Source organism: Alteromonas sp. ISO5 (assembly GCF_058105165.1).
Genome location: NZ_CM176572.1, coordinates 288,357 through 519,042 on the forward strand (window position 1 = coordinate 288,357; position 230,686 = coordinate 519,042).

Annotated in this window: 196 protein-coding genes, 1 tRNA gene and 7 pseudogenes (2 of these 204 only partly in view); 97 read left to right on the forward strand and 107 right to left on the reverse strand. The window is 47.4% G+C overall.

Features of this window, described 5'->3' with window-relative positions; translation table 11 throughout:
- The 5 genes in view from AC2T0J_RS01235 to AC2T0J_RS01255 are tightly spaced (at most 17 nt apart) and all read right to left on the reverse strand, a layout consistent with a single transcriptional unit that may run on beyond the window.
- Positions 1-26, reverse strand: the start of a protein-coding gene (locus tag AC2T0J_RS01235) for a PaaI family thioesterase (protein WP_489808392.1). The gene continues 442 nt to the left of window position 1, outside the view; the window shows 26 of its 468 coding nt (coding positions 1-26); the start codon lies at positions 24-26; the stop codon falls past the left edge of the window.
- Positions 19-1,461 carry an aldehyde dehydrogenase family protein gene (locus AC2T0J_RS01240; RefSeq protein WP_489808393.1) on the reverse strand — a complete coding sequence of 481 codons (1,443 nt, stop codon included), beginning with the start codon at positions 1,459-1,461 and terminating at the stop codon, positions 19-21. The genes AC2T0J_RS01235 and AC2T0J_RS01240 overlap by 8 nt, the downstream gene beginning before the upstream one ends.
- A gap of 17 nt (positions 1,462-1,478) precedes the next feature.
- The gene (locus AC2T0J_RS01245) at positions 1,479-3,377 is read right to left on the reverse strand and encodes an AMP-binding protein (RefSeq protein ID WP_489808394.1); all 1,899 of its coding nucleotides are present in this window, start codon (positions 3,375-3,377) and stop codon (positions 1,479-1,481) included.
- Positions 3,370-4,155 (reverse strand): 5'/3'-nucleotidase SurE, encoded by a 786-nt coding sequence (surE, locus tag AC2T0J_RS01250; RefSeq protein WP_489808395.1) that lies wholly within the window; start codon positions 4,153-4,155, stop codon positions 3,370-3,372. Before surE ends, AC2T0J_RS01245 begins: the two co-directional genes overlap by 8 nt.
- Entirely contained in the window at positions 4,155-4,943 is a 789-nt protein-coding gene (locus AC2T0J_RS01255; protein ID WP_489808396.1) for an SDR family NAD(P)-dependent oxidoreductase, read from the reverse strand. Before AC2T0J_RS01255 ends, surE begins: the two co-directional genes overlap by 1 nt.
- A gap of 101 nt (positions 4,944-5,044) precedes the next feature.
- On the opposite strand from AC2T0J_RS01255, the gene AC2T0J_RS01260 reads away from it, so the two are divergent.
- The 3 genes from AC2T0J_RS01260 to AC2T0J_RS01270 are packed head-to-tail and all read left to right on the forward strand — an operon-like array spanning position 5,045 to position 7,364.
- Positions 5,045-5,500: a MaoC family dehydratase gene (locus tag AC2T0J_RS01260; RefSeq protein WP_489808397.1), complete on the forward strand. Its 456-nt coding sequence runs from the start codon at positions 5,045-5,047 to the stop codon at positions 5,498-5,500.
- Between the two features lie 10 nt (positions 5,501-5,510).
- Positions 5,511-6,278 (forward strand): SDR family NAD(P)-dependent oxidoreductase, encoded by a 768-nt coding sequence (locus AC2T0J_RS01265; RefSeq protein WP_489808398.1) that lies wholly within the window; start codon positions 5,511-5,513, stop codon positions 6,276-6,278.
- A gap of 9 nt (positions 6,279-6,287) precedes the next feature.
- Complete coding sequence (locus AC2T0J_RS01270; RefSeq protein ID WP_489808399.1) at positions 6,288-7,364, forward strand: phosphotransferase; 1,077 nt, start codon at positions 6,288-6,290, stop codon at positions 7,362-7,364.
- 180 nt (positions 7,365-7,544) lie between these two features.
- On the opposite strand, the gene AC2T0J_RS01275 is transcribed toward AC2T0J_RS01270, so the two are convergent.
- Positions 7,545-9,242 carry a protein adenylyltransferase SelO gene (locus AC2T0J_RS01275; protein ID WP_489808400.1) on the reverse strand — a complete coding sequence of 566 codons (1,698 nt, stop codon included), beginning with the start codon at positions 9,240-9,242 and terminating at the stop codon, positions 7,545-7,547.
- Between the two features lie 325 nt (positions 9,243-9,567).
- On the opposite strand from AC2T0J_RS01275, the gene AC2T0J_RS01280 reads away from it, so the two are divergent.
- The 8 genes from AC2T0J_RS01280 (at position 9,568) to AC2T0J_RS01315 (ending at position 15,185) form a co-directional block, all read left to right on the forward strand.
- The gene (locus tag AC2T0J_RS01280; RefSeq protein WP_489808401.1) at positions 9,568-9,993 is read left to right on the forward strand and encodes a hypothetical protein; all 426 of its coding nucleotides are present in this window, start codon (positions 9,568-9,570) and stop codon (positions 9,991-9,993) included.
- 130 nt (positions 9,994-10,123) lie between these two features.
- Entirely contained in the window at positions 10,124-10,723 is a 600-nt protein-coding gene (locus AC2T0J_RS01285; RefSeq protein WP_489808402.1) for a DUF2726 domain-containing protein, read from the forward strand.
- A 540-nt stretch (positions 10,724-11,263) separates the two neighbouring features.
- Positions 11,264-11,977: a 5'-methylthioadenosine/adenosylhomocysteine nucleosidase gene (locus AC2T0J_RS01290; protein WP_489808403.1), complete on the forward strand. Its 714-nt coding sequence runs from the start codon at positions 11,264-11,266 to the stop codon at positions 11,975-11,977.
- A 9-nt stretch (positions 11,978-11,986) separates the two neighbouring features.
- On the forward strand, positions 11,987-12,934 hold the full coding sequence (locus AC2T0J_RS01295; protein ID WP_489808404.1) for a cobalamin biosynthesis protein: 948 nt from the start codon (positions 11,987-11,989) through the stop codon (positions 12,932-12,934).
- Positions 12,931-13,743, forward strand: a complete 813-nt coding sequence (locus AC2T0J_RS01300) for a cobalamin-binding protein (RefSeq protein ID WP_489808405.1) — start codon at positions 12,931-12,933, stop codon at positions 13,741-13,743. The genes AC2T0J_RS01295 and AC2T0J_RS01300 overlap by 4 nt, the downstream gene beginning before the upstream one ends.
- Positions 13,744-13,751: 8 nt before the next feature.
- Positions 13,752-14,129: a rhodanese-like domain-containing protein gene (locus AC2T0J_RS01305; RefSeq protein WP_489808406.1), complete on the forward strand. Its 378-nt coding sequence runs from the start codon at positions 13,752-13,754 to the stop codon at positions 14,127-14,129.
- Positions 14,130-14,221: 92 nt separating this feature from the next.
- A complete protein-coding gene (locus AC2T0J_RS01310) occupies positions 14,222-14,617 on the forward strand; it encodes a DUF2721 domain-containing protein (RefSeq protein WP_489808407.1) in 396 nt (131 codons plus the stop codon).
- Complete coding sequence (locus tag AC2T0J_RS01315) at positions 14,598-15,185, forward strand: GNAT family N-acetyltransferase (protein WP_489808408.1); 588 nt, start codon at positions 14,598-14,600, stop codon at positions 15,183-15,185. The genes AC2T0J_RS01310 and AC2T0J_RS01315 overlap by 20 nt, the downstream gene beginning before the upstream one ends.
- A gap of 40 nt (positions 15,186-15,225) precedes the next feature.
- Here the strand turns inward: AC2T0J_RS01315 and tyrS are convergent, their stop codons facing one another.
- Positions 15,226-16,425 (reverse strand): tyrosine--tRNA ligase, encoded by a 1,200-nt coding sequence (gene tyrS, locus AC2T0J_RS01320; RefSeq protein WP_489808409.1) that lies wholly within the window; start codon positions 16,423-16,425, stop codon positions 15,226-15,228.
- A gap of 184 nt (positions 16,426-16,609) precedes the next feature.
- Between tyrS and AC2T0J_RS01325 the strand changes: the two genes are divergently transcribed.
- From AC2T0J_RS01325 to AC2T0J_RS01340, 4 genes are all read left to right on the forward strand, one after another.
- Positions 16,610-17,926: an OapA family protein gene (locus AC2T0J_RS01325; protein WP_489808410.1), complete on the forward strand. Its 1,317-nt coding sequence runs from the start codon at positions 16,610-16,612 to the stop codon at positions 17,924-17,926.
- Between the two features lie 4 nt (positions 17,927-17,930).
- A complete protein-coding gene (locus AC2T0J_RS01330) occupies positions 17,931-19,058 on the forward strand; it encodes an anhydro-N-acetylmuramic acid kinase (protein ID WP_489808411.1) in 1,128 nt (375 codons plus the stop codon).
- A gap of 33 nt (positions 19,059-19,091) precedes the next feature.
- Entirely contained in the window at positions 19,092-19,556 is a 465-nt protein-coding gene (locus tag AC2T0J_RS01335; RefSeq protein WP_489808412.1) for an Lrp/AsnC family transcriptional regulator, read from the forward strand.
- Positions 19,557-19,645: 89 nt separating this feature from the next.
- A complete protein-coding gene (locus AC2T0J_RS01340; protein WP_489808413.1) occupies positions 19,646-20,770 on the forward strand; it encodes an alkene reductase in 1,125 nt (374 codons plus the stop codon).
- A 41-nt stretch (positions 20,771-20,811) separates the two neighbouring features.
- Here the strand turns inward: AC2T0J_RS01340 and AC2T0J_RS01345 are convergent, their stop codons facing one another.
- On the reverse strand, positions 20,812-22,593 hold the full coding sequence (locus AC2T0J_RS01345) for a trans-sulfuration enzyme family protein (protein ID WP_489808414.1): 1,782 nt from the start codon (positions 22,591-22,593) through the stop codon (positions 20,812-20,814).
- 102 nt (positions 22,594-22,695) lie between these two features.
- Here AC2T0J_RS01345 and AC2T0J_RS01350 point away from each other — a divergent pair, with 102 nt between their 5' ends.
- A complete protein-coding gene (locus AC2T0J_RS01350) occupies positions 22,696-23,658 on the forward strand; it encodes a D-2-hydroxyacid dehydrogenase (protein WP_489808415.1) in 963 nt (320 codons plus the stop codon).
- Here the strand turns inward: AC2T0J_RS01350 and AC2T0J_RS01355 are convergent.
- A complete protein-coding gene (locus tag AC2T0J_RS01355) occupies positions 23,655-24,227 on the reverse strand; it encodes a glutathione S-transferase family protein (protein ID WP_489808416.1) in 573 nt (190 codons plus the stop codon). The two genes, AC2T0J_RS01350 and AC2T0J_RS01355, sit on opposite strands and share 4 nt — an antisense overlap.
- Positions 24,228-24,287: 60 nt before the next feature.
- On the reverse strand, positions 24,288-24,632 hold the full coding sequence (erpA, locus tag AC2T0J_RS01360) for an iron-sulfur cluster insertion protein ErpA (RefSeq protein WP_489808417.1): 345 nt from the start codon (positions 24,630-24,632) through the stop codon (positions 24,288-24,290).
- 179 nt (positions 24,633-24,811) lie between these two features.
- On the opposite strand from erpA, the gene AC2T0J_RS01365 reads away from it, so the two are divergent.
- The 4 genes from AC2T0J_RS01365 (at position 24,812) to AC2T0J_RS01380 (ending at position 30,252) form a co-directional block, all read left to right on the forward strand.
- A complete protein-coding gene (locus tag AC2T0J_RS01365) occupies positions 24,812-27,286 on the forward strand; it encodes a CHAT domain-containing protein (protein ID WP_489808418.1) in 2,475 nt (824 codons plus the stop codon).
- 28 nt (positions 27,287-27,314) lie between these two features.
- Entirely contained in the window at positions 27,315-28,094 is a 780-nt protein-coding gene (locus AC2T0J_RS01370; protein ID WP_489808419.1) for a phytanoyl-CoA dioxygenase family protein, read from the forward strand.
- 86 nt (positions 28,095-28,180) lie between these two features.
- Complete coding sequence (locus tag AC2T0J_RS01375; RefSeq protein WP_489808420.1) at positions 28,181-28,720, forward strand: PH domain-containing protein; 540 nt, start codon at positions 28,181-28,183, stop codon at positions 28,718-28,720.
- 2 nt (positions 28,721-28,722) lie between these two features.
- Positions 28,723-30,252 (forward strand): PH domain-containing protein, encoded by a 1,530-nt coding sequence (locus AC2T0J_RS01380; RefSeq protein ID WP_489808421.1) that lies wholly within the window; start codon positions 28,723-28,725, stop codon positions 30,250-30,252.
- A gap of 28 nt (positions 30,253-30,280) precedes the next feature.
- Here the strand turns inward: AC2T0J_RS01380 and AC2T0J_RS01385 are convergent, their stop codons facing one another.
- Complete coding sequence (locus AC2T0J_RS01385; protein WP_489808422.1) at positions 30,281-30,991, reverse strand: DUF6776 family protein; 711 nt, start codon at positions 30,989-30,991, stop codon at positions 30,281-30,283.
- Positions 30,992-31,144: 153 nt separating this feature from the next.
- Here AC2T0J_RS01385 and AC2T0J_RS01390 point away from each other — a divergent pair, with 153 nt between their 5' ends.
- The 3 genes from AC2T0J_RS01390 (at position 31,145) to AC2T0J_RS01400 (ending at position 33,528) form a co-directional block, all read left to right on the forward strand.
- Complete coding sequence (locus tag AC2T0J_RS01390) at positions 31,145-32,821, forward strand: chloride channel protein (RefSeq protein WP_489808423.1); 1,677 nt, start codon at positions 31,145-31,147, stop codon at positions 32,819-32,821.
- 14 nt (positions 32,822-32,835) lie between these two features.
- The gene (locus AC2T0J_RS01395; protein WP_489808424.1) at positions 32,836-33,264 is read left to right on the forward strand and encodes a CopD family protein; all 429 of its coding nucleotides are present in this window, start codon (positions 32,836-32,838) and stop codon (positions 33,262-33,264) included.
- Between the two features lie 75 nt (positions 33,265-33,339).
- Positions 33,340-33,528: a hypothetical protein gene (locus AC2T0J_RS01400; RefSeq protein WP_489808425.1), complete on the forward strand. Its 189-nt coding sequence runs from the start codon at positions 33,340-33,342 to the stop codon at positions 33,526-33,528.
- A 9-nt stretch (positions 33,529-33,537) separates the two neighbouring features.
- On the opposite strand, the gene AC2T0J_RS01405 is transcribed toward AC2T0J_RS01400, so the two are convergent.
- Positions 33,538-34,161, reverse strand: a complete 624-nt coding sequence (locus tag AC2T0J_RS01405) for a UPF0149 family protein (protein ID WP_489808426.1) — start codon at positions 34,159-34,161, stop codon at positions 33,538-33,540.
- A gap of 102 nt (positions 34,162-34,263) precedes the next feature.
- Here AC2T0J_RS01405 and AC2T0J_RS01410 point away from each other — a divergent pair, with 102 nt between their 5' ends.
- A complete protein-coding gene (locus tag AC2T0J_RS01410; protein ID WP_489808427.1) occupies positions 34,264-35,448 on the forward strand; it encodes an Nramp family divalent metal transporter in 1,185 nt (394 codons plus the stop codon).
- Positions 35,449-35,493: 45 nt separating this feature from the next.
- Here the strand turns inward: AC2T0J_RS01410 and AC2T0J_RS01415 are convergent, their stop codons facing one another.
- From AC2T0J_RS01415 to typA, 3 genes are all read right to left on the reverse strand, one after another.
- Entirely contained in the window at positions 35,494-36,624 is a 1,131-nt protein-coding gene (locus AC2T0J_RS01415) for a MalY/PatB family protein (RefSeq protein WP_489808428.1), read from the reverse strand.
- A 39-nt stretch (positions 36,625-36,663) separates the two neighbouring features.
- On the reverse strand, positions 36,664-37,050 hold the full coding sequence (locus tag AC2T0J_RS01420; protein ID WP_489808429.1) for a response regulator: 387 nt from the start codon (positions 37,048-37,050) through the stop codon (positions 36,664-36,666).
- Between the two features lie 112 nt (positions 37,051-37,162).
- Positions 37,163-38,992, reverse strand: coding sequence for a translational GTPase TypA (gene typA, locus AC2T0J_RS01425; RefSeq protein WP_489808430.1), 1,830 nt, complete (start codon positions 38,990-38,992; stop codon positions 37,163-37,165).
- A gap of 408 nt (positions 38,993-39,400) precedes the next feature.
- Between typA and glnA the strand changes: the two genes are divergently transcribed.
- The 4 genes from glnA to glnG all read left to right on the forward strand — a co-directional run bounded on the left by glnA (position 39,401) and on the right by glnG (position 44,027).
- A complete protein-coding gene (gene glnA / locus AC2T0J_RS01430; RefSeq protein WP_489808431.1) occupies positions 39,401-40,810 on the forward strand; it encodes a glutamate--ammonia ligase in 1,410 nt (469 codons plus the stop codon).
- A 77-nt stretch (positions 40,811-40,887) separates the two neighbouring features.
- Entirely contained in the window at positions 40,888-41,394 is a 507-nt protein-coding gene (locus AC2T0J_RS01435; protein WP_489808432.1) for a DUF4124 domain-containing protein, read from the forward strand.
- 141 nt (positions 41,395-41,535) lie between these two features.
- Positions 41,536-42,615, forward strand: coding sequence for a nitrogen regulation protein NR(II) (gene glnL, locus AC2T0J_RS01440; protein ID WP_489808433.1), 1,080 nt, complete (start codon positions 41,536-41,538; stop codon positions 42,613-42,615).
- A complete protein-coding gene (gene glnG / locus AC2T0J_RS01445) occupies positions 42,615-44,027 on the forward strand; it encodes a nitrogen regulation protein NR(I) (protein WP_489808434.1) in 1,413 nt (470 codons plus the stop codon). The genes glnL and glnG overlap by 1 nt, the downstream gene beginning before the upstream one ends.
- 54 nt (positions 44,028-44,081) lie before the next feature.
- Here the strand turns inward: glnG and AC2T0J_RS01450 are convergent, their stop codons facing one another.
- Positions 44,082-45,236 (reverse strand): HD domain-containing phosphohydrolase, encoded by a 1,155-nt coding sequence (locus AC2T0J_RS01450; protein WP_489808435.1) that lies wholly within the window; start codon positions 45,234-45,236, stop codon positions 44,082-44,084.
- A 267-nt stretch (positions 45,237-45,503) separates the two neighbouring features.
- Here AC2T0J_RS01450 and AC2T0J_RS01455 point away from each other — a divergent pair, with 267 nt between their 5' ends.
- The 3 genes from AC2T0J_RS01455 to AC2T0J_RS01465 all read left to right on the forward strand — a co-directional run bounded on the left by AC2T0J_RS01455 (position 45,504) and on the right by AC2T0J_RS01465 (position 47,204).
- The gene (locus AC2T0J_RS01455) at positions 45,504-46,229 is read left to right on the forward strand and encodes a 1-acylglycerol-3-phosphate O-acyltransferase (protein WP_489808436.1); all 726 of its coding nucleotides are present in this window, start codon (positions 45,504-45,506) and stop codon (positions 46,227-46,229) included.
- Between the two features lie 39 nt (positions 46,230-46,268).
- Entirely contained in the window at positions 46,269-46,646 is a 378-nt protein-coding gene (gene rraB, locus AC2T0J_RS01460) for a ribonuclease E inhibitor RraB (RefSeq protein WP_489808437.1), read from the forward strand.
- A gap of 150 nt (positions 46,647-46,796) precedes the next feature.
- Positions 46,797-47,204, forward strand: a complete 408-nt coding sequence (locus tag AC2T0J_RS01465) for a LysR substrate-binding domain-containing protein (RefSeq protein WP_489808438.1) — start codon at positions 46,797-46,799, stop codon at positions 47,202-47,204.
- A 12-nt stretch (positions 47,205-47,216) separates the two neighbouring features.
- On the opposite strand, the gene AC2T0J_RS01470 is transcribed toward AC2T0J_RS01465, so the two are convergent.
- Both AC2T0J_RS01470 and AC2T0J_RS01475 read right to left on the reverse strand, forming a co-directional pair.
- The gene (locus tag AC2T0J_RS01470) at positions 47,217-47,678 is read right to left on the reverse strand and encodes a hypothetical protein (RefSeq protein WP_489808439.1); all 462 of its coding nucleotides are present in this window, start codon (positions 47,676-47,678) and stop codon (positions 47,217-47,219) included.
- A gap of 135 nt (positions 47,679-47,813) precedes the next feature.
- Positions 47,814-49,001 (reverse strand): FAD-dependent oxidoreductase, encoded by a 1,188-nt coding sequence (locus AC2T0J_RS01475; protein ID WP_489808440.1) that lies wholly within the window; start codon positions 48,999-49,001, stop codon positions 47,814-47,816.
- Between the two features lie 493 nt (positions 49,002-49,494).
- Here AC2T0J_RS01475 and AC2T0J_RS01480 point away from each other — a divergent pair, with 493 nt between their 5' ends.
- The 4 genes from AC2T0J_RS01480 to AC2T0J_RS01495 all read left to right on the forward strand — a co-directional run bounded on the left by AC2T0J_RS01480 (position 49,495) and on the right by AC2T0J_RS01495 (position 56,626).
- Positions 49,495-53,901, forward strand: a complete 4,407-nt coding sequence (locus tag AC2T0J_RS01480; protein WP_489808441.1) for an ExeM/NucH family extracellular endonuclease — start codon at positions 49,495-49,497, stop codon at positions 53,899-53,901.
- A gap of 21 nt (positions 53,902-53,922) precedes the next feature.
- Entirely contained in the window at positions 53,923-54,507 is a 585-nt protein-coding gene (locus tag AC2T0J_RS01485; protein ID WP_489808442.1) for a hypothetical protein, read from the forward strand.
- 194 nt (positions 54,508-54,701) lie between these two features.
- A complete protein-coding gene (locus AC2T0J_RS01490; protein ID WP_489808443.1) occupies positions 54,702-55,820 on the forward strand; it encodes a hypothetical protein in 1,119 nt (372 codons plus the stop codon).
- Between the two features lie 8 nt (positions 55,821-55,828).
- A complete protein-coding gene (locus AC2T0J_RS01495; RefSeq protein ID WP_489808444.1) occupies positions 55,829-56,626 on the forward strand; it encodes a substrate-binding periplasmic protein in 798 nt (265 codons plus the stop codon).
- Between the two features lie 16 nt (positions 56,627-56,642).
- Here the strand turns inward: AC2T0J_RS01495 and bla are convergent, their stop codons facing one another.
- Positions 56,643-57,428: a subclass B1 metallo-beta-lactamase gene (bla, locus tag AC2T0J_RS01500; protein WP_489808445.1), complete on the reverse strand. Its 786-nt coding sequence runs from the start codon at positions 57,426-57,428 to the stop codon at positions 56,643-56,645.
- 23 nt (positions 57,429-57,451) lie between these two features.
- On the opposite strand from bla, the gene AC2T0J_RS01505 reads away from it, so the two are divergent.
- Positions 57,452-58,153, forward strand: coding sequence for a choice-of-anchor H family protein (locus AC2T0J_RS01505; protein WP_489808446.1), 702 nt, complete (start codon positions 57,452-57,454; stop codon positions 58,151-58,153).
- A 47-nt stretch (positions 58,154-58,200) separates the two neighbouring features.
- Here AC2T0J_RS01505 and AC2T0J_RS01510 read toward each other — a convergent pair whose 3' ends face one another.
- Complete coding sequence (locus tag AC2T0J_RS01510; RefSeq protein WP_489808447.1) at positions 58,201-60,117, reverse strand: extracellular catalytic domain type 1 short-chain-length polyhydroxyalkanoate depolymerase; 1,917 nt, start codon at positions 60,115-60,117, stop codon at positions 58,201-58,203.
- 246 nt (positions 60,118-60,363) lie between these two features.
- Between AC2T0J_RS01510 and AC2T0J_RS01515 the strand changes: the two genes are divergently transcribed.
- Positions 60,364-61,632, forward strand: coding sequence for a sensor histidine kinase (locus AC2T0J_RS01515; RefSeq protein ID WP_489808448.1), 1,269 nt, complete (start codon positions 60,364-60,366; stop codon positions 61,630-61,632).
- Positions 61,613-62,248, forward strand: a complete 636-nt coding sequence (locus AC2T0J_RS01520) for a response regulator transcription factor (protein WP_489808449.1) — start codon at positions 61,613-61,615, stop codon at positions 62,246-62,248. Before AC2T0J_RS01515 ends, AC2T0J_RS01520 begins: the two co-directional genes overlap by 20 nt.
- Positions 62,249-62,254: 6 nt before the next feature.
- Here the strand turns inward: AC2T0J_RS01520 and AC2T0J_RS01525 are convergent, their stop codons facing one another.
- Positions 62,255-63,139: a LysR family transcriptional regulator gene (locus AC2T0J_RS01525; RefSeq protein ID WP_489808450.1), complete on the reverse strand. Its 885-nt coding sequence runs from the start codon at positions 63,137-63,139 to the stop codon at positions 62,255-62,257.
- 108 nt (positions 63,140-63,247) lie between these two features.
- On the opposite strand from AC2T0J_RS01525, the gene AC2T0J_RS01530 reads away from it, so the two are divergent.
- The 6 genes and pseudogenes from AC2T0J_RS01530 to AC2T0J_RS01555 all read left to right on the forward strand — a co-directional run bounded on the left by AC2T0J_RS01530 (position 63,248) and on the right by AC2T0J_RS01555 (position 66,679).
- The gene (locus tag AC2T0J_RS01530; RefSeq protein ID WP_489808451.1) at positions 63,248-63,550 is read left to right on the forward strand and encodes a TonB-dependent receptor plug domain-containing protein; all 303 of its coding nucleotides are present in this window, start codon (positions 63,248-63,250) and stop codon (positions 63,548-63,550) included.
- Positions 63,550-63,632: pseudogene (locus AC2T0J_RS01535) on the forward strand (hypothetical protein); the annotation flags it as partial. The gene AC2T0J_RS01530 and the pseudogene AC2T0J_RS01535, both read left to right, overlap by 1 nt.
- Positions 63,633-63,653: 21 nt before the next feature.
- Positions 63,654-64,163: a hypothetical protein gene (locus AC2T0J_RS01540; RefSeq protein ID WP_489810441.1), complete on the forward strand. Its 510-nt coding sequence runs from the start codon at positions 63,654-63,656 to the stop codon at positions 64,161-64,163.
- Positions 64,164-64,179: 16 nt separating this feature from the next.
- Positions 64,180-65,013, forward strand: a complete 834-nt coding sequence (locus AC2T0J_RS01545) for a TonB-dependent receptor domain-containing protein (RefSeq protein ID WP_489808452.1) — start codon at positions 64,180-64,182, stop codon at positions 65,011-65,013.
- A 260-nt stretch (positions 65,014-65,273) separates the two neighbouring features.
- Positions 65,274-65,858: a DUF2271 domain-containing protein gene (locus AC2T0J_RS01550; RefSeq protein WP_489808453.1), complete on the forward strand. Its 585-nt coding sequence runs from the start codon at positions 65,274-65,276 to the stop codon at positions 65,856-65,858.
- On the forward strand, positions 65,855-66,679 hold the full coding sequence (locus AC2T0J_RS01555) for a DUF4198 domain-containing protein (RefSeq protein ID WP_489808454.1): 825 nt from the start codon (positions 65,855-65,857) through the stop codon (positions 66,677-66,679). The genes AC2T0J_RS01550 and AC2T0J_RS01555 overlap by 4 nt, the downstream gene beginning before the upstream one ends.
- A 27-nt stretch (positions 66,680-66,706) precedes the next feature.
- Here AC2T0J_RS01555 and AC2T0J_RS01560 read toward each other — a convergent pair whose 3' ends face one another.
- The 5 genes from AC2T0J_RS01560 to AC2T0J_RS01580 all read right to left on the reverse strand — a co-directional run bounded on the left by AC2T0J_RS01560 (position 66,707) and on the right by AC2T0J_RS01580 (position 70,927).
- Positions 66,707-67,396 (reverse strand): transposase, encoded by a 690-nt coding sequence (locus tag AC2T0J_RS01560; protein WP_489808455.1) that lies wholly within the window; start codon positions 67,394-67,396, stop codon positions 66,707-66,709.
- Between the two features lie 190 nt (positions 67,397-67,586).
- Entirely contained in the window at positions 67,587-69,686 is a 2,100-nt protein-coding gene (locus AC2T0J_RS01565; RefSeq protein WP_489808456.1) for a TonB-dependent receptor, read from the reverse strand.
- Positions 69,687-69,852: 166 nt separating this feature from the next.
- Entirely contained in the window at positions 69,853-70,062 is a 210-nt protein-coding gene (locus tag AC2T0J_RS01570) for a hypothetical protein (RefSeq protein WP_489808457.1), read from the reverse strand.
- A 23-nt stretch (positions 70,063-70,085) separates the two neighbouring features.
- A complete protein-coding gene (locus AC2T0J_RS01575; RefSeq protein ID WP_489808458.1) occupies positions 70,086-70,523 on the reverse strand; it encodes a DUF2753 family protein in 438 nt (145 codons plus the stop codon).
- Positions 70,524-70,537: 14 nt separating this feature from the next.
- Entirely contained in the window at positions 70,538-70,927 is a 390-nt protein-coding gene (locus AC2T0J_RS01580; RefSeq protein WP_489808459.1) for a hypothetical protein, read from the reverse strand.
- 106 nt (positions 70,928-71,033) lie between these two features.
- Here AC2T0J_RS01580 and AC2T0J_RS01585 point away from each other — a divergent pair, with 106 nt between their 5' ends.
- Together AC2T0J_RS01585 and AC2T0J_RS01590 are read left to right on the forward strand one after the other, a co-directional pair.
- Positions 71,034-71,393 (forward strand): hypothetical protein, encoded by a 360-nt coding sequence (locus AC2T0J_RS01585; protein WP_489808460.1) that lies wholly within the window; start codon positions 71,034-71,036, stop codon positions 71,391-71,393.
- Between the two features lie 11 nt (positions 71,394-71,404).
- A complete protein-coding gene (locus AC2T0J_RS01590) occupies positions 71,405-72,805 on the forward strand; it encodes a class II fumarate hydratase (RefSeq protein WP_489808461.1) in 1,401 nt (466 codons plus the stop codon).
- A gap of 31 nt (positions 72,806-72,836) precedes the next feature.
- Here the strand turns inward: AC2T0J_RS01590 and hmuQ are convergent, their stop codons facing one another.
- From hmuQ to AC2T0J_RS01670, 16 genes are all read right to left on the reverse strand, one after another.
- A complete protein-coding gene (gene hmuQ / locus AC2T0J_RS01595; protein WP_489808462.1) occupies positions 72,837-73,139 on the reverse strand; it encodes a heme-degrading protein HmuQ in 303 nt (100 codons plus the stop codon).
- A gap of 26 nt (positions 73,140-73,165) precedes the next feature.
- Positions 73,166-73,387, reverse strand: coding sequence for a hypothetical protein (locus tag AC2T0J_RS01600; RefSeq protein ID WP_489808463.1), 222 nt, complete (start codon positions 73,385-73,387; stop codon positions 73,166-73,168).
- Positions 73,388-73,487: 100 nt separating this feature from the next.
- Entirely contained in the window at positions 73,488-73,820 is a 333-nt protein-coding gene (locus tag AC2T0J_RS01605; RefSeq protein WP_489808464.1) for a hypothetical protein, read from the reverse strand.
- Positions 73,821-73,895: 75 nt separating this feature from the next.
- Positions 73,896-74,291, reverse strand: a complete 396-nt coding sequence (locus AC2T0J_RS01610) for a YbaN family protein (RefSeq protein WP_489808465.1) — start codon at positions 74,289-74,291, stop codon at positions 73,896-73,898.
- A 2-nt stretch (positions 74,292-74,293) separates the two neighbouring features.
- Positions 74,294-76,207, reverse strand: coding sequence for a methyl-accepting chemotaxis protein (locus AC2T0J_RS01615; RefSeq protein WP_489808466.1), 1,914 nt, complete (start codon positions 76,205-76,207; stop codon positions 74,294-74,296).
- 453 nt (positions 76,208-76,660) lie between these two features.
- Positions 76,661-77,101, reverse strand: a complete 441-nt coding sequence (azu, locus tag AC2T0J_RS01620; RefSeq protein ID WP_489808467.1) for an azurin — start codon at positions 77,099-77,101, stop codon at positions 76,661-76,663.
- 158 nt (positions 77,102-77,259) lie between these two features.
- Positions 77,260-78,735: a flavodoxin domain-containing protein gene (locus tag AC2T0J_RS01625; RefSeq protein ID WP_489808468.1), complete on the reverse strand. Its 1,476-nt coding sequence runs from the start codon at positions 78,733-78,735 to the stop codon at positions 77,260-77,262.
- Between the two features lie 22 nt (positions 78,736-78,757).
- Positions 78,758-79,357 (reverse strand): PepSY-associated TM helix domain-containing protein, encoded by a 600-nt coding sequence (locus AC2T0J_RS01630; protein ID WP_489808469.1) that lies wholly within the window; start codon positions 79,355-79,357, stop codon positions 78,758-78,760.
- Between the two features lie 275 nt (positions 79,358-79,632).
- Positions 79,633-80,013: a glutathione S-transferase N-terminal domain-containing protein gene (locus tag AC2T0J_RS01635; protein WP_489810410.1), complete on the reverse strand. Its 381-nt coding sequence runs from the start codon at positions 80,011-80,013 to the stop codon at positions 79,633-79,635.
- 45 nt (positions 80,014-80,058) lie between these two features.
- Entirely contained in the window at positions 80,059-80,775 is a 717-nt protein-coding gene (locus AC2T0J_RS01640; RefSeq protein ID WP_489808470.1) for a lipoate--protein ligase family protein, read from the reverse strand.
- 138 nt (positions 80,776-80,913) lie between these two features.
- The gene (locus AC2T0J_RS01645; RefSeq protein WP_489808471.1) at positions 80,914-81,336 is read right to left on the reverse strand and encodes a GNAT family N-acetyltransferase; all 423 of its coding nucleotides are present in this window, start codon (positions 81,334-81,336) and stop codon (positions 80,914-80,916) included.
- Between the two features lie 53 nt (positions 81,337-81,389).
- On the reverse strand, positions 81,390-83,396 hold the full coding sequence (locus AC2T0J_RS01650) for a putative bifunctional diguanylate cyclase/phosphodiesterase (protein WP_489808472.1): 2,007 nt from the start codon (positions 83,394-83,396) through the stop codon (positions 81,390-81,392).
- Between the two features lie 113 nt (positions 83,397-83,509).
- Positions 83,510-84,007: a Rab family GTPase gene (locus tag AC2T0J_RS01655; RefSeq protein WP_489808473.1), complete on the reverse strand. Its 498-nt coding sequence runs from the start codon at positions 84,005-84,007 to the stop codon at positions 83,510-83,512.
- Positions 84,008-84,143: 136 nt separating this feature from the next.
- Positions 84,144-85,913, reverse strand: coding sequence for an OmpA family protein (locus AC2T0J_RS01660; protein ID WP_489808474.1), 1,770 nt, complete (start codon positions 85,911-85,913; stop codon positions 84,144-84,146).
- Between the two features lie 11 nt (positions 85,914-85,924).
- Positions 85,925-86,491, reverse strand: a complete 567-nt coding sequence (locus AC2T0J_RS01665) for a hypothetical protein (protein ID WP_489808475.1) — start codon at positions 86,489-86,491, stop codon at positions 85,925-85,927.
- Between the two features lie 420 nt (positions 86,492-86,911).
- Positions 86,912-87,565 carry a DUF1707 SHOCT-like domain-containing protein gene (locus tag AC2T0J_RS01670; protein WP_489810411.1) on the reverse strand — a complete coding sequence of 218 codons (654 nt, stop codon included), beginning with the start codon at positions 87,563-87,565 and terminating at the stop codon, positions 86,912-86,914.
- Positions 87,566-87,813: 248 nt separating this feature from the next.
- Between AC2T0J_RS01670 and AC2T0J_RS01675 the strand changes: the two genes are divergently transcribed.
- Positions 87,814-88,716 (forward strand): DUF2608 domain-containing protein, encoded by a 903-nt coding sequence (locus tag AC2T0J_RS01675; protein ID WP_489808476.1) that lies wholly within the window; start codon positions 87,814-87,816, stop codon positions 88,714-88,716.
- 45 nt (positions 88,717-88,761) lie between these two features.
- Here AC2T0J_RS01675 and AC2T0J_RS01680 read toward each other — a convergent pair whose 3' ends face one another.
- Together AC2T0J_RS01680 and AC2T0J_RS01685 are read right to left on the reverse strand one after the other, a co-directional pair.
- On the reverse strand, positions 88,762-89,997 hold the full coding sequence (locus AC2T0J_RS01680; RefSeq protein ID WP_489808477.1) for an ABC transporter permease: 1,236 nt from the start codon (positions 89,995-89,997) through the stop codon (positions 88,762-88,764).
- Positions 89,991-90,686, reverse strand: coding sequence for an ABC transporter ATP-binding protein (locus tag AC2T0J_RS01685; RefSeq protein ID WP_489810412.1), 696 nt, complete (start codon positions 90,684-90,686; stop codon positions 89,991-89,993). Before AC2T0J_RS01685 ends, AC2T0J_RS01680 begins: the two co-directional genes overlap by 7 nt.
- Positions 90,687-90,855: 169 nt before the next feature.
- On the opposite strand from AC2T0J_RS01685, the gene AC2T0J_RS01690 reads away from it, so the two are divergent.
- The 3 genes from AC2T0J_RS01690 to AC2T0J_RS01700 are packed head-to-tail and all read left to right on the forward strand — an operon-like array spanning position 90,856 to position 92,594.
- Entirely contained in the window at positions 90,856-91,464 is a 609-nt protein-coding gene (locus AC2T0J_RS01690; protein WP_489808478.1) for a DUF3299 domain-containing protein, read from the forward strand.
- A gap of 6 nt (positions 91,465-91,470) precedes the next feature.
- Positions 91,471-91,923, forward strand: a complete 453-nt coding sequence (locus tag AC2T0J_RS01695; RefSeq protein WP_489808479.1) for a hypothetical protein — start codon at positions 91,471-91,473, stop codon at positions 91,921-91,923.
- Positions 91,920-92,594: a DUF3299 domain-containing protein gene (locus tag AC2T0J_RS01700; RefSeq protein WP_489808480.1), complete on the forward strand. Its 675-nt coding sequence runs from the start codon at positions 91,920-91,922 to the stop codon at positions 92,592-92,594. The genes AC2T0J_RS01695 and AC2T0J_RS01700 overlap by 4 nt, the downstream gene beginning before the upstream one ends.
- A gap of 67 nt (positions 92,595-92,661) precedes the next feature.
- Here AC2T0J_RS01700 and AC2T0J_RS01705 read toward each other — a convergent pair whose 3' ends face one another.
- From AC2T0J_RS01705 to AC2T0J_RS01735, 7 genes are all read right to left on the reverse strand, one after another.
- Positions 92,662-93,306 (reverse strand): DUF1826 domain-containing protein, encoded by a 645-nt coding sequence (locus AC2T0J_RS01705; RefSeq protein ID WP_489808481.1) that lies wholly within the window; start codon positions 93,304-93,306, stop codon positions 92,662-92,664.
- Between the two features lie 2 nt (positions 93,307-93,308).
- Positions 93,309-94,511, reverse strand: coding sequence for a zinc metallochaperone GTPase ZigA (zigA, locus tag AC2T0J_RS01710; RefSeq protein WP_489808482.1), 1,203 nt, complete (start codon positions 94,509-94,511; stop codon positions 93,309-93,311).
- A complete protein-coding gene (locus AC2T0J_RS01715; RefSeq protein ID WP_489808483.1) occupies positions 94,508-94,915 on the reverse strand; it encodes a MerC domain-containing protein in 408 nt (135 codons plus the stop codon). The genes zigA and AC2T0J_RS01715 overlap by 4 nt, the downstream gene beginning before the upstream one ends.
- 1 nt (position 94,916) lies before the next feature.
- Positions 94,917-95,393 (reverse strand): transcriptional repressor, encoded by a 477-nt coding sequence (locus tag AC2T0J_RS01720; RefSeq protein WP_489808484.1) that lies wholly within the window; start codon positions 95,391-95,393, stop codon positions 94,917-94,919.
- Between the two features lie 5 nt (positions 95,394-95,398).
- Entirely contained in the window at positions 95,399-95,971 is a 573-nt protein-coding gene (locus AC2T0J_RS01725) for a ZrgA family zinc uptake protein (protein ID WP_489808485.1), read from the reverse strand.
- A 66-nt stretch (positions 95,972-96,037) separates the two neighbouring features.
- Positions 96,038-97,408, reverse strand: coding sequence for a 5-methyltetrahydrofolate--homocysteine methyltransferase (locus tag AC2T0J_RS01730; RefSeq protein ID WP_489808486.1), 1,371 nt, complete (start codon positions 97,406-97,408; stop codon positions 96,038-96,040).
- A gap of 35 nt (positions 97,409-97,443) precedes the next feature.
- Positions 97,444-99,867, reverse strand: coding sequence for a TonB-dependent receptor (locus AC2T0J_RS01735; protein ID WP_489810413.1), 2,424 nt, complete (start codon positions 99,865-99,867; stop codon positions 97,444-97,446).
- A gap of 190 nt (positions 99,868-100,057) precedes the next feature.
- Between AC2T0J_RS01735 and AC2T0J_RS01740 the strand changes: the two genes are divergently transcribed.
- The gene (locus tag AC2T0J_RS01740; RefSeq protein ID WP_489808487.1) at positions 100,058-100,567 is read left to right on the forward strand and encodes a GNAT family N-acetyltransferase; all 510 of its coding nucleotides are present in this window, start codon (positions 100,058-100,060) and stop codon (positions 100,565-100,567) included.
- A 65-nt stretch (positions 100,568-100,632) separates the two neighbouring features.
- On the opposite strand, the gene AC2T0J_RS01745 is transcribed toward AC2T0J_RS01740, so the two are convergent.
- The 9 genes from AC2T0J_RS01745 to AC2T0J_RS01785 all read right to left on the reverse strand — a co-directional run bounded on the left by AC2T0J_RS01745 (position 100,633) and on the right by AC2T0J_RS01785 (position 112,382).
- Positions 100,633-102,762, reverse strand: a complete 2,130-nt coding sequence (locus AC2T0J_RS01745) for a TonB-dependent siderophore receptor (protein WP_489808488.1) — start codon at positions 102,760-102,762, stop codon at positions 100,633-100,635.
- A gap of 97 nt (positions 102,763-102,859) precedes the next feature.
- Entirely contained in the window at positions 102,860-103,897 is a 1,038-nt protein-coding gene (locus AC2T0J_RS01750) for a CobW family GTP-binding protein (protein ID WP_489808489.1), read from the reverse strand.
- A 50-nt stretch (positions 103,898-103,947) separates the two neighbouring features.
- A complete protein-coding gene (locus AC2T0J_RS01755) occupies positions 103,948-104,184 on the reverse strand; it encodes a hypothetical protein (RefSeq protein ID WP_489808490.1) in 237 nt (78 codons plus the stop codon).
- 130 nt (positions 104,185-104,314) lie between these two features.
- Positions 104,315-104,647, reverse strand: coding sequence for a hypothetical protein (locus AC2T0J_RS01760; protein ID WP_489808491.1), 333 nt, complete (start codon positions 104,645-104,647; stop codon positions 104,315-104,317).
- Between the two features lie 281 nt (positions 104,648-104,928).
- The gene (locus AC2T0J_RS01765; RefSeq protein ID WP_489808492.1) at positions 104,929-106,005 is read right to left on the reverse strand and encodes a cytochrome-c peroxidase; all 1,077 of its coding nucleotides are present in this window, start codon (positions 106,003-106,005) and stop codon (positions 104,929-104,931) included.
- Complete coding sequence (locus AC2T0J_RS01770; RefSeq protein WP_489808493.1) at positions 106,002-106,265, reverse strand: hypothetical protein; 264 nt, start codon at positions 106,263-106,265, stop codon at positions 106,002-106,004. The genes AC2T0J_RS01765 and AC2T0J_RS01770 overlap by 4 nt, the downstream gene beginning before the upstream one ends.
- Positions 106,266-106,279: 14 nt before the next feature.
- The gene (locus AC2T0J_RS01775) at positions 106,280-109,078 is read right to left on the reverse strand and encodes a TonB-dependent receptor (RefSeq protein WP_489808494.1); all 2,799 of its coding nucleotides are present in this window, start codon (positions 109,076-109,078) and stop codon (positions 106,280-106,282) included.
- 10 nt (positions 109,079-109,088) lie between these two features.
- Positions 109,089-111,875, reverse strand: coding sequence for a cadherin-like domain-containing protein (locus tag AC2T0J_RS01780; protein ID WP_489808495.1), 2,787 nt, complete (start codon positions 111,873-111,875; stop codon positions 109,089-109,091).
- 366 nt (positions 111,876-112,241) lie between these two features.
- Complete coding sequence (locus tag AC2T0J_RS01785) at positions 112,242-112,382, reverse strand: hypothetical protein (protein ID WP_489808496.1); 141 nt, start codon at positions 112,380-112,382, stop codon at positions 112,242-112,244.
- 929 nt (positions 112,383-113,311) lie between these two features.
- Between AC2T0J_RS01785 and AC2T0J_RS01790 the strand changes: the two genes are divergently transcribed.
- The 5 genes from AC2T0J_RS01790 to AC2T0J_RS01810 all read left to right on the forward strand — a co-directional run bounded on the left by AC2T0J_RS01790 (position 113,312) and on the right by AC2T0J_RS01810 (position 123,976).
- Positions 113,312-115,168 (forward strand): methanol/ethanol family PQQ-dependent dehydrogenase, encoded by a 1,857-nt coding sequence (locus tag AC2T0J_RS01790; protein ID WP_489808497.1) that lies wholly within the window; start codon positions 113,312-113,314, stop codon positions 115,166-115,168.
- A gap of 54 nt (positions 115,169-115,222) precedes the next feature.
- A complete protein-coding gene (locus AC2T0J_RS01795) occupies positions 115,223-115,879 on the forward strand; it encodes a pentapeptide repeat-containing protein (RefSeq protein ID WP_489808498.1) in 657 nt (218 codons plus the stop codon).
- 260 nt (positions 115,880-116,139) lie between these two features.
- Complete coding sequence (locus AC2T0J_RS01800) at positions 116,140-118,515, forward strand: TonB-dependent receptor (protein ID WP_489808499.1); 2,376 nt, start codon at positions 116,140-116,142, stop codon at positions 118,513-118,515.
- A gap of 468 nt (positions 118,516-118,983) precedes the next feature.
- Positions 118,984-121,929, forward strand: a complete 2,946-nt coding sequence (locus tag AC2T0J_RS01805; RefSeq protein WP_489808500.1) for a TonB-dependent receptor domain-containing protein — start codon at positions 118,984-118,986, stop codon at positions 121,927-121,929.
- A 61-nt stretch (positions 121,930-121,990) separates the two neighbouring features.
- Positions 121,991-123,976, forward strand: a complete 1,986-nt coding sequence (locus AC2T0J_RS01810; protein WP_489808501.1) for a S9 family peptidase — start codon at positions 121,991-121,993, stop codon at positions 123,974-123,976.
- A 103-nt stretch (positions 123,977-124,079) separates the two neighbouring features.
- Here AC2T0J_RS01810 and AC2T0J_RS01815 read toward each other — a convergent pair whose 3' ends face one another.
- Genes AC2T0J_RS01815 through pepA form a run of 3 tightly spaced genes read right to left on the reverse strand, consistent with a single transcriptional unit; the run spans position 124,080 to position 128,851 of the window.
- The gene (locus tag AC2T0J_RS01815; RefSeq protein WP_489808502.1) at positions 124,080-126,866 is read right to left on the reverse strand and encodes a valine--tRNA ligase; all 2,787 of its coding nucleotides are present in this window, start codon (positions 126,864-126,866) and stop codon (positions 124,080-124,082) included.
- A gap of 23 nt (positions 126,867-126,889) precedes the next feature.
- On the reverse strand, positions 126,890-127,339 hold the full coding sequence (locus tag AC2T0J_RS01820) for a DNA polymerase III subunit chi (protein WP_489808503.1): 450 nt from the start codon (positions 127,337-127,339) through the stop codon (positions 126,890-126,892).
- Positions 127,340-127,345: 6 nt separating this feature from the next.
- Positions 127,346-128,851, reverse strand: a complete 1,506-nt coding sequence (gene pepA, locus AC2T0J_RS01825) for a leucyl aminopeptidase (RefSeq protein ID WP_489808504.1) — start codon at positions 128,849-128,851, stop codon at positions 127,346-127,348.
- Positions 128,852-129,101: 250 nt separating this feature from the next.
- On the opposite strand from pepA, the gene lptF reads away from it, so the two are divergent.
- Both lptF and lptG read left to right on the forward strand, forming a co-directional pair.
- Complete coding sequence (gene lptF / locus AC2T0J_RS01830) at positions 129,102-130,202, forward strand: LPS export ABC transporter permease LptF (RefSeq protein ID WP_489808505.1); 1,101 nt, start codon at positions 129,102-129,104, stop codon at positions 130,200-130,202.
- The gene (lptG, locus tag AC2T0J_RS01835) at positions 130,199-131,260 is read left to right on the forward strand and encodes an LPS export ABC transporter permease LptG (RefSeq protein ID WP_489808506.1); all 1,062 of its coding nucleotides are present in this window, start codon (positions 130,199-130,201) and stop codon (positions 131,258-131,260) included. The genes lptF and lptG overlap by 4 nt, the downstream gene beginning before the upstream one ends.
- Before the next feature lie 68 nt (positions 131,261-131,328).
- Here lptG and AC2T0J_RS01840 read toward each other — a convergent pair whose 3' ends face one another.
- A complete protein-coding gene (locus AC2T0J_RS01840; protein WP_489810414.1) occupies positions 131,329-131,772 on the reverse strand; it encodes an RDD family protein in 444 nt (147 codons plus the stop codon).
- Between the two features lie 270 nt (positions 131,773-132,042).
- Positions 132,043-132,252, reverse strand: coding sequence for a transcription antiterminator/RNA stability regulator CspE (cspE, locus tag AC2T0J_RS01845; protein WP_489808507.1), 210 nt, complete (start codon positions 132,250-132,252; stop codon positions 132,043-132,045).
- 627 nt (positions 132,253-132,879) lie between these two features.
- Here cspE and AC2T0J_RS01850 point away from each other — a divergent pair.
- From AC2T0J_RS01850 to AC2T0J_RS01880, 7 genes are all read left to right on the forward strand, one after another.
- Positions 132,880-132,966: transfer RNA gene (locus AC2T0J_RS01850), tRNA-Leu, on the forward strand.
- Positions 132,967-133,103: 137 nt separating this feature from the next.
- A complete protein-coding gene (locus tag AC2T0J_RS01855; protein WP_489808508.1) occupies positions 133,104-134,261 on the forward strand; it encodes an N-6 DNA methylase in 1,158 nt (385 codons plus the stop codon).
- Positions 134,254-135,174 carry a phosphoribosyltransferase-like protein gene (locus AC2T0J_RS01860; RefSeq protein WP_489808509.1) on the forward strand — a complete coding sequence of 307 codons (921 nt, stop codon included), beginning with the start codon at positions 134,254-134,256 and terminating at the stop codon, positions 135,172-135,174. Before AC2T0J_RS01855 ends, AC2T0J_RS01860 begins: the two co-directional genes overlap by 8 nt.
- Positions 135,174-137,183: an ORC-CDC6 family AAA ATPase gene (locus AC2T0J_RS01865; RefSeq protein ID WP_489808510.1), complete on the forward strand. Its 2,010-nt coding sequence runs from the start codon at positions 135,174-135,176 to the stop codon at positions 137,181-137,183. Before AC2T0J_RS01860 ends, AC2T0J_RS01865 begins: the two co-directional genes overlap by 1 nt.
- Positions 137,173-138,084 (forward strand): hypothetical protein, encoded by a 912-nt coding sequence (locus AC2T0J_RS01870; protein WP_489808511.1) that lies wholly within the window; start codon positions 137,173-137,175, stop codon positions 138,082-138,084. The genes AC2T0J_RS01865 and AC2T0J_RS01870 overlap by 11 nt, the downstream gene beginning before the upstream one ends.
- Before the next feature lie 73 nt (positions 138,085-138,157).
- A complete protein-coding gene (locus AC2T0J_RS01875; RefSeq protein WP_489808512.1) occupies positions 138,158-138,916 on the forward strand; it encodes a DUF2034 domain-containing protein in 759 nt (252 codons plus the stop codon).
- 12 nt (positions 138,917-138,928) lie between these two features.
- Positions 138,929-139,678 carry an NYN domain-containing protein gene (locus tag AC2T0J_RS01880; RefSeq protein ID WP_489808513.1) on the forward strand — a complete coding sequence of 250 codons (750 nt, stop codon included), beginning with the start codon at positions 138,929-138,931 and terminating at the stop codon, positions 139,676-139,678.
- Between the two features lie 178 nt (positions 139,679-139,856).
- On the opposite strand, the gene AC2T0J_RS01885 is transcribed toward AC2T0J_RS01880, so the two are convergent.
- The 3 genes and pseudogenes from AC2T0J_RS01885 to AC2T0J_RS01895 all read right to left on the reverse strand — a co-directional run.
- A complete protein-coding gene (locus AC2T0J_RS01885) occupies positions 139,857-140,018 on the reverse strand; it encodes a hypothetical protein (protein WP_489808514.1) in 162 nt (53 codons plus the stop codon).
- Positions 140,019-140,176: 158 nt separating this feature from the next.
- A complete protein-coding gene (locus AC2T0J_RS01890; RefSeq protein WP_489810415.1) occupies positions 140,177-140,326 on the reverse strand; it encodes a hypothetical protein in 150 nt (49 codons plus the stop codon).
- Between the two features lie 17 nt (positions 140,327-140,343).
- Positions 140,344-140,760 (reverse strand): annotated as a pseudogene (locus tag AC2T0J_RS01895) (DDE-type integrase/transposase/recombinase); the annotation flags it as partial.
- A gap of 129 nt (positions 140,761-140,889) precedes the next feature.
- On the opposite strand from AC2T0J_RS01895, the gene AC2T0J_RS01900 reads away from it, so the two are divergent.
- The 11 genes from AC2T0J_RS01900 (at position 140,890) to AC2T0J_RS01950 (ending at position 149,837) form a co-directional block, all read left to right on the forward strand.
- Complete coding sequence (locus AC2T0J_RS01900; RefSeq protein WP_489808515.1) at positions 140,890-141,708, forward strand: BON domain-containing protein; 819 nt, start codon at positions 140,890-140,892, stop codon at positions 141,706-141,708.
- 361 nt (positions 141,709-142,069) lie between these two features.
- Positions 142,070-143,791 (forward strand): diguanylate cyclase domain-containing protein, encoded by a 1,722-nt coding sequence (locus AC2T0J_RS01905; protein ID WP_489808516.1) that lies wholly within the window; start codon positions 142,070-142,072, stop codon positions 143,789-143,791.
- Positions 143,792-144,032: 241 nt separating this feature from the next.
- Positions 144,033-144,284, forward strand: coding sequence for a hypothetical protein (locus AC2T0J_RS01910; protein ID WP_489808517.1), 252 nt, complete (start codon positions 144,033-144,035; stop codon positions 144,282-144,284).
- A 57-nt stretch (positions 144,285-144,341) separates the two neighbouring features.
- Positions 144,342-145,040, forward strand: a complete 699-nt coding sequence (locus AC2T0J_RS01915) for a Crp/Fnr family transcriptional regulator (protein ID WP_489808518.1) — start codon at positions 144,342-144,344, stop codon at positions 145,038-145,040.
- Between the two features lie 100 nt (positions 145,041-145,140).
- Positions 145,141-146,214 (forward strand): FtsH protease activity modulator HflK, encoded by a 1,074-nt coding sequence (hflK, locus tag AC2T0J_RS01920; RefSeq protein WP_489808519.1) that lies wholly within the window; start codon positions 145,141-145,143, stop codon positions 146,212-146,214.
- Positions 146,201-147,178, forward strand: a complete 978-nt coding sequence (gene hflC / locus AC2T0J_RS01925) for a protease modulator HflC (protein ID WP_489808520.1) — start codon at positions 146,201-146,203, stop codon at positions 147,176-147,178. Before hflK ends, hflC begins: the two co-directional genes overlap by 14 nt.
- 70 nt (positions 147,179-147,248) lie before the next feature.
- Positions 147,249-147,380, forward strand: coding sequence for a hypothetical protein (locus AC2T0J_RS01930; RefSeq protein ID WP_489808521.1), 132 nt, complete (start codon positions 147,249-147,251; stop codon positions 147,378-147,380).
- 67 nt (positions 147,381-147,447) lie between these two features.
- Positions 147,448-147,636, forward strand: a complete 189-nt coding sequence (locus tag AC2T0J_RS01935) for a hypothetical protein (RefSeq protein ID WP_489808522.1) — start codon at positions 147,448-147,450, stop codon at positions 147,634-147,636.
- Positions 147,614-149,002 (forward strand): Na+/H+ antiporter NhaA, encoded by a 1,389-nt coding sequence (gene nhaA / locus AC2T0J_RS01940; RefSeq protein ID WP_489808523.1) that lies wholly within the window; start codon positions 147,614-147,616, stop codon positions 149,000-149,002. The genes AC2T0J_RS01935 and nhaA overlap by 23 nt, the downstream gene beginning before the upstream one ends.
- 32 nt (positions 149,003-149,034) lie before the next feature.
- Complete coding sequence (locus AC2T0J_RS01945; RefSeq protein WP_489808524.1) at positions 149,035-149,238, forward strand: transglutaminase N-terminal domain-containing protein; 204 nt, start codon at positions 149,035-149,037, stop codon at positions 149,236-149,238.
- 32 nt (positions 149,239-149,270) lie between these two features.
- A complete protein-coding gene (locus AC2T0J_RS01950; RefSeq protein ID WP_489808525.1) occupies positions 149,271-149,837 on the forward strand; it encodes a transglutaminase-like domain-containing protein in 567 nt (188 codons plus the stop codon).
- A 340-nt stretch (positions 149,838-150,177) separates the two neighbouring features.
- On the opposite strand, the gene AC2T0J_RS01955 is transcribed toward AC2T0J_RS01950, so the two are convergent.
- The gene (locus AC2T0J_RS01955; protein WP_489808526.1) at positions 150,178-151,050 is read right to left on the reverse strand and encodes an OmpA family protein; all 873 of its coding nucleotides are present in this window, start codon (positions 151,048-151,050) and stop codon (positions 150,178-150,180) included.
- The gene (locus tag AC2T0J_RS01960; protein ID WP_489808527.1) at positions 151,047-151,457 is read right to left on the reverse strand and encodes a DUF4398 domain-containing protein; all 411 of its coding nucleotides are present in this window, start codon (positions 151,455-151,457) and stop codon (positions 151,047-151,049) included. The genes AC2T0J_RS01955 and AC2T0J_RS01960 overlap by 4 nt, the downstream gene beginning before the upstream one ends.
- A gap of 782 nt (positions 151,458-152,239) precedes the next feature.
- On the opposite strand from AC2T0J_RS01960, the gene AC2T0J_RS01965 reads away from it, so the two are divergent.
- A complete protein-coding gene (locus AC2T0J_RS01965; RefSeq protein ID WP_489808528.1) occupies positions 152,240-152,971 on the forward strand; it encodes a Crp/Fnr family transcriptional regulator in 732 nt (243 codons plus the stop codon).
- A gap of 118 nt (positions 152,972-153,089) precedes the next feature.
- On the opposite strand, the gene AC2T0J_RS01970 is transcribed toward AC2T0J_RS01965, so the two are convergent.
- The 3 genes from AC2T0J_RS01970 to AC2T0J_RS01980 all read right to left on the reverse strand — a co-directional run bounded on the left by AC2T0J_RS01970 (position 153,090) and on the right by AC2T0J_RS01980 (position 163,297).
- Positions 153,090-153,485 (reverse strand): PRC-barrel domain-containing protein, encoded by a 396-nt coding sequence (locus tag AC2T0J_RS01970; protein ID WP_489808529.1) that lies wholly within the window; start codon positions 153,483-153,485, stop codon positions 153,090-153,092.
- A gap of 672 nt (positions 153,486-154,157) precedes the next feature.
- Positions 154,158-162,698, reverse strand: a complete 8,541-nt coding sequence (locus tag AC2T0J_RS01975) for a glycoside hydrolase family 94 protein (RefSeq protein ID WP_489808530.1) — start codon at positions 162,696-162,698, stop codon at positions 154,158-154,160.
- Positions 162,699-163,069: 371 nt separating this feature from the next.
- Positions 163,070-163,297, reverse strand: a complete 228-nt coding sequence (locus tag AC2T0J_RS01980) for a helix-turn-helix domain-containing protein (RefSeq protein WP_489808531.1) — start codon at positions 163,295-163,297, stop codon at positions 163,070-163,072.
- A 293-nt stretch (positions 163,298-163,590) separates the two neighbouring features.
- On the opposite strand from AC2T0J_RS01980, the gene AC2T0J_RS01985 reads away from it, so the two are divergent.
- On the forward strand, positions 163,591-163,677 hold the full coding sequence (locus AC2T0J_RS01985) for a hypothetical protein (protein ID WP_489810416.1): 87 nt from the start codon (positions 163,591-163,593) through the stop codon (positions 163,675-163,677).
- Between the two features lie 122 nt (positions 163,678-163,799).
- Here AC2T0J_RS01985 and AC2T0J_RS01990 read toward each other — a convergent pair whose 3' ends face one another.
- Entirely contained in the window at positions 163,800-163,958 is a 159-nt protein-coding gene (locus AC2T0J_RS01990; RefSeq protein WP_489808532.1) for a hypothetical protein, read from the reverse strand.
- Positions 163,959-164,340: 382 nt separating this feature from the next.
- Here AC2T0J_RS01990 and AC2T0J_RS01995 point away from each other — a divergent pair.
- Positions 164,341-164,494, forward strand: a pseudogene (locus AC2T0J_RS01995) (transposase); the annotation flags it as partial.
- Positions 164,495-164,608: 114 nt separating this feature from the next.
- Here the strand turns inward: AC2T0J_RS01995 and AC2T0J_RS02000 are convergent.
- From AC2T0J_RS02000 to AC2T0J_RS02070, 15 genes and pseudogenes are all read right to left on the reverse strand, one after another.
- A complete protein-coding gene (locus AC2T0J_RS02000) occupies positions 164,609-166,003 on the reverse strand; it encodes a sigma-54-dependent transcriptional regulator (RefSeq protein ID WP_489808533.1) in 1,395 nt (464 codons plus the stop codon).
- A gap of 37 nt (positions 166,004-166,040) precedes the next feature.
- Positions 166,041-167,882 (reverse strand): sensor histidine kinase, encoded by a 1,842-nt coding sequence (locus tag AC2T0J_RS02005; protein WP_489808534.1) that lies wholly within the window; start codon positions 167,880-167,882, stop codon positions 166,041-166,043.
- Complete coding sequence (locus AC2T0J_RS02010) at positions 167,882-169,012, reverse strand: PDC sensor domain-containing protein (RefSeq protein ID WP_489808535.1); 1,131 nt, start codon at positions 169,010-169,012, stop codon at positions 167,882-167,884. The genes AC2T0J_RS02005 and AC2T0J_RS02010 overlap by 1 nt, the downstream gene beginning before the upstream one ends.
- Before the next feature lie 113 nt (positions 169,013-169,125).
- Positions 169,126-170,133: pseudogene (locus tag AC2T0J_RS02015) on the reverse strand (IS630 family transposase).
- 59 nt (positions 170,134-170,192) lie between these two features.
- Positions 170,193-172,004, reverse strand: coding sequence for a gamma-glutamyltransferase (gene ggt, locus AC2T0J_RS02020; protein WP_489808536.1), 1,812 nt, complete (start codon positions 172,002-172,004; stop codon positions 170,193-170,195).
- A gap of 490 nt (positions 172,005-172,494) precedes the next feature.
- Positions 172,495-173,736, reverse strand: a complete 1,242-nt coding sequence (locus AC2T0J_RS02025; protein WP_489808537.1) for an amidohydrolase family protein — start codon at positions 173,734-173,736, stop codon at positions 172,495-172,497.
- A 10-nt stretch (positions 173,737-173,746) separates the two neighbouring features.
- Positions 173,747-175,138 carry an amidohydrolase gene (locus tag AC2T0J_RS02030; protein ID WP_489810417.1) on the reverse strand — a complete coding sequence of 464 codons (1,392 nt, stop codon included), beginning with the start codon at positions 175,136-175,138 and terminating at the stop codon, positions 173,747-173,749.
- A 40-nt stretch (positions 175,139-175,178) separates the two neighbouring features.
- Positions 175,179-175,313, reverse strand: a complete 135-nt coding sequence (locus tag AC2T0J_RS02035; RefSeq protein WP_489808538.1) for a hypothetical protein — start codon at positions 175,311-175,313, stop codon at positions 175,179-175,181.
- Positions 175,314-175,319: 6 nt separating this feature from the next.
- Positions 175,320-178,130, reverse strand: a complete 2,811-nt coding sequence (locus tag AC2T0J_RS02040; protein ID WP_489808539.1) for a TonB-dependent receptor plug domain-containing protein — start codon at positions 178,128-178,130, stop codon at positions 175,320-175,322.
- Positions 178,131-178,590: 460 nt separating this feature from the next.
- Positions 178,591-179,202: a cohesin domain-containing protein gene (locus AC2T0J_RS02045; protein ID WP_489808540.1), complete on the reverse strand. Its 612-nt coding sequence runs from the start codon at positions 179,200-179,202 to the stop codon at positions 178,591-178,593.
- Positions 179,203-179,271: 69 nt separating this feature from the next.
- Positions 179,272-181,254: a metallophosphoesterase gene (locus AC2T0J_RS02050; protein ID WP_489808541.1), complete on the reverse strand. Its 1,983-nt coding sequence runs from the start codon at positions 181,252-181,254 to the stop codon at positions 179,272-179,274.
- A gap of 1,191 nt (positions 181,255-182,445) precedes the next feature.
- Positions 182,446-182,619 (reverse strand): hypothetical protein, encoded by a 174-nt coding sequence (locus AC2T0J_RS02055; RefSeq protein WP_489808542.1) that lies wholly within the window; start codon positions 182,617-182,619, stop codon positions 182,446-182,448.
- A 185-nt stretch (positions 182,620-182,804) separates the two neighbouring features.
- Positions 182,805-183,755: an IS30 family transposase gene (locus AC2T0J_RS02060; RefSeq protein WP_489808543.1), complete on the reverse strand. Its 951-nt coding sequence runs from the start codon at positions 183,753-183,755 to the stop codon at positions 182,805-182,807.
- Positions 183,756-184,709: 954 nt separating this feature from the next.
- The gene (locus AC2T0J_RS02065) at positions 184,710-186,608 is read right to left on the reverse strand and encodes a putative bifunctional diguanylate cyclase/phosphodiesterase (protein WP_489808544.1); all 1,899 of its coding nucleotides are present in this window, start codon (positions 186,606-186,608) and stop codon (positions 184,710-184,712) included.
- An 88-nt stretch (positions 186,609-186,696) separates the two neighbouring features.
- A complete protein-coding gene (locus AC2T0J_RS02070; protein WP_489808545.1) occupies positions 186,697-188,316 on the reverse strand; it encodes an NAD(P)/FAD-dependent oxidoreductase in 1,620 nt (539 codons plus the stop codon).
- A gap of 157 nt (positions 188,317-188,473) precedes the next feature.
- Between AC2T0J_RS02070 and fdxA the strand changes: the two genes are divergently transcribed.
- Positions 188,474-188,797: a ferredoxin FdxA gene (fdxA, locus tag AC2T0J_RS02075; protein WP_489808546.1), complete on the forward strand. Its 324-nt coding sequence runs from the start codon at positions 188,474-188,476 to the stop codon at positions 188,795-188,797.
- A 22-nt stretch (positions 188,798-188,819) separates the two neighbouring features.
- Here the strand turns inward: fdxA and rlmE are convergent, their stop codons facing one another.
- Positions 188,820-189,440, reverse strand: coding sequence for a 23S rRNA (uridine(2552)-2'-O)-methyltransferase RlmE (rlmE, locus tag AC2T0J_RS02080; protein ID WP_489808547.1), 621 nt, complete (start codon positions 189,438-189,440; stop codon positions 188,820-188,822).
- Positions 189,441-189,634: 194 nt separating this feature from the next.
- On the opposite strand from rlmE, the gene AC2T0J_RS02085 reads away from it, so the two are divergent.
- Positions 189,635-190,375, forward strand: a complete 741-nt coding sequence (locus AC2T0J_RS02085; protein ID WP_489808548.1) for a TrmH family RNA methyltransferase — start codon at positions 189,635-189,637, stop codon at positions 190,373-190,375.
- A 45-nt stretch (positions 190,376-190,420) separates the two neighbouring features.
- Here AC2T0J_RS02085 and ylqF read toward each other — a convergent pair whose 3' ends face one another.
- Both ylqF and AC2T0J_RS02095 read right to left on the reverse strand, forming a co-directional pair.
- The gene (ylqF, locus tag AC2T0J_RS02090) at positions 190,421-191,425 is read right to left on the reverse strand and encodes a ribosome biogenesis GTPase YlqF (RefSeq protein WP_489808549.1); all 1,005 of its coding nucleotides are present in this window, start codon (positions 191,423-191,425) and stop codon (positions 190,421-190,423) included.
- A gap of 156 nt (positions 191,426-191,581) precedes the next feature.
- A complete protein-coding gene (locus tag AC2T0J_RS02095; RefSeq protein ID WP_489808550.1) occupies positions 191,582-191,764 on the reverse strand; it encodes a hypothetical protein in 183 nt (60 codons plus the stop codon).
- A 254-nt stretch (positions 191,765-192,018) separates the two neighbouring features.
- On the opposite strand from AC2T0J_RS02095, the gene AC2T0J_RS02100 reads away from it, so the two are divergent.
- The gene (locus AC2T0J_RS02100; protein ID WP_489808551.1) at positions 192,019-192,801 is read left to right on the forward strand and encodes a peptidylprolyl isomerase; all 783 of its coding nucleotides are present in this window, start codon (positions 192,019-192,021) and stop codon (positions 192,799-192,801) included.
- A gap of 95 nt (positions 192,802-192,896) precedes the next feature.
- Here the strand turns inward: AC2T0J_RS02100 and AC2T0J_RS02105 are convergent, their stop codons facing one another.
- Both AC2T0J_RS02105 and AC2T0J_RS02110 read right to left on the reverse strand, forming a co-directional pair.
- The gene (locus tag AC2T0J_RS02105; RefSeq protein WP_489808552.1) at positions 192,897-194,579 is read right to left on the reverse strand and encodes a glycoside hydrolase family 13 protein; all 1,683 of its coding nucleotides are present in this window, start codon (positions 194,577-194,579) and stop codon (positions 192,897-192,899) included.
- Entirely contained in the window at positions 194,570-195,907 is a 1,338-nt protein-coding gene (locus AC2T0J_RS02110) for an MFS transporter (RefSeq protein ID WP_489808553.1), read from the reverse strand. Before AC2T0J_RS02110 ends, AC2T0J_RS02105 begins: the two co-directional genes overlap by 10 nt.
- A 267-nt stretch (positions 195,908-196,174) precedes the next feature.
- Here AC2T0J_RS02110 and AC2T0J_RS02115 point away from each other — a divergent pair.
- From AC2T0J_RS02115 to AC2T0J_RS02135, 5 genes and pseudogenes are all read left to right on the forward strand, one after another.
- Positions 196,175-196,444: pseudogene (locus AC2T0J_RS02115) on the forward strand (transposase); the annotation flags it as partial.
- Positions 196,445-196,779: 335 nt separating this feature from the next.
- The gene (locus AC2T0J_RS02120; protein WP_489808554.1) at positions 196,780-197,316 is read left to right on the forward strand and encodes an RNA polymerase sigma factor; all 537 of its coding nucleotides are present in this window, start codon (positions 196,780-196,782) and stop codon (positions 197,314-197,316) included.
- Positions 197,309-198,334, forward strand: coding sequence for a FecR family protein (locus tag AC2T0J_RS02125; protein WP_489808555.1), 1,026 nt, complete (start codon positions 197,309-197,311; stop codon positions 198,332-198,334). Before AC2T0J_RS02120 ends, AC2T0J_RS02125 begins: the two co-directional genes overlap by 8 nt.
- Positions 198,335-198,419: 85 nt before the next feature.
- Positions 198,420-201,338, forward strand: a complete 2,919-nt coding sequence (locus AC2T0J_RS02130; protein ID WP_489808556.1) for a TonB-dependent receptor — start codon at positions 198,420-198,422, stop codon at positions 201,336-201,338.
- Between the two features lie 62 nt (positions 201,339-201,400).
- Positions 201,401-202,234, forward strand: coding sequence for a hypothetical protein (locus tag AC2T0J_RS02135; RefSeq protein ID WP_489808557.1), 834 nt, complete (start codon positions 201,401-201,403; stop codon positions 202,232-202,234).
- A 354-nt stretch (positions 202,235-202,588) separates the two neighbouring features.
- Here AC2T0J_RS02135 and AC2T0J_RS02140 read toward each other — a convergent pair.
- Positions 202,589-203,566 (reverse strand): annotated as a pseudogene (locus AC2T0J_RS02140) (IS5 family transposase).
- A 142-nt stretch (positions 203,567-203,708) separates the two neighbouring features.
- On the opposite strand from AC2T0J_RS02140, the gene AC2T0J_RS02145 reads away from it, so the two are divergent.
- Positions 203,709-204,134, forward strand: coding sequence for an N-acetyltransferase (locus AC2T0J_RS02145; protein WP_489808558.1), 426 nt, complete (start codon positions 203,709-203,711; stop codon positions 204,132-204,134).
- A 124-nt stretch (positions 204,135-204,258) separates the two neighbouring features.
- On the opposite strand, the gene AC2T0J_RS02150 is transcribed toward AC2T0J_RS02145, so the two are convergent.
- Positions 204,259-204,381, reverse strand: coding sequence for a hypothetical protein (locus AC2T0J_RS02150; RefSeq protein WP_489808559.1), 123 nt, complete (start codon positions 204,379-204,381; stop codon positions 204,259-204,261).
- A gap of 145 nt (positions 204,382-204,526) precedes the next feature.
- Between AC2T0J_RS02150 and AC2T0J_RS02155 the strand changes: the two genes are divergently transcribed.
- Genes AC2T0J_RS02155 through AC2T0J_RS02165 form a run of 3 tightly spaced genes read left to right on the forward strand, consistent with a single transcriptional unit; the run spans position 204,527 to position 209,437 of the window.
- Positions 204,527-205,522 carry an HlyD family secretion protein gene (locus AC2T0J_RS02155; RefSeq protein ID WP_489808560.1) on the forward strand — a complete coding sequence of 332 codons (996 nt, stop codon included), beginning with the start codon at positions 204,527-204,529 and terminating at the stop codon, positions 205,520-205,522.
- A gap of 22 nt (positions 205,523-205,544) precedes the next feature.
- Positions 205,545-208,313, forward strand: a complete 2,769-nt coding sequence (rbbA, locus tag AC2T0J_RS02160) for a ribosome-associated ATPase/putative transporter RbbA (protein ID WP_489808561.1) — start codon at positions 205,545-205,547, stop codon at positions 208,311-208,313.
- Entirely contained in the window at positions 208,313-209,437 is a 1,125-nt protein-coding gene (locus tag AC2T0J_RS02165; protein WP_489808562.1) for an ABC transporter permease, read from the forward strand. Before rbbA ends, AC2T0J_RS02165 begins: the two co-directional genes overlap by 1 nt.
- A 428-nt stretch (positions 209,438-209,865) precedes the next feature.
- Here AC2T0J_RS02165 and AC2T0J_RS02170 read toward each other — a convergent pair.
- Positions 209,866-210,258, reverse strand: a pseudogene (locus AC2T0J_RS02170) (transposase); the annotation flags it as partial.
- Between the two features lie 204 nt (positions 210,259-210,462).
- On the opposite strand from AC2T0J_RS02170, the gene AC2T0J_RS02175 reads away from it, so the two are divergent.
- Complete coding sequence (locus AC2T0J_RS02175) at positions 210,463-211,659, forward strand: MFS transporter (protein ID WP_489808563.1); 1,197 nt, start codon at positions 210,463-210,465, stop codon at positions 211,657-211,659.
- 18 nt (positions 211,660-211,677) lie between these two features.
- Here the strand turns inward: AC2T0J_RS02175 and AC2T0J_RS02180 are convergent, their stop codons facing one another.
- The 3 genes from AC2T0J_RS02180 to luxS form a co-directional block, all read right to left on the reverse strand.
- Complete coding sequence (locus tag AC2T0J_RS02180) at positions 211,678-213,564, reverse strand: DUF3857 domain-containing protein (RefSeq protein ID WP_489808564.1); 1,887 nt, start codon at positions 213,562-213,564, stop codon at positions 211,678-211,680.
- Positions 213,554-214,600 carry a hypothetical protein gene (locus tag AC2T0J_RS02185; protein ID WP_489808565.1) on the reverse strand — a complete coding sequence of 349 codons (1,047 nt, stop codon included), beginning with the start codon at positions 214,598-214,600 and terminating at the stop codon, positions 213,554-213,556. Before AC2T0J_RS02185 ends, AC2T0J_RS02180 begins: the two co-directional genes overlap by 11 nt.
- 345 nt (positions 214,601-214,945) lie before the next feature.
- On the reverse strand, positions 214,946-215,452 hold the full coding sequence (gene luxS, locus AC2T0J_RS02190; RefSeq protein WP_105934810.1) for an S-ribosylhomocysteine lyase: 507 nt from the start codon (positions 215,450-215,452) through the stop codon (positions 214,946-214,948).
- Positions 215,453-215,617: 165 nt separating this feature from the next.
- On the opposite strand from luxS, the gene AC2T0J_RS02195 reads away from it, so the two are divergent.
- Positions 215,618-216,088, forward strand: coding sequence for a CreA family protein (locus AC2T0J_RS02195; RefSeq protein WP_489808566.1), 471 nt, complete (start codon positions 215,618-215,620; stop codon positions 216,086-216,088).
- 27 nt (positions 216,089-216,115) lie between these two features.
- On the opposite strand, the gene AC2T0J_RS02200 is transcribed toward AC2T0J_RS02195, so the two are convergent.
- Together AC2T0J_RS02200 and prsT are read right to left on the reverse strand one after the other, a co-directional pair.
- The gene (locus tag AC2T0J_RS02200; RefSeq protein WP_489808567.1) at positions 216,116-217,435 is read right to left on the reverse strand and encodes a mechanosensitive ion channel family protein; all 1,320 of its coding nucleotides are present in this window, start codon (positions 217,433-217,435) and stop codon (positions 216,116-216,118) included.
- A gap of 166 nt (positions 217,436-217,601) precedes the next feature.
- On the reverse strand, positions 217,602-220,373 hold the full coding sequence (gene prsT, locus AC2T0J_RS02205) for an XrtA/PEP-CTERM system TPR-repeat protein PrsT (protein ID WP_489808568.1): 2,772 nt from the start codon (positions 220,371-220,373) through the stop codon (positions 217,602-217,604).
- A gap of 212 nt (positions 220,374-220,585) precedes the next feature.
- On the opposite strand from prsT, the gene AC2T0J_RS02210 reads away from it, so the two are divergent.
- Complete coding sequence (locus AC2T0J_RS02210) at positions 220,586-221,722, forward strand: trypsin-like serine protease (RefSeq protein ID WP_489808569.1); 1,137 nt, start codon at positions 220,586-220,588, stop codon at positions 221,720-221,722.
- A 511-nt stretch (positions 221,723-222,233) separates the two neighbouring features.
- Here the strand turns inward: AC2T0J_RS02210 and AC2T0J_RS02215 are convergent.
- Together AC2T0J_RS02215 and AC2T0J_RS02220 are read right to left on the reverse strand one after the other, a co-directional pair.
- Positions 222,234-223,388 carry a hypothetical protein gene (locus tag AC2T0J_RS02215; RefSeq protein ID WP_489808570.1) on the reverse strand — a complete coding sequence of 385 codons (1,155 nt, stop codon included), beginning with the start codon at positions 223,386-223,388 and terminating at the stop codon, positions 222,234-222,236.
- Between the two features lie 3 nt (positions 223,389-223,391).
- The gene (locus AC2T0J_RS02220) at positions 223,392-224,951 is read right to left on the reverse strand and encodes an MBOAT family O-acyltransferase (protein ID WP_489808571.1); all 1,560 of its coding nucleotides are present in this window, start codon (positions 224,949-224,951) and stop codon (positions 223,392-223,394) included.
- A gap of 289 nt (positions 224,952-225,240) precedes the next feature.
- On the opposite strand from AC2T0J_RS02220, the gene AC2T0J_RS02225 reads away from it, so the two are divergent.
- The gene (locus AC2T0J_RS02225) at positions 225,241-225,402 is read left to right on the forward strand and encodes a hypothetical protein (protein WP_489808572.1); all 162 of its coding nucleotides are present in this window, start codon (positions 225,241-225,243) and stop codon (positions 225,400-225,402) included.
- A 35-nt stretch (positions 225,403-225,437) separates the two neighbouring features.
- On the opposite strand, the gene AC2T0J_RS02230 is transcribed toward AC2T0J_RS02225, so the two are convergent.
- Positions 225,438-226,661, reverse strand: a complete 1,224-nt coding sequence (locus tag AC2T0J_RS02230) for an acyltransferase family protein (RefSeq protein ID WP_489808573.1) — start codon at positions 226,659-226,661, stop codon at positions 225,438-225,440.
- 19 nt (positions 226,662-226,680) lie between these two features.
- The gene (locus AC2T0J_RS02235; RefSeq protein WP_489808574.1) at positions 226,681-227,277 is read right to left on the reverse strand and encodes a CIA30 family protein; all 597 of its coding nucleotides are present in this window, start codon (positions 227,275-227,277) and stop codon (positions 226,681-226,683) included.
- Positions 227,278-227,470: 193 nt separating this feature from the next.
- Between AC2T0J_RS02235 and AC2T0J_RS02240 the strand changes: the two genes are divergently transcribed.
- Positions 227,471-229,084, forward strand: coding sequence for an RNA polymerase sigma factor (locus tag AC2T0J_RS02240; protein ID WP_489808575.1), 1,614 nt, complete (start codon positions 227,471-227,473; stop codon positions 229,082-229,084).
- Here AC2T0J_RS02240 and AC2T0J_RS02245 read toward each other — a convergent pair.
- On the reverse strand, positions 229,081-230,118 hold the full coding sequence (locus AC2T0J_RS02245; protein WP_489808576.1) for a sensor domain-containing diguanylate cyclase: 1,038 nt from the start codon (positions 230,116-230,118) through the stop codon (positions 229,081-229,083). The genes AC2T0J_RS02240 and AC2T0J_RS02245 overlap by 4 nt on opposite strands.
- Positions 230,119-230,307: 189 nt before the next feature.
- Between AC2T0J_RS02245 and AC2T0J_RS02250 the strand changes: the two genes are divergently transcribed.
- Positions 230,308-230,686 carry the 5' portion of a hypothetical protein gene (locus AC2T0J_RS02250; RefSeq protein WP_489808577.1) on the forward strand. It continues 80 nt past the right edge of the window, so 379 of the gene's 459 nt are visible here — the first part of the coding sequence; its start codon is at positions 230,308-230,310; its stop codon lies off the right edge, out of view.

The following is a 230,686-nucleotide window of genomic DNA, read 5'->3' on the forward strand; positions in this document are numbered from 1 at the left end:
CGAACTGACGATGACTGACTACTCATTGGCATACCAGCCGGGTATCGATTTTACTTCTAAAAAGTCCAGCAGACCGTGCTTACCCCACTCGCGACCATTGCCGGATTGCTTATACCCCCCAAATGGGGCAGTGAGATCAGCCTGAGCATCGTTCAAATGCACCATGCCCGTCCGCATTTTAGATGCCACAGCCCTTATCCGCGTGATATCGGTACCCGAGACATAGCCACTCAGACCGTAGGGGCTGTCATTGGCAATTCGAATGGCATCTTCGTCATCGTCATAGCCAATGATCACCAGTACCGGACCAAATATTTCTTCACGGGCGATTGTCATGTCGTTGGTCACGTCAGTAAAAATGGTCGGTTTTACGTAATACCCTTGCTCAAGCCCTTCTGGTTTGCCTGTACCACCGCACAACAGAGTCGCCCCTTCTTCCTGTCCGGAAGCAATCATGGCCTGAATTTTTTCGAACTGCCGTTGATGTGCGACCGGCCCTATGCGGGTATTGGGGTCCTGGGGATCTCCGACAGTTTGCTGCGCTTTTTGGCCAACAGCGGTAGCAATTGCAGTGACTTCGGCTATTTTATGCTTGGGTACCAGCATACGCGTTGGTGCCGTGCAGGTTTGACCGCTGTTAGCAAATACTGCCTTTATGCCATTAACAACAGCCTTGGTCATATCTGCATCATCTAGAATAATATTGGCTGACTTGCCACCGAGCTCAAGCGCCACACGCTTTACCGTATTCGCTGCGGCCTTACTGACTTCAATTCCCGCCGGAGTGGAACCGGTAAAAGATATCATGGCCAAATCAGGATGACGGCTCATGTAGTCACCTATTTTCGCACCAGACCCCTGAACCAGATTAAACACCCCAGGCGGTACACCAGCCTCATGCAGAATATCGGCGAGCAATGCGGCGCTCTGACTGGCATCCTGACTGGGCTTAAGTACCAGGGTACAACCAGCGGCTAATGCTGGAGCCACCTTGCACACCACTTGATTCATCGGCCAGTTCCATGGGGTAATAAGTCCGACCACACCAATTGGCTCATGACGTATACAGGTAGTACCTTGTTGCTCACTGAATTGCATGGATTTAAGTGCTTCAAGCGTACTGTTGAAATGGCCAAGCCCCAGCGCGGCTTGCGCCTGTTCGGATAAATAGAGCGGAGCTCCCATTTCCTGAGTAATCGCAGCGACCATTTGCGCATAACGCTTTTTATAGATCCCCATAATACGAATTAGCAATTCACAACGCGCCTCGACGGTGCTTTGCGACCAGACCGTAAATGCTTTGCTGGCTGCTGCGATGGCCGCGTCCACATCTGCCGGGCTGCCCATGGCAACGGTTCCGTAGGGCTGCTCATCTGCGGGGTTAATCAACGGGCGGGTATTAGTGGTGGCAGGCGAAACCCAGTCACCGTTAATATAAAATCGATTGGTGTTGTAGTTCATTACTCTTCCTTTATGCCTTAATTATTCACGGCCTGTTGTTTGGTTTCGTGCAAACCAGTAAAAACGTATTCAGACGGCTTATTGGTATAGAGATCAGCAACCTTATCAGCACGCAACATCTGGACTTTGCGCTGATTAACCGACCGCTTGTCTGACATTTCACCCTTGTCCAGGCTTGGTGGAGTAAGCAAAATTAAAGCTCGCTCAATGCGCGTTGAAGCACTACCGTGTTGCATGTTGTAATGACAGAATGCTTGCTGCAAACGGGCTCGCAGGCGCGGATCACTCGCCAGTTGTGCACTGTCAGCATGGTCCAGGCCAAAGACTCGTTTCACGACGTCTTCATTAAGCCACACCATGGCACCCAGAAACGGTTTGTCCTGACCGGTGATCACCACATCCTGTACTAATGGTGCCAGACAGCTTAATAAGTCTATACGCAGCATACTGGTATGTACCCAGGTACCGTTGAGGAGCTTGAAATCTTCACTGACTCGTCCGACAAACCGCAAACCACGCGCAGGATCAGTCGGATCCGACCACCTGACAGCATCACCGGTATGAAAGTAACCGTCTTCGTCGAACACTTTTTTGTTAATATCCGGGGCCTTATAGTATCCGGGCGTGATTTGCGGCCCCTTTACACACAGCTCAAATTTATCTTCTCGAGGGATCAGCTTAAGAGTGGCTCCGGGGATCGGCAGACCTATACTGCCCATTTGCGCGGTTGGCCAATGAACAATGGTTGTTATCGCCGCGCTTTCTGTTGCCCCCAGTGCCGTGATCATGCTTATGCGCTGACCGGTTTCTTTAATCGCTAGTTGCTGAAAGTGCTCAAACGTCTCCTGAGGCATGTCTGATCCTCCATAACTACACCAATCCATGTGTTTAAAAAACGCACTTCGCAGTGCTTGATCACCTTCCATTGCATCCACTAACAGGGCATATACCGCGGGTACCGTAGTGTAATTATTGAGGGGAACGGTTTTTATATTACGCAGCGTTTTCTCAAATTGCCCTGGCAAGGGTTTACCATCATCAATATAAAGCGTACCACCACTTTTAATCACGCGATGAAAGTTCTGATTGCCGCCATAGGTATGGTGCCAGGGCATCCAGTCGAGCAATACCGGCGGATTATTGTCTTCATCGACATCGATAACGCTCAGCAACGCGCCTTGAGTAAAGCATAAATTAGTATGGGTATTAATCACCCCTTTAGGTTCACCCGTTGAGCCGGAGGTAAATAATATTTTAGCCACATCATCGCCCTGGATGGCGGCTTTTGACTGGCTGACCTGTGCGGTATCTTCTGTCGCCACAGCGTCAGCATAGTTAACAGCGTTTATTTCTGCGGGAGCCTGTCCTTCAACATAAAGGACAATACAACCGGTTAAATCGAGAGCATTAAGCGCCCGCCAGTAGTGCTCAATATTCTGCACAAAAATCACTTTCGGCTCTAATAACCTGAAGATGGCTTTGAGCTTGACAAAGTCATGGCTCAACAAGGCATAGTTTGGTGACACCGGCGCCACTGGAAAGCGGGCTTTCATACCCGCTAAAGTCACCATGGCGTGTTCAATGGTATTATGGGATAACACCATCAGATTCCCCGCAACAGGCGTTGATGACAATAACCAGGCAGCCAGTGAATCGGACCTGTTGTCAGCCTCATCAAACTGAATAAAACGCCAGTCCTGACCTGTTTTTAAAGCAACCTCGTCGTTATTTCGTTCGGCTAAAAATCGCCGTTCTGGAAATTTCGCCACAGTGCGATCAAGCATCGAAATGACATTAGGAAAACTCTCTTTGGGTTTATGCTCACTGGTAACCAGCAATGCGCCATCGTTTTGCTCCCGCACCGTGACTGCCGGAGCGGCCCAGGGGTTAGCGCGAAACTCGGGTAAATCATTCATAGGGTGACTCTGCTATTGCGTTAAGTAAGTTTGGCATAATCGCGGTGCCGGAGGCGACCGGATTAACCTGATTAAGACTCTGTACTGCCACGTGTCGACTGCGTAAAGTGGCGACATCCGACTGCGGTGCCTGAACATTTTTGTAATCGTGTTCAAAATCAAGCCAGTAATACTGTCGTTGCCGCGGGTCGGTTCGCGCATCAACCCTGACGCGCCGGATACTCCCCCGGCTTCCTTCACACCAACGGATCCCCTGAATACGGTGAATGGCAACGGCGGGAAAATTAATGTTCAAACAAGGCGCCACCGACCAGTCGATGGACAGCAGATGTGTCAGCAATGGTGCCGCCAGTTGTTGTGCGCTTTGCCAATGAATATTTCTGGGATCCTTAAAAGCCTGACTCAACCCGGCTGCCGCGACGCCAAATTGAGAAGCTACGCTGGCGGCGCCTAATGTGCCGCTGAACGGTACCGCATCGCCGACATTTGCACCGCGATTAATACCACTGAGTACCAAATCCACAGGACCGTCAATCAGTTCGTTCAGCCCCAGCAATACGCAATCCGCAGGGGAGCCGGTGACGGCATAATGATTAGCCTTAACCTGCTTCACCCGCAATGGTGAATGCAGCGATAGAGCCTGCCCTCGTCCCGAACAATCCTGTGTAGGTGCAATCACTACCACCTGACGTGCCAGCCCACGGGCGATGTCGTAAAGATAGCGGATCCCCTCGGCTTCAATGCCATCGTCGTTGGTCACCAGCACCGTATTCAACATTACACTTTCATTCCTGGCATATTCAGTGATGCGGTGTTTCCACCGTCAACAGCCAACGCCTGCCCCGTAATATAACTGGCGTCATCACTGGCTAAAAATGCGATCGCAGCAGCGATCTCGGCAGGTTGTCCGGCACGCCTTAGTTCGCAGCGTTCGCCCAAACGGTGTTCGAGCCCTTTTTCTCTTGCCAGTTTAAAAAATGGATCTGTCATGCCGGTTTCGACCAATCCTGGACACACCGCATTAACCCGAATATTAAAACGGGCCAGATCGCAGGCGGCAGTTTGTGTAAAGTTGATAACTGCCGCCTTAGAGGCACTGTATGCATTGCCCCCGGCACCAGAGCGAATTCCAGCGACTGAAGCGGTATTGACAATGACACCACGTTGTTGCTCGCACATGTACTGTCCAACGTATTTGGTAAGCGCCACGCAGCCATACACATTGACCGCCATCACCTTTTGCCATTCCGCTAAATCCTGTTCATTTGCCAGCGCCCGACTACAGGCAACCCCCGCGTTATTGCACAGAATGTCTAACCGCCCGAAGTGTTTGTAGGCTTGTTCCACTGCTTCTTTTACAGCGGCTTCATCACTGATATCAGTGGTACTGCACAGACTATCGGTTTGTGAGGGTAAACTTGCTGCCACCGATGCCAGCTTATCGGCGTTAGTATCGATCAGCAGCAATCCGGCACTCCCTTCCTTGCACAGACGAGCCGCGGTTGCAGCACCAATGCCACTGGCAGCCCCCGTGATCACTGCGACTTTATTCTTGAATCGATTCAATGCCCTTTCTCCGGATCAGTTAATTTTACTATTAACACGATTGCACAATGTTAATGATTTGTTTATTCTGCAATACGAAATTAAATACCGCAAGGAAATTAATGAAAGAATTTAATAGTACCGAACAGCTCGTTGAAAACGTTGGTCAGTCGCTGGGGGTGAGTCCTTGGTACCGGCTGGAACAATCGGCCATCGATGACTTTGCAAAGGCGACCAATGATTATCAGGCAATCCATCTCGACGCTGAGATCGCGCGTCAGGCCGGCTTTGCCGGTCCGATAGCCCATGGCTACCTGTTACTTTCATTGGTCCCATACCTGGCGGGACAAACTTACCGTGTGCACGGCATCACCACGAAAATTAACTACGGCCTGGATCGATGCCGATTTATTTCCCCGGTGATTGCCGGCAGCGAGGTTAGGGCTGAGTTTGTATTGGCCGAGTTGACTAAAACGGTCAATGGTACACAACTGATCACCGACATAACCTTACATATTGCCGGTACCAGCAAACCGGCAATGATTGCCCGCACTCTCGCGTTACTGACTGAAAACTAGGAGCAATAGCATGAACGATTTGTTTGCAATGACCGGTAAGGTAGTTTTGATTACCGGCTCTACTAAGGGCATTGGTTTAAGTATTGCCACAACGCTGGCTGCTGCCGGTGCCAAGGTAGTCATTTCCAGCCGCAAAGCTGACGTGTGCGATAAAGTCGCATCCTCGCTGACTAAACAAGGTTATGAGGCGTTAGCGGTACCCTGCCACATTGGCGATAAAGCACAGTTGCAGAATTTAGTGGATACCACGATCAGCACCTGGGGCAAAATCGATGTCCTGGTATGTAATGCAGCAACCAACCCTTCATACGGACCCTTATCCTCACTGACCGATGAAGCCTGGGATAAAATTATGGACACCAATGTAAAGAGTACCTTTTGGTTATGTAATATGGTGCTGCCTAAAATGGCCGAGCAGGGACAGGGCAGTGTGATTTTATTGTCGAGTATTGCAGCGTTAAAAGGCAACGACAAAATCGGTTGTTATGGCATGTCTAAAGCGGCCGAAGCTGCCCTAACCCGAAACCTGGCAGTGGAATGGGGTCCGAAAGGAATAAGAGTCAATGCGATTGCGCCAGGCGTTGTAGTGACTGACTTTGCCCGGGCACTGATTGAAGATCCTAAACGCAAAGCGATAGTTGAACAACAAACCCCGTTGCGTCGCCTCGGTGAACCGCAGGATATTGCGGGCATTACTCAGTTTCTTGCGTCTTCTGCTTCCGCCTACATGACGGGTCAGTTGTTAGTTGCCGATGGCGGCACCACCATTGGTAGTTAGGAGATATCTGTGAATACACATGAAGCGACTCTGGTTAATGTTTTACCGGCTCATGCTTTCGCCGAGGATGCGCTAAAAAAATACCTTGAAAGCCATTTTGGCAAAACATTCGAACGTTTTGAAATTCAACAATTTCAAGGCGGTCAGTCTAATCCAACCTTTAAAATACAGGCTAATGAACACCAGTGGGTTTTACGCAAGAAGCCTAATGGCAAACTCCTTCCATCAGCACACATGATTGAGCGGGAGTACCAGGTTATGCAAGCACTTCAGGATACTCAGGTGCCGGTGCCGGCTATGCGATTATTATGCGACGACCCGTCGGTCATCGGCACACCATTTTATCTCATGGACTATGTCCCTGGCCTGTTAATTGAACACCCTGCTTGTGCAGGTATTGCCCGCTCGAATTGTGAAATAATTTATAAAAGCATGGCCCGAACTCTGGCCAGCCTGCACAACGTCAATATCAAAGCTGCCGGCCTTGCTGATTATTCTCGTCGCGGCGATGACTATTACGCCCGGCAAATTAAACGTTGGAGTGACCAGTACCGAAAAACCTGTGCCCCCCCTGCTGGTGGCGAGGAAGGCGCAAAGGCGATGCAGTATTTAATGATGACCCTGCCCGCTAACATTCCTCAGGATCAAGCCCTTTCACTGGTTCACGGTGACTTTCGAATTGGCAATCTGCTGTTTGACGAAACGTCCTATCAGGTTGCTGCCGTTCTGGACTGGGAACTTTCAACACTGGGCCATCCGCTGGCGGATCTTGCTTACTGCTGCATTCCTTACCATCTTTCCAGTGACACACCGGGCATAAAAGGCCTTGAGGGCCTCGATCTCGCTGCAACCGGTATTCCCGATGAAGCGAAATTTATTCAGTACTATTGCCAGGCCACGGGGCGGGAATCCATAGCGCAGTGGCCCTTTTACCTGGCGTTTTCGATGTTCCGACTAGCCGCTATTTTACAGGGTGTTTATGCGCGAGCACTGCAAGGCAATGCCAGTTCAGCCAATGCACTTGCGGTAGGGGGGCGCGCTGCCATCCTGGCTACGGCGGGGGCCCGGCTTGTTGGATATCACTAACTATTGGCGCTATCATTTCCCCGGAATCAGGAAACACGATAGCTCCTACACCTTTTTTTTGGCGTTAAGATTAAAAAAATTATGTCGGACTACGAAAAATATTTCTACTATGTCGCCTGCCCGCATACATTCCGTTTTAATGCCACCACTCTTTGGGCAAAAGTCTATCTATACCGCTGTTTAGGATGAACAGCTGTAATGGGAAATGCCTCCGACCTCAAAATACCTGGCAGGGCGTAAGCAGTAATACTTTTCCTCTACTGCTGCAGACTGTTCAGCATAGGGGTCAGTTAACACTGCCTGTAGCTCTCTTAACAGCGTAAAATCGCCTTCTTCGGCCTGTTTATAAGCAGGTACGATCAACCATTCGCGCCAGGTATACTTGGGATTGACACTTTTCATTCTTGCCGTCATTTCATCCGGCGAAAAACGATCATCAAGTTGCTTATGCCAGGTCTGTAACCAGTCATTCCATTGTTGCTGCAAGGCTTCATCTGCAGGCTTATAAAAACAACTTGAAACAGCCGCCATGTTGTCGGGCAAAGAGCAAAGTTCCCGAAACAGCAGGGTATAGTCCACCGACGTTCGCACCATCAGTTGTAATAATGACATGACCAGGTCGGGCGCATAACGCTTAAGTCCTAGTTTCGCCGCCCACATATTCCCCAGTTTGTGTTCTATCATGGCGGAAAATCCACTGAGAATAGCTTCCAGTTCGTTTAACTTGTCGGCTTCATTTTGCAGTAAAGGTGCCAACGCCCTGCAAAACATCATAAAGTTCTTTTCTGCTGCCGCGGTCTGATTAAAAAAGGAGAAATGCCTGCCTCCGCCCGTCCAGGGCTGATAGCCAGGGTCAAATAATTCACAAAATCCGAAAGGACCATAATCCAGCGTAAAGCCACCGGCCGCGCAGTTATCACTATTAAAATTCCCCTGGCAATAACCTACTCGTATCCAGTTGGCCACCAGCGAAGTCAGACGCTCCTGAAAGATTTCGGCCAGTTGGATAAGCTTTTCAGCAAAAGACAGACTAGGGTCAATTTCAAGTTTATATTCTCGTTCAATCAGGTGCGCGACTAGCGCTCGCAATTCGTTTAATGCATCGGGATGCTGTTGGTTGCGAGCCCTGCGGGCAAAAAGTTCTAACTGCCCAACCCGAATAAACGAAGGCGCGACCCGGGTCGTGATTGCTACCGGATCAGCCACCATAATCTCGGGTTCAAAGGAAGACGATCTTTCATGATACCAGGGCCTGCTGACAGTTTCTGACTGTGACATCACCAGACTCAACGAGCGCGAGGTAGGCACGCCAAGGGAATGCATGTGCTCCTGAGCCAGAAACTCCCTGACACTGGACCGTAACACCGCGCGCCCGTCGGCACCTCGACAATAAGGTGTTCGTCCTGCCCCTTTTAATTGCATCTCCCACCGTTTGCCGTTAAACACGCCTTCAAAAACAGACAGAGCTCTGCCGTCGCCATAGCCATTACCCGTGCCAAACGGGCATTGCTGGGTATATTCAGTACCATAAATTGACAGTGCATAACCGGTTGCCCAGCCGATCCTACGCATGGGAGGGGGGACCTGAGAAACATCACCAGAAAACAATCGCACAAACGCTTTTGTCCCGGCCAGGTCTTCATCCAGACCTAGCTCCCTGAACAAGGTTTTGCTGTGAGCCACATAGCTAGGCTCATTTAAGGCTGTTGGTACCACCGGCACATAGTGGCCGGAAAACACCTGTCTTGGCTGATGATCACAGCCATCAGAAGTTGCCTTGGGATCGGCAGCCAGTGACGTTAAGAAAGAGTAATCAGCACAGGCTGCCAACTCATTCAGAGATCTAATCGGAGTCTTTCGGGATGTTTCATCTGGCATTAAATCATACCTCCTGGTCATCAGCGGCATTAAAGGCAGCCACTGATTTCAGCGTACGCGCCTTGCTTAGCGTACTGAAATGAATTGCACTGGAACAGTGTGTTTTATGGTAAATGGAATGGAGAGCTTTCACAAAACTTTGTTTAACTGCAAAGATATTCTCCATATCGTATCGCGCTTCCATATCGTCGTACCAACAGGATGAATATGTCCTTCGGAAATATACTTATCACTGCTTTGCGATACTTTAATCTTGGTTTAGCCAATTGCGTAGGAAAAAGAGCTCTCCTATAGTAACAGTATGAATCAGAGTAAACGTTAGACTATGAAATTCACGCCGCGCAAATTAATCCTGGTCACCAGCCTGATGGTCATGGCTTCGTCGCTGATGGCTACCGACTCAATGGCCACCACGGCTCTACAGTCACAACCAGTGATCAGCAGCTGCCCAACCGAGTTTTACGCTGTCAAAATTCATGAAGAGGCCAAACAGTGTCAGCCTTTTGACTCTGAAATACCGGCCTCCATGGTTTATTTTATTGATGGGACGCCCGATGCCATTGTCGCTTATTACCTGGCACTGATGCCTGACTTGTCGCTTAAAGGGGAGCATAACCAGCGCGTACTATTAGTCAACGACACCCAGAATGTGCGTGTAGTGGTTTCACCAGACGGTGACGGCGTACAGGTGGATATTCTGGTACTCGGCAACACTACACCGTCTCCGGTAGCCAACCTGTCCAACGATTAGCTTTTCACTGGCTGCCCGTTAAATCCTGAATAACTGGCACCACCCTTGCAATTTCTCTAACAAGTTTGTCCTGTCGCCCGGCTGCGTCATTTTATTGACACCCGAGCGCTCTTTATTGTTGAGGAAGCGTATGGAACTTGCCATCATTTTGTTTATGTTACTGATAGTTGTGACTGTTGGTGCACTTAAGCTGTCAGATCACGGTATGAGTTTTCCCTTTCGTAAAAAACAACAGCTTTTTACGCAGGTAGAGCATACCTTTATCAATTTACTCGAACAGGCAGTCGGCCGTGAATTCAGAATTGTATCGCGTGTACGCCTGAATGACTTACTTGCGGTAAGAGGCAGCACCAATAAGCGTCAGGCACGCCAGGCATTGATTCGGGCCGGCAGTAAACAGCTCGATTTCGTGCTGTGTCGCCGTGATGACATGACACCGGTACTGGCTATTGATTTGGTCCACAAACAGGGCAAGGATGGCTATAAGATCCAGCGCGACTGGTTTGTCTCAGGCGCCCTCGACGCAGCTGGCATTCCCCATGCCCGGTTCAAGGTGAAATCAGGTTACTCAGTGGAAGAAGTGAGAGAGTGCGTCGAGACTAAGCTGATCCCCCTGCGTAAACAACAGGCCAAACTGGCCGCCAGTAAGATGAACCCTCCGCAGCCGACCCGCCCTACCCGCCCCCTGCGTTCCAGTCGTCAGCCCGGCGGTGAGCAGGTCGCGGCATAGCGTGAAGAGCAAAAAAGGGCCCACCGTGCCCTTTTTTGACATTTTATGAGTAACTACCCATGACATCTTTGCCGTTGAATAGACCACGGTAAGATGGGCGGGGATTTCGGCACCGACCGGAACAAACGCCACCGTATCCTTATGGCTGGATACATAACTAAGCAAGTCGTCCAAAGTAGATATCTCTTTAGGCGGGCGAGAACGCCGCTACACCGCATCTGCGACCAGTTAGGCTGGATTCGGGATTCTGTTAAGCCGATTATCATGGTGTTAAACACCGCTCTGACCAGGGGTTGTTCATGAAGCGACCGCTCATTTTCGTCGCCTTCAAATGACACATTAGGATTGAAAGAGAGCAAATTCAATAAAACGATAGTGAGTCTATGCAGAAAGTAGCGCCGATTAACCTACCTGTTAAGAATCCCTGTATACCCGCAAACACATTCATATTACACTTCGTTGTTAATGACATATTGAAGTGCAACAGTTAGTTTTTCGCACTCACATTTCCCAATTAAATAAGCAATTTAAAGGCAAATTATGAAAATTGGTATCCTTGGCGCCATGGACCAGGAAGTGGCCCTGTTAAAAGAGTCGCTCGACGACATGAAGACTCAGAACATCGCCCACCTCACCTTCTACTCCGGTACACTACATGGCATTGATGTCGTTTTAGTAAAGTGTGGAATTGGCAAGGTGGCAGCAGCAGTGGCAACCACATTACTGATCCAGGCATTCAGCCCGGATTTCGTGGTCAATACAGGTTCCGCCGGTGGCTTCGACACCAACCTTGATATTGGTGATATTGTTATTGGCAATAGCGTACAGCATCATGACGTGGATATTACTCATTTTGGCTATGAGCCAGGGCAGTGCGTGGGTATGCCAACCCTCTTTGCCTGTGATGAGCAACTTATTAGTGCCGCAGAAGAAGCCGCTGCCAGTGCACTACATGTTAAAACTCTCCGTGGTTTGATTTGCACCGGAGACTCCTTTATCGGCACCGACGAAGCCGCAGCACAGTTGCGCGAAGCATTCCCGGCTATCAGCGCGTCTGAAATGGAAGGCGCAGCTATCGCTCAGGCCAGCCACATGCTGGGTACGCCATTTCTGGTCATCCGCTCACTGTCTGATATCGCGGGTAAAACCTCGACCGTTTCATTTAACGCTTACCTGGAGACCGCAGCTAAAAACTCTGCAGAACTGGTGATAGGCATGACCAGGGTAATGGCAAGCCGGGCGGCAAAAGCTTAAGCCTGCGCTATGATTGAGTTGCCGGCAGAAACAACCCTTTCCCTGATCATCACCCTTTGCGTGATTTTAATTGATCGGGTGTGGTGTATTCCGCCTCAGGCCCACCCCCTGACACTTTACAGAATGCTGGTGACCAATCTTGCCAAAAAGGTCTGCCCGGCCCCCTCGGCGCCACTTTCGCAGCATTATATCAGCGGGACACTGGGTATTGTGGTGTTAACCATTCCGTTTCTGGTGGTGCTGGCCTTCGTGCTGAGTCTTGCCGAGTACAACTGGTTTTTTGATGCACTGGTGCTGTTGTGTTGTCTAACCTTCTACCCGGTTCGTCGCCAGTACAAGTTGATTACCCAGGCTTTAAGTGGCAACAAAAAACTCCTGGCCCGAGAGCGTCTGGTTGTTATGGTCGCCCGTCAAACCGACTCGTTATCCGAGATTGGCATTGCCAAAGCGGCTATCGAGGCTTACCTGCTGCGCTTTATGCAGCAATTTATCGGCGTTATATTCTGGTTCTTGCTGGCCGGCCCGTTAGCAGCACTGAGCTATCGTTTGCTGCTGGAATTCCGCTGGCAGTGGCACCGTAAAAAACGCCTGTTCAGCGCGTTCAGTCTGCCTGCTTACTGGTTAAGTCAGACCTTGATTATTATCCCTTATGGGCTGGGCCTGGCGTTAATCATGCTCAGCACGTCCCCCGTCGGGGCCATCAGGGGAGTGCGACAGGCCACACAACGGGATTTAACCTCGTTGCTGCTGGCAGCTTTTGGTGGGGGACTGGGAATACAACTTGGCGGCCCGGCGATTTACGAGGGAGTAAAACTACGCCACCAGCGCGTGGGCGGTTCCCGCCAGGTGCGATTTTCTGATCTCACCTATGTACTGCGCGCGATAAATCGTCAGATCGGGTTAGTCACCATACTGCTCACCCTGTTATTAATACTTTGCTGGCAACTCAAACTATGAATAAATTTCCTTTCTGGCGACTCGTGTTTGTTCTGATGATTACATTTCGAGCCGACTCTGCCGAACGTATCGTTACCCTTTCGCCTCACCTGGCAGAATGGGTATACAGCCTTGGGGCACAGGACCGCCTGGTAGGCGTCAGCGCTTTCAGTGATTATCCTCCGGCGGCTACCGAACTGCCGGTCATAGCCGACTACCAGGGTGTAGATTTCACAGCACTGATGGCCCTTGAGCCTGATCTGGTGCTGGCCTGGGGCGGCGGCAACAAACCGCAGGACATTGCCCGCCTGAAAAGTCTCGGGCTCGAAGTGTACATTTCCCAGCCGAAGACGCTGGATGATATTGGCACCGAGTTGCTCGAAGTCGCGGCGCTGACTGGTCAAACCGATATCGGTCAGACACTGGTCACCGGCTACCGCCATGAGCTTGAGAAAATCCGGCAGCAATATCAGAGCCTTACGCCGGTGAAGGTATTTTACTACCTGTGGGCACAACCACTAATGACCATTGGTGAAGGGGCATGGGCCAATAGGATTCTCGCCACTTGTGGCGCTGAGTCGGTGTTTATTGACTCGCCCATCGACTATCCAGAAGTATCGGTAAAACAAGTGTTGCTTCGCCAGCCAGCATTGCTGATTGCCGCAAGTGATAAATCGGTGCAGACACTGGAAAATTTTTGGACGCCTCACCGGTCTGTTATTCAGGCACCTCTTGTCACTGCTGATGCCAACGCCCTGCATCGCTTTACGCTTCGGATTACCGCAGCAATAGACAGTCTGTGCCAACGTATCAACAGTTACAGAAAATAGGACAGCCTATGCGATTACTTACTTTAACCCTTTCTCTTGCAAATTTACTGCTGTGCGGGGCGGTTTACGGCCATGACAGCATTCCCGATATCACACCTGCAAACCTGCACAGTGATGGCTTTAACGGCTTAATACTGGACGTGAGAAGTGTAAAAGAGTATTCGGAAGGTCACGTACCAGGCGCGGTTAACATTCCCCATACAGAGCTTACCTCACACCTGGCCAGCCTTGGCTCTACGCAGCAGCCTGTGCTGGTATACTGTCGCTCAGGGCGGCGCGCGGGTATCGCGCTGGACAAACTGACTGACCTTGGTTTTGAAAAACTGTATCACTTAGACGGTGATATGCAGGCCTGGCAGAGTGAAATATTACCCGTTGCCAGATAACCGGCAATTAGCACCGGTATATTACCTCCCGCCATGGACATATCGAGGCTTTATCGGCATCATAGTCGTCTTGTTGCTACACGCGTTATGTTATGACTATCGATATTTCAACGCCGGCTATGTTGTTCCCGGCAATTTCCCTTTTGTTACTGGCTTATACCAACCGTTTCCTGACTCTTGCGTCATTAATTCGTCATTTTGATAAGGGCGAAGACAATGAGAGTACCCACGCACAAATTAAAAATCTGCGTAAACGTATCCATTACATAAAACGCATGCAGGAAACCGGCGTATTCAGTTTTTTTCTGTGCGTTTTGTCGATGCTGGCCATTTACTTGTCGTATCAGTTAGCTGGTAACTGGCTATTTGCCGCCAGTCTGGTTTTTTTACTTTATAGTCTTTGGCAGTCGGTTCTGGAGATCCGGATTTCACTGGATGCCCTCGACGTGCACTTACAGGGAATGGATCTTGGCAAACACAAAAAATAGCACTGATATTATTTATTCAGAGCTCACTCTCGATCACTTTTCAGCGGTCCTTGAACTCGGCAACCGGGTTCAGGGCGACGGTTATCTGAATCTGGATAATCTAACCGAATATTACCAACGTGGCATTAAACACGGTATTAATGCTGGGATTGTTGCTTTTTACGGTGACCATCTGGTTGGCTTTCGCCTCACCTTTGCTCAGGGTCAGTGGGACATAGACCAGTGGGCTACTCCTGCCGATTGGGGCGTGGATCCGGCTACCGTTTGTTATTTTAAATGTAATACTGTGGACCCGGCTATGCAGGGATACGGCATTGGCTCCACGCTGCTGAATAAAGCGATTGAAGCGGCCCGACAACAGGGCAGCACTGCCGGACTCGCACATATCTGGCTGGCCAGTCCCGGTAATAGCGCGTTCAGGTACTTTAGTAAAAATGGCGGCCGGTTAATCAAAGAACATCCCAACAAGTGGCAATATGCCGCTATGTATGAGGGCTATGATTGTCCGGTTTGTGATTCGCTTTGTGCCTGTGTGGCTGCAGAAATGCTACTGACGTTTTCGCAGTAAAGCGCAGAAGTGCGCTGCAGGACGCAGCGCACCGGTTGCATTAGGCCAGGGTAACGCGGGCAAATTTACGTTTGCCAACCTGATAGACGTTTTCACCTTTTTCAGTGAGTAACAGGCGAGGATCAGAGACTTTTTCACCATCAATTTTCACCGCGCCCTGCTTAATCATTCGCATAGCATCCGATGTAGAACCGACCAGTCCTGCCTCTTTCAGCAAGTAACCAATGGCTACCTCTCCGTCAGTTAAAACAATGGTCACTTCAGGCATGTCATCCGGAATAGCGTTTTTCTGAAAACGTTGGATAAAATCCTGATGTGCGGCTTCTGCTGCGTCTTCAGAGTGGAAGCGGGCAATAATTTCTTTCGCCAGGGTAATTTTAATGTCGCGAGGATTCGCTCCATCAGCCATTTGTTGTTTAAGTTCGGCAATTTCGTCTAACGGCTTAAAGCTCAGCAAATCGTAATAGCGCCACATCAGTTCATCAGAAATGGACATGATTTTGCCAAACATCTCATTCGGTGCATCGGTAATGCCAATGTAGTTGTTTAACGACTTGGACATCTTCTGCACGCCATCGAGGCCTTCCAGCAACGGCATCATCAGCACAACCTGTTGCGACTGCCCCTGTTCTTTTTGCAGCTCACGTCCCATCAGCAGGTTGAAACGCTGGTCAGTACCACCGAGCTCAACGTCGGCTTTAAGCGCCACCGAGTCCCACCCCTGAACCAGTGGATACAAAAACTCATGAATAGCGATGGGTTGTTCATTGGCGTAACGCTTTTTAAAGTCATCACGTTCGAGCATTCTGGCCACGGTCTGACTGGCTGCCAGCTTGATCATGCCTGCTGCGCCCAGTTGATCCATCCACTCAGAGTTAAAACGAATTTGCGTTTTTTCCGGGTCGAGGATTTTAAACACCTGGTTCTGATAGGTTTGAGCATTAGTAAGCACTTGCTCTTTTGTCAAAGGCTTACGGGTAACATTTTTACCTGTAGGGTCGCCTATTAAACCGGTAAAATCACCAATCAGGAACACGACGTTGTGACCTAACTGCTGGAAAGCGCGCATTTTGTTGATCAGTACCGTATGACCTAAGTGCAAATCCGGTGCAGTAGGATCAAATCCCGCTTTAATGGTCAGCGGCTTGCCTGACTTTAACTTTTCGATCAGGGCATCTTCGGGCAATATTTCATCAGTACCCCGTTTAATTTCGGCCAGGGCTGCTTGCCAGTCACTCATTTTTCTGCTTCCATCTAACTTCATTCTGGGCGGGCATTTTACGCGCGCCGACCGTCTATTAAAACCCTTTATGCACTTTCTGCAGCCCACAACGCAATTATTTGCCTATTTCCGCCCTCGATCCTTTGAATTTTGCTTGATCCCTCTAGCATCTCAGTGCCGAAACCGCTATTCTCAGGCTGTTATGAGAAAGATATATACACCTCAATTACTCACTGATTTAGTTAAGCAAATGCCGCGGCCGCATCGGATTGGTCTGGTGGCTGCCAGTGCATTTGTCGGATTACTCATTTTGCTGCCGTCTGAAAAGGTGGAAGCGTCGCGCCATACTGAGTCTCTTATCCTGGAAACCGGAAAGCGTTATCCCCTGTCGATGACGTTAACGCAATCCGATGTACTGATTGAGCAGGAAGACGAACCACAGTGGCAAACCTACACGGTGAAAAGCGGCGATACGCTGGCCAAGATTTTCAAACGCGCCGGACTCAGCCCTAAAGATACTTACGCGGTCAGCCATGCTGGTGAACAGGCGAAAACCCTGGTGACGCTATTACCGGGTGACAAACTGGACCTCAACGTCATTGACAATCAGTTTGCCGGCCTGCGGTATGCGCTGTCGCCCACCGATACCCTCTATATTGAGCCGCAGGAAGAGAACGATGACCTGGTTTCCCGCATCGACAGTAAACCGGTAGAAGTACGTTATAATTTTGCTCAGGGCGAAATTACATCAAGTTTCTGGAACGCCGGAGTGGCTGCAGGCCTGACGGATAACCAAATAATGCACCTGGCCGGTATTTTTGGCTGGGATATCGACTTTGCCATGGAAATCCGCGCCGGCGACACATTTAATGTGGTCTTTGAAGAGCGCTATATTGATGGTGAGTTTGTTGGTTTTGGCGATATTGTTGCAGCCGAATTTGTTAACCAGGGTGAAAAATTTGCCGCCATTCAGCACGACGACGGTAACTACTATACCCCTGAAGGCCGCAGTATGCGCAAGAGCTTCCTGCGCGCGCCGATCAACTTTAAGTACGTTAGTTCCAACTTTAGTAAGGCTCGTTTTCATCCGGTACAAAAACGCTGGAAAGCCCACCGTGGAACCGATTACGTCGCGGCAGTAGGCACGCCTGTAATGGCAGCCGGTGATGGTAAAGTCATCGAGGCCAGCTACAACAAATACAATGGTAACTACGTGTTTATTCAGCACGGCGAGAAGTACACCACCAAATACCTGCACTTTAAGAAGAAAGCAGTAAAGAAAGGTGACATGGTAAAACAGGGGCAAACCATTGGCTATCTGGGCAGTACCGGACTCGCATCAGGCCCTCATGTACATTACGAGTTCCTGGTAGACGGTGTGCACCGTAACCCGCGTACCGTAGATTTACCCAAGGCGCTGCCTATCGATCCTAAACAGCGCAACGCCTTCATGCAAATCGCCGAGCAACGTCTCGCTCAACTTGGCACCTCGCGCCGTATTATGCTGGCCATGCAATAAACCCATGGCCTACTATATTGGCGTGATGTCGGGAACCAGTATGGATGGTGTAGACGCCATCCTGACTGATATTACCGACACAGCCATAGCGCCAATTGCTGCAGTTTCAATACCTTACCCAGCCGAACTTCTCGAACAACTGCATCAGCTTTGCATTGTTAGTCCTAACGAAATCAATCACCTTGGTCAGGCCGATCGCGCCGTAGGCCGGGTATTTGCCGAGGCGGTTAACAAACTTTTGGCGGAACAGCACTTATCTCCGGCTGACATTCGCGCTATTGGTTCCCATGGTCAAACCGTTCGTCACTATCCAGATGGTCCTCCCGGCAACCTGGATGACAACGGCTTTACCCTGCAAATAGGCGATCCTAATACCATTGCCACCCTGACAGGCATTGATGTAGTCGCCGACTTTCGCCGCAAAGACATCGCCTATGGCGGCCAGGGCGCCCCATTAGTGCCGGCTTTTCACGCCGCCAGATTTGCTGAAGCTGGCGAATATCGTGCAATTGTGAATATAGGCGGCTTTGCCAATATTACCGTGCTAGAGGGCGTTGATGCCGATGCGATCCGGGGCTTTGATACCGGGCCTGGCAATACGCTGATGGACGCCTGGTGTTTACAGCACCTGAACCAACCCTTTGACCGCGACGGTAACTGGGCTGCCAGCGGCAAGGTTAATCAACCATTATTGCAAAGTCTGCTCGCCGACCCCTATTTCTCGGGTACCGGACCAAAGAGTACCGGCCGGGAATATTTTAATCTGGTCTGGCTGCGCCATCACCTGCACCGTCTGAATACCGGCATTGCCGCTGAAGATGTTCAGGCCACCCTGCTGGCCCTCACGGCCACCACCATTGCTAATGCAATACGTACACTAAAGCAGGTAAGTCAGTGTTATGTCTGCGGTGGCGGTGCGTTTAACGGCCAGTTAATGACACAGTTAGACGAACTACTCCCCGACTGCACAGTAAAGGCCACGGATAGCCTGGCATTGCACCCGCAGTGGGTTGAAGGCGTTGCCTTTGCCTGGCTGGCGTGGGCCTATTTACACCGGGTGCCGGGCAATGTCCCGAATGTCACAGGCGCATCACGTGCGGTAGTGCTTGGTAGCCTGACACTGGCTGATTAATTAACCGACCAGAGTCGCAAGGGAAAACGAATAATGCGTAAACTTGATGAAACCGACATAGCGATACTGGCCTGTATCTTCAAAGATCCCTGCATAACCAACAAAGCCATTGCCAGCCATGTTAATCTGGCGCCGTCCTCCTGTCTGGAACGCATTAAACGCTTACAAAATGAGGGGATTATGTTAGGGGCCCGCAGCCAGTTTAATTACACCTTATTGGGTGGCCATATTCAGGCCATGGTGGCGGTCCGACTGGCGTCACACAACCGTGAGACTGTCGCTCAGTTTCAACAACAGCTGGTTGCTCAGAAAGAAGTGCTCAGTGTGTTTCATATGGGCGGTGAAAATGACTTTTTACTGCATGTGTGTGTGCCCGATGCCCTGCACCTGCGCGACTTTATTTTTACTCAGGTGACCGGCCGTGATGAAGTGGTTCATGTGGAAACCACCCTCATTTACGATCACGTCACCAGCAACTCTCTGCCCTACTTCGGATAAACTAAAAACCATTTTGCTGCGTAATAGTAGAAATCCGCACCGGCATTTACGTCTGTGCGTAATTGATCATTATTGAGCAAGGAGACTTAATGACAGCACCGCATTTACTATCCCCGGTCACATTTGCTGGCCAGACGCTGAAAAATCGTATGGTACTTGCCCCGCTAACCCGCGGCCGTGCCGGCCCTGACCGGGTACCGAATAAAATTATGGGCGACTATTACGTACAACGGGCCTCAGGTGGCCTGATCATCAGCGAGGCAACCAGTATTTCGCCAGAAGGCAATGGATGGGTAGATGCCCCTGGCATCTATACCAGTGAGATGACTGCCGGTTGGAAAAGTATTACCGACCGGGTACATGCTGCTGGCGGCCGTATGATCCTGCAAATGTGGCATACCGGCCGGGCCTCTCACAGCGACTTCCATAATGGCGAGCTCCCTTTTTCTGCGTCGGCAGTGGCCATTAATGACGGCGATGGTATTTACACCCCTGAAGGCAAAAAACCTTTTGAAGTGCCGCGCCCTATGGCCGTTGAAGACATTAAGCGCACCGTTGAAGATTATCGTCGGGCCGCCATTAATGCTAAAGAAGCGGGCTTTGATGGCGTGGAAGTGCACGCCGCCAATGGCTATCTGATTAATCAGTTTCTCGATAGCCGCAGTAACCAGCGTGATGACGACTATGGCGGCAGCCTGGAAAATCGTTACCGCTTCTTAGCTGAAGTCATGCAGGTGGTGCTCGATGTCTGGCCAGCAGACAAAGTTGGGGTACGCTTATCCCCTAACGGCGTGTTTAACGATATGGGCGCTGATGACTACAAAGAAACCTATCTGTTTGTGGCCGATAAACTCAATCAGCTGGAGATCGGTTATCTGCATGTGATGGACGGCCTGGCGTTTGGTTTTCATGAGCGCGGCGAAGCCATGACCCTGCAGGAGTTCCGTCATGTCTTCAAAGGATTACTCATCGGTAACTGTGGATACGATAAAGCCACTGCTGATCAACGCATCAGCAGTGGTGACGCCGATATGATCGCTTTTGGCCGACCCTGGATCACCAACCCGGATCTACCGGCGCGGTTTGCTAATGATTATCCGCTGGCGTCATTTGATGATCCGAGCCACTGGTATGGTGGTGGTAGCGAGGGCTACAGTGATTACCCGGAATACGAAGAGCAGTCTGGCATCAATCAGGCGGGAAAGCTCGTCTAACCAGCCAAACGGGGTATATTTCAATACCCCGTTTTAATCCGCTACGTCAACATGTCCACCAATGACGGTTGTGTACTGTAATGCTGGTTATGAACATCTGCCGCGACACGCTGATGTAATTCATCCAGACGTGCTGCTGGCATAAAGCCATCACTGAACCCGGGATGAATTGGGTCAATGGCCTGTTTTAGCGCCAGCACAAAATGCGCAATGAGTGATTTGACACAATCGCAGCCCATGGCAATACGCATGGTGGTTAGCGCAATACCGGCTTTTTGCTGCTCTGCACGACTCATTTCTGAATGGGAAGTTAATGCCGGACACAAGATTAATGTGTTGGTCTGGCCGATACTGATCTGATGACCGAATGCCGGTTCCAGCGAGTCAAAGAAGCGCGCAAATTGCACCCGGTCGAGTTTTGGCAAATCGAGCTCAGCGGTAAACAAAGCACAGGGCCAGCCATGAGTTTGCAGCTTCTCGCGCAGGCTGGCATTTTCGTGATGACTCAGGGCATGGCTATTCACTTTGATTTGCGGATGGGAGTCCAGGAAATGGGTAAACACCTGGGTGTTAATCACCTTGGTGATCATACGTTGTGTCAGCGTTTTCATACCGGTGAGCACATCGAAGGCTTTCTCTGAATCAAGGAATGCGCCTTTGATATAATACACATCCCAAAACAGCGTCTGCGACCAGTCCACCCCCTCACTGCTGGTGCCTTTGGGTTGGAACATACGGTGGTTTTCGCCAATCACCACCCCGGCCGTGGTGGTACCGGTCCCGCAGATATCCTTGGTATAGCTGTGTACCACATAATCCGGCCGGCAGTGTTTATCGGCATGTTGCAGAGGTTTATGCAGCACTGGCGTAGCCAGGGTGGAATCAAGCATTACCAGTAGTTGCTGAGCATGGGCGAGTTTGCAGATCCCAGGCACATCCAGCACCAGACCATGGGGATTGCAGGGCGATTCAATGTACACATGCAAACGGCTACCGCCGGCCAGTTTATCGGCATACTGCTGTTGTACATGAGCAAGGTGGTCAGCAAATTCTTCGGCCGAATAGCCGTCGAACCAGGCCAGTGTTACATTTAAGCGGTTCTCGCGGGCAAAGTAATCGTGCAGTAACTGATACACGCCGCCATACACATTGCGTGACACAATCAGGATATCGTCGTGGCTTAGTAGGTTTGATAACAGTGCATCGATAGCCGCCATGCCGGAGTTAAAATTCCACGCTAGGTATGCGCTTGCCTGATCACCCGCCTCCAGATCAACAATCGCGTTAGCCAGGGAAATATTGGTCGGGTTCATTAACCGGCTGTAAATCTGATGGGTCGACTCTTTGCCTTCAAAAGCATCTTCAATCCACTCGGTACAGGCATAAACATAGGTTGCGGTCTTTACTACCGCTGGTGTCGCCGAGAACAGTGCTGGCACGTTGTCAAAAATCGGATAATGCTGAGGCGCAGATTTATTCAGGCTCTGCCAGGTTTGGCGAAAGGGGTTTTGCAGGGTATCAAGTACTTTGGCTATCTGAAACGATAAGAACTTTTTAGCATTGAAATAACTCAGCTTGTCGGTTTGATCTAACCTTTCCAGCGTATCTCGTGTAACCTGCCAGAGTTGCTGGACGCTCTGCTGCGCGCCATAGAGATGACGAGCGGTGTCGGCCAGCGCCTGTCCGTAAGCGGTATCGGGACGAATGTTAAAATGCGCCAGTTGTTCTTCTACCAGTTGCTCTACCGAGTTCGCGTCGCTGGTATGGCGACGGGGTGACAGTGGACGACAGGTCTCCACAGAGAATGATGAGTTTGATTTCATATGAGTTCCTTTTTGCTTTAACCTGAATATAATTCGGATTAAAAACAAAATTAAGGAATATAATTCACATAAAAATCACAAATAGGAAACTTTTCTTTACTTATGCCCACTTCTACGTCATCTGCCGCCTGGCAATTCAGCATCTTAAGCCGGGATCACCAGGTTTATGCCGAGCTTCTTGCGCCCCAGTTGCCTGACAACGTCCGGTTGTCGGTTGCCACCGATGACCCTGAACAGTTTGATTGTCAGCACGTCCAGCTGGCACTGGGCGATCCCGATTTACTGGCACAGGTCGTTAACCAATGCCCACAATTAGTCTGGCTGCAATCAACCTTTGCCGGCAATGCCCCGTTGTTAAGAGCGGGCAAACGGGATTATCAGCTTACCGGAGTAAAGGGGATATTCGATCAGCAAATGCGCGAATACGTATTTTCCTATCTGTTGTATTTTGCGCGCAACATAGAAGCCTTTACCCGTGCGGAGAAAGCCCCGTCGAATAAATGGCAGCCCCCGGGCTTCGACGCCCTGGCAGGAAAAACGCTTGGCATTGCCGGAGCCGGTGACATTGCAGCGAGCCTGGTGGATGTGGCAACGGTATTTGATATGAAAGTAGTGGGGCTTAATCGCCGTGGCAGCGCCACAGCTGACTATACGCAAATGTTTATGCCCGATAACAAACTCGCCTTTGCCGCCGCCTGTGACTTTGTGCTGTGCCTGCTGCCCGACACACCCGCCACCCGCCATTTCATTGATGCTGAGTTTTTAGCGGCGATGGCACCGCACAGTATTCTGATCAACGCCGGAAGAGGTGTTGTAGTCGATGATACCGCTCTAATTACTGCGCTTTCGACACAGCAACTGCGCGCTGCCGTACTCGACGTGTTTGTGGACGAACCTTTAGCCGACAATCACCCTTACTGGACATTACCCAATGCTTACATCACCCAGCATACCGCAGCTATCTCAAGAGAGCAGGACGTAGCGATGATATTCAGAAACAACCTTATTCGGTTTCTTGAAAACGCCCCGCTCACCTACCTTTTTAACTTCGACCGGGGATATTAATCCCTCGGATCGGTAGTGGCGATATCGGCCTGTGTTTGCTGCTGTTGCCAAAAGGCCTGTAGCGCAGGATAAGCATCGAAGCTGGCTAATTCCCTGAAAGTTACCCAGTCTAATAAACAGAATAAACAGATTGCCGGATAATCCCATTGTGAGAAATGGCCCGCTTCCACTTCGCCATTCAGCGTGCTCAGCAAGGTTTCTACGCGTTCGTTATTGAGTTTGAAAAACAGTTTGTCCGGTTGGTTAGCAATGTCTGAACGCTTAAGTATCATCAGCTGCACAAACGTATCGTTAGCCGCATCAATCAGGGTCAGACGATTTTCTTCCGGCCAGCTAAGGGGCGCCAGTGCGAACTTTTCACTCAGATAACGAAACACGACTCTGGAGTCATAGATAATTAACTCGCCGTCTTCCAGCATCGGTACTTTTAAGGTCGGATTCTTGGCTTTCAGCAGTTCGCGACCCGGTCCGGCAAAAATATCCATATTGATAAACTCATAGCCTTTACCGGATAAAAACAAGCGAATACGACGAACATAGGGTGAGGTGGTAGAGCCATACAATTTCATAGAGTTTATCCCTGTACACGAAAGTAAAAAGCAGCCCTGAGGCTGCTTTCTTTACAATCATTAAACGCTGAAGCTGGCCCCGCAGCCGCAGGTAGTTGTGGCATTCGGGTTATTAACCAGAAACCGTGAGCCCTCCAGGCCGTCTACGTAATCAACCGTGCCGCCCACCAGATACTGCAGGCTCATTGGGTCCACAACCAGTGTCACGTCGTTCTTTTCGATGGCCATATCGCCTTCATTCACTTTCTCATCGAAAGTAAAACCGTACTGAAACCCCGAACAACCGCCGCCGGTAACATAGACCCGCAGCTTCAGGTTTGGATTTTCTTCTTCTTCCACCAATTCGCGGACTTTCAATGCTGCCGCGTCTGAAAAATCAATGGGTAACGCCATTTCTACCGACATATTCACCTCAATCCTGGCCGACCATACTCGGCAATCAATAGCGCTATTATCTAATACCTGAGTAAATACATCAACTATTGTCAGTCTTGTTCTGACCGCCGCCGACCACTAAATACGCTTCGTTTTCTATACGTATTCTGGCAGTCGTGGGTTTACTGTCGCCGGGATTATGACTAAATTTGACAGACAGGCCGAATAAGGTGATTGCCGTGCGTCGTATTTTACTCCTTGTTATTGCAGTATTTGTTACCGGGTGTACTTCAAATGTTACCCGCTCAACCTTAAGCGGGGATTATAAAACCCTTGCTGATGAGGGGCAGCAAACGCCCGAACTGTTGTCACTGCCCACCAATGAATTGTGGGCCTATTGTCAGAGCTTTGTGAAAAGCCGGGTATTTACGCCAATTGATGGGTGCTTCAACGAGCTCGATAAGCGATTCGAAGACGCCGACAACACCTTACTGTATCTGGTACAGGGCTGGTTTGATACGCAGTTTATTGCCCCCGGCGCCTTTGGTGAGGGCATGATCACCGAACTAAAGCTCGAAGCAGCTATGGCGAGGGGAAACCTGAAGAACGCCCACACGCTTGCCACTTCACTTTATAACCTGACCACAACCTACGCCTACCCACTGGCTGTAACCAGCACCGACTATACCGACAAATACCCGCCAATTGCGGGCTACGATGAAAGTGGCTACAGCCATATCTATCGTTTAAAACATCAGGTGCTGGCACTTGGCACACTGGGATTGATGGCTGCCCGCAATAACGCCCCTGAGCAGGCTAACCATTATGCCAGTGAAATTGCTGCCGTTGATGCCTCATCGACCAATGCCGCGCAGTGGCGACTTCCCCAGGCTAAAGCGCTGTGGCTGGGCCGTATCTATTTAACCCTGGGGGAGTTTGAAAAGGCTTATCAGGCTTCCATTATCGAGAAAAACACCCTGTATGAATTTCTCGATGACTTGAGTACCGCGCTGGATATAATCGGACCGGTCATGTATGCCGCTATGGTAGATGCCTACGGCGACACCGATTATAAAACCGCACTGAATTTTACCGCTGAGTTTGAACCGCGCTTTATGCGCCATCAGGCAGAGCTTGAAACCGGACGCCTCGCGGCGGCACAAAAGGGTTACCAAGCCATTATTAACGAGCCTAAAGTAAAAGGCTTCGGCACTGTATACTGGCAGGCACTTTATGGGCTGGGCCGCATTGCCGACTTACAGGACAATAAAACTCAGGCTATCGACTATTACCAGCAGGCAATTGAGGTTATTGAGCGACAGCGTAAGAGCATGGATACCGAGGCCGGGCGCATAGGCTTTGTGAATGACAAACAGGCCGTCTATGGTGATCTGGTGTCGTTGCTAGTAAAAGCGCAGCGCTTTAATGAGGCATACCGTTATGTGGAGCGCGCCAAGGCCCGTGCCCTGGTGGATTTACTCGCCACCAAACAGCGCTTTGGTAACCAACTGCCGCCCGCTACTGAACAAGCCCTAACGTCATTACAGTCCATCGAACAACAAACGCTCGTGAGTGCCGGCGGCATCAGCAACGAAGCCAAACGCGGCATTACCGTGCAATTGAAAACCATAGAACAAAACACGCCGCAGCTTGCTGCCCTGCTCACTGTGTCACCGCCCTCACTCTCTGCGATTCAAAGCCGGTTGAAGGAACAGCAAACCCTGCTGCTGTATTTTTTCAGTCAGGGGCGTCAGCCGGAGTTATTCACGTTTGTAGTGACGGCCACGTCGCTGACCGTGCATTCTCAGCCGATGCCGCCCCTGAAAGAAACCATTACAGCCCTGCGGAATGCCATTACTCAGAGTGCCAGCGACGCCTGGCAAAAAGAGGCTGCGCAGCTTTACACCCATTTAATTGCACCGGTAGCCAACAAACTCAGCACTACCGAAACGCTTACCATCGTGCCCCACGGCTCGCTTCACTACCTGCCGTTTAATATTCTTACCACTCCCGACAATCGCCTGCTTAGCGAACAGTTTAGTTTGCGCCTGCTGCCCGCGGCCTCGGTACTGCAGTTTGTCGATGAAAAGGTAGCTGGTGAACAGTTGCTGGCGCTGGCCAACCCAGATTTAAACGCGCCGGAACTGGATTTGCCCGGCGCTCAGCGCGAAGCTCAGCAAATCGGGGAACTCTGGCCACAAAGTCAGATTTTTAGTCGCGCACAGGCGTCTGAAACCTTATTAAAAAAACAGTCGGACCGCTTTCAAATTATCCATCTGGCCTCCCATGGCGTGTTTAATCCTGATGCGCCGCTGCAGTCGCAGCTGCTTCTGGCTGCCGATGCTGCCAACGATGGCTTCCTAACAGTGCCTGAAATTTACGACTTAAGCCTTAATGCCAACCTGGTGGTGCTGTCGGCCTGCGAAACGGGCTTAGGCGGTATCTCAGCCGGTGATGATGTGGTGGGCTTAAACCGGGGTTTTTTGTTTGCCGGGGCCAACGGTATTGTGAGTAGCCTGTGGCAGGTGCCTGACGAAGCCACCACTTATCTGATGAGCCGCTTTTATACTTATTTGCAGTCTGAAGCGCCGAGCTCAGCACTGACAGCAGCGCAGCAGGATACCCGCGCGCTGTACCCGCATCCCTTTTACTGGGCCGCGTTTCAGTTAACTGGCGGGCAATAAACCCCGTCGCTAAAAAGGAGTTTTAGCCTTGGCCAGTGCAGATATCGCCACACAATATGAACAATCGGGGTACGTTTACAGGCAGGCTTTTCTTGCCGGGCAGGAGCTTGATCAGTTGCGCCGGATCACCGCTCGCTTTCACCAGCAATGGCGGCAGGAAAATCAGGGCTTTTATCGGCAACGGGCTATAAACTCCGCCTACCTTACCCATGCTGAGCGCATGTCAGGCGAAGACCGCTCCGCAATGTTCACCATTATTGGCTCTGCCAAAATGGCGTCAGTGGTTAAGCCATTATTGTCTGATGGTGCTGCATTTATGAATACCCAGCTATTTTTTGACCCGCATAACCCACAGCAAAAAAATTACTGGCACCGGGATACCCAGTACCTCTACTCGCCGGAGGAGGAGCAAGCACAACTCGGCTCAACCCGTGTACTGCATTATCGCTTAGCACTGTATGATGAACCGGGTATCGAACTTATTCCCGGTTCGCATAGCAACTGGGACAATTCGGAAGAACTCAACGTCCGGCTGGCTCGCAATGGCCGCGAGTCTCATCACGACTTACCCCGCGGTCAGCAAATAAAACTCGACGCCGGCGATTTACTGATTTTCGATGCCGCTATGATGCATCGCGGTTTATACGGCAATAATCGTTTTGCCCTGGATGTGCTGTTTTGTGAAGTACGTCCGGATCTCCTGCAATACGTGGACGCCAACTGTTTACCCGATGAGGCGATCCTCGACGAGCTCGACTTTCCCGCGCCCTTTGAGACCAGCCGCAACGCCCTACGACAAACTCCGTAACAATTTAACCCGGCGCGGATATATCACCGCTTTTCGGCAGTGGTATAGTAGAGGTAAGTCAATCCCGGTTAAATAACGTTGCTACTATGGAACATCCATCAGTCACTAATCATCCGCTTTATACCCAGGAGTTGCCCTGCCTGGGTAAACTGCCAAGCGAACCGATTTCGCCCGGTTACCGCAAACTGAACCTGACAGTAACGCTGGTTATTTCGCTCCTTGTCTTTGCGGTTTTAATGATGGTGGCTTATCAGCCATGGTTTATCCTGCCGGTAGAACTGGAATATTCTATTGAGGTTGCGGCCGCGCTCACTGCCCTCCTCGGCGGGCTGATATTTACTTACCACTATTTTGCCGACCGGCTGATTTATTACACTCTGAGAGAACAGGACATCGTGCTGTTTAAAGGACTGATCTTTAAAAAGGTCATCTGTCAACCCATGTTAAGGATCCAGCATATTGATATTCAACGGGGTCCTCTGGAACGGCTGGCCGGGCTGGCAACACTGAAAGTCTACTCAGCCGGGGGTAGCGACCATACTCTGGCTATTCCGGGACTGCCCGAGGAGACGGCCGAGAAAATGCGCCAGTTTGTGTTGAACCATTCAGACCTCACCCGGGATTAGTCGTGACAACCTCAACAGAATCTGTACAGACAGCGTCAACGCAGTGGCAGCGGTTATCGCCCTGGTCGGTTCTGCATTTCTTGTTTTTGCAATTAAAGCAGTCGGTCAGCTTTGCCATTTATATTGTTCCTGCCTATGTTGTGGGTGGTCATAAACTGATTGATTCTGAGTACTTTCCCCTGTTGCTACTGGTAATGGGTGGGGGCTGGGCTATTTCGTCGGTCCTGAAATATTATTTCTTTCAGTTTACGGTAACGGATAAAGGCATAGCTATCCGTTCCGGTGTGCTGGACCGCACCTTTACTGATCTACCCTATGAGCGGATCCAAAATGTGAAGTTCGATCAGCCCTTTTATTTTCGCTTTAATGATTTACGTATCGTCACCCTGGACACCGCTGGCTCCGCTAAACAGGAAGCCCTGTTTGCCGGGGTGACCTCAGCGTACGCACAGTTTTTAAAAGAAACGGTAATGCGTGCACATCGTCAACAGTTGGTAACCGAGGACACACCAACATTACCGACTACAGACGAGCAGCTACTTAACGAACGTTCCATTCGCGACCTGATTTTGCATGGCATTACCAACAACAGGGTGTGGATTGTACTGGGCACCCTGGCGCCTTTTTATGAACAAATCTCCGGGGTTATTTTTCGCCAGATGAATGCCCTGCGCCCACAGGCGGAAGCCTGGCTCGGTGAGCAGGTGGTGGCGTTATGGTATGTAGGTGTGATGAGCGTTCTGATTGCCATTGTACTGCTGATCCTGATGGCGCTCTTCTCCATAGGTGGCAGTGTGCTGATGTTTTATGGTTACCGCCTCACCCGGCAAGGCGATAAATACATTCGCAAGAGTGGTCTGCTGAACCGTCAGGAAGTCAGTATGAAACGCTCCCGAGTGCAGATTGCCCGTCAGCAACAAGACTGGCTCGACCGACTACTCGGCCGGGTCAATCTTTACTTTGAACAAAATGTCACCGGCCGGACTAACCCCAACGAACTCAAGGCAACCCATAAGCTACTGGTGCCGTCGGTGACTGTTGCCGAGTCAGATGAGCTAACCAGCAATGTCTTCTCAGCGCAGCAAGCCCGGCATATGAATTTCGAGCCGATCCATATACGCTACTTCTGGCGCCAGTTGATGCTGAAGATCCTACCACTTACTGCCCTGGTTGGCTTCGTCTGCGTTAAGGTACTTGGCGCGGCAGGTGCATTGCCGATCCTGCTGATATTGAGTGCTATGACAACCCTGACATACCTTCACTGGCAGCGCTGGGGAATTGCCAGTGACGCTAACTACATTTATGTTCGTAAAGGGATTATAGGCATCGATTACTGGTGCTTTCCGCTTGCTAAGGTGCAACAGGTTGAGGTCAGACAAAGCCTGTTTATGCGCCGTCGCCGGCTCAGCACCTTAGGTTTTGTGCTGGCCAGTGGCAGAGTAAAAGTCCCCTTTGTTGCCACCGATTTCGCTTCACCACTGATTGACAGGGTTTTATATGAAGTCGAGGTGAAAAAGCCCGGCTGGATGTAATTACCACCACCGGGGATGGCGTCTGCACTTACTGTTCAGCCACCAGAATATCCTGCCAGTTGTAGCTGCGCTGATAGTCACCCCGGCGCCGCTTATATTGATAAACCGTGGTAGTAAACTCAATGCTTTCAGGCGCAAAGTTTTCCGGTAGTTGCAGGTATAAAGTCACCGGCTGAAAATATTTAAATCCGTAAGTCACATTTCCCTCTGGCAAAATGCCATTGTTATCAGAGGTGAGAATACGATGTTTGCCATTCTGAATGCCGGTAACCGCGACTTTAAGATCGCCGCGAACAATAGCGCTCACCGCGCGTTGTTGCAGTAACACCATGGTCGCTTTAAAGTAACCATCGGTCGTCGTCGGAAAGAGCTCCAGACCATCAATAAAAAAGCCGTCCTGAGTCGTTTCTGGCGCAATCACATGCTGATAAAACGCCTTATCTTTTTGCAGATTAAAGATGACTTCTTCCAGGCGCACCACTTCCTCCTTGAGCTGCTCGGCGCGCATTTCGGCCAGTTCAAGCTTCACGTCCAGTTGATTAGCCTGGGTCTGAAGCTGTTCATTCTCGGTTTGCAGGTTGCTGATGGAGTGTTGCAGTTGTCGGGTTTCATCGACTAGCTGGCCACGCTCTGCGTTGGCAAGAAACATCCCGAAGACCAGCATCGCCAGCAGACTGGCGCCTAACAGCAGTATAGTGCGGGTCTGACCCAGCTTCTGAGGTATTTCAGATAAGTGCATGGCAATCACTGTGGAACTAAAAACCGAACTTTGCCCGTTTTACCGCAATTATTCAAATATTCCTCGGTTTATGCCCGCCATAGGCAGACCATTGCTTTGCAAACCAACTACTTGTGATACTATTTAGCTATTCCTTACCAGCTTTCCTTATTTATGCAATTGCGCGCACTGCGACAAGAACTGGCTCACCCCCGCACCTCCGTTCAGGTCTGCTTGCTTGGGATCATTGCTGGTGTTACGTCAGCGCTGCTTATTGTCCTTTTTCGTTTAGGCATAGACTGGTTACAAACCTCAGGCGTTAGTCTGTTACAGCAGTGGGGATTGAGCGCTAAATGGGTGTGGGTAGTCATGCCAATTTCAGCCGTTATTGCTATTCTGCTGATTGCTTTTCTGACCGGCTTTAAGCACTACCGATTGGGTATTCCTTTCGTCATTCACCGCGTAAAGCAACACTACGGCCATATCCCCTGGCGCACGACCGTTAATCAGTTTTTTGGCGGAATGCTGGCGCTGGCCGGCGGCTTTGTAGTTGGCCGGGAAGGGCCGTCAGTTCACCTTGGCGCGGCCGGTAGCAGTTTGTTTGGTCAGGCGCTTAGATTGCCTCAAAACAGCATTCGTACCCTGGCGGGTTGTGGTATTGCAGCGGGCATATCAGCCTCTTTTAATACCCCTTTTGCGGCAGTCATTTTTGTTATGGAAGTGGTATTAAGAGAATATAAAATTCACGTTTTCGTGCCGGTAATGCTGGCGGCGGCTTGTGGTTCCGTGATCACCCGGATCGTGTTTGGCGAAGGTAACGAACTAGCCTACTTTTCTTTTTCATCGTTCAGCCAGTGGCTGTATCTGTACCTGATTGTATTTGGCTGTCTGCTCGGTGTGCTGGCCACTTTGTTTAATCAGTTACTGATGTCAGTGATGAAAGCCTTCCGTAAAGTCTCCATGGTCTGGCGTTTGTTACTCGCCGGACTCTTAACAGCCATTGGCGGTGCATTATTACCCGAAGCCCTTGGCGCCAATTTCGAAGATGTCAATGCGTTGTTTTCTACTCATCCCACGGCGCTGATCCTGCTTGAGATTCTGTTAATGAAATTCCTGCTGGCCACCTTCGCTATTGGCCTTGGTATCCCAGGCGGCATTATTGGCCCGGTGATGGTACTGGGTATGTTGTCCGGTGCCGTTTTACTGCTGCCCGTAGCCCATTGGTTACCGCTGGATGATTTTACCTCCAGTTTTGCTCTGCTCGGCATTGCCGGCATGCTTACCGCCGTACTGCACGCCCCGCTGGCCGCCCTGTCGGCGGTGATGGAGTTGTCCTACCGGCCGGAAATCATCTTACCCGCGATATTAGTGATCGTACCAGCTTACGTCACTGCCACCCAGTTTTTGGGCAACCGCTCTATTTTCATTCAGCAACTGGATTTTCAGAAGCTCCCTTATGCCATTACTTCTATTCGCGAGGCGCTGGAGAAGACCGGCGTACTGGCGGCTATGGAAAGGGACTTCAAGCTCTTTTATGATGCACCTGAAGCGGCCCTGGAGAAAGTGCTGTCGAACAATCCAACCCAAACGGTTATTCAACAGAATCGCTTCGAACAGGATATTCACTACTCCTGGGTACACTATGATGTCAGTTTGGACCGTCATGCTCACCCCATCAGCTATCAGGCAATGCAGGGCGTATCAGCCCAGGCAACCCTGGCGGAAGTCTATGAGCTGCTGAAAAGCACCCGTTCGGGGGCGGTTTATATTTTTGAAGATGATCCGGCAAAAATCACCGGCGTAATCACCTGGAACCGGTTGCAGAGTTTTCTGCAACGCGCTCAGTTTTAATAAGAGACAATACGATGACAATACTGTGGTTAAAAGCCCTGCACATTTTTTTTATGGTGGCCTGGTTTGCTGGTATCTTTTATTTACCCCGCTTGTTTGTTTACCATGCCGAAACCGGTGAACAGGCGGTGAAAGACCAGTTTAAAGTAATGGAACGCCGACTGTGGCTGTTTGTTACCCCTTTTGCTCTGTTAACCTTGGTATTTGGTCTGGCTCTCATCTACACTTATGGCTATGCATGGTTTGCCGCATCGACCTGGTTGCATATTAAGCTAGTGTTGGTCGCTTTGCTGTACGTTTATCATTTTTATCTGTGGTCACTGGTTAAACAATTTGCAGCCGATAAGATCATGCATTCGTCGCGCTATTTCCGTATTTTAAATGAAGCACCTGTACTGATTTTGCTCGCTGTGGTATTACTGGCGGTGGTAAAATTTATTTAGGGCAAGACCGCTATAAAGCCCTGACAACCCACACCCCCCTAATGGAAGTCGTGGTGTTTTAAAGGACCAATTTAAATGGATGTAAACAACCAGTTACTGAAGGAACTGCTGCATAAAACCGACATAGCCTTTCGCGCGCTGATGGATGAACCGGCGTCCTCCGAACGTCAGTCAGCCTATGATGAGGCAAAGATGGAGCTTGATCGCTACGTGGTTAAGTTTCGCGAACAACTTCAGTATCGTAATAGTCACAAAGTCCGCTAAGCTATATTCTCAGGTTGTCTTTGGGACCACCTCAAACTGATTAGGCAGTACCTGCACTAATTCACCGCTTATCGCTACATATTCATTTAGCATCGACGGCAAACTTGCCGCCAGACGCGGCAAACCAGCTGCCAGCTGCTGTCGTTTTTCGGGCGGTGTTTGTTGCAACCTCGATTGCGGGTCGGCTAGGGTGCTAAATAACTTTAAACATCGGTTAAGCCGGTCAGAGAGGGCTGGCAAATCCAATGTTTGCTCACCCAATTGCCAGGCTTGCTGCCACTGCTTTTCCAGTTGCTGGTGGGCCGTTAGCAGACCTTTCAGCCACTGTTGTAACTCGTCATGTTGCCCCCCTTCGCCGCGCCACTGATACGCTTCAGCAAGCAAGCGCTCATCTTTACGCATGCTGTCCAGCGTATCCCGTAACCGGCCCATCAGATAATCGGCCAGTTCATCGGCCTGATGCTTGCTGATAGCGGTGTTCGCATTCGCGCGGATTAACCAGGGCATCCACTGCTCAGGCATAGGGATTTCCGGGCAGGCTGCTACACCAAAAATGAGCCCTTCCAGATATGCCTGTTCAGGTAATACGGCAACCATTGCCAATTTTTCATAGTCAGTCCTGCTGCCAACCATGCCATTCCCCTAAGATACTAAATGGTGTTAATGTACTTTGACACAGAGCGTAATAGCTCACAGCACTTGTGCCCGTACATCAAATAATAACAAGAGTGTAACATGTCGCAACGCCGAACCAAGTCAGGGTTTATTATTGCCGCCGCCTTTATCGGCCCCGGCACCGTTTCCACGGCCAGTCTGGCCGGTGCTAACTTTGGATTTCATTTGGTCTGGGCTTTAGTATTCTCCGTGCTGGCCACCATTATTTTGCAGGACATGGCGGTAAGACTGGGCTATGCCACACGCTCAGGTATGAGTGAGGCGTTACGTACGCAGATTACCAATCCGGTTGTCCGTGCGCTGCTATCTTTGGTGGTTGTCGGCGCAATTGGTGTCGGTAATGCTGCCTATGAGTCGGGCAACCTGACCGGTGCCGCCATCGGCCTGAACAATATTGCTGGCATTGGCATCCCGGCCTGGAGCTGCCTGCTCGGTGGTTTAGCCATCGTGCTGCTAGGAAGCGGCCACTATAAACTAATCGAAACCGTTCTGGTAATGCTGGTTGCCATTATGGCCATGGTATTTGTCGTCACCTTTGCGGTCAGTGAGCCAGACTGGAGAGCGATGGCAGACCAAGTGTTCGCGCCGGTGGCCTCCATGAACAGCATTACCACCATTCTGGCTCTGATCGGCACCACCATTGTGCCCTATAATCTGTTTCTGCATGCTAGCCTGATCGCACAAAGTGAACAGGATAGCTCGCAACCTGCCGGCTACTATCGTCGTCAGTCAGCGCTGGCCATTGGCGTAGGCGGTCTGATAACCCTGTTTATTATGGCCACTGCCATGCAGGCTTTTTACGGACAGACCGAGGCGCTAAATGCGGGTAATCTGGCAAAACAACTTGCGCCGCTGTTAGGTGAATTCGCCGAACTGTTTTTTGCTCTGGGTATGTTTGCCGCGGGCTTAACCAGTGCCATTACCGCCCCCCTTGCGGCGGCTTATGCCGTTACTGGTGCTTTAAACAAACCGTCTGACATGCGTGGTAGTTGGTTCAGGGCGGTCTGGCTCAGTATTATCCTTATCGGCGTGGGGTTTACCTTAAGCGGCACTAAACCTCTGCTGGCTATTATGTTTGCCCAGGCTGCTAATGGCTTGTTGTTACCCATTATTGCCCTGTTGCTGTTATTTATGATGAATCGCCACTCGCAGTTAGGTTTGTTGAAAAACCACTGGAGTGCAAATGTTGCCGGGCTGATTGTGGTGGGCTTAATTGGCTGGCTTAGCTGGCAAAAACTTATGTAGGTAACGGGACCCGGATAGCTACCGGGTCCCAACCAAGAAGCGAAACTAGCTGCTTAATCGGTCGAGAATATCTTTAAGCATGGCGCGGCTGCAACCAAAGTTGATCCGGAAGAACCCAGACTCACCAAAATCACGGCCCGGAGACGGTCCGACGCCTTTGCTTTCACACCATTTAAGCACATCTTCCACCCCCAGTCCGGTAGCATCAATCCAGGCCAGGAAGGTGGCCTCTGATGACACCACTTCAAGGCCATCAATGGCGTTGATACGCTCAACCAGATAATCGCGGTTGCCGCGCAAATAGGCAATCTGCTCAGCCAGCCAGTCATCACATTGCGTAAAGGCCGCTGCAGAGGCCACCAGCCCCATGACATTTGCCCAGGGCACAATCCCCGCGGCCCCCTGGGTAAACTTGCGGCGCAAAGAGGCATCCGGAATAATCGCAAAAGAGGTGCCAAGGCCAGCCACATTAAAGGTTTTACTGGCCGCCATCAGGGTAACACTGCGCTTAGCCAACTGTTCAACGCGGCCGGCCGGGATATGATGCACGCCCTCTTCCAGAATAAGATCGCAGTGGATCTCGTCAGAACACAACGTCACGTTATGGCGGGCACAAATATCCGCAACAGCATCTATTTCTGCCGCTGTCATCACCGAGCCAACCGGATTCATCGGATTACACAGAATCATCAGCTTACAGAGCTGATCCGCGGCCTGTTCTTCCAGCGCAGTCAGGTCGATGGTCCAGCGTCCGGCTTCCCGTTTGGTGGGAATGTCTATCCGCTGGGTATTATTCAATCCCGGCGCTGCCAGTAAGGGCGGATAATTAGGCGTTTGAATAAGTACCTTATCACCCGGCTCACAATAGGCTTTAATGGCCACGTTAAAGGCCGGTACTACGCCAGGAGTCCAGACTATCCAGTCGGCTTCGATGGCCCAGTCGTGCTTATCTTTAAGCCAGCGCATCACGGCCTGATTTGCAGGCTGATGCTGAGCCGGTAGTGAGTAACCTAAATTGCCGTACTCGGTTTGTTTCTGAATCGCCTCAAGAATAGGCTGCGCACAGCGAAATTCGGTATCGGCGACCCAACAGGGAATGACATCCTGCCCCGCGTATTTTTGCCATTTGAAAGACCAAAAGTCACGACGATCGGGGGTATTATCAAATTGACTCAATGTTGCTACCTTTTAATTCGGAGAAAGCGGCATACACCACTATTTTGCATATGACGACATAGTTTGCTTGATCAGACCAACCAGTTTTTTGCGCACAATAGGCTTTACCAGATAGGCAACCGCACCTAATTGACGGGCAAGCAATTTGGTTTGTCTGGATTCATAGGCGGTCATAAAGATGAAGGGAAACATTAAATCTGCCGATCGAACGTCCCGCAGTAAGGCCAGCCCATCAAATCCGGGCATCACCATATCACTAATTACTATGTCGAGTGAATCGGATGTTTGTTTAAGCAGGAATTCACGCGCCAATGCACTGTTGGAAAAGCTAACAACATTTACCGGCAGCTCAGACTCCAGTGCATCAACGATGAGTTCAAGCGTGATTTCGTCGTCGTCAATGACAGCGATATTAAGTGGTTGCATGATCCATCTTTAAAAAAATAGTCTGACTATAATTTTAATAGAAAAAGGCCGGTTGTGTTAACAACCGGCCTTTTTACTTGAACCATTCAACGTTTCACTTGCAAGCAGTGAATTACTTTGGCGCGCGTGATGCCCGCTTACGGTCGTTTTCGGTCAGCAGCTTCTTACGAATACGAATGCTTTCTGGCGTGACTTCTACCAGTTCGTCTTCGTCGATAAACTCAAGCGCCTGTTCCAGTGACATCTTCACCGGCGGTACCAGGGTTTGCGCTTCGTCAGTACCGGAAGCACGAACGTTAGTCAGCTGCTTGCCTTTTAACGCGTTTACGGTCAGGTCGTTGTCACGGCTGTGAATACCGATAACCATTCCTTCGTAAACTTCTACGCCGTGTCCGATAAACAAACGACCACGCTCCTGCAGGTTAAACAGGGCGTTAGTCAGCGCTTTACCGTTAGCGTTGGCAATCAATACACCATTCTTACGCTTACCAATTACGCCGCCTTTATGCGGACCGTAGTGGTCGAATGAATGGTACAGTAAGCCTGAGCCTGAGGTCAGTGTCATAAAGTCAGTCTGGAAACCAATTAAGCCACGGCTGGGGATCATAAAGTCGATACGTACACGACCTTTACCATCCGGTGACATGTCGGTCATTTCTGCCTTACGCAGACCCAACTGCTCCATGATAGAGCCCTGATGCTGCTCTTCACAGTCAATGGTCAGCGTTTCAAACGGTTCCAGCAGCTGGCCGTCTTCTTCTTTGATGATTACTTCAGGACGTGATACCGCCAGCTCGTAACCTTCTCGACGCATATTCTCAATCAGGATACCTAAATGCAGTTCACCACGGCCTGATACGCGGAATTTATCCGGATCGCTGGTTTCCTCAACACGCAGAGCAACGTTGTGTACCAGTTCGTCCTGCAGACGCTCAAGGATATTACGTGAAGTCACGTATTTACCTTCTTTACCTGCAAACGGCGACGTGTTGACCTGGAAGGTCATGGTGACCGTTGGTTCATCAACGGTTAACGCCGGTAAGGCTTCAACAGTGTTGATATCACAGATGGTGTCAGAAATTTTCAGCTCACCCAGACCACTGATAGCGATGATATCGCCAGCAGTCGCGTATTCTACTTCATGACGTTGCAGACCAAGGTAGCCATATACCAGGCCAACTTTACCGTTACGCTTCTTGCCATCCGCGCCAACGATAGTCACCTGCTGGTTAAGCTTTACGCTACCACGCTTAATACGGCCAACCCCGATTACACCCACGTAGGAGTTGTAATCAAGTTGCGAGATCTGCATCTGCAGCGCGCCTTCGATATCAGCATCCGGTGGTGACACCTGATCAATGATAGTCTGGAACAGCGCCGTCATATCTTCTGCTGGCTCATCAGCGTCCAGTGACGCCCAGCCATTCAGTGCTGAGGCATAAACCACCTGGAAATCCAGTTGGTCGTCGGTGGCGCCCAGGTTATCAAACAGGTCGAAAACCTGATCCATTACCCAGTCAGGGCGCGCGCCAGGTTTGTCGATTTTGTTGATTACCACAATCGGCTTTAAACCCTGGGCAAATGCTTTTTGCGTTACGAAACGCGTTTGCGGCATAGGGCCTTCTTGCGCATCAACAAGCAGCAGTACCGAGTCAGCCATTGACATTACGCGCTCAACCTCACCGCCGAAATCGGCGTGTCCGGGAGTGTCTACGATATTGATGCGGTAATCGTTCCAGTTGATGGCGGTGTTTTTCGCCAGGATGGTAATACCACGTTCTTTTTCAATATCGTTAGAATCCATCACGCGTTCCTGTGCCTCGCCTCTGGTTTCTAAAGTACCAGACTGCTGCAGCAGTTTATCTACCAGGGTAGTTTTACCATGGTCAACGTGCGCGATGATCGCGATATTTCTTAGCTTATTGATGTCAGTTACATTCATTGAATTTCAACCCGCAAAACGCTCCCACGCAACATCATTACCGATGCAACAAAGAGATTTTGCAATTTTCTCGTACAGATAAAAGGAAATGAGCGCGGATTGTACAGAAATTCTCACTGCATTGCGCCTGTTTTTTTATGTTTAAAGAAAAATTAATCTGTTGATTAAGCCCGCTGGCAGTGAAAGAATGCTAGAGGGAAACAAAGCGTTATCGCCGCGTCCCTCTGCACCAAAAACAAGCGCAAAATCACCATAATAGTGCAGAACGAGTTATGCAAATTGACGACAGCCCGGAATATTGCGTTGTTCAGCCTTTACAAGCAGCTGGCATGAATATCGCTTACGATTTTTCCACCTGACTGTTCGGCTCCCCGAACATCAAATTTACGAAACAACCTGGAGGACACGATGTCAATTGAGAAGGCATTAGAATTACTTAAATCAAGCGAAGCCAAGTTTGTAGACCTTCGCTTTACCGACACTAAAGGTAAAGAGCAACATGTCTCTATCCCTGTATCATGCGTAGATGACGATTTCTTCGAAGAAGGTAAGATGTTCGATGGCTCTTCAATCGCTGGTTGGAAAGGAATCAACGAATCAGACATGATCCTAATGCCTGACGCTGCAACTGCCGTTATTGACCCGTTTGCTGAAGAAACACAGGTTAATATTCGTTGCGACATCGTAGAGCCTTCAACTATGGAAGGTTACGACCGCGACCCACGCTCTATCGCACGCCGCGCTGAAGAGTTCCTTAAGTCTACCGGTATCGGTGACACCGTGTTATTTGGCCCGGAGCCAGAGTTTTTCCTGTTTGATGACATCAAGTACCACACAGATATGTCTGGCTCAATGTACAAAATCGACTCCTCAGAAGCAGCGTGGAACTCAGGCTCTGAATTTACTGATGGCAACATGGGTCACCGCCCAGGCGTTAAAGGCGGCTATTTCCCGGTACCACCAGTAGATTCAGCCCATGACCTGCGTGCTGCGATGTGTATGGTAATGGAAGAAATGGGTCTGGTTGTTGAAGCTCACCACCACGAAGTGGCAACGGCTGGCCAGAACGAAATTGCTTGTCAATTCAACACTATGGTTGCCAAAGCTGACGAAATCCAGATCTACAAGTATGTTGTTCACAACGTAGCTCACGCTTACGGTCAGACAGCGACCTTCATGCCTAAGCCACTGGTTGGTGATAATGGTTCAGGTATGCACTGTCACCAGTCTATCGGTAAAGATGGCAAAAACATCTTCGCTGGCGACAAGTACGCAGGTTTGTCTGAAGAAGCGCTGTACTACATCGGCGGTATCATCAAGCACGCCCGTGCTATCAACGCTTTCGCTAACGCATCGACTAACTCGTACAAGCGTCTGGTACCAGGCTTCGAAGCACCGGTAATGCTGGCATACTCTGCACGTAACCGTTCAGCTTCAATCCGTATTCCTTACGTAACCAGCGATAAAGCGCGTCGTATCGAAGTACGTTTCCCTGACCCGACTGCTAACCCATACCTGGCATTCACTGCCATGCTGATGGCGGGTATCGATGGTATTAAGAACAAAATTCACCCTGGTGATGCAGCGGATAAAGATTTATACGATCTGCCGGCTGAAGAAGCACTGGCTATCCCAACGGTTGCAAGCTCACTGGAAATGGCGCTTGAAGCACTGGATAACGACCGTGAGTTCTTAACTGCTGGCGGCGTAATGTCTGACGACATGATCGATGCTTACATCGAACTGAAGATGGAAGAAGTCACCAAACTGAACATGACAACTCACCCTGTTGAGTTCGACATGTACTACAGCGTATAAAACGTTGTATTAAGATATATACCCAAAGCCCGCCTCGCGGGCTTTTTTTTTACCCGTAAATCACTACAATCAAAGGCATGCTGAGATTATTTTTAATGCTTAGTTTGTGTGTCACGCCAGGCTACGCTCAGGAAATCTACAAAGTTGTCAACAAAGACGGCTCGGTGACCTATACCGATAAACCGGTAGTCAACGCAGAGCCGGTCGAACTTGGCCCGGATAACCGTATGAGTCTGCCAGCGCCGCAACCAGTCCGGCCTGCCACAACTACCAGTACGACCAGTCAACCCAAGCCGGTTATCGAGGTGGTTAGTCCGAAACCCGAGGCCACAGTCCGCAACAACGCCGGTAATATGACCATAGCCGCAAATGTGCGTAATGCAGACAAGCAAGGAAAATTTAAGCTCTTCATCAACGATACCCTGGTAAAAGAACAATCCAGTGCGGTGTTTCAGCTACAGGGAATCAACCGCGGTGCCCACACATTTTATATCACCCATACAGACAATACAGGCAAGACTCTTGCATCTACCTCCCCACAAACTTTTTACCTGCATCAGGCATCACGTTTAATCAACAATTAGTAAAGTGGTTATTACAGTGCAAGCTAGGGATCCCGCGCACCATGGGGGGTCAATCAGACTTTTAATCGGAAAGTCATTGCACATCTGATAGCAGACTGAAACAATAAGGCACCATTTTGGTGCAACTGGAGAAAGCCCGGCATGCACGCCACGCCGTTTGATACCAATAACTTGCTCGAAAACCTCAACACAGTGCTGGTTGTAATCGATAACTCACTGCGTATTGTGTATGCCAACCATGCCGGACAGGCATTGTTTGCAACGGGCACCAAGCAACTTTACGGTCAGCCGCTGGCTGATTTCTTTGTGCCAAACACCATCAACAAAGCCAGGCTCCGCGCCGCTTTTCGTCGCGGTGAAGACTTTACTGAGAACGAAATTAAGTTGTACTTTCGCGATAACCGGGTAGTGCTGGCCGATTTAACGGTAACCAATCTCAGCACCGAAGATGGCCCCACACTGCTGTTCGAAGTGAAAAAAATCGATCAGCAAAAACGCATATCCCGGGAAAATCAGCAACACGCCCAGCATTATGCCGCCCGTGAACTGATCCGCGGCCTGGCGCATGAAATTAAAAACCCTTTAGGCGGTATTCGGGGGGCTGCACAATTGCTCGAGAAAGCGCTGGTGTCTGATGAACAAAAAGAGTTTACTCAGCTAATCATCGAACAGTCAGATCGCTTGCGCAATCTAGTAGACCGCTTACTTGGTCCTAATTCTTTACCCCGACTTGAATGGTGTAACCTTCATCGCCCACTGGAAAAAGTACGCAGCTTAATGAAGGCCGACACCACTCAGGCGATTGCAATTATCCGCGATTACGATCCCAGCATTCCTGAGGTCAGAGTCGACCCGGATATGCTCCAACAAGCAGTGCTTAATATTGTTCGAAATGCGGTGCAGGCACTGCAGGATTCGAAAACGCCCAACCCGCAAATTCGTCTGGTTACCCGCATTGAGAGACAACTGACCATTCATGGCCACCGGCATCCGCTGGCGGCGCAAATTAAAATCATCGACAACGGTCCGGGTATTCCCAGCGAAATTCGGGACACGTTATTTTATCCCCTGGTCACCAGCAAAGACTCTGGTTCAGGACTGGGTCTATCCATAGCCCAAACACTTGTGAATCACCATGATGGAAAAATTGAAGTTGATAGCCGACCCGGCCATACAGAGTTTATCTTATCCCTGCCAATCGACCGTAAGGAGTCACAATAATGAATACTGAATCTGTATGGATTGTTGATGACGACAGTTCTATCCGATGGGTACTGCAAAAAGCCCTACAAACCGCAAATATCGATTGTTGTAGTTTTGAAAACCCTCAGGATTTACTGTTGCAGCTCGAGTCAGGCCAATACCCCGAAGTGGTTGTGTCAGACATCCGCATGCCGCAGATGGACGGTATGACGCTACTTAATGAAGTGCATCAGATCGCACCGATGATCCCGGTTATTATTATGACCGCCCACTCTGACTTAGACAGTGCCGTAAATGCTTACCAAAGCGGCGCCTTTGAGTATCTGCCCAAGCCATTTGACATTGACGAAGCGGTCACCCTGGTCGAACGTGCACTGGTACATGCTCGGGAACAATCCCGCACTATCCAGGTCCCGCAGCAAGAGTCTGCCACCGAAATTATTGGTGAGGCACCGGCCATGCAGGAAGTATTCAGAGCGATTGGCCGCTTGTCCCGCTCATCCATCAGCGTGTTGATTAACGGTCAGTCCGGTACGGGTAAAGAGCTGGTAGCGCACGCTTTGCATCGTCACAGCCCGCGTGCGGCTAATCCGTTTATCGCCCTGAACATGGCAGCTATCCCGGCCGATCTGGTTGAGTCTGAATTGTTTGGTCACGAAAAAGGCGCTTTTACCGGCGCCCAGACAGCCCGGCAGGGCCGCTTTGAACAAGCCAATGGCGGCACACTGTTTCTGGATGAAATTGGTGATATGCCACTGGATGTGCAAACCCGGTTACTCCGGGTACTGGCCGACGGCCAGTTTTACCGCGTGGGCGGCCATCAGTCAGTAACCGTTGATGTCAGGATCATCGCCGCTACCCACCAGAACCTGGAACAACGGGTGGCTGAAGGCAGATTCCGTGAGGATTTATTCCACCGTCTGAACGTTATTCGGATCCATATTCCATCGTTATCAGAACGTCGTGAGGACATTCCGTTACTTGCCCACCACTTTTTACGCCGGGCTTCAAAAGAGCTGGATGTGGAAACCAAGGTATTGAGTAAAGAAGCCGAAAAGGTGATGGCGCAACTGCCCTGGCCTGGTAACGTGCGACAACTGGAGAACGTTTGCCGCTGGCTAACCGTCATGGCATCTGGTCAGGAAGTACTGCCTTCCGACTTACCGCCGGAAATTCATGCCGATAACGGTGCTGAAAAGAATGCACCACAAAGTGGTGACTGGACGGAGCTACTATCAGTCTGGGTCGACAAGCAGCTTAAGGATGGTCAGCATAATATCCTCGATGATGCATTGATGACCTTTGAGAAAATCATGCTCGAAAGAGCATTACATTACACCCACGGGCACAAGCAGGAAGCCGCCAAACGCCTTGGCTGGGGTCGCAATACACTCACCCGAAAGCTCAAAGAACTGGATATCGAAGGGTAGATTATGCGCTGAGTCGGCGGGCTGTCTGTAACCGCCAGCTCAGGGTTTGTCAGGCTAGCGGGTTAATACGCGGGCCATCGCCTGATTAAAGTAATTCAGCCAGGCGGCGTTAAATTTATTCTGGTTATAGCGGTTTAACGCCACCACCGCCTGCTTTTTAGAGTACAGCGGTTTATCCTGACGTGACTGGCAGTGCGTCATGGAATCAAATGTATCCAAAATGGCCAGCAGTTTGGCACCATCACAGATATCATCATCTTTTAAGCCCAGTGGATAGCCACTGCCATCGGCACGCTCATGGTGCTGCATCACAATTTTACGGGCCATATCCCATTGATCCAGATGCTCCAGCAAGCGGGAGCTTTTATATACATGGGAACGCATCAGGTTAAATTCATTATCGGTGTAAGCCTGTTGTTTATGCAGCAGTTTTAACGGCATAAACGCCATACCAAAATCGTGTACGTAACAGGCAACGGCGAGCTGATCTTCCTCAATCGGGTTACCGGCGATATCGTTCACGTATAGAGCAAGCTTGGCGATTCGGTCACCCTTACCTACCCACTCCTCGGAGCGCTTCTCAATGGTTTGCATCAGATCGCGGAAAAACAGAATATCCAGTCGCTTTTCAGCGCTTATATCTTTTGGCACACCGGTCTTTGACAGTTTGGGTTCACTCGGCTGAGCCAGGATTTCTGGCGTCTGAGGACTATTCGGTTGTGCCTGTGCCCGCGGCTGATCCAGCTCAGGGTTGAGCAACAGTACTGCCTCACTTAACAAGCGGTCGTGGTCGCTGTGATTTTCCGGAGTGATACGAGTAATAGCCATAATCAGTTGCTGATACAGGACACCATCATATTCAGCCCGACCAGAGGCTATTACGCTCTCTACAAACTGTTTAACCCTGTCCATAGTCAACAGCACCAGATCACTCATTATACTGGTGTAGTCCACCTGACCTTTACGCAGATAATCCAGTAAATCCTCGACATGTTGAAGTAACGGAATGATAGGAGAAAAGTTGACTAAGCCCAGGTCGCCCTTGATGGTATGCACCGAACGAAACAGCGCCCGCTGAAGTTCGTTATCCTCAGGTTTGAGTTCAAGCTCGATTAACGTTTGTTCACTGGCCTCGTATAGCTCATTAATCTCTTCAATCAGATCAGTGAGGATCTCGGGTTCAAGGTCTTCAGGGATAAATGTCTGCATTGTTTAGACAACTCAAATGATAAATGCCGCTTTAGACTGCTAGCTAGTCACCAGACCTTTTCGACAGTTCCGGTGGCGAAACACGACATTAAAACTATGTTTATATGACAGTTAGCATAGCACGAGATTTTTGATCGTGGATACTTTTAGCCCGCCCAGCCAAGATGAAACACAGCCTTGTACTGATACAAAAAACAGACTGATCGGACATGCACTGTAGATGTAAACCGTTATAATCCCAAGCTAAATTTTGTAACAGGTAAATAAGTGTTAGCTCTCATCCGAATTCCAGTGGTACTGGTGGCTTTTTTAATCCTCAATGTACTGGTGCTCATCGTCTGTCTGGCGCGGCCGTTTCATCGTGACAATGTTTATCTTGCTGGCCAGCTTTACAGTCAGATAGCCAAATTACTGGGCCTGAAAATCACTATCCGCCGCCCCCCCGGGCTTGATACCGATAAATCTTATGTGATGGTGGCCAATCATCAGAATAGTTACGATATCATCACCATCTGTAAAGCCGCCTTTCCCGGTGTGGTTACCATTGGTAAAAAGAGTCTGAAGTGGATCCCCATATTCGGCCAAATGTACTGGCTGAGTGGTAACATCATGATCGACCGCAAAAACACCGCTAAAGCGCTGGACACGCTGCAGTTAACCGCTAAAAAAATTACCGAAAAAAACCTGTCCGTGTGGTTCTTTCCGGAGGGAACACGGTCTTATGGTCGCGGCATCCTGCCCTTTAAAGTTGGCGCCTTCCGATTAGCCCTCGCCACCGACACGCCGGTGATCATGGTAACCGCCAGCAATTTGCACGAAAAAATAAAATGGAACCGCTGGAATAACGGTGAGCTGATTATTGATATGAGTGCTCCCCAACAGCTGGATAGCAGCCGTTCCGCCAAAGGCTGGATGGCCTATTATCATACGGAGATGGAAAAAAAGTTTGCCTCTTTAAACGACGAAGTCGCCCAAAGCGATAAATCACGATAAAATGTAAGAGACAACCTTTTAGCTAATCAGGCTTTTATTATGACTCAATATGACGAACGTACCGAGTGGTACGAATTCAATCAGGAAACTATCGATGCGCTGTTAAGCGACGGCAGCGAAGCCGATGCGACTTACACCATCGAGCATCACATGGCCTGTAAAGATTTCGATCGTCTGGAGAAAGCGGCAGTGGATGCCTTCAAAGCTGGCTTTGAAGTGACCGATGCCGAAGAAGTGTATCTGGATGATGGTGGCACAGTGTTTTGCTTCGACATTATCGCTGAGCGTCAACTTAACCGTGAATTGCTCGATACCGATATTGACGCCCTGCTGCAAATTGCCGATAAACATCAGGTACATTACGACGGCTGGGGCACGTACTTTATTGGTGATGACGCCATAGGCGAGGAAGAGTAACTCACCAGCTCTGGCTAATCCCCGCCGCTATTGCCGTTGCGGGGATTGGTCCGTCATCACCGCTGGTTAGCGCTCTTACGATTGAGCTATCTTGCCAAACTTACCGCCTCCAGCTTAATTCAACGTCCGCTGGCCGAAGTAGAATGGTGATTGTTCGCCAGTCCGGCACATACCGAGGAGTTTGGCACGCCTGTTTTCCCAACAGATCTGATAAAAAGGCAGTCTCTCAAAGCAGGTTGGCAGTCGGCCAGCAACAACTGGTCACTGCGGCAGCACGACGGAATAGAGTTGATACAGCCCTCTAATCCTGTTTTGTGCTCCGATGATATGAGCACATTAAAGCAGACCGCCACAGAGGGTTTTGGCATCGTTGCCTTGCCCGCTTACACCTGCAAGGCCGAACTAAACGCAGGCCAACTGGTTCGCATTCTACCTGAATGGACAGCCGGCGCTGCCCAACTGAGCCTAATAGCACCGGCGATAAAATGGATGCCTCCTCAGGCCATGTTGTTAGAGGACTATCTGATTAATCACCTGCACGATGATGTAACACCTTAGTTATCCGACATATTAGCGATTTACCTGATGACAAACCGCACAACCACCGGCCACTTTACCCGCAAAATAGTAACGGGGTTCAGCCAGTGATGCAGCGCTTCGGGCTTTATCGACCCTGGCGACAAAATCGCGCATAAAATCCTGCATATAAGGGTGATTTGAGCCCGCATCCACACTTTGCAGGCCAGACGCGATATGTTCAATATTATTCAACGCCGCCATCACTTCCTGACGCTGATTTTCCCGCGCACCAGGATCGCTGCTATCTACCGGCGTCAGAGCAATATCCAGCAGGCGAATTTGCGCAGCCATTCTGGCCATATCAGTCTTGATATCCTGGGGGTCAATGTAATTAAAATCAGGTGGATAAGTGACTTTTCTTACATCAGACAAGTTATAGCTGCAGCCCGCCAACAAAACTGTCATAACAACCGCTGCACCAGCCAGCTTTCGGTGAACAATGGGTAACCGCATAACATCAACTCCTCTTTAGCTTATAGCAAACTTAGGCCGATAAGGGTTGTTATGCAAACATCAGCGACGGTTCAGTTGACTTGTAACAATAAAAGCGTTGCTTTTATCTGGCCGCCGCCGATGTTTTAAACACCTCTAGCGTTTCATACCAGCCATAATTGCCGCGAGTTGCTCAACCGCTTTGACTGATTCCTGGGGATCTATATTAGCCAGTGGATTGTTAAAATCACCCTCTGCACCGGCCTGCACCAGCAAGCCATCACGACGAGGATATACCGAAGTATGCTTATCGAAATACTGAATGCCATATTTCACTTCCGGTTGAGGCATTAACTTACAGGTTTGACCACGAACCGGAATGATTGAGTCGTCGTTAAGCAAAGCTTTCGCACCATAACCGGTACAATTGACGATCACCGACTCATCAAATTGCTGAAAATCGGCCATTGAGGTCAGGGTTCGGTCAATGATCTGGCCGCCGCTACGATAAAACAGGTCGAGCAAATACTGCGAGTAAGCGCTGATATTAAACATCAGTAGGGGAAACTGCCTGACGTGTGGAGTGGCAAATGGATTTAGCAATGGTGATACGTCCCGGGCTTTGGGGTTTAAATCACTGAGCAGCTCTTTACGGTAATTGGGATACGCCGGTTCGCCGGGGATATTGTGCCCGCCATGATCGTCAAAGGGTTTATCTGCAAGGCGGAACATTGTGGTCCATTCCACCGGATTACCGGTCAGCCCCAACAGGGTCTGGAAGCGCAGATAAGATAGCCTGGCCATCCATTGCCAGCGCTCGGCAAACGGCTGAGCATTGGCCAGTGTGACGATGCGGGAGTCCGGCGACCAGATCCCGGTAGCATAGGAAGAACGTACGTAGGGAGGTTGTTCTTTGGCATAAATCGTGACCTTATACCCAGCCCGCTGACAATGAATGGCTGTGGTCAGCCCAACGGCCCCGCACCCTACAACGGCTACCGGGGTTTGTTTATCGGCATTGATCAATGATTCTGCAAGCGCAGCAGTGCCCCAGGATAACGACCAGCCGCTGCCGCCATGGCCGTAATTATGAATAAGTGTTTTATTGCCAACGGTTTCCGTTTCTATTCGTGGTCCGGTCGACCGAAAAGGCCGGGTGCAAACGTTGGTACTGATAATCCGATCCGGGTAGGCGTTGATTGGTGCCAACTCCGGTAGTGATAATGGTAAAGTTGCGGGCGATAAAGGTAACTGAGCAGAAGAGGGTTTTGTACTGACACAACCACCAAGGGTTGCCGCGATACCTGAGCCTGCGGCTCCCTGAAGAAAACGACGACGATGCATGAGGGCTCCATTAATGTCCAGCCTGAAACAGGCAGGGTTCAATTAAGTCCTGATGTCAAAATTACAAACGCTAGGGAGATGATCTTAATGCCATTTATACCAGATTACCCAGTCCCTCGCGGGTAAACAAGGTCAATTGTCGCGGTATCCGGGGATCTGCCTCTAACTTGATCGGCTTCCAGCACGCGATCAGAGCTCAAAAATGGTTGCCAAATCCTAGCAACACAACCTCTTACCAGCGTCTCTCAGGTGCCAAAAAACCGTACTTTTTTGTTTAAATAAGCTTATTTTAAGCCGGTAAGCTTACTGTAAATAAGTAATTTCACCTTCTCACCTGCCAGCCAGCGTGCGTGGTTACTGCACTAATAAAAGAGCTGCTCAACAATTCTACAACTCCGTCAAAAACTTGTCATTTCTCTGTAGCAAAGCACTTATAGTGTTACCTGCACTTCAGGACAGTAATCCAAAAATATCAAGCAGGAGCAACACACAGATGAAAGCAAAAATCCTGTTGCCTCTTGTACTCGGTTTACCGGTATCAGCAATCGCTGACGACCTGTTTATCTCCGAGTACATAGAAGGCAGCTCAAACAATAAAGCGATAGAAATTTATAATCCCACCGACAGTGCTGTTGATTTGACAGGTTACCGCCTGGAAATCTATTCAAATGGCGGCACTTCTGCTGGCACCACTATCACTCTGTCGGGCATGCTCGCTAGCGGCGATGTTTATGTGGTAGCTGACAACGACGCCGATGCCTCAATTCTGGCGGTTACCGACCTGACCAGCACCAGTTCTTTCTATAATGGTGATGATGCAGTGATACTGGTTAATGGTAGCGCTGTGGTAGATAGTTTCGGTCAACTCGGTGTCGACCCGGGCAGTTACTGGGAATCAAACGGCGTCAGAACGCAAAACAGAACTCTGGTTCGTAAAGCATCGGTCACTTCTGGAGATATCAATCCTGATGACACTTTTGACGTTTCACTTGAATGGGAACAGTTTGCTCAGGACGACATCAGTAATTTAGGCTCCCACAATGGTGGTGGCGACACTGGTAGCGGTGATGACGACGAAGACCTGACTGATGTGTGCACGAATTGTCCCGATCTGGACAAAGTGGCCGATGCGGCAACTTTTGACCCAGCTAGTTATTACGCACCGGTGCAAACCGAAATAGACGCCAACTCACCGGTCGAGTTCATTAAAATGGCACTTAACACGGTGATTAGCGCCGACCATACCGTGCTGAGTTACAGCGAAGTATGGACAGCTCTGACAGAAACCGATGAAGACCCGGCCAATGCAGACAACGTAATCCTGTTCTATTCCGGAATATCGTTACCGAAAACCAGTAATCAGTCTGGTGTTAACAATAATGATTTCTGGAACCGTGAGCACGTATGGCCAAACAGTCATGGCTTTAGCAGCCAGTCATACGAAGGCTATACCGATATTCATCACCTTCGCCCTGAGGACGTAACCGTTAATGGTTCACGAGGCAATCTTGACTTCGATTACAGCGACAACCCGCTGTCTGAAGCGCCCGAAAACCGCATTGACGGTGATTCGTTTGAGCCCCGTGACGCAGTAAAAGGTGACGTGGCGCGCATGATGTTATACATGGACGTACGTTATGAAGGCTCTGGCAGTGACAGCACGCCAGATCTGGTCCTGGTTAACCGCAACACCGGCCCGGGTGAAGCGGCACTAGGCAAACTCTGCACGCTAGTTGCCTGGCATAAGGCCGACCCGGTTGATGCTGCTGAAGAACAACGTGCAAACACGATTTATGAGTACCAGGGTAACCGTAACCCGTTTGTTGACCACCCTGAGTGGGTAGATTTGCTGTATCCGGCTGACAGTTGTGATGACGAACCGACGGATCCTGAAGAACCACCAGTCGATCCGGAAGACCCACCGGTCGGTGGAGCCAGCCCGCTAATTCTGAGCGGTGTCATTGACGCAGATTTAAGTGGCGGGTTGCCCAAAGCTGTTGAAATCTTTGTGACTCGTGATATCGCCGATCTCAGCGTTTGCGGTATCGGCTTCGCCAACAATGGTGGTGGTACAGATGGACAGGAGTATACCTTCCCGTCTGACTCTGCCCAGGCAGGCGACCGCATAATCATAGCGTCAGAAACCTCACAATTTGGCGCCTTTTTTGATAGCACACCAGACTATAACAGCGGCAGCGTGTCCATAAATGGTGATGATGCTATTGAGCTGTTCTGTGACGGTGAAGTCGTGGATGTATTCGGTGATCCGGATGTAAACGGTGACTATGAAGCATGGGATTACACCGATAGCTGGGCATACCGCAAGTCCAATACCGCGGCCAGCACATCTTTTAATGAAAATGACTGGCTCCTGCCAGGACGCTCAGCTCTGGACGGCGAGAGCACCAATGCTACCGCAGCGACCCCTTATCCTTATAAAACCTTTACGGCCGTTCAACCTGAACTGTTCATCTCTGAATACACAGAAGGCAGCGGCTTCAATAAGGCTCTGGAAATTGCCAACCTCGGTTCGCAAAGCGTTGATCTGTCGGCGCACAGCTATGTGATCAGTGTGTACTCTAACGGCGGCACCAGCCCGTCCTTCAGCGTTACCCTTAACGGAAACATTGCTGCTGGCGATGTGTTTGTGATTTCTCACCCTGACGCTGACGCGCCACTTCCTACAGTTTCAGATCAGGAAGCTTATTTGAACTTCAACGGTGACGACGCGGTTGTGTTCTTCAAAGACGGCGAAGTGATTGATGCTATTGGTCAGGTAGGCGTAGATCCTGGTTCTCAATGGGGAACAGGAGACACCAGCACCAAGGACAATACGCTGCGTCGCTTGCTGTCGGTTACAACCGGTGACAGCAACGCAGATGATGCCTTTGATCCATCTCTGGAATGGGAAGGTTTCCCGAATAACACGCTGGACCACTTCGGCATTTATGGCGATGGAGATCCTGGCGACCCGGGCGACCCCGATGAAGAATTTGGTGTCTGTTATGACTCTGCCACCTACATCAGTGCCATTCAGGGCAGCACCAATACGTCACCTCTAAGCGGACAAAGCGTGATCGTGGAAGGTGTTGTCACCGCGGTATTCCCTGATTTAGGTGGTTTCTTCATGCAGGAAGAAGACGCTGACCACGATGCCGATCCACAGACGTCTGAAGGTTTGTTTGTTGAACTGGCAGAGTTACCATCTGGCCTGCAGGCATCCGACATTATCCGTGTTCAGGGTAATGTGGCAGAACAATACGGCCGTACCATTTTGTCTGCGGTGACTGACTCAGCCATCTGTGGCACAGGCGCTGTAACAGCAACCGTAATCAGTCTGCCTCAGGACAGCACCGACGGCTTTGAATCAGTAGAGAACATGCTGGTAGTGAACGCCACTAGCTGGGATATCTCAGACACTTACAGCTTTGTTCGCTACGGTGAAATTCGGGTGTCCAATGGCCGTCTTTACAACCCGACGCAACTGTTTGATGCAGGCAGTCAGGAAGCCATTGATTATGCCGACTTTAATGCCCGTAACCAGTTGATCATCGACGATAACCGCGATGGTTCTGACAATGCCGCGCCATTACTGTCTATCGGAGATGTAGGTCCATACAATCCGCTGCGCTCTGGCGACAGTGTCACCCGGGTTGAAGGGATTATGGATTATGGCTTCAACGCTTACCGTATTCGCCCTGTTACTGACGTGACCGTGGTAAATACCAATGTGCGTAACGACGCACCGGTAATTGCCGACGGCAACCTGCGAATTGCCAGCTTTAACGTACTGAACCTGTTTAACGGTAATGGCGACGGTTCAGGCTTCCCAACCAGTCGTGGCGCCGACAGCGTCTCTGAATATGAGCGTCAGTTGGCGAAAATCGTTAAGGCGATTGTTGCCATCAATGCCGACGTTTTGGGCCTGATGGAAATTGAAAACGATGGCTACGCCAGCACCAGTGCAATTGCACAACTGGTAGATGCGATTAACGCACAAATGGGCGCAGGTACCTACGATTACATCAGCGTGGGTAACGGTATAGGCACCGATCAGATTGCAGTAGGGATGATTTATAAACCTGCGGTAGTTGCACCACAGGGGGCACCTGAGCTGCTGACTTCAGCTAACAGTATCGTTGATACCGACGGTCCATTGTTTGATGATTCACGTAACCGTCCATCACTGGCCCAGGCGTTTGTTCACAGCGAAACCCGCCAGACCATTGTGGTAGATGTTAACCATCTGAAATCCAAGGGTTCAGGCTGTGGTAGTGGCGATGACGACACAACAACAGGTCAGGGCAATTGTAATCTGACTCGGACACGTGCCGCGCAGGCCCTGGTAGTCTGGTTGAATGATACGTTCCAGGATATGCCGTTTGCCGTACTGGGTGATTTGAACAGCTATGGCATGGAAGATCCAATTCAGGTACTTGTCGAAGCAGGTTTAACCGATACGGCACGCTCCGTTCTGGGCGACACTGCTTACAGCTATACCTTTGACGGTTTGGTTGGCAGCCTCGACTATCAGTTGGTTAACGCCGCTATGGGTGAATGGTTGGTAGATGCAACCGAGTGGCATATCAATGCTGACGAACTCAGCATTCTCGATTACAACGAAGAGGATAAAACCGCTGACTTCCTCAATGAGCTGGTGTTCCGAGCCTCAGATCATGACCCGGTAGTCGCGACTTATCAGTTGGACATGGCGCCACTGCCAGGCGACATGGATGGTGACTTCGATGTGGATATGCTTGATATCCGTGCCTTCCAGATGGCTATTGTGCGCCGTCTGCCGCTCGGTATGGAATATGACTTTAACAATGACGGGCGCGTCAATATGCGTGACCTGGTTGCCATGCGAGCACTGTGCACTCGCCGTGCATGCCGTCCTTAATGTAAAATGGAGTAACAGATTATGAAGAAATTAATTTTAACCCTGGCCAGTCTGGTTGCGTTTAGCAGCCAGGCAGCGGTCATCTCGGTAAACCTTGCCGATAGTGAAATTGCTGTAGGTGAAACGACCACCGTAAATATTACCGGTGAATTCGACAGCCAGACTGAAGCCTTCGACTTCGCTCTACTAAGAGTGTTTTTCGATAATAGTTCATTGCTGGTTGATGCACTGAGCCTGGTATCCGATCTGCCGTCAGATGATGTGAATTTTGACCCCTATGTTGAGCTTTATGAAAACGCCGGTGATGTAACCATGGGTTGGTCCAGCTTATTTGCAGGCACCTATACTAACCCTGCCCCCTTTTCACTTTTCAGCTTTGACGTAACGGCTACAACTGAAGGTTTATTTGATTTCACGTTTGACGCAACGGACATGAACAGCTTTGATTTTTTTAACTCAGCTACCAACGCCTCTATTTCATACGAGATCAACCAAGCCAGTTTAACCGTTACAGATGGCGTAACTGCCGACGTTGCGGCGCCGCAAACGGCGTTGCTATTAAGCCTGGCAATAGGTGGTTTACTGGTTGCTCGTCGTCGCAGCTAATCAGGCTATCCTTAACAACTCAAAACCCCGCTTCTGCGGGGTTTTTTATTATCCGCACCAGCCGTTCATTGACCGGGCAAGCCCGACATCCCGTATAATCAACTTGAACCAAACTAACAGCCCCCCTGTTTCAATCCCTCCCGGGGTTTGTTACCCTGCTTGCATACTGTCTCAGACCACTTCAGGATCTAACAATGAGCAAGGCTAGGCTCTTCCGGTTAACCCCGGTACTTTTGTTACTGTCCGGCACTGTGCAGTCAGCCGATGACTTCCCGGTCAATATCGCCGGTCATGTGCGCCTCAATTACAGTTATCAGGACTGGCAGGAAGTTGAGTTACGCGACGGTTTTGGATTTGAATCACTCAAATTAACGGTATCCGGTGAAACTGACCAATTCAGTTATAAAGCGGATTACCGCTGGTATGAGAATACTGATTTTAATACCGTACGCTATGCCGACCTGACCTATCATTACGACGCTCGTACCAGCATCTCGGCTGGGGTCACTAAAGTCCCCTTTGGCTTATTGCCCTTTGCTTCCAACAGCTTTTGGTTTTCCATTAACTACTACATCGGCTTTGAAGATGATTATGACCCGGGCGTGGTCGTGCAATACCAGAAAGACAACTGGGATATCCGTGCTGGCTACTTTTTTAATGATGAATATAACGATGCAGGACGTTTTGGTCGTTACTCTTTTGATATTGCTGATAACGGCGAGTTTCGCAATCAGGAGGACGGTCAGTACAATCTTCGCGTGAGCTATACGGCCGGTTTAATCAGGGGTGCTACCACTGAATTTGGCGTGTCCTGGCAAGCCGCAAATGTGCTCAACTTAGACACCCTGGACGAAGGTGACATGAACGCCTATGCCGTGCATCTTCGCCATACCCAGGGGCCCCTTGGCGTCGCCCTGCAATATACCGATTACGATTACGATCTGGCCGCCCCGGAAGGCCAGACCACCGACCGCCTGGCCCTGTCGGCGTTTGATTTTCCCTTCCTGACAGCCGCCAAAGCGCACAGTTACACCGCAGCAGTCAGTTATGAATTACCGCTCAAAGTAACCGGCCTGACGCCGATTAAATGCTATTCCGAATATGGCGCAGTAGAGCCTGATGTCGCAGCAGGACTGCGTTCCACCCAATGGGTTAATGGCTGCAGTTTCGGCTGGCGTGCGTTGTATTTCTATGTGGATAGTATCCAGGGTAAAAATATGTGGTTTTCCGGCGGTTCCGGCATTGGTCTTGACCTTGGCGGAAACCAGGATTCCACCCATCGTTTAAATATTAGTTTAGGCCTTTATTTTTAGTGACCGTTATGAAAAATCTGATTTTAATGCTGTCCCTGCTTGTTGCAGTTGTAAATAATGCCTCGGCTCACGCGTGGCGCACACTCACCATTGCCACCACAGAATATCCCCCCTATACCTCCACTGAAATGGAGCACAACGGTTATATAAATCACATCATTAGCGAAGCCTTTTTAAAGGTTGGCGTGGACGTCGATTTTCAGACCATGTCCTGGGAAGACGCTGTAGCTAACGCCAAAAACGGACAGTATGATGCTGTTTCGTATGCCAACTTCACCCGGGTTTACAGCGTGGACTTTTGGCTGAGTGAACCGATTACCTCTGAAAGCCTGGTATTTATGGCTAACGAAAGCCTGCCCATTAACCAGTGGGACAGTCTGGAGCAGCTTAAACAATATAAGATTGGCGTGACCAAGGGCTACGCTTACAACGATGAACTGTTTGCTTTTTTTAACCAAGCGCCCAATAAGGTGACCTTCGAAACTGATAAAGCCAGTCTTGAGGCTTTAATTAAGGGCGATATCAGCCTGTTCCCCATAGACGAACTTACCGCCTGGTACATGCTACAACGGGACTTCACTGAGTTTGACCGGGACGAAATAAAAATGCTTAGGCCATTTATTTCCACCGTCACAACCCACTTGTTAATCCCCCGCCAGCATGACGATGCGCAGTTGCTAATGGCATTATTCAACAAAGGCCTGGAGGAGCTGGCGATGGAAGGTAAACTGGATCGCTTTAAAACGCTGCTGCGCGAAGGCTATTATCAGCATCCGGAGAAGCCGGTAAATTTTGACCGCCGCTAGGCCTCAGAGGATCCCGTTAAGGCAGCATTTTTAACGCCAGTTGGCGAGTGTGCGAAAGTATTCGTGCATCGCCTGCGTCGCCATGGCCTGGCACCACAACCTCAACATCAGGATAGCGTCTGACCACCCGGGAAACCGAGTCCGGCCAGGCGCGCACATCCCCTTCAGCGGTATACCCCAGTGAAAAACTCGCCGCCTCCCGAATAAAGCAGCCACCAAATAACAGATTATGCGACTTAATCCATACCACACTATTATCCAGCGTATGCCCAGGCCCAGGGAAAAACACCTCAATCTCGTCGGGGATCACCCAGGCACTGCCATCAAAACCATTTTTCGCAGGCGTTTCCCCTTGTTCGAGAAAAAAGGTATTGGTGAGCGAATAAGCCCACGACGGAATACCTTTATCATGGAACCTCGCCAGATGTCCGCCAGCATCTTCATGTGAGTGTGTGGTCACTACGGCTTCAAGCAATAAATTCCGTTCTTCAAGCCAGCCAAATAACGTATCCACGTCTTCGTCGTCCCAGGGAGTATCAATAAGTACTGCCTTCGCGTTGCCGGTTTCGACGATCATGCCGTTGCCGCTGACCATGCCAAAGCCCTCGACCAAACGTTCAGAGCGAAACAGGTACACTCCCTCTTGTAGCGGGCTAACAGTCAGATTTGCCGCCAAAGCCGGCCAGGTTATGCCAAACAGGGAAAAAATAGAAAACAGAGAGACAGCGGTGCGGCTTATCATTGTTAAGTTTCGCTTCAGTTTTTGTTCAGCCTGAATTTCGCACACTGCACTAACAGTCATTGCAGACTCAACAGGATGAATGGATGATGAAAAATCTAAGAGTAACACAAACCTTACTTGCTGCGACGCTGGTGTCACTGAGCTTTATCACTTTTTCTTCGGCGGCCCAGAACAAGGATGTAGCAGTCAATGAGACCATTAATACGCCTGAACTCAATGCCACTGACAAGGTAGTGACGCGTGTAAAGAAAAAAGACCTGAGTAGTATTTCAGCCAAATCCGGCGAGGAGCTTCGCACTACCAGTCACAGCGTTGACTATTGGTTTTACGATGCCTGGATGACCCTTTATACCGATCGTGATTACGATGGCTACTACGCCAGTTTCGATTTGGAGTTTGACGCCGACACCAACTATTACCAGGCACCGGTATATGCCATTGTTTACCTGGGCACGAATGATTATTACGAGGCCTTTCATATTACTTCGGTTTTCAACCTTTACAGCGACAGCAGTGATGATTCCGTTTTACTGGAAAGTGAATTGGTGACCGGATACCCCAGTAACGACTATGACGTTTTAATTGAATTAATCGATGCCCAAACTGATCAGGTTCTGGCCACTATTGATGCCTACGAAGATGCCGATTTGTCTTATCAGAGTATGGAAAGTGTCGACTATGACCGCCCGGTGACTTCCGAAGTCGTGATTGAAACCCATGCTGGTAGCTGGAGCTTGTGGATGAGCCTTGGCCTGCTCGGCCTGACTTTCTGGCGGCGCAGATAAGCCGGTAAAGTAAAACGGGGCCTTTGGCCCCGTTGTTTATTGATTCATTACTGACAATTCCCTTGGTACCACACACTGCCATCGGTTGAGTTCAGGGTTGATGTACCCCACGTAGAGCCCGCCAGAGGATCATCGGAGCCGCTGGCAAAGTAATCCGGCGCATAATAATAACCGGTACTATAAGCACGCCCTGCAACCTTGTGATAGTAATTAGCCGTGGTATGTTCAACACAGTTTGCCGTATCACCGCCGCCGGTATCTCCACCAGTATCACCTCCAGTGTCACCACCGGTGCCGGAACACGCCTGAACCGGGCCACTGCACGAGGCATCGTCGTCCTGCCAGACGCACATACCGCTACTTTGTACCTGTTCTGTAAGTTTAAAAGCGCTTGTCGAGTATTCCAGATAACAGGTTGAATAGCCGGTGTAATCCAGTCGACCCGCACTGATATGCTGATCGAGGGTTGCCACCTGACCGGCGTCTATCTCTACGGATAACTGGGTATCACTGCTTAAACCGCTGGCATCGCTAGCCGTTACCAAAATGGTTTGCACGCCACCAGGTAACTCACAGGCTGCGGCACTGAAAGACAAACCGTCAACACTGGCAGTTTGTGCGCCGGTAGCAAATACCACCTCTACCGCAGTCAGGTCCTGATTTTCGTCATAAACCGAACCGGTAACCGTTGCACACTGGCCATTAACGTCCACCAGCACGTTTGATAATACCGGCGCAGCTGGCGCTGGCGGCGGGCCAACACGGACACTGACTGACGTTGCTGCTGACACTGCCCCCACATCATCACTGGCCGTAACGGCTACAAAGTATAAATCATCCGGTAAAATGGCAGACGTTACCGAGAAACTATCATCACTTTGTGTTGCCGCTGAATACTGATACTGATCGCCATTATTATTGGTTATCATCACATCGACGTTGTCGACATAGCCTTCTGCGTCGGTAGCCGTGCCAGTAACTAACAACTGTCCATTGCTTTCAACAGCGTTCACGTTGCTTAATTCAGGCGCCTGGTTACGGTCTACCCGTTTATTGTTTTCGCTAAAATATTGTCCCAGATACATGGCATAGTTAATGCCAGTACCACTCACGTAAGAACCACTGGCACCGGCCCCACCCGACCAGGAGTGATCCACGCCATTCAGCCAAATCATGGACACCCGTCCTTCTTCCCAGAGATATTCCTCGGCCGTACGCGAACCACTACCAAGCTGATTGCTGCCCGGTAATTCACTTACGCCATACGCACCAGCCATCCCTTCAGCATTTTGACGGTTATAGCAGGTATCCACGGTGGTATCGGCATCACCGTGTGCGATGGATGCGATCTGATCATCAAGCGAGCCGCTGTAACTCCCCGCATATTGTTGGCATCGCTGCGCGACGTTGGCGTACTCACAGCTTCCTATTGCACCACTGGAACTGGTGCCAATGCTCGGGCCGGCGCTCACTCCTACACCAGCGAACACATCCGGCGCTATACAAGCAGTGGTGTTAGCGAAAGCTGCGCCGGATGATAAGCCGGCCACATAGACCTGATCTTCATCAATGGCATAACCCGAACTCGATTTCATTGCGTTTACCAGCGAAAGAATATTGGCATAGTCACCAGCAGTGCGGGACTTGCTGCCCTGCCAGTAAGACCAGCAACTAAAGCCGGCTTTGTTCATTGCATCAGGAACCGCTATAACCATCCCATAGCTTTCAGCTGCATCTTCAAGATTTGCTGAAAGGTATGCGTTTATGGATTGTGTGCAGCCGTGAAGTACGACTAACAGCGAGCGTCCCTGCCCTATCGGCGATAGCGAATCAGGGGTATAAACGTGTACTTTATTAAAGTTGCCTACTGCAACATTCTGTTGCCAGCTTCCCGCCTGAGCTGGTAAGGCCAGCGCTGCAAACAGCAGTGTCCCTGCTACCAGTAGTTTGTTTTTAAATATCATGTTACCACCTTCTTCTTGTTTGTGTTTACAAAGGATTAATTTATTGTTGATCATTTGTTAAATAAATCCTGTAACACTTTCGTACTGTGCATAGTGGAAGGAGTAAAACCAGGCTCTTGCCCCGTAAAGCAAGACCAAAGTAGTAGGTGACACTGACCAAAGTAGCAGGCGTGGGATAACCATAGTCTGATTATCTTCAGTATAATGTTACTGTTTTGTAAATTATGTGCGGTACGGCTTAGCAATATGAATGCTTCGAACAGGATCACACTGACGATTGTGCTAATTTTCACTGCTGTGTTCAGTGTACTGGCGGTCGCAATGTTCTATCAGGCGAGGTCAGATATCAGCGACGAGGGTGAGGCGGCGTTGCAGCTTGCAAAAACCCTGGCGAAAGCCAGTCTCGATACAGACACACTGATCCGTATTTTACATAATAGTCGTCACCTGACCGTCATTGAACAACCTGATGCTGCAACTCAACTGCCGCTAACCGGCCCGCTGGAGAAATGGCTCGCGCCACCGCCGGCAAGCATTACCATTTATGCAGCGTCAGGAGAACCGATCACCGTGGTTACCAACAGCGCCGCTGAATTTGATGAAATAACGGCGACCCTGGTAAATGTCTTTTTCATTTTTGTTCTGGCGCTGTTACTCACCCTGTTTACACTGCGTTATGCTGTGAATACGCGGCTCAGGCCACTGGCGGAATTATGTCAGGGACTGGACTCCATTCAGTCAGGCCAGTTCAGGTTGTCTGCAGCATCAACCGATATTGCTGAAATTCATATGCTCATTAAACACTATAATAAGCTTATTGGCTCACTGGCTAGTAAAGAAAATCAGGTTGCCGGGTTACGCCAGCGTCTGTCAGCATTACAGGAGAATGAGCGAAGATTACTGGCCCGGGAACTCCACGATAATCTGGGCCAGTTGATCACCGGTATTACGGTGCAAACCTATATGCTCGAACAACAAAAACAAAACCCCGACTTTATTGTTAAAGCCTGTACCACTATTCAGCAGCAGTGCGACGCGGTGCATCAGGGCATGAAGGATTTAACCAACCAGCTTTACCCGGTATTTTTAAATAAACTGGGGTTAACCACTTCCATCGCACAAATGATCCAGACCTGGCAGGACATTCACCAGATCGAGGTGAGCTGGTTACCGGATGCTGCCACCATTGCCAGTAACCTCAACCGCGACACCCAAATTTATCGCATTACCCAGGAAATATTTAACAACATCGCCAAGCATTCCCATGCCACCGAGGTGACCATAGGCTTAACGACTAGCCGCGATCAACTGACGCTGTTTGTACGCGATAATGGCCGAGGCTTTAGTCCGCAACAATCAAAAGCCGCCGGGCTGGGGCTGGAATCCATGCATGAGCGGGCCTCTTTGCTGGGCGGCACGCTTAATGTTGAAACTCATGCAAAAGGGACCACAGTTACCCTCATCGCACCTCTACAAATAAAGGATGATCTCCATTATGAATATACTGATCGTTGACGACCACGCTGTAGTCCGCCAGGGCTACAGCGCGCTACTCACAATGATGCTCCCTGATGCCATAGTCAGTGAAGCCGAAAATGCTCAGCAAACACTGAAAAACCTAGCCGCTACAGACATTGATTTAGTCATTCTCGACATTAACCTGGAAAACGCCAGTGGTTTGAATCTGGCCGGCCGGCTGCTAAAACGCTGGCCGCGGCTTAAGATCATATTTTTCAGTATGTTTGACGAACCCTCGGTAGTAAACCGGGCTATTCAAACCGGTGCAAAAGGATATTTAAGCAAACGCAGTAAACCCGCGGTAATGGTTGAAGCGATAAAAGCCGTGCTCAGTGGTAAACGTTACATCGAACACAACATTGCTATTCAACTGGCCACCCACCAACTCAATGATGCAGACGACAGTTGCAAGCAGCTCACGCAACGTGAGTTCGATGTATTTATGGGGATCGCTAAGGGACTGGACCGGGCTCAGTTAGCCGACGAACTGAATGTCTCCAGTAAAACTGTATCAAATACCCTCACCCAATTAAAAGCCAAGTTACAAATCAGTACACACGCTGAACTGGTGCACCTGGCTATTGAGCAGGGCTACCTGAAAGTGGCTGTTTAGCGTTTATCAGAGAATGGTAAAATAAGACTCGAGTAACTCGATGGCCTGACGGGTCTTAACCGGCATCGTCAGATAATTTGCGACGACTGCGAACACCTGATAATCCGGTAACTGCCAGCCCGGCAGCAGTTCAACCAACTCACCGCTGGCCAGGTAGTGCTGTACTTCCTTTTGCGGTAATACCGCAAAGCCCAGACCATCCACGGTGAACTGAATCAGCGCCTGCATCGAGTTGACACTGAGTCTGGGATGCGCCAGCAAATAACGTTCATTGTCAGGGCCAGTCAGCTCGTGTGCAGGCAGATGATCGTAAACAATAAACGAATACTCTTTTAATTGCTCCGGATGCGACAAACACAGCCCGGTTAACGCATGTGAGGGAGCGACGCATAACACCTGTGACCAGGTGGCAAGCTGATAAGATTTAAACCCTTCTTTGTCAACCGGTGTAAATCCCAAGGCAAGGTCGGCGCCGCTTGCAACGATATCGTCATAGCCTTGACCCAGGGTTACCGCGACTGAAATACGCTCTGAACTCTGCAGTAACTGCCGCAGAGGTTTACTCAACAAGCCCCCGCCAAAGCCTTCGGGCGCAAGGATCCTGAGTTCACCGGAGGGTGAATGAAGTAGGGCATCAATTTCCTGCTGCCCCTGTTGCGCGGTAGCAAGTAACGCTTGACTGGTTCGGTAGTAAATCCGCCCGGCTTCAGTGAGGCTAAGATGACGGGAATTACGATTTACCAATTGCTGGCCAATATCTTCTTCCAGCTTACGCAACTGCTGGCTGATGGCCGATACGGTCATGTGCAATTGCCTGGCAGCCACACTCATATTGCCGCAGTCAGCAACGGTTAAAAACACTTTCAGGGCGCGGGTAAACTTAACGTTCATCAGTATTCATTTTTGCTAAAGACACCGTTTAATACTAGTCGATTGCAGACAACAGAACCTGACTTTAACCTAAATAGCAATCATTATCACTAAGGTTTTAGCTGTTATATGCAATTTCCCAAAATGTCTCTGACGCTATACTGTACCTTCGCCTCCTCTGCGGCATTTGCCGTGTCTCCCGATAACGAGGAATTAGAAAAAATTGTCGTGACCGCTTCAGGTTCAGCTCTAATGCTCAAAGACGCCCCCGCCTCAATCAGTGTGTTCGATAAAGAAGATCTGAGCGAACGATATTATCAGAATCTTACCGATGCTATGACTGATATTCCGGGCGTGATTGTTACCGGCAGCGACGGCGACAGAGAAGAGAAGACATCAGCCTGCGAGGCATGGGCAGCCAGTACACTTTGATGTTAGTCGACGGACAGCGTCAAACCTCCGCGAAACCCGCCCCAACAGCGCCTGGCTCCCGCCGTTATCGGCAATTGAACGCATCGAAGTCATCCGCGGCCCCATGTCTTCACTCTACGGCTCAGATGCCATTGGTGGTGTGATCAATGTTATCACCAGTAAAAACCCGGGGGCCTGGCGTGGTCAACTACGTTTAGAAGCCACGATCCAGGAAGACAGCGATTCAGGTAATCAATACCAAACCACGTTCTTTACAGCTGGCTCGCTCATCCCAGGGAAATTAGGCTTACAACTTTATGGCCAGTACCCCCAGCGGGACGAAGACAATATTGTGGATGGTTTTCGCGAACGCGACCATAAAAATATCAGTGCCAAACTCGCCTTTACCGCCAATGATAATCACGAATTGGTGGTTGAAGCTTCCCATACCCAGCAGGGAATTAGCGCCACCCTGGGTAAAACCGTTGCGCCACTGACCGAAGATGAAGAATGCGGCCGTCGCGACTGTCCGGCGTCGAGCATGACCGAGTACGAACGCACTCACCAGTCGCTCAGTTACGCCGGTTACTGGGGTTGGGCAACCTCGCAAAGCTGCATTAAACAAGATGAGTGATAAGGAGTTCCGGCAAATGTTCGTCAAGAATCTCGATACCCAGACGATGTGGGCCATTCCGGCGAACGTTATTCTGAACGTAAGTGCAGGGGGCGCTTATTTTGAGGAAGAGCTCAATGACCTTACCAGCAACCAGACTAGTGAATTATCCCTGGTGGATGGCAATCAGTGGTCGGTGTTTGCTGAAAGCGAATGGAAATTTATCAGAGATTTCGCTATTACCACCGGTTTGAGGGCGCCGAACCGGCGCCAGACCAGTTCTTCATGGGGACAAATCAGCCGGGGCGGCAATATTTATGGTAACCCGGATCTGGAAGCTGAATCTTCTGTGAGCTATGAACTCGGCTTGTATCAGGACTTTGGTAAGGACACAACGGTATCCGCTACGGTGTTTTACAACAAGTTTGAAGACCGTATCACCCGTATTCAGTGTCCGGCAGACCTTTGTACCGATGGGCCTAACGATTTCGGTTCTGCGCCAACGCCCTATATCGATATCGATGAGGCCATCACCGAGGGCGTTGAGATGAGTGTGCAGGCTAAACTCACTAAAGCCATTGAGTTCAATGGCAACTATACCTACACCGACTCAGAACAAAAGACCGGTCAGTATGCTGGCAGCCCGCTCAATCAACTGCCGAAGCACCGGGTGCAAACCTCGGTGTGCTGGGCCATCAGTGACATGACCAGCAGTTGGCTGCCGGTTCATGAGCGGGGTGAAGAAAGCCAGCCAACTACCGGCGCCTCACAGGACAGCTTAATAGCCCCCTCGTATACACTGGCAGACGTGGGCTTAAACTACGGTTTTACCAACGACATAAACTCGGCACCAGTATTTATAACTTGCTGAATAAAAACATCGGCATGAAAGAGTACGGATACGTAGAAGATGGCCGCCGCGACTGACTGTCGCTGGCTTGTTCATTCTAGGGGGGACGGTGACTGCCGGCGACCGTTTATGGTGAGCACAGGTAGTACCCGCCCCCTATGTCATCAGCCGAATAAAAGTGTCAATCAACTCAATTGCAATTGATTCTCAATACCATTTAGATTAAGATTTTTATTTTTCACTTACAGAACAATCAGGATATTATTTCAGGAGATTTTACGTTGTTAACAGATACCCCTTGCTTCTTGCCACTTTACGGTAAGAAAAGCGACCAAAACACATTGTTGAGTAAGCTTTACCGGCAGGCCCTGTCGCTCGGATTGCTAGGATTGCTCGGTGCAACCATGACAGCCCAGGCCGATGAGCTGAAAATCACATTACCCTCGTTGAATGTAGCCGAGTACCACGCCCCTTACGTTGCCGCATGGCTGGCCGACGAACGTGGCAAACGCGTAGTGGATATTGCCGTATGGTACGACACCGACATGGCCAATAACGAAGGTGAAAAATGGCTGAAAGACTTACGCATGTGGTGGCGGCGCAGTGGTCGCAGTGCCAGCATGCCTATCGATGGTGTTAGTGGCGCTACCCGCCGTCCTGGCACCTCTACCATCGCGCTTGACGGTCGTTTCGACGACGTTGACGCCGGTGACTATTTTATCTGGGTTGAAGCTGCGCGGGAACTCGGTGGCCGTGAAACTCTCAAGGTACCTGTAACACTGCCTGTTACACAATCTGTTAATGCCAGTGCTGAAGGTCAGCACGAACTTTCTTCGATAACCTTACTCATGGAGCCTGCACAATGAAGAAATCACTATTACTTGGAGCCGCCCTGGCCCTGACTGTGGCAAGCCCGTTCAGCCAGGCTCACCGGGTGTGGATCAAACCTTCTACCACTTCCGTTTCCGGTGACAGCGAATGGATCACCTTTGATGCGGCCGTAGCTAACGGTATCTTCCACCCGGATCATTTTGCTTACCCGGCCGAGCGTTTATCAGTGGTTTCCCCCACCGGAAACCCGGTAGACATCCAGAATCAGCAAAAACTGCGCTACCGCAGTGTATTTGATGTGGAGCTGACTGAGAGCGGCACCTACAAAGTGTTCAATGCCTCACAATCCCTGGTGGCGTTCTGGAAAGATGAAGATGGCGAGCGTCACTTCTGGCCCGGGCGCGGTAAGACCGGCACCGTGGAAGAGTTTTACGAAGCGGTGCCTCAGGATGCCAATGAGTTAAATGTGATGGAAACCGCCAACCGTATAGAGACCTATGTCACCTTAGGCGCGCCAACGGCAGACAATAACAAGCTCACCGGCAAAGGCCTCGAACTCAAAGCACTTACCCACCCCAACGATGCTTACACCGGCGAGCCGATTGATTTTCAGTTCTTTATAAGTGGTGATGAAGCTCAGGGTACCAAAGTCATTGTGGTCAAAGACGGCGAAAAATACCGGGATACTGCCGGTGGCGTAGAAGCCACTTCTGATAAAGAGGGTAAAATCAGCCTGCAATTTGACGAACCCGGCATGTACTGGCTGGAAGCAGAGTACGAAGACGACAAAGCCAAGGCACCGGCTAAGAAACGCCGTGCCAGCTACGTGCTGGTATTTGAAGTGTTACCATTTTAATATTAAAAATAATGGGGTCAGAGTCCATTATTTTTTAAATGGGCGCCCCTTTTTAGCGGCTTTTAGCTTAGTGTTAGTCAATGCTTCAACCTGACGTATAAAGTCTGAATCACCTAACACTAGTTCGCGCTGTGAACAGTTGCGAATTTCCGCCATGAGATCAGCCTTGAGCGGTTGGTTAAATAATGACTGATAAGCTAAAAGTCGCGAACCTTTCGTATAGCCTAGCGACAAATACACTGGATGTGCCGTGTATAAAGATGAGCTCTTACCCAAACCATTCATGGCAAAACTCGACCACTTATACCGGTTTGGACTCTCCACCATATTTGCCCGCACCGGATTCAATTCGATGTATTGTTGTAATCGAAGCAAATAAGTTTCGGAATTAACCAGTGACGATCTGAATCGTCCCTCCCACAAGGTCCCTGTGCGTTGGTATTTGTGGTTAAAAAATCTCACGTACATCCTGCCAACAGATTGCATCATCTTGCTTATCCCCTGATTTTCGAGTCGGGGAGTACAGAGCAGATGGACATGATTCGTCATCAGAACCCAGGCATGTATATCCACCTCAAACTTGCTGGAATACTCTTTAAGCCAACCAATGTAGGCGATAAAGTCCTTCTCGTCGTGAAAGCACGGGCTTCGGTTATTACCGCGCTGAATAACGTGCTGGGAAACGCCCTGCGGCGCAATGCGTTGATGTCTTGCCATGGTTCTGCCATCTGATGAGCCTTCTGATATCTTATTCAGCAACCCGACGACAACAATCCTGTCCCCGTTAAAACAGTTCGTCAGAACAGCTGGCTGAGGTTCTTTGGCCGGTAATTTTTGTGGGAATAATCGGAGGGAGACAGGATTTGGGGCAGAATAATGTACTCTGACCCCATTATTTCATTATTTTTTACCAGCTATACGTGGCGCTTAGCATATAGTTTCGTGGTCTACCCGGAAAATACCTGTCACCACCAAACGAGGTGAAATCGGCACGTTCGGCGTAAGCGGTATCCAGCAGATTATTCACCCTGGCATACAGGGTAAGCTCGGGGGTTAACTGCCAGAATGAACGCAAATTCACTAACTCATGGCCTTGGTACTCGTGCAGATTCTCCGGGTCGGTGTAGTACTCGCCCACGTGGTTTAATTCCAGTTCGGCGCGCAATTGCGGTGTGAACTGGTAACCTATCCGCACATCGGCAATGGAGTTGGGCGCAGTATCAATGTCGTTACCATTAATGTTTACACCGCCTAGTTCCTGATTATAGCGGTAAGTGTGGCTTGCCATGGTCGCCGCCAATGCAATATCCAAACGCTTACTGGCCTGCCAGCGCAGTTCCAGCTCTACACCTGTATGCCGGGACTGACCGTCATTGACATTAAAGAAGTTACTGTCGCGGAAAATAAAATTGTCTTTATCCATGTAATAGGCTGCGACAGTGTAGCTTAAACCGGGATAGCTGCCCTTTACGCCCACTTCCACATTACGCGCTTCTTCAGAATCGAGGTCAGCGACCTGTTGGGCACGCTGCAAACGATACAGTTCGGTGGCCTGAGGGGCGCGATAGCCTAGTGAATAGTTGGCATAAAACTGCGTATTATCAGAATAAAGATAGGTGGCCCCCAGTTTTGGCGATGCATTGGTAAAGCTATTTTCACTGCTCGGAGGTCGCGAATACCGGCAGCCGCCCATACCGCAGGCCGTGCCATCTTCCCGTAACCGCCCCGAATTCATATTATTGGTATAGTCATAATGCATGTATTCATAGCGCAGCCCAGCACTCAGTAACCAGTTATCATTGCGCCACACCAGCTCACTTAACGCAGCAATCAACGACGCATCCACGTCATAATCGTAGTGTTTACCTGCCGGAATAGTTTCTACAAGAAAGGCAGACCCCGTTGTAGGCTGCTGCTGATACTGCAACAGGCTTCCCTCGGTATGCTCAGCATCAATACCGGCACTCAGGCTTACACTGGCAGAGATATTATGGGTCCATAAACTTTGCACCCCTACGCCCTGCTGGCTATTTTCTTCGGTAGGTTGTCCGGGCAAAAAATGCATTAAAAATGCCATATCCTGGTCGCGAATATAGGGAATTAGCGATATTGTATCGCCGCCGTCTAACTGCCACAGCGCTTTGGACCACATACGCAGCGAACTGGCGTTACGAAAAGCTTCCGGGTTTTCATTGCCCTGAGCAAGCGCGGCGTCTTTATAAGCATCGGTACCGGTGATATAGCCGGCTGTTTCCTGCTCCAGGTTGGTGTAGGTCAGGCCGGTCGTGAGTGTTAGTGAAGAAAACGTATGCTCATGACGCAGGTTAAGTTTTTCCTGATCAAGTCCTTCGGCCACCCGATAACCATTATCCCGGGTCACGCTGGCATTAATCCCCACGCCGCCATCGCCGTAATGATAACCACTGCGCAATTTCACACGGTTATACCCGTAAGAACCATAGTCATATCCGAGCAGACCACCGCCCTGAGTGGTGTCCGGGGTGATGATATTAATTACGCCATGTACCGCATTAGAGCCATACAAAGCTGAACCGGGGCCTTTGAGCACTTCTATCCGCTCGGCCATTTCCGAGTGCGCTTCGAACAATTCGTTAATGTTACAAAAGCCTGCGGCGCGCAGGGGAATGCCATCTTCTGCGGTTAACAGGCCACCGCAGGCACCCGCTCCGCTGAATACCTGCGAACGCAGGGCTGGCAGGTACTCCTGCCCATTACCTCGTTGTACCTGAGCTCCGGCAATAAATTTAAGCACTTCCTCAATATGCGTAGGCGAAAGGAGGTTAATATCCCGCTGACCAATGGCGCTGATGATTAATGGCACATCGCTGTCGTCTGCGCCGTGCCGGGAACCCGTGGTGGTAATCCGCTCGATATCTTCAGGCAACTGCACCGCCGCCGTTTGCGCGCAGACGTCAAAGGTACCGGTTATGGCACAGGACAGGATGGTTAATACAGGCAACCAACCGTTTTGAGGTAACTTGGTCATGGCTTATCTTTTAGTTTGATTAATCGAATATGGCCCGAGTTGAGCCTGCGGCCATGATAGACCTTCAAAACCATTAAGAAAACCAATTAAACCGGTACTTTGCGTTCTGTTGGACTAGTACTTTGTACCCGTTACTCTCTTTGGTTGATGCTGGATTAACCCGGGTTCATTTTCCCGCTGGCAACCAACGGCTGATCGCACGATAAATGGCAAACACAATGGCCAGTCCTGCGGCGGCCAGCGACAATAGTAATAATGCATGAATAACTACGCTGCTCCAATGACTATGGTCATGCCCATCATGAGCCTGAACTGCAGGGCTTATCGCCATGACCAACAGCCAGATAATTAACCAGCGCCACTCAACCCGTAGCATGATAACCTCCTTGCTTTGTGCCGTTAAGAACCCGAAGTGAAACCATCGTATTGGTAGGGGGTGAGCAATTTTTGTCTAGGCCCGAGCCGGTCAAAGCTACCATACTGTTGTTCAAACCAACTTAAGCGTTGATGAGCGCTTCGATACCCCCATACGGTGCAGGCTGATTTCCCCTGTTTACAGAAAACAGCCATCATCTGCTGTTTTGCCGTCACTAACACCTCCCAGGCCAGACGCAGGCTGTTTTCCCGCTCATAGAGCTCGGCCAGATTGTAATAACTTACCAGTAAGGCCTCGGATGTCCGGCGGGATACAGGCCACTTTGTTATCAGCGTTCTGGCCAGTTCAATGGCTCTGGCGTAATAAACCAGTGTTATCAGGGTATGATGAAGTTCAAAGCTATCGTTACCTGCCGCAATCACCTCTTGCCATCTGGCATAAGTGGCGTCAAACTGACTCATGATGACCTCCTGAATTAATGCTGGCTGGCACTGTAATCAGTAAAGGTAGCAATGGTCTGCTGACTTACCGTTTCCTGATAACTTATAGCGGTAACCAAATCTGCAACACGGTGTTGCATTGCTGCCTGGTATTCCACCAGTCCGAGTGCCCTGTAGGCGTCGCAAATCAGTGTTGACAGGGTAAAGACCTTTTCGACCAATTGCCGGTTCTGACCTTCCTCTACCTCCAGCAAAATCGCGGTGATATCGAACGCACAACCTAAGTAGGGAATACATTCACGATATTCACCGTCGTAAAACAGGGTCGTCCCCTGAAACTCATCCCTGGCTAAAAAATTAACCGCCTCCAATGGATGGCTATAAACCCAGTCGGCGTGTTTGGTACATAAAAAAGAAATTTCCATTGGCATGTCCTCCTGACTTAAACATACGCCATTTCAGATTTATTGCAAATGATAATTGTTTGCATTAGCATAAAATCACGTACAATGGACTACAATGGTAGTTGCTATGACACAACAGATTACCAAAGCGCTCGTGACATCAGCCAACTTAAAGCAACAAATCAGAACAGCTTGTCACCCGGATGATCCACAGTTGCTTAAGCGCTATATAAACTTAGCCTTGGACAGTGCAAACACAGCCCAGGCATCGTCCGAAAAAATTCGTATCCTGCTGGGCTGTGCTGCGCTTTTGCTCGAGACAGCTTGCGATCACAAGGTAGTGCTGAACTGGCGCTATCTGTGTCTCGACCAGATTTACCGGCTGCTGCTGGCGGCCGAAAAGCAAAGTATTACAGCCAGTGATCACCATCGCGTGCGGCAGTTTAGTCATCAGTTTACTCAGCTCACGCCGACATTTTTTAACTAAGGACCTCAATTATGACAACCTCTACCGAATCACGAATCGAGCAAGACAGCATGGGCGAACTGGAAGTCCCTGCTGAGGCTTTATATGGCGCGCAGACCCAGCGCGCGGTAAATAACTTTCCGGTCAGTGGCCAGCCTATGCCAGAGGCTTTTATCAGAGCGTTGATCACGGTAAAAAAAGCCGCAGCTCAAGCCAATGCCTCACTGGGTACACTGGACAGTGATACAGGTGAAGCCATTTGTCAGGCCTGTGACCAATTGCTCAACGAGCAGCAGCTGATGGCTCATTTCCCGGTCGACATCTTTCAGACCGGTTCAGGCACCAGCACCAACATGAATGCTAATGAAGTAATTGCCACGCTGGCCAGCCAGCAGACTGGTCTGTTGGTTCACCCCAACGATCACGTCAATTATGGCCAAAGCAGTAACGACATTATTCCCACCACTATCCATGTGAGTGCAGCAATCGCGCTTAAGCAAGCACTCTTACCGTCGCTCAGCCATCTTTACAGTGTGATTGGTAAGAAGGCCGGTGAACTAAAAAATGTCTGTAAAACCGGCCGCACTCACCTGATGGATGCCATGCCAGTGCGCATGGATCAGAGTTTATCCGGTTGGCAGGCACAAGTAGGCCAGCAGATTAAAGCGTTGAATGCCCACCAACCAGCGATTCAAACACTGGCGTTGGGCGGTACGGCGGTTGGTACCGGCATTAATGCTCACCCCGATTTCTCAGCGACGTTTAATCAGAAGCTTACTGCGCTTACCGGGATCCCTTTTCAGCCGGCAGATAACTTTTTCGCGCTTATCGCCTCGCAGGATACCGCTGTCACCCTCTCTGGTTTACTAAAATCAACCGCTGTGAGTTTAATGAAAATCAGCAATGACTTACGCTGGATGAACTCAGGCCCACTGGCGGGCCTTGGCGAAATAGCCCTGCCGGCCCTGCAACCCGGCTCCTCCATTATGCCCGGTAAGGTGAATCCGGTTATCCCTGAAGCCGTGGCGATGGCTGCGGCCCAGGTCATAGGTAACGATGCCGCCATTACGGTTGGCGGCCAGTCAGGTAACTTTGAGTTAAATGTCATGCTGCCAATGATAGCCAGCAACCTGTTGAGCAGCTTTACGCTTATGGCCAACAGCGCTTCGTTACTTGCAGATAGCGCTATCAGTGGCTTTGCGGTATTAAACGAAAATCTGCAAGCAGCATTGGATAAAAACCCGATTCTGGTGACCGCACTTAACCCCATTATCGGCTACAACAAAGCCGCCGAAATAGCTAAGCGTGCTTATAAGGAAAAGCGGCCGATTGTCGACGTAGCCGACGAGATGACGGACCTGTCACGGCAAGAATTAATCGAGTTACTCGACCCGACAAAGCTCACCGATAACACCCAGCAACGCCAGGGTTGAAAACGGTGAATGATACTCGCCCTGGTAATCTTTACAGGACGGCGTCAAACAGCTCCAGCCGCGGCGGGCCCGCATAAAAATCGCGACTCTGGCCTGCTCCGGCATGGGCTTTTTTAAACGCGTCAGACTTTACCCAGTTATTAAAACTGGTTTTGCTTTCCCAACACACATGGGTCGCAAATAAGGTATATTCTTCGCCGGACTGGCCCTGGAGTAAATGAAAAGATGTAAATCCCGGTACTTCATCAAGGTAGCTTTCCCGCTCTCGCCACATTTCGATAAAGGCCGCTTCACTACCCACTTTTACCTTAAAACGATTCATTGCAATAAACATCTGACGATCCTTTTCATTAATAGTCACTAACGATCGTGGTCTGCGGCGTTCAGCGGCGCAACCACCATTTTGAAAAACAATGTTGCCAGCGCAATGACTAAGCTGGCAAGTAAGGACCAGTATAGCGCTCTGTCAGTCTCAACTTCGAGGCTTAGCAAAACAAAGAACACGACAAAATAACTGATACAGGCTGAAATGATGACCGCAGAATAATGTAATGCTTTATTGATGAGCGTCTCTTTGTCCATCTGTTTCTCCGTTTTCTGCTATCGTTCTACCGGTTCAGTCTAATCGTACTTTGCAGTCAGTACGTCGGTTTCCGACCGCGAAGCGGCATCCAGAAGCCCATCAATAGCCGTTTTTTCGAGCTCGATAAATGCGCTGTTGAAATTGTCCGGCTGGATAGGAATGGCGCAACGTTACAGTGACTAAGCGGGCGAAGGGCGAGTCCGGCGGTAGCCTGTCCAGCGTTTCTACAACGTTAGCCAAGGAGTCTGCTGATAACTTTTCCAGTGTCACTACCCTAGCGTTGGCGGCATAAGTCAGATTAAGGGTATTCTCCAGATAATCCACCTCACCGGTATCCTGCCAAATGGAGCCGCTGCGGTGTTCAGGTTGTTTAGCATCAGTCTTTTTCGCAGTGCTGGTAAAACGTTTTAATAGCCCGGGTAACACTGCCATCTTCCAAACAAGCAAACCTGATACTCATACGGCAAGAGCAGAGAACTGGTTTATTCCGCTCGCCCTCCAATCTGGTTAGTGATGAGGTCGACTCCAGATAAATACCATAACCGCACATAGCGTAATCCCCTGGATAATTAGGAGTGTCGGGCGCAAGTCCATCAATATGGAAATCGCATATACCACAACCACGGATCCCGTAGCTGCGTATTTTGCAGCAAGGCTAATTGCGCCGCTGCGCTGCCAGTCAGTTATTGCCGGACCAAAGACCCGATGATTCACTAGCCAGTAATGGGCCCGATTAGAGGAGCGAGCAAAACAGTAAGCTGCCAGTAACATAAACGGCACCGTGGGCAGCAAAGGCAATACCGCACCGACACCCCCTAACACCACACAAGACACGCCCAGAAGCAACCAGACAGGTCGCATCACAAACAAACGGGAAAGATTGTCAGACCTTTGCTCCTTCACATCTATACCTTAAACTTGCCTATAATACCGAGTAACTCCTGGGCCGACGTAGCTTGTTCAGATGCAGCATGACTGGCGTCTGACGCAGCGCTGCTACCATCAGTGGAAAGCTGGTTAATATCCACAATGATACGATTAACCTCTGCCGCCACGGAGTTTTGTTCCTCGGCCGCGCTGGCGATTTGTAAATTCATTTGTGAGATCTCACTGACTAACTGAGCAATATGCTGCACACTGCTACCCGCTTCCCGACTATAGCGCACCGTTTGTTCAATTTGATGATTACCCGACTCAATAGTCGTTTTAGCTTGCACGGATGCCTGCTGTAATTTGGATATCATGGTATTAATCTCTTCAATGGACGACTGCGTTCGTTGCGCCAGAGAGCGCACTTCATCAGCCACCACGGCAAAACCTCGCCCCTGCTCGCCCGCTCTGGCAGCTTCTATCGCCGCATTGAGTGCCAACAGGTTGGTTTGCTCAGCAATTCCACGGATCACATCAAGAATCCCACCGATATTCTGACTATCCTGATTCAGCGCTTCTATAACTTGAGTCGCCTGTTGCAGACTATGGCTTAGCTGATCGATTTCTTTTATGGTAATTTCGATGCTACTGACCACTCGCTGGCTGGACTTATCGGCTTCCTGGACTTTATCGGCAGCCACCGCAGTGCTGGAAGCGATGCCCTGAATAGATGCTTCCATTTGATTAAACGCAGTCGCCACTTTGGTAACTTCGTCATGCTGAGCATCTACCCTTTGGCGGGCAGTCTGACTGCGTTGTAATGCATCACCGGCGCGACTGGAAATGTCCTGCCCGGCCAAGGCTACACTACGAAAGATGTCCTGCAATGACACTAAAAAGCGATTAATACCACTGGCTAACTCACCAATTTCATCACCGCGTCGGATATCCAGCCGGTAAGTGAGATCGCCACCAGAGCGTGCCAGCCCGTCAATTCGCTGTTGTAACTCTTTTAGCGGCGCTGCAATAGAGGTTGCAAAAATCAACGACAATCCTACCGCAATAACAGCCGCGATAATCAACACCACTATGATCTGAATAATACTGGCAGAGATAATCGCCAGTGAATCAGCACTCACCCGATTAATCCAATCCCGTAGCTTACTCGAAAGTGTTATCAGGTTACGCTCAATGTCGGTTTGTAGCGCATTAATTTCTTTGGAATTTGCGATATATTGCTCTGCAATCGATCTGATTTGGGCATTAGCCCGACGAGCGGCCATAGCACTTTCCAACATCGGCGTCCCTTTCAGCAGTACTATCGCACGATCGGATGCTGCGTCGAGTTCGTCAATAAACTTTATTAAAGCATCAGCCTTGTCCAGACTAACTGTGAGTTCATTGAACAATATCCAAATCTTATAGTTATTATTGGTGTGTAGCAGAGCGTCACGTATGACTTGTCGTTCGAAAGTTGTTACTGCCTGGCGCTCGCTTTCATCAGCTAATCGGTCACTCGTGCTATAGATAAAGTTGTTAGACTCCGCCATGGATGCATTTACCACATCGACCATTTGCGCCGCCAATTCACGGTTCGTGTTAAACAACCCATTTATTTGACTGGCCTTGTCACTGGTAGATTTAAGCGAGGCGGCCATATTCCTCACGCTGGCTGTCTCCACTTCGGCTAACTTTCTTTCCGTTTTGGCAAACTCAACACTGACCTGGTCAAACTGACTTCGGGTATTAATAAAGCGATCAACGGCCAGGGTGAGATTGGTAATATCCTCGGCTAGCTGGCTACTTAAAGTCATTTCCTGCTCTGCGGTTTCTATCGCAGACTGGTTACGGAAGTAAAGAAATACCACAATCAACAAAATAACAATAAACAGAACCACAGGAGAAAGTAGCTTTCCCCGTACACTAACGTTTGACAAAAAAGACGACATAGCAAAACCAGGTATAGTTAATTCATGTTCAAAGCGCACGACCCTACCACTTGGAGTAATCGGCCATGACGCGCCACTATCCTGAATAATGTTTAGGCTTGATAACTGTGGCACCAGCAAAGCTAACTACTGTATTAGCTTTGCTGGCATACAAACCGAAGGATACGTCTCAGGACTTTTTTGAAGTTTAGCAGCCACCCGATATTCTTCCAGTACTATAACAAACTGATATTCTGATAATTATTGATACAAAACTGGCGACACCAGACGAACCAACACGCCGTCAAAGAGCTTGCGCTAAAAACGCAGGGGTGCCATGTTTGGCTTATGTGGATGTGTTTAGCGACAAACCGGCAACTGGCTTAACCGCCAATACAAAAAAATGCGTACCGCTATAAATGTTCGAAGATAACCAGCTAATCGCCCTATGCTCCGGGCGATTAGCCGGGTGGGTTAGTTAACGATAAACGCGCCCTTCATGATGGCAAAATGGCCGGGAAATGAGCAAAAGAAAGTATAATCTTCGCCGGCCGTTAGTCCAGCAACATCCACGGTAACCGTGTCCTGCTCACCGCCTCCAATAATGTGAGTGGCTGCAATAATACGTTCATCGCCTGACGGCAGGTAATTGTTGTCAGGGCCGGCTTTCAGGGCACCGTTCACGATTTCCTGGGCATCTGCGGTGGTGGATAACACCCAGTTGTGGCCCATGTATTTCTTGTCCAGCTGTCCGGTATGTTTCAGCGTCACCTTAAATGCATCACAGGATGCAGGCACACTGATTTCTTTCATATTAAACTGCATCATATCGTTACTTTCGATAGTCACAGCACATTCGTCAGCCAGGGTAAAACTGCTAAAGGCTACTAACAGCAAGGCTAAATACTTTTTCATCGACACACTCTCATCTGTTAAATGTGTATATAAGTACCACCCGGCCTGATGGATTAACATTGTCCCTTAAGTCGTATTTGTACTACTTATGAACTACTGCCTGATCAGTATTTACTGTCAGTGCTGTTACATGCACGACAAGTTTAGTGGACTGCAGCCTAGTAGGTATCGCGATGATAACGCTGCTCATCAATAAGCTGCATTAATGCGTCTTCACCGAGTATATCAGTGAGCGTTTGGTGTACCGCTTGTCCCATCCCCTGATGGCTGCCACACACATAAATGTGCGCCCCCCTGGCAATAAAATTTTGCAGTTCATCAGCGGCCGCTACCATGACATCCTGCACATACTCGCCGGGCACGCCCCGCGAATACGCTTGCTGAATCCTGAACCGGGCAAACCCGGATTGCCATGTTTCAATGGCGGCAGGGATAACATTGTCCAGTTGCGGCGACTGCTCACCGTAAATTAACCAGATATCGGCGTCACTCTCAGCGTAGTATCGTTTCGCCAGTTGCGCCCGAATACCCGCCAGGCCACTGCCCGCGCCGATGAGCACGAGTGGCAGATCATTTTGTGCAATATGACACAGCGGGTTGTCTTTCACGTAGGCACAAAATGGCTCGTCACCGCCCGCATAGGTTGTTAGCCAGCCGGAGCCGATACCTGGCGTGCCATCTGGTTGATACTGTTTTCTGACAATCAGTTTAAGCTGTCCTTCCTGGGGCACAGAAGCAATACTGTAACTGCGCAAAGGTAACAGGGGCATGTTCACAATGTGCTGCTCTGCGTTCCCTGACGTAGGTAAATCAATCAGTTGGCGAGTTTGTAATATACGCTCAATCGGGGTTGGTGTACCCTCAAACCCAATGGCCGTGTTTGGACTAAAGTCATGCTTTACCAGCCATTCATCAATGGCCGTTCTAGCGTTATGAGGCTGGACGTCTAGAATATCACCGGCCTGCCAGGTAGGCATAGTCTGCTCCGCATTCAGTGTAACCATGAAGAGTTCCCGGCCGGCCGCACTGTTGAGTTGCTGTTGCTCAATAACCCGCCAGGTACTCTCAGCCGGATGACTCTCAGAATACCTGGAAGCCTCACTCACCAGCGTCTGCGATTGTGCCCGATCGATTCTTTCCGGGCCTGCTATGGCCGTGGCGCCGGATTGCTGAAGAGCATCATTGAGTTGTTCGCCAAATTCACAAAACGCCGGATACTGACTGTCACCCAGAGCGATTACCCGGTAGGAGAGAGATTGTAGTAATGCGGTATTGTGCTGTTTATTATGCTGTAGCAACGCCCGGTAAAAACGCCGGCCGTTATCGGGTGGCTCACCATCACCATAGGTACTGACTACAAATAGCGCATCGCTTGCTTTTCGTAATGTATCGATGGCCAGGTCGTTCAGGGCGATGACTTTCACCGGGCGGTCAGCGCCCAACAATTTTGCCTGCTGTTCAGCCATTTGTTTAGCCGTGCCGGTTTGACTGGCGTAAGCCACAATAAAGGCGCCGGTGGTGACATGCCGCCGGTCTCGTTGCCGGGCGTAATAGCCAACAATGATAAAGCCTACCCATGCACAATAAGCCACGCATAGGGCAATGGCCAGCAACAGTCTTTGGTTATCTGTCATTCAAACTGCTCCCTGCCTGGAATTAATGGATGAAGACCAGTGCAATGACCACCGGGATCAACAACCCCAGCGCGGTGACGGGCCAGGTTGACTGCTTGTGAGAAGCCTGTTTTACCAATAACCATAAGCCAGTCAGGGTAAACACAATCATGGCGATAGCGATAACATCGATAAAGACAAACCACACCGGCCCGGTATTACGACCTTTGTGTAAATCATTAAAGTAAGCAACCCAGCCGCGCTCTGTGCCTTCATACAGCAGCGCTGCGTCTTCTACGTTGATAGCCAGCCAGCGATCCGCGCCGGGCCCCGGCCAGGCTACGTAAAACTCCATACCATCAAATTCGCCCGCCACATCATCCGGCACACTAATACTGTGTTCACTGGCCAGCCACTGACGAACCGGTTGTGGTGCCGGCATTTCTGCCAGCGGTAAGTCCTGTATATGCGTTAATACATTGGAGGGTACGTCACTTTCAATAGTGGTAACGGAAATCGATGCTGGGATCACCGCGGCGTGATTAAGTGTGATACCGGTTACGGCGAATAACAGCATGCCCACCAGCGAAACAGCAGCACTAATCCAGTGCCATTGACGGGCCGTGCCCAGTGAAAATCGCATAACGAAATACCCTTATCGTTGTTATTCAGTGCGTGCAATGTACCCGTTGGTAACAGCAACAACCAAATTGTTGAGACACAGTTGCGCAAAAAGGTAAATGATAACCATTTCTATTTAACCGTCAACACTCGTGTATCCTACTGGTCCTGGGAATTAGGGATTTAAACGTTATAAGAGGCCGCTGAGCAAAGGTGGAGAATAAAAAGGTAAGTTAAGCAAGGAGACGATACCGCAGACGCTGGCCGAACACGCATTTACGGTATCAATTAAAAGTGTTATGCGGGGCCGAACTGTTCGTTGAGATAGCCAATAATTTGTTTTGATTCATACAGCCACTCTTCCCGGCCGTCGCTATGCTGAATTCGTAAACAGGGTACCTGCACTTTGCCGCCCCCCTGGATCAATTCTTCCCGGTACGGTGAGCCCTGTGCGGCGCTGCGCTTTTCAATGGGTACGCGTAGTTTATGAATGGCACGACGGGTTTTGACACAAAACGGACAGGCAAAAAAATGGTAAAGGGTCATACCCTGCGCTGCCTGATTAACCTTTTGCTGTACTTCTGGCGTACGCTTTACCCGGCTCCAGCGGGTTAATACATCCACAGATACAATGACCAGACCGAGCGCATTGCGAACAAGTTTTACAATCATTAACAGAAAGTCCTTGGGAGTAAAAAGGACGCAGTATAATCTTTTTGACGGTTAAGAAAAAACCATGTGACGAGAAAAAGCACGGATTAATCGTGTGAACAATTCATCAGTGTTCAGCCTGTGGCTAACATGGCGGTTCAGGCAAGTATGCACATTCAACTCCACCCGGCCTGCGATGTCGTTAAATTCATTACACGCATTCACCGGCGGTATTATGTCTTCCAATACATCGTCAATGAGCAAACAGGCATGCGCCAGCACAATTCTGCGTCCACCAGAGGCCGTTAACACCCGCTGCGCTGTGCCAACAATCTTCTGACCATTAATGTTCAGGTTATAGTCGCCATCACAATAGGCACCAGGAGTGGCATGAATGTCGGCCGTAATCTGCAGTTCGGCAAAAAAGTCGAGTAAACTATCACAAAGCTGCTGGTAAGCATTTTTGACCGAATAAGGCTGCTCTGAAGCAAGAGTGTACATATGAGCAATATTCAGCATGGCCGGGCTTTGTGGAACCGGCGAACCGCCTGAACGACGCTGCAGAATGTCCCAGCCCCGTTGAGCCAGCCACTGACGCAACGGCTCGGTTATCTGCCATTTTCTGCCTGCCGGTAAAACGATGGCCGGCGACGTACAGCGCCACAGCAATAACCCCTGCTCAAAGCGGTTATGCTGAATATGCTCCAGCAGTTCCTGCTCCTTTTGCATGGCCTGCGAACAGCTAGTGGCAGATAGCCTGACTAAACGGTACCGGGGTTTAATGCTCATTGGCCCAGAGCTCCTCGCTAATGGGTGTGTCAGGACACAGTATAAAAAACAGTCCTTTTCAGCACCATTTAATAATTAAGCAATTCTGCTTAACACAAAATAGTGAGACACACGAATGTACCTGATATTTACCAAAAATCACTCAATGAACCGGCACATGCCCAGCCCTAATTCATCCCCATTACGTATTGAAAAACCAAACCTGAGATAAAATGCTTCTTTACCTTTGGCTGCTAGTAAGCCCACCGTTGAGCCTGCAGAGCAGTTTGTATCCAGAAAGCCATTAACCGCCCGCATAATCAGTGCCCCTATGCCCTGTTTTTGATGGCGTGGATGTACGATGACATCTTGAAGATAAAAGTACATTGCCCCATCGCCAACAACTCTGCCACAGCCAACCAGTTTTTTATCATGATAAGCAGTTACCCAGAACAGTGAAGCATCGATGCTGGATTGCAGAACAGGCAAGGCGGGATTACACCAGCCCATAGCTAATCTTAACGATGCAAAGTCAGTCGCCGTTGGCGCAGCCTGTTTAATACATAATTGAGGGTCTGACATACGATTATACTGGTCTGAATACGCTGTTTTCTAATGGCACTTTCGGCATATCACTATTGCTTGAGCAAATTGCAGAAGTCTTTACATGCCAGAGGCTTGCTAAATAAGTAGCCCTGGGCTGACTGACATGCATTGTCCATCAGAAATGCCATCTGCTGCTGATTTTCCACGCCTTCAGCAATCACGCCAAGGTTAAGACTTCGCGCCATTCTGAGAATGGCAGTCACCAAGGCCCTGGCGTTTTCGCTGGTGTCAACGTCATGAATAAAACTTCGATCGATTTTAAGATTGTCGATGGGTAATTTTTGCAGATAGCTTAGCGAGCTGTAGCCGGTCCCAAAATCGTCAATCGACGTTGTTATCCCCAACTCCCTCACCCGGCTAAGCAGGCGCTTGGCTTTTTCGTAATTGTCTACCAGCACCCCCTCAGTGAGTTCGAGTTCAAAATGTGTTGGTGACAAGCTGTTTGAGGTCAGCGTTTCACTTACAAAGTCAAACAAGCCACGATCGCTGATTTGTCGCGGTGACAAGTTAACCGCTATTTTCAGGTTGGGGTTGTATTGCAAAATCAACTTCAGGATTTGCGCGGCTTCAGCAATCACCCATTTACCAATGGGCACTATCAGGCCAGTCTGTTCAGCAAGCGGTATAAACTGGTCTGGATTAACAATGGTACCATCGGACAAACGCCAACGAATAAGCGCTTCGGCCTTGGTGATTTTATTGGTGGTTAAATTGACTATTGGTTGCAGATACAGCTCGAACTGATGGTTCTCGACCGCAGAACGTAGTGAGTTATGTAACTCCAGGCGCCGCATGGCGGCGTCCTTTAGCGCTTTGGAATAAAACCGGATATGACTTTTATTATCTTTTTTCGCCTCAAACATAGCCAGGTCAGCAAATTTCATCAGATCTTCGGAATTAGAGGCATCTGAGGGAAAGTGTGCGGCCCCAACACCAATAGCCATTTGGACCTTGCCATCAACGTCGGTATAAAGTGGCTGCTGCATTACTTCAATCGCTTGTTCAGCAAATTGCTGACAAGCCTGTAAATTGTGATTACCTTTAAAAATCACACCAAACTCATTGCCACCAATACGCGCACAAATATCATCCGGGCCCAGCACGTTCTTTAACCGTTCGGCTAACTCAAATAACACCTGGTCACCTGCCTGATGTCCGTATAACTCGTTTACGTGCCGGAAGTTTCTGATATCCACGTATAAAATAAAAAACGGCTGGCTGATATCGATAAGCACTTCCAGGCTTTGCCAAAAACTCTGGCGATTAGGTAATCCCGTAACATTGTCGGTTAACACTAGTTTTTCGTTGCGCTGAGTCAGGTATTTCTCGCGGGTGATATCGCTGATAATAAACACCCAGTGAAGCACTTCCTGCTGCTCACTTTTCACCGGGAACATGGCAGTTTTCAGCCATTTACTGGTATAAGGAGGCTTAAACCAGAATAACTCACCATCCCAACGACGTTCAGTATGCACCAGTCGCTCGTGTTCGGCGCACTGGTGCTTAAACAAGGGCAAAATAATATCAAACGGGGTTTGTTTATCTTTGTCGGGATCTAACTCAAAAATATCAAAGGCCTTTGGATTTTGCGTCACGGCATTCAGCTTTGCGTCACAAACTACCACGGCAAAACTGGCCTCGGTTAAAGCGACATGCACCGGTTGATTTTCCCTTTGCAACGCGTCATTTTGTTGCAGCACACTTTCAAGACGTTGGTGCAGGTACTCGTATTCCGCCTGGATCTTGTCGTTGGAAAGCAGCAATTCCCTGGCTGACTGTAACGTTTTTTGCTGGCGCAGATATTCGGCGGCCATATTGTTTATAATCAAAAACGCATCGCCTTTGGCTATCGCTGCCACCGCTTCGAGCTGCAGCACCACTCCGCCGCAACTTTCACTCCAGATGCCAGACTTGATCTGTCCTTCATTACCTATTTGCCAGAACTCTTCGGCATCAATTAAAAAGTCACTCAAATAAGCGGATTCCCCGGTGATGGTGATATTGAAACCTTTCTGCGCTCCAATCGCTTCTGGCATTAACTTATAAAACCAGCTTTCGTTGCAATATAATAATGTAAACTGATGCGTTCCAGTCCGTTGTAAAACGGAGCAATCCATTATGCCAAGTGCCTGAATAAGTGACTTTTGCATCATTGGCCACCACAAGCTAATTGAGCCAACCCGACAAACATTTCTTCAATCTTCTCACCGGTTTTCGCACTGGTATGAAAGCACAAGGCAAATTGCTCAGCCAGGATACGAATATGATCTTCTGTGACCTCTTTGGCGGGATCTAAATCTGATTTATTTACGACCAGGATACCGGGAATGTCTGTTACTTTTCGGATATCGCTCAAAATATCCAGTCCATCAGTGAGGCTTTGCAGGCGGGTTTGGTCGGTAACAATTGCAAAGGCAGAGGCGCCGCGCAGATACTTAGGCTGAAAACCGCAGTAGCGGTCCACGCCTTCCAGATCCCAGATGATCAACTGTACGGTTTCGGTGTCGAGTTTAAGGACTTTTTTATCTATTTTAACGCCAATGGAGGTCAGGTACTTTTCTGCAAAAATACCTTCAATATATTGTTTTATCAGGCTTGTTTTACCAACGCCTGAGGCCCCCAACAGACAGATTTTTTTTTGCAACATAATAACGAAAATATCCTTTTTATCGCCTTGCTGAGTACTTTCTCTCCACCAGCATTTAACCGGCCAAAACCATTGATGCACAGCGTTTCGTCACTGGACGCGTAACTGCCTGATAGCGCACAAAGGCGATACCGCTCTATTGAGCGCTAATTGTGATTACGTTAAAGATCACTTTGCGCACGCCAGTACCCGAGGCCTTTAATTCTAGCACACCCAGACCGATTGCATATAAGTATGCAGGCTCCACGCCCTGAGTAATAAGATACTGCCGGACAGTCTGTGCTCGCTGCTCACTAAGTTGCTGATTAAACTGATTAGCTCCGGTAGTGTCACTCGCCCCCATCACAATCAAACTCACGTTTACGGATAATTGCTGCGCTAGCTCGATAGCCGATACCATCTGATCGGCCAACAGCGTTAGTTGCGCTCTGGCGCTGGCAGAAAGCGTGCTCGCACCTGACTCAAATGAGATTTCAGTTTGGTTTATTTTAGCAATGGCAGTCTGAAGTAACGCGCTGCGAACATCCCTGCTATCAGCTTCGCTGCCCACCAGCGGGCTCACTTCAATATCGCTAGTTAGCGCTTCAGCCTTGCCGAATCCGGATACCGCAACAAGTTCGCTGAACAAAGCACGATAGCGAGTAAGGCTTAACTCGCCGGATAACCTGCTCTCTGTATCCATGGCTTGTATTTTCACCGACGGGTAGCGCTTTATCACGCTGGCAATCCGCGCATTAACCATTTTCGGCTCGAGGGATAAAAATGGCTTTTCTGTAATGTCCACCCACTTCGACTCTATCTGAGCGCCATCCAGCCATTGCATTGGATCCTGAGCCAACGGGTCTCGCAGAATATCCAGTTGAATGGTGCGCCAGCCGGTTTTCTCAGCACGATTAACCACTATTCCCGGCTGTTCGCCAATGCGCATCACCCTTATTAAACGTTGCTGATGGTCATATGCATTTAAAATCAGAGCCCCTGCGGACAAACTCAGCACAGATAATAGCCCGATGGCCAGATACGGCGGCTTACGTGCTTTATCGTCGGCCTCATCACGGCTTTTGGCTACCAGACAGGATTGCAGTAACACGGTGGTAGCCTCAAAAGGCTTGGTATTACCGTTGAAACTGCTGGCATCTTCGGTAAACATCTGATGGATGGATTCATTGGTATCTTCAAGCCTTATGGATAACTCCTGCGGGATATTACCTTTAACAGCAGCGACCAGCATCATGCTCGGCCCGTGTTTGATCACTAGTGAAAAATCCGCCGTTTTTACCACCTGTAAATTTTGCTCTTCAGCGCCTTCTGGGCGATTGAAGGAGTCGGCAACAAAGTCATTAATGGCAGTGAGCATTGCTGACACAAGTTCGCCATTGGCACTATCGGCTTCGTTAAAATTCACCGAATTAAGCAATATGCCCGATTCGTTGTGGATAAGAAGCACTTGTTCCACCCTGTACACGAAAGTCTGACTGACCACATATTGCGAAAAACTTATATCAGCGCGCCAGGCCTGAAAACGCCACTTAAAGCTCTTCAGCGTCAGGCTGTTTTCCAGTATTTCATTGGTTTTCTCAATAAACTCCGCGAGAAACGCCGTGACGGACTTACGCACAAGGCGGCCGACTAAGGGGTAAAAGTATCCCACGAACTTTTCACTTTGCCCTTGTACTGACGACTCTACCGATTTATTCACCACCGGCGTTAAGATATGCATGAGTTCATCATCCTTGCGCTGGCGGTCGTGCAGGGCTTCTACTACGACTTCGCTCACCATTAGCCGGGCGTGCTCCCTCATTATCTGAGTAACCTGCTCACCATTCTCGCCTAATAATATTTTGCGCAGCCGCTCAAGTTCAGCTTGCTCTGTCTGCGACCCTGGCTTATCGGAATAGTCAGTCATCAGACAAACAGTTACTGTTGATCAGTTTCTAAATTGACGGCCATCGCAGCCAGCAGTTTTGCCAGAGTTTTACGGTCGGTTTTGGTTGAACTAAGTTCGCTGGTCACTTGCTCTATTTTGGTTAGTGCTTCAGTAAATTTTGCGTCGTATTTTCTGGTTAGCTCTGTAACCGCTTGCTCAAGCGCTTTATGCAACTCATCATTATCCTGCTTATGATTGGCCTCTGACATTTCAAGCTCAGAATACAGTTTATCGGTAACACCACTAAGCTCTGCGGTTTTGTCGTCATAACACTTATCGACCGCCAGCGTTTGTTCATGTGCTTCATCCAGGCCTTTTTGCAGCGTATCATTGAGTTTTTGGACCTCGCTGGCGATTAGCTCATTGGTTTGAGCAAAGCGGTCCACCATAGCCTTTTCCAACGCTGCAATTCTTACCTCAATATCCTGCTGTGCGTCGCCAAATAAAATTTGACGTAAGGTAGTCAGTTCGGATGAATCATCGGCTTGTACTTGTGTTGCTGCTTGTTGTGCTTTCTTACCCGACATAATTTTACTATTCCCTGCTAGTGACACCATAAGCCCGCCGTAACCACTCTGTAACGAGGCCGGACAGTGAACTGGTTAATACTTGATGTACCTTTCGCTTTGTCTTGCGTAAAGCTTTACAACTTTCTGAGAACTTAATTCAGACGGGTTCCGAAAAGCACCTGTTCCTCTGTTGGATAGTTTATGCTCAGTTTTTCTTTTTTTCCATATTGATCTTACATTTAGCCATGTCATGCAAACGATGTAAGATGAACGCATTATCGCGTTATTTTTGCGGGGTATGTTGATTACTCGGTAATTGTCACGTTTAGTCCGTATTCACGTATCTCAAACATGAGGAAAAGCAGAAGAGGGGGACTTGATAATCCCCTTTATATTTTACCTGTATAAAGTTTTGCTGCTGGACTGACAACAGCAGGCAATTAGGGCCGTAATAATCTGATTTAAAACTTAGCGCTGTGAGCTGCCAAAAAGGGTTTTCATCTGATTGGCCATTTCCACAAACTTCTCTTTAATGGTACGCTTAAGACCAATATCCACACCGCCCATTAAAACAAAGCCTTCCACGGTAATAGTGGGGGCCTGTCGATCGGCAATCGACGGCGCTTTATTATCAAGCCCCCCCATCAAACAAAAAGCTTTTGTCACTACATTCACATTTTCCGGCACTTTGATGTCGATACCGCCCATAACACACAGGACTTTAATGGTGACGTGGGGCGTAGTAAACACGGCATCGGTAAAGTCGATATCTGAGCCGCCCATGAAACTAAGCACGCGAATTTCCGCAGGGACTTTCCAGCGTCCCGAACGATCCGAACCGCCCATTATATTGATGACGGTTTCATTCTCAGGCACATCCCCGGCACTGTAATTAATATTGAGCTTTTTCTCTTTTTGGCGGGTGTAATCGTCGTCAACCTGCATGGTAAGATCGGCGGCCAACTCAGCAATTTCGTGATGATCCTGACTCGCCATGGCTTTATCCAGACGGCGTTCAAAGGCTTCGGCTGAAATTACGCCATGGCTGTAGTGATAAATCAGTTTATCGATCACTTCTTCCCTGACCTGTTCGATAGGACGGTCTTCAAGTTTAACCATGATGGTTGCTCCCTGTTTTATTCGGTACCATTTGATTTTCGAATATTGAAGCAAATGCCACACCAACTAACAAACTACTAATTTTCAATAAGTTAAAAAACAACTCCTACTGAGAGTACAAGATTATCGCTAAATACTGGTCAATTACACCGCTTTCTGGTGTAGCTGACAATCCACAGACATATCGGTAAGCCGGCAAATCTGCTACATTACTGTGCTTTACGCAGAACCCTTAACTCACAATAACGCTTATGTCATCTAATTGTTTACCTGCCCCTGCATTTCGCACTGTCCTTTTCACGTTACTGTTGGCTGTGACCGGCTGCACCAGCACAGTTGTTCCCAAACTCAATCAGGTAACCGCAGCCGAAGTAGAAACCTTTGATAAGATTGCGCCGGTGGTGTCAGAGCTGAACAACCAATACGGTGCCGAAAATGTGCTTGTCGTAGCCGACATTGATAATACCCTGCTGACCAGCGCGACTGATCTGGGCGGCGATATCTGGTACCAGTGGCAACGCGGTAAGCTGGCGGTAAAGCCAACGCCGGAACAACAAGTAAGCTGCCTGTTCGAAGACGCTATCAGCCTGCTTTACGAGCTGGCGCCCATGAATCTGACTGAAGCTCAGGTCCCTGATTTACTCAACCAGTGGCAGGCATCAGGAAATACCCTGCTGCTGTTAACCTCCCGTGGGCCTAAAAACCGTGCAGCAACAGAGCGCGAGCTATACCGCAACAACATTAACGTTGGCCGCGCAGCACTTTCGCCAACGGATAATCCCAACCCGGTGTATCGGCAAAAGCTTGAGCGGGAAATGAGTTACAGCCGTGGCCTGATGATGACCACCGGCATGAATAAAGGCACTATGCTTGAGTGGATACTAACCAACACCGCGCGCAAGTTTGACGCCATCGTGTTTATCGATGATTCGCAGCATAACATCGAAAACATGGAAAATGCCTGGCAGCAGCAAAATGTTGATATGCGGATATTTCACTACACCCATATTGAGGCAGAGCGCAAAAACCTGCAGGGGCAGGTATTAACTGAAGTGCAGGCCCATCGCATGGCCGATGATTACGCTAAATTAATCGCCACTTTAAATAGTATTTTCCCTGCCCGTCAAAACAATGGACAGTGTCTCGGTCAGTAGGCCTGAGACCAAAGACCCGGCAGTTCACCGGGTCTTGTACCGTTATTAGAGCCGCTGATTAATAGCGCCGCGATAAGCATCAATCGCAGGCAACAGGCTGCAAATCAGTGTTGCCAACAGTATCGCGCCAACCACCATTGCGGTATGCAGAGTTAGCAGATTTGCCGAAATAAACATACCGTAGTGGCTGGCTAACCACTCTTTAGCCACTGCAAACACCCCGGATACCAGCGCTACCGCGCTAACGCTTGCCGCCCCGGCCAACAGTAAGGCTTCAACCAGGATTAAGCGAAATATGGTGCCTGCTCCGGCACCAATGATCCGCAATACGGCAATTTCCTTTTCACGCTGCTGCATAGAGGCCAGCAGCATTGTGGATAGCCCGAACAAGGAGGACAGCATGATAAGGATACTGATAAAGCGCAACAGGTTTTCAACGCTGGACATCATCTGCCACATCTCTGTTAGCGCAACACCGGGTAAAATCGCCATAAGTCGGTCATCCGGGTAGTTATTCAGCTCCCGTTGTAAGGTAAAGGTGGCAAACTTGCTGGTAAGACCCACCATCACCGCCGTAATGCTATCCGGTGCAACGAGTGTGTTTGCCATGTTGTCTGGCTGTTCTAACACATTATCCAGCTGTGCATGCGGTAAATGCATAGCTTCAATCCCCTGCAATGAAACATGCACGGTTTTATCCACCGGCGTACCGGTTGGGGCCAGAATGCCGGTAATGGTAAACGGCGAATCATCGTGGTTCTGAAAACTCACCGCGCCAAGACCATGAGCAATGACAATGTTATCCCCGAGTTTGTAATTGAGTGCCTGTGCCACATCAGCCCCCAAGACCGCACCAAAAATCCCCTTAAAAGCCCCCCCCTGACTAAAGGTTAACGGCTGCTTGTTACCAAACTTATAGTGCTCAAAATACTGCTGGTTGGTGCCGAGTACTCGGTAGCCGTGATGGGCATCGCCTAACGAGATCGGAATCGCCCAGTTTACCTGCGGATGTTGTTGCAACATCTCATAGCTTGCATAACTGATATTATTGGTCGGGCTACCCATTCGAAATACCGTGTAGAGCATCAGATTTAACTGGCCACTTGGCGCACCTACGATGAGGTCGACATCCGATACTGTGCGGTTAAAACTCTCCTGTGCCTGTAATCGCACATGCTCAACACTCAGCAATACACTTACGCTGATTAGCAGCGACAAAAACGTGAGCGCCAGTGACTTACCTCGACTACGCAAACTACTCAGGGCAAAAGACATTAGCATGATGATGTCTCCGTTGGTGCGATAATTGAGCTGATTGCCACGCTGTTATCCAGGTACCTGCTCAGGCTCTGATCGTGACTCACAAAAATCAAGGTAGTGCGATGCTGCTCACACAAATCAGTTAACAACTTCATAAAAGCATCCCGCGCATCGGCATCAAGTGCCGATGTGGGTTCATCCACCAGCAGGATTTCCGGCTGATTAATTAATGCTCTGGCAATGGCCACTCGCTGTTGCTGCCCCACACTCAACTGACTGGCTTTTTTAGTTAACACCTCAACCGGCAGTTGCAATGCAAGAATTAGCGTTTTCAGTTGTTCTGTGTCGGGTTGTTCTCCTCCAGCGAAATGTGCCGCCAGCGTTATATTTTGAGCTACGCTAAGGTGACTCACCAGGTTAAACTGCTGAAACACCACACCAATATGACGGGCTCTGAATTTGTCTCGTTTGCCCTCACTCAGGGACGAGAACGGTTTTCCCAACAAACTTACCGTACCGCGGTCTGGCGTTATGATCCCCGCCAGTAAATTCAATAAGGTCGTTTTGCCTGAACCGGAGGGCCCGTACAAAAAGAGACGCTCTCCCTGCATCACCTGCCAATGAGGAAAGCTCAATCCGGAAGCACTTTTGGGATACTGGTAACTCACGTTGTCCAGGCTAATCGCCTGTTCTTGCATTATTTCTGGCACTGTCAATTTTCGCTATACCTTATTATTAGGTCCAGATTATACCCATAGAGGATGAATTAAAACGGTTGCTCATCTTACCGTACCGGCAAAGAAACGAGGGAGTACTTACGTAACCCCAAATAATGTTATAACATAACCAAAGCAAACAATAAAACGGACAGTTTTTTCTATGACGACAGCATACCTACCCGTTATCAGGCTTAACATTCAACAGCCCCTGCAACGCATTACAGCGCTTTTACTATTGGTTGCAATACTAAGCCTGCTTGTACCAGCGTCCAGTGAAGCAGCTCAGTACCGGGAAGTGGAATGGACGGAACTTATGCCGAAAGAAGATTTGGCAGCCCTGCTTGATCCCCCGGATTTTCTCAACGGCATCGAAGATGGCTCGCAGCAAGATTCCGTCTCGGCACTTAATCAGCGTGAAATTATCGATCAGAAAGCCAAGCGGTATCGAGAAGCGTTAAGCTCAACTCAACCCATCGCCGAGTTTGACCAGCAAGCCATCAGAATTCCTGGTTACATCGTGCCGTTGGCGCAAAATGAGGAGCGCAGGGTCACGTCGTTTTTTGTTGTTCCGTACTTTGGTGCCTGCCTGCATATGCCCCCACCGCCGCCAAATCAAATACTGTTTGTCAATTATAATGAAGGTATTGAATTACAACACCTGCAACAACCTTTCTGGTTTGAAGGCAAGCTCGAAATTGAGATAAACGAGCGTGATATCGGCACTTCTGCCTATACACTGCATATCGACAACTACCAACTTTACGAGTAAAACGCGATGAAAAAATCATTTCTTGTTTGTACTGTTATCAGCGCACTGTCTGCCTGTGCGTTTATGGCTTCGGCTTGTCAGATGCATGCTAATGGTTTTGGTGCATTTGCTGCTTATCACAACAATAACCGGTATGAAGCCATGATGAGCGAAACAGTGAGCTATCCAACGGTAACCCTCGCCAAAAAGGCCATAGTAAAAGTGGGCAGCCAGAGCACTCAAAATGTGAGTATCACCGTGCCACTAAGTTACTACAACGTGAGTTTAACCGTGCGCGGCAGTGACGATATTGAGCTGCTGTCAGCCAAGGATCTCAAGCTCAGTGCGGTATCTGATAGTTACGATTTATCATTTACCTCAACGAAACCCGGCACCCATGAGATAACCGTAACCCTCAATGCAATATATGAAGGGTCTGCTTTCAGCACTAAACAAACACTGGTTGTCGAGGCTGGATGAAGCGACCCGCCGCTTTTGCGTTTGTTGCTATCATCTTGGTTGGAGCAGGGCTCACTGGCGGGCTAACAGCACACCTATTTACTGCAGACAGTCTGAAATTTAACGCACTTTTTAGCGCTATAGACGGCCAGCCACTTTACACCACAACCAATATTTCATTACTCAAACAGGTTGAATCTGCTCAGTTCAATCCATTAGGTTGGGCTGATTTATTGCCACCAGAAGAACAGCGACTGATTAAAAAGTACCAGACAGCTTCTACCATCACCATGGAGGATCAGTTTTTAAATGCCATTGAGGCCTCACAGGATAAAGCCTACCAAAGCACAATGCACTCTGCAGCGCATGTAACTGACCTGGATGGCAATGCTGTAACGCTCAACGGCTTTATAGTTCCCCTTGAAGCCGATGACGAACGAAAAATCTTACGTTTTTTCCTGGTACCCTATTTTGGCGCCTGCCTGCATTTTCCACCGCCGGCCCCCAATCAAATGGTGTATGTAGTAAGTAAAGGCGGCTTTACGCTGGCTGATATTAACACTGCCTATTCGGTTTCAGGCATTCTGCACCATGGCATGTATGAGGACCCACTAGGTACCGCAGCCTATATAATGAAAGCGGTGACCATAACACAATTCAATGGCCAGCCCGACGACCTCAGAAACCATTAGAAATAAAGGGGTCAGAGTACATTAATAGCTCTATTAATGTACTCTGACCCCTTTATTTTCTTTATTTTTACATTGCATCAAGTGTCAGTAGCAGGCGGGATTCTTCCGTGTTCACCTGAGGTGAACAGTGCACCAGCGGGGTTTGTTCATTACCTTTCCAGATAGACCCCTTCAGCAGCGCAACCTCTCCCTTCTGTAGGGTATTGATATTGCCACTGTGACTATCGGGATCGCAAATCAGGCGGCCATGCTCGATAGCGATATGCTCATTGGCCAGCCATTGAGTGCCCGTGCCGTTGTACGTCATGACCAACCGGCAAGGAACCCGGTCAAAGTGGAATTTAGGACACATGGCACTGTTAAGGGTCCGCAGGCGCAGACCTACCAGTTCCGTATCAAACAAACAGCCAAACATATCCACCAGCACTGCGACATCTCCACTCAATGCTGCATCCCACTGGCTTAGCGCATAATTGGCCTGCAGCGCTCTTAGCGCAGAAGCAACTGGTATCTCTTCGGTAACATTCAGCGTTAATCCGTCGTTTAATCCCTGCTCAATCGCGAGCTGCAATGTTTCCGGTAGTGATCGCTGCCATACCACCATGTTAACGTGCGGCTCATAAATATCAGCCAATACATCGGTCTGCTTTCCAAACACCTGCTGACCCGCAGTAACATTGACATCGTGACTAAAAGAAAATGCAGTGCTCATACTCAGGCTTCCCAGGCTGGAAACGGATCGGGTAATAGATGCCATCCGGCGCGGCCCTGCACCAACATATCGTCATCCAGTAGGCAGTTATCCAGGGCTTTACGGATAGCCTGTTCATCCAGGTTCTGGCCGATAAATACCAGTTCCTGACGCATATCACCGAATGGTTCCTGCCACTGTTCCATAATCGACTGACGATACTCTTCATCTTCCGGCCAGTCTTTGGGATCCACCGCTTTCCAGAACAATCCGCCGTAGCCATAACGGGCAATGCCACCTGCCTGACTCCACTGCCCTGCATAAAAGGGGCGACTGGCCAGCCAGAAATAGCCTTTAGAACGCAGAAGTTTGCCGTAACCCCGTTCGTTATGCAGAAAATCATAAAAACGCTGGGGATAGAAAGGCCGCCTGGCGGTATAGGTAAAGCTACTAATTCCATATTCCTCGGTTTCAGGGATGTGCTCTCCGCGCATTTCCTTCAGCCAGCCCGGTGCCAGTTGCGCCTGCTCAAAATCAAACAAACCGGTACCCAGTACCGCTTTGATATCAATATTCCCCTGCGAAATGGGGATGACTCGGGCACGGGTGTTGAGCGTGGTTAAAACAGCCGTTAACCGGGTAATGGCTGCTGCATCCACCAAATCGGTTTTGCTGATCAGAATAACATCGGCAAATTCCACCTGGTCGATAAGCAAATCGGCTACGCTTCGCTCATCTTCTTCACCCAGAGACTCGCCGGCTTCCTGCAGATACTTTGCTTCGTCAAAATCTTTGCTGAAGTTTACCGCATCGACCACTGTTACCATGGTATCGAGTTTTGCTACATCAGCCAGTGTAACGCCGTCTTCATCTTCGAAGGTAAACGTCTCGGCGACCGGTAACGGCTCAGAAATGCCCGTGGATTCAATCACCAGGTAATCAAATTTACCACTATTGGCCAGCTCGCGTACCTCAACTAACAAATCTTCGCGCAACGTACAGCAAATACAGCCATTGCTCATCTCCACCAGCTTTTCTTCACTGCGGTTTAGACTGACTTCATTTTTGAGTACTGAAGCATCGATATTGATTTCACTCATATCATTCACAATCACCGCTACGCGCATTCCTTCACGATTGTTGAGGATATGACTCAGCACGGTGGTTTTACCGGCGCCCAAAAACCCTGAGAGCACCGTTACCGGTAAACGCTTTAAGTTGTTCATACGATTTCCCTGCTTGTAGTGTGAGTTCTCTGACTTAACTGATAGTTTCGTAAATGGGCGTAAGCGATGATTACCGAAGCCACGATGGTAGCACCGGTTTCACCAATTTCGCCGAGGTAATCGTGGCCATATAGCGCGGTCACGAAAAGAATGGCCAGGCCTGTTAAACCGCTGCCCAATACCGTATTTTGATGATGATGACGATAGCCCGCAGCCAACGCAGCAAGCCCCACTGGGAGCACAAAAAACAGGATCACCTGATGAAACAGCTCGTGACTGTCGATAAACAATGCGCCAAATGATGGCAGTATAATTAATAGCAATGGCGTCGCCAGGCAATGGATGACACATAGGGACGACAGCGCTATCGCCAGCTTGTCTCCCACAGTTTGAGTACGTCTCACTTCAGGACTCCTTAAAGGTTGTTGCTGTATTCGGGCCACAGTGTTCGCAAAGCCCGGGTACTTCTATTGAATGACTGGATAGCTGATAACCCAACCGGTGTATATGTGTTTGAATAGTTGCCGCTGCGCTTTTATCGAGAGTGAGTTTCTGTACCCCACAACATTGCTGGCAGGTAACATACAGACGAATCGAATTGCCGGTAATTTCTGCATCATCCTGAGCAAAAAACTTATTAACAGAATACAAATGGGCTACCAGACTAACGGATTTCAAGAACTCTAAAATCCGGTATACCGACATAGCATGAATCGGCTTTTCGACGGTTTCATTATATAGATCAACAATTTCGTAGGCTGATAATGGCTTTTGTGCTTTTATCAGAACATCCAGGACCCGCTGGCGTTTGGATGTTAATCCACTGTGCTTTTTGCACTGCCGATTGTGTTGCTGAATCGTATCTTTAAGCGCCATTGCCATTAAACCTACCAGGCCAGCTCGCGTTTTAGCGGGGAGATATCCGCCTGTCCCTGACCAGCGCTGACAATCCACTGCGCGTCGATTTCGCCTAATGAAGGCGCAATATCAAACAGGGTTACGGTGATACCGTTGAGTTTGCCATTACATTGCAACTGATAACGTAACCTCACATCAGCATGCTGTGTTTCATGCTCATCGTGATCTTCATGTTCATGGCTGTTGTGATGCTCATCCACCTCATGATGCCCGCCTTCAGGTAAATCTACATCTTGTCCAGCCACCTCACAGTCGCCACCACTGGTTGTAAACACGCTCCCGGGTACTGCCAGACTTTCTCTAACTTTGTGCAAACGCCCCCGGTCTTGCTCGCTGTGCGCGGCGTGCTCAAACCCCAGCACATTGGCGGCTGGCAGATTGAATTCTAACTGCCATTGTTGACCTTCCTGGGCAATCAGCAATTTACCATGGCCATGTACATGAGCCTGCCCGGCACTCAGCACAGATGGACTGCAAATGAGGTACAACGCCCCTAGCGCTGAGTACTTTAATAATTGTGAGCCAGCAAAGCTTTTCGTCATTTTATTCTTGCTCCCATTAAGATATATGTCCTCACCCCGTTAATATGAGGCAAGGACAACTCGCGTTTAGTGCTCTTCAGCAATGCCCAACCAGGTAATGGCTGCCGGTACGAATTCGAGCTCGATATCACCGGTGGTTTCGCCGCTTTCTAAATCGATCACCAATACATGCTGAGCGATAGGGTCGGCCACATAAACAACCGCGTCGTTCTGGGCGATGGTCATTGAGAAGGCACCGCCTTCAGGCATCAAAGATAAATCTTCATCGGAAATATCCAGGCGCTCTTCTAATTCCCAGTGCGTGTGGTCATCGTGTGCATGGGCTGATAACACCGACAGATATCCCAAATCATCCAGAATCAAAAAGTGCTCGCCGTCGTAAGAAAACCCATAAGACACCGGGTGAGCATCCGTTTCAGGTTCCCAGTCGATAACGTCCATTTCGCCATGTTCAGGGTCAATGGCCGCCAACACTGCAGCGCCAGCGCCGTGCTGTGAAGCGATACCAATAAAAGTTTCCACGTCGTGGTGCGCATAAACCGTGCCGATACGCATGCCGTTAAGCTCATCGATATTGTCGAGCTTGAGCGACTCGTACTCTTCGTCGTGGGCATGCAACACCAAAACTCCATCGCTACAGCCAAACACTGCGTGCTCATCATTTAAGGCGGCGCCATGTAAATCGGGGCAATCACCGGCAAACAATTGTTCTTGCTCGTACTCACCGTCGTGGAGGTGATAAATACCTACACTATCTGGCAAAACGGGGTTTGCCGATGCAGTTTCGCTGTCGTCGCGACGCACTGTGGCAATTAGCATGTCATCAACCGGCTTGGCCACCCCATGCATGCTCACGTTAAAAGTGAGCGTGTTAATTTCGGAGGATTCTGCGGCAATATCCATGTCGGTAACCACTTGTACAGAAGCGACCATACTACTGTCGGCATCACCATCAAAAAACACTGCAAGCTGTCCATCGTGGCCGTCAACGTGAGTAGGTCGGCTGCCAGTAAGGGTAAAATCAGAAAACGATGGGGCTTCTGCGTAGTCGTGCAGATGGTCAACGTGATCTTCACGCCACAGGCCACCATCGATAAACTCTATCAGGTCATTAGCACGGCTTGTTACCACGGCAAAGCGATAACTCGCCGAGTGCGTTAGCGAGCTGCCTTCATGCGTCACGCTAAAGGTATCCAGCAGACTGTTGTTGTCCAGATCAAAAACAGCCAGTGTATTTGAGTCGGCATCAGTCACTGATAAACGGCCAGCACTTTCTATCTCATACTCATCATGATCATGGCCTTCACCTTCGTCGTGGTCATGCTCTTCTTCAATCGGCGGGAGTTCAGTAATATTGGTTTCTGCATCACCGCAACCGGTGAGTATTACCGAGCTAATGGCTACAGCTAAAAACGTTAGTTTGCTTTGAGTGTTCATTTTAATTGGTTCCTTTAACTTTAATTCTCAACGACCTAGAAATAGCCACGCAGTCCGACACCAACACTGCGGCCGGGACGAGGGGCTAAATCTTTAAGGAATGAGGTGTGAACACGGGCTTCCGTGTCAGTCAGGTTGGTGCCCTTTAAATACACCGACATATCCTGACTCAACAGTTGAATGTCGTAAGACACAAAGGCATCTACCATGGTGTATCCGTCGGTAGCGGTTTCGGTTGGTGCCGTGCGGTCCTGATCGGCATAATGGGTGATATCCAGATGCGCGCTGATGGTTTCGGTTTGATAACTCAGTTGCGTACCCACCCGCAGCGGCGGCGTTCTGGGTAAATCTCCACCATCTTTCAGACGGGCACGAACGTAATCAGAGAATACCTGAGCTTTAAATTCATCGGTTAACTGCCAGGCCACCTGTACTTCGAAGCCATGTAATACGGCATCGGCAGAGCTAAACAGGTAAACCGGTAATTCAGCACTGTGATCGTGTTCGTCAGCGCTATGGTCGTGGTCATCTTCTTCACCATGATCGTGACCACTTTCGGCATAGAGTCCGGTATCGGTCTGGAAGTAGTAATTATCGACCTGGTTGTAAAAGGCATTGAATACAAAGCCAATATCGCCTGACGTTTTACGCAGGGTAAAATCAATATTATTCGCCGTTTCCAAGTCAATATCGGCTGAAGCCAGGCCCAAAGCACTTTCTTCATCACCGGTCAGGGCAAACAGTGCACCCACTTCATAAGTGCGAGTACCAATATGCGGGCCAAAAGATAAGAGTTCAGACGCGGAAGGCGCACGCTGTGAACGTGAAACCGACAGACCGACGTTATAACCGGGCGTAAAATCCCAAACTACACCGGCCGACAAAGAGACAGGTGTGAATTCCTGATCGACATCGAATACACGGGTAAATTCAGTGTCTTCTTCGTGATCATGGTCATGGTCGTGTTCCTCTTCCCCCTCTTCATCATGACTGTGCGCACCAACCTGAGGCAGAAGAACTTCGGGTGCCTCAAGGGTCACCCGTTCAACACGGGCTCCGAGCTGTACCAGCACATCCCCAAAGTGGCGTTCTTCCATCAACGCCAGGGCAATCATTTGTGATTCAGAAGGCGGGGTAAACGCTTCACTTCCCCGGGCAGCAATGTCGCTGTCTTTATAGTGAAGACTAAGCCCACCCTGCCATTGGTCAAATGCTGCGTGCATTAATTCCACGCGCACTTCGTTAGTGTTGTTCTCAAACACGGTGCCGACGGCGCCATGCTCTATTTCCGAGTGTTCATAATCGGTGTGACCGGCTCTGAAATTAACGCTGCGTAGCCAGTCATTATTGAAGGTAAATTCACCCAGCAACTGAACCTTGGTTTGTTCCAGGTCAGCGAATACCGCTTCCTCTTCGTTATGCTCATCCTCGTCATGATCTTCTTCATGATCATGACCTTCTTCTTCCTCGTCGCCGTGAGAATGACCGGGAATGCCATACTCACGATTAAACTGTTCCACCGCAATACCAACATAGCCGTTATCAAGCAGGTAACTGGCACCTACCGTAAAGCCATTCGATTCTTCCGCACTGTTAGCCACCCGATGGGCCGCATCGGCACCGGCTTCATCATTATCCGGTGCAACCGGCGTATCGTAATCGTCAGACTCACGCCAGTAACCATCGGCGTAGAATCCAATGGCATCGGTACCGGTAGTCACATTAAAAGAGCCCAGCTTTTGATTATTCACCGAGTCGGTTTCGAGCAGCCATTCGCCACGGGTATCAGAATCGGCGGGCACCCGACCGTCAACCACATTGACCACACCACCAATGGCACCACTGCCATAAAATAAAGTTGCCGGGCCACGCAGCACTTCAATCTGCTGGGAAGTTGAGGCTTCAGATGCAACGGAGTGGTCCGGCCCTACTCTGGACACGTCACTCACATCCAGGCCATTCTGTGCAATCAACACCCGCGGGCCACTCAGGCCGCGAATAATAGGCGTACTGGCCACGTTACCATGAAAGTTCGATTGTACGCCCGGCAGTTTTTCCAGCGTATCGCCCAGCGTTGCTGCTTGTCGACGGCGTAAGGTCTCGCCACCGAGAACGTTTACCGGCGAGGCAGACTCCATAATTGACATATGCATAGGCGCGGCAACTACGTCTATAACTTCAATAGGTGAACGTTCAAGGCGAAATGTCATTTGCTCAGTATTGTTATCAGAAACCACAACAGTTTCATGCAGATGAGCATAACCCGGAGCGTTAATATGCAGTACATATTCACCAGAATCTATCGCAGGCAATGAAAAGTAGCCATTGTCATCGGCAGTCGCCGATAAATTCAGCGATTCAATTTCTATTTCTGCATTAGCCAGTGGTTTATCATTTTGGTTAACCGCTTGTCCTTTAATCTCAGCAGCCTGTGAGATACCAGGCAGCAGCATGGTCATCACGATTGCCAGTTTATTTAATTTCACTTGTTCTGGTCCATCTTGCCTAAAAGAAATGTGATGTTATAACATTTTATTAGTAGTAACAATGGTCGGACTGTTAAGAAAATTGCTTCTCACCGGCAAACTGAGGCAGACTGTCCCCACTGAGAAGTTAGAAATAATAATTTACAGGCTTACTTTTCTATTTATGAAACTGAAACTGCAACTGATACACAACAAGCACATTCAGCCACTTCTGCGAATTGCCGCCGAGCAGCGCATTGCCCAAACCAGCGGTGTACCGGAAAACTGCAGCAAAGCAAATATCGAAGAATGGATTGAGTGCAGTCTGGCTGTACCTGCACAAGAAATGCACTATGTATTGCAGGTAGAGGCACAAGTAATCGGTTGCTGCATCTTAAAAAAAATAGACTGGCAAGAAAGAGCAGCTGAGCTCTCTTACTGGTTAGGTGTTGACTATTGGGGTAAAGGCCTGGGAACCACCGCAGCCCGACTGATGGCAGAAGCCGCTTTCGATATTCTGGGCATAACAACCCTGAACTCTCACTACTTAAAGTCAGGCAATGCCCCTTCAGGTCGTATCCTCACCAAACTCGGGTTTGAGCCAGATCCCTCCAGGCAGGATCTGCCAGCCGAAGGCCGTTTTTTACAACACCCAAACGACGTGTGGACCTTTGTAAAACTCACCCGTAAATAAAGGGGTCAGAGTGCATTAATGGTGAAACTAAATCACTCTGACCCCATTAATTTTCCATTAATGTTTTAAAACTGGTATTTTACTGATACGTTGTAATTCAACGGTGCGCCCGGAATGGTCCACAGTTTATGGTACGAGCTTTCAAAGTACGTCTTATCAAACAGGTTATTTACGTCAAAGCGGACGCTCAACCGCTGACTAAGCTCAACCGACACGGCAAGATTTACCAGCGTATAAGACGGTAAAAGATAACCGACATCGGTGGTCTCACCCAGGCGTTCGCCCACGTAACGTGCGGTAGCGGAGAAAAATACCGGATTAGCCATCACTTCATTAAAATGATTAAGCGATACATACCCAGAGTTTTTCGCGATGTTAATCAGGCGGGAACCTTTGGGAATAGGCACGCCCCAGTCCAGGTTATTCACTTCATTAGCGGTTTTTGCATCCGTGTAGGCATAACCTAAATCGATACTGGTATTTACTGAGAGATCGGTAGTCAGCTGAAACTCAACGCCTTGACTTTCCACCTTCCCCAGCGTGGCAGAGAATCCGGTATTGGGCTCAGCAGTGAGCATATTGGTTTTTTCAGCGTTATAAATCGCCATACTTCCCGAGAACATACCGGCCAGATTTTGCCATTTCGCGCCTACTTCCAAGGAGGTGGTCTCTTCCGGATCGAACGCATTACGGTCGGAGTCTAACCCTGGGTTGGGCCTGAAACCTTCAGCATAACTGGTGTACAGGTTAACACTGTCGTTAACATCGTACACAAACCCTACCCGTGGTGTAATGACTGACTGGTCCTGATTTTGTTCAATGTCGTCAATTTTGTTGAGGATATCCTGTTCAAACTTATCCACCCGAAAGCCCAGTAACAGCTTGGTTTGCTCTGTGAGCTCAATAAGATCCTGCGCGTAAAAACCCAGCCCCTGTTGTTTTTCAGCCGTGAAAGTCGTCAGGGAAACCTCAGGACGGAATAGGGTATAATCCGGGTTATTCGGATCAATACTGTAAGTGGTATCCCCGGCGTCCCAGGCCGTGCGCCAGCGCCGGTAATCGGTGTCCAGGTGATAGTTATAATAATCAAAACCCATCAGCAGGTTATTGGTCATGCCGGCCAATGTTACTTCGCCGCTGAGTTCAAACCGAATCGATAAATCCCGGGCCTGATAGTCACGGGTTCTGCGCTGCCGAGACAGGATATTCGGATCGGTATACAGTAATTGTCTGCCCGCTGAAAGCTCGGTATCCGACGAAATGCCCTGCATGGACGAATCCCGATAAGCAACCCCCGATAACAAATGCCAGTCTGCGGTCAGCTCATGGTTTACCACTAACTGATGCCCCACCGCTTTAACTTCGTGGGCACCATCCCGGATATCACCGTAAAAGGCTGCCGGATCGACGTCATCAAAGTTGTTATCCAGAATAAACACGCCACGGTCGAGGGGCTTTTCCTGGTCAAGAATTTCTACTTCGTAACTCAGGCTGGTGTCGTCAGAAATATTCCAGATAAATGACGGACTCAGATTCAGGTTTTTAAAAAAAACGTAATCGCGATAGGTATCGGAGTCTTCATAGGAACCATTGAGTCGATAAGCTAACTCATCGTTGTAGCCGTTGGTGTAATCAAATTCCACTTGCTTCTTATCGAAGTTGCCCACGGTCCCCTGAAAGTACCCCTGCTCGTCGAACTGCGGCTTTTTGGTGATAACGTTAATGGTACCGCCCGGCTCGCCCTGACCATACAATGCCGAACCCGGCCCTTTCATTACTTCAATAGTCTGAATATTTGCAGTACTCCTGTTGCCACTGTAGCCACGCACATTAAACCCGTTAACCAGATAGCCGGTGGGATTATTCTCGTCGCCGGAAAAACCGCGAATAGCAAAACTATCGAACATGCCACCAGAGTTATTCTGGCGCACAATTGCGGGAGAAAAATCAAGCGCATCTATAAACCGGGTAATCCCCTGGTTCTGCAGCAGGGTGGCATTAATGCTATCAATCGCCTGCGGGGTATTGATTAACGGCACATTGCTGCGATAAGGCTGATAATGTTTTCTGACTTCAATGTGCTCCACCTCTTCATTGTCGGACTGTGCCTGACGTTGTGATGCGGTTGATAGATTGTCCTGCGCAGCAACACCAGCGGATATAATGAATAAGGAATATAATAATGACTGCTTCATCTGTTCTCTTATGGCCTGAGTGTGAAAAAGCCGCGAATGATATAGTATAACATAACAACTAACAACCGCGGCCAGGCAACATTTTTGATAAGATAGCTTACTTTGCTTCAGCGTAGATACACGCCGTTAGTTTTGCATGCAATTGGGGCGGGATTTCAGCCGCAATAATTTCAACCCGGCTCTCTGCGCAGTCATCCAGAATGATTTCGTTGAGGCCGTCAGCGGTCAGGTCATAGCCAAACACCCCTGTCTCAGTAATAAATACACCTTTGAGCCTTTCTGCATCAATTTTCGCGAGGAGCGAACGCAATTGGTGATGTTCAAATACGATATCCGGTGCGAAGCGCCAGCCTGCACTGTTAAACCCTTCACCGTTATTTTTGGCAGTAATGATGCCGCCCGCGGGCAGTCTGTGCTCAGTTGCCGTCTTGTTATGGCTATCCGCATCATGATGATCGTGTTTGTGATGATCATGAGTATGAGTATGAGGATTTGATTCATGATAATTGATTGCCGCACCATTTAGCGTATCCAGTGGAAGCTGGCCCTGCTCGGTGAATAGCAAATCCGTAGCGGGTTTGCAGTGTTCAGCCACATACTGCGCTAAACGCTGGTGTTCATCCTCCCCGTACAGATCTTGTTTATTGCCTACCACCAGATCGGCGATAGCCAGTTGCTGATTAAAGGTATCATGGCCGGTATATCTTGGCTCACTCAGTTTACGGGCATCCACCAGCGTAATCGTTTTTTGTACCGCTAACACCGGTTGATAATGTTCTGCCGTCAGCACCTGCATCACCTCTTTTGGATGACCCAGACCGGTAGGCTCGATAATCAAACGATGGGGACGGGATTCAGCCAGCAATTGGTTAAGTGCTATTTGCATTGGTAAGCTGGCCGCACAGCACATACAGCCCCCCGGGACCTCACGAATATACACGCCACTTTGTGTGCTCAGCTGACCGTCAAATAAGCTTTTATCAATGCCTATTTCGCCAAATTCATTCACCAGAATGGCCCAGCGTTCATCCGCTGGTTTCTGTGCTAATAAATGTAAGATGGCTGATGTTTTACCCACGCCCAGAAAGCCGGTAATGATATTGGTAGGCACAGCCAGTATATTGGCGTTTGTCATAATTGCAGCACTTGTTCGTTAAAAAAGAGGCTTTGCATCATATAGGAAAGTTAACCGCAAATACTACCTGTTACCCACTGAATAATATTACAACTATTGCTGACTACTTTGGTTTGAAGAACGATGTAAAACACGGGAATAGCCATGCCTAACAGGGTTAACCACCAACGCTGTTTTCCCAAAGCTCCATATTTTCCTTTCACCATAAACAGCGCGGAGAGTGCCTGGTAGAGTAATAACAGCGCGTAAATACCAGAAAAAACCACCCAGATTTGACTGGGTTTCATTAAGGTGTAAACGGTTAAACACTGCGAGTACAGGCCGCGAGGTTATCGCTTCATAAACCGCTTTTGGCTCATTAGAAGAAAGCATGATGGTATGCCCTTCAGGCAGAAATACCTTGCCAATTTTAGGCGACTACCAATAGCTGGCTTTTACCCTGCCATCGATACCGAAAGCGCTGAACAGTTGCTGGTTTATCTGGGCATCAGTCAGCGAACAGTCAGCCTCAACTGGTGCCTCACGGCGCCCAAGCTGATAATTAGGGCTGAAGTCCCGTACGTGGTTAAGCGCCAAACCTTTGGTCACCGAAGCTGGGTCAAAATCCTCGCCGTTAGGTTTAGTCAGTGATACTAAGTATGTTTGTGTTTGTTCTTTTGACCGATGGATAGCATACATTTTTCCGGTAGCGATGGCTTTGCGGCCTTTCACGTACATAGGGAACGCCACATCACCATCTTGCACCTTCAAACGTAATTCCTGACAACGTGCATCAGAAGCGATATCAATATCCTGTAGTTGGGTTTCCTTCGGTTAATTCTGTAAGTGTTGCCATGCTCTGTTACCGATTTTCTCTCCCCCCGGCAAGGTATGCTCGTACAGAAGTTGCCGCATTGGTGATAACACTCCTAATTTAGCATTAGATTGACTGATTAGTCTTCTCATCGCGCGAGCAATGGTTTACTCAGAAGTATGAGATTCGCGGTATTATATTTATCATCCGACTTCTTTAATTTAATTAATAACAGACTTCATAACGTCTTTAAAAACGCTGCAACTGCCTCTCGTTCTTCTTTCGTTAGTTCCAGTTTCACCAATAAATCTGTTGTTTTGGGAAAATTGGGATCATCCAGTTGATGTGCTTTTGGTTTAGGTCTTGGCCCACCCGCATTGTATTGACCAATAATGCCACTCAAACTGGACATGATCCCGTTATGAAACCATGGCCCGGTTTTCGATACCGCCCATAAAGTGGGCGTTCTAAAAGCGCCTGAATCTGCCGACTGGCCAGTAATGTCAAAGCGACCGCCGTCATGGTATTTGCGTTGGTAGTAGTGGAACCCGGTAACATGGAATTGGTTGTCACTCATCAAAGGCCCATTATGACAGGTCATGCAACGGGCTTTAGTACGAAACAAATGAAGCCCTTCCAATTCCTGATCAGTCAGAATATCCACTGCGCTTTCGGGTGTTTGGTAAGCTTGTTCAATAAACGTCATAAACTTACTCTGCGGCGGCTTGATAGTACGTTCAAAAGCGACAATTGCTTTACTCAATGTCTGAGCTGTGATCCCTTCTTCCGGAAATACTTCCTTAAACTCAGCCAGGTAGTCATCATTGTCACGCAGCCTGCCCAATGCGCCCGAAATGGTCGCATTCATTTCCTTGGGATCAACAATTGGCATTAATGCCTGCTGCTGGGCGGTTTTTGCCCGGCCGTCCCAAAAAAAGCTTTCCCACAAGTCTATGCCGACAATGGTCGGCGTATTGCGTTTACCCACCTGTTGAGCGATGCCCACGGCTTGTTTTCTGTGGTCGGTAAAGACCAATCGGGCTTCATGACAACTGGCGCAGCTCACCGTGTTGTCTTTTGACAACATGGTATCGTGAAATAACTTATCCCCGAGAGCCACCATTTTGTTTGCTGGCGGCTCGACTAATTGGGGTAACGGGGCTAGCTCGGGCACCTCACGGTTATCAGTAGTAATTACTGACGGCCAGTGTTCCGGTGAACGGGCATATTTTTCCCGCAAACTAAGCTCATGTTCAGCGTCAGCAATTGCCGAAAACGCAATGAAAAAACTAAACAGCCATTTATGTTGCATCATTCTATCCAGAAAGTCTCTTCGGTGGCCGTTTCGCTGATCAATTTTTTGGCATCTTTACGTTCTGCCTCCCCATTGATGCTCTCACAAAGCACCGCATTCTGCTCATTGGCCTTTTTAATCAATTGTTGAAAGCTTGCTGTGAGTAATTCACTGGTTTTTGGGTCGATATCCTTACTCGGGGCGTAACACAACTGTTGTGCCATTGCACCGGAAGAACTTAATATCGCTAAACAGCTTAATAAACGTATAAATGAAGTCATTTTATTCCTCTTTTTTATTGATAACGGTATTTAACGCCTAACCACACACGACGGCCTGTTTCAATACCACTGTTTCCCGGTGTTACCAGGTAAGTGCGGCTATTCAGTAGGTTATTTACATCCAGATTAAATTCCAGGTCACCGTAGTTTGCTGTGGGTATGGCATATTTGAGGGCTAGATTCACCTGCACCCGGTCATTAAATTCGGCTTTTCGATAAGAAGGCACAACTACGCTATACGAGGCACACTCTGTGCACGCCCGTTCAAGGAGATTTGTTGTTTGAGAACTGCCAGTGCTCACTGCACTCACATAACTGCCGGTGTAATTCGCTGTTACTGCCGCGGTAATAGCATTCCATTCCATTGCCCAGCCCATATTTGCGGTGACTGGCCGACTGTAATTCGCATTGACCCGGTTAAGCTGATCTTTGGTAATGACCTGGCCTTGATAATAAACCAGGTCGTCAAGCGCCGCGTCATCGATAGCTGAGTCATAATCGTTGTTGTTGCGATAGTTTTGTGTGTGGCTGATATTCGCCCACAGTGAATGTTCACCAAATTTGGCACTCCATGCCAATGAGACTCGCTGACTGGTACCGCGACCAGAATTATTCTGATAGGCATAGCGATAACCATCAGTATCCAGTACGCTCTCGCCAGAGCGGGCTAACTGATCCTGTTGCCAGCGATACACATAATTAATTGAAAATGTGCCAAATAAATCCGTTGACTGCTTCCACCCAATCATTGCCTCATCATTGTAGGGGGTTGTGACATCCTGATATCGGTCGCGATAGTCACTGTCATCGCTCGATAGCGTCCAGCCTTGCAGATAGCCGTTTTGTATAGGCCTGTACTGCACATAATATGGTCGCTTAAGCTCTTTAATTTTATAGGTAAGCAATCCCGCATCATAATATCGGTTCAAACCCAGCACTAATAAGTTGCCATTATCAAAAACATCAATACCGGCACTTAATCGAGGAGCAATGTTATGACGTTTAAAAAAGTCATCATAATCATAACGCAAACCAACCCTTAACGAAGCCCGCCCCCAGTCGATGCTGTCTTCAATGTACGCACTGAACTGATTAATATCGACATTAATATTCTCCGCGCCATAGACAATACGAGTTTGAAAATACTGTGGCGTTGTCAGTACATTATCAGAATAGGCCATCACGTGTTCAGGGTTGCTAAAATCAATGCTCCCCCCAAGTTGCGCCACCAACTCAGTAAGCGGCGTGGCATAACTAATACTGATACAATCGTTCGTATAACCGCTACAATTTAACGGGTTATCCAAATCAGACGTGGAATATAAAATTGGCGAATTGTAATAATAACTGTCTTCTTGCCTGATCCTTTCCATCTCATCTCTAAGCCAGGAGGCTCCAATCTGGAATTGATGTTGCAAGCCGAACAATTCATAGCTATCAAAATCAATATAGCTACTCAGTTGCGTGCTTAACTGGGTTTTATCGATGTCGCCATAGCCACCTTCTTTTGAAAATGACTTAGCCTCGTAATCACTGTCGTCTAAGTCATAGGTGTTGTTAGGGTCATATTGCCCCCAATCAACCCCCTTTGCCTGAAACCATATGTAATAGTGTTGTGGTGCCTCCCGACTATTCTCGCTATGATTAACGCTCAGTTCTGTATGCCAGCTTCCCCAATCAAAATTTTCTTGTAATTTAACAATACTGCCAATACCTCCACCCTCTGCTGTAAACCAGCTATCCTTTACGTTTCTCAATAAATTATGGTTCTGATAGGGTGCGTACATGATTGACCAGTCAAGTCTGTCAAGCCACGTATCACGCATGCTGTATTTTATTAGTACATTGGTATTTTCACGCTCGGTTTCGACAATTTGCTGCAAAGATACATCTGAAATCTGGCTTTTTAATAAATTAGCAGAGACCAGAATACCGTGATGACGGTTAAAGGAATGACTGCCTATCACACTCAAACTGCTGGTATTGTAAACGGGCACCTGATCTTCCAAAGGAATACTGGTATCAACCGCAGCGTCACGACCATTGTCTTCACCATCAAACCCGTTGAGAAGGTGAAACTCTCCCCAGGCGCTGCTGGTACGGCGCACACTCGCTGAGAAAACCGGCGCAAATGAACTCATGGCATCGAGCCCTTCCACATCAACCACACCGCCTGAAAAGAAACCAAAACGAGCGGGGATGTTGTTATCAAAGACCTGGATATTGTCAACAATATCGCTGTTTACGGTAAAGGTTTGGGGAGCCCCATACACGTCATTCACACTGGCAATGCCACTTTCACTGCTGCCAGGATCCTGACGGCTGTTGAAATTCATGCCATCAAGAAAAAAGCCGGTTTGCCAGGGTTGACCACCAGAAATAGAGAGTAGCTTAGCGCGGATTTCACCGGCATTACTGGCTTTTAGCGCGTTTTCTGAGCCCTGAACACCTGGAAGTAACAATATGAGATCGTTAATATCACCAGAACCTTTTGGCATATTTTCGATAAATTGCTTATCTAAATAAAAGCGCCCACTGATTTCCGGCACCTCAAGGCCTATGTACTTGCCATAAACATCAATGTGCTCAACGTTCTCTTCCGGCTCATACTTTTCCAGGCAGTCACGGATCTGCGAGGTATATTGAAGTCCTTCTACTCTACCCGCTTGTTTAACACATTCCTCAACATAACTTTCGGGTACTTGATGATAATTGGCTAAATACTCAACCGACTCAACGGCACTGGCCCCAACGGATGTTAGAGCCGGTATCGTTAAGACGGTTATGCGAACTGCATAACCTCGTTTTAACATAGCAGGAAACCTATTCTCCGCTTAATGGTGCAGAATCTTCCTCGTCTGCAATACCATCACCGTCTGAATCGGTATCTACTGTCAATCCTGATGTAGTAATTTGCGCTTCTGTTGCCGACAACAGGAAGAAGTTTGGCATGCCATCCGTATCGGTATCGATAAAGGCAATCTCAGATGCCGGGAAGTCATCCTGCGTGGCAATAATTTCAGATAAGGTCACAATGTAATCAATAACATCGGCTTCTTCGTTAACCTCGTTATTCACTAAAGCTGTTGCCGCATCATACATACCTGCATTGGCGTTCAATGCAATCAAGGATTCAATAACACCTTGTAATTCATTGGTAGACAACAACAACGCTTTTTCAGTCACTTCAGTAATTGCCGCTTTTATAGCGGTTAACTGAGTTGGTACAACCGTCGCGTAATCGTCACTTATACCCGCCTGACGACGCAGCGCACTTTCCAGTGGGTATATTGCATAACCACCACTGCTTACTTCACCATCATCAGAAACCGTTAAATTTGCTAACTGACTCACAATATCGTCTATTAAATCTTCGGTGAGGGTTTCTTCGTTGAGCAATTTTGTCACGGTAGAGAGCGCTGAAGCTAAGTATTCCTCAGCGGCGCTGATGCTGCCAAAACTGGCCAATGCACTGGCAATTTCAAGGTAACCATTTAATTGAGCAATGCCGTCGTCAGCCAGCAATGCTGTTTCTTGCCCTGAGCTCGCTGCGGCAGCAAGCATGCCGTTGGTATCACCGGTTACAGCAAATGACGGGATCAGGTTTTTATAAGCCTCGCGAGCCACGCGGGTTGAAACCAATCCAGCATCAGTGGATAAGTAAGTATCCACTAACGTACGGCACGCGGCTTGCTTAGCAGTAACGTCTTCACCTAAAGAATCAAGCAGTGAAATTACCCGCCAGCAGCCCCAGTCGCCGGTAATAAAACGGTCAGTCGATAGGCCGGCATTTTCTTCAACATACGCCTGAGTATTCAGCACATTGTCAAACGCATAATTAAGCACCGTAACGGCGAGTGCATTTTCTTGTATGCTGATTAATTTAATCGCTGTTTTACCTGCACGATCGCCCAGGTTTTCATCCACCAGAATTTCGTAGTAAGCGCGTAAATCATTGTTCTTGTTAACAAAGTAATCGTAAGCAGCTTGGGATGCCTCAGCGACCGTTGCGCCCTCAAGTAATCCATTGACAACCTGATAAGCAAAAACCTCTTCCAGTGCATCTTCATAGTTACCGTCTTCCGGGTCGATAATCGCCAGGGCCGGATTGGTCGCTAGATCAGGATATAACCCTTCAAGAACACCCGCCACGGTTTCCACCGGCGTTAACGATGAATTATAAGTAGCTTGTGCATATTCATTCGCTTCATACGTGTACTCAGCGTCATAGTTTACGTCAGTAAACAACGCCAGTGTTTTGGCTGCATATTCTTTCGACTTATCATAAGCCTGAATAATATAATAGTAATCAGCAACATAGCTTAAATTGAATGACCGAGTACGATAAGCTGGTAATCCACCGCTTGTCTTCCAGCCGATTCCTTCTGCCATAACCGCCATGTTGTCGATGGCGAATTCAGCCTTTTCGCGATCACCATCGCTAAAGGTGGTTAAGTATGTTGCTACTCTGTCGCGAACCTGAAAATAAGCTGCGGATACAAAGCGGCCATACGCAGATGAGTATTCTTCTTCTTTAATGGCATTGGCAAAGATATTGATTGACGTTAACAAGTTCTCAGCCAGTTCACTTTCGCCAGCGTCGATATAATCATTCATTAGCGATTGATAGAATTTCGCATCGCTAGAGCTGATATTGGTTAAGCCTTTTTCCGCCAGGTATTGGTTAAAAGCAGACTCAGCTTCAGTTCGTAAAGTATTTGCCAGAGCCGTTTTATTTGCAGAATCCAGCGCCCGGGCAATTGAGCGCAGTGCTTCACCCCGAACGTCATTCTGGCCTATAGTGGCAACCAGTTCGGCACCTTTGTTTTCAAAACCAGCAATGTAATAGCCCTTGGCAATCTCAGCAGTCACCTCGTCCTGTGCTTCTTCGTCAGAAGAGGTTTCAAGCAGTGCTTCAGCTGATTTTAAGTGGGAATAATCCGACGCATAGTAATAGTTGAGTTTATCGGCATTGCTCGCAAAAGCAGGTTGTAGATCAATCGTGGCTGCTACCGGTGAGGCAATAATGCCGTCAGTAAAGCTGACAGAAAAACTCTGATCGATTTGTTCTAAACTCGCTGGCGTGTAAGTAAAGGCCCCTGTAGCAGCATCCAGTTCAAGGGTGCCTGATGCTGGTTGAGTGACAACGCTAAAAGTAATCGCATCGCCGTCGGCATCGGTTACATCAAGTGTGCCCGAACTGGCCCCCTGACTGCTAACCACCACACTGCTTGTTTGCAATACCGGGGCATCGTTAACATTCGTAACAGTAAACACAACCTTAGTTGTTGCCGTGGCTGTACCATCTGAAACCTGCACAATAACACTGTCTTCTCCGGCAAAGTCTGCGGTGGGCGTGTAGGTAAACGCACCACCTGATTCCAGGGCAAAAACCCCATTTGATGCGGCGGATGATACGGTGTAGGTCAGGGTATCGTTGTTATTAGCATCGGTTGCAACTACGCGGCCTGACACACTGCTGTCTTCATCCAGTGCATAGCTATAATCTGAAGAAAATTCGGGCACCTTATTACCTGAACCGCCGCCACACGCAGTAAGCGAAGACGCTACAGCAGCCGCAAGCAGACAGCAATTAATATTAAATTTCATTGTAAAACCTCTACGACAATAAATTATTCCCAGTGATAGTGATGAGTAACATACCATTTATTGCAAATGAGATCTATTATCATTAGCATTTGCGTTGAAAGGAATGGAAAATATGCCAAAGTCACTGCTTTGAGTTCGTTGGGTTAAAGCAAGTCAGGGCTAACGTCTTGCTAATGAGTTAACAGTTTGGTTTGGTTTTGTCCTGCTATAGATTGTGCTAGAGACACTACCAAATGAGATAACGCCTGTCTTATCCAGAATGGACAAACTGTATGAGTGGTCTTTACGACTGGAGGTTATTGATCCGTTTTAACCAAATGCCAGAAATGGCTGACATACCTATAGGTTGGCAACAAGACTCAGTATTTAGTTTAAGCCGTTACGATACAGGTTAGATAATGAAGCAATGAGAAACTCATCGCTCGGTTTAATTTCTCTTTCAACGCCAATTTCATAGAGTTCGATATTCGCTTCCTCAATCTCACCGGTTGCGGCATTAGTATCCACCTTTATTTCGCATCCATGAACAGACTGAATATCAAATTCGTAAGTCGCATTATCTTCGAAGCTGATCTCTCATTCAGAATGCAGCCACTTTATCCGGATGAAAGGCCAGTGCGGATTTTTCAGCTTCGCCGCAAAAGATTTTTGCCAACTTTTTAAACAGGAGATTATTTTTGCTAACGACCCTTTCGATTTAACGAATAAATCCTTCTTCGACATTACGTTCTACGTTGTAGGTATTACCATCAGCATTGGTTTCAATGTTAAACTTATAAATTGGGGCGTCACATTCCATTTTGAGCCTAACTTTCTGACATGGCCGGGGATTGTATCCAGTGTAGCATCCAGACAGGTTTCCATTTTAACCATAGGCCAGTCGCGGATAGCATCCAAATCTGCATTGTCGCCAGCGGCAACTGCCAGACTCTAGACTGCGAACAGTGACATTGTTAACCCATAAATAGATTTCATAGGTTTATCCTCTCTTATACTTTGCATCCAGGGAAAATTCCTCACCAATCCCGGGAACTTTTCCGTGGCGAAAAAAAACCATGGCACGCAAACTTATCCATACTGTATCGGGGTACTGTAACCCACCCCGCTAGAGTACAACTCCAGTGGTGAGCCTCATCAACTCACTCGAAGGGTCAACTTCATCAGGTTGACCCTTTCTTTTTTCTGTCACACCCTCAAATTAGCTCAATTATTCACCCTAGGTTTAGCGAGCTCCAGCCTAAAGCACCTAATCCTTAAGTAGTACAGCAATAATACAATGGTTTAATATCATTTTATTTCAGACACTTAATTACATTAAAAAATTAAAAAATATGACATTTTCCCGGCTAAAACCGGGCAATAATCCCTGTTTTTCCGATCAGTTTACCATCGATACTTTTAACACCTGATATACATATCATTAAAAAGGTGTGAACATGAAGCGAAATCAACGACTCTGCAAAACCACTCTCAGGGCACTAGCATTTGCCTTGTCATCAACGTTGCTAACCGGCAACGCCGCGGCAAAAGGTGTTACCTGGGAAGACATTAAAAATGATGCCAACACGACTGAAGACGTTCTGATGTACGGTATGGGACCAAAAGCCCAGCGTTTTAGTCCACTCGATCAAGTTAACAAGTCCAACGTCCATACATTAACGCCAGCTTGGATGATGAGCTTTGGCGACGAGAAACAACGCGGGCAGGAGTCTCAGGCATTAATCTACGATGGTATTATTTATGTTACCGCCAGTTACTCTCGTATTTTTGCCATGGACGCTCGCACCGGCGAAAAGTTGTGGACCTACTCCCACCGTCTGCCAGAAGGCATCCGCCCTTGTTGCGACGTGATTAATCGTGGCGCTGCAATTTTTGGCGACAAAGTGTTCTTTGGCACTTTGGACGCAGGGATTGTGGCGCTGGATCGAATCACTGGTAAAGTGGTCTGGAAGAAGCGCTTTGAAGACTACAAAGCGGGTTACACCATGACCGGCGCGCCTACGCTCATTAAAGATCAACGCACTGGTAAAGTATTATTAATTCATGGCTCCTCCGGCGATGAGTTTGGCGTAGTGGGTAAACTGTTTGCCCGCGACCCGGATACTGGAGAAGAAGTATGGATGCGCCCCTTTGTTGAAGGTCATATGGGTCGTCTGGATGGTGAAGAAAGCACCCCAACCGGTGGTTCCCGTGAACCTAAAACCTGGCCTCGCGATGAAAACGGTGAGCTGGTAGAAGCCTGGCACCACGGCGGCGGCGCGCCCTGGCAAAGTGCCAGTTTTGATATGGAAACCAACACTATTATCATTGGCGCTGGCAACCCTGCACCATGGAATACCTGGAAACGCACCGCGAAAGGTGACGACCCACGAAACTGGGATAATCTGTATACCTCTGGTCAGGTAGGTGTTGATCCATCAACCGGCGAAGTCAAATGGTTCTACCAACATACGCCTAACGATGCCTGGGATTTCTCTGGCAACAATGAACTGGTGTTATTTGAATACCAGGATGGAGGTAAAACCGTTAAAGCTACAGGCCATGCCGACCGCAACGGGTTCTTCTATGTGGTTAACCGTGAAGACGGCGCCTTCATTCGCGGCTTCCCGTTTGTCGATGGTATTACCTGGGCTACCCACATTGACCCGGATACCGGTCGCCCGGTTGAAGTAGAGGGGCAACGTCCACCGTTACCAGAACCCGGACAAAAATCGGGTAAACCGATTGAGGTATCGCCTCCGTTTCTGGGAGGTAAAAACTGGAATCCTATGGCTTACAGCCAAAACACCGGCTGGTTCTATATGGGCGCAAACCACTGGAAAGAAGACTACTGGACAGAAGGAGTGACCTATCAAAAAGGTAACGCTTATCTGGGCCAGAGCTTCCGCATCAAGCGTTTATATGATGATCACGTAGGTGTTCTGCGGGCTATCGATCCGAAAACCGGTAACATTAAGTGGTCGCACAAAGAAAAACTGCCATTGTGGGCCGGTGTATTGGCAACCAAGGGTGGGCTTATCTTTACTGGTACCGGCGATGGTTTTATTAAAGCCTTCGATGAGGAAACCGGCCAGGAGTTGTGGAAATTCCAAACCGGCTCCGGAATTATCTCCTGTCCCATCACTTGGGAAATGGACGGCGAACAGTACCTTGGCTTTGCTTCAGGCTACGGTGGCGCGGTGCCTCTGTGGGGTGGCGATATGGCCCAGTTAACCAAGCCAGTGTCTCAAGGTGGCTCGTTCTGGGTATTTAAACTGCCTAACTTTGATAAGAAAAAGTTTGCTAAAAACTAATCTTTTCCTTCTGTGATAACGGGAGGCCCTGGGCCTCCCTCTCTTGGAGTAATTATGGCAACCCTGAGAACCCTAGCATTGCTAATAAGCCTTCTCTACGGATTAACGGCCAATGCGTCACTCGAATTCGATGACAGTATTCTGCTAATAGATGGCTGCGAGATAGTCCCCAAAACTCGCTGCGAAAACGCCGATTTCAGTAACGCCGATTTACGGAATGCCGATCTTACCGGCGCGACCTTTATTAACGTTACATTTAACGGTACCGATTTACGCCATGCCAATCTCAGTTTTGCTACTTTCAAGCGCAGCAAACTGGATAACGTGAACTTAGCCATGGCCAACCTGTATCATGCCGATTTACGCTCCTCTACTGCATTAAACGCAAACTTTGAAGGTGTCTCTGGCGCTGCTATCTTTGCTCAGGGAGTGGATTTTTCGGGTAGCAATCTAACCGGTGCGAATTTTGATCAGGGACGAATGAGCGCAGCCAAACTAATTAATACCACATTACGGGCCAGCCGGCTTGAGCGTGTGTGGATGAACAAAGCCAATCTCAACGGGGCAGATCTCACCAATGCCAATATTCAGGAGGCCAAACTCAATGGCGCAAACCTGAGTGAGGCAATTTTTAGCGGTACCCGAATTCACTATGCCACTTTTCAGGGAGCCTTTATGGAAGGCTGTACTGATTGCCCTTTTGACTGGTGATTGAACCCTTTTTATTTTTGTAAAATATGGCACTACTACTTTGGTATCAATTCACTAATTACTTGGTCTTTGGCGAAAGTAGCATGATGCAAAGCCGGGAACTTTTCCCGGTTATATGCAGGAACCCTTCCCTTGGATAGCGACTCGCCTCTTCCCATACTTACGTTGCCTTAACTATATTTTTACACAATAAATACAAGCACCTGGTCACAGAAACCAGCGACGCATTGTATCGATGAAAACTGACTGGAAAAGACACTATGAAAAAATCCGCGTATCTCTATCTTGCAGCCTGCATCGCAGGCAGTTTTCAGGTACAAGCTCAAAACAATCAGAATGATGTCGAAAAAGTCACCGTGTATAGCCAGTCACCGCTGAGTTTTGTGTCCGGCTTAACTGAATATTCGCCGGCCAGCCAGACCATAGATGCCGATGCTCTGGATGTGGATAACGGTAATTCCCTGGCGCGTATTTTAGATAACCAGTTAGTCAGCGTGTCGATTAACGATGTCCAGAACAACCCATTCCAGGCCGATTTACAATATCGCGGCTTTACTGCTTCACCACTGCTGGGCTTACCTCAGGGCCTGGCGGTGTATTTTAATGGTACCCGATTTAATGAGCCCTTCGGTGATACGGTAAACTGGGATCTTATTCCTCCTTCAGCCTTGGAGTCGGTTACACTGGTCTCAGGCGCCAACCCAGTGTTCGGCCAGAATACCCTGGGCGGGGCACTCATTTTGAACAGTAAGGATGGTTTTAGTTTCCCATACAACAAAGTTACCGTGATGGGCGGCGACTTTGGCCAGCAAGGTATTAACCTCGAATTCGGCGGCAACAACGGTGAATGGGGTTACTATATTAATGTTAACAAATACGAAGAAGACGGCTGGCGCGACTATTCACCCAGCGATATTAAACAAGGACTGGCCAATATTACCCATAAAGGCAGCAACTCAGCCACCCGCATCACCCTGGCCGCTAATGATAACGATCTGATTGGTAACGGTGCTATACCGGTCGACCTCATTCCTTATGAAGGTCGCGACGCTATTTATACCCGACCTGATCAGACTTTTACCAGTCTGCGCTTTATTAATGTTAACCATGAGTATGAACTTAACGATAACTTAGTGCTGCGTGTTAACGCTTATTTCCGCGACAATGAGATCGAAACTTATAATGGTGACGACAGTGACTACGAAGAATGTGACGTAGGCTATGGCGAAACGCTTTGTGAAGAAGATGAAGAAGCAGAACTGGCAGAGGGAGACGAAGAAGAGACAGATGAAGAGGAAGTATTTGAGGAGGACGATGCCATTCAGTTTGTTGGTTTTGCTCCCCTGGTACCACTGGAAGATATTTCAGATGCCGACCCGGATACGTTAGACGGTACTGCCAATACCAGTTTAACCGAGCAAGAAAGCTATGGTATCAGTGCCGAGCTAGCCGGGGTGACGCAATCCGGCTTGTTAACCCATAATTGGGTAGTTGGCTTAGGTATTGATACCGCTGACATCTCGTTTCGCAGTGATACCGAGTTTGCCGTGCTCGACAACAATTCACCACAAGACAGCCGTGGCGTAACCGGCATTGGTGTATTTGATGAAGGCTCAAGAGTTCGCCTGGATACCGATGTAAAACACACTTATTTGTTTGTTAGCGATGTCATTGAATTAAACCAAAACTGGCAACTTGCCCTTGCTGGCCGTTTCAACAAGTCCACCATTGACATGGTAGATGGTGTTGAAGTGGGCGAAGGCTCACTGAACGGCAATCATGAATTTAGCCGCTTTAACCCCTCAGCCACAGTGCATTACCGCAAAGATGGCTACCATGCCTATGCGTCTTATAGCCAGTCTTCGCGTACGCCAAGCCCGGCAGAGCTAAGCTGTGCCGACGAGGACGATCCGTGTAAACTACCTAATGGGTTTGTGGCCGACCCACCGCTTGATCAGGTGCGCACCGATACTCTGGAAGTCGGCGTAAATTATGGCCTCGAAAACGGTATGCTCCATGCCGCTTTATTTCGCAGTGAAAGTAAAGACGACATTATATTCCAGCAAGCGGGTGATCGTGCTTCGGTGGGCTATTTTGTTAACGTGGATAAAACCCGTCGTCAGGGCGCTGAATTCAGCCTGCTTCAGCAATATGAAGATCTGGAGATCTCAGCCAATGTGAGCTATCTGCAGGCCACATTTGAGACACCATTTGTTTCATTCAGTCCGCAAAACCCACAGGGTCCGGGCCGTCAGGTTAAGCCAGGTGATAACATTCCTGGTCAACCAGAATGGCAGGCCGGTTTTGAAGTGACCTACCCTGTGATTGAGAACCTGTATATCAGCGCCGATGTAGACTACGCTTCCGGTCAGTATTTCCGTGGTGACGAAGCCAATGAAAACCGCCAACTGGACGGCTACACCCTGGTCAACCTGAGCGCCACGTATGCTCACAGCAGTGGGGTTACTGTGGGACTGCGCCTGGAAAACGTGTTTGATACCGAATTTGAAACCTTCGGTACCTATGGCGAGGCAGACGAGGTATTAGAAGATATCTATGACGATATCGACTCTACCGAGTTTGTTGGACCGGGTCAGCCCAGAACCCTGCGCTTGTTCGCTTCATACCAGTTCTAATGCGCTCCAGTGTGCGCAGCTCATCACTGCACTCTCTCAGAGGCGTGTGACTAATACACGCCTTTATTTTCTGTTTCCTATACCTGCCTGAGCCACCATCACTGTACATAAAACGTTCAAAATAAAATATTCCATCATAATAATCATGATTATTCGCCTAAAAGCTTGCTTTGTGTAACTAAAAGTTGCCACAATAAAAAATATAGGTGTTTGTTTTTATGTTACTTTTTGAAATATTACTTCAAAATGAAAAAGTTCAATTTATTTGACACCACATAATTTTTTATTTAAGTTCCATAATGTCAACTTCTCTAAATTGATTGACAGGCAAGGCCATCGCAGTAGCGACGACTTTCGAGCCGTTGTTGGTGGAGTTGTTTAAACATAAATAATTATAGTTGCATACAGATGTGTTATCGAAGGTTACACGTTTGATAGCACATTGATGCGGCAGAAACAGGGATTCACATGAATAACGATAATAAACTCCATAAGTTATCTATTGGAGTCATCACAGCTATGGGGTTATTAGCAACACCTCAGGTTTTCGCTCAGGAAGAAGCTGAAGATGGCGCCGAACCAGTAGAAAAAATCTCCATTGTTGGTTCACGTATTCGTACCGATGCGTTTGCTAACGATACACCTATCGACATTATCAGTGTAGAAGACGCCGAACAGGAAGGTCTGAAAACACTGGGCGAATTATTAAGAACCAGTACTGCAGCAGCAGGTTCCAGCCAAATCACCGCAGCGTTGACTGTAGGTTATGTTACCGACGGTGGTACCGGTGCTGAAACCGTTGGTCTGCGTGGTCTTGGTGCAAACCGCACCCTGGTCCTGTTAAACGGCCGTCGTGCCGGACCTGCCGGTACTCGTGGTGCCGTATCATCCTTCGACCTGAACAGTATTCCTCTGTCTGCTATCGAGCGCGTTGAAATCCTGAAAGACGGTGCCTCTGCCCTATACGGTTCAGACGCGGTTGCTGGTGTAATCAACATCATCACCAAAAAAGGCGACGACAAGACAATCACTGTTGATATCAGTCAGCCATTTGAGTCTGGCGGTGAAGACAAGCGTATTAACTTCTCATATGGTGAAGAGTTCGCAGATGGCTCATTCCGAGTTACCGCTGATTACCGCAAAACGTCAGAAGTAAAACGCGGCGATCGCGACTACTTCAATTGTACCGAGCGTTTGCAGTTCCGGGAAGACGGTTCTCGTTCTGATCCTATCGATCCACGCACTGGCAAACCTCACTGCTCTGAGACAGGCTACGGAATTTGGGTTTACGATGACACAAGTGATGCTTATGGCGGAGGTCTGAATCTTGCGTATGACTATGATGGATTTTTTGCAGCTAATGGATTCGAAAGTATAAATGATGCAAATGTTCCCTTAACTACGCCTGAAGGCTGGTACCCTGTATCGTACGGCGATGACTATGCCAGTAATGGTTGGTGGGACCAACGTCACCCCTTCCTAGCTCAGGAAACCAGGGTACCCGAAACGGAACTTATGTCGATTTATGCAACGGGTGACTATAATATAACCGACGACATTACCATGTATGGTGAGTTCATTGCGAGTCGCCGAACAACGGAGACTCAAAACTATCGTCAGTTTTGGCATGCTGAGGCAGGTACCCTACCACCATCTAGCTTCCCGGGATTTAGCGAAGCCCCTGGAACAGAAACAAATTTATTAGCTGTAGCGCTAACAGATCACTTTAGTTCTGAGATAGAAGTTGATTATACCCGTGGTGTTATTGGCTTTACTGGCGATGTAGGCTTCTGGACATGGGACCTATCTTATCAACACAGTATTAGTGACGGGGACTACACACAGGACATTATTTTTTATGATTCTATGTATATGGCGCAGGTTAATACGTATTTCGGAACAACTTGTACTGCCGACCAAGTTACTGAATTCAGTCAAAAATCTTGTGTTGACATACCTTGGACGGATCCGCAGTTTCTATACGGTAATCACACTGCGGAGCAAAAGGACTTCTTGTTTGGCGTAGATAAAGGTAATACCGAATACACCCAACAGACTCTGGAAGGTTTCGTTACAGGTGACTTATTCACTTTACCTGCGGGCGAAGTAGGCGCGGCATTCGGTTTCCAAGTTCAACGTGACGAGATCAACGATACCCCCGGATATCACACGCTTAATGGCAATTCATGGGGCTTGAGTAGTGCAGGTATCACTAAAGGCGATCAAATGACTAAGGCAGTTTTTGCCGAAGTAAAAGCGCCACTCATTGAAGGTGTAACCGGCATAGAGTCTTTAGACCTAACGGCTTCCGCACGCTGGACCGATGTAGATACTTTCGGAACTGACACGACCTTTAAACTGGGTTTAAACTGGCAAATTGTTGAAGGCTTAAGTGTTCGAGCGAGTCGTGGTACGTCATTCCGGGCCCCAGCGTTGTTTGAACTTTACCTTGCCGAACAAACTGCCTATCCTTCACAGTTAGCTGTGGATCCTTGCTTAAACTACGGGGCAGAATACACTGCAGGTAATATCTCAGACACGGTTTATCAAAACTGCTTAGCTGATGGTATACCTTTAGATTATGATACTCCTGGAAGTTCCGCTCTATCTGTAACCAGTGGCGGTGCAGGTCGTCTGTCAGCAGAAACATCAGTGGCTGAAAGTATCGGTGTGGTCTGGACCAGCCCTGAAGATACTTATGCGGTATCTGTGGACTACTTCGCCATTGAAATTTCCAACGAAATTGACAATTTAGGTGGTTCCAGCATCGTTAACCGTTGTTATGGCTCTATCGATTTTGCTAATGAGCCTTTATGTGACCTGTTCACTCGACGTGACGGAACGGATGGCGATTACGGTATCGACCAGATCAACGGCGGTTATGTCAACATCGCTTATCAAGAAGTACGTGGTGTGGATTATAACTTCACTTACCAGGATGACTTCGATTGGGGTTCACTGCGTTTCCGCGTAGAACACACCATGCAAATCGAACAGTATAGCCTGCAGTTTGAAGACTCACCTTACAACAACTTTGTTGGTGAGAACGGTTCACCTAAGCACGTTGGTGTAGCGCGTTTAACTTACTCTAACGATGATTACAGCCTGACGTGGACAGCGAACTACTACGACTCGACTAACGACTACGAGTATTACAATAGTGAAACCAATACCACTACGGTTAACGGTGAGACTGTTACATTCATAGACGAAACACCTTGGACCATGTATCACACGGCTTCTGGCTCATTCTCTTATGAAAGCCTGGATGTCATCGTAGGTGTTGCTAACGTGTTTGATAAGGAACCACCTAGAATTTCTAGCAGTGGCTTCCAATTGGGTAATGCTGCACTATTCTCACAATACGACTTCATTGGTCGTCGGGTATTCGCAAACCTGCGTTATAACTTCTAAGTTATAAAAGTTAAATAAAGCCCTCGCTTGTCGGGGGCTTTTTTTTCCAGAGGGAAAATTTATGAAAGTTCGTTTGATGTTACTTGTCATCACAACACTCCTTGGAAGTCTGACATTCACATCAGCAGCGCAAGCTAAAATCAATACGCCGCTATTAGAAGCGTATGCAAAACATTCACAGTACCTGGACATTAAAATTTCGCCTGATGGCACTTACCTGGCGTCAACCTCCCGCGATGAAGATGGCGTGGTATTTTTAACCGTGCTGAATATCAAAGATCAGGAAATCGTTTCCATCACGCGCGGGAAGGGTAAGGAAACCGTTAGCAGTTTTGACTGGCTCAACGATGAGCGCCTGATCATGACGATGGCCCGCGAAGTGGGTTCGTTTGAACAACCGCTGCCCACCGGTGAGTTATTCGCCATGGATGCAGACGGTGAAAACAGTGTTATCTTAAGTGGCTGGCGCGCTGAGAGTGGCGACCGTCGATTCTCGCAAATCATTGATATCCTGCCGGATGAGCCTGACGCAGTGCTGGTATACAGCACCGACTTAACCGCCAAAGAGCCCTTTCTCGATATTTACAGAATGAAGGTTAGCAATGGCCGTAAAGCCTCCGAAGGTCGCGCGCCACTGCGTGCTTATGCTGGTGCCGGAGTTAATGTTTATACCGATACCCAAGGCAACGTGCTGGCTATGGTTGGCGCCGATCCCAATGAAAACAACAAAGAAACCATGATGGTGCGTAAAGACGGTGACTCTGAATGGGAAGTAGCCTTCGAAAGCGAGGCTTACACGCCCTCATTTACGCCGCTGGTATTTTTATCTGACGATAAAACCATCGTGGGCCTGAGCACCATCGAAACCGATACGTGGTCTTTGGCTACCTACAACATCGACACCAAAAAGCACGAAGTATTGGCGTCACATCCAAAAGTGGACTTATCGCCTATCCTGCACAGTGAGAATGGTAAGGTTAAAGAAATATTCGGCGCCAGCTTCGAGTACAAAGGCATTGAAAACATGTTCTTCGGCGGCGTAAAAAGTGAAGCCGAACAACGCGTGCTGGCCAGCCTGGCGAATACCTTTAAAGGCCAGACTGTTACAGCTACATCAGCCACCCGTGATAACAGCAAGATGATAATTCGGGTAGGCAATGCCAATAATCCGAATGTGTTTTACATGTTTGACGCCGAAGCCCGCAAGCTGGTGAAACTGGCTGAAAGCAAGCCCTGGCTGGACGACGTGGAAATTCCGGAATCCAAGCTAATCACCTATACCGCCCGTGATGGTCTGGAAATTTCTGCCGTACTCACCCTGCCTAAAGGCGAAGCTAAGGATTTACCTTTTGTACTGCTGCCTCACGGCGGACCGCACGGTATCAGTGATTCTATTGCTAGCATAGACTCCAGTGTACGAGATGCCAAAGTATTGGCTGCACATGGCTACGCGGTATTGCAGCCAAACTTCCGCGGTTCTGGCGGATACGGGTTACCATTTTTGACATCAGGTTTCCGTAACTGGGGGACCACCATGATCGACGATATGACCGACGGTACTATGTATCTGGTGGAAAAAGGCATTGTTGATAAAGACAGAATGTGTGTTTACGGCGCCTCTTACGGTGGCTACGCGGCATTACAGAATGTTATTCGCGAACCGGACTTATACCAGTGTACTATTGGTTTTGTGGGCGTTTACGATCTGGACATGATGTTTGAAAAAGGTGATATTCCGCAGAATGATGCCGGTATTAATTACCTTAATCAGGTATTGCCGAAAGGCAAGAACCGCGACTTGCAGTCACCCATCAAAAATACCGACAAGATCAAAGTACCGGTATTTATTGTGCAGGGTGAAGAAGACGTGCGGGTGCCCAAGGAACATGCCTTTGCTTTACGTGAGAAGCTTGAAGCCAGAAACCATCCTTACCAGTGGATGATGAAATCCGGCGAAGGCCATGGCTTTTACAAGCCGGAAAACAACGTTGAGCTATGGCAGGAAATGATTAAGTTCCTCGATAAGCATACCAATACCACTCGCTAATCCCCCTACTACTTAACGCAGTTACGCATTAGCAAAGGTAACCCATAAAAAAACGCACCAGGCTTTCACCTGGTGCGTTTTTTATTATCCTAAGTACGAATACTTACAGCGCAGCAATCGTCTCGTGCTGAGCTTTCAGCTTAGCCAGCTGTGATTCAGAGTCGGCCAGCTTGGCTTTTTCTTTCTCAATCACAGCTTCCGGCGCATTACTAACAAACTTCTCGTTAGACAGCTTACCTTTAAAGCGTGCTACGTCCTGTTCGAGTTTGCCCATGGCTTTTGCAATACGGGCAAGCTCGGCTTCTTTATCAATCAGGCCGGCCATCGGGATAAGAATTTCCATCTCACCCACTACCGCTGCGGCACTGGCTGGTGCTTCCTCGCCTTCCTTAAGCACCGTAACAGACTCAAGACGCGCCAGGCGGTCGATAAAAGTGCGGGAAATACTCAAACGGCGATCGTCTTCGCTGATAACGTTACGCAGCAGTGCAGGAAGTGGCTTGCTCGGCGCAATGTCCATTTCACCACGAATGTTACGAATACCCACAATAAAGCGTTTAACCCATTCGATATCTGCCAGAACCTGCTCATCCTGCTTAGCAGCATCCACCGCTGGGAAAGGCTGAACCATGATGCTGTCGCCGGCGTTGACATCCAGCGCACTAAGCGGTGCAACACGTTCCCAGATGGTTTCGGTAATAAACGGCATTAACGGGTGCAGTAAGCGCAGCAGGCTTTCCAGCACATTGATTAGCGTATGACGGGTACCGCGTTTTTCAGCGTCGCTTGACTCATCATTATTCAGTACCGGCTTGGTGAGCTCCAGATACCAGTCACAGAACTGGTTCCAGGTAAACTCGTAAACCGTTTGCGCGGCAATATCAAAGCGATACTCTCCTATGGCTTTTTCGAATTCCACCAGGGTTTGCTGGAACTGAGCCCAAATCCACTTATCGGCCAGACTCAGTACTAACTCGCCACCGTCACGACCGGTATCTTCGGTTTCGGTGTTCATCAGCACAAAACGTGAGGCGTTCCAGATTTTGTTACAGAAGTTACGGTAGCCTTCTACCCGGCCCATATCAAAATTGATATCCCGGCTGGTTGAAGCCATGGCAGCAAACGTAAAGCGCAGCGCGTCAGTACCGTAGGCATGAATACCTTCCGGGAACTGCTTACGAGTGCGTTTTTCAATTTTCGCCGCCAGCTGTGGCTGCATCATGCCCGTGGTGCGTTTGGCCACCAGTGATTCCAGATCGATACCATCAATCAGGTCGATAGGATCGAGTACGTTACCTTTTGACTTTGACATCTTATCGCCGCTTTCGTCGCGGATAAGGCCGGTAATGTAGATATCCTTAAACGGGATTTTGCCGGTAAAGCGCTTGGTCATCATGATCATGCGCGCTACCCAGAAGAAGATAATGTCGAAACCGGTAACCAGTACCGAAGACGGCACAAAAGTTTCAAGCTCCGGCGTTTCTTCCGGCCAGCCCATCGTAGCAAACGGCCATAGAGCAGAGGAGAACCAGGTATCCAGAACGTCTTCGTCCTGGTTTAACTGTACGCCCGCTTCAAGGTGGTACTTGTTGCGTACCTCGTCTTCTGTGCGACCAACGTAAACGTTACCCTCGTTGTCGTACCAGGCCGGGATGCGATGACCCCACCACAGCTGACGGGAAATACACCAGTCCTGAATATTGTTCATCCACTGGTAGTAAGTTTTATTCCAGTTCTCCGGCACAAAACGAATTTCGCCGCTTTCAACTGCTTCGATAGCGGGCTTAGCCAGCTCATCGATTGCCACATACCACTGGTCGGTAAGGTAAGGTTCGATAACCGCACCGGTGCGATCGCCGCGGGGTACTTTAAGTTTATGGTCGTCCACTTTAACCAGTACACCGTCTTCTTCGAGCTGCGCTACAATAGCCTTACGCGCATCAAAGCGGTCCAGCCCCTGATAAGCTTCCGGCGCTTCGTCGTTAACTTTGGCATCTGGCGTGAAGATATTGATCATCGGCAGGCTGTGACGTTTCCCCATGTCATAATCGTTGAAATCATGGGCCGGGGTAATTTTAACGCAGCCGGTACCAAATTCCGGATCCACGTAATCATCGGCGATGATCGGAATTAAACGGCCGGTAATAGGCAGTCTGATTTCTTTACCGATGTAGTCCTGGTAACGCTCGTCTTCCGGATGCACGGCAACGGCCGTATCGCCCAGCATAGTTTCAGGGCGCGTAGTGGCTACTACAATGCTACCGCTGCCGTCGGCCAGCGGATAGCGCATGTGCCACATGTGGCCAGCTTCTTCTTCGTTAAGCACTTCGAGGTCGGAAACCGCGGTGTGCAGCACCGGATCCCAGTTAACCAAACGCTTGCCACGATAAATCAGGCCATCGTCGTGTAATCGAACAAAAACTTCGGTTACTGCTTTGGACAGGTTGTCGTCCATGGTGAACACTTCGCGATCCCAGTCTGGCGAGGTACCTAAACGGCGCATCTGACTGGTGATGGTGCCACCTGAGTGTTCTTTCCACTCCCAGATTTTATCGATAAACGCCTCGCGCCCCAGATCGTGACGGGTTTTACCTTCAGCGTTTAACTGACGCTCAACCACCATCTGGGTGGCAATACCCGCGTGGTCGGTTCCCACCTGCCACAGCGTATTATCGCCTTTCATACGGTGATAGCGGGTCAGCACGTCCATAATGGTTTGCTGGAAGCCGTGGCCCATATGCAGGCTGCCGGTAACATTAGGAGGCGGCAGTAAAATACAGTAAGGGTTCCCCGTTGGCGCTTCATCGCCCTTGGCTTTGAATAAGCCTTCGTTTTCCCAGCGCTGATAACACTGTTTTTCGATCGTTTGGGGTTCGTAGGTTTTGTCCATGGAGTGTCTCGAAAAGTCTCTTTTTAGGCCGGCAGGAATTGCATCTGGCAACCGGCTTGTTGAAATTGTTTGTAACGTTGGCGGGCTTGCTGTTTGGCCGATTCTTCTACCGGCACAAAATCGATAATTTGCTGAAACTGGTTGAAGTTATCCACCATTTGCCCGCTAACGTTAATCAGACATTGTTTGCGTGGCAGCGACTGAGGCTGCCAGACGATTTCTACCGGTGCGCCGCCATTGGGGCCCTCACCAGCAAGGTTATGCGGCACAAAACGCGCCGCCGGTAATTGCCATAAAAGCTGATCAACCGCTTCAGCCTGTGCCTGGTCTGCGCACAGTACCACACTCTTTTTCTTCTGCGAATAGAGTTCGGCGGTGAGTTCGCAGGCTTTGGCGCACACCGCAGACACACTTTCGTGCCCTGCGGGAGAAACTGAGGCCTCAGCCAGAGCGTAAAATCGGACGGCAGGCATTAACCTTTAATCCTCTGCGCCTAAACCAGCACGGTTCATCAGGAACTGCGCCAGCATAGGGACCGGACGACCGGTTGCCCCTTTATTTTTACCACTGTTCCACGCGGTACCAGCAATATCCAGGTGTGCCCAGTTATATTTTTTGGTAAAGCGTGACAGGAAACAGCCCGCAGTAATTGAACCTGCCGGGCGACCGCCAATATTGGCCATATCGGCAAACGGGCTTTCCAGTTGCTCCTGGTAGTCATCCCACAGCGGTAAACGCCATGCGCGATCAGACGCTTGCTCAGACGCATTTAACAGCTCATGAGCCAGTGGGTTATGGGTACTCATCAGACCGGTGGCATGTTTGCCCAGCGCAATGATACAGGCACCGGTTAAGGTGGCTACATCAACAACCGTTTCCGGATCGAAACGCTCCACATAAGTCAGCGCATCACATAGGACCAAACGGCCTTCGGCGTCGGTGTTTAACACTTCGACGGTCTGGCCAGACATGGTGGTTAAGATATCGCCCGGGCGATAAGCGTTGGCATCCGGCATGTTTTCGCAACCGGCCAGTACGCCAATCACGTTAATAGGCAGATTAAGTGCCGCTACCGTATGCATAACACCCAGTACGGCAGCCGCACCGCCCATGTCATACTTCATTTCGTCCATGCCATCGCCGGGCTTTAATGAGATACCGCCCGAGTCAAAGGTAAGGCCTTTACCTACCAATACCAATGGCGCCTGATCGGCTGCGCCGCCCTTATGATGAATAATGCTCATCAGTGATTCGTTTTCAGAGCCGCGGCCCACCGCCAGGTAAGAGTTCATACCCAGATCTTTCATGTTGGCTTCGTTAACCACTTCAGCATTGATGCTGTCGTATTCCTCGGCCATTTGCTGCGCCTGATCCCACAGGTAAGCAGGATTACAAATATTTGGCGGCATGTTGGCCACGTCTTTGGTTACCTTAACGCCCCTGGCAATCGCCAGACCGTGCTCAACCGCCTTCTCGCCTACGGTAAGCTCGCGACGAGTTGGTACATTGAAAACGATTTTACGCAGCGGACGACGCGGTTCGCCTTTTTTGGTTTTCAGTTGCAAAAAGGTATACAGGGTATCCTGTGAGGTTTCGACCGCCTGGCGTACTTTCCAGTAAGTATCACGGCCCTTGACGTGTAACTCGGTTAAAAAGCACACAGCTTCCATTGAACCGGTTTCGTTGAGGGTTTGAATGGTTTTTGCGATGATCTGCTTGTACTGACGCTCGTCCAGCTCGCGCTCTTTTCCACAACCAACCAGCAGCACCCGCTCACTTAATACATTTGGAACGTGGTGGAGCAGCAACATCTGACCGGCTTTCCCCTCAAGGTCGCCGCGGCGCAGTAGATTGCTGATGTATCCTTCACTGATTGCGTCCAGTTGTTCGGCAACGCCGGACAAACGTCGCGGCTCATAAACGCCCACCACAATACATGCACTGCGCTGTTTCTCTGGACTGCCGCTCTTTACGTTAAACTCCACTGTATCACCTCTTTTTGTTCTGTCTGGTTGGCCCGGAACAATTTTACATGCCGTTTTGCCTTGCTTTATGGTTTAATACGCACGAATTCAATCCTGCGTAGGGCACGTCAACGTGATAATTCACGGTTCAGGCAAACGCGCCTTCCGGAACCAACGGTTAGTTATTACTGGCAAAACTTGTAAAAATGGTAAGTTTACTCAAAATTATAGCCGCTTTCACTAAAATTCCGACTTTTTGCATAGGCCAGATATGCTGATATTCCGCTATCTGCTTAAGGAAACGCTTAAATCGCAAATCGCCATATTTTTAATATTGATGGCAATTTTTATTACCCTGCGGTTTGTCCGTGTTTTAGGAGACGCCTCTGAGGGCGATATCCCGGCCAGTCTGGTGCTCGGCTTCCTGTCTTTATATGCCCCGATACTCGCTTCACTGGTCATTCCTATTAGCGCCTTTTTGGGTATTATGATGGCTTACGGCCGGTTGTATGTAGACAGTGAAATGACCGTGATGCGGGCCTGCGGGATCAGCGAATGGTATGTCACCCGGGTAATGCTGTTTCTGTCTGTAATCATAATGCTGGTGACCGGTGTAGTAACCCTATACCTCGCTCCTCTGGCCGCAGAAAGTGAATATAACCTCCGCGAACAAGCCAAGGCAGAAGCTGGCTTCAGCGCTATTATCCCTGGCCGTTTTCAACAAACGGGGAATCAGGAAGCGGTGATATTCGTGCATGATATTGGTAGTGACAACTCACTTCAAAAAGTCTTTCTGGCACAACAAAAAAATGAAGGTGACGAGCAGGTTCGGGTAGTTTATGCCGAGCAAGGCACGGTAAATAAAGAGCCAGACGGCACCCGCCAGTTAATTCTGAATAACGGTAATCAGTATGAGGGTGAGCAGCGCCACCTGGATTTTCGGGTGGTTGCCTTCGATGAATATCAAATTCAGATAGATGATCCTGAGCAACAACAGAAACGAAAGAAAGTCGCTGTGATCCCAACTATGGAACTCCTTGAGGACGGCTCAACCGAAGCTCTGGCAGAATTTCAATGGCGTCTGGCCATTCCGCTTTCCATTCCCTTTCTGGTGCTGATTGCAGTACCGCTTAGCGCGGTGGACCCACGCCAGGGCCGGTTTGGTAAGATGTTCCCGGCGATTCTATTGTATCTTGGGTATTTCATGCTACTACTGGCGAGCCGGCGCGTACTGGAAGACGGCAAAATACCTATCCAGCTGGGCTTATGGTGGGTGCATGGCATCATGCTTGTCATTGGCTTTACCCTGCTTGCCCGGGACCGTAAATTCGGCACCGAAATTAAAGCCATGCTGAAGCGGAGAAAATCATGATCCGCATTCTCGACTGGTATATTGCCAGAACCCTGCTGGGCACAGTCACTGTTACGCTGTCTGTGTTGATGGGACTTAGCGCCCTGATCAAATTTGTAGAACAATTGCGTAAAGTTGGCGAAGGCAATTACGACATGCTGGCCGCACTGGTCTATGTGCTGCTTAGTTTACCCCGGGATTTGGAACAATTCTTCCCCATGGCGGTGCTCCTGGGTGGACTGATTGGCATGGGCGTCCTGGCCAGCAATAGTGAACTGGTGGTTATGCAGGCGGCAGGCCTGAGCCGTTGGAACTTAATTACTTCGGCCATGAAATCTGCGGTGGTGATGATAATCCTGGTCATGGCAGTAGGCGAATGGATCACCCCGGTGAGTGAATCCCGCGCCAAGGAACTGCGTACGGAAGCCATAACCGGCGGTTCGCTGTTTTCCTCAGATAAATATGTGTGGGCCAAAGACGGCGATCACTTTGTAAGTATTGGCCAGGTAATGAGTCGCGATTCACTCCAGGAAATCACCATCTATCGATTTAACGATGGTTTACAACTCGACAGCATTACCAATGCCAGCGGCGGCTTTTATGAACAAAACGGCTGGACACTGACTCAGGTGACTCACACCTACTTTGGCGCAGACGCCATTACCGCCGATGTGCAACCAACCTGGCGCTGGGACTCCTCGCTTACTCCGGACAAACTGGGCATTGTTACGGTAAAACCCGAGGCATTGTCGATTCAGGGTTTGCAGGACTACATTACCTACCGGGCCAATAATAAGCAGGATACCAGCCGCTACGAGCTGGCTTTATGGCGTAAAGTACTGCAACCGGTTACCGTAAGTGTAATGCTTTTAATGGCACTGTCTTTTATATTCGGGCCATTACGCAGTGTGACCATGGGTGCCAGAATTATTATGGGTGTGCTAACCGGATTTGGTTTCTTCATTACCAACGAAGTATTTGGTCCGCTGAGCCTGGTATACAACATTCCACCGGTCCTCGGCGCGCTGCTACCCAGTATCCTATTTGCAGCAGTAGCAACCGCCCTGCTATCAAGGTAGAAATAAAGGGGTCAGAGTACATTAATAAACACCATTAATGTACTCTGACCCCTTTATTCGTTTATTAACTACCAGCTTTTGTGATTGTTCTGTTCTTTGGTAAGTTTAAGCACTTCAGTTTGTGCCAGCCTGTCTTGCAAGGATTGTTTGTTCTTTACATCAAATAGGACCAAAAGCGTTCCCAGCCCGCCCAGTGAGGCAATTAATCGCAGTATCAGCCTCCCCCATCCTACCGGCTCGTTATTGGTACTGTATATGCGCAGCCGCCAAGCTCGCATCCCAAGTGTTTGACCGCCACGCTTCCAGAACCATAAGAAGAAACCGGCCACCCAAATGCCAACCCACACCTGAATAAGTGTTTTATACAAAACCGACTCCCCTAGCAATTCATTAGGTTCACTGTAGCCTTGTAAATCCAGCCAGCCGTTCTTTAGTGATACCACCAGCACCACAATCAGTACCATGGCCGCACACATTCCTACCGCAGTTGCCACCAGCGCATCATAAATCATGGCAGCCAGACGCCGCACAAATCCGGCACGGGCAGATTGCTCAGCCTGTTGCGGTGACGGTTTGGTTGGTTTTGTTGCAGTGTTTTTTATTTTTTTAGTCATGGCTTACGGTGTGTCTGACAACGATGGGCGCAAGTGTGCCACAGAACAGGGCAAAAGTGGACGGATAAGCGTAGAAGGAGAAAAGAACAGAGACAGCTGGAAAACTATTTTTTAGCGACAGAAACAAAACAGGCACCCGAAGGTGCCTGTTTTATAAGAACAACTGTCTTACAGTACTACTACGTCAGCAGCCTGTGGACCTTTGTTACCTTGTTCGATAGTGAACTGAACGTTTTGACCTTCAGCTAAAGTGCGGAAGCCTTCAGATTTGATCGCACGGAAATGTACGAATACATCTTTGCCGCCGTCAGCTTGAGAAATAAAACCGAAACCTTTAGCTTCGTCGAACCATTTTACTGTGCCTGTAGAAGTAGACATAGATAACTCCAAAAAGTAATAAATTAATATGGCTGTTAAGCCGGTATTGCAATGAAGGGCTATCTGTTTTGCGGCAGGCTTGATTCAGTAATCGTATCTAATGTGAATCGCGCAAGGGACTTACAATGGATCAACGGAACGAGCAATCTTCAAATATAATAGAACCTTTCAAAGGCAAGTGGATCCTAGCACCCTTATTCCGCTGTGTCAGGTTATTTTTTAAACTTTTTAAAAATAAATTTTAACACTCACACCTTATAGTTGTTCCTTTTAGTTAATGGGTGTGTAAATAAAAATCGTTACTAACCAATATGCATGCAACGGTTTTCTGCGCTTTCTGTAAAAACCCAGGTGCGAATCAGCACAATATTTAGCCACTTATTAAAGAATCACTAAAAAACGCTTGTCAGTATCTATGACATCGTTATAATTCGCAGCCTGACTGTAATACAGTCACATCACATCTATCAGTGCCAGAGTGGCGGAATTGGTAGACGCAGCGGATTCAAAATACACTGCGTGTTGTGCGAAAGAAAGCTAACCAACTGTTAAATAAAATATTTATTTTCAGATGGCGCTTGCAAAGATTTGCAAAGTTTCTATACTTTGCAAACATCAAAATTTGATGCCAGAGTGGCGAAATTGGTAGACGCAGCGGATTCAAAATCCGCCGGTAGCAATACTGTGCCGGTTCAAGTCCGGCCTCTGGTACCATTCTTTGCAAGATGATTTTGCAATTAGACCGACCTTTGAGTCGGTTTTTTTGTTTTAAGTTTACTTAATACAGTGATTTCCCCTAATATGGATGAGAAAAAACTTTTATAGAAATCACTTATAGCGAAATCATTGGGATGAACAAAGGGCTAAACCAATATTACACTAACCAAGTTTATAGTGACCATTTGGTTAAGGAATTATTGAGCCCATTTCCATTATCAGTCGCAGACTTAGGCTTCGGCGAAGGAAGCTTGCTGCATGCAGCAAGGAAAAGGTGGAATCACCTGAAGCTAATTGGGGTCGATATTGACCTGCTTAATGTTGAAAAGGCCAATAAAAGTAAATTTATTGACGCGATTCATTATGATGGTTTTAATCCAGACCTTCCAGATACCATTACAGAGAAGTATGGCAATATAGATTTATTAGTAAGTAACCCGCCTTTTTTCTTTAAGTCGATAGATGAAAGCATCAGAACTATTCTAAAAAAGTCAGATTTATGGGATTGCATTTCTGTCAAAAGTAAAAAAGTACCAGCTGAATTGGTGTTTCTTGCACAGAATATCCGCTTACTCAATAAGCAGAGTGAATTAGGAATAATATTACCTGCAGGGTTAGTTAGCGGTGAAAAATGGGTTAGCCTGAGGGAATATCTATTCGGAAAATTCAATATATCCAAGGTAATTCAACTACCTACGAATAGCTTTAAGAGAACAGATGCCCAAACATTCATTTTTATAATGAATAAATCAGAACCCGCAAGAACAGAAATTGAACTGTCTCACGTTCTTTATGATAAGACTATCAGCATATCTAGAGCCGACGCGGTTTGTAGAGCAGATTATTCGTTTTACAATAAAACTGAAATTAATTCTGATAAGCTTTACATCTCACCACAACAATTTTCAATTTACAGAGGCAATACTACACATAAACAACTCCTTGCCTCCGCAAAATACTTTATACATACAAATCAACTACCAAAAGAACCAGCATCGCTGAGGCTACCGAACTACACATTTGGCCAATCTAATCTTGCCACAGCTGGTGACATCCTGCTCGCTAGAGTAGGACGACGATGTATTGGGCGAGTTGCAGTTGTAGAAAGAGGAACTTTACCAATTAGCGATTGCGTTATCGTCATAAGACCGACAGATGACAACGCTCGTAAGAAGATTTGGGAAAAATTAAGATCTGAATCCTCTAAGCAGATTCTAGAATCAATGTCTTTAGGTGTTGGTGCCAAATATTTAACACACTCACTAATTAGGGATTTTCTATCGAATGTTTGAAGCTCCTCAAGGATGGGAAGATTACTACGAGAAAGTAATTTCTAAATGTAATGCCTACATAAAAAGTGGGTACTGGGAAGAGATTGATATCCACTCATTAAGAGGATGGTTGGGAAATTTTAAAACTCCTGCGGATAAGTACTTTTCAGCCTGCATGCTAGATGCACTTGTTTACCGTTCAAGAAAGATGGTTGATTCAAGTTTAAAGCATATCTCAAGCTCCATTATCCCCAACTTCTTTTCAAGCGCTGGACTTCAAATCAATGAAGAAAACCTAGCAAACTGGTGCTTAAGCCTCCAAACTGGTAAAGACGTACCGTTCAGGTTTGTAGCGATAGAAGGCGTTGACAACAAACCCGGTAAGAGTGGTTCAATCGTAGCTCGTCAAATCAAAGAATCGCTTGATTTAGCAGGCCACCTAACTCCACTTGTAGAAAACCTGCATAAAGTCCCAGACAGCGTAAAAGCAATAGTATTTATAGATGACTTCTCAGGAACTGGAGAGCAATTTATTGACTATTACAATAACAAGGTCAAATTGCATCTTACTAAACCTATCCCGATTTTATATGCCCCTTTAGCTGCGCACGAAAAAGCAATAGCCAATATTGAAGCAACATTAAAAAATGTATTAGTCCGGCCGTCTGAAGTCATCACAGAAGAGGATTCGTTTTTTTTTCCTATCGAGAACACCTTTAGAGGAGATAAGCTGAATTCAACAACTTCGGCTGAGGAGCACTATTTAAAAATCTGTTGTGAAAATGACTTTGAAAAAGATGAGTTCCTTTTCGGCAAAGGTAATCAAGCATTAACTTTCGCGTTCTACTTTTCAACTCCGAATAACAATTTAAAATTACTTTACAATAAAAAACCAGATAATACTTGGAAAAATCTTCTAAATAGGAATCGTTAATGGACTCACAATTGATAAAAACATTTGCGAAAAACAGAGCGGAAGAGTTTCCTGAAGATGTTTGGGGAGAGTATGTTCTTCCGCCAAACTACGAAACTATCAATCTATTTAATTACGATAAAGCCGTAATGATTGAAGGTGGTCGAGGCTCTGGAAAAACAATGTTTTTAAAATACCATTGCCACGACACTAGGTTTAGTAAAAACAGAAAAAATGTAAGCAAAAATGAACTAAAAAAAATTGGTCTATATTTTAGACCCGACACTCATTTTTGCAGTGGGTTAACTAAAAATGCCTATGGAGATGATTGGGAATTAATTTTCACTAATTATATCCTTATTTTAGTTCTCAAAGAGTTTCATACACTAACCAGAAACCTTATTAAGTGCACTTTCTCTAGCGAGTTAATCAATCAAGCAGAACTTAACAACATCCAGTTGCCTCCCAATTTTGGCAACCGATTCGGTAAAGAAATACACTACTTTACTGACTTAGGTGACTTTTCTGACACATGCTTAGAAGAGCTGAATGATTGGGTTATAGATCCTGATTCTTTTAAGCGGCCAATGTTTCCAGACACTCGCTCTGTAATTAAATCAATCATTAGAACTATAAAAGCATTTTCTCCAGATTTCGAAGAAACTAAATTTACACTATATATTGATGAATATGAAAACCTTACTTCTGAACAACAAGTACTGCTTAATACCTGGATTAAACATGGACAAGACAGCTTCATTATTTCAGCGGCTTATAAAAAGCACGCTCGGGTATCCAGAGCAACTACAAGTGAAGAACAGCTAGTTGTTCGTAATGACTATAGAATAATAGATATTGAAGATATTGAAGAAGACGATTTTAAACTCTTTGCTGCAGAAATATTGCTTCTTAAACTCGACGGTTATATTGATGACGAACTTCTATCAGACTATAAAAAATGGTTAAGTTCTGAAAGTCATCTAGACGAAAGGTTAGACTCTAATTATTCAGAGAAGATCATCTTCTTCGCAAAAAACATGTTCAAGTCAATAACTTATGAAGATGTCGCTACCACTGTATTGAAAGATAAAACTCTTCGAAAAAGACTAACTAATTTTCTAATTTTACCAGCAATAAAAGATAAAGACGTAACGCCTGATGAATTTATAAGCGATGAGTTTCCAGTAGAATCTATACTTAATGGGGTTCTTATAAATCGTGAATCGCAAGATTCAAATGTACTCCTACAGCAATTTAAAAATCTAAACGAAACAGGAAAAAATTCTTTTTACCAACCTTACAGGGATACACTAGTTGGTGCTTTACTTTGGATCTATCTGTCTGCTGGTAGGAGAACTATACCAATATATTCTGGTTTTGAAAGAATCTGCCTAATGTGCCGTTCGAACATTCGGCATTTCCTAGATATATGTCATCAATGTTTGGTGGAACATAAAAAGGAATTTAAAGATAAAGACAACAGACTAGACTTCGAAATTTCAGTAGAACTACAGGCATTAGCAGCCAGAAAAAATAGTGAAATTGAAGTTTCAAAAGTAGTTGAGTTGGGAAGATTAGGTAACAGCTTAAGATTTATAGTAAACAGGCTTGGACTATTTTTCCAGCTCTTACAGAAACGTCGTTCTCAAAGCGAACCAGAAATTGTTCACTTCGGAATAAAAGTTGCCAGCTTAGAGCAATTACCCTCAGATTTAAGGATTCTTTTGGATGAGTTAAAGCTCTGGTCTGTATTAATTGAATACCAAGGTGATACAAAAAGGAAGTCTCAACTCGAATTCACTTCTTACGAATATATGCTTCATCCTATGTTTTCGCCAAACTTCATGATTTCTTTTAGGAAGATTAGAAAGCATATGTTTAGTGTAGAAGACTTAAACACAATATTCTGTGGTTCAGAGCCAGATTTCGTGGAGTTTTGCAAACCTTACATATACAGAAATGCAGAGCCTAAAAAGCGTAAATATCAAACTGCTGACGATATACAAGGAAGCCTCTTCGATGAAATTTAGCCATCAACTAGAGGTTTCGGAGAAGCAGCTTATTGGTCAAATGCCAAATATAGCTATAGTTGGTTCAACACTGGATGATCGCGGAAGCTATATTAGGAACGTAATTGGCAAATCATCAAACAACTTAGTTATCGAAATATCTTATGACGCTGAAAATATAAACTTTAATATAGACGGAACTTCTGTTCCGTTTCGGGAGATTAATTCAACGTTAGATTCTCTCATTGGCGTAACTAATGAATTATTAATTGATACCACGACGGTTGGAGTGGCTGAGCTTTTATATATTTTACGGTGGTTAAAAAAATCTAACAGGCCAGCAAACGTAAAAATGACCTATGTAGAGCCTGGAAAATATCCTCCTCTCGATGAGACTAATAACGAATTTGGAAGACATACATTCAATTTATCCAGCCATTCATTAGGGTACAAATCCTTACCTGGATTCACTGTAACTTCAAACTCAAAATCTCATTTAATTGCTTTACTAGGATTTGAAAGGGTCAGATTAGGTCAATTACTAGAAAATGATGAAGGAGCTTTTATTGGTGCTTTGACACCGATGTTTGGAGTACCGGGGTTTAAACCCTCATACGACAAACATAGCGCTTTTCATAATATTGAAAGCATACTAGAAAAAGGCGAAAAGCCAGAATTTTCTAGTGCCAACAATCCATTCGAGACATATTCAAAACTTCAATATTTGAAGTCATGCTATCCAGACACATTGATTAATATAGCCCCCATAGGTACAAAACCCATGGCTATTGGAGCATGCCTTTTTGCTCTAGAAAATATAGGCAAAAAAGTGGGCGTTATGTACGACCATCCAGTTAAGAAAAAAGGGCGAACCGAAGGCATATCTAGAGTTCATCTATTTTCTATTCTTATAGATGCGTAACCGAATACGAGAATTTATCACGCGAAAACAACTCTTGAATTAATCGCTTCTAACGGAACAAGGATGTTTGTGAATGCCAAGAAACAAAACCACCTTTATTGACCTGCTGGTAGAATTACCATGGTGGGTATCGGTACTCGTATCCGCCACTGCCTATGTGATGATGGCGCATGCGTTGCCATCCATTCAAACCGATAATCAAATCACCGCTATGGTGTTTAAAGCCTTTGTGATCCCTGCCCCTTATATCGCTGGCATGGTATTGCTTGCCGCCCCCTTTGCCTTTTTGAATGCTCGCCGTAAGGCTAAACAACTGGATGCCCAGCGTAATATCCAAACCGTGCGTGATTTGCACTGGCGTAACTTTGAAGAGTTGGTGGCCGAAGCCTATCGCAGGCAAGGATATCGGGTAACTGAAGGTGGTTATGGTGCCGATGGCGGTATTGATTTAGAGCTTCGAAAAGATGACCAGCTTACCTTGGTGCAATGCAAACAGTGGAAAACGCAAAAGATCGGCGTGAATGTGGTGCGGGAAATGTTTGGTGTGCTGACTGCACATCAGGCTAACCGGTTTATCATCATCAGTTCTGGCACCTTTACCCAGCAGGCTATCGACTTTGCGGCAGGCAAACCTATTGAACTTATTGATGGTCCAAGACTATTAGCACTGGTAAATGATGTACAGATTTCACCTCAGGTGACTATTGAAAAACCTAAGGTATGCCCAAAATGTTCTGTTGAGTTAGTAGAAAGAACGGCGAAACGTGGCCCTAATGCTGGTAATACGTTCTTGGGGTGTTCTAATTTTCCGAAATGCCGTTATACCGAATAAGTAAGGATAGAGATGAAAGACCTGGATGTTCATAAGAAAGTGGCCGTACTGATTGATGCGGATAATGCACAGTTAGCCAAACTATCGCCCATATTGGATGAGATATCAGCGCACGGCCATGTACTCATAAAACGGGCTTACGGTGATTGGTCTGCCGACACCTTGAAGAACTGGAAGAAGCCGCTTAATGAACTGGCGATCCAACCTATCCAACAGTTTGCCTATACCACCGGTAAGAACTCCACCGATGCGTCGATGATTATTGATGCCATGGATTTACTGTATTCCGACCGTATTGATGCCTTTGCACTGGTTTCCAGTGATAGCGACTTTACCAAGCTGGCCTCACGGTTAAGGGAATCGGAAAAGTTTGTGTTTGGTGTAGGTGAGAAAAAGACACCGGTATCATTTCGGAATGCCTGTGATGATTTCATCTTCACCGAAAACTTAGGCGCAGAGCCGGTATCGAATACCGATACACCAAAAGCGGATAATTCGATTTCCACCAATGGTGCAGAAGAACTGATCCCAGTTTTATTGAAAGCATGGGAGCTGTATCAAAACGATGATGGCTGGGTTAACGTTGGTCCGGCGGGAAGCTTCTTGAAACGCACAAAACCGGATTTTGATCCTCGTACTTATGGTTCAGCCAAAGTAACCGGCGTAGTTGCTGGCCTGTCAGCCATATTCGAAATGACTAAGTTGAAAGGCAAAGGGGCGACAAATGGGATCTTCTATCGCCCCAAGATAGCAACGCACTAACGAAGCTCGAGACTGTAAGATATTCTGTGTAAATAGCTGTTTATCATAGTGATAAGCGGTCACTGTACATAATCATAAACTGACTCATGTCAGCTTCCTGATGCTGATAGTCATGCTTTAAGTACTGTGTATCGTTCTTCACAATACTTAACTGCTCGCTATTCGCACGATTTAGACGCTAAATGCAGCCTCTTTGCTTGTAGTCAGCTTCTAGCTGTTTAAAACGCTTCTCAAGCGTCTCTTTTGTGCATATGGCGCGGTCAACTGTGGCTTTTTTCTTCTTTTTCGGCTTGGATTCAGCTTCATCGAACTTAACACCTGACAATTCTTCTTCAAACATACTAGGAACGACATGGCTGTAATGTTGTTCGATTGTCTCATTTTGAATATAGCGAATGCGTTTAGGCGCATCGTAAACAGACTCAATGGCAAGGAGACTTCTCCTCACACATCGAGCCAAATAAGTTTTACGTTTCGCTTACCCCGCTTTATAGCAGTTCACCCAACATGGTGCAGTTGCTCCTGCCACAAATCGCCGTCGCGCAGTTTACATCCATTTATACTAATGGCGCCTTCTTTGAGAAAGCGTCTCGCTGCAGTATTAGAACTAGCTAACTCAGTTTGGGTTAGAACTTGTTCGATGCTCATGTCTGAGCTTGTAGTGGTCAACTAATTCCGGACAGTATTTTAGGTTGATTTTCTGCTTTGGCAGGTGCCACCCCACCATTAAAACTGTGCGGCCGCTGCCAGTTATAAGACTCCATCAAATAGTAACTGATATCCTTTGCCGCTTATTATTTGGAGATATAACCCATAGAAGGAGCCCATTCTGTTTTTAGACTACGGAAGAGCCTTTCCATCGGTGCGTTATTCCAGCTATTTGCTCGCCGACTCATGCTCTGAACCATACGATAACGCCATAGCCTTTGTCTGAAGTTACGGCTGCCATACTGGCTACCTTGATCGTTATGGAACATGATATTTTGTGGCCTGCCTCGCTGTTCATAGGCCATTACCAATACCTTTAATGTCAACTCAGTATCAGGCTTTGCAGATAATGCCCAACCCACTACTTCGCCAGTAGCTACACAAAAAGTTTAATAATGAATTAAGCGTGTTAGCGCACCGATAGACAGATAAAGCAAGCGGAAACTTTATGAAACGACGGGTCGCAATCTTGCCAGCCGCCGTTGTGGCTTATGGAGGCCTATATGAATTATTCAATTAACAAAACCCTTATTGCTACTGGGCTTGTTTTAGCCTTGAGTCAGTTGAGTGGTCCCGTCAATGCCAAATCGGCTGATAGCCCACAAGATTTGCGTAAAGAAGTCCAAATAACCACTAGTTATGCACTTAGTTCGATACTGCGTAAAGATGACATCAAGGTCAGCGTATCTGATGCGAAAGTAACCTTAACGGGTAAGGTAAGCGAAGGGGTAAATAAGGAACTTGCCGAGCAAATTGCACTGGGCGTTAAAGGCGTCAATAATGTTGAGAACAATATTATGATTGATAAGAACTACGATAGTTCGCACAGTGAAACGGATTCCAGCTTTGGCGAAATGATTGATGACGCCACCATCAGTACCAGAATAAAGTCAAAGCTATTGTGGAGCAAATATACCGATAGTATGGATACTAAAGTTGAAACTAAAGGCGGAAAAGTGACCTTGAAAGGAGAAACACAAAGCGCCACAACTAAAGAATTGGTCGGGCGCATGGCAATGAATACTGCAGGTGTTACCAAGGTTGATAATAGGTTGGTTGTAAAGGCTACCAGTAAGGATGATGGTGCTATTGCGGAAAGTGCCGGGCAGGCAATTTCTGATAGTTGGATCACCGCAAAAATTAAATCTACTTATATGTACTCCAGCAATGTTAATAGTAGCGATATTTCGGTCACAACGGACAAGGGTGAAGTCACCTTACGCGGCACCGTAAGCAGTAGTGCAGAACGTGAATTGGCAATGGAACTCGCTAAAAATATTCGTGGTGTCAACAATGTCAATGCCAAGGAGTTGGTTATTTGATGAAGTGGAGTTTCTTCTGCTTTCTGATAGTTTGATAGTTTGATAAGGACAAAATGGATGCTGCAACAGCCTGAAATCTTCAATAAGTGCCGCTGTGGTTAAACTGGCAAGGATGCCTCTTTATGGATGTGTCCGTAAATATGTGGGTAGCCCCCCAAAATCTATTTTCGATAAGTTACAGTGTAAACTTCACAGCCCAAGTGAACATTTACTTTAATTGGTGCGATAGCGCACAGAACCTCCTCAATATCTATTCGATAATCCAATGACAAATAGCCCATGTTATTTGTTCTTTTGCCAGTGTTTTTATCTGTAATTTGATTCACTCAATATGATTCTTGTCCAGAAGGATAGTGACACAATGAAAAACAAGGCGATCAAGGTATTATTAGTTGAGCCCAGTCAATCAATGACTAAACGCATTGTTTTATTGCTGCAGAGTGATCAATGTTTAGAATTTGATGTGACCAGTGTGCAACAAATAAGTAAAGCGGATGATGCAATGTTGAAAACTCATGTAGACATTGTGTTGCTGGACTTATCGATTACAAAAAACAATAGCGCAGATTATGTCGAGCATTTGTTAACACATTCACCCAAGATAATAATCATTTTGCTATGCAGAAAAATGGACAAAGTCATTGCCCAACAGGCGATGGCCAAAGGTGCCCATGATTGTCTGGATAAAAGTCATATTGGCTTGAGTTGTCTTCGACGAGTACTGGAATACAATTTGACAATGGTTAAAAGCCAACATTTATTGGCTGTCAGCGAAGCAACATTACACGCAATAGGGCAGGCGTCTCCACTGGGGATAATGGTCTCTGATCTCAATGGCAATATCACCTATACCAATGCCGCTTTTCAGCATCTGACGGGGCTTAAAGCAGCACAATCATTGGGACAGCACTGGATTACACCAGTGTATCAACAAGATCGATTGCGATTGGAAGAAGAATGGCGACAAGCACTGCAAGTACAGCAAATTTTCTACTCGGATGTTCGTTTAACATCGGCGGATCTTAAGCCGTTCCGGACACGTATGGCAGGCAGTTTTATTAAAAATAACAAAGCCTTATATGGACATGTTCGAGTGCTACAAAGAATTACCAAGCAACACCATCAATCAGCAGTAATCAACCTGTTTTTGCAAAATCCGCGGGCTGGGTTACCAGTGAATTTCCCGCAGTTGACCCTGGATGCTATCAGCGATGCGGTGCTGACCACTGATACTGAGGGAAAAGTACTCTATATGAACCAGGCTGCCGAACGAATGACGGGGTGGAAACACTATCAAGCAACAGACCAATTGGTAACAGACATTTTTAAAATAAACGAAAGGCATGAAAAGCCATCGTCAGTGGATTTAAGAAATAGATCGAATCAGCAGTCAAATCCATTTTTCAGAGATTGTACTCTTGTTAGCAGAGGTGGTCAGGAAGTCATAATTGAACAGTCTTCAGCACCGATAAATAATCAATATGGTGCGTTTATCGGCTCCGTTTTTGTGTTTCGCGATGTCACTCAATCCAGAATATTCACCCAAGAAATTAACCATTTAGCACATCATGACAGCTTAACCGGCCTGCCTAACAGGACGCTGTTACTGGAACGACTCAACTATTCAATCAAGTTAGCCAAAAGACATAAAAACCAGTTGGCCGTACTTTATATAGACGTTGATTTTTTTAAACAAATTAATGACCGCCATGGCCATGCTATCGGTGACAAACTGTTATCTCTAATCGCCAAGTGTATTACTCGAGCCATCAGAGACAGTGATACCGTATGTCGTCAAGGAGGCGATGAATTTATTGTGTTGCTGTCTGAAATACATCACTCCAATGATGCTGCAAAGCTGGCGAATAAATTATTGACCAGTTTGGCGAGAGCTCATCAGATAGCAAATAAAGCACTTTCCATTACCATAAGTATAGGGATCAGTATTTATCCCAATGATGGCAATAGTTCAAATACCTTGATGGATAGTGCCGATATGGCGATGCTTGATGCTAAATCCAATGGACGTAATCGCTATGAGTTTTCGGCACACTCAATGCCGGCCAGTGCAACAGGCCGATAAAACAAAAGTCACTCTCGCAATAATCGCAGTTTATTTCCGTAAGCTCTTTGGCACAATTGATTCGAAGCGATCAACCAGTGTCTGATTTTCAACTACGGCCAGCAGTATAGGATACGAAAGTTAAATAGACCTCAGACTTAATTGGTAGAAAACTTGTCATTATGTTCGATACAGCACATAAACAGACGATATAATTTGTTAGTCTTGTATTACTTCATTCAGTATCAAAAAAGTAAAGGGAATGAAATTCATTTATGTGCAACCCGTGGTGCTTAATTGTCAGCGAGAAAAAGCAGGTAATAATGGACGGTTGATTAATCCCCATTGGCCAACCACGCAGGTTAGTAAAGTCTATATATGCCGTAATTGTATATTGGGGGTAAAACCTGAGCTGCTCAATACCGCCCATTTATGTGATTGTCAGCCGCTGGGGTCAGCAGCAGACAATATGCCTGAAAATCGTCACTGGCCAAAGGCGTTGGTGGCGACATAACTAGTGGTTACTTAGTTACCCTGATATTTAAAACGGACTGAAAAACAGGAGCGATAGGTGCCTAATCCCATACAGAATAAATTATTAAACGCCTTATCCGCAGAACGTAAGAACAGATTATTTCCAAAACTGAAATTGGTTGAAGTGCCTTTAGGGAAAGTGATTTACGATGCAGGGCAAAGTATTGTTAATGTGTATTTTCCAACTGACAGCATTATCTCCTTATTGTACGTCATGGAGGATGGTGCTTCGGCAGAGATTTCTGTGGTTGGAAATGAAGGACTGGTCGGTATTGCCGTATTTATGGGAGGAGAAAGCACGCCAAATCGCGCGATAGTGCAAAGTGCTGGTTACGCTTATAAGTTGCCCGCAGCGGTATTGCGAGAGGAGTTTAATGCCAGTCAAAGTATGCGAGTGCTCCTGTTACGTTATACCCAGACGTTAATCGCACAAATGGCGCAAACCGCTGTATGTAACCGTCATCACACTATTGATCAGCAACTCTGTCGTTGGTTGCTGCTGTCTCTCGATAGATTACCAAGCGACAGTCTGACCATGACTCAGGAGCTGATCGCCAATATGCTGGGAGTCAGACGTGAAGGTGTAACGGAAGCCGCAGGCAAGTTGCAAAAACAAGGGGTTATTACCTACAAACGTGGCCACATTACGGTGATAAACCGGGAAAAGCTAGAGACACTTTGCTGCGAATGTTATGCCGTGGTCAAGAGTGAAACTGACAGATTGGAGTCCTACTAACCCGGCTTTATTGATAGCCGGATTATCCGGATAGAAGTGAAGACTATTCGGCTACAGTTGCCATTGGCAACGTTGTTGCCAATCACCAGAGGCAATCATTATGCCGCAAGACAATGATAACGACCCATCCGCAAACCCTTGGGGGGTTAGGAAAAGCTCGCCTCCTGACTTACAACAGCTTGCAAAGCAATTTTCAAGGCGTTTTAAAAGATTTCTTCCGGGCGAAAGCCCTTCAGCAATTTTCATCCTTTTGTTAATTTTTTCTGTCGGGGCCATGTTGTGGAGCGCAGTTTACACTGTGCCAAGTGATTCTGTGGCCGTGGTACAACGTTTTGGGCAGTATATAAACCAAGTGCCGCCGGGCCTGCACTTCAGATTCCCGTTTGGTATCGACACTACACAGATAGTGCCGATAAAACGACAACTCAAGCAAGAATTTGGCTTTACTACGCCCAATGCTAGCGATCCTATTCAAAGCCCTCGTGCCAGTGATGCCCTGCGTGAAACACAAATGGTCACCGGCGATTTGAATGCCGCGTTGGTTGAATGGGTGGTGCAATATCGTATATCCGATCCGGTCAAATTTCTGTTCGAAGTCAGAGAGCCAGGTGAAACACTGCGTTATGTGTCCGAATCCGTTATGCGTGAAGTGGTTGGTGATCGCACTGTGGATGAAGTTATCACCATTGGCCGTCAGGAGATTGAATCTGAAGCGCTGATTAAAATGCAGACCACTTCAAGCAGATATGCCATGGGCATCAGCATTGATCAGGTGCAGTTAAAAAACATCAATCCCCCCATACCGGTTCAGGAATCCTTTAACGAAGTGAATCAGGCTCAACAGGAAAAAGAAAAACTGATCAATGAAGCGCGGCGCGACTACAACAAAGTTATTCCACTAGCGGAAGGTGAAAAAGACCAGCGTATTCGAGAAGCAGATGGATACCGCCTAAAACGCATTAACGAAGCCAAAGGTGATACTGCCCGATTCTCTGCGTTGTTCGCCGAATATATGCAAGCACCAGAGGTAACACGTCGGCGTATTTATCTGGAAACCATGCAAGAGGTAATGCCGAAAATCAAAACTAAATTCATTATGGATGCCGATTCTCAGGGCATATTGCCGATGCTGAATCTGGATCACAAAGAGGTAGCCACGCATGAATCAAATTAAGTTCCTGTCGGTTACCGCCATAGCGCTGATTGCGGTTGTTGCAGCGGTGTTGAGCAGCGCTTTATATACTGTGGAAGAGGTAGAGCAGGTCATTGTTACTCAATTTGGCAAGCCAGTAGGAGAGCCAATCGCGACAGCAGGCTTACAGGTCAAGATGCCTTTTATTCAGCAAGTTAATCCCATTGATAAACGGGTGTTGGAATGGGACGGCAACCCCTCTGATATGCCAACTAAAGATAAGCTGTATATCTCGGTGGGTTTATTTGCCCGCTGGCGAATTACCGATCCGCTGCAATATTTTTTACGCTTGCGTGATGAACGTAGCGCGCAATCAAGGCTGGACGACATACTCGGCAGTGAGACCCGTAATGCGGTAGCCAAACACGAACTCATAGAAATTATTCGTACTACGAAAGACCGTGTTCCGCAGCGCGACGAGCTACTTACCGATGCCGAAAAAATACTGAATATGGGTACCTTGGTGCCGATTGGCAAAGGTCGTAAAGTGGTCGAACTGGAAATTTTTCATTCGGCCGCGGAAAAGGTCAAAGTATTTGGCATTGAACTGCTGGATATTCGCTTTAAGCGGATTAACTACAACGCCAGTGTACGGCCAAAAATCTACGACAGAATGGTCAGTGAGCGTCGACAAATAGCCGAGCGCTTTCTTTCAGAAGGTAATGGTGAAGCAGCCAGAATTCGCGGTAACCGGGTACGTGATCTGAATAAAATTCAGTCTGAAGCATACCAGCAAGTAGAAGAAATTCGCGGTCAGGCCGACGCCATAGCCGCTCAGATATATTCCAATTCCTATAACCAAAGTGCGGAAGCAGTAGAGTTCTATGAATTTACCCGAACCATGGCAGCCTACCCTTCCGTAGTAGGCGATGGTACAACCCTTATGTTGTCCACGGACAGCGATCTGTTTAAATACCTTAAAGCCCCGGCATTTGAGAAAAAATAATATTTACCTAATTGGCTGATGATATGTCATCGGCTCCTTTCACTGCACCACTTACAGGCAGGTACCTAAAATGAGCAAAGGCAGAAGTACTAAAAAAGACAGCAAGAAATCTTCTATTCTGACGCCAAAGGAGAAACGTGCGGCAAAGAAGAAAAAGAAAGCAAATAACTCAGGCACGGATTCACGTGTACCACCAAGCTAATGATTAGACGTTGATGATAGTTTTCAACGATTCGAAGATCGCAGTTTACATTTCGAGTAGTGACAGAATGACTGAAGAAGACACACTGATGATGGAAACTTTTGGAATAACCAGTGAAGCTGAAATGACCTATCGCTTTAAGCGTTATCAATACCGTGGGCTACAGGATGCGATTAACTTTGCGAGGAAGTATACGCAAAGCAAGTCGAAAATGAAGCAGGAGCCAGATCCTGATGAGGATAAGAAAACTGACTAATCGGCTTGTTGATGATAACAGAGGACATGCGGCGCAATTACCTCAATCGCCCATCGACTGGTTGAGTCATCCACTTGGTCGTTTTTTTAAAATTGAAGCCGCTGCCGGACTGGTGCTGTTGTTTTTTACGCTATTAGCACTTTATCTGGCCAATTCTCCATTAAGTTCAGACTTTGCGTCGTTGTGGAGTACCTCAATCGGTATCAGTTTGGGTAATGTTGAATTTGAACGGTCTTTGCATGCCTGGATAAATGATGCCGTTATGACCCTGTTTTTCTTCCTGATAGCCCTGGAATTAAAACGCGAGTTAGTGCTAGGAGAACTGCGTAAACCACGCCTGGCCATATTATCTGTTTCTGCAGCATTAGGGGGGATGATTATTCCTGCAGGGATCTACTTACTCTTCCAATTTGGTGAAGTGGGCCAGCATGGCTGGGGAACGGTTATGGCAACGGATACTGCTTTTGTTATTGGTTGTTTGGCGTTGCTTGGCCGACGCATTCCAAAAAGCTTGCGTGTTTTTATGTTATCGCTGGCGATTGTAGATGACCTGGGAGCCATCATTGTCGTGGCGCTGGGTTACGGTATGCAACTTGACCTTTTTTATATTGTGGCTGCGTTGCCAGGCTTTGCAATGATTAAAGCCATGTCACTGATCGGAATTCGCAGCATTGCTTTGTTTTTCATTGCTGGTGGTGCTATCTGGCTGCTGGTTGATGCTTCAGGTATACACCCCACAGTAACCGGTGTGATCTTGGGATTGATGACTCCTACCGATAAATGGATCAGTGATAATCGCTTGCACAGTATTATGGATGCTGTGGTGGCTTACCCACCTGGTGAGCATTGGTCCGGGAATAGTATTGACCGCAAAGTACTAAAAACTGCAGAAGCGGCGGCTCGTGAAGTGCTCTCGCCGGTTGAGCGATTAGAGCTGATCTTGCATCCGTGGGTCGGTTTTGTGGTCATGCCACTATTTGCATTCGCCAATGCTGGTATCCCGCTGACCATGGCTGAATTTCCAGAGCCAATTAGTATGGCGGTTTTCATTGGTTTTGTGCTGGGCAAACCCATTGGGGTATGTTTGTTTAGCTGGCTTGCTGTGCGCTTAAAATTGGCGGTAATACCAGCAGACTTGCCCTGGCTTATGATTGCAGGTGGCGGCTTTCTGGCTGGTATTGGTTTTACAATGGCCATATTTATTGCCAACCTTGCCTACAGTGTAGAGCACATTAATGCCGCCAAATTAGGAATACTATCTGCATCGGTAATTTCTGCACTATTCGGTTTAATTGTGTTGGGACTTGCAACTCGAGGCGAAAACCCTGAACGAGACAATGTTCCTGGTCAGGTAGGGGCAAACTAATTCAATTTAACCACTGAAATGGCAGGTATAGTATGAAACGCTACAAGATAGTACATCAGACTATTTATGAATTTTCTGTTCAGGTTCAACTGCAGCCACATACGCTGCGACTAAGGCCTCGAAAAGGGCACGATCAGCGTATCGAATCATCGCAGTTGAAGATAGTTCCTAGTGCCAGCCTGAGATGGCATAGGGACGTAGAAGGAAACTCCGTGGCCATACGTTCAGTGAGCTAACGAGCGATCTGTTCATTAAAAGTGAAACCCTCGTGCAAAAGTACGACCTGTCGCCACACGATTTTTTGATTGCAGACTCTGCCGTGGATTACCCCTTTGATTATGCGGGTGATGATAGCGTTTCGCTGTATCCTTACCTGGAAGACCAGGTTCATGCCGATAACCACATACTGGATAAGTGGATTCATGCAGTATGGAAACCGGGTGAAGCTACCCAAACCTTTAGTCTGCTTCTGCAATTAAACCAACGTGTTTTTCAATCCATTGGTTACCAGCTACGCGAAGAAGAAGGCGTGCAGAGTCCGCAAAAAACACTGGCGTGTGGAACAGGATCGTGCCGGGATTTGGCCAGTCTATTTATCGCGGTTGTCAGGCGATTGGGTTTTGCTGCCAGATTTATCAGTGGCTATGTTTATACCGCTCCCTCTACCAGCCAAGCTGGTTCTACCCATGCATGGGCGGAAGTGTTTATTCCCGGAGCTGGATGGAAAGGTTTTGATCCAACACTGGGGATGTTGGTTGGTGCTGAGCACGTCGCAGTTTCTGTCGCCAGGCGTCCCGAGCTGGTACCTCCCATTTCAGGTGACTTTACGGTTTGACAGGTTCGTTGATGAAGGTCAATGTTTGGATATCAGCCATCAGCTAATTCTCACCTGCTGACTGGCGTGCGGTAAAGTGAAGTGAACCGGGTCTTGTAGACATCTTATGAGAATTACAGATACACCCAATAATTATCATTGCGTGAGTCGTTGTGTCCGCTAAATCAGGGTTGAACCCGTCGTTCAAATCACAAATAGCTCGGCGCGCTTGGTAATGGCAAGACGACTGAGCTGAACGCACTATTGCTGCAACGATGACCGTCACCTTGAACGCAGCTTTTTGATTGTTCTGACAAAAAGGCCATCTGCTGCAATAGTAACACATAGTTAAACAGACTCTCTAGCCAACGGGAGCATCAATAATAACTTCTACCCGTCTGTTTTGCTGACGTTTGCTCACAGTGGTATTGTCGGTCACTGGAAATTCCCCTCCTCGCCCGATCACCTGAATTCGATCTCCTGCGACTCCCTGACTTTGCAGGTAGTTTTTGACCGCCTCGGCGCGTTGTAATGACAGATGCATATTGACATCGTCTGCACCAATATTATCGGTATGTCCTTCGATGATAATGCTGCGGTGAATATTGCTGTTGAGAAAGGACGCAAGCTTCGTCAGATGTGAAATGGCGCCGGTATTAATCTCGGCTTTGTTGAAGTCGAACAACACATCGCCCAATGTGACTACGGTACCTCTTTCGTCATTCCGTGCATCCATTTCGTTGAGTTGCGTTTGCATTTCCGCTAATTCGCTTTTTGCGTTAACAACTTCCTGCTCGGCTTTATTTCTCTCTAATTGGGCTTTTTGCGTTTGTTCGGTGGCCTGCCTGGCTGACATCTGTGCTCGACGTGTTTCACTTGTTCGCGCCTCTAATTGCATTGCGTCACGCTGTGACGTCAGAATAGCGCGCTGTCCTTCCAAATAGCGGCGTTTTGATTCTGATTCGGCAATATCAACTTTACGCTGCGCCATAAATAACAGATGTTGTGAAACACTAGGATTTTTCTGACGCTTTTCAGCCTCGGATACTGCTGCTCGTGCATCTTCCATCGCTATTGGTGATTGGTATGCCAGTGTTTGGTTATTTTCTAATTGATTGAGACGTTCTCTTACAGGGTCAGCACCTGCGTACCGAGGTTCAGTAGTAGTACAACCTACCATGGTAGCAGACGCAATAAGGCATACCAGGTATATTCGTTTATTGATATTATTCATAGTTTTTCTCTTTGGTTGAACTGCATTTCCTGTTCTAACTGAGTCATACTTTTTTTCATTTCTGCGTTAATAATTTCGGCTTTATTCAGCTCAGCTCTGGATATTGCAAGTTGCGCCGTTACCTCTGACTGGTCTGCTAATTGCCGAGCATCTTCCATTTTGTCTTGTTCGACAGCTTCTTTAGCGTGAATAAGCATCTCCCGAGCCTGCGTTAACTCAGCGGCGGCGTATTGGCTAACGCGAGCGCGCTCGGCATTTGCAACAGCTTGCTCAGCTGCCCATAGGGACTTGTTCGGTATAGGCTGGCTATTCGCACAACCACTTAATGGCACCACCACACTCACCGATGTGATAATCATCCATACTCGTAATATCGAGCGTGAGTTAAACTTATTCTGAGATTTCATTTCAAATTCCTCGCTTCTTAACGCTATGTGTGCAGCTCGCAGATGTGTATATAATAGCTAGCCTAAATCAAATCGCTTTCGCCAAACAGATCGTCACTAAATGCACTCCACTCGGCTACCGCAATAGCAAATACCTGCAACAGATAAATCAACCGCTTAATCTATGTGATAACAAAACCCCAGAACCAATAGCGCAGGGGGGGGAAGATGACTATCGTTTTCATCGTGGGACTCTTCCGTGGTTTTGCTATTAGGGTGGTTAGTTTAAACACAACCGTTGCGTTCATCTGTGCGGCGTCACACGTATACGATAGATAGTTGAGATTGTCCGAACCGCAGGCAACTCTGGTTCTTTCTTATGGTTTACGTGTGCCAGCGTACGGAAGCAAGAAAAATAAATAGCTATGGTGTTATCTCCACTATCTGCAATCAGGCCGGTGGTGAGGAAAAGGAGGTAACTATGCTAAATCCGACCAAAGGCACTAAACCTGACGACAAGAAAAAACTTGCTCCAGAACACGCGCCGCAAAAAAAAACAGGCCCAGCAAGATGATCGCCAGAACCAGAAAAAATAGACAGAACCTTTACTCCAGGCCTCGCGTCTGGAGTTTTTTATGTTAGGAAGCTTATCGTCTGTTTTGACGTATTGCCCACCGTAAAACAACTACCACGGTTTGAATGCTAGGGAAGGTGCGCTTGTTTCTCATGCTATTAAGGTATTGGCTTGAAACGATACCATGTTCGAGTTTTTTCATTAACTTTATCAATTACGGGAGACGATCGTGGCTGCAGCTTACCTCTCGCCGGGCACTAACTACCTGTTAAATTGCTTATCAGAGTCGCAACGTCAATGGCTGCTGCGTCATTCAACACCGGTGGAACTTGTATTCGGCGAGGTACTTAGCACTACTGATCAACCGATAAGGTACGTATATTTCCCACTAACCAGTATTTTTTCTTTGTTAGTTGAAGTGTCGAGCGAGCGCTCTGTCCAAATGGGCTTAATCGGCAATGAAGGTATGCTGGGTGCTACGTTAGCTCTGGGTAAAGTGAATGTCCCGATGCAGTCAGTTGTGCATGGGGCAGGGGCGGCGTTGCGGATCGATGCAGACTTATTCCAGCGTCGGCTGAATAGCAACTTACCATTACGACGTTTGATACACCGTTACCTATACGTCTTAATACGACAAATTTTACAAACCGGTGCCTGCAATTCTTCGCATGATGTAAAACAGCGACTGGCCCGCTGGTTATTAATGACTCAGGACCGGGCTCACTCCGATCAGTTTTATTTAACCCATCAGAATCTGGCAAAGATGCTTGGTGTCCGCCGAAGCGCGGTAACTATCGCAGCTGGGGCGTTCCGACGAGGCGGATTGATAAGTTATAACCGCGGGCACATTACCGTGTTGTCGAGAACCGGACTCACGCTTGCGTCTTGTCAGTGCTATGTCGCTGCGCTCCCCCCTCAGAAGAATACGCTTAACACTGACACTCACGACGAGACGAAATAGTCGCCATTACTGGGCGTTATCAGCAGCGGCGAGGTTTGTAGCTCACTAACTGGTATTGCGTCCGGCCCGGATTTAAACGTTTGCTGATTCTGTCGGATTAAACAACACGCATCGTCGCTTAGTGTGTCGCTCCTTTAGTAAAATACCTATCAACTTTACTGGCCCAATGGTTGTCATTCATATTAGGCCAACTATCCTTGTCAAACGAGGGCGCAGCTTTGAGTCGCTCGATTTCTATATCAAGTAAAAAGCGCTTTTTAGCATTATCAAAGGTAATTGCGCGCCACGGTATTGCCGACAGGCTTTCACCCATTCCCCAGAATCCGCCAAACGAGAGTACCGCGTAAACAGTATTGCCGTTTGCAGTATCTATCATCAGATCTTTTATCGTGCCCAGCTTTTTGTCTTCTTTGTTGTGTACCTCGCTGCTTATCAGGAGGTTTGCTGACTGAATGTCAGAAGCTCCTTTATCAACAGTGCTTGCGGCTTTTATTCCAGTTGCAGGTAGTGTCATAAATTTCTCCAGTGTATGTAATGCCGGCCAGCGAAAGCGGATGTGCTCCGATGGTTATTGCTGTGTTGATTTACCTTTTCGTTACTCAACGCGCCATGTTTCAAACATGACGACATAGCAGAATCATATTTGCACCGGCGCTGGGAATCTGTTCGCTAGACCTCATAGCCCGCATTTATTCGTGGTTATGTTATTTTACTGCCGCAATAACCTGGCCCGCGCGCAAATCTCATTCGGTTCATTTAAAACCTCTTTTGTGAATTGAATACATGCATTTCCCGGCATCATGCAAAAATGCGAGCCTGCTTATGTTTGATAGCGAACATACACCCGCCATTAATGGCACTAGTCTTATCGTTATCTACACTCTGAAGCAGGCTTGCCGTAATGACGGTTGATTAGCGATGAACATAACCAGTTTCCAGCGAACATTGAACGAGGGGTGGCAGAGCCAAAGTTTAGATTAATTGTGCTCCCATTAGGTAAAATCTTGTACAGTGCTGGCCAGGATATTTCCGCTCAACCACTTTCACGATGACATCAACTGTCAATTGAGCTTTGGAATTCAAAACAATCAAAGAACACGGTTAAAGATAACCGTCAACTTTCCTTGGTGGTCAGCGACTACAACAGAATCGCGTGGTAATTAAAGCACGATAAAATCGCTTCACCCTATGTACTGTGCATCATGATTCGCAACTTGTGATGACCGGCCTGTATGCGAATACAAAGCTCACTTCCTTCCTTTATATGATGATTTCCGTTACCGCTGCTATCCAATGGGCTTATTTCAACACAGCTTCGCTTGACTGATATGGTGTATTGCGACTTGCCCGTCTTCAAGGTTGCGGCGAAGCCTGGCCAGGATGCCGGAATGCATGGCTGTAGAACAAGCTGTTCGCCCCTTACCCGAATACCTAAAATCGCTTCTACACCAGCTCTGAACATCCAGCCAGCAGCGCCGGTGTACCATGTCCAGCCTCCCCGTCCAACATGGGGAGTTTCAGAATAAACGTCCGCCGCGACGACATAGGGCTCAACTTTGTAGCGCTGACACGTTTCCTTCGAGTTTGCATGAGTTATCGGATTGAGCATGTCAAACAACGCATGGGCTGATTCATTACGTTTGAGTTTGGCCAACGCAAAAATGCTCCACATCGCGGCATGGCTGTATTGGCCGCCATTTTCCCTAAATCCTGGCGGATAGCCTTTGATATAGCCAGGTTCAAGGGCGGTATGGTCAAACGGGGGCGTAAACAGCAGTGCCATTCTCTCTTTTGGCCGATGCAACAACTTTTCCACTGAAGCCATTGCACACACCGCTTTGTCTTTGGGGCCGTCCGCCAGCACGGCCCACGATTGACAGATTGAATCGATGCGACAGGCATCATTTTCTGAAGAACCAAGCCACTGGCCACTATCGAATATCGCCCGCTTATACCACTTGCCGTCCCATGCTTTTTCTAGCGACAAACGCAAGTCGGCTAACTGCTGTTGCCACACTACACAACGTTGCTGGTCAATAAGAGTATTTTGCCTCTGCCCAATATCGTTAAACTCATCCAGCGCAAAACAAAGTAACCAGCCCAACCAAACACTTTCCCCTTTACCCTCCTTTCCAACTGCGTTCATGCCATCGTTCCAGTCTCCGGTCCCCATGAGTGGCAGTCCATTTTCCCCCAGGCTCTCCAGACTACTCTGCAGCGCCAGTACACAATGCTCATACAAGCTGGCGCTGCAGTCTGAAGTAGTAGCAACAAAAAATGCATCATGCTGTGAGAGTGGCAGCAAGGGTCCTTCAATATAAGCAACTTGTTCTCCCAGGATCCTGAAGTCTCCCGTAGTATGAACATAGTTCGCGGTCGCTATTGCCAGCCATACCCGGTCATCTGATATATGTGTTCGCACTCCCTTACCGGAATGCGGAAGCCACCAATGTTGCACATCCCCTTCTTTGAACTGACGTCCGGCAGCACGCAACAGATGTGCCCGGGTCAGGGCCGGACGGCACTGCGTAATCGCCATACCATCCTGTAACTGATCGCGAAAACCATAAGCACCGCTTGCCTGATAGAGGCCACAGCGGGCAAAAATCCGGCTGGCAATGGTTTGATACGATAGCCAGCCGTTGAGCATAATATTCATGGCTTTATCGGGCGTATCGACCTTTACATTGCCAAGTAGACAAGCCCACTTATTTTTTACCGCAACGAGCTCCTTACTAAATACCCTGTGCTGATAGCGAAGAATGAGCTGGCGAGTTTCATCAAAGTTGGTTCCTTCGCCCATTACGATTACAAGATGTTGTTTAGCATAGCCTTCTAATTTTACTGTTTGTTGTAATACCGAGCAGGGATCAAAGCCGGTACCTGCAGAACCTGATAGTGGTGTGTTTGAGATAAGGGCCAACGGGCTGCGCAGCGTTCCGTGTCGTCCAATAAACTCAGTCCTGTCGGCGGTCCAGCCGGTTATCGGTGTCTGCATCATGACAAAGGCAGCGGCTCCGGGAAATTCATTTGACCAGGGATTCTGAATAATCATTGCACCCAGTCCCTTATTAAAAGCAGTAGTAAGATAAGGCGCGTTGGCAGCCCGGTTGTTACCTAGCACCCATTCCATATAACTGGTCACTGAGAGCGTACGTGAGTAAGCTGAATGGTTAGTCAGTGACACTCGGATCATCTTTACCGGGTCGTCTGTCACTACCAGATGCGTGGTGGTCATGGTGATGTCATTCGCCTGATGGGAAAATTCACTGTAGCCCCAGCCATGTCTGGCCGTATAGGTACCGTTATCCCGTATTGGATTACAGGCAGCTGCCATCAATGCCTTTGTGTCTTCATCTTTAATATAGATCGCCTCGCCGCATGGGTTTCTCGTAGGGTCGTTAAGCCACGGCGTTAACTGATTGTCCCGACTATTTTGCGACCAGGTATAACCACAGCCATCTTCTGCCAGTAAACAGCCAAACCGCTCATTGGCCAGCACATTAATCCAGGGCGCCGGTGTATTCTTACCCGCGGATAAGACCATGACATACTCCTCTCCTTGTTCGGTAAACCCCCCGGTTCCATTAAAAAATTGCAATTTTTTTGTGTCAACGCTGCTCGTGTCACTACCAATCACAGGCTCGCTAGACTTACTGCAGCGAATACCTGACTGTAGGTCGCTATCGTCAATCAACCGGTTTACCTGTCGCTCAATACTTCCCTGACTCGCTGAAAACGACAACCTGGCAACACGTTTCAGCAAAGAATATACGCCGGAATGAAGTAGTTCGGCACGCAATACATACACACTGCCACGAGGTACTGCTTCAGCAAGCTTGTCTGTTACACGAGGGCGCGCCTGCTTGCGCCGAAGAGCTGATTCAATGGCCGCCTGTAAATCCTGATAATAAGATGACGGGTGTTCATTTATTATTACCAGATCAACAGCCAGCCGTTTCATTATCCAGTACTCATGTGCACTGAGAAGCAACTCCACCTGAGCCATATCAAGTACGTCGTCGATAAGAATTAGCACGATGGGGAGGTCCCCGGAGATCCCCTCTTTCCAAAGCAACGATTGGTTTCGCGAGTCTGAATCAATGCTCTGCGTGACGTTGCGATAGCGCTTATCGGAATAAAGCAAAGGCGCGGTCATCTGCTGAAAAAACGCCGCTTGTCGTGACTCGATATTCAAATGTCTCAACTGAATCTGGGCCTGTGTCCAGGACAATGTTTTGGCTCTGGTGTAGCCATTGGGCTCATAATGTCTGTCGATCAACTCAATAAGCGCCTGATGGGATGAGGCCACCATTATCCAAAACGAAACCCGAGCGCTGCCGCCGGCAGGCACCGTGATGTGTGTGCGTAAGGAGAAAATGGGATCAATGACCGACCCCAGTGTCTGGCTGAGCGGTGTGCTGCCAGAATGCCCGCTCATTGTCATAGCTGCTGCATGATGAACACTGTTGCCACGGCCGATAAAAGTCTGACGACTCGTATCATATTGTTGTGCAGCAAACTGCTGACCTTCAACCACCACGAAGTGCGCTGCCCAGATCTCAGGGTCATCTGGTGTTCTTTGCCGTCGTTTGGCGATCAACGCACCATACTCTTCGTACAACGAGGTTTGTACAAACAGCTTTGAAAATGCGGGGTGAGACTTATCGCTGGCTGCACTGCCTAAGACAAGTTCCGCATAAGAGGTCAGCTCTATTTTTTTTGATTTAAAGCCGTTGTTATACAGAGAAATGCGCCGTACTTCGCCGTCATCTTCACCGGAAACCACGACATCCATGGTACTGGTCAGCGCTCCTTCTCGATGTGAAAATTGCACATAATCTTCAGCGAAGCGACCATTATGACAATGATCGGCACAACGCGTGGGCTGAAATGACGTCGACCATAAGTTGTCAGTAGCAATATCCCGGATGAATATAAAGAAGCCATCATCGTCTCGGGTACTGTCAGCCTGCCAGCGGGTGATTGCCATGTCTTTCCAGTGACTGTATCCGGCACCGGCGGCAGTTAGCATGACAGCATATCGTCCATTCGATAATAGATGTGTTTGCGGCGCCCCTGGTGTCATGGGGTTTAAGGTTCGTTCCATATTCGCGTGTTTATCGGTGGCTTTATTTGAGGCATTAATTTCCATGGCCGGATGACTTAACGCAACGTTGCGGGGAAGCCTTTCCTGAAGCAATGAGTTACACGCCTCGATCATAGGTTCGCGGTGGAATCGGTTGCGCATTATGCCCGCGTGCAATGCGTTATTAATTGCAACAATGGTCATTCCCTGATGGTGTGCCATAAAGTTACGTACTATGCTGGTTACCGTGTTGGCAGGCAGTCGTGAGGCCGTAAAATCCAGCGCCTCATAAAATCCAAACCTGCCGCGCCCGCCGAGTTCAGCAATCTTTTGATAATTCGTGCAGGCTGCCTTTGGTTGAATCATCGTCGCCAGACCACTGGCATATGGAGCAATGACCCGATCTTCGGCAAGTCCGCGTTTAAGCCCCAGTCCGGGTACCCCAAAATTAGAATATTGATAGGTAAATTCAGCATCCCGCGCAAAAAAAGCTGATTCAGAAATTCCCCAGGGAATGGATAACTGCCTGCCATATTCTTGCTGACGGCGAACCACCAGACGATTAGTCTGCTCGAGCAGACTGCCAAAGGGTGCGCGCATCACCAGTGATGGCATCAGATACTCAAACATTGAGCCAGACCATGAGAGCAACACAGCGCCAAATCCAACGGGCGTAGCGCTTCGTCCTAACCGGAACCAGTGCTTGGAAGGCACATCGCCTTTGGCAATAGCAAACAGGCTGGCCAGCCGCGCTTCAGAACCGAGTAAGTCATAACAACCAACATCCCGGCTATTCTGTTCTATAGAAAAACCAATGGAAAGCAGCATTCTTTGCGGGTCAAGTAGCACGGCAAAGTTCATCTTCAATGCCATCGTTCTGGCACGTTCACACATCATATCAATTCTTAGTGACAGGTCGGCCTGTTCGTACAGCGCCTGATGCTTGTCCTGATTAAACTCCAGTAGCCGTCGGCTACAAGCACTGATCCAAAAGCGGGCATCCTGGGCTTGCTCATTACCAACAGAATTTATCAGCGTGCTAATTTTATCTACCAAGATGCTTAGCGGTCGTGGATCAATGACCTTATAGGCACTCGACGCCTTCAGAGTTTTCAGCAGGTCACTCAGAAGATTTTGTACCGGGATTGACACGCCTTGAAAACAGTCTCTGTGCAGAATTAGCTGTTCCTGAAGCAGGCTGAGATTATCCTCCAATCCCGCAAGCAACTGATGCTCTGAAGGCAAGGTATGCCACTCCTGACAAGTATTGGCCAGTGCAATTAAGTGGCCTGCCAGGTTGCCGCTGTCAACAGAAGAAACATACTCTGGTAGCAGCGACTCCATTGTTTTTGTGCTGTACCAATTAAAAAAATGACCTTTGAATTTCGGTAGCTTATCCAGCGTATCGAAGGTAGCTTCCAGTCGCACCAGCGACGCATTCAACCCGATCCAGCCGAAATCCCTGGCACACCCTACTGACAGCAAATAGAGGCCTATATTTGTTGGCGAGGTGCGATGGGCAACCTTTGGCTTAGGATCTTCCTGAAAATTGTCCGGCGGCAGCATATTATCCGCGGGCGTAACAAACTGCTCGAAGAATCGCCAGGTGCTGCGCGCAACGGTTCTTAGTTCCGTTCTACAACTATCCGTGGCAGGTAAAAACACACTCGCACGGGGCCGGCTAACAGACAACGCGATAGCCGGTGCACACGCCCACAGACAGGCAAAAGGCAATACCAGCGGCCAGACCGATGGTAAAATTAAGACGATTAGCAAGCACATGGCTACGGACAAAGTTGTGCCATAAGCCATGCTTTTATAGCTCTGAGCTAAGGTTAAACGAGGGCTTCTTTCCTGCTGCGCGGCTGACAGCCACTGCAACATATTTTTATGTGTAACGATTAGTCGTACCAATGTTCGAAATATCGCATCGCCCGTCCACCAGCTTTTATCCGGTAAGAATGCCAGCGAAAGTACGATATGCTCGCCGGCTAAGAGTGCATCAGCCAGCCATATTTTAAAATGGGTTGTGAGCTTGCCCTGGCTTTGTCGGTAAGAAGTTAACAATGAAAACAGCGGCATGAGAAATGGCATCGCTATGGTCAGTAACACGACGCTTAACACAGTGATCCCGGCAGCGAGGGGGACCAACCAGGTACTGAAAAGTAACAGTAGCAACAAAGGAGCGAGCAGTGAGCGACGCAAATTATCCAGCATTTTCCATTGTCCTAATGCTGATATTTTGCTATTCATCTTTTTATGCTGGCCGGTTAGCCAAGGAAGAAGCTGCCAATCCCCCCGCGCCCATCGATGCTGACGCTTTACATCGGCATCATACCGGCTCGGGAATGCTTCAATAAGTTCTATATCTGAAACCAGCGCGGCCCGGGCAAACACGCCTTCAAACAAATCATGGCTTAACAGCGTATTATCTGGCACCCGAGAGGCCAGCGTAGCTTCAAAGGCATCAATGTCGTAAATACCCTTTCCGGTATATGATCCCTCACCAAACAAATCCTGATAAACATCTGATCGTGCTGTAATATAGGCTTCAATCCCGCCGGGACTGGAAAAGATTTGCTGATACCATGACCCTTCGCCATCGACAGGCATGGTAGGCGTTACCTTGGGTTGTAAAATCCCGTGTCCGGCGACCACCCGATGACTGTCCATATCGATGCGGGGCCGGTTCAATGGGTGAGCCATTTTACCAATGAGTTTTAACACGGCATCGCGGGGCAATTGTGTATCAGCATCCAAAGTGATTACGAAGCGCACCTTTTCAGGCACCTGCAGTTTAGTGCCGTTGATTGCAATAAACGTAGTATCAGTTGCTCCGCGCAATAACTGGTTTAATTCATGTAACTTGCCACGCTTACGCTCCCAAGCCATCCACGTAGACTCGCAGGAATTAAATAGACGACGGCGATACAGGACCTGAAAGCGTTGTCCGGTGCTGTTACTCCCGTATTTATGATTGAGCGCCGCAATTTTGTTGCTTACCTCAAAAAGCATCTGCGGATCATCTTTGTGAGTCTCGGTGGGTGCATCTGCACCATCGACCAGCAATATATAGGTCAACTCATCATCGATATAAGTAAGATGGTGCACTTCAAGCTGATTAACTAAGCGTGCTAACTCCTGGGTATCGGCAACAATTGAGGGTATTACGACTACCGTGCGAAATTGAGCAGTAACTCCTTGGTCCAATGCCATTGCAGGTAGCACTCTGGCACCAAGTCTCGATGTGATGATCCGGTTGATTAAAAGCATTGCCAGCTCACTAATGGGGATAAGTAGCAATAAGCTAATCACCCATGCCGCCAGTGGATTTATCGAAGATAAATTGCTGATGGCGATCAGCATAAAAATCGAAGTAACAAACGCAATTGAGGTTAAATATCCCGTCAGCCCTAACGCCGTATATAGCCGGAATAATCGCAACGACACTGGAGGGACAAATGCGATGCTCTTTTCAAAATTTTTCCGACCTTGCCCAAACAGGTGATACCCCGGATCGCCTAACCTACTTGCTTCTGTTTCATCAGTTTCGTTTTTCGCTGACTCGCGCGCAATAGTCAGCACATGCCGCGTTACCTCCAGTTCGCTGAATGATGTGCCCAGTGCAAGCTTCTCTATGTTACTGCGATAAAGATTGCGGGTGGCAAAGTCCATTTGCGCGTAGCCAGCATGTTCACGAAGCGTTTCCTCTACACAGCTGATGCGTTCAAATTGGATATTCCAGTCTATGTCAGCGATAAGGCGCAAACTATTGATAACATTTTGCATACTTACATTTGCGATGCTGTGCTGCAATGAGGCTTGCTGCACCACATCATTAAATGACATCTTTTGTTTGACCAACTCTCGCTCAAGCCATGTTAAAGCAGGTGTGACAACAGGATCCTGACCTCGCAGTCGTTTCATCAGTTGCGCGGCAAAAACACTCGTTATGCTATCACTGGGATACGCTACCGGCTCCGCAGATTGCCCTGCACCATCCACGGGGGTTCTTAAAATACAGTCTGCCAGCGCGTCAGCATTGATACGTTCTGTGTGTCCCACGGCCAGTTGGTCTGACAATCGACGAAGATTTTCAATAAGCACAATTCTAATGGTGATAGACACTGCCCACAGCTCACCGATAGTGAGAGGCTCAACCCGTTGGTACCCCAACATGAAACGACAGAACGTCTCAATATCAAAATGACTATCGGTATGCGCAACATACGCCCACGCAATACCGAATACACGCGGATAACCGCTAAAGGGACCGTTGGATAATTTAGGTAGCTGATTATAAAAGTGTTTGGGCAGATTTTTGCGCACGTTCCATACCTGTGCATCGACAACGTGATAGTTATCCAGTAACCATTCGGCCGCGGGTGCTATTTTATGTCCTTCCTTTAAGGCGGATGCATTCTCATAATAAGCGCCAGCTAACGCCTCAGCATTCGCGTAAAGCCTATTGGTCAGTGGAAGAACTTTTTTAGGGCGTAATGCTATTTTCTGTTCTAACGCCAGACTTTGGGCATGCTGTTCCAGTCGCTCTATACCGAATAATTCCTCCCGAATAGGTTGAGCACTATCCCAGACAGACACAGGTTTGGTACTCCCAACTGCGAAACCAAATGGCATAGTTTTATCCTCTAAGCAAACAAAAAGAGACCAGGAAGCCGAGGATGATCAGATACAGACGCCGTACCTCCCGAAGAAGAGTTTGAATTCCCAGATCAAAATACGTGTTGGTGCACCATTAAACACAAGCGCGTCATATCGCAACAAGCACGGTAAAATCATCAGGATAAGCATAGTGAGCAGAGTTGGGGGTGTCTGTACGTTTGCCCACACACGGGTAGTTCGAACTCTATAAACGTATAAAAGTGTATATACAGTCTGCTGTCGATTACATCATCGCCGACCGGGAAGGACGAATAAATCGCTATAAAAGAAATGTCTAAGCATAGTTTATCAGTGCTGCGACAACCGAAAAAAGTATAGTCTTCACACTAATTCGGATGAAAACCTGAATCAGCATCGAATGCTTTAAGTCTGTCAGTTTCCTGTTTCAATACCTGATAACACTCACAACACATGGCTTCTAGCCTAGGTCGGTCAATCACAGTAATATGCCTTCGGTGATAAATAATTACTCCCGCGGACTGTAGTTTTTCTGCCGCATCCGTTACTCCTTCATGACGCACGTCCAACATATTGGTAATAAGTTTTTGCGTCATCGTTTATTAATTGCTGGGGAGTTGGTTGCAAGAACGATTCATCAGCGGTCAATACGCAAACGTATGCCGCTGGTATACCTTACCTGCATTGCTTAAGTCCTTGGCCGAACCTGAATTTTTCGAGCATCTAAAGGGTTTATTCACTGCTGCCAGAGAGGCCTGGGAAAGTTATGATCATCAACGGCGGCACACTATTTTCGGATGATGTAAGCAAGCTTCCGTTAAGCGTGTGAAACAAGCAACTGAAAGTATTACAAAATGGCGAAGTTCAGACTCTCGGAAGCGACTCGATTATTCATGTATATGTCAGGATTATTACAGCGACCATTCGAGATCTGGCTCTGACCTGTACCTCACCAAATCATGATGATGATTTCTAATAAGCATGGAACAGTAGAGGTATTAACTTGTAAAACGCAACAGGCTTTTTTTGCAAAGAAACTGCAAAGCTTGACATAATGAATTTAAAAAACTGATAATTATAAATGTTATTATACGAACTTTATTCAAAAAACAATGCCTGAGTGGTGGAATCGCTTTCCCACTCTACTCGGCTACCTGCCCCTGGAAAGTTAACTTCATCGACGTCGGGGAAAAAGCCCCGCTGCGGGTTTAATCGGTCTACCGCACTGGTCACGCCAAAGCGACGCGATGTATCCATCGATGTATCGCTTAATTCCCCCCCCAAGGGTTACGCGCAAGCGCCGTCCTGACAGCTCACCATCATAGGCTGCCCAGCCTCGGGCACTCAAATATTGATGATCGTGAGAAATTTGGGTGGTGTTACGGTTCATTAATTCTGTGTTGCTGTTGTAAGAGACATCCTCAACGTTACGCCATAGCCGGTCCGCTTTGTACGCTGCCAGTTCTCCACTCAGTGTCCAATTGGTACTTAGCAGATAATCGGCACGGCCTCTAAACTGCCAGGATTCAGAATTCATTACCCCGTCGGCTACGTTATAGTTTGTGTATCGCGTGGCCTTATCAAGCACCAAATCAGTCTGTCCAGATACTAGATTATCAGGAGCCTGTGCGATGGAAGCATCAATACCGATGATGAAAAGGAATTACTGGGCTTATGGATGACGCAAACTGAAGGAGGTAAGTTCTGGTTGTCTGTGTTGAACGAACTCAATACAGAATCTTCCCCGCCGGTTGCGATGGCCTGAAGGCTTCCCTGAAGTCATCGAGGCCGTGTAACCGACAACCCTAGTACAACTGAGTGTAACCGTTCACCAGGGCCCTATTGAACGGTTACCATTCAATGCTCATAAATGATAATCCATTAAATGATTGGTAAGTTGATGAAGATCACTCGGTTAAATATTCATTACGAACGATATTATAGCGTTGCATTTTTAAATTTAAATTTCGGCGGCTTATTTGCAACATATCCATTACATCTTTTATGCTACCTTTACATTGCTTCATGGAATTGCGCAATAAGTGTTCTTCAAATTTTCCGACTTGCGCACTTAAGCTATTTTCAGTTTCTTGGCCGTCAATATCGGTTAATGTGACATTTAAATTTGTATGACTTTTTTCTGCTAACAAACTTGCTATCGATAAAGAAGATGTGGCGTTAACAATGGAAAATTGTTGTGCTAAATTTTTTATCTCCCGAACGTTACCATGCCATTCTTTAGTTGCTAATAATCCAATGTCATCCATAGATATGGAGGGTGGATCGATATTAAATTTTTGACAAGCTTGTAAAAGAAAATGTTGAAATAGAATGGGTACATCACTCAAGCGTTCGTTTAATGTCGGAATATGCAATTCTGCAACTTTCAGTCGGTAATACAAGTCTAAACGAAAGTCTCCTTGATCGGCCAGCTGTTTTAAATCGACTTTAGTGGCTGAGATAATTCTAGGATTTATAGTGATAGATTTATTTGAACCGACTCGTTCAATAGTATTTTCTTGTAATGCCCTGAGTAGCTTAACTTGAAAATTCATAGGCATAGACTCAATCTCATCTAGAAATAATGTGCCTTTACTAGCATATTCTAATTTTCCAATGCGTAATTGATTTGCCCCAGTGAAGGCACCTTTTTCATGACCAAAAAGCTCTGATTCCAATAGATTTTCTGCAATTGCACCACAGTTTATGGCAACAAAAGGTTCTTCACAACGGTTGCTATATTCATGCAAACAACTAGCTACCAATTCTTTACCTGTGCCTGTATCACCCTTGATAACAACACTAGCATCAAATCCTGCTAGTGATAAAACTTGTTTACGAAGATTATCTATTATTTTAGACTTTCCAATCAATCTCGATTCAATACCTGTAAGGTGAATGAGTTGATGTTTTAAACGATGGTTTTCGATTTCAAGCGCATGTTTATCAGCCGCTCGCTTAATAATTTGAGTTAAATGTTCAGGCTCAAAAGGTTTTTCTATAAAATAATATGCTCCTTGTTCCATAGCCTGAACAGCCATAGCTATGTCTCCATGCCCAGTCATTAGAATCACTGGAATTGCAGGATATAGTTCATTTATTTTTAATTGCAGTTCCAAACCACTTACATTCGGCATTCTGACGTCACTCAAAACAACATCAATGCTATGCTCACTTAAAAACTCTAAAACTTGTCTAGTGTCATCACACAAGATAACTTCAAAACCTTCGATACTTAACCAACGCTCTGTACTGCTAGCGACAGTACTATCATCTTCAATAATTAGAATTTTAGTCATCATTTTGTCCTTACAACTAATAATAAAAAGTTCGAGGGAGTTATGCTTTGTCGACGATGCGTACTAAACTGATTTTAAAGCAAGCACCCGTATAGATGTATTGTGGATCGCCATTATCTTTAATTGGTTGGTCAACAATGAGCTCTATACCGCCACCAACTCGAGAAATGATATCGTGACAAATGGCTAAGCCTAACCCCATGGAACTTGCATTTCCTTTAGAGCTGACAAAGGGATCAAAAATATTGTCTTGCAGTGAAAGAGGTATGCCAGGGCCATTATCGCAAAATAATATATTCACCATCGGGCCATCAGTTTTTATTTGAATATAGATTTTCCGGAATTGGCTTGAACTCATGGCATCGCAGGTATTTTGCAGTAAATTGTTGAATATTTGCTGCAATTGGTGAGGTTCTATACGGACACAAAGGTTTTTATCATATTCATCAATTAACAAATCAACGTAGTTTTCAATTAGTCTATTCTTATTTAAGGCAAGGCTCTGAGTCAGAGCTTTATTAATATTGGCTTCGTTATAGCCATTAGTATTACGCTTACGAGAAAAGTCTTTTAGTTGAATTGTGATGGCACTTAAAAAATCTGTATATTTTAGGATTGCTTGGAAGCTTTCACTTACTTCTTGAGTATTATTTTTGCTCAACCATTTGTTGCCTACTTTAGCTTCAGTTTTAATAGCGGTAATAGGTTGATTGATTTCGTGCGCAATGTTGGTTGCTACCATACCAATAGATGCCAGCTTTTGTTGTTGTTTAAATTCTGATTCAAGACTGAACAACTCGTTTTCATGTTCCTTTTTAGCATAGTAAGCTTTTCGTTTTTCTTTAAAAAATAGTAAAAGTAACAAAAACATTAATAAAAACACACTGAAAAAAGCGACAATAAAATTACTACGCTCAATGACCGAGGTGATATTTGCAAGATGGTGTATTCGCAATGAATGATTATCTAGTAACATAGAGTGCACTAAAAACTTTTGCTCGCCAGTACTGGTTTTACTTGGAATAGTGGTAAGGATGTTGTTGTCAATATTGGTAACGCTCAATTGTGTGAATAAATTCTTCTCATTAAAATTAACATCTATCTGCTTTTTTACGAGATAAGGCAAGTTAGTAAAGGTTTGATATTGCCAGTCTTGATTACTAGAAAGCATAATAATACCCCTTTGATCACTCATGAGTACTATCTGTTGATTATTTAACAATGAATTGCTTAATTCATTTTGCAGTGCCGATAAATCAATGAGTAAACCTATATAACCAATGACTAATGGCTCTTTGTTAGTGGATTCTTGCTTTTTTTTATTGCTTTCATAAACAGGTTGTGCCAAAAGATATTTGGCCAACCTCTTTTCTTTGTCAAATACAAATCTACTGGTTTTTTTATTTTGGAACGCTCTGCTGCTAATACTTTTTATAGCACTGTTAAGTATGACAGAGTCTGAATTAATTTCTGCGCCCTCTTTAGAAAACAAAAAATCATTTTTGTGACCTAAAAATACCGTACTATTTGAAAAAACAGTTTTGAGTTTCTCTAAATACTCTTGAGTTTGTATGGAGTTTTCAGCATCTGGCTTAAGTAAAAACTGTTGCAATCTTGGTTGGTTAGCAAGTAGCGACAATAACGATTGTTGAAATTGGTCTAATTCGTGTTCTACTTTATTTCCATATAAAGCAAGGTTTCCGATCGCGCTTTGTTCTAAATCACTTAATTGCTGTTCGTAGTTATATTGCCAAAGTGTATTTGCGAAGAATGTAAATATAGCAATGGCAAAGATTGAATTCATAGAATACTTGAATAAAGTTACTCGGCTCTCTGTGTTGTCAGGATCATGTGGAATGTGTTCATCAATAACGTTAATCATTACCTATCAATACTCTGGTCTTTATTTATATTTTTAGACGATTGATTTACTGGTATCCTTTTTCTTAAAAGTAAAAGTGGTTGCCGTAATAGAACTATTAATAATATCGAAGAAACCAGTAGTACAAATAACGCAAATAGTGCAATCAAGCTTAAATTTATTCCCATAGCTTCCACCATCTTACTTTCCGGCACTACTAATAACAAATGCCATTCTTGTTCGTCATCAAACAAATATGGAGAATATGAAGCTAAATATCTAATACCGCTTTCGCTAAAATAAAATTCATTGAATCCATGGTTATCATAGCTAGCGAGAGCCTCTTTTATCGTTGGGCTTTCTAAATTCTCAAGCGTGACTAATTCTTTTTTAATTGATAATTCTTTAAATCCAGAATATGCAATAACCTTGTTTTGTTCGTTAAAAATAAGTAACTCAGTTTCTCGTTGGAAGCCTGCATCAAATAAAAAATTTGATAATTCTTCTAGTACGATATCTACTCCCCAAACACCAATTAATTTTTGTTCTCTGTCATATATTGGGAAAGACGCTGTGACGCCCGGTATTAAATGATCCTTGTTTGAATCAAAGGAATAGACATCACTCCAGAATGACCCCCCCACGCTTTTCGCACCTTTATACCAAAGCCGAGTGGTAGGGTCATAAGCAGCGATTGCTTTGGCAGATTTTTCTATTGAATGTCCATCTTTGTCTAAAAAGTTTTTTTGTTCGAAAAGTGTCTGCTTGTTTCTTTTAATTGTTTGGATACGATAATCATAATTTTTTGCATAAGTATTATGCCAGAACCAAAATTCTTTTTGTTCAGTACCTACGAAGTGTCCATTAAATTGCGGATAACTGTCGATAAATGGTTGTACAAATGCTCTAAGAGTTTCAGGCTTGTCTATGGAAAGAATATTTTTTTCAAATAGATAAGCACCCAATTGAGTAATGTTTTTTGCGGGTAATAAAAAATTATGAGTTGAATCTTTAATACTTGTTTTGAGTTGCCAAATATAGTCATCTGAAAACTTATCCAAATCATGGTTTTGTTCTAAGCTTGTATATACCACCCAGCTTGAGGAAATAATAAGGATAAGCAGTAGGCTACATAATATATTGTTAATCAAAGTGAGCTCATTTTATAAAATTACTGATTTTTTGACTGTTAAAAACAGTTAAGTGATAGTTTTACCATTTGATATAGTTACATTCAGTACCTAAATAACTGTTCCTAAGTGTGCTACAGCTTTGCCAATCCATGCCTGTTACCCGGGTAATAGTGAGGCGGTTTCCATAAATCGCCGTACTCTTTGCAACAATTCCCAAATTTCTGTGCGCTTATGATTGCGCGTTACAGTATCGTGCAAGGCATGCCATAACTTTTCAATCTTATTAACCCATGGGCGATAAACCGGCTGGAATAGCAATGTAAACTTGGGGTTCTGTTTAGCCATGCCTGCGTCTTTTTGCTTTTGTGGATGATATAGTTATCCACGATCAGCGTATTTGTTTTTGCTTTCCGGTATGCATCCTCAAGTGTTCCATTAGCCAGATAAGTGGCTCAGAGCATTTTGAGTGTCGCCCAACATAAAGCACTTTGCCCTTACTGGCGCGCAATGCCCCTGCTAAATAGTATTTTTCATTTTGTCCTGGAGTGGGAATTAGCCGCTGTTTTCCTCTGAATCCCCAGTCAGCAGCTATTTTCCGATTTAGGTGTATATCCACTTCGTCTTCATAAAAGACCGGATTGTTAGCATCACTCTTCTGAAGCGCCGCTTTAATAGCTGCAAGTTTCTCTTCCTTATGCGGACCACGTATCCGTAAAGTCGGCGCAGCTCTTCGCCAAACAATGCCGAGCCCCGGCATCCATCGTCGTAATGTCGAGCTGTGTACACAGATTCCAGTTGTTTTATGTATAACTTTAGCCACTAATCCGGTACTCCAACGACTGCGTTGATAACCAAGGTCTTTTGGTGACCAATAGAAGCAGCATCTGAACTATTACATCACCAGGCAGATACGCTGGCCTGCCATGCTCAGTATCTTTTAATCCATCAATACCTGATCCTTCATACCACTTACATCAGCGATTAACTGATGAACGAGCTACGCTTAGCAACTGGGCAACATCGGTTCGAGTTTGCCCTTTGTGTACCAAGAGCACTGCATTCGCTCGACGACTAAAGCGTTTGTCCTTGCTATGTTGAACGACTTTCTCTAAACGGCGTCGCTCAGGCCGGTCAATCAAGGTATATTAATCTCCCAAAAAGATGGAAAATTGACCACTAACAATCTGTTTCTAAATGATCATTGAGCTAAAACTTGGCCTTCTCTTCTAGGATCGGCACCGCCTATCAGTTCTTGATTGGTTAACTCAATGGCATGTAAACCAGAGTTCAGATCTTGGATTTGTACTTTATGACCTTTGTCCTCTAGTCCTGCCTTTAATTTTACTGCCGTCGTGCCACGCTCCAAAGTAGTCATTCCATTTCGATTGGTAATTTTCGGTAAATCAATCGCTTGTTGAGGATCTAACTGCCAGTCGAGTACGCCAATAATTGTTTGCGCTACATAGTTAATGATTCGACTCCCCCCAGGTGACCCTAGTACCAATTTTAACCGATTGTTTCTATCAAATACCATAGTTGGAGCCATTGAGCTACGTGGACGTTTGTTAGCCTCTAAACGATTCGCAACCCATTTACCGTTACTTTTTGGTGCTAAAGAGAAATCTGTTAATTGGTTGTTTAAAATAAAGCCCTCAACCATTAATGCCGAACCAAAACCGTTTTCAATGCTGCTGGTCATAGAGACTGAGTTTCCTTGTCCGTCAACGATAGAAATATGACTAGTGGAAGGGCGCTCAATCGCATTGTCGTCGGCTAAATCAATGCTGCCTGGTAACCCAGGGATTGCATTTCCCATATCTTTATCAGGGTTTATCAGTTTCGCTCTTTGTGTTAAGTAGTCGCTAGCAAGTAAGCCCTGAACCGGTACAGAAACAAAATCTGCGTCAGCCACATAACGGTTTCTGTCAGCAAACGCTAACCGAGCACTTTGCGTAATGAGATGGGTAGCTAACAAGGAGTTGGGTTGTTCTTTTGCTAGATCATAAGGTTGTAATTGCCCGAGAATTTGGATAACAGCAATGCCCCCAGAGCTAGGAGGGCCCATACCACAAATTTTATAGAGTCGATAAAAACCACATACAGGATCTCGCTGCCTTACTTGATATGCAGCCATATCAGACAGGCTTAACTTTCCTGGTGCGATGTCGGAATTTTGGACTTTCTTGACAATTTTTTTTGCCAACCAACCCTTATAAAAAATGTCTATTCCGTCTTCTGCAAGACTCCTAAACACATTGGCCAACTTTTTATTGACCAGTTTATCACCTGCTTTAAGTGCTTTGCCATTAGGGAAAAAGTAGTGGTTAATTTCAGGTAATAAATGAATGCCGGGATTAAAATTCATTCCGAGTAATTTTTCTAGTCGCGGTGAAACAATAAATCCATTTTCTGCTAGATTTATAGCTTGTTCAAATAATGATGCCCAAGGTAATTTGCCATATTGTTGATGTGCTTTTTTTAATGTCGCTAAAACACCTGGGACACCTACGGAACGGCCTCCTACTACGGCATCTATCCACTCTATGGGGTTACCATTGGTGTCTAGAAACAACTCACTGGTTGCAGCGTTTGGTGCAGTTTCTCTACCATCAAAAGTTGTCATATTTTTAAGCTGGTTGTCCCAGTACAACAGAAAAGTACCACCACCTATACCTGATGACTGTGGTTCAACCAAGGTTAGTACCATCTGCACTGCAATGGCTGCATCAATGGCATTACCGCCTTTTTTTAAAATTTCAAAACCAGCTTTGCTGGCATAAGGATTAGCCGCGGCCACCATGAAATTCTTGCCATGAATGGCCTTTTTAGCAATTGTACCTGTTGCTGCTTCTGGTTCTCGGACTTCTCGTCCTGTTTGTGTGTTTTGTGTACTTGTCGCTGTGTACGGCTGTGAGTTTTGATGAACAAGGCTAGGGCTTAATTGAGCCGAAAGAGCCGCAGTGCTGAGCAACATTGAGACGCAAATTGTTACGTGCTTTGGTGGAAACATAAATTACCTGTATTTTCAAAATATGATCAGCAAAGCCAATCTATTTTTAATATTTCTAAACGGTTAATAATTAGTTTCATGCTCATATGCAAGGAATGCTCCAATAACCAAAGAGGCTTTAACATTCTGATTATAAAGAATAAGTTTTAATTTTGGTTTTTCGTCATAATGAAGGTAGGAGGCTTTATTCCTATTCATATATAGGGGTGAGTAAATAACTTCTTATGCATTTTCGTTAGACTATTGGAAATAAATACAACTGTATTAGCCTCTGCTTAAATATGAGAGTAGTAGAGATGTCCACTTCCCCTTTAATGGGACAGAGAGTTAACGTTGTTATCCAGGTTCTTTATATCTGCCTGAATGTACAAACAAGACAATCATGTGGCTGAAATAAAGTTTTTTATTGTGTAAAAAGAGGGAACTCAACTCATATTATTTTTAATTGAATAATATGAGTTGAGGTGCTGCATAGGGAAGGTGATTAAGATTAAGGATTATAAGCAGCAGGCATTTTTTGCTTAGATAAATAACGGTCTCTAAGACTATCTTGTCGTGAATAGGTGCTTACTTCTATGCCATTTATCCACATACCTTCTACGTGCCCATCAATATCTAAAGGATTACCATACCAAAGTACTACATCGGCTTTTTTACCTACCGCTACACTACCTGTGTTGAGGGAAAAAACCTCTGCAGTATTGGCAGTAATTGCCGCCAAAGCAGCCTGGTAATCCATACCGTTTGCCGCAGCATTACCCGCGCTAAATCGCAACTGTTCTAAGTAATGGCCGCTGATCCCCCTGAATATTAGTTTTACCCCGGCTTTATGTAAAATACCTGCATCAGAAATTGATTGATGTAAATTGTCAAAATTGCTCGGCAAGTTGACCATTGGGTTAAAAATGATGGGGATATTCGCTGCTGCGAGGCTCTCTTTGACAACGATGGCATCACCGGCTCCAACAATCACTAAATTAAAATTGAAGGTATTTTTTAACTCTATCAGCTTTAAAAGGTCACTCGCTCTATCAGCATAGACTAACAATGGTTTTTGTTGTGCTAAAACCTGAGCTAAAACTTTTTGTTCTGCATCATGTTTAGCAGCAGCTAGCTTTTTAGTCGCGGCCAGCTTTTGCCTTAATAGTTGCAACTTGGTCGCTCGAGAACCGCGACTTTCTCGACCTAGCTTCACGACTACGCCATTTTTTGCGTGTTCTACACTGCTAAGCTCACCAGACAAATTGACCGCAAAAGTTTGGCCTGCAAACAATTGATTGCTGGTAGCTGGGCTAGAAATATTATAAGTAATACCTCCTTTACGAGCAAAAGGCAGTAAGCTTGATTTGCTATTAAAGGCTAAGCTAGGATCAAAATTAATGCCTAATTTTCCGTCTTTGGCATCTTGAGTAGTACCTTCTGAATTGACTTCTGACAGTCCCAATGAATTCATTACACCTATAAAACCGGGAGTGACTATTCGATTCTCCGCATCAATTATTTTTTTGGCATTGATACTTTTAGATGCCGCTAGCCCTTGGCTAATTGCAGTTATAACACCATTATTGACAGTGATATTGGCATTTTTAATCACGCCTCGTTCGGTCGCGCTATAAACTGTTGCATGGATGATGGCTAAGTCGTTTTCTTTTGCTGCTAGGCCCGTAGAAAATAGCACTATGAGTAGGATACTAGACTTCAATATACGACGGCAGGTAACTATTAATTTCATCGTATTATTCCTATTTTTGGCCTAATAAAAAGTCACTACTCGCCTGATAGCGTTTATCAAAGCGATCATATACTTTAGCGCCATCAATAAAGACTTGTTCAGCGTGAGCGAACACACTAAAAGGGTTTTGATTCCACAACACCATATCAGCAGCTTTGCCTTTTGTTAGACTGCCAGTGTATTGCGCTATCCCCATAGATTTAGCAGGGTTGAGAGTTAACCATTGAATGACATCTTCAGGTTTCAAGTTAAAACCATGCTGATTGGCGCGATACATTACCTTCGCGGCTTCTTGATTTAAACGTTGAATGACGGTACTTGAGTCTGAATGCATCATGACACAAGAATTAGGCACGGCAGCTACTATAGCTGCATTTTCTTGTATCATGTCGTAAGATTCCATTTTGGCGCCCCACCAGTCTGGCCAAGTAGCCACACAATTGCCATTTTTAGCCAGTAATTCAGGTATTTTGTATGCTTCAATTGCATGGTGAAATGTACCCGAGTCATAATTAAATTCTTTTCCCATATCAATCATCATAGCCATCTCTTCTGCTTTATAGCAGTGGTTATGAATCAAAATCTCGCCCTCTAAAACACCTTTCAAAGTGTCTAGACCTAAATCTTGTTTAGGCGCGGTGACCGCTAAACCGGCCTGGTAATCCTTAGCGTACTGGTCCCATTTTGATTTGTATTCTCGGGCATCAATCCAAGCTTGACGAAAGCCGGCTATATTACCCATACGAGTAGAAGGAAGAACGTGTCGTGCACCGTAAGTATCTTTCGGGTTTTCACCACAAGCCATTTTTAAGCTGTAAGGCGCCTGAGGGAATTTCATAGCTTGTACCGTGGTTGCAGGGACATTTTTTAGAGTTACGCCGCGGCCACCAAACAAATTGGACGAGCCAGGTAAGATCTGCAAAGTAGTTACTCCGCCAGCTCTTGCGGTGTGGAAAGCAGGATCTTGTGGCCATACACTATGTTCGCCCCACACTAATGCACTGACTGGGTCAGTTTTTTCATTGCCATCGTAATGGCCTTTTACATAGGGTTTTGGAAAGATACCTATATGTGAGTGTACATCTATAATACCAGGAGTGAGCCACTTATCGGTGCCGTCAATAATAGTAATGTTAAGATCACTATTCTGAGCTGCAACTTGATCACCAATCGCGAATATTTTACCTTGCTGAAATAATACATCCCCTTTTTCTATTCGTTGCCCATTGCCAATTAAAATTGTGACATTTTTAATTAAAGTGGCTTCACTTGGTAGGGCTTGGTATGTACTGGGATAAGGGTTTTTATTGATTTTAACAAACGGGGCCTGAATAGGTTGATGACAACCTGATAGTAAAACAAGCACACAGATAACAAGGAATGTGCTGAGTGTGTAATTCATCATATGTAGCTCAATCTATAAGTCAGTCATTGTGTTAACGCTACAGGTTTTGTGAAGACAACACATAGGATATCGGTTGTAACGCTGTGGCATTTTTCACTTTAAGGTCATAAATAGGCAGTGCTACCGGGAACGGATATCCCAGTAACACTAAGGTGTTTTTAACTTTGCTCAATAGTACTCAAAACTCTTGGCTCCAATTTAGAGTGAAATAACGGCCAATTGGACTTGGGCCACGAAGGTAGCCTTCAGACCTATCATAAAACTTAGGTTCAGATCCCCAAGGATTATTAATGTTTAGACTAAAATTACCTAAATCTTCGGTTTTATAACCAATATGCATATAGTGTTTTGTGTAACTAGGCACCCAGCTTAAAGCAATGTCACGTGCATCATCAAATTGCTCTGGATCAGTTAAGTCAAGTCCGGCATAAGAGGTGTTTTCATCATATCCGTTGTATGTTTCATCACCTGTGAATATTCTGTAACTGGCATTCCAATTATCTTTTTTCCAATACAACTTTAAAGATTGTTTGTTAGGTATCCAGCTGTAACGGCCTTTCTCAGGTGTCCAGTCAGAGGTCTCGCCAAATTTAGAACGTCCTTCCAACATATGTGACCAAGAGTATTTAATTGTAAATTTACCAAATGATGTAGCTGGAAAAGCATACTCTAATTCTAAATCAGTACCCGAGTACTCACGAACTCCAATATTAAGTGGAATGCTGTTGTACCATTCAACTATATTAGTTTCCGGATTTCGTCGAATTAAATTAGCGTATTTCTCACCATTACTTAATGCATTTTCTATAAAGATAGTATTGGTGGAGCGGTAGGGGTCGTCCTTAATTTCCACATCCCAATAATCAAATGTGACATTAAAACCTTTGAACGATTCTGGGGTCCATACTAAACCTAAATTGATCGAGTCAGATGTTTCCGGTTTTAGATCTGGGTTAGCACCTGTTTGATAACTAAAATCATCGGGGGTAGCGGTTTCTACTTTTTCACCAAAACTTTGGCATAAGGCATATTCTTGCCAGTTTCCGCCAGCACATGGGTCGTACATAAAGTTTGCCGTTGGATTATCTGTATAAATGTTTCCTCGATGTAAATCCCACAAAGTAGGTGCTCTAAAGCCCTGGGCATAATTCAGGCGCAATAATAAATCATCAATGGGTTTATAAAAGACATTAACTGAAGGTACAATTTTGTCGCCAGCATCATCATATTTAGAGTAACGTCCAGCAAGTTCAATACTTAAATGTTTCGCCATGTTGGCATCCGTCAACAACGGAATGCTCATTTCAGCGTAAAGTTCAGACACTGTGCGTTTAGGCGGTATTACATCTTCACGTTTTGAAAAGCCAGAAAGGTTATATTCAGCACGCGTTTCGTCAAATATACGTGATACTTGTTCAGTGCGATACTCTGCACCCAGAGCCAGTTGTACTATACCTGCGGGTAAATCGATTACTTCACCGACTGCATTGAGCATTAATGTGTTGGTTTCACCCTCACTGATATCAAATAAATTATCTACCGTATAGGGTTCTAATAACATATCTTCAGTATCAACAAAGACGTTGAGGGGTTCACAGCCTTCTGTTGCCATACAAATAGTAGGGTCACCAACGGCTATCGCAAGAGTATCTAGGTTGATTTGTGGGGCATAGACATGTTCTGCTTTTATTTTGCTATGTACCAAATCGGCAGTCCATTCCCATGTATCAGTATTGGTAAAGCTACCATTCAAACCCAAGCGCACATGCAATGGTGTAGTATCCGTTGTGGTATTACGATCACTAAGGCGACGACGCATATATACCCAACGTTCGAATGGGTTGCCCGGCGCATCGGCATGGACTTTCATACGATCAACCCATGCCGGTGCTTGTTGCGTATAATTTTCGCTTTTTGAAGCTAATATTTGAAAAGTTGCTTCTATGTCTTCAGTAATATTGTAGTAGCCGTTTAAGACTAAATTAAACTCTGTTCGATCTGAACCATCTAGCTCGTCGTTAAAAAAGTTATAACCGTACAATGCATTGTATTTTTCGGTTGCGTCGGCTCTTGCATCCACCCAATACAAATGGTCACCAACTACTTCATTGTAATCATTAGCGAGATCGCTACCGTCAGTACCTTTAATGCGATTAAAGTAATGATAGGTACTACCGCCATTGCTATTATCGTAAAACGAATAAGTACCTTCTGGGGTAACCTCACTACTCCAGTTTGTGCCATGGAATTTTCCATCAACGATATCCATAGAATGATCGGGATGATAAAAGTCACGGTCTCCACGCCAGTAACTTTCAATCTTTTCAAATTCTAAACCTACGGTAAAACCGCCTTCTTTGAATGATTTACCACCCACAATACTGAACTTGTTACGTGGCGCATCGCCTTCACCACTAATTGCAGTAGTAGCCCGAACTTTAATTCCATCGTAATGCTTAAGTAATTTGTAATTAATAACACCTGCAATAGCATCAGAACCATAGATAGCTGAAGACGCTCCTTTTGCTATTTCAACACGTTCAATCATTCCTGATGGAATCATTGATAAATCAGCAATACCGGTGGTGTCACCACCTGCCATTCGCACACCATCGAGTAGGTGCAATGTGCGGCTATAACCTAAACCACGAATTTGTACGTTCTGCCGACCGATATTATTAGGTTGATTGTTGTGGATCGAAAATTGTTCGCCATTAAAAGCAGTCATATCGATAAAAATATCAGCTATAGAAGAGAGTCCACTGTTTGTAATTTCAGTAGAGGTAACAGTTGCTAATGGCAGTGCTGAAGTCAAACCAGGACGCAATAAGCGAGAACCCGTGATGACTATTTGTTCAACGTCTTCTTTTTTTTCTTTAATTTCAGTGGATTCAATTTTCTTTTCTATGGATGTTACCTCCTGTGCACTCAATGCAGGGGCACACAACATAGCAATTATCGAAGCTAATAGTGTTTTTTGTGTGGTCATATTTTGTTCCCAGTTTTATAGTTACCATTTGTTTTTCGATTTTGTTATTTTTTTATCGATACAGATAAGCTAAAGCGTTTTAGCTGAAGGTAAATACGGTATAGCGAAGGATGTGCCAAGTTCACTTAATTTATTTAAACAATTGAAAATATTACACAAAATATTATTTTTGATGTATGGAAACTTGACGGGATAGGTATTATTCTTCTTGTAAAAAGGTGTTTAAGAATAATTTTACTTATTACAGCCTATGCCAGAAAACACCATTATCAATCCCGAATTCAGATGATAAGTGCACCACGCATGATTAAATGGCGATAAGGGATCAACTACCTGTTGGTGATACTCTGAAATCGCCAAAAAACAAGCGTAGTTACCATGAGTTACAAGCAGTTGATCGAGGGACTACGAGATTAGATCGAAGCCTACTTAATTGTTTTACTATCTATCCAGAACGTGACTATGCCAATAATCTATTTCGTGGTCTAAACCAGGCAAATGGCACAAAGTTAAATTTAGGCAACAACGCCCCCAATAATGCAAACGCAAACAGTAATAGGGTGCCAGGTGCTGGCACAGCCTTAACGAGGACATTTCCTTCGGTTGTATCTAGTATGATGGTGTTACCTAAGCCGTCAGTGAAATCCAAATAAGTAAATCCGTAAGTAGCCGCGCCTATATTCATCGCGTCAAAGGTAAGTGAGGCTAGCGTAAAAGTGTCGGGTTGCAAGGAGAAATCACCAAGAAAAGACAGCTCACTCAAGTTGATAGTTCCAGGCATAGTTTCGCCCATACTCCAGTCTTGCTGACCAAAGAATGAGTCTGTTAGTGCCGAACCGAGAGAGTAGGATGAGAACTCTACCAGTGAATCATCGTAACTTAAGTCTAGGTCAAAGGCTCCCAGATCTATGCTTTCAAAACCTGATACAACAAGATCTATATTAAAGGTTTCTCCGACATTCACCGAGTCTGGTCCTACAACGCTAATAACAGCAGCATTTGCTTGCATTGCCATGGTGCTTGCAACAACAGCAGTAGCCATGCGAATGATCATTTTACGATATATACTCATGTTTATTTCTCTATCTATATGATTAGTTAAGTGCCGGAAGACCGGCTAGTATTTACTATTGCTCTAAGATTACTTAGCTTGACGCAGTTGCATCACTAGGAGTCGAGCATCTGCGGTTGATATAACACCATCGCCGTCCATGTCACATGCTTGGCATGCCTGAGCTTCCTGGCGTAAAAATTGGCGCATTGCCAGAGTGTCAGCAAACTCTACGACACCATTGCCATCGGCATCGCCAAGGAGAGGTTCGCTTGCACTGTCTTTGCTCAGTGAGAACTCGTCGAGGACGTTACCTTCTATGTCGTATGAACGGTATTGCAAATTCCCCTTGTCGATATCTATCACTTGATAAGTCGAAACGTTAGCGGTCATTACCGCAGGCTCAACACCATATTTCTCCACAAAGCCGCCAACCGAGGAATACTTGCCTCCTGCATTGGCGACCAAATAAATGGTTCCTTCTCCTTGCGGAACCACTTGGCCATTATTCATTGGATACGTGCGCAAATAACCGTGGGTGTGCCCCTGCAGCATCAGGTCAACGCCATGGCGATCAAGTACCGGCATAAACGCTGCACGCAAAACCGGCTCATCCTGAGTAGGTCGCGATCCGTAAATCGGCTGGTGAATACCTACGAATTTCCAGGTGGCATCAGTTTCAGATAACTTCCGATCCAACCAATCAACCTGTTTCTGTAGTTCTTCCTCGCCTTTCAGGTTTCCATCAACAGCTGCAAAAAATACGTTGCCATACTCAAAACTGTAAACCTTCTCCTCCATCCCTACGGGGCCGTCCATTGGCAACTCAAAATGATCCAGAAATAACTTCGGAGGCAGCCCATTGTATTCATGGTTGCCGAGCACAGGCACAATAGGTGTTTCAGAATAAAAGCCCTCTGCGGCATGGAAAAAAGCATCCCAATCATCACGCTGTTGACCACGGTCAACCATGTCACCTGCCATAACCGCAAAACGAGCATCAGGATGCTTCGCATGTGCCTCTGCTGCGAGTAAACGCCAACCTTCAAAGCCCCTTTGAACATCTCCCATGTACATAAATGAGAATTTATCGGTGTCTCTTACTTCTGGTTTGTCGGTGGTGAACTCTTGTGGCTGGCTCCAGTTATCAGGCTGACCATTACCGACGACATAGACATAAGTCGTATCTGGTTTTAAACCGTTTAGATTTACTGTGTGGCGATGAACTTCAGGATCGTTACCTGGCTCTGGGCGCAGATCTAACAGACCCCCAGGGTAATCATCAATAGAGTCATATTGCTCTAAAATTTTGTGGCGAGGAGAATCTATCACTACCGGCCCTCTTGATATTGCCGATTGGTAGTTGTCGTACCGTCCAAACCCTTCAAAAAGTGCTTTTTCCTGGTACAACACTTGGGCGGCACTCTCTTCAGTTGAGGTCCGCCATTGCACCACAACCGATTCGGTTGGATCTTCTCCCAAAGTCAACACGATCTGATCAGGTTCAACTGTCGACGGCCAGTCGGTGAGGCGATTAAAATTGACCAGTTGCGAGTCGTTACGGCGAACCCGAAGTAATTGCACTAAGGTCTGTCCTCGCATTTCTTCGGGAACAGCTTCGAAATAGCGACTGGGCTCATCAGCCCATGCTGGAGTATCAACTGCCAAAGTGCTCAAGCCATAAGACGGATGGTACAGATTGGTGATTGCCAGTGTTTCTGCATCGGTTGCTTTTAGTGGTGCAACCGAAATTGCATAGGACTCATTACTACCACTAGGCTCAAGTTCATTGACGCCCAAGCCAATCTCGCCGGGCTGAAAAACTGCTTGCCAAACTTCCCAGTCTCTCTCATAGCGTATTTTCACGGTTAAATCGGTCTTTTCAAACCCTAGATCCTCAAGCCAAAAAAGATCTGTCGCGTGACCTTCACGCATTACCGATACTACAACGGGAACGTTTACATCAAAGCGGACAAAACCCGTGCCCAGCAAATGCCTTTCTTCAGGGGAGATATTCTCCAACACACTGTTGGTATCCATTTTGCCCAGCTCTTCCATGGTATATTCATCCAAAAAACGCTCTTGGATGTGAAACACTACATCCCTTACAGAACCGTCCGATGATGCGGCCCAAGTGGTCAATGGTAGCAATAGTGCTGACAAGCACACTGCTTTTTTTATATTACTCGCATGTAAACGCATTTCTGATTTTCTCCGATTTCAACAAGGTAGGGTATTGGGTTTTACTAGGGGAGATACGAATAAGTCTATAGCCACTTCGCGAGTCCTGAAGTATGCAGTTGCAAGGCAGGATTCGCAGGGAACGGCAGTCGTCCTTGCCCTGAAGCACAACGCCGCAAGTTTGTACTTCAGAGCACGCCCGGCGGGGTTTACAGCCAAGCACCTACTCGTCGTTGGTCTTTTTTGACTTAACCCGTTAGACCTGCAAAAGACTGCCTTGATTAGTCACTTGGCTGTAAGCCTGAGCGACCATAGACTTATTCGCACCTTCCCTAGAGCTGAAGTAAATTAGAATATAGATATGACATTATAATTAATGATATGTGACAGATAATGAAGCAATCTTTAAGAGCAAATGAAGTAATCTTTAAGAGCATGAAATCAGAAAATACAGGGTAATGTTACACTTTTAATATGAAAGCAATAGCGCTGAAAAATTACTTACGATAGAGGAGTTTAAACAATATTTTTTGTTGATAAAAATATAAAGTCTATAGGGAATGGTGTCGTGGATTTTAATAATTACACAGAAATAGGTAGATTAATTGGTGATTATATGAAAATTATTGAGCTAAATGTAAAGGTTGATTTTTTATTGATTTTTCAAATTCATTGCTCAACGCAAAAATAAAGCTCTCTCTGTGCAAACTTGCGTAATGATCAACTGCTTTCAATCAACTTACTAACCACCGCCTTTTTATGCTCTTCTGGATAATGTCTTACTCATACCTAACTTCCGCACCCTGCCTGATACTATGAAAACTGAGGCGATAACTATCCTGACACAGGGGGTTGACCAAGGGCTCTAAAGCATAAATGGGGGAGTCGTATTCATTATTGGGCTGAGGTTTTACTCAATATGAAGAAAACAAAGTTACGCGTAATATCTCTTCTCAACTATTCAATAAATTCTCTGCATGCCATTTCTCTATATTGAACCTTGAATAAGGCAGACAGTCTGAAGACTATCTTTATGATATTTCTGATAAATATCAATGCCGTTGAATTGCCCTCTAAGAAAGGTCACTCATCTGACTTTCTTTCGCTTGAAAGGAACTCATATTTCACATAAACCAATGAAAAAACCAGACCTAAGCAAAGCAACAGGCCACTAATAACATCAAATGGTGCAACTCTTATGGCATAAATAACCTGAAAAGCGATAAAAACTATGAAATATATAACTTCTTTTTTCATAGCTATTCTAACGCCGCTGACGCTTGGGCGAATGCCAAAAGTGCGCCAGCAATAACTATAGCTCCTCCTCCGGTAGCAACTACCCACCCGGATCCCTCTGAATATTCAATTCCGCCATTAACTAAATCTAATTCATCGACTGTAAGCTCTCGCGAATTCAACTCCGAAGTGCACCACTCGCTAAATTAGGCAGCCTTGCGTGATTCATTGAATATCGCGACAGGTTGCCTGAAGCCGAGACACTTTCTCGGCCTGGCATTTAATGCCCGTTCAATCTCAGTAATTTGCTTGTCCGTTACTGTCCGCAAATCGGTGCCTTTACGTATGTATTGGCGAAGCAAACCGTTAAAGTTTTCATTCAGTCCGCGCTCCCAGGAAGAATAAGGGTTCGCGAAGTAAATATCCGTTTTAAGCTTCTCTGCGACCAGCTCGTGGTCACAGAATTCGCTGCCGTTGTCCGCCGTGATAGTTCGGACATGACTGCGATATTTCCACAACATGCCAACCATGGCACGGGCCACATCGGCTGCACTTTTCGCTGGCACTTTGCGTATCAGATACAGCTTACTTTTACGCTCTACCAGGCTGACAATTGCGCCAGTACCTTGCTTCCCCAGAACTGTGTCAGCTTCCCAGTCACCGAAGCGTTTTTTCTTGTCCACGATAGCTGGACGTTGCTCTATCCCAACGCGATTCGGGATAATCACACGCTTCGCGCGGCTACCATTACGGTATCTTCGGTGGCTCTGACGTAGCTGTTTATACAATTTACCGCCGCGTAATTTATCACGCTGGACGTAGCCATAAATCCATTCGTGACTGACGTGATGACCGATGATTTTACCTACACCAGTAATCTGCTCAGGGCTCCACTTTTCGTTAAGCCCGAACTCAACAAAGGTAATCGTCAGTTCAGATATCCTGTACTTTGCGGCCTGACAACGCCGTTTTAATGCCTTGGCCTGAGCGACTTCCGGTAGGTAATGGCTATCTCGAATTCGATTGCGCTTAACTTCACGACTAATGGTGCTGTGACTTACACTCAGACGCTTTCCAATCTTCCGATAACTGAAACCCTCGCGTAAGTAGGCTTCGATCTGGTATCGTTGTCCCTCGATCAACTGCTTGTAACTCATGGTAATACTCTAATTGTTTGGCGACTTTAGAATACCACCAACAGGCAGTTGGTCGTCTGTCACCCTTTAACCATGAGTGGTGCACTTATTATCTGAATTCGGGCTTTCATAGTTGTGCTTTCCTTTGTTCATAAATGGATAGCTATTTGTCAGTAGTCAATCTACTCTGACAAATTTAGATTGCCGTAAGGCACCATTTATCACAACTGTCCTTCAAACTAGATATAAATCGCACACAAACCGTATGAAAAGCATTTTCAGAGTTTTTATAAACACTACAAGCAACTGAATATAAAAAGTTTTAATGTACGCTAACTTTAAAAATCCGCTGGTAGCAATACTGTGCCGTCCGAGCATCGGTCTAATCAAGCCCGACCTCTGGTGCATATTCCGGCCGGATCTGAAAGTGAAGCATCCGAATCAGTGATCTGGTGAGGCCAGAAACTGGGACTTAGCAGCACTGATAGCAATAACAAGTCGGCTTTCTTTGGTTCCGCAAACACATGGGACCGTTGCTGTTCGCTGGCAGGGAAAAGACTATTACGTGACCTTTCTTCACGCCAGGCTGAGCGGGCCGGGCTAAGAAAGTCAGGGCAAGGTGTAGAACGAGCGCACAAAGTGGCCGCGTCGTTAAGGCATATCAGTGAGTCCATTGTTACTGTCTAATCGAGGAGTACGCAGACCGACCAGGTAACGAGTCAGCAAACCAGCGTAACGGAAGACATAACCGCTCACTGGCAACCATCAGCAGTATCAGTAATAAAGCCAGTAACAATGCCGGCCAATTAGCCACTGATGCCACCTGCTAAACTGCAGTCGCCAGTCTGCGTGAAGTGAGTAACCAGATTACACTCTGACTGGTTACTCAATCTGGTTGACTAAAACTAGTACGGTACGATAAAGCTAGCTAATGCATTCCCACCCGCGCCAACCGGCGACGTATTCAACTCAATTTTATTTGGTAAGTGACTTAAGTTGTTCACCGACTTCGTTAGCACTTAACGGTTTTGACCAATGATACCCCTGGCCAAAATCACAGCCCATTTCCAGCAGTATTTGCCTGGTCGCTGCATCTTCTATTCCCTCGGCAACAGTGCTCATACCAAGGCTGCGGGCCATGGTGATCATGGCCTGCACCAGGGGTACATCATTGTCATCACTGGTAAGAGGATCAATAAATGAACGATCAATTTTAAGCGTGGAGGCATTGAACCGACGCAAGTAAGCTAAGTTTGAGTATCCCGAGCCAAAGTCATCGATGGCAATGGTAATGCCCATTTCCGTCAGAGCTGCCAACTGCGCAACAATACCGGATGAGTCATCAATAAACAGCGACTCTGTTAGCTCGATTTCAAGGGCTTCGGGTGGCAGATCTGACTGTTGTAAGGCACGCTCCACGTGGCTTTGTAGTAAACCATCTTTAAATTGCAACGCTGAGATATTCACCGCAACACGCAAGTCAGGTAGGCCACTTTGGCGCTGTCGGGCGCAAAACAGACAAGCCTCTTTTATTACCCAGCGTCCCAGGGTATTAATAACCCCAGCGGTCTCTGCCAAAGGAATAAAGATGTCCGGGCCAATCATGGCGCCATCTTTTTGTGGCCAGCGCAACAAAGCTTCTATCACTAACGGATGCTCTGAATTCAGGTCGACGATCGGCTGATAATGTAATTCAAATGCATTGTCACTCACCGCACTGCGTAACTTTTGTAACAACTTGAAGCGTTCTTCACTCAGCTCATCCTGCTCAGCCGAGTAAAAGCTGTAAGTATTACGTCCATCACTTTTTGCCTGATACATAGCAATATCGGCTTTACGGGAAAGATCTTTGAAGTGCTCGCCGTCTTTGGGCGCAATGGCAATACCGATTGAAGAAGAGATCACCACACGGTTTTGCAGCACCTCGAACTCTTTAGCGCATTCTGAAAGCAGACCGTTTACAAAATCTTTGAGCACATCGTTATTTTCACAGTTACCACCACAGGGCGTAAGCACCAAAAACTCATCGCCGCCGAATCGAATAAGGTGCTGTCCCTCACCAAGGCGGTCGCTGAGGCGCTGAGCAAGCTCTTCCAGCAGCACATCGCCGGCCACATGGCCAAGAGCATCGTTTACCGGTTTAAAGTTATCCAAATCCAGAAACAGCATGGCCAACTGAGTATTATTGCTTTTGCTCTGCGCCAGCATACGTTGAAACAGCAGTTCGCCGTGTAAGCGGTTAGGTAAATGGGTGAGTGGATCGTGGTGGGCAAGATGCTGAATTTGCGCACGACTGAGTTGCACTTTCTCGTTCTCATTTTGCAGCGATATCATCAACTGTTTGATATCGCTAACCAATACATAAACACCGAAGCCTGTGATTAAAAATATTATCTGTACAAATATCAGGTGCTCCCAGCTTACTCTGGGTGTACTGGGAATTATATAGCCCTGCAGGATAAGCCATACCAACACCGAGCATTGCACTAAAGTGAGCGTTATCAGCGTACTGAAAAGGCCCACTCCGCCTAATAGTGCTGCGAAGATAAGCAAACATGGATAGCCAATGATAGCAATGTCAAACAGGCCCGCGCCCACTAATGCCAGAGCAAATAACATAGCCGACATTGCGCTTAATAATACAAAGGATGATGCCTGGATTTTATGTTTGTAAGCCAGAAGAAATGCGGCCACCAATGAAATTAAACCCGTCAAAAAAATACTGACTGCAATCCCTCTGGCTATCAGTACTGATACCAACAACCCTAACGCACTGACGCCACAAATTTGTAATAACCGGTGTCGGCGCACCTGCGCCAACGCACCAACAGAATTAGCCTCGACGATTATGTCCGGTTTATTGTTACTATCCATCTGAATGGCCTGTGAATACTGAGATATCACTATAACATCAAGTATAGGAGGCCTCTATATTCAGTAAATAATGGGGTCAGAGTTAATTTTATTGCTGGTTCTCAAACGCCAGCGCCAGAGCCTCAGCCACGCGGATGCCGTCTATACCTGCCGACCAAATCCCACCGGCATAGCCTGCGCCCTCCCCTGCCGGGTACAAACCTTTGACATTGATACTTTGATAGTCTTTATCGCGTTTAATGCACACCGGTGAAGAGGTACGGGTTTCCACACCGGTCAGGGTACCATCGGCTTTAGCGAAGCCTTTAATCTGGCGGTCGAACGCCGGGATTGCCTCGCGAATAGCCTGGGTAACATAATCTGGCACCACTTTGCTCAGATCGGTTAAGGTAACGCCCGGTGTATAAGATGGGGTAACTTCTCCTAGCTCGGCGCTGGGTTTGCCAGCCAGAAAGTCGCCAATTAACTGTCCGGGGGCGTTGTAATTTTCGCCGCCGGCTTTAAATGCCAGTTCTTCAAGACGGCGCTGTAATTCAATGCCTGCCAGTGGATGGCCAGGATAATCCTGTTCCGGCGTAATTCCCACTACAATGGCGCTGTTCGCGTTGCGCTCGTGTCGGGAATACTGACTCATACCGTTAGTCACCACGCGGCCGGGTTCTGAAGCCGCCGCTACCACAGTACCGCCAGGGCACATACAGAAGCTGTATACGGTGCGGCCATTCTTACAGTGATGCACCAGTTTGTAATCTGCGGCGCCCAGGATAGGATTACCGGCGTTTTCACCAAACCGGCAGCGGTCAATCATACTCTGTTCATGTTCAATGCGAAATCCAATGGAAAATGGCTTGGCTTCGATGTAAACGCCTTGTTCATACAAGTTCTGAAAAGTATCCCGGGCACTGTGACCGAGAGCCAGAATGACCTGTTTACAAGCCAGATAATCGCCGTCAGATAAATGCAGGCCTTTCAGGGTGTACTGACCGTCCATCTCGTCCATATCCAGTTTTTCTACCCGTGTAGAGAAGCGAATTTCGCCGCCCAGGTCGATAATCTGCTGGCGCATTTTCTCTACCATGCTAACCAGTTTGAACGTGCCGATATGCGGCTTGCTAACGTACAGAATTTCCTCTGGCGCGCCGGCTTCAACAAACTCATGTAGTACTTTGCGGCCGTAATGCTTGCGGTCTTTTACCTGGCTGTATAGCTTGCCGTCAGAAAACGTGCCGGCACCACCTTCGCCATACTGCACGTTGGATTCCGGGTTCAGCGGCTGCTTTCGCCAGAAGCCAAAGGTATCTTTGGTGCGCTCGCGCACGGCTTTACCACGCTCCAGCACAATCGGTTTAAAGCCCATCTGTGCCAGGATCAGCGCTGCAAAGATCCCGCACGGGCCAAGTCCTACCACTACCGGGCGATGGGCCAGGTTTTCCGGAGCCTGGGCAACAAACTTGTAGGTCATATCCGGCGTCACGCGAACCTGGGTATCTTTGGCAAACTTAGCCAGTAAATCTGTCTCGCCGTTTACCTCTACGTCCACCGTGTAGATCAGCTGAATATCCCGGTTGTTGCGCGCATCGTAACCGCGTTTAAACACGTTAATGTTTAGCAGATCATCCGCGGCAATCGCCAGTTTACTGACAATCGCGGCAGCCAGTGCTGAATCATCGTGATCGAGGGGAAGTTTTATATCGGTTAAACGCAACATGAGGGAAGATCCTGGTTCGCCGGACAGCCTATCTGTCAGAGCGGCTATAGTTTAATGCAGTTGCAGGCAATCCGGTAGCCATTGTGGCCATTTGTCTTTAGATCAGGCTGCATAACCCTTATAATCGAAGATAAATTGATTCACTCGCCAAGCTATCATGACCTTTGTAGTGACCGACAACTGCGTAAAATGCAAATATACCGACTGTGTGGCCGTGTGCCCGGTAGACGCTTTTTTTGAGGGGCCGAACTTTCTGGCCATTGACCCGGCTATCTGCATTGATTGTGCGCTGTGCGTGCCAGAGTGTCCGGCCGAGGCCATTATCCAGGATACTGAGCTTACCGAAGAGCAAAAGCCGTACCTGGCCATTAACGCCGAACTCAGTCAGCAGTGGCCCAATATTACTGATGTGATTACGCCGCCTGAGGATGCAGACAGCTGGAACGGCGTGCCGGATAAACTACCGTTACTGGAACGCTGAAAAAAGTGATCAGGGCTGACTATCAGCCCTTAAAACCGGTGGCGACTAAATACACTTCCCGTGAACGGGGGCGGGACGCCGCAGGCTTTCTCACTACCACCTTGTTAAAGGATGAACGGACGTCTTTAACATATTCATCGTAGCCCACACCCTGAAACACTTTCGCACAAAAACTGCCGCCGGGCTGCAATACGTTTCTGGCCATGTCGAGCGCCAGTTCAACCAGGTACATCGAGGCATACTGATCAGTGGTTTTTACACCACTTTGATTAGGCGCCATATCTGAAACCACAACATCCACTTGATCATCGCCAAGAACCTGCAGAATTTGGTCGTATACGGCTTCGTCGGTGAAGTCGCCCTGAATAAAATCCACCCCGATAATGCTATCCATAGGCAGAATATCCGAAGCAATAACCCGACCGTTTTCACCCACTACGGGCGCGACGATCTGCGACCAGCCGCCAGGGGCTGAACCCAAATCCATCACCACGCTTCCGGGGCGAAATAGTTTGTCTTTTTCGTTGATTTCAATCAGCTTATAACTGGCCCGGGAACGATACCCGTCGGCTTGCGCCTTTTTTACATAGGGATCGTTAACGTGTTCTTCCATCCATTTTTTACTGGTTTTTGAGCGGGCCATATCTACTCTGCTGTGACTGGTGGGAAATCGGTGTTTATTGTAATCATGCCTAAGCCATTTGCAAAGGCAGCAGCGCTAACAAACTTTTCCAGGCCGCCTGACTTCATGGTTATTACAGGCTACAATGCGTTCTATTTTATCGTGCGCCTTTGTGGGCGCCTATTGCCTCTTTTGTATCCGGAACTGCCTGCACCATGAAATTAGACGACGTAAAGAAACTGCACCAGAAAAAGTACCGCTCGCAGTTTGGCTATTATCTGGTGGAAGGTGAGCACCTGATTCAGGAGCTGCAACGTTCGCCGCTGATGACTTTTCCCATTACGGTCTATGTTACCGATGCCTGGCAGGCTCGGGGCATTAGGCTGGATGAACGCTTTGAGATAGTCTCAGTTACCGATCGCCAGATGGCATCTCTCAGTGATACCAAAACGCCTCAGGGCGTCATAGCCAGAGTGCCGCTGCCTGCTAACGATATAAATGCGCCAGTAACCGCCAACGAGCGCTGTATTTATCTGCATGAAATCCAGGATCCCGGTAATCTGGGCACCATTTTACGCTCGCTGGCCTGGTTTGGCGGCTTTCGACTGTTGCTGAGCCCTAACAGTGTCGACCCGTTTAACTCCAAGGCAGTACGCGCCAGCATGGGCGCCATCTTTCATCTACCGGTTGAGCTGGACGTTTCATTAAGCCAACTACAATCCCGCTTTGCAAAGTTCGCGTACCTTGATCTTAATGGCACTGCGATAACAGATGAGCAGTTTGGGAATTACCCGTGTTATCTGTTTGGCAACGAAGCCAGAGGGGTGCCTGCCAAGGCTCTATCAGAAATGAATGCCGATGCATTTACCATTGCCGGCAACGGCAACATCGAATCATTGAATCTGGCCAGTGCCGTAGGCATTTGTGCTTTTCAGCTGGCACAAGCCGCAACGTAATTGCGGCTCCAGAAAGAAGACTGACTTTTTGCGGGAGTGGTTTACCTAACGCCGGCTTTTCTTCATACGGCGACTCTGCTCCTGACGCTTTTCTTCGCGTTTTTCTTTACGAGCCACTTTATCCGGGGTTAACGAGCCTTCTTTGAATTTTTGTTTGCGCCTGGCTTTGTCAGCCGCTTTTTTCTCGGCAGCGGCGGCCATCTCAATTTTTTCCTGCTCAATCATTTCGGGCGTTTCCAGGGTCAGCCGTCCCAGCTTACCCGCCTGTAATTCGGTTAACAGGATTTCGCAGATTTTATGCAGATTAACCCGGCCACCCGCCATGATGGCTCCCCGGCTTTTCGCCGCTGCTTCTAAAAACTCAAGCTCGGTATCGGGCAGTTCTTCCAGCCTGTAGCGCTCTTTCATTGCCTCCGGATACGCTTTAATTAAATAGTCTGCGGCAAAAAAGCCTACGTCATCGTATTCCATAGCGGTGTTCTTTACCGCTCCAGAAGATGCCAGCCGGTAAATAGAATTAGGGTTTTCCAGCTTTGGCCAAAGTACGCCCGGCGTGTCATACAGCACAATCCCGCCGCCCAGGTTAATCCGCTGCTGAGATTTGGTTACCGCCGGCTCGTTACCTGTTTTGGCAATCACCCGTTCAGCCAGAATGTTAATCAGGGTAGATTTTCCCACATTAGGAATACCGGTGATCATGGCATTGATCGACTTCACCGACGCGTGTTTCTGAGCACAAATCGTCTGGACTAATTTTATAATCTGCTTACTGTTAGTCGGGTTGTCGGTGGTAGTAGTGATGGTTTTCACACCGCGCTCACTTTCCAGATAAGCCTGCCACCGGGCGGTCAACTCCGGATCCGCCAAATCGTACTTATTGAGGATTTTAAGAACAGGTTTATCCCCTCTTATCTTGGCAATTTCCGGATTTTCGCTGGAATACGGGATCCGCGCATCGAGCACTTCTATCAGGATATCAACCTGACTTATCGATTCTTTTATTTCTTTAAGGGCTTTGTGCATATGCCCCGGAAACCACTGTAAGGCCACTAAGATCGTCCTGTTATCACTACGTTATGCGCAAGTTTACTGCATTTAAACCAGGAATGGGATTGATTGCTGGCGCAACGCTAGCATTAGGCCTGCCTGAAGCGTAAACAGAGCGGGCGCCTATATCGCTACCACGGGCCAAACCTGAGCGATTGACTAAGCGTCACTTTGTCTTTCAAGCTCTATGGCATACGCCACCAATTCGGCATTGGAGAGGTTAGCATCATAACTGTCTTTATCCTGAGCCAGAATTTTATCGATGAACTTCTCAACAATTTGCTGATGGCCTTCATCTAACAGGCGGTATTTATTGAGGAGTCTTGTCTCTGTGTCATTCATAGCCACGTTGTTCTTCCTCTAAAGTTTACTTACAGAAGGCTTTCGGACCTGCGGCGCTGACCGCATACAAGCGCAACAGCTTTACTGTGTATAGTAGACAGCAAGGGCAGAAATTGCCAATCAGTGGGGGGCGATGGCGAGCCCGAAGGGCTGCAACGGGCCGATTACAAAATGATACAGAGAAAAGGTTTCCGCTTCAGGGGACATTGCGTACCATTGGCCTGCATTTTTATAACAACGAGCAGATTACCGGCATGATAAAACCAATCCTTGCATTAAGCACTGCAGCCCTGTTCAGCCTGCAAGCCGCGGCAACCGTGGTTGAAATTCGCACTAACATGGGCAATATCAGCGTAAACCTCTTTGATGAGGAAACACCTGAAACTGTTGAGAACTTTCTTGAGTATGTAAACTCGGGGGCTTATGCCAACAATGTAGTTCATCGTCTGGAACCTGACTTTGTGGTTCAGGCCGGTGGTTTTACTTACAACAACACATTACCGCTGGACAATGTGGCAACCGGCACTTCGGTGGTTAATGAACCCGAACTGTCTAATGTGCGCGGCACTATTGCCATGGCCAAGCTAGCCAGCGATCCTGACAGCGCCACATCGCAGTGGTTTATTAACTTATCTGACAACAGTCAGAATCTGGATGTTCAGAATGGTGGCTTTACCGTATTCGGCCAGGTTATTGATGGCGGTATGGACGTTGTAGACGCTATCAGTGAGCTGCCACGCTTTAATTTAGGTGGCGCGGCTAATTCCATTCCACTACAGGATTTTACTAGCAACGATGCTACCAACGGCCGTGAACCGGACGGCGATAACTTTGTGTTAATTACCGATATTGTGGTTACCGACCCAGCTACGGTGACTAATCCGGACTTAAACCCCGTGCCAAACACTCTGATCGATAACGGCAGCGAGCCAACCCCTCCATCTGGTGGCGGCTCTTCGGGTGGTGCAATGCATCCGTTGGCGTTACTGATTATTGCCGTAACCACTATCGTGTTCCGGCGCAGAGTTAAGCGCTAACCGACTGATAAGTCTTCAGACCCTAAACTGGCCGATGTTTAATACAACAAAGCCGCTCAGTGGTGCGGCTTTGTTTGTTTAAAATCGCAGCATTTTCAGGCCAGCCTGATCACCACAGCCTGCCAGGGCTCAAGGGTATAACCTGAGTCATCCAGCTGTAGCGACGCATAGTTGTTGATCATGACATTATCGCCAATCAGTGCTGGCTCCAAAGCGCAATGTTGTTGACTGCCCGAATAGTTAAGCAGTACCAGAATCACCTCATCATCGAGTTTGCGGGTATAAGCATAAATATGCTCATCATCCGGCAACAACAATTCGTACGCACCATAAACCAGCGTTAAATTTTCTTTGCGTAAACGCGTAAGTTTACGGAAGTAGTTTAACGGCGAGTCCGGATCGTTTTCCTGCGCGGCCACGTTAACTTCGGGATAATTGCCGGTAACTTTTAGCCAGGGTTCACCAGTAGTAAACCCTGCGTTTGCTGAGTCATCCCACTGGATAGGCGTGCGGGCATTGTCACGAGCACTTAACTTATGCGACTCGAGTAACATTTCAGCATCACCCCCTTCATTTTTAGTCAGGTTATACCAGTTGATTGTCATCAGATCGTCGTAGTCATCAATGCTGTCGAATTTGGCGTTGGTCATGCCAATTTCATCGCCCATGTAGTAGTAGGGCGTGCCACGCATGGTGAGCAAAAAGGTGCTCAACAGCTTGGAGGACTGAACGCGATGCTCTGGCGAGTCGTCACCAAACCAGGTCACCTGGCGCGGAAAATCATGGTTGGTATGCCATTGGGTGCCCCAACCTTTTTCATCAAAGGTGGTTGCCCAGGCACTCATGATCGCTTTGTACTTCACCAAATTCTGGAAATCAGCATTAACGATCTTGCGTTGATCTACGCCCAGTTCCACATGCTCAAAGTGGTAATTCATATTCAGTTCCTGACGGTCCTCGTCCACCAGGTCGTGAATATTGTCCAGGTTTGTTCCCGGTCCTTCAGCCACAGTCATAATATCGTAATGCTGTAGCACCTCGCGGTTCATCTCGTGCAAATACTGGTGTAAGCGCGGGCCTTGCGCGTAGACATCGATCATGGCTTCGCCGTGCACGCCCTCGAATACCGGATAATCATCATGCTTGGAAATAAAGGTGATCACGTCCATCCGGAAACCATCGATCCCCTTTTTAAACCAGTAATGCATCATGTCGAAAATTTCTTCGCGTACTTTGGGATTTTCCCAGTTTAGGTCTGGCTGGGTTTTATCAAAGTAATGCAAATAGTATGCGTCTGTAGGCTTGTGATAGGCCCAGGCACTGCCTTCTTCGTCGAAGAACGACCAGCGCTCAGGCGGCGTGCCCTTTTCGGCCGGCCACCAGTGATAATAGTCACGATAGGGATTATCGCGGGACGAACAGGCTTGTTTAAACCATTCATGTTCGCTGCTGGAGTGGTTAACCACCAAATCCATCACCACCTTAATACCACGGGCATGGAAACCGGCCAGTAATTCCTCAAAGTCGGTCATGGTGCCAAACTCATCCATAATGTCCCGATAATCAGAAATATCGTAGCCATTATCATTGTTAGGCGATTTATACACCGGGTTTAACCAGACAATGTCCACCCCCAGCGAAGCAATGTAATCGAGGCGACTAATGATCCCTTGAAGATCACCAACCCCATCACCGTTTGAGTCCTGAAAACTGCGCGGATAAATCTGATAAACAACACCCTCTTTCCACCATTGACGGTTTATCTGTTTTAGTTGCATGATTGTTTCTCCTGGTTAGCCAGGTGATCAGGTTTGGTGTTAATTCTCAGTGCAAGGCCTGCACCGACCACAAACAAGATACCCGACAGAGCCAACGCGTTACGCGGATCTCCGCCCAGTAAAGAGTCGTAGAAATAACCCACAGAGAGCATTTCCATGATCTGCGGCAGGCAAATCATGGCGTTCAGCAGCCCCATGTAAACCCCTACTCTGGCGGCAGGCGTTACGTCGGCAGCAATGATAAAGGGCACGGTGATAACAGCAGACCAGCCAATACCTACCAGCGCCATACAGGCAAAAGTGGTATACAAATCAGTGGTCAGTTGCATCGACAAGTAACCTAGCCCGCCAATCAGCAAAAACAGTGCATAAGTTTTAGCATCACCAATTTTGGTAACTACCTTAGCAATCACCAACGCCATAATGAGTGTGGTAACGTTCATAATGGTGAAAGCCATGCCCACCTGCGCGGTGCCTTCCGCAAAACCGGGGCTATCCGGGTTAGGGGCATCGTAAACGTGGCGGGCAATCGACAACGCCAGGTACTGCCACATCATAGGTAAACCAAACCAGGTAACCAGTTTCACCCACCATACTGCACGTAAAGACTTGGGCATATCGACCACCGCACTCCACAACTCAGTAAACACATGACTGATGCTTTTGTGCTCACGCTTAGCGTGAAATGCCTCCATATTTTCTGGCGGATATTCCTCTGTTTTTATAAATGACCAGGCCATGGAAACCAGGATCACCACTACCCCAATGGCAAAGGAATATTTCACTATTTCAGGAACTTGCTTGCCATCGGTTTCAGCTGAAACGCCCGCAGAGATCATTATCAATGGCATCAGACCTGCCAGTATCTGACCGGCGGCAATCATAAAAGACTGTAAGGCATAACCAGTAGGACGTTGCTGATGATTAAGCTTATCACCCACCAGGGCACGGTACGGTTCCATGGCGGTATTCATTGCCGCATCAAGGATCCAGAACAGCCCCACAACCATCCATAGCTCAGGTACATAAGGCATAAACATCACGGCAATTGAGCCAACCAAAGCCCCAATCATAAAAAATGGTTTACGGCGACCAAAGCGGGTCCAGGTGCCATCACTGATAGCCCCTATCAGCGGTTGGATGAGCAGCCCTGTCACCGGGCCGGCCAGCCACAGAATAGGCAGCTCATGTTCTGCCGCACCGTGATAACGGAAAATCGGACTCAGGTTAGCTTGCTGCAGACCGAAGCCATACTGAATACCAAAAAAGCCAAAGCACATGTTCCATATTTGCCAAAAGCTTAAGTTCGGTTTTAGTGAATCTTTCATAACAAGATCTCTGTTTGTAGTAAACTTTAGCGTAACAAACATGTTGCTGATTCTCACAATCTCGAAACATAAACATGTAACACGCTGATACTAGTGCTAGGTTTGATGTTGTGCGCGACTATTACCAGCCTTCCCACGCAACATAAAACACACAAAAAATTAACTTCGCAAGCTGAATCTTAAACGATTAAGAAGATTACGCAAGTTTTCTGCACATTTTCTTAAATGATCATAGACACAATGACTCCCTGTGGAATGCTAGCCACAGAATGGCTGATTGCCGAGCGTCCCGGTAAAGTTGGTGCGCTGAAAAAACATCCTCGCAAGAACAAAACCACCATTAACATCGAATACCTGAAAGCCAGTATCCGGGCAAAGGTAGAACACCCGTTTCGCATTATCAAATGTCAGTTCGGCTTCATCAAAGCACGCTATAAAGAATTGATGAAAAACGACTCACAGTTAGCCATGCTGTTCACCTTGGCAAACCTGTTTAAAGTCGAACAGAAATTACGACGACAGCCAAGATCCGCCTGAAATCCGGGAGTAGCCCGGAATAAGGGCGAAAACCGGCCTAAAACGGTAGTATATTGACCGAAACTGGACGTTTAGTGCTTAAAATTCAGACGGCAAGTGCAAAACCATATTCAAGGTCTAAATTGTAGAACTTATTCGCAGTTCCCCTAACACGATGGTAGTTCAGGGCGTGTAGCTTTTAGCCCTGCAACTGTTTTTGTTGTAGCGCTTATTTCCTTGCCTTTGTCATCTAATTGACCTGAAAGTCCATTATTGTAGATTTTTTTGCCACGCTATAGCGGATTAATTGTACCCAGTCGTCTTAGTGATAACTTGGTGTCAGGTTAAGCACAAAAATGTCCTCCAAAAATATTATCAATCAGTCGTTTGTCAGTATTAGACAAGGCTTGATGAAAGTCGTTAGCGGAATTGTTCCTGCTCGGGAAATTGAAGATGTGGTGCAAGATACCTACGTCAGGATTATTCAGTCTGAACAGTTAGATTGTATCAAACAGCCCAAGTCTTACATATATCGAACTGCTGTGAATTTAGCCAAAGATCATGTTAAAAGCGCAAGCTATCGCCTTGCCGAATCCTATAGCGAAATTGATTCATTGCTGGATAGCACAACACAGGTAGATACTGTCTATCACACATCCGCCACAGAACAGGAGTTTGTGCTTTTTTGCGATGTCGTGAGTGAACTACCAGAGCAATGCCGTCGTGTGTTCGTACTTCGTAAAGTCTATGGATTTTCACAACAGGAAATCGCCGAAACATTGAGTATCTCGGTAAGTACCGTAGAAAAGCATGTTGCCAGTGGTATGAAACGCGTATTGCTGCAACGTAAACAACGCGGGAATCTTCAGTCAAAGGGAGCGAATAATGAGTAATATCGTTCCGTTCACGCCAAAAAAATCGACCCTTGATGAGGCCGCCGATTGGTTAGCGAAGGTTGACCGAGGGCTGACGCATGCAGAAGAAAGTCAGCTAAGGTTATTTTTAAGTCAACCTCAGGCCAAGGCCGATTTTGAGGAGCTAGCCTTGTTATGGGACAAGATGGAAGTGTTATCGCGATTAGCACCGTTGGTTCCAAAAGAGGGCGTTACTCGCCCCCGGCATGGCAAATCCATGCGTCACTTGTATACCGCGCTCGCTGCTTCGGTTGTTTTTATGGTTTCACTGACCCTGATAATCCTTAAACCTTTTGCTCAAAACGAACATTCTCATAAACAGGTAGCCACCTATCAAACCAAAATAGGTGAGTATGCTGAGTTCTCACTGAGCGACGGTAGTCGCGTATCGCTGAATACCAATAGTCTGTTAAAAGTTACCTTTAGTGCCCATGAGCGGCATCTGGATTTACAACGAGGTGAAGCACACTTTGGTGTAGAGCATGACCCATCACGACCGTTTAACGTGTTTGCAGGCGATCGCTTATTCCAGGCGGTCGGCACAGAATTTACCGTGCAGTTAAGGCCCGATAAGGTAGAACTTACCGTTTTTGATGGCCTGGTGAGAGTGAATAAAACCCAGGAGGTACCTCAAGCGAAAGAAGTTCCGTTACTTGAAACCGGTGACTTAATGCAGGCCGGGGAACAGGGGCAATATGGTAAAGACAGCGAGCTTAAGCAACTGTTACCCGAAGCCGATCTGGCGCAACGTCTTGAATGGCAATCGGGACATTTGATGTTTAACGGTGAGCCATTGGAAGTCGTGATTGCCACCATCAGCGAATACACCACAACAGAATTTACTTTTACTGATGAAAAAGCGAAATCAGTGCCGGTGGCCGGGCGTTTTAAGATTGGAGATATCGATGGTTTTCTCAATGCGCTACAGGACAACTTAGCGATTGAATATCAAAAAGTGGGCGATGAAAGGGTTCTCTTAAGTGTACAGAAGCAGTAATAAAACCTTAATAATTTTTTTATGGCGGTTTTTGTTTAACCCTTCGTCGTTAAGACGTGGATGCCTTATCGGCTCGCGTAACGGAATGGTTAAAACGTTCTTTGTGTGTTTTCTCCAGGTCGCCCCGGCTGCTTCAAACAGCCTGGCTGCCACGCAAAAACTCGATGGCGTAGTTCAGTTTAATATTCCTCAACAGCGCGCAGATAAAGCGCTGTCGCTTTATGCAGACCAAGCGGACATTACCTTAATTTTTCCGTTTAATGTGGCACGACAATTTTCAGCTAATCCGGTAATCGGAGATATGACAATTGCCGATGCTGCAACCGCTCTGCTTGAAGGGACACCACTCAACCCTGTTTATATCGCCGATGGGCGATTAAAAATTGAAGTTTCCCGGGATCTGCCGGTTGAGGAAATGAAGACTGTGAAAAAGCATAAATTATCAGCAATTGCCGCCTTTCTATCGACACTATTTATTGCCCCCAATGTGACTGCACAAATGTCTGAAGAAGGCTCTATTGAAGAAGTTGTAGTTAAAGGTCAAAAACTGTCTCGCTTAAAAGCCATAGACATTAAACGCAATGCCAATACCGTGATGGATGCACTCTCTACCGACAACTTGGGTCGTCTGCCGGATAAGAATGCCGCGGAGTCACTTAATCGGTTACCGGGCGTGTCGATCATTATCGAGAAAGGGGAAGGCCGCTTTGCCTCAATTCGTGGTATTCGTCCGGACTGGAACCGGGTAACCATTAATGGTTTCGAAACTGGCTCACCGGAAAAAGATGGAAGCGGACGCTCAATGCCATTGGATGTACTAGGTGGTGAAATGCTGCAGACCATTGAAGTCTATAAAGCAAAAACGGCTGATATGGACGGCGAAGGTATTGGTGGTACGGTCAATATTGTTACCAAAAAGCCGTTATCGGGCGATGACTTTTCTGCCACGGCCAATGTGCGGTTTGGTATGGAAGAGTCTGACCAGGCAAATCCTTATTATGACCAAGAAAACCCCTATAACTTTGATTTAGCTCTGTCTGGAAAGCTGTCTGAAAATGTTGGCTGGATGGTGGGCGGTTCTTATACCCACCGTGAGTATCTGGCGCAGGGCCTTTATCAGGATGACTGGCTGGAAGTAGAGGGGGTCGCTTTTCCTAACCAAACCAAAAACAATTATTACGTTTTGGGTCGTGAACGTCAAACGGCCATTGGTGGGTTAGAGTTTAATATCAGCGAGTCCACCAATTTACTCGCGCAGGCATTTTTCAGCAAGTTTGAAGAGTTTCAGCACCGAAACCGTTTTCGTCAGTATATCGACCAGGACGAAAGCGCGATTAGTTCCATATCTGGTGACACAGTATATCTGGAACCAGACGCTACCAGTGTCAGGGCTGATCTGCGTTTAGAGGAAACCGATAAAGAGTTATTTAATTTCAGCATCAGTGGCGAAACCTTAGTTCAGGACTGGACTTTCCAGTACGGGGTTAATTACGGCGAGAACGAAGTCTCCCAACCGAATGCTTACTGGCAGCTTCGTCAGGCATCTGGTGTTGAGTTGGGGCCGGACAGTTTCTCTGTTTTTAGCAATGGCGTGGTTGATCTTCGGGCGGGTGGTTTAACCCATAATGATGCGGCGAACTTGCGGTTCCACTCGGTGGGTTATCAGGCCGATAAAGCCACCCAGGATATTACTTCAGCGAAATTTGATGCCAGCTATGATTATTACCTTGGCAGCTACGGCTCCACGCTGAAATTTGGTGTGAAGTTCAGCCATAGCAAGAAGGATTTCGACTTTAACAACAATGTATATGCCATTGAACGCGATATTGTCGATGGCTACGGTGTAACTGATGGCAGTTTCGCCAATGATGTGGACGGCCAGCCCCGCGCAAATATCTGGCTAAACCTTGATGCCCTAAACGGTTTGTTTGCTAGTCGTCCTGACTTGTTTACTGCCTCCGGCGATAACCGGGAAGCTAACCTGGCTAACGACCGAGAGGTTAAAGAAGATATTTTTGCAATTTATGCCATGAACAGCATCGATATTGGCGATTTGCAGTTAATTGCTGGTGTTCGTTTTGAGAAAACCGATATTGATTCCACCGCTAATCAGCAATCTGTCGATCAGTATTCGTCGATTTCAATCAGTGGCAGTAACGACGTTGTTTTACCTTCGTTAGTGGCTAACTACTCTGTGCTTGATGATCTGATATTGCGAGCCTCATACACCACAAGTCTGGGACGCCCGGATTACGGTGATTTAAGTGCGAGTTCCAGTCTGGGGATCAACGATGATGGCGATACGGTGTTGAGCATTGGTAATCCGGATTTAGATCCTTACACCGCCGATAATTACGATATTGCGCTTGAGTGGTACCCCATGGATACCAGTGTTATTTCCGTGGCCTGGTTCAGAAAAAAAATCCACGACATTATTATCAATGATGAGCAGCGTATTGCGGGTGGCGAATATCAGGGCATCAACTACGGTGTTGATGAATTATATGTTGAAACGGTGCGTAATGCCGATACCGCGACGGTTGATGGTTATGAGTTTAACATTCAGCATCAGTTTGAAGGTTTACCTGCACCGTTTGACGGCGTAGGAGTTTCCTACTCATATACGTCTATTGATGCGGAGTTCTTCGACAGTAGTATTAATCAATCCCGTACCCTCGAAGATCAGCCCGAAACCATACAAAGCTTCACATTGTTTTATGAAAACTATGGGGTTTATGCGGGCTTTACCTACAACTACAATGATTATTTCCTAACCGATATCAATAACCTTAACGATACTTCCGATGATATCTATCAGGGCGAATTTGGCCGTTGGGACTTCCGAGCTTCTTACGCCATCAACGAGAAGTTAACGGCTTATGTGGATGTTAACAACCTAAATAATGAGCCAACAACGGAGTTTCAGGCCGGCAAAACAGCCTGGAATACCGAATATGAGTACGTTGGCAGTACTTATTACGTTGGTGTGACCTACCAGTTTTAAGCCAGTTTATGTTGTGTCGCGCCCTCCATCGGTGGGCGTTTTTCCTGTAAGGACAGTTTTTAATGAAACAATTTGTAGTAGGTCTTGGCCTGTTTCTGTATTCAGCAACGCTTCTCGCAGCGCCGCCAAAGGCTAATATTCTGGCTTCGTTTAGCTCCGTTAATGCCCGGCAGGGCGTGGCCGTTGATGCTGAATATGTCTATAGCATCAATAACACCCGTATTTCTCAGCATGATAAGCAAACGGGAAAATTGCTGAAGGAGTGGCAGCAAGCCCCTCAATCAAGCGGTATGTTAACCCACATGGACAGCGGAATGGTGTGGCAGGGCAAATTATATGCATCGCACTCTAACTATCCTGGCACGCCAATGACCAGCTCGGTAGAAATCTGGGACACCCGGTCGCTAAACCATGTGGCAAACCATAGTTTTGGCATTCAGTTGGGCTCATTCACGTGGCTTGATCGCTATCAGGGGTACTGGTGGGGCGCGTTTGCTAATTACGACAAAGTACAAAAAGGCCAGACATCAGCCTACGGTGAAACCCGCAACACCATTATGGTGAAAATGGACGACGACTTCCGTATTTTAGCCCGCTGGGTATTTCCACCGGCACTGCTCGAGCGCTTTACACCCATGAGTAATTCGGGCGGCTCCTGGGGACCGGATGGTTTGCTGTACATTACTGGCCATGATCATGCCGAAGCTTATGCTGTACAGTTGCCTGAATTCGGCAGTGAGTTGCAATGGGTAGGCACAATTGCGTTGCCTGAGCAGATGGAAGGACAGGGAATCGCCTGGGACCGCAGTGAAGCAGGACGGGTAATGTGGGGCATTTCAAAACGTTTGAAAAAGGTTTACAAAGTAGCCATGCCGCGGCTTGAGCCACAAGAATAATTCGTGATCAACGCGGCAACACTGCGACCAGTGCATGTGCACTGGTCGTGATGGCACAATAGCGCTTATTCTGCGCTAAGCGATGCCATATCAATCACAAAACGGTGGGCCAGATCACCTTTTGCCAGCGTTTCAAAAGCTCCGGGCATATGGACGAGATCGTATCCGCAATAATGAAAGACAAAAACGTTTCGCCATTAGAAACTAAGGAAACTGCGAATAAGTCCTGCAATTTAGTTCTTGAGCAAGGCTTTGCACTCGCCGTCTAATTTTTGAACTCTAAATTCTCAATTTCGGCCAATAGACTAACCTATTAGGCCAGATTGTGACCTTATTCCGGGCTATTCCCGGATTTCACACAGATATTGGCTGTCGTCGTAACATCTGGTCTACTTTAAACAGGTTCGCCAGAGTGAATAACATAGCCAATTGACTTTCGTTTTTCACCAGTCCCTTGTAGCGAGCTTTGATAAAACCAAATTGGCATTTGATGATGCGAAATGGGTGTTCCACTTTTGCCCGGATACTGGCTTTCAAGTATTCAATCCTGATAGCCGTTTTATTTTTCCGTGGGTGCTTTTTCAGTGCCCGGACTTTACCGGGGCGTTCGACAATCAGTCATTCGACATCCGTACCTTCAAGTTCTTCTCGCTTCTCTGCGCCTTGATATCCGGCATCGCCAGAAATGAATTTCTCGTCGCCGTGCAACAGGCTTTTCAACTGATTCAGGTCATGCTCGTTGGCGGCGGTGGTTCCCAGCGTATGGGTCAGGCCACTCTTGGCATCCACACCAATATGGGCTTTCATACCGAAGTGCCACTCGTTACCTTTTTTGGTCTGATGCATATCCGGGTCACGCTCATTCTTTTTATTTTTAGTAGAACTTGGCGCTTCAATTATTGTGGCATCCACCAGTGTACCCTGCGTCATCATCGCACCGCTGTCCGTCACCCATTGGTTAACCGTTTTGAATAATTTGCGAGTCAGCTTGTGTTTTTCCAGCAAGTGCCGGAAGTTCATAATGGTGATGCGGTCAGGAATCGCTTTATCCAGTGACGGTTGTGCAAACTGACGCATCGAAGCAATTTCATATATCGCATCTTCCATCGCTTCATCACTAAGGCTATACCATTTTTGCATACAGTGAATGCGGAACATGGTTTCTAGCAGATACGGACGGCGGCCGTTGCCGGCTCTAGGATAAAAGGGTTCAATTACTTCCAGCAGTTGAGACCACGGCAACAAGTTGTCCATCCGGGATAGGAAAATCTCTTTACGGGTCTGGCGGCGCTTGCTGGAAAACCCACTATCGGCAAAAATTAACTTAGGTATTGGTCGATGCGATTTACTGTACTACTATGATCTCACATCAGAGACTTATTCGCATCCTCCCTAGAGGAGAGGTTGCGTGCCCTGGCGACCCACGCTTAACAATGTGCTGCAGCCGACGTTACGAGAACTAGGGAACAAACAAATGATTCGCGACTATCGGGCAGCCGATATTGATCAAATCTTGGAAATCTGGCTATCTGCATCGATTAAAGCCCACAACTTTATCGCCCCTGAGTTTTGGAAGTCGAAGATTGGCATGATGCGTGATGTATATATTCCTGCATCGGAGACGCTTGTATATGAAGCAGAGGGAGAGGTGGTTGGTTTCTATAGTCTGTATGAGAACAATCTAGCTGCGATCTTTGTGAAACCAGGTTCGCAAGGTAAAGGATTGGGTTCAGCTCTGATTTATGATGCGAAGAATAGGCGAGAGAAGATTCAGCTCACTGTTTATAAAGATAATATTCCGAGCATCAAATTTTATGAGAAGCACGGATTCAATTTACTTGGAGAGCGGATCGATGAGCACACTGGGCACCTTGAGTTCATCATGGGATATCACCCTTAGTATCAAATCATATAAAAGTCAGTACAAATGAACCTAATCCAGTTCATCGTCGATACACAGTCCCCATTTAAGCTTTGGCTATCCATTAATGCACTGCCCATTGGCTGCGAAACACAACATGTACTCAGTCATAGCTCTCTTCCTGTTTTGGTTTACAAAGCGCCAGCCAAAAGCCTAACCCTCGTGCGGTGAAGACATCTTTGCGATAGATGCCTTTACCGCGTGTCCAGTTCAATGAATGCTTCATTGTGATTGCGACCTGTTGAGCGTTATAATTGATTTGTTGATGGTGACTTTTCTTATTCTCGATTGACTTCTCGCACTATGTACCGGCAGTCAACAATCGAACACCTAACCATCAGGTTTGCATTGTTATTTTTTCGGAGCGTCATATGAACAGGAAAATTCTTCTTACCCTTATTCTTGTTATGGTTGCCGTAGCAGGGGGAGCTGGCTGGTATTTCCTGCAACCAGCGGCGTTACCAGAAGGGCTTTACAGCACCAATGGTCGTCTGGAAGCAGAGCAGGTTCAGGTGGCCACTAAAACCGCCGGTCGTATTGCCGAAGTGTTAGTAAAAGAAGGGCAGCTAGTTCATAAAGGCGATCCTCTGGCACGCATGGACAGCCAGCAATTATTGGCCCGCAAACGCGAAGCCGAAGCACAAATAAAGGCATCCGAACTAGCTTACGAAGAAGCCGATGCGGGTGTCGAACAACGTCAGGCACAGTTAACGCTTGCAACGCGGGAACTGGAACGAACCCGAGCTATGATTGCCAAGAAAGTTACTTCGCAGGAATCGCTTGATCAGGCCCAATCTCAATATGATTCTGCCAAAGCGGCCTTACGCCTGAGTAAAGCTACTGCGGAGCGCGCCAAAGCCAGTATTGATGCCGCCCAAGCGTCTTTGGCAGAACTCATGACACTGCTGGATGATACCGAAATCATCGCGCCGCGCGATGGCCGTATTCAATATCTGCTGGCCCAACCCGGAGAAGTGCTCTCAGCAGGCGGCCGGGTGGTGACCATTTTAGATATCAGCGATGTCTATATGACCGTATTTTTACCAGCCGATGTGGCAGGCAAACTCGCACTCAATGATGACGCTAAATTAATACTGGACCCCTTTTCCGATTACGTTATCCCCGCCCGCGTATCATTTGTTGCCGCAGATGCGCAATTTACACCTAAATCGGTGGAAACCTCAGAGCAGCGTGACAACCTGATGTTCAGAGTAAAACTCAGCATTCAACCTACCTTACTCAAGCGCTATGAAGATCTGGTCAAAACCGGCATTCGTGGTATGGGTTATGTGAGAACATCTGCACAAACGTCCTGGCCAGAGGAACTCAGTAAGCCCCTACCATCACCCGCCATTATCAGCGAGTAAACCATAAAACGCGGAGTAAGGTATGACTGAGGTTGCTCATGTTTCACATCTGACGCACCGCTTCGGTGACACCGTCGCAGCAGATGATGTTAGCTTAACCGTGCCTGCAGGCGTCATGGCAGGCTTTATTGGGCCTGACGGTGTTGGTAAATCGACCTTACTGTCGATTATTTCAGGCACCCGAAAAATCCAATCACCAGCGATAGATAGTGCAGATACTGACTCCCCTTGCCGGGTTGAAGTACTGGGCGGCGATATGCGCGACTCAGTACATCGGCGTCGCAGCCAACCGCGTATAGCGTACATGCCACAAGGGCTTGGTAAAAACCTGTATCCCACTTTAAGTGTAGAAGAGAACCTCAATTTTTTTGGCAATTTATTTGGTCAGAATGCCAGCGAACGTAAACACCGGATAACTCACTTAACCCGGGCGACGGGACTGGATCCATTTCTTACCAGGCCTGCCGGAAAACTCTCAGGTGGCATGAAGCAAAAGCTGGGGCTGTGCTGTGCCCTGATCCACGATCCGGATCTGCTTATCCTGGATGAACCAACCACTGGGGTTGATCCGCTCTCACGGCAACAATTTTGGCAGTTGATCAAAGATATTCGTCAGCAACGTCCGCAAATGAGTGTATTAGTGGCTACTGCCTACATGGAAGAAGCCCAGCAATTTGACTGGCTGGCAGCTATGGATGATGGCAAAGTCATTGCCACTGGTTCACCGCAGTCTTTGCTGGAGCGCACCGGCTGTAACACTCTGGAAAGCGCATTTATCTCGTTACTGCCCGAGAGAAAACGCGCCGAGCACCATGAAGTCGTCGTCCCCAAAATGCCCGAAGAACGGGCTGAACTGGCTATTCAGGCATCTCATTTAACGCGTACCTTTGGTGATTTTACTGCAGTAGATGACGTTTCCTTTGAGATTCAACGCGGCGAAATCTTTGGCTTTCTCGGCTCCAACGGTTGTGGCAAAACCACCACCATGAAAATGCTCACAGGGTTACTCCCTTTCTCCTCTGGAGAGGCCCGCTTATTTGGTCAGTTACCCGAGCCTGATGATTTGCAAACCCGCAAACGTGTGGGTTATATGTCGCAAAGCTTTTCGCTGTATGCTGAAATTTCGGTGCGTCAAAACCTTGAACTTCATGCCAAATTGTATGCGTTAAGTGAACAGCAATCGACCCATCGAATTGACTCGGTGATGGAAGAGTTTGGCCTGCATCACGTCGCCGAGCAGCAACCCTCTAGTTTACCTTTAGGCATCAGACAACGTTTACAACTGGCAGTCGCGGTTTTACACGACCCTGACATTTTAATCCTTGATGAACCCACCTCCGGGGTAGATCCCGTTGCCCGCGATCAATTTTGGTCCCATTTAGTAGATCTATCCCGTAACAAGGGCGTGACGATTTTTATTTCGACCCACTTTATGAATGAAGCGGAGCGGTGCGACCGCGTGTCGCTAATGCATGCAGGTAAAGTACTGGCCGTCGGTAAACCAGCCGAACTTGCCCACCAACGCGGTAACTCGTCACTTGAAGAAGCCTTTGTTGACTACCTCAAAGAAGCCGCCGATATTACCGATGATGAACCGGGCGATAACGCCACTGAGCAATTGGATAACGCCACGTTAGCGTCGCAAAACGAAAGCCATTCTAGTCGCTTTAATTGGCGCAGAGGGTGGGCGTATGCCTGGCGTGAAGCGCTCGAAATTCAACGCGACCCTGTCCGTTTGGTATTTGCCTTATTCGGCCCGCTCTTGCTAATGATAACCTTTGGGTATGGTATTACCTTTGATGTTGAAAACATTCGTTATGCGATTATCGATCACGATCAATCGCGGGAAAGCCGCTTGTTAACTGAAGGGTTGTCTGGCTCACGCTATTTCGAACAAGTTGCAACACCACCTTCTCACGATGCAGCGGTCGAACAAATGCGCACTGGGCAACTCACCCTGCTTATCGAAATTCCGCCACAATTTGGCGAGCATTTTATTCGTGGCTGGGCACCCGAACTGGGTATCACTATTGATGGTGCTATGCCCTTTAAAGCAGAAACTACCTCAGGCTATGTGCGTGGCCTTCTGCTCCAGGAGCTACAGCAAATTTCGGCTAAAAATGCGCTATCAACATCGCTCTCTTATCCGGTAAATGTGCAAAACAGGTTTGAGTATAACCAAGCATTTAAAAGTGTGTATTCCATTGTTCCCGGCGTCATTATGCTGATGTTGGCGCTCATTCCGGCTTTGATGACCGCAGTGAGTATTGTCCGCGAAAAAGAAACCGGCTCAATCGCTAACTTCTATGCTACACCGGTGTCACGACTTGAGTTCCTGCTCGGCAAACAAGCGCCTTATGTTGCCATTTCTTTTATCAGCTTTATTACACTGCTAATACTGGCCGTTACGCTATTTGGCGTACCGGTACGCGGTAATATTCCGGTTTTAACGCTCGGCGCTTTACTGTATGTTACCGCCACCACCGGGTTTGGCATGGTGATATCAACCTTTACCAAAACTCAGGTCGCGGCTATTTTCGCGTCCGTGATATTGAGTATATTACCCGCGGTTAACTTTTCCGGTTTACTTTCTCCAGTCTCTTCACTGGCCGGGCCTGGCTATATCATAGGCCTGATGTTCCCGTCGTCCTGGTTTCAACAAATCAGTATTGGTTCTTTTACAAAGGGATTGCAGTTTAATGAACTGTGGCAAAACCATCTTATGCTTGGTGTTTTTGTACTGGTATTTACTGCACTTGCCTGGTTCGGCTTAAAAAAGCAGGAGACCTGATGAATATTAAAAACGTGAAGGAACTGGGCTTAAAAGAACTGTTTAGTCTACGCTCTGATCCGGTCCTGTTACTACTGATCATTTATATCTTCTCATTGTCTGTTTATTCGGTCGCAAGAGGCGTGAACTATGATGTCGATAATGCAGCGATTGCAGTCGTTGATGAAGACCGCTCGGCGTTAACCCGCAATATCACTGCCGCATTTTTACCGCCACAGTTCAAGGCGCCCCAGGTCATTAGTGCGGCCAGTGTTCAGCAGCGACTTGATGATGCCACCTACTTGTTTATTGTCTCTTTCCCGCCGAAATTTGAAGAAGATGTACTCGCCGGACGGCAACCACAAGTGCAAGTGTTAGTGGATGCCACAGCCATCGCACAGGCCGGAAATGGCGCTAATTACATTGAAGAAATCATTCAACGTGAAGCTATCAATGCACTGTCTCCCGGCATGACGCTGGAGGACATGCTGCCGGTCCAAACACGTATTCGCAAACTGTTTAATCCTAATTCGTCATCGGTTTGGTTTAACTCATTAATGCAAGTGATCAACAGTATTACCATTCTTGGCGTAATTTTAACCGGTGCAGCGCTAATCCGAGAGCGTGAACACGGCACCGTTGAACATCTACTGGTCATGCCTGTTACCCCCGCAGAGATCATGTTGGCAAAAATCTGGGCCAATAGTCTGGTTATTCTGGTAGCCTCTGTTTTATCGCTACAATTAGTGGTCACCTGGTGGCTGGCAGTACCGGTGCAAGGTTCGTTATTGCTCTACGTGTTTGCTTGCATATTGTACTTATTTTCCGTCACCTCACTGGGCATCATGCTAGGCATCATTACCAATTCCATGGCCCAGTTTGCATTGCTGCTTATTCCGATTGTCATCATGATGTACCTGTTGTCAGGCGGCACTACCCCACAAGAAAGCATGCCGCTGTTTTTACAACGCGTGATGATGTTCTCGCCTTCTACCCATTTCGTGACCCTGGCGCAAAACATTCTATATCGTGGGGCGGACTTTAAAAGTGTGTGGCCCGAGCTAGCGATTCTCGCCAGCATAGGCGCGGCCTTTTATGCCATTGCACTGGCTAAATTTCGCAAAGCCATTATTACTATGGGATAGCCAGTATCGATGTTGCCGGTGGTGATTGAACTGTCTTCAAGGTTTAATCACCGCTTGATATTTAGGCAAGCTTTTTTGTATTGATACTCTTCTGCAACATTTAAGCAAATCATCCGTATGTCCAGATTAAACGCATTCTTCTCTTTCTATGCGTTGTATCTTCTGAAGTAAGGCTGTCACTGTGATGCCAATTACCATCACCGTAAAAGAATTTAAATAAACAGACCTACTCAAGATGTGATGAACGGCCTCAACCACTGCGTATAACCGACATTTATATAGGGAAACTGCGAATAAGTCCTGCCATTTAGAGCTCTAGCGAGACGTTTTACGGATAGCTTAAATTTTAAACGCCAAGTTCCCAGTTTCGGCCAACATACTACTGTTTTCGGTCGAATTACGACCTTATTCCTGACGAATCCGGGGTTTCAGGCAAACCTTAGCTGTCGTCGTAACATCGGGTCTGGTTTAAACAAGTTTGCCAGAGTGAATAACATCGTCAATTGACGGTTATTTTTCATCAGTCGCTTTGTAGCGAGCTTTGATAAAACCCAATTGGCATTTGATAATGCAAACGGGTGTTCCACTTTTGCTCGGATGCTGGCTTTCAGGTATTCGATATTGATGGATGTTTTGTTCTTTCGTGGGTACCTTTTCAGCGCACGAACTTTACCGGGGCGCTCTGCTATCAGCCATGCTACATCCTTATCTTTAGGTTCTTCTCGTTTCTCTGCTCCCTGATAACCAGCATCGCAAGAAACGAATTCCTCATCACCGTGTAGCAGTTTTTTCAACTGGTTCAGGTCATGTTCGTTGGCGGCGCCTGCTGGAAAACTCACTATCGGCGAAGGTAAACGGTTGGTTCATGGGCGCTAGCGGTTGTGATTAACTGTACCGCTATAATTTCACATCAGGGACTTATTCGCATCTCCCCTAGTATCGATAATGGCATTTTCAAACAGTTGTCATAACAACAATGTACTTTTAAGATTCACAACAACAAATCGCTACGAGAATACGTGTTATTGAAGCCACCCTCTGCTAACCGATCATTTTACCTGATCATTGTCACTTTTATTCTCCTCGCTGTACTTGGTCAGCTTTCAACGGGAATATACACGCCATTCTTTCATGAATTAGCCCAGTTGCATGGCGCAGGTATCGCTCTGATTGAAAAAAGCGTGGCCATTTTTCTCATCGCGTTTGCGCTATCACAGCTGTTATCAGGCATCGCCTGCGACTATTTGAATAAAGCCTGTCTGCTGCAGTCAGGGTTACTGTTATTTATACTGGGCACGCTGATGGTTGCTTATGCTAATAGTCCGCTGCTCTTTTTAACCGGGCGGGTAATTCAGGGGCTGGGCGGAGGGGTGGGCGTGTCGGTAACACGAGCCTTATCGAAACAGTTATTTAGCCCACAACAACTCAATGTGTCCCTTTCACTCACCAATATGGCCTTTGCCATCGCCCCCGCAATCGCGCCGATGCTGGGTACGTTAACCGGTGAATGGCTAGGTATCAGAGCTATATTCTTCGCGGTACTGGTAATTGCGCTAGTGGCTCTGGGATTACTTATTGTGGTCACTCCCGCCTTTAACTTGCGGCCTGCCCCCGAGGCTCTACACGTAATGCGTGAAACCTTCACGATGCTAAAAAGCTGCTTGGGCCCTATTGTGTTAATCGGTACTGCCAGTGGATTCCTTTATGGCGTTGTATTCGGCTTTGTGACTATCAGTCCGTCAATTATTATCAATGAGCACGGCTACAGTAAAAGTGCTTTTTCGTTATTCTCACTGCTGACTACACTGTGTTTTGTGCTCGGCGGCATTGTTAATATTAAATTGTCGGGCGTTTCTGCGCTGCGTAAATTTACCCTGTCCGGTTGGGTTATACTGGGATTGTCTTTAATCACCCTGTTATGGATTACAGTATTGGGGGCTGACAGACTATGGCTCATTATGACTTACAGTTATCTCGCCTTCTTTCTGGCGGGCATCGCCATGCCTTGCAGCGTACTCCTGATACTGGCATTTTCTGACTCTTCGGCGGGCCTGTTAGCCGCATTGGTAGGCTTTTTCCACCTTAGTGGCGCCTCAGCCGGCGCTTACCTGGTGGCCACACTAAACCAGCCGCCAGCTCACGCCTTTATACTGGCAACCGCTGCCTTGAGCCTGGGTAGTGTGATTGCCTGTGCTTTTGTCAGAATTCAGAAACCAGGCTGAAGCAACCGTTTGCCGGGCTTAACTATCGTGCCCGAAGCTAATCGGTACCTGCTTATAGAAGACATTTAATAAATCATTAAAGGCTTTTATCTCTTCCACCGCCAGATACCGGGAAGGCATTAACAATAGGGTACTCACATACAGGGTATCCAGCTCATCACCCGGTTCAAACCGGTAAGAACGGGTGAGCTTTCCATAGCGATGCTCGAAGTTCAGGTCCGGGGGAAAGCGGTTGAGTGCCCATTCATGAGGTACCTGAATTTTATACTCAGACTCCACCCAAAAGCCGGGATAAAACTGACCATAGACTTCGTTATTCAGCCATGATGATGAGAGTTCTCCGCGTAACCACGAGTCATTTTCAGCCAGCGAAATGCCCTGCTGTGGATTAAAATAAGGCTCGTATGTGGTGGCAGAATGGGTCGTCAGGTGGCTCGACATGCTATCGACACCAGAGATTTCAAATACCGGCTCAGCATCTTCACTGGCCACATCATGATAAACGTCCACCATGTATTCCAGACGTTTTGGTTGTGACAGACCAGCCATGTTCTGGCGCATTAACGACGCATACTCATTCAGAAAAGTGAGCGTGACCAGCTCTTGCTGACCACCTTGTGGTGTAATGGTGATGTCTGACTGCGCTTTCAGTTGCCAGCGATATTGCGGTCGGGGAATGGTCGATATCGACTCACTATCAGACAAATTTAATGCTACCCGTCCCTGGATCCAGTCTGACGTACTCTGCCATTGGGTGTAGGGATCGGTTGGATCAAGACAATACTGCTGTCCTTCAAAGCTAAAACAAACCACTACATGATCAAATAAACCGACTGCTGCAGCGCCAGCCATGGCCGGACGCTCTCTTTTGGTTGCCACCAAAACCGGTTCAGCATCAATATTGATGGCACGCAGCATGGCTATCAGCAAGGCAGATTTGTCTTTACAATCACCAAACCGATTAGCGATGGTTTCGTCCACGTCATGCGGCACAATATCGTAGCCGGCTTCCGAGCGCGAGACATAACGAATATCACGGGCAACAAATTCGAAAATACGCTGGATCAGAGCACGCTTGCCATCAGCATTTTCAGCAAATTGATCAACCAATGGCTCTACGCTCTGGTTATTTTCAATAGCATTTACAAAGCCAGGACGTACTTGCTCTTTAACCGCTTGCCAGTCCGGCTCTGTGGAAAGGGTGAGCTGACCCAATTGATCGCCCCAGTTCACTACGCTGTCGGATTCTGCCGCAACGAGATTGTCTGCGTGACAGAACACTCGCTTGGACTGCTGCTCGCAGTTTACAAGTTCACTGCTATTATCGAAATACAACTGGGTAATGTCGTCCCACTGCGCTTCGAAACTGTAATGGAGCATATCAGCGGTTTGTTGAGGGTACGAACGAATGCTCCAGAATGGACGCTCAGGGGTGAGTGTTTCCTCAATTTTATAAGCAATCAGGGTTAAGCCGCCCACTTCCACAGCTGGAAAAGACACAATCATCTTTTCTGTTTCCGTAAAGGTATTGTAGGTATCTTCAGCAATGACTTTCTGATGTGACTCGTTGACGTAATTCACCCTACCAGCAGGCGAAATACTCGCTGCTGTCAGCACGGTAAGCTGTTCATTCAACTGATTAAAGTAAATGCTCTCATAGGCATTGTTCTGCACGGATGCCGTGGTTGGGTAAAACCAGATTTTATGACCATAAACGGTTACCTTGTTGTTGTTCAGTTCCACTTTGTAGGTGCGCTCCAGGCCGGTTAATGCACTGTGTACATCTGGTTCCAGCTCACTGGCAAGCTGTTTGGCCCGCGCAATCAGCGCCTCCCCGTGCAGAAATTCAGCCGACACCGGCAGGGTTAACAACAAACTGAATAATAGGATTAGCTTACTTCTCATCTGCGATCAGCCCTTTTACATCCTTAATAAATTGCGGCTTGTATTGGGTATAGTTGCGTGGCGCCACCCACATGTATCCCACCAGCTCGACCAGGCCTTTTTCCTGCTCGATAAGGTGCGAGATATACAGTTGCTGGTCACCGTCTTCAGTATTCTCACAGCTCACTACAGAGCGCAGCAACCCGGTTCCTTCCTGCAATGACCGCGATGCGCTACAGGTTGCACCAGGCAACACTTCAAGATAGTTAGCATAACGATTTTGTGCTATCTCATTAAAGTCGTCATGTTCGGTGTAGGTAAATACCGCGTACCACATGGTGTTTAACGGAGCAGGCCCTCGAAGCTCATACTCGGCAGAGCCATCGGTAACAGTCCCAATCGGCACGTTTTCCCAGCCTTGCTGATTCACGGTAAAGCGCACGCCCGCCTCAGGCACCACTATTTCGGTACCGGGCTCGATAGGCGTAGTCTCTACATTAACCAGTTTTAACTGCCCCAGCGCCCAGAACAGACCAGCCCAAAGGGCCAAAAATAACAAGCCGACAACCCATTCCAGGGCATTAAATCCGGCAAACCGGTGCATCATCGGCTCGCTCTCAAATGCTTGTCTGATACGATTTAAACGCCGGTGCAGCAGCAAAAACAAAATAAAGGCTACTGCCCACAAGACAAATTGCAGCGTCTGACTCTCTATGACTTCACCCACTACATAAGCACCAATATAGGCACCGCTGAATAATCCGTTCCAGGCAATGTTCTGTATCCGGGTCCAGCCCGGTAGTTGCCGCTGTGCTTCGATGTCGCTGAACGTATTAAGCAGAATGTGCGAGGCGAAAGGCAACGGCAAACACACTACCGGCGCAAAAAACCACAGGATAGGAGTGAACGAGCGACCGGTAATGCGTTTACAATCCCGGGCGGCCAGGGCAAACCATACAAACAAGTAGCAGCCCATCGTCACTATGGTTAGCAAGCCCTCCAGCCACACAGCCCGATAGGGTGCTACTTTCTGATGGGTACGGGGGGAGTCTGTCACATCCTTGTCCTCTACTGCATGGGTAGTCCTCTACCCGATTAAAAAGGCGGCGCTGGTATTTAGCCATTATTATTTTTTACAGCAATACCTTGGGCGCGGCAGATTAATATCAATAAGCTGATTTAATTAGAGAAATAACAAACCAGTAACGGCCGAACGATTGCTGCTCATTTAGCAATCAGTTTACTCAAGGCGTAAGAAACCCGCAATCAAAAGCCGTAAGAGAGAGATATTAAACAGAGAAACTGTTTGGAGAGATGTGTAAATATAACGGCGTATTAGTTTAATTTCAGCTAGACAAGATCTTCTGCTATCAGCAATGAAAGCAGAAGATCCACGCACATCTTACTGCTCTAAAAACTCATCACTTAAATAAAGCTCGTCGTTACTGTTGATACCCACTTTGCGATTCAATACCGTTTGCGCAATTTCCTGTGCTTCTTTCAGTGAATGCATTTTGTACGTGCCGCACTGGTATTCGTTCAGCTCCGGAATATCGGATTCTGTCTGTACATTCAGTACATCGTTCATTGCCGCCAACCAGGCCTTAGCCACTCGCTCTTCATCCGGCGTACCAATCAGGCTCATGTAAAAACCCGTACGGCAGCCCATGGGAGAAATATCGATGATCTCAACGTCATCAGCATTAAGATGCTCACGCATAAAGCCTGCAAACAGGTGCTCAAGGGTGTGAATGCCTTTTTCAGACAACGCTTCCTGATTCGGTACCGTAAAGCGCAGATCGTAAACGGTGATGGGATCGCCTTTAGGCGTCGTCATTTTTTTCGCAATGCGCACAGCCGGGGCTTGCATGCGGGTGTGATCAACACGGAAGCTGTCGAGTAATGGCATGATTAAATTCCTTGATTGATAACGGTAATGCAACCTTTGTTACGCGCACAACCGTAAATAAGTTTAACGCGGGCTATTGTACATCAACTATCAGGGATAAACATACCGAAGCAGCGCCGATGAGTGTACCCTGTAGATAATCCGGCAACCGTTAAAAGGAATCTTATGAAAAAGCTACTAGTCACAATAACAGGCGTTTTAATGCTGACTGCCTGCGACCGCAATGAAGTGGGTGATGTTTCTTTAGGGCTATTTACCACCAAGGACATTAAAATAGACATGTTCGCCGATCCATTGATCCCGGGAGTAACCTGTCATGTGGCGAGTATCGAAGCCGATTTGAGCCTGGCCGATCCCTCTGACAGCTCTATTGCCTGTCGCCAGACCGGCGAAATAACTACCGCCATGATCGCGGCTATCGATAAATCAAAATCAGGTGACGTAGTGTTTAAAAAATCGAAAAGTGTATTGTTTAAAAATATGAAGATTCGCCGTATTTTCGACGCCCAGAACCAAACGCTTATGTACCTGGCCTACTCCACCAAAGAAACCTCAGGCAGTTTTAAACACAGTTTATCGACCGTGCCATTGTGGGGTACAGACGCCTATCAGGCGACGCTTGCTCCAACCAACTAAATCGGAGGAGCGCTCCCGCCGTCTTGACTAAGGCGTTGTATTTCTCCGAGAAATAGCGTCTTCGTTAATGACCCGCACTTCACGTTGCGGGAACGGAATTTCGATGTCATGTGCTCGCAGTGTTTCAAACACAATCAGTAACAAATCGCCGCCGACCCGATTTTTACCGTCATCCACGCCTTCCATCCAGAACTCCACAAACATATTAACGCCGGAGTCACCAAAGCTGTCTATTTCGCAATCAGGGCGTTCCTCAAACGGAATATCGGGCCCGCTGATCACCTGAGGGTGTTCGCTTACAGCCTCTTTGATAATGTCGACCATAGCACGAATATCGGTTTTATAAGCCACTGAAAAGTCGATGCGGTATCGTTGTTTCGGATCCTTATGAGTCCAGTTAATTAATAACGAGCTGATAAACTTTTCATTAGGTACGAGAATATCTTTACCATCATAGGTTTCAAGCACTGCGTAGCGCATTTTAAATTCACGCACGAACCCCTTACTGCCGTCATCAAGTTCAACGAAATCGCCCACGGTTAATGAGCGATCCAGTAGAATAATAATCCCCGAAATAAAGTTGGATGCTATTGATTGTAAACCCAGGCCGAGCCCTACACCCAAGGCTCCACCAAACACCGCAAGGGCAGTAAGGTTAATACCCATAATGTTCAGCAAGAGCAGAAAAATCACGCAGAACAGCACCACTTCGAAGAGCTTGGAAAACACTTCTTTGGTGGTCACATCGAGCTTTTCATGGTTACGAATGATGTCTTTACCCATCACGCTGGATGCTCGGCCAAGCCAGAACAATAACACCCCGAAAATAGTGACCCTGGCCACGCCGTAGGCAGATACGCTGACATTGCCAACATTAATCGAGATTGACTCTAGCGCGGCAATCACGGAAGGCAACACATCAATCATGTGCAGAAAGACAATGGGCAATCCCACCCAGCGCAGAAAATTCGCAATCCCCCGGCTTTCTACGAAAGCGCGAATGAATGAGTTGAGAAAAATCATAATCGCCACTATGACCGCAACTTCCAGAAGCCAGGCATCCAGTTGATACTGCTTGCCGAGTACCGACGTAAGCTTGAGAAGGGAAATCGTAAAAATTGGAAACAAGGTACCGCTCATGCGATAGATTTTGTGTCTGATGATATGGGAGCCGTCGGCCGGCACTTCGCGCGTCCAGCTGAATTGCCGACGTAAACTGGAGGACATTAGCCAGGCAACGGCATAAATCGAAACAATAACGATAACCTGGTACAAAAATGTTGGACTAAGAACGGCGTCCTGAGCAACCAAATAAGTTTTCTTCAGCTCAGCGATAAAGGCTTCCATAATTTACCCTGCAGAGGATGTGCTTCGGGCAAGTTTTATCGTTAATCACTCTGCGGGTAAAGAAATATATTTAGACTCTGCATAAATAACTCTCTATAAACTTGTCTATGGCATTGATTATTTAACTAACCCAACACCACAAAGTACCTGCCGCTGTGAAATCATCTCAACGTGGTTTCACATTCTTTAATTCATATTGTTGAATCAGGCTATTTAAGCGCACAAAAGAAGCTGGTTGCGAAAAGCGCATACGTTCAAGCTTGCGTTGAGCTATCGCTTTGCTGCCTTGTTTTAACAGCGTCTCAACGTAATTCAGACGGATATGCTCGGCAACCCGGGGCTGCTCAATAATTGTCTCGTAGAGGGCTATAGCCTCGTCTGTTTCACCTTGTTTAGTTAAAATTTCGGCGTAGGTATCGACTACCCCGTCATTCGTTGGAACAAATTTGTACGCTTGCTCAATCAGCTCTCTCGCTTCATCAAGTTCGTCCTGGTTCATTTTAAGGTACGCGAGATTATTCAACGCTACGTAATTATAGGGATCTGCTGCTATGGCTTCTTCATAGCTGGCTACCGCATCTTCCGGTGCTAATACCATCTGAAATTCTGCCATCAACATTAACGAGCGAATGTCCTTTTCAGGCGATGTATTATGTTCCTGTAACAACGTTAGCGCCTCACTGCGCTGATCCTGTGCCGCATAAATTCGAGTGAGTAAAGCGAGATTGTCAAAGCTTCTATTCGCCTTATACGCTACGAGCGCATCATCAAGGGCTTCTGCAGGGCGTCTTTCCAGCAAGCTGATATGGGCTTTTACGCCTCTTACCTCTGGTTCATTTTGTAGTCGTTTATCAATTTTCTGCCAGGCCGCTTTTGCTTCCTCAAGATTACCCAGCTTAGCATTAAACAATGCCTGGAGGATGCGGATTTCCTGATTATCTTCCAACTGTAAAAAGCGATTTGCTTCGGCCAGCGCCGCCGGAAAATTGCCACGAATATTATTGACGGCAATGACCCCTATGGCCGCGTTTTCCTGATTTGGAAAAAAGCCGGACCATTGCCTGAAGTGCTCTTCTGCTGGGGAGACCTGATTGGTTTGAACCAATACGTTACCTTTAAGCTGCCATAATGTTTGTGGGCTGTTCGCGGTCAGGGAAATGGCTTCTATAAGTTTAAGCGCCTGCTCCTTCAGGTCGAACTCAAGAGCCTTTTGGGCTGCCAACATTCTTAGCGGCGGATTAGTCAGGTCCGACTCAAGAGAATCAATAAGCGTAAATAAGTCCTGTTCAGCTTGCTCTTTATCCTGCGTGAGTAAAAATTGCCACGCTTTAAAAGCACTCGGGCTGTCTGCCACGATTTTTCTGGCCAGCGTTAATGCGCTTTCCCGTTGCCCTTGTTGTTCAAGCAAGCGCATTTTTAAAACCTGTGCAGGTACTGCATTCGGTTGTTCGCTTAGCGCCTTGTCAACGGACACTTCTGCCCCCACTAAATCACCTTTCGCCAGTGCAGCTTCAGCATCGATAATGAAACTGCTGAACGCTGTATCTTCATTGCTATTTAACTCTCTGGCGATGGCTTGTGCTTCGTCATACTTGCCATGTTTGATCAGCGCCATGGCAATCATCTGTTTGGCCTGTACCGGGACTTCCTGATCTTCGACGATCTCATCGATACCTATCAAACCATCGATATCGTCTACAGATAACCGTAACAAATTAAGCTGAACAATTTGCTCAGCGCTCTGCGACAAATTTTCCATTTGCTCAATCATTTCGCTGGCTGCCGCCTCATCATCCGCTTTCAACATTTCCAGTGCCGCTTTGGATAACAAGGGAACATCCGTTGATTGAAAATTATCGAGACGCTCAATCACGGATTTTACCTGAGCACTGGTACTTGAGTTTACCTGACTGGCTGCCAGCAGCCGTAACACGCTGTGGTCGTCGGGAAGCAAACTGGCAACCGTCAACAAATGCTCAACGGCTTTATCGTAATTTTCTGTTTTATAAGCAGCAAAACCAGCAACCACTCTTAATGTCGGATCCAGTCGTCCGGTATTAATGGCTGTTTCAGCATATTTAAGCGCAGCCTCGTGATCGTTATCTACTGCCCGGGCAATGCTTTTGAGCTGATTTAAATAGGGGCTTTTATTATTAACCCTTAACAACTCATCGATATAAGGTTCAGCCTGCCCGGCATCCCGCTGTTGTATCAGTAAACTGGCCAGAATAAATTTCACCCGTAAATCAGTAGGCTCTACACGCAGGTAATCCTTAAACGACTCTACGGCTTTGGCACCTTGTTCGGTGGAGAGATAAAGCTTGCCAAGAATTAACAGGACATCACTGTTTAGTGGCGAACGGGCTTTGGCTTCTTCCGCTTTACTTACCGCCTCAGCATATTTTTCGGCTGCCAGTAATGGAATAAGCTGAATGAGGTCGTGATAAACGCTGTTAACATTCAGCGCTGTTAAATTTTCTGACAGTAGCACGGCCTGCTTATTTTCTTCGAGTGTCAGCAGTGATAAAGCTTTGCGATAACCCACAGTCACTTTATCAACATTCGATAAACCACTGCTTTCCAGTGGCAATTCTGTCATCGCGACATCGGCACGGGTCTGCTGAAAAGCCTTTGATAATAGCGGCAAAACATCGGCGGGTTTGTAACCATAATCCAATGCCCGGGAGAGTTCTTTTTCAGCCGACTCGTAATCCTGCTCCAGCAAATAGAGTTTACCCAATTCAAACCGCGGCTGAGCAGACTGAGGATCTAATTGAATGGCATTTTTTAAAGCGATAATAGCAGCTTTATTGTCGCCTTGTTCTACATGTTGTTTTGCTTCATTGATGTGCTCATCAGAAGATTTCTGGCTACAGCCTGAAACCATTAGCAGCACCGCGGAAATCGCGACAATTCGAGTGACGGTAAACTTTTTCATATCGTTAGAATAGTGACTGAGTGTTTTTATTATATCCAGTTTTCAGCATACCACCTTAATGTCAGTTTTTTTAACAGAATTGTTCTAACAAATGAAACCTGTCGTTTTAAATTGAATTATAATTATTTAATTTCAAATACTTACAAAAAAATTAAGCAAAGGATCGGTAATTGCATAGTAAAAACTGGGAAATAACCATGTGGAAAAGCAAAATGAAAATAAAAAACAAAGTATTACAAACAGGGACACTACTTTGTGGTCTTCTGACGGCAGGTCTGGTTCAGGCATCACCCGTAACGTTAGAGGGCCATTCGGTTAGCCCTACCATCGCTGCGGGTGACTCTAACCTGTATGGCAATGGCGGCGCTCCTTTTACGGCGGCAGGTGAATTTACCGGCGTTGTGAGCATCGAAATCTTTCGCGACGGTGGCTACTATATTTGTACCGGTAGTGCCATTTCTCCCCGACACATTATTACTGCAGCGCACTGTATTGAGCGTGATAATGGTTCTATTATGGATTTGTCAGCAGGCACAGTGAGCGCAGTTTTTTCTGACGGTGGTAATTTTGTTGATTACATTCCTAGCTCCAGCGTAGTCGCTCACCCTGATTATCTGGGTTTTGGCGTCTGTTCAGCTACTGACGGCACTGGTTTTTCAGGCGGCTGTCTTAACGATGATATCGCTATTTTAACGCTGGAAGAGGATATTCCGGCTGGCGTTGAAATTTATGATTTCTACACTGGCGACATCGACAGTGGTGATCTTTTCACCATGGTTGGTTATGGCACTACTGGTAACGGCTTAGACGGCTACACTGCGTTTAGTTCAGATTGGACCAACAAACGTTTCGGCTTCAATATTCCAGAGTATTTTGATTGTGACGATGCCAATATGGCGGCAGAAGGTACAGGCGGTTGGTCTTCATCTTCTGTTTGTCCTGCTGCCTACGGAACAGAAGCTGAAGTGTGGTATGCCGACTTTGACGGTGTAGCCGACGGTACTAACTGGGATTACTTTTGTATCGTATTCGGTGTTTGCGGCGACGCTTTCGGCAGCGATACGACTAGCGGATTGTTTGAAGCAAACATTGGTGGTGGTGACTCAGGTGGCCCGTCATTTGTTTACGATTCCACTAACGATAAATTTCTGTTAGCGGCTAACAATACCTTTGGTATTAATAGTTCACCAGTCGCTAATGGCGGTTATGGTCATATCTTTGGCGGAAACCTGTACGCGCCATATCTGGATTGGATTAAGAGCATCACTAACGCAAATGCTCCGGCTACGCTGGCATTGTTGCTGAGTGGTCTGGGCATTATGGCTGTGCGCCGCAGAAAAGCAAAATAAGCATTTCTGAATTTGTTGATAAAGGGCGTTCAGTAGCTACTGAACGCCCTTTTTATTTACCCCAACTAATTCTCTTCCTATGCCACCCGCCTTATCACTCATCCAGGCCGTTACACCCGCTATTACCCGACAACAACATGTCATTGAGCATTCGCTTAAAGAACTTACAGCTAACAACCATATGGAACAAGCACAACGATTTGAAAGTTGCGCCGCGTCGACTGAACGGCGAATGCGTTACGCTAACGTGGATATGATGCATACAGGTTAACGAACAACGCTATGTTTCGGCTACCAACACTGGAGTGCGATCCAGTTGTTAACCTGCAGTCCACCAATAAAACGACCTAATTCAGACTGTAGTTGATACATTCGAAGTCAGTTTTGAACGGGTGTAGAGTTCCAGCGAAGACGCCATCCACCCTGCTTACAAGGCGAATATGCTAGCAGTTGCGATTTGTCTTGAATGGTAAGCAAACGGGCCTGTACGCCACTGCCTGCATATCGCAGACTACCTGAAACCTGACTGAGCTAAACCGTCGATACTCCTCTCAATAGCTTTTTCAATGGTGCGCTGTCGCAATCTGATTGGCCAGTCAGCCGTTATCGTCGAAGAAGGTTTACCCAGCAATGCTTTTAGTACTTCATCGCCTAACTTGGGCCGGTAATGGGCCGGTTCCCAGTACCAGGTCATTAATTGCTTGTCTTGCTTATAATTGAACGGTTCCAACGTTTGTACGCTGGGCAAACTAAAATCATAAATAGCGTATTCCGGGAATTTCTCACCTTCCCTGGCTAAATCTCGCTTCCATTGAAGGTAGCTTCCCCAATGACCACTTTTATAAATAACCTGCCAGTAAGACTGATGGTAAGGGTTGATAAAGAGGTGTAGTGCAACCTTCGGATGTGCTTTTCTCATTTCCTCCAGAAACCTCGTCAGTAAGGCAATAGAATAAACCTGCCCGTCGGCCTGGTAGGTCAGATGTTTACGACCAAAGCGCATAAATAATCCATCAAACTGATGCTGATAGAAGCGTCTTTTACCTTCGGCCTTGATCGCATCCAGATAATAACCGCCAGTATTACTACCCAGGCGGGTAATGTTGTTATAAGTACCTCCTTGCTGCGCAATAGTCCTCACCGAATCGAACAGCGTATCGAGTGAAAATACCGCCGGATAAATGCGCATGAACCTGTCGACGGTGCTCTCCGGGCGCTGAGTAATAGTATCGAGTAATTCCTCTTGCGGCCACGGTCCTGGGCTTCGCGAGTAATTATGCAAAAAATACCGGTAGTCCAGCGCAATAATGAGTGTTGTCAGATTGGGGTTTTGACGGGCCTGACTCAGAGCATGACGCAACGTTTCTGCCAGACCAGCACCTGGCAGTGACAAGTTATAAGCTTTTCGCCCATTAAGCACTTCCGATTCAGCAGCGATGCCAAGCTGAACCCTTGAATTACCGATTAACACAGTATCCGGTTGCAGAGCCAGAGCCCGGTAAGGAGTGACTTCCCTCACTCTTTCATCGGCCTGGGTTTTCTGCTGATTAAATCCTTTCAGCGCAGGGCTCCAATAGAAGCCGTAGGGATCCACCAGAAAATTAAATCCACCGGCCAGTGCGAAGACAAGAGCGATAAATAGTGTTAAACGCGTGAGATAATTCATAGGCTAAAACTGAAAATACAGGAATTCACTCACTTGTGACAAAGTGAGCACCCCGGCTACAAAAAATATCGCTGAAATAAGTGCCCAGCGCGTATTTGCTTTCCAACCAATACCGGTGACCAGGGCAAACCCGGGCCAGAAGGTATCGCGTCGGTCGTAAGATAACTTACTCAACGAGCCCGCCACCCGGCTGAAAATATCCTGTGTGTTGGGCATCATCAGCACCACCACCAATAAAAAGAGGTTCCACACCCACACTTCCACAAAAGCGCTGCTTCCGGCGGAAGACGCTGTAATCCCAAGCTGCGATAGAATCTCCGTTATCGTGTCGCCCAGCCGAGTCCAAATACCTTGAGGAATAGATACACCATAGCTTCCAAACATACCTTTTAACATTGTAATAGCGCCATCAAAGGTAACTGCCCGGAAAAAGACCCACCCAACAATTACGCCCACAAAGGTAACAGCCCAACCTATCATCCGAGCCCAACCATTCTGCAACGCATGAAGTGCAGGAAACAGGTAACGCCAGGCATGGAAAATTATCAGATAAGAACCATGCAGAGCTCCCCAGATTAAAAAGTTCCAGCCCGCGCCGTGCCAGATCCCACCAATGACCATGGTTAAAAACAAATTGCGGTACCGATTGAAGTTACCGGCCCGGTTCCCCCCCAAAGCAATATATAAATAGTCACGAAGAAAGCGTGATAACGTCATGTGCCAGCGACGCCAAAACTCAGAAATATTGACCGACTTATAAGGCGAGTAGAAGTTTAACGGTAAAATTATGCCAAACATTCTGGCCAACCCAATGGCCATATCGGAATAACCGGAAAAATCAAAATAGAGCTGGAAAGTATAGGCCAGAGCACCAGCCCATGCGGCAAAAAAGTCCAGCGTTACGCCATTATCCACATTAGCGAAAGCCACATTGGCATAGCCTGCTACACCATCGGCAAGTACCGCTTTTTTAAATAACCCCAGGGCAAAAATCGATAATCCCAGCCCCAGATTTCTTGCTGTAATAGAGGCATGGCCGTTGGTAAACTGAGGCAGCATTTCCTTGTGGTGGACTATGGGTCCCGCTATCAGCTGCGGAAAAAACGTCACAAATAACGCATAGTCCAGTGGGTGCTTTTCTACGGTTTCACCACGATAAGAGTCCACCAGATAGGCAATTTGCTGAAACGTAAAAAACGAAATGGCCAGAGGCAATACTACGCCTGGAAGCGGTAATGGCGTGTCCAGCAGTAAATTAACATTATCCAGAACAAAATCGGTATATTTAAAATAACCCAACGACAATAAGTTCAGGAAAACGCCGATATACAATGTTACCTTTTCCCGATTTTTGCTGAGGCGTTTACCTAACTGGTAATTGAGCACCATGGATACCAGAATGATCGCCAGATAGGCCGGATTCCACCAGCCATAGAAAAACAATGAGGCGAGCACCAGTAAACAAACAACGGCTTGAAATGAGGAGTACCGTCCAAACAACCACACCAGCAAAATGGTCAGCGGCAAAAACGCAAAAATAAATTCGTAGGAGTTAAACAGCATGCAATATCGCTTTTAGTTCTGTTTTTATAGGGTTACTGTTTTGTTATGACATTACCCCAACTCGTAAAGGAGTTGAAGCCTTAATTGCATCCTTTGTGTACAACTCCCCCTTCTAAGCCATTGGCTTATTTGAGCTAATTCTGAGTCGCGCTACACTGATGTCGTGAAAAAGGGACTTGCTGATGCACATTATTATTGTTGATGATCACGCGAATTAATCAGAGACAGCATTAAAAACCTGGGAGAGCTGGAGCGCAATCCCTATATCAAATATATCCTATCCGGTACGATGACTTATAACGACCGCGGCATTATTCTTAACATTCGCATGGTAGACATCATTTCAAAAGTGGTTGTTGCCTTCTCGAAAGGGTTCATTCCGCAGTTTGTGGTTGATTCTCTTTACCCGCGCAACTACGTCGACGGTATCGTACTCGATACCACCAGCTAATAGCCGCAGTCATCATTGTGACACACAAGCGCCGGCTACAGAGCCTGCTCAGGCTTTAGCAACCCTTTCCTTTCAGTTAATGGTTTACTCGCGCCACTAACGACATTATTTAACCACGTCCTTTTAACCAGCAGCTCATACAAAGCAAATGAAATAACCAGCGTCAATAAAGTGATACTGCCTAGCTTTATTAGCCAATGAAGCGGTAATTCAGCGAAGGCCACTTGCAACCAAACTACAATCGGTAAGTGAATCAGGTACAGCCAATAAGCCCGCGCCGAGACGTACCTGACTAAAGCGTTTGGCCGGCTAAACAAGCGCTTGCAACAAGCCATAAGCAGTGCAACAAGCAACCACATCATCCCTGCATAACAGATCACGAACCCGGCTTTAAACCATAGGTAATGCTCATGACCGGGTTGCATTTCAAAGCCTGACAGATAGATCGCTCCGGATATGCAGAATGTAAGCCACAGCACCTTGATCCTGGTAACCTGCATAAACGCATCCAGCAAATGCTGCTGTGCATACCCCCCCCATCCGATGAAGAAGAAACTCCCATAAATGAGTAAGAGAGGTATATCGGGCCATAATGACTTATCCGGCGTATCCAGTCCCCAGTGCTCCATCCACCATAGGCAGTAGGCTACAGGCAAAGAAAGTACGATAAGTCCAAAGCGGGTTCTGCATAACCAGTCCATGACAGCTTTGCTTCCAACCGCCAGCACATTGCACAGTAGCGGTAAGCGAGCAAGCAAAGTAGCTGCGACTATGGCCATGGCGGTAAACAGCATGAGATAGTATAAAAACCACAAGTGTGTACCAGTGAACATGCCCGCTGGCAGCTCCGCAAGGCTTTTGAGACCCTGCCACAATCCATCGGTTATATTGACATCTCCCCGCATACTCTGAGCGCCCATGACCCAGCCTGATATCAACAAGGGTTTAAGTACAAACCACCCAGCGAAAAATGGCCCCCCAAGTCGCACTGCCCGGGACCTGAAAAGCACTCTGACCCCATATTTTTGTAGTGACATATGAGCAAAGAAACCGGCGATCAAAAAGAACAGTGCCATTCGGAATGAATGACTTATCAGGCTGAAAATAGCTATTGCAGGGCTGGTATAAATATCCATAACCGCCCAGCCAATAAACACCGGCATAAATGACAACCCGGCATGAAACACAACGCCAAGTAGCAAGGCAAAAGCACGCAACGCATCTAGGTAATCCAGTCGTGAGGCTGTGGTTGTTATCATATTTTATTCGCCCAGGTGATCAGTAGAAACCGACTTCATCAATAACGAAATCATAAGCCGTTTTCTGCATGGCAAAAGCTACAATGCTCAGACTGTTAAGCGTGGTAGCGTCCAGGGTTGTCTGTTCTGACCAGGCGCGTTTCAAACTGGAAAAGGGGAGTTTAACTTCATGAAACCGACCGTCAGCTTTCACCTGAACCGGCGCTGCATGATAGTCAAAATTGGTCACATCGCTGCTGTTAGCCGAAACTGACATCATACCTTGATTAATTTTGACTTTGAGGCGAATACCGGTGAATCCAGATGCATCATGGGACTTTCCCTGCGCATCAAGCAACAGAATAGAACTGGCCCAGGCCGGCTGCCCCCGGGGCGGGACCAGATTGCCTGTGAGATACATTTTACCGTCCGCTACAGTCACTTCACTTTCACTTGCTCCACCAGCAACAGAGTCATTCATAAACTGGCGCTGAACACCAAGACTGTTTTGACTCTGATGGCTGAAATCATCAACCAGCTCTGGTAGTTCGTTGGCATTAGTGCAAACCGGAAGCAGTATCGCTGCTATAGCAAATAATCCGAAAAGGTGGCGCATTATGTGATTAAGCATATTCATAATAGGTGTTCTCCGTTTAAACCGTTAAAGTAGTTTTTCCCCGGCAACTAAAGCAGTGCAGCGGGATTTAACGGATAAGAGCCAGGCAGCTTGAGAAAGGTGACAAAAAAGATAAAAAATTATTTTTCAGATTTTCTGTCACCTTTTATTCCCAGGCAGGCACATACACCAAAAGTAGCCAAGAAAAGACATTATGAGTTTATTTAAAAAGCGCTTACGGATAGCCGAACAAGACGATGCCGGGCTGGTTATGCTGTCTCTGGGCGGCAATCGTGATGCCTATGGTGAAATTGTCAACCGTTACCAGACCCTGCTTTGTTCACTGGCTTATTCCTCTACTGGCGACCTGAAACACAGTGAAGACATTGCCCAGGAGACCTTTGTTGAAGGCTGGCGTAAGCTGGATACCCTGCACAACCCGGAAAAACTTAAAGCCTGGCTGTGCGGCATTCTACGTTTTAAGGTCAGTCGGCATTATCGCAAAGCAGCTAAAAAAACCCAGCACCAGGGTATTTCATTAACCGCAGAACAAGACATTGCTGACGAGGTTGCGCTGGAACAAACCGCAATAACTGAACAGCAGCAGGCTTTGTTATGGCAGGTGCTTGATCAAATGGAGCCGTTGTATCGTGAGCCAATGATACTGTTTTACCGGGAAGAGCAATCTGTGCAGCGGGTCGCCGAGGAACTGGAACTTAGTGAAGATGCAGTTAAGCAACGTATTTCAAGGGGCCGCAAGCTGCTAAAAGAAGCGATGTCAGTCTTTGTTGAAGATACGCTTAAACACAGTAAGCCTGGCGCCGCGTTTACGGTAGCTGTCATGACCATGATCAGCGGCATATCCCCGCCCGCCAAAGCTGCCGTAATAAGTAGCAGTGCATTAAAAACCGGTTCGGCGTTTAAACTGGCGTCACTCGCTGCAATGCTGGCTTCAGTATCGGGGCTCATTGGCTCATGGTTTAGCCTGCGAGCCAGCCTCGCGCAGTCCCGCACGAAACGGGAACGCCACCTGGTAAAAAAATCGGTCACCCTGTTTTTTGTGTTCGCTGCCCTCTATATTGCCGGCATGGTAGGGCTGAAGCAGCTCTGTTTTGTATTGCCAAAGCACTATGTTGCGCTGAGCCTGTTATCCCAGATTGTCGTAGCGGGCTTCGTTATCAGCTATGTGGTTCTGGTTAAAAAACTGTTTGGGGCAATGAAAGATCTCAGAGCCCTTGAGCGAATTGCGCACCCCGAGGCGTTCAAGGGTAGCGCCCACCAGCCCGGAGCAAAGCAGCGCGAATATATCAGTAAATTACGCTTGTTCGGCGTCCCCCTTTGCCATTTTCAGTTTGGTATGCCAGAACACACCGATACCTCTGCTTACGGATGGATTGCGGCAGGCACCCACGCCAGAGGTCTTTTGTTTGCCTGGGGCGGCGTAGCCATCGCGCCGGTCAGTGTGGGGATAATTTCTTTTGGTCTGGTTACCATTGGCGGTGTCGGTTTTGGGCTGATTAGCACCGGCACTGTCGCTTTCGGTCTGATAGCGTTTGGGGCTTCAGCAATTGGCTATCAGGCATTTGCCTCGCTATCGGCCGTTGGCTGGCATAGTGCCATCAGCGGCGGCTTTTCCATAGCCCGTGAGGCCGCATTGGGGCCCATCACCATTGCACAGCACGAGAACACCGGGCTCGCTGCAGAGCTTGCCGGACTCTCTGAGTTCCAATGGCATTCGACATGGGTACTATTGGTTATTGCAATCCTGGTGATCTTCCCGGCAGTCTGGCACGCCCGCACGGTGATTAAACGAATGAAAGCAGACTAAATGTGCGCCTCCATATAGTGGGCGTTTTTGTTCTCGTACATGTGCGCATCCGCGATATCCAGCAGTGCATTGATGGTTTGCGCACTGTCAGGATATACCGCCCAGCCGATGCTCGCACTCAGGGTCAGTGAATGCCCCTCAAATTCAAATTCTGGGCCGAGAGAATTTTCAAAGCGACGAGTAATGCTCTTCACTGCGTCTTCATGTTGAATGTTCGTCATCAACACCCCAAATTCATCGCCGCCAATCCGGGCTACCTTATCCGCAGGCCTGAATGCTTTGAGCAAGCGCCTGGCGAGCTCGCTAAGCATACTATCCCCCACCCGGTGACCAAGTTCATCATTAATAGTTTTCAGACCGTTCATATCAACTATCAGAATGCCGAACTTTTGCCCCGAACAGGATTCGGCAAGGGAATGCTCGCGATTCAGATGTTCCATAAACGCAGAACGGTTAAACAGGTTTGTCATTGAATCATGCGTAGCCTGATAGACCAGGTTGTCGGCGACAAACCGGTGGCAATAATAAAGTGTGGCGGCCAGTTGCTCTGACACCAGCTTTAAAGCAGCGGTATCCCGCGACGTAAAGTGATGCTTGGCATGAGAAAAGACTTTGAGCACTCCAACGGTATGATCATGGTGATGAAGGGGGATCAATAGCATCGAGGCGACACCGATTTCAGCACAGGCAGCCTGATTGGCCCAGCGATTTACGGTAACATCATTGCACTGTTGTACCTTACCGGTTTGCAGACAAAATCCGGACAGGCTGTTATCGATAGGAATACTGTGCCCTAAAAAAGGTTCGGCCACCCCGGACGTCGCACGGTAGACCATACTTTTACCTTCTTTAAATTCGATTGCCGCACCTTCGCATTGCACCAGCACTAAACAATGTTTAACGATAATTTGCATGGCAGAAGTCAGATCCATTCCCACTTTGGCAATGGAGGTTTGCATATCCACAATCGTGGTCAGTTTCTGACACCGGTCCTGCCAGCTGTCTGCAATAGATTCGATTTCGGCTAAGGTCATTTGTCCCCCTGCAAGTGATAATGAAAACCGCGAACATGCCCCTACTCCTTTAGAAAACACTACCACTTGTTCATACAACCACTACGCAGATATCAGCAATTTATCTGTCTGGTGAAAAAATTACCAGTTTGACGACTCACTAAAATTCTCATAATGTGCTGGATTTGTAACTTAAAAGTAACATTCCCCATGTCAAAGTCCACTTCACTGTTATTTACCATAGTACTATTTTCACTGAGTGTTAAAGGGTTTGCCCAATCTCCGGATACGCCCGTTAAGGCGCTGTTTGATGCTATGCGCGCCCATAATGGCGAGCAACTCAAAGCACAGTTCACTGCTGGCGCCTTATTACAACGAGCTGAAGAAAGCGGAGACATTAAACAGGATGATATTACGCGATTTGCTGAATTTGTGAGCCAGACTGATAAATACCTTGATGAAAAGCTGTTAGCGGTTACGGTGCAACAAAGTGATAATCTGGCCGCCGTGTGGACGCCCTATGCGTTTTATCTGGATGGTAAGCTAAGTCATTGCGGGGTAAATAGCTTCCAACTCGTCAAAACTGGCC

Bases quoted from the DNA above. Each gene is read 5' to 3' on its own strand.
- AC2T0J_RS01580 (WP_489808459.1), bottom strand. From the start codon at position 70,927: ATGGAAATTTCTTTTTTATGTACCAAACACGCCGACTGGGTTTATAGC.
- AC2T0J_RS01970 (WP_489808529.1), bottom strand. From the start codon at position 153,485: ATGACACTACCTGCAACTGGAATAAAAGCCGCAAGCACTGTTGATAAA.
- AC2T0J_RS01750 (WP_489808489.1), bottom strand. From the start codon at position 103,897: ATGACAAACGCCAATATACTGGCTGTGCCTACCAATATCATTACCGGC.
- AC2T0J_RS01510 (WP_489808447.1), bottom strand. From the start codon at position 60,117: ATGATATTTAAAAACAAACTACTGGTAGCAGGGACACTGCTGTTTGCA.
- hflC (WP_489808520.1), top strand. From the start codon at position 146,201: ATGAATCAAATTAAGTTCCTGTCGGTTACCGCCATAGCGCTGATTGCG.
- AC2T0J_RS01980 (WP_489808531.1), bottom strand. From the start codon at position 163,297: ATGACGCAAAAACTTATTACCAATATGTTGGACGTGCGTCATGAAGGA.
- prsT (WP_489808568.1), bottom strand. From the start codon at position 220,373: ATGAAAAAGTTTACCGTCACTCGAATTGTCGCGATTTCCGCGGTGCTG.
- AC2T0J_RS01640 (WP_489808470.1), bottom strand. From the start codon at position 80,775: ATGAGCATTAAACCCCGGTACCGTTTAGTCAGGCTATCTGCCACTAGC.
- AC2T0J_RS01930 (WP_489808521.1), top strand. From the start codon at position 147,249: ATGAGCAAAGGCAGAAGTACTAAAAAAGACAGCAAGAAATCTTCTATT.
- AC2T0J_RS01840 (WP_489810414.1), bottom strand. From the start codon at position 131,772: ATGATTTATGATGCGCTGGTGGCAACTGCGGTAGGAATGTGTGCGGCC.
- AC2T0J_RS01790 (WP_489808497.1), top strand. From the start codon at position 113,312: ATGAAGCGAAATCAACGACTCTGCAAAACCACTCTCAGGGCACTAGCA.
- AC2T0J_RS01305 (WP_489808406.1), top strand. From the start codon at position 13,752: ATGCGATTACTTACTTTAACCCTTTCTCTTGCAAATTTACTGCTGTGC.
- AC2T0J_RS02120 (WP_489808554.1), top strand. From the start codon at position 196,780: ATGTCCTCCAAAAATATTATCAATCAGTCGTTTGTCAGTATTAGACAA.
- AC2T0J_RS01630 (WP_489808469.1), bottom strand. From the start codon at position 79,357: ATGCGATTTTCACTGGGCACGGCCCGTCAATGGCACTGGATTAGTGCT.
- AC2T0J_RS02125 (WP_489808555.1), top strand. From the start codon at position 197,309: ATGAGTAATATCGTTCCGTTCACGCCAAAAAAATCGACCCTTGATGAG.
- AC2T0J_RS01900 (WP_489808515.1), top strand. From the start codon at position 140,890: ATGAATTATTCAATTAACAAAACCCTTATTGCTACTGGGCTTGTTTTA.
- AC2T0J_RS02245 (WP_489808576.1), bottom strand. From the start codon at position 230,118: ATGACCTTAGCCGAAATCGAATCTATTGCAGACAGCTGGCAGGACCGG.
- AC2T0J_RS01495 (WP_489808444.1), top strand. From the start codon at position 55,829: ATGAAAAATCTGATTTTAATGCTGTCCCTGCTTGTTGCAGTTGTAAAT.
- lptG (WP_489808506.1), top strand. From the start codon at position 130,199: ATGATCCGCATTCTCGACTGGTATATTGCCAGAACCCTGCTGGGCACA.
- AC2T0J_RS01400 (WP_489808425.1), top strand. From the start codon at position 33,340: ATGGATGTAAACAACCAGTTACTGAAGGAACTGCTGCATAAAACCGAC.
- AC2T0J_RS01810 (WP_489808501.1), top strand. From the start codon at position 121,991: ATGAAAGTTCGTTTGATGTTACTTGTCATCACAACACTCCTTGGAAGT.
- AC2T0J_RS01725 (WP_489808485.1), bottom strand. From the start codon at position 95,971: ATGACGAAAAGCTTTGCTGGCTCACAATTATTAAAGTACTCAGCGCTA.
- AC2T0J_RS02030 (WP_489810417.1), bottom strand. From the start codon at position 175,138: ATGAATTACACACTCAGCACATTCCTTGTTATCTGTGTGCTTGTTTTA.
- AC2T0J_RS01520 (WP_489808449.1), top strand. From the start codon at position 61,613: ATGAATATACTGATCGTTGACGACCACGCTGTAGTCCGCCAGGGCTAC.
- AC2T0J_RS01955 (WP_489808526.1), bottom strand. From the start codon at position 151,050: ATGAATAATATCAATAAACGAATATACCTGGTATGCCTTATTGCGTCT.
- AC2T0J_RS01755 (WP_489808490.1), bottom strand. From the start codon at position 104,184: ATGAAACCCAGTCAAATCTGGGTGGTTTTTTCTGGTATTTACGCGCTG.
- AC2T0J_RS01770 (WP_489808493.1), bottom strand. From the start codon at position 106,265: ATGACTTCATTTATACGTTTATTAAGCTGTTTAGCGATATTAAGTTCT.
- rlmE (WP_489808547.1), bottom strand. From the start codon at position 189,440: ATGGCCCGCTCAAAAACCAGTAAAAAATGGATGGAAGAACACGTTAAC.
- AC2T0J_RS01600 (WP_489808463.1), bottom strand. From the start codon at position 73,387: ATGGACAAAGAGACGCTCATCAATAAAGCATTACATTATTCTGCGGTC.
- ggt (WP_489808536.1), bottom strand. From the start codon at position 172,004: ATGTTTCCACCAAAGCACGTAACAATTTGCGTCTCAATGTTGCTCAGC.
- AC2T0J_RS01960 (WP_489808527.1), bottom strand. From the start codon at position 151,457: ATGAAATCTCAGAATAAGTTTAACTCACGCTCGATATTACGAGTATGG.
- AC2T0J_RS01375 (WP_489808420.1), top strand. From the start codon at position 28,181: ATGGAACATCCATCAGTCACTAATCATCCGCTTTATACCCAGGAGTTG.
- AC2T0J_RS02110 (WP_489808553.1), bottom strand. From the start codon at position 195,907: ATGAAAGATTCACTAAAACCGAACTTAAGCTTTTGGCAAATATGGAAC.
- AC2T0J_RS01905 (WP_489808516.1), top strand. From the start codon at position 142,070: ATGAAAAACAAGGCGATCAAGGTATTATTAGTTGAGCCCAGTCAATCA.
- AC2T0J_RS01290 (WP_489808403.1), top strand. From the start codon at position 11,264: ATGAAAATTGGTATCCTTGGCGCCATGGACCAGGAAGTGGCCCTGTTA.
- AC2T0J_RS01990 (WP_489808532.1), bottom strand. From the start codon at position 163,958: ATGGATACATCGCGTCGCTTTGGCGTGACCAGTGCGGTAGACCGATTA.
- AC2T0J_RS01745 (WP_489808488.1), bottom strand. From the start codon at position 102,762: ATGAAGCAGTCATTATTATATTCCTTATTCATTATATCCGCTGGTGTT.
- AC2T0J_RS01405 (WP_489808426.1), bottom strand. From the start codon at position 34,161: ATGGTTGGCAGCAGGACTGACTATGAAAAATTGGCAATGGTTGCCGTA.
- AC2T0J_RS01570 (WP_489808457.1), bottom strand. From the start codon at position 70,062: ATGCTACGGGTTGAGTGGCGCTGGTTAATTATCTGGCTGTTGGTCATG.
- AC2T0J_RS02025 (WP_489808537.1), bottom strand. From the start codon at position 173,736: ATGAAATTAATAGTTACCTGCCGTCGTATATTGAAGTCTAGTATCCTA.
- AC2T0J_RS01890 (WP_489810415.1), bottom strand. From the start codon at position 140,326: ATGAGCATCGAACAAGTTCTAACCCAAACTGAGTTAGCTAGTTCTAAT.
- AC2T0J_RS01310 (WP_489808407.1), top strand. From the start codon at position 14,222: ATGACTATCGATATTTCAACGCCGGCTATGTTGTTCCCGGCAATTTCC.
- AC2T0J_RS01485 (WP_489808442.1), top strand. From the start codon at position 53,923: ATGAAGAAATTAATTTTAACCCTGGCCAGTCTGGTTGCGTTTAGCAGC.
- AC2T0J_RS01490 (WP_489808443.1), top strand. From the start codon at position 54,702: ATGAGCAAGGCTAGGCTCTTCCGGTTAACCCCGGTACTTTTGTTACTG.
- AC2T0J_RS02220 (WP_489808571.1), bottom strand. From the start codon at position 224,951: ATGCTGTTTAACTCCTACGAATTTATTTTTGCGTTTTTGCCGCTGACC.
- AC2T0J_RS01280 (WP_489808401.1), top strand. From the start codon at position 9,568: ATGAAATTCACGCCGCGCAAATTAATCCTGGTCACCAGCCTGATGGTC.
- AC2T0J_RS01355 (WP_489808416.1), bottom strand. From the start codon at position 24,227: ATGAAATTGTATGGCTCTACCACCTCACCCTATGTTCGTCGTATTCGC.
- lptF (WP_489808505.1), top strand. From the start codon at position 129,102: ATGCTGATATTCCGCTATCTGCTTAAGGAAACGCTTAAATCGCAAATC.
- AC2T0J_RS01605 (WP_489808464.1), bottom strand. From the start codon at position 73,820: ATGGCAGTGTTACCCGGGCTATTAAAACGTTTTACCAGCACTGCGAAA.
- AC2T0J_RS01265 (WP_489808398.1), top strand. From the start codon at position 5,511: ATGAACGATTTGTTTGCAATGACCGGTAAGGTAGTTTTGATTACCGGC.
- AC2T0J_RS02235 (WP_489808574.1), bottom strand. From the start codon at position 227,277: ATGAATATGCTTAATCACATAATGCGCCACCTTTTCGGATTATTTGCT.
- AC2T0J_RS01475 (WP_489808440.1), bottom strand. From the start codon at position 49,001: ATGCATCGTCGTCGTTTTCTTCAGGGAGCCGCAGGCTCAGGTATCGCG.
- AC2T0J_RS01875 (WP_489808512.1), top strand. From the start codon at position 138,158: ATGCCAAGAAACAAAACCACCTTTATTGACCTGCTGGTAGAATTACCA.
- AC2T0J_RS01655 (WP_489808473.1), bottom strand. From the start codon at position 84,007: ATGTTGCAAAAAAAAATCTGTCTGTTGGGGGCCTCAGGCGTTGGTAAA.
- AC2T0J_RS01395 (WP_489808424.1), top strand. From the start codon at position 32,836: ATGACAATACTGTGGTTAAAAGCCCTGCACATTTTTTTTATGGTGGCC.
- bla (WP_489808445.1), bottom strand. From the start codon at position 57,428: ATGACTGTTAGTGCAGTGTGCGAAATTCAGGCTGAACAAAAACTGAAG.
- AC2T0J_RS01660 (WP_489808474.1), bottom strand. From the start codon at position 85,913: ATGACTGACTATTCCGATAAGCCAGGGTCGCAGACAGAGCAAGCTGAA.
- AC2T0J_RS01390 (WP_489808423.1), top strand. From the start codon at position 31,145: ATGCAATTGCGCGCACTGCGACAAGAACTGGCTCACCCCCGCACCTCC.
- AC2T0J_RS02225 (WP_489808572.1), top strand. From the start codon at position 225,241: ATGACTTATAACGACCGCGGCATTATTCTTAACATTCGCATGGTAGAC.
- rraB (WP_489808437.1), top strand. From the start codon at position 46,269: ATGACTCAATATGACGAACGTACCGAGTGGTACGAATTCAATCAGGAA.
- AC2T0J_RS01345 (WP_489808414.1), bottom strand. From the start codon at position 22,593: ATGAAATCAAACTCATCATTCTCTGTGGAGACCTGTCGTCCACTGTCA.
- AC2T0J_RS01860 (WP_489808509.1), top strand. From the start codon at position 134,254: ATGTTTGAAGCTCCTCAAGGATGGGAAGATTACTACGAGAAAGTAATT.
- AC2T0J_RS02085 (WP_489808548.1), top strand. From the start codon at position 189,635: ATGAAATTAGACGACGTAAAGAAACTGCACCAGAAAAAGTACCGCTCG.
- AC2T0J_RS02215 (WP_489808570.1), bottom strand. From the start codon at position 223,388: ATGAATTATCTCACGCGTTTAACACTATTTATCGCTCTTGTCTTCGCA.
- AC2T0J_RS01945 (WP_489808524.1), top strand. From the start codon at position 149,035: ATGAAACGCTACAAGATAGTACATCAGACTATTTATGAATTTTCTGTT.
- AC2T0J_RS01560 (WP_489808455.1), bottom strand. From the start codon at position 67,396: ATGGCAAGACATCAACGCATTGCGCCGCAGGGCGTTTCCCAGCACGTT.
- AC2T0J_RS01645 (WP_489808471.1), bottom strand. From the start codon at position 81,336: ATGTCAGACCCTCAATTATGTATTAAACAGGCTGCGCCAACGGCGACT.
- AC2T0J_RS02000 (WP_489808533.1), bottom strand. From the start codon at position 166,003: ATGATGACTAAAATTCTAATTATTGAAGATGATAGTACTGTCGCTAGC.
- AC2T0J_RS01480 (WP_489808441.1), top strand. From the start codon at position 49,495: ATGAAAGCAAAAATCCTGTTGCCTCTTGTACTCGGTTTACCGGTATCA.
- AC2T0J_RS01870 (WP_489808511.1), top strand. From the start codon at position 137,173: ATGAAATTTAGCCATCAACTAGAGGTTTCGGAGAAGCAGCTTATTGGT.
- AC2T0J_RS01505 (WP_489808446.1), top strand. From the start codon at position 57,452: ATGATGAAAAATCTAAGAGTAACACAAACCTTACTTGCTGCGACGCTG.
- AC2T0J_RS02135 (WP_489808557.1), top strand. From the start codon at position 201,401: ATGAAACAATTTGTAGTAGGTCTTGGCCTGTTTCTGTATTCAGCAACG.
- typA (WP_489808430.1), bottom strand. From the start codon at position 38,992: ATGAATGTAACTGACATCAATAAGCTAAGAAATATCGCGATCATCGCG.
- cspE (WP_489808507.1), bottom strand. From the start codon at position 132,252: ATGTCTACTTCTACAGGCACAGTAAAATGGTTCGACGAAGCTAAAGGT.
- AC2T0J_RS01540 (WP_489810441.1), top strand. From the start codon at position 63,654: ATGTCTTCACTCTACGGCTCAGATGCCATTGGTGGTGTGATCAATGTT.
- AC2T0J_RS01880 (WP_489808513.1), top strand. From the start codon at position 138,929: ATGAAAGACCTGGATGTTCATAAGAAAGTGGCCGTACTGATTGATGCG.
- glnL (WP_489808433.1), top strand. From the start codon at position 41,536: ATGCACGCCACGCCGTTTGATACCAATAACTTGCTCGAAAACCTCAAC.
- AC2T0J_RS01680 (WP_489808477.1), bottom strand. From the start codon at position 89,997: ATGCTAATGTCTTTTGCCCTGAGTAGTTTGCGTAGTCGAGGTAAGTCA.
- AC2T0J_RS01740 (WP_489808487.1), top strand. From the start codon at position 100,058: ATGAAACTGAAACTGCAACTGATACACAACAAGCACATTCAGCCACTT.
- rbbA (WP_489808561.1), top strand. From the start codon at position 205,545: ATGACTGAGGTTGCTCATGTTTCACATCTGACGCACCGCTTCGGTGAC.
- AC2T0J_RS02155 (WP_489808560.1), top strand. From the start codon at position 204,527: ATGAACAGGAAAATTCTTCTTACCCTTATTCTTGTTATGGTTGCCGTA.
- nhaA (WP_489808523.1), top strand. From the start codon at position 147,614: ATGAGGATAAGAAAACTGACTAATCGGCTTGTTGATGATAACAGAGGA.
- AC2T0J_RS01885 (WP_489808514.1), bottom strand. From the start codon at position 140,018: ATGTTTGAAGAAGAATTGTCAGGTGTTAAGTTCGATGAAGCTGAATCC.
- AC2T0J_RS01765 (WP_489808492.1), bottom strand. From the start codon at position 106,005: ATGATGCAACATAAATGGCTGTTTAGTTTTTTCATTGCGTTTTCGGCA.
- AC2T0J_RS01330 (WP_489808411.1), top strand. From the start codon at position 17,931: ATGGCCTACTATATTGGCGTGATGTCGGGAACCAGTATGGATGGTGTA.
- AC2T0J_RS01665 (WP_489808475.1), bottom strand. From the start codon at position 86,491: ATGGTGTCACTAGCAGGGAATAGTAAAATTATGTCGGGTAAGAAAGCA.
- AC2T0J_RS02145 (WP_489808558.1), top strand. From the start codon at position 203,709: ATGATTCGCGACTATCGGGCAGCCGATATTGATCAAATCTTGGAAATC.
- AC2T0J_RS01575 (WP_489808458.1), bottom strand. From the start codon at position 70,523: ATGAGTCAGTTTGACGCCACTTATGCCAGATGGCAAGAGGTGATTGCG.
- AC2T0J_RS01910 (WP_489808517.1), top strand. From the start codon at position 144,033: ATGAAATTCATTTATGTGCAACCCGTGGTGCTTAATTGTCAGCGAGAA.
- AC2T0J_RS02240 (WP_489808575.1), top strand. From the start codon at position 227,471: ATGAGTTTATTTAAAAAGCGCTTACGGATAGCCGAACAAGACGATGCC.
- AC2T0J_RS01720 (WP_489808484.1), bottom strand. From the start codon at position 95,393: ATGGCAATGGCGCTTAAAGATACGATTCAGCAACACAATCGGCAGTGC.
- AC2T0J_RS02055 (WP_489808542.1), bottom strand. From the start codon at position 182,619: ATGAAAAAAGAAGTTATATATTTCATAGTTTTTATCGCTTTTCAGGTT.
- AC2T0J_RS01615 (WP_489808466.1), bottom strand. From the start codon at position 76,207: ATGTCGTCTTTTTTGTCAAACGTTAGTGTACGGGGAAAGCTACTTTCT.
- AC2T0J_RS02150 (WP_489808559.1), bottom strand. From the start codon at position 204,381: ATGAAGCATTCATTGAACTGGACACGCGGTAAAGGCATCTATCGCAAA.
- AC2T0J_RS02230 (WP_489808573.1), bottom strand. From the start codon at position 226,661: ATGATAACAACCACAGCCTCACGACTGGATTACCTAGATGCGTTGCGT.
- AC2T0J_RS01700 (WP_489808480.1), top strand. From the start codon at position 91,920: ATGAAGCGACCCGCCGCTTTTGCGTTTGTTGCTATCATCTTGGTTGGA.
- AC2T0J_RS01555 (WP_489808454.1), top strand. From the start codon at position 65,855: ATGAAGAAATCACTATTACTTGGAGCCGCCCTGGCCCTGACTGTGGCA.
- glnG (WP_489808434.1), top strand. From the start codon at position 42,615: ATGAATACTGAATCTGTATGGATTGTTGATGACGACAGTTCTATCCGA.
- tyrS (WP_489808409.1), bottom strand. From the start codon at position 16,425: ATGAGTGACTGGCAAGCAGCCCTGGCCGAAATTAAACGGGGTACTGAT.
- AC2T0J_RS01335 (WP_489808412.1), top strand. From the start codon at position 19,092: ATGCGTAAACTTGATGAAACCGACATAGCGATACTGGCCTGTATCTTC.
- AC2T0J_RS01780 (WP_489808495.1), bottom strand. From the start codon at position 111,875: ATGAAATTTAATATTAATTGCTGTCTGCTTGCGGCTGCTGTAGCGTCT.
- AC2T0J_RS01340 (WP_489808413.1), top strand. From the start codon at position 19,646: ATGACAGCACCGCATTTACTATCCCCGGTCACATTTGCTGGCCAGACG.
- AC2T0J_RS01585 (WP_489808460.1), top strand. From the start codon at position 71,034: ATGACACAACAGATTACCAAAGCGCTCGTGACATCAGCCAACTTAAAG.
- AC2T0J_RS01650 (WP_489808472.1), bottom strand. From the start codon at position 83,396: ATGCCAGAAGCGATTGGAGCGCAGAAAGGTTTCAATATCACCATCACC.
- AC2T0J_RS01530 (WP_489808451.1), top strand. From the start codon at position 63,248: ATGCAATTTCCCAAAATGTCTCTGACGCTATACTGTACCTTCGCCTCC.
- luxS (WP_105934810.1), bottom strand. From the start codon at position 215,452: ATGCCATTACTCGACAGCTTCCGTGTTGATCACACCCGCATGCAAGCC.
- AC2T0J_RS01545 (WP_489808452.1), top strand. From the start codon at position 64,180: ATGTTCGTCAAGAATCTCGATACCCAGACGATGTGGGCCATTCCGGCG.
- AC2T0J_RS02005 (WP_489808534.1), bottom strand. From the start codon at position 167,882: ATGATTAACGTTATTGATGAACACATTCCACATGATCCTGACAACACA.
- AC2T0J_RS01975 (WP_489808530.1), bottom strand. From the start codon at position 162,698: ATGCCATTTGGTTTCGCAGTTGGGAGTACCAAACCTGTGTCTGTCTGG.
- AC2T0J_RS01410 (WP_489808427.1), top strand. From the start codon at position 34,264: ATGTCGCAACGCCGAACCAAGTCAGGGTTTATTATTGCCGCCGCCTTT.
- AC2T0J_RS01730 (WP_489808486.1), bottom strand. From the start codon at position 97,408: ATGAACACTCAAAGCAAACTAACGTTTTTAGCTGTAGCCATTAGCTCG.
- AC2T0J_RS01350 (WP_489808415.1), top strand. From the start codon at position 22,696: ATGCCCACTTCTACGTCATCTGCCGCCTGGCAATTCAGCATCTTAAGC.
- AC2T0J_RS02130 (WP_489808556.1), top strand. From the start codon at position 198,420: ATGGTTAAAACGTTCTTTGTGTGTTTTCTCCAGGTCGCCCCGGCTGCT.
- AC2T0J_RS01565 (WP_489808456.1), bottom strand. From the start codon at position 69,686: ATGACCAAGTTACCTCAAAACGGTTGGTTGCCTGTATTAACCATCCTG.
- AC2T0J_RS02040 (WP_489808539.1), bottom strand. From the start codon at position 178,130: ATGACCACACAAAAAACACTATTAGCTTCGATAATTGCTATGTTGTGT.
- AC2T0J_RS02105 (WP_489808552.1), bottom strand. From the start codon at position 194,579: ATGCAACTAAAACAGATAAACCGTCAATGGTGGAAAGAGGGTGTTGTT.
- AC2T0J_RS01275 (WP_489808400.1), bottom strand. From the start codon at position 9,242: ATGCCAGATGAAACATCCCGAAAGACTCCGATTAGATCTCTGAATGAG.
- AC2T0J_RS01245 (WP_489808394.1), bottom strand. From the start codon at position 3,377: ATGAATGATTTACCCGAGTTTCGCGCTAACCCCTGGGCCGCTCCGGCA.
- AC2T0J_RS01240 (WP_489808393.1), bottom strand. From the start codon at position 1,461: ATGAACTACAACACCAATCGATTTTATATTAACGGTGACTGGGTTTCG.
- hmuQ (WP_489808462.1), bottom strand. From the start codon at position 73,139: ATGTTTATTGCAATGAATCGTTTTAAGGTAAAAGTGGGTAGTGAAGCG.
- AC2T0J_RS01625 (WP_489808468.1), bottom strand. From the start codon at position 78,735: ATGACAGATAACCAAAGACTGTTGCTGGCCATTGCCCTATGCGTGGCT.
- azu (WP_489808467.1), bottom strand. From the start codon at position 77,101: ATGAAAAAGTATTTAGCCTTGCTGTTAGTAGCCTTTAGCAGTTTTACC.
- AC2T0J_RS01295 (WP_489808404.1), top strand. From the start codon at position 11,987: ATGATTGAGTTGCCGGCAGAAACAACCCTTTCCCTGATCATCACCCTT.
- AC2T0J_RS01690 (WP_489808478.1), top strand. From the start codon at position 90,856: ATGACGACAGCATACCTACCCGTTATCAGGCTTAACATTCAACAGCCC.
- AC2T0J_RS01695 (WP_489808479.1), top strand. From the start codon at position 91,471: ATGAAAAAATCATTTCTTGTTTGTACTGTTATCAGCGCACTGTCTGCC.
- AC2T0J_RS01815 (WP_489808502.1), bottom strand. From the start codon at position 126,866: ATGGACAAAACCTACGAACCCCAAACGATCGAAAAACAGTGTTATCAG.
- AC2T0J_RS01735 (WP_489810413.1), bottom strand. From the start codon at position 99,867: ATGACCATGCTGCTGCCTGGTATCTCACAGGCTGCTGAGATTAAAGGA.
- AC2T0J_RS01470 (WP_489808439.1), bottom strand. From the start codon at position 47,678: ATGCGGTTACCCATTGTTCACCGAAAGCTGGCTGGTGCAGCGGTTGTT.
- AC2T0J_RS01325 (WP_489808410.1), top strand. From the start codon at position 16,610: ATGAGAAAGATATATACACCTCAATTACTCACTGATTTAGTTAAGCAA.
- surE (WP_489808395.1), bottom strand. From the start codon at position 4,155: ATGTTGAATACGGTGCTGGTGACCAACGACGATGGCATTGAAGCCGAG.
- AC2T0J_RS02180 (WP_489808564.1), bottom strand. From the start codon at position 213,564: ATGAGAAGTAAGCTAATCCTATTATTCAGTTTGTTGTTAACCCTGCCG.
- AC2T0J_RS02065 (WP_489808544.1), bottom strand. From the start codon at position 186,608: ATGGATAGTAACAATAAACCGGACATAATCGTCGAGGCTAATTCTGTT.
- AC2T0J_RS01515 (WP_489808448.1), top strand. From the start codon at position 60,364: ATGAATGCTTCGAACAGGATCACACTGACGATTGTGCTAATTTTCACT.
- AC2T0J_RS01420 (WP_489808429.1), bottom strand. From the start codon at position 37,050: ATGCAACCACTTAATATCGCTGTCATTGACGACGACGAAATCACGCTT.
- glnA (WP_489808431.1), top strand. From the start codon at position 39,401: ATGTCAATTGAGAAGGCATTAGAATTACTTAAATCAAGCGAAGCCAAG.
- AC2T0J_RS01855 (WP_489808508.1), top strand. From the start codon at position 133,104: ATGAACAAAGGGCTAAACCAATATTACACTAACCAAGTTTATAGTGAC.
- erpA (WP_489808417.1), bottom strand. From the start codon at position 24,632: ATGTCGGTAGAAATGGCGTTACCCATTGATTTTTCAGACGCGGCAGCA.
- AC2T0J_RS02095 (WP_489808550.1), bottom strand. From the start codon at position 191,764: ATGAATGACACAGAGACAAGACTCCTCAATAAATACCGCCTGTTAGAT.
- AC2T0J_RS01705 (WP_489808481.1), bottom strand. From the start codon at position 93,306: ATGAGCACTGCATTTTCTTTTAGTCACGATGTCAATGTTACTGCGGGT.
- AC2T0J_RS02060 (WP_489808543.1), bottom strand. From the start codon at position 183,755: ATGAGTTACAAGCAGTTGATCGAGGGACAACGATACCAGATCGAAGCC.
- hflK (WP_489808519.1), top strand. From the start codon at position 145,141: ATGCCGCAAGACAATGATAACGACCCATCCGCAAACCCTTGGGGGGTT.
- AC2T0J_RS02070 (WP_489808545.1), bottom strand. From the start codon at position 188,316: ATGTTGCGTTTAACCGATATAAAACTTCCCCTCGATCACGATGATTCA.
- AC2T0J_RS01800 (WP_489808499.1), top strand. From the start codon at position 116,140: ATGAAAAAATCCGCGTATCTCTATCTTGCAGCCTGCATCGCAGGCAGT.
- AC2T0J_RS02045 (WP_489808540.1), bottom strand. From the start codon at position 179,202: ATGAGTATATATCGTAAAATGATCATTCGCATGGCTACTGCTGTTGTT.
- AC2T0J_RS01590 (WP_489808461.1), top strand. From the start codon at position 71,405: ATGACAACCTCTACCGAATCACGAATCGAGCAAGACAGCATGGGCGAA.
- AC2T0J_RS02210 (WP_489808569.1), top strand. From the start codon at position 220,586: ATGAAAATAAAAAACAAAGTATTACAAACAGGGACACTACTTTGTGGT.
- AC2T0J_RS02165 (WP_489808562.1), top strand. From the start codon at position 208,313: ATGAATATTAAAAACGTGAAGGAACTGGGCTTAAAAGAACTGTTTAGT.
- AC2T0J_RS01285 (WP_489808402.1), top strand. From the start codon at position 10,124: ATGGAACTTGCCATCATTTTGTTTATGTTACTGATAGTTGTGACTGTT.
- AC2T0J_RS01300 (WP_489808405.1), top strand. From the start codon at position 12,931: ATGAATAAATTTCCTTTCTGGCGACTCGTGTTTGTTCTGATGATTACA.
- AC2T0J_RS01795 (WP_489808498.1), top strand. From the start codon at position 115,223: ATGGCAACCCTGAGAACCCTAGCATTGCTAATAAGCCTTCTCTACGGA.
- AC2T0J_RS01865 (WP_489808510.1), top strand. From the start codon at position 135,174: ATGGACTCACAATTGATAAAAACATTTGCGAAAAACAGAGCGGAAGAG.
- AC2T0J_RS02195 (WP_489808566.1), top strand. From the start codon at position 215,618: ATGAAAAAGCTACTAGTCACAATAACAGGCGTTTTAATGCTGACTGCC.
- AC2T0J_RS01525 (WP_489808450.1), bottom strand. From the start codon at position 63,139: ATGAACGTTAAGTTTACCCGCGCCCTGAAAGTGTTTTTAACCGTTGCT.
- AC2T0J_RS01450 (WP_489808435.1), bottom strand. From the start codon at position 45,236: ATGCAGACATTTATCCCTGAAGACCTTGAACCCGAGATCCTCACTGAT.
- AC2T0J_RS02100 (WP_489808551.1), top strand. From the start codon at position 192,019: ATGATAAAACCAATCCTTGCATTAAGCACTGCAGCCCTGTTCAGCCTG.
- AC2T0J_RS01775 (WP_489808494.1), bottom strand. From the start codon at position 109,078: ATGTTAAAACGAGGTTATGCAGTTCGCATAACCGTCTTAACGATACCG.
- zigA (WP_489808482.1), bottom strand. From the start codon at position 94,511: ATGAACAACTTAAAGCGTTTACCGGTAACGGTGCTCTCAGGGTTTTTG.
- AC2T0J_RS01820 (WP_489808503.1), bottom strand. From the start codon at position 127,339: ATGCCTGCCGTCCGATTTTACGCTCTGGCTGAGGCCTCAGTTTCTCCC.
- AC2T0J_RS02200 (WP_489808567.1), bottom strand. From the start codon at position 217,435: ATGGAAGCCTTTATCGCTGAGCTGAAGAAAACTTATTTGGTTGCTCAG.
- AC2T0J_RS01805 (WP_489808500.1), top strand. From the start codon at position 118,984: ATGAATAACGATAATAAACTCCATAAGTTATCTATTGGAGTCATCACA.
- AC2T0J_RS01675 (WP_489808476.1), top strand. From the start codon at position 87,814: ATGTCATCTAATTGTTTACCTGCCCCTGCATTTCGCACTGTCCTTTTC.
- AC2T0J_RS01260 (WP_489808397.1), top strand. From the start codon at position 5,045: ATGAAAGAATTTAATAGTACCGAACAGCTCGTTGAAAACGTTGGTCAG.
- AC2T0J_RS01435 (WP_489808432.1), top strand. From the start codon at position 40,888: ATGCTGAGATTATTTTTAATGCTTAGTTTGTGTGTCACGCCAGGCTAC.
- AC2T0J_RS01935 (WP_489808522.1), top strand. From the start codon at position 147,448: ATGACTGAAGAAGACACACTGATGATGGAAACTTTTGGAATAACCAGT.
- fdxA (WP_489808546.1), top strand. From the start codon at position 188,474: ATGACCTTTGTAGTGACCGACAACTGCGTAAAATGCAAATATACCGAC.
- AC2T0J_RS01385 (WP_489808422.1), bottom strand. From the start codon at position 30,991: ATGCACTTATCTGAAATACCTCAGAAGCTGGGTCAGACCCGCACTATA.